This is a genomic window from Sulfitobacter sp. SK025, from assembly GCF_003352105.1.
Taxonomy (GTDB): Bacteria; Pseudomonadota; Alphaproteobacteria; order Rhodobacterales; family Rhodobacteraceae; genus Sulfitobacter; species Sulfitobacter pontiacus.
In genome coordinates, this window is sequence record NZ_CP025808.1 from 2,522,796 (window position 1) to 2,746,468 (window position 223,673).

General features: G+C 61.2%; 227 protein-coding genes, 4 tRNA genes, 1 other RNA gene, 2 pseudogenes and 1 riboswitch (2 of these 235 cut by a window edge). Of the genes and pseudogenes, 107 read left to right on the forward strand and 127 right to left on the reverse strand.

Going from position 1 to position 223,673, the window contains the following annotated elements:
• A protein-coding gene (rlmB, locus tag C1J04_RS12205; protein ID WP_009825015.1) for a 23S rRNA (guanosine(2251)-2'-O)-methyltransferase RlmB crosses the window boundary here: on the reverse strand, positions 1–262 show its start. 515 nt of this gene lie to the left of the window's left edge; 262 of the gene's 777 nt are visible here — the first part of the coding sequence; its start codon is at positions 260–262; its stop codon lies off the left edge, out of view.
• Between the two features lie 127 nt (positions 263–389).
• Here rlmB and C1J04_RS19350 point away from each other — a divergent pair.
• From C1J04_RS19350 to C1J04_RS12215, 3 genes are all read left to right on the forward strand, one after another.
• Positions 390–473, forward strand: a tRNA-Tyr gene (locus C1J04_RS19350).
• A gap of 121 nt (positions 474–594) precedes the next feature.
• On the forward strand, positions 595–1,599 hold the full coding sequence (locus tag C1J04_RS12210) for a hypothetical protein (RefSeq protein WP_009825016.1): 1,005 nt from the start codon (positions 595–597) through the stop codon (positions 1,597–1,599).
• A 122-nt stretch (positions 1,600–1,721) separates the two neighbouring features.
• Positions 1,722–3,014, forward strand: coding sequence for an O-acetylhomoserine aminocarboxypropyltransferase/cysteine synthase family protein (locus C1J04_RS12215; protein WP_005854311.1), 1,293 nt, complete (start codon positions 1,722–1,724; stop codon positions 3,012–3,014).
• Positions 3,015–3,107: 93 nt separating this feature from the next.
• On the opposite strand, the gene C1J04_RS12220 is transcribed toward C1J04_RS12215, so the two are convergent.
• Positions 3,108–3,806 (reverse strand): SIMPL domain-containing protein, encoded by a 699-nt coding sequence (locus C1J04_RS12220; RefSeq protein ID WP_254655114.1) that lies wholly within the window; start codon positions 3,804–3,806, stop codon positions 3,108–3,110.
• 224 nt (positions 3,807–4,030) lie between these two features.
• On the opposite strand from C1J04_RS12220, the gene C1J04_RS12225 reads away from it, so the two are divergent.
• Positions 4,031–6,691, forward strand: coding sequence for a hypothetical protein (locus tag C1J04_RS12225; protein WP_009825018.1), 2,661 nt, complete (start codon positions 4,031–4,033; stop codon positions 6,689–6,691).
• A gap of 66 nt (positions 6,692–6,757) precedes the next feature.
• Here C1J04_RS12225 and hppD read toward each other — a convergent pair whose 3' ends face one another.
• Positions 6,758–7,852: a 4-hydroxyphenylpyruvate dioxygenase gene (gene hppD, locus C1J04_RS12230; RefSeq protein WP_009825019.1), complete on the reverse strand. Its 1,095-nt coding sequence runs from the start codon at positions 7,850–7,852 to the stop codon at positions 6,758–6,760.
• A gap of 133 nt (positions 7,853–7,985) precedes the next feature.
• Between hppD and C1J04_RS12235 the strand changes: the two genes are divergently transcribed.
• Together C1J04_RS12235 and C1J04_RS12240 are read left to right on the forward strand one after the other, a co-directional pair.
• On the forward strand, positions 7,986–8,444 hold the full coding sequence (locus C1J04_RS12235) for an Lrp/AsnC family transcriptional regulator (RefSeq protein ID WP_005854326.1): 459 nt from the start codon (positions 7,986–7,988) through the stop codon (positions 8,442–8,444).
• A gap of 45 nt (positions 8,445–8,489) precedes the next feature.
• Entirely contained in the window at positions 8,490–10,427 is a 1,938-nt protein-coding gene (locus tag C1J04_RS12240; RefSeq protein WP_005854327.1) for a cation:proton antiporter domain-containing protein, read from the forward strand.
• A gap of 79 nt (positions 10,428–10,506) precedes the next feature.
• On the opposite strand, the gene C1J04_RS12245 is transcribed toward C1J04_RS12240, so the two are convergent.
• From C1J04_RS12245 to C1J04_RS12265, 5 genes are all read right to left on the reverse strand, one after another.
• Positions 10,507–11,022: a CarD family transcriptional regulator gene (locus C1J04_RS12245; RefSeq protein ID WP_009825020.1), complete on the reverse strand. Its 516-nt coding sequence runs from the start codon at positions 11,020–11,022 to the stop codon at positions 10,507–10,509.
• A 306-nt stretch (positions 11,023–11,328) separates the two neighbouring features.
• A complete protein-coding gene (gene fdxA / locus C1J04_RS12250) occupies positions 11,329–11,667 on the reverse strand; it encodes a ferredoxin FdxA (protein WP_009825021.1) in 339 nt (112 codons plus the stop codon).
• 52 nt (positions 11,668–11,719) lie between these two features.
• Positions 11,720–12,106 carry an RNA-binding S4 domain-containing protein gene (locus C1J04_RS12255; protein WP_005849182.1) on the reverse strand — a complete coding sequence of 129 codons (387 nt, stop codon included), beginning with the start codon at positions 12,104–12,106 and terminating at the stop codon, positions 11,720–11,722.
• Positions 12,107–15,034, reverse strand: a complete 2,928-nt coding sequence (locus C1J04_RS12260) for a helicase-related protein (protein WP_037953816.1) — start codon at positions 15,032–15,034, stop codon at positions 12,107–12,109.
• 18 nt (positions 15,035–15,052) lie between these two features.
• Positions 15,053–15,619 (reverse strand): tetratricopeptide repeat protein, encoded by a 567-nt coding sequence (locus C1J04_RS12265; RefSeq protein WP_009825023.1) that lies wholly within the window; start codon positions 15,617–15,619, stop codon positions 15,053–15,055.
• A gap of 75 nt (positions 15,620–15,694) precedes the next feature.
• Here C1J04_RS12265 and C1J04_RS12270 point away from each other — a divergent pair, with 75 nt between their 5' ends.
• From C1J04_RS12270 to C1J04_RS12290, 5 genes are all read left to right on the forward strand, one after another.
• Positions 15,695–15,985: an SCP2 sterol-binding domain-containing protein gene (locus tag C1J04_RS12270; RefSeq protein ID WP_005849186.1), complete on the forward strand. Its 291-nt coding sequence runs from the start codon at positions 15,695–15,697 to the stop codon at positions 15,983–15,985.
• Between the two features lies 1 nt (position 15,986).
• A complete protein-coding gene (locus C1J04_RS12275) occupies positions 15,987–16,931 on the forward strand; it encodes an alpha/beta fold hydrolase (RefSeq protein ID WP_009825025.1) in 945 nt (314 codons plus the stop codon).
• Between the two features lie 114 nt (positions 16,932–17,045).
• On the forward strand, positions 17,046–18,065 hold the full coding sequence (locus tag C1J04_RS12280) for a ligase-associated DNA damage response exonuclease (RefSeq protein ID WP_009825026.1): 1,020 nt from the start codon (positions 17,046–17,048) through the stop codon (positions 18,063–18,065).
• Positions 18,062–19,660, forward strand: a complete 1,599-nt coding sequence (locus tag C1J04_RS12285) for an ATP-dependent DNA ligase (RefSeq protein ID WP_009825027.1) — start codon at positions 18,062–18,064, stop codon at positions 19,658–19,660. Before C1J04_RS12280 ends, C1J04_RS12285 begins: the two co-directional genes overlap by 4 nt.
• Before the next feature lie 72 nt (positions 19,661–19,732).
• Entirely contained in the window at positions 19,733–21,553 is a 1,821-nt protein-coding gene (locus C1J04_RS12290) for a M3 family oligoendopeptidase (protein WP_009825028.1), read from the forward strand.
• A gap of 102 nt (positions 21,554–21,655) precedes the next feature.
• Here C1J04_RS12290 and C1J04_RS12295 read toward each other — a convergent pair whose 3' ends face one another.
• From C1J04_RS12295 to C1J04_RS12310, 4 genes are all read right to left on the reverse strand, one after another.
• Complete coding sequence (locus tag C1J04_RS12295; protein ID WP_005849195.1) at positions 21,656–21,925, reverse strand: DksA/TraR family C4-type zinc finger protein; 270 nt, start codon at positions 21,923–21,925, stop codon at positions 21,656–21,658.
• Between the two features lie 52 nt (positions 21,926–21,977).
• Positions 21,978–22,943: a Gfo/Idh/MocA family protein gene (locus tag C1J04_RS12300; RefSeq protein ID WP_437129173.1), complete on the reverse strand. Its 966-nt coding sequence runs from the start codon at positions 22,941–22,943 to the stop codon at positions 21,978–21,980.
• 129 nt (positions 22,944–23,072) lie between these two features.
• The gene (gene rpoH, locus C1J04_RS12305; RefSeq protein WP_005849199.1) at positions 23,073–23,969 is read right to left on the reverse strand and encodes an RNA polymerase sigma factor RpoH; all 897 of its coding nucleotides are present in this window, start codon (positions 23,967–23,969) and stop codon (positions 23,073–23,075) included.
• Positions 23,970–24,135: 166 nt separating this feature from the next.
• On the reverse strand, positions 24,136–25,170 hold the full coding sequence (locus tag C1J04_RS12310; protein WP_009825032.1) for an RluA family pseudouridine synthase: 1,035 nt from the start codon (positions 25,168–25,170) through the stop codon (positions 24,136–24,138).
• Here C1J04_RS12310 and C1J04_RS12315 point away from each other — a divergent pair.
• On the forward strand, positions 25,169–25,453 hold the full coding sequence (locus C1J04_RS12315; RefSeq protein ID WP_009825033.1) for a DUF6476 family protein: 285 nt from the start codon (positions 25,169–25,171) through the stop codon (positions 25,451–25,453). The genes C1J04_RS12310 and C1J04_RS12315 overlap by 2 nt on opposite strands.
• 92 nt (positions 25,454–25,545) lie before the next feature.
• On the opposite strand, the gene C1J04_RS12320 is transcribed toward C1J04_RS12315, so the two are convergent.
• Positions 25,546–25,622, reverse strand: a tRNA-His gene (locus tag C1J04_RS12320).
• Between the two features lie 148 nt (positions 25,623–25,770).
• Between C1J04_RS12320 and C1J04_RS12325 the strand changes: the two genes are divergently transcribed.
• Positions 25,771–25,971 carry a DUF6324 family protein gene (locus C1J04_RS12325; protein WP_005849205.1) on the forward strand — a complete coding sequence of 67 codons (201 nt, stop codon included), beginning with the start codon at positions 25,771–25,773 and terminating at the stop codon, positions 25,969–25,971.
• A 95-nt stretch (positions 25,972–26,066) separates the two neighbouring features.
• Here the strand turns inward: C1J04_RS12325 and C1J04_RS12330 are convergent, their stop codons facing one another.
• Complete coding sequence (locus tag C1J04_RS12330; RefSeq protein ID WP_009825034.1) at positions 26,067–26,534, reverse strand: MmcB family DNA repair protein; 468 nt, start codon at positions 26,532–26,534, stop codon at positions 26,067–26,069.
• Positions 26,535–26,627: 93 nt separating this feature from the next.
• On the opposite strand from C1J04_RS12330, the gene C1J04_RS12335 reads away from it, so the two are divergent.
• The 3 genes from C1J04_RS12335 to ssrS all read left to right on the forward strand — a co-directional run bounded on the left by C1J04_RS12335 (position 26,628) and on the right by ssrS (position 28,921).
• Positions 26,628–27,956 (forward strand): hypothetical protein, encoded by a 1,329-nt coding sequence (locus tag C1J04_RS12335; RefSeq protein WP_009825035.1) that lies wholly within the window; start codon positions 26,628–26,630, stop codon positions 27,954–27,956.
• Positions 27,953–28,720 carry a hypothetical protein gene (locus tag C1J04_RS12340; protein ID WP_009825036.1) on the forward strand — a complete coding sequence of 256 codons (768 nt, stop codon included), beginning with the start codon at positions 27,953–27,955 and terminating at the stop codon, positions 28,718–28,720. Before C1J04_RS12335 ends, C1J04_RS12340 begins: the two co-directional genes overlap by 4 nt.
• A 47-nt stretch (positions 28,721–28,767) precedes the next feature.
• Positions 28,768–28,921: non-coding RNA, 6S RNA (gene ssrS / locus C1J04_RS19825), on the forward strand.
• A gap of 90 nt (positions 28,922–29,011) precedes the next feature.
• Here the strand turns inward: ssrS and nusB are convergent.
• The 5 genes from nusB to C1J04_RS12365 all read right to left on the reverse strand — a co-directional run bounded on the left by nusB (position 29,012) and on the right by C1J04_RS12365 (position 32,456).
• On the reverse strand, positions 29,012–29,491 hold the full coding sequence (gene nusB, locus C1J04_RS12345) for a transcription antitermination factor NusB (RefSeq protein WP_009825037.1): 480 nt from the start codon (positions 29,489–29,491) through the stop codon (positions 29,012–29,014).
• Positions 29,488–30,036, reverse strand: a complete 549-nt coding sequence (locus C1J04_RS12350) for a 6,7-dimethyl-8-ribityllumazine synthase (protein WP_009825038.1) — start codon at positions 30,034–30,036, stop codon at positions 29,488–29,490. Before C1J04_RS12350 ends, nusB begins: the two co-directional genes overlap by 4 nt.
• A 5-nt stretch (positions 30,037–30,041) precedes the next feature.
• The gene (gene ribB / locus C1J04_RS12355) at positions 30,042–31,166 is read right to left on the reverse strand and encodes a 3,4-dihydroxy-2-butanone-4-phosphate synthase (RefSeq protein ID WP_114865375.1); all 1,125 of its coding nucleotides are present in this window, start codon (positions 31,164–31,166) and stop codon (positions 30,042–30,044) included.
• Between the two features lie 136 nt (positions 31,167–31,302).
• Positions 31,303–31,872, reverse strand: a complete 570-nt coding sequence (locus C1J04_RS12360; RefSeq protein ID WP_064216609.1) for a hypothetical protein — start codon at positions 31,870–31,872, stop codon at positions 31,303–31,305.
• The gene (locus C1J04_RS12365; protein ID WP_009825041.1) at positions 31,869–32,456 is read right to left on the reverse strand and encodes a riboflavin synthase; all 588 of its coding nucleotides are present in this window, start codon (positions 32,454–32,456) and stop codon (positions 31,869–31,871) included. The genes C1J04_RS12360 and C1J04_RS12365 overlap by 4 nt, the downstream gene beginning before the upstream one ends.
• A gap of 135 nt (positions 32,457–32,591) precedes the next feature.
• Between C1J04_RS12365 and C1J04_RS12370 the strand changes: the two genes are divergently transcribed.
• The 3 genes from C1J04_RS12370 to C1J04_RS12380 all read left to right on the forward strand — a co-directional run bounded on the left by C1J04_RS12370 (position 32,592) and on the right by C1J04_RS12380 (position 37,183).
• A complete protein-coding gene (locus C1J04_RS12370; protein ID WP_037953819.1) occupies positions 32,592–33,884 on the forward strand; it encodes a capsule biosynthesis protein in 1,293 nt (430 codons plus the stop codon).
• A 167-nt stretch (positions 33,885–34,051) separates the two neighbouring features.
• Positions 34,052–35,137, forward strand: a complete 1,086-nt coding sequence (locus tag C1J04_RS12375; RefSeq protein WP_005849224.1) for a polysaccharide biosynthesis/export family protein — start codon at positions 34,052–34,054, stop codon at positions 35,135–35,137.
• Between the two features lie 9 nt (positions 35,138–35,146).
• A complete protein-coding gene (locus C1J04_RS12380) occupies positions 35,147–37,183 on the forward strand; it encodes a capsular polysaccharide biosynthesis protein (RefSeq protein WP_037953821.1) in 2,037 nt (678 codons plus the stop codon).
• An 81-nt stretch (positions 37,184–37,264) separates the two neighbouring features.
• On the opposite strand, the gene ribD is transcribed toward C1J04_RS12380, so the two are convergent.
• Complete coding sequence (ribD, locus tag C1J04_RS12385) at positions 37,265–38,368, reverse strand: bifunctional diaminohydroxyphosphoribosylaminopyrimidine deaminase/5-amino-6-(5-phosphoribosylamino)uracil reductase RibD (RefSeq protein WP_009825044.1); 1,104 nt, start codon at positions 38,366–38,368, stop codon at positions 37,265–37,267.
• Between the two features lie 2 nt (positions 38,369–38,370).
• Entirely contained in the window at positions 38,371–38,838 is a 468-nt protein-coding gene (nrdR, locus tag C1J04_RS12390; RefSeq protein ID WP_005849229.1) for a transcriptional regulator NrdR, read from the reverse strand.
• A 193-nt stretch (positions 38,839–39,031) separates the two neighbouring features.
• Between nrdR and C1J04_RS12395 the strand changes: the two genes are divergently transcribed.
• The gene (locus C1J04_RS12395) at positions 39,032–39,703 is read left to right on the forward strand and encodes an SDR family oxidoreductase (protein ID WP_009825045.1); all 672 of its coding nucleotides are present in this window, start codon (positions 39,032–39,034) and stop codon (positions 39,701–39,703) included.
• Positions 39,704–39,705: 2 nt separating this feature from the next.
• On the opposite strand, the gene C1J04_RS12400 is transcribed toward C1J04_RS12395, so the two are convergent.
• From C1J04_RS12400 to C1J04_RS12430, 7 genes are all read right to left on the reverse strand, one after another.
• Positions 39,706–40,119 carry a secondary thiamine-phosphate synthase enzyme YjbQ gene (locus C1J04_RS12400; RefSeq protein ID WP_009825046.1) on the reverse strand — a complete coding sequence of 138 codons (414 nt, stop codon included), beginning with the start codon at positions 40,117–40,119 and terminating at the stop codon, positions 39,706–39,708.
• 34 nt (positions 40,120–40,153) lie between these two features.
• Entirely contained in the window at positions 40,154–40,552 is a 399-nt protein-coding gene (locus tag C1J04_RS12405) for a hypothetical protein (protein ID WP_009825047.1), read from the reverse strand.
• A gap of 17 nt (positions 40,553–40,569) precedes the next feature.
• Positions 40,570–40,980, reverse strand: a complete 411-nt coding sequence (locus C1J04_RS12410) for a hypothetical protein (protein ID WP_009825048.1) — start codon at positions 40,978–40,980, stop codon at positions 40,570–40,572.
• Positions 40,981–41,121: 141 nt separating this feature from the next.
• Complete coding sequence (gene rpoD, locus C1J04_RS12415) at positions 41,122–43,104, reverse strand: RNA polymerase sigma factor RpoD (RefSeq protein ID WP_005849238.1); 1,983 nt, start codon at positions 43,102–43,104, stop codon at positions 41,122–41,124.
• A gap of 134 nt (positions 43,105–43,238) precedes the next feature.
• Positions 43,239–45,212, reverse strand: a complete 1,974-nt coding sequence (gene dnaG, locus C1J04_RS12420; RefSeq protein WP_009825049.1) for a DNA primase — start codon at positions 45,210–45,212, stop codon at positions 43,239–43,241.
• A gap of 171 nt (positions 45,213–45,383) precedes the next feature.
• Complete coding sequence (locus tag C1J04_RS12425; RefSeq protein ID WP_005849241.1) at positions 45,384–45,692, reverse strand: hypothetical protein; 309 nt, start codon at positions 45,690–45,692, stop codon at positions 45,384–45,386.
• A 254-nt stretch (positions 45,693–45,946) separates the two neighbouring features.
• Complete coding sequence (locus tag C1J04_RS12430) at positions 45,947–47,377, reverse strand: Glu/Leu/Phe/Val family dehydrogenase (protein ID WP_009825050.1); 1,431 nt, start codon at positions 47,375–47,377, stop codon at positions 45,947–45,949.
• 344 nt (positions 47,378–47,721) lie between these two features.
• Between C1J04_RS12430 and C1J04_RS12435 the strand changes: the two genes are divergently transcribed.
• From C1J04_RS12435 to C1J04_RS12445, 3 genes are read left to right on the forward strand one after another with little or no spacing between them, the layout of a single operon-like run.
• Positions 47,722–49,164, forward strand: coding sequence for a TadE/TadG family type IV pilus assembly protein (locus tag C1J04_RS12435; protein WP_009825051.1), 1,443 nt, complete (start codon positions 47,722–47,724; stop codon positions 49,162–49,164).
• Positions 49,161–49,700 (forward strand): TadE/TadG family type IV pilus assembly protein, encoded by a 540-nt coding sequence (locus tag C1J04_RS12440; protein WP_005849245.1) that lies wholly within the window; start codon positions 49,161–49,163, stop codon positions 49,698–49,700. Before C1J04_RS12435 ends, C1J04_RS12440 begins: the two co-directional genes overlap by 4 nt.
• A complete protein-coding gene (locus C1J04_RS12445; RefSeq protein WP_009825052.1) occupies positions 49,700–50,260 on the forward strand; it encodes a TadE/TadG family type IV pilus assembly protein in 561 nt (186 codons plus the stop codon). Before C1J04_RS12440 ends, C1J04_RS12445 begins: the two co-directional genes overlap by 1 nt.
• 59 nt (positions 50,261–50,319) lie before the next feature.
• On the opposite strand, the gene C1J04_RS12450 is transcribed toward C1J04_RS12445, so the two are convergent.
• From C1J04_RS12450 to C1J04_RS12470, 5 genes are all read right to left on the reverse strand, one after another.
• The gene (locus tag C1J04_RS12450; protein WP_009825053.1) at positions 50,320–50,814 is read right to left on the reverse strand and encodes a hypothetical protein; all 495 of its coding nucleotides are present in this window, start codon (positions 50,812–50,814) and stop codon (positions 50,320–50,322) included.
• A 113-nt stretch (positions 50,815–50,927) separates the two neighbouring features.
• Positions 50,928–51,437: a periplasmic heavy metal sensor gene (locus C1J04_RS12455; RefSeq protein WP_009825054.1), complete on the reverse strand. Its 510-nt coding sequence runs from the start codon at positions 51,435–51,437 to the stop codon at positions 50,928–50,930.
• Positions 51,438–51,440: 3 nt separating this feature from the next.
• Positions 51,441–51,803 (reverse strand): hypothetical protein, encoded by a 363-nt coding sequence (locus C1J04_RS12460; RefSeq protein ID WP_254655116.1) that lies wholly within the window; start codon positions 51,801–51,803, stop codon positions 51,441–51,443.
• The gene (locus tag C1J04_RS12465) at positions 51,790–52,392 is read right to left on the reverse strand and encodes an RNA polymerase sigma factor (protein WP_373276847.1); all 603 of its coding nucleotides are present in this window, start codon (positions 52,390–52,392) and stop codon (positions 51,790–51,792) included. The genes C1J04_RS12460 and C1J04_RS12465 overlap by 14 nt, the downstream gene beginning before the upstream one ends.
• 55 nt (positions 52,393–52,447) lie before the next feature.
• Entirely contained in the window at positions 52,448–53,095 is a 648-nt protein-coding gene (locus C1J04_RS12470; protein WP_009825057.1) for an EF-hand domain-containing protein, read from the reverse strand.
• A gap of 214 nt (positions 53,096–53,309) precedes the next feature.
• On the opposite strand from C1J04_RS12470, the gene C1J04_RS12475 reads away from it, so the two are divergent.
• On the forward strand, positions 53,310–53,714 hold the full coding sequence (locus tag C1J04_RS12475; RefSeq protein WP_009825058.1) for a DUF983 domain-containing protein: 405 nt from the start codon (positions 53,310–53,312) through the stop codon (positions 53,712–53,714).
• Positions 53,715–53,762: 48 nt separating this feature from the next.
• Positions 53,763–54,458: an NUDIX hydrolase gene (locus tag C1J04_RS12480; protein WP_009825059.1), complete on the forward strand. Its 696-nt coding sequence runs from the start codon at positions 53,763–53,765 to the stop codon at positions 54,456–54,458.
• Here C1J04_RS12480 and C1J04_RS12485 read toward each other — a convergent pair.
• Genes C1J04_RS12485 through C1J04_RS12505 form a run of 5 tightly spaced genes read right to left on the reverse strand, consistent with a single transcriptional unit; the run spans position 54,455 to position 59,351 of the window.
• Positions 54,455–55,372 (reverse strand): DMT family transporter, encoded by a 918-nt coding sequence (locus C1J04_RS12485; protein ID WP_009825060.1) that lies wholly within the window; start codon positions 55,370–55,372, stop codon positions 54,455–54,457. The two genes, C1J04_RS12480 and C1J04_RS12485, sit on opposite strands and share 4 nt — an antisense overlap.
• A gap of 15 nt (positions 55,373–55,387) precedes the next feature.
• A complete protein-coding gene (locus C1J04_RS12490; RefSeq protein ID WP_009825061.1) occupies positions 55,388–56,863 on the reverse strand; it encodes a carnitine 3-dehydrogenase in 1,476 nt (491 codons plus the stop codon).
• Positions 56,860–57,363 carry a lipocalin family protein gene (locus C1J04_RS12495; protein ID WP_009825062.1) on the reverse strand — a complete coding sequence of 168 codons (504 nt, stop codon included), beginning with the start codon at positions 57,361–57,363 and terminating at the stop codon, positions 56,860–56,862. The genes C1J04_RS12490 and C1J04_RS12495 overlap by 4 nt, the downstream gene beginning before the upstream one ends.
• Positions 57,360–58,268, reverse strand: coding sequence for a 3-keto-5-aminohexanoate cleavage protein (locus tag C1J04_RS12500; RefSeq protein ID WP_114865376.1), 909 nt, complete (start codon positions 58,266–58,268; stop codon positions 57,360–57,362). Before C1J04_RS12500 ends, C1J04_RS12495 begins: the two co-directional genes overlap by 4 nt.
• 42 nt (positions 58,269–58,310) lie before the next feature.
• On the reverse strand, positions 58,311–59,351 hold the full coding sequence (locus C1J04_RS12505) for an aldo/keto reductase (protein WP_009825064.1): 1,041 nt from the start codon (positions 59,349–59,351) through the stop codon (positions 58,311–58,313).
• 166 nt (positions 59,352–59,517) lie between these two features.
• Here C1J04_RS12505 and C1J04_RS12510 point away from each other — a divergent pair, with 166 nt between their 5' ends.
• Together C1J04_RS12510 and metG are read left to right on the forward strand one after the other, a co-directional pair.
• Complete coding sequence (locus tag C1J04_RS12510) at positions 59,518–60,747, forward strand: MFS transporter (RefSeq protein ID WP_005849273.1); 1,230 nt, start codon at positions 59,518–59,520, stop codon at positions 60,745–60,747.
• 55 nt (positions 60,748–60,802) lie between these two features.
• Positions 60,803–62,515, forward strand: coding sequence for a methionine--tRNA ligase (metG, locus tag C1J04_RS12515; RefSeq protein ID WP_009825066.1), 1,713 nt, complete (start codon positions 60,803–60,805; stop codon positions 62,513–62,515).
• A gap of 100 nt (positions 62,516–62,615) precedes the next feature.
• On the opposite strand, the gene C1J04_RS12520 is transcribed toward metG, so the two are convergent.
• The 5 genes from C1J04_RS12520 to C1J04_RS12540 all read right to left on the reverse strand — a co-directional run bounded on the left by C1J04_RS12520 (position 62,616) and on the right by C1J04_RS12540 (position 65,935).
• On the reverse strand, positions 62,616–63,647 hold the full coding sequence (locus tag C1J04_RS12520) for a GAF domain-containing sensor histidine kinase (protein WP_254693838.1): 1,032 nt from the start codon (positions 63,645–63,647) through the stop codon (positions 62,616–62,618).
• 54 nt (positions 63,648–63,701) lie between these two features.
• Positions 63,702–64,925, reverse strand: coding sequence for an IS256 family transposase (locus C1J04_RS12525; RefSeq protein WP_009824467.1), 1,224 nt, complete (start codon positions 64,923–64,925; stop codon positions 63,702–63,704).
• A gap of 45 nt (positions 64,926–64,970) precedes the next feature.
• Positions 64,971–65,177, reverse strand: a complete 207-nt coding sequence (locus C1J04_RS12530; RefSeq protein WP_254693839.1) for a hypothetical protein — start codon at positions 65,175–65,177, stop codon at positions 64,971–64,973.
• Positions 65,178–65,294: 117 nt separating this feature from the next.
• Positions 65,295–65,381: transfer RNA gene (locus C1J04_RS12535), tRNA-Leu, on the reverse strand.
• Positions 65,382–65,479: 98 nt separating this feature from the next.
• On the reverse strand, positions 65,480–65,935 hold the full coding sequence (locus tag C1J04_RS12540; RefSeq protein ID WP_005849280.1) for an Lrp/AsnC family transcriptional regulator: 456 nt from the start codon (positions 65,933–65,935) through the stop codon (positions 65,480–65,482).
• 128 nt (positions 65,936–66,063) lie between these two features.
• Between C1J04_RS12540 and putA the strand changes: the two genes are divergently transcribed.
• The 3 genes from putA (at position 66,064) to C1J04_RS12555 (ending at position 70,664) form a co-directional block, all read left to right on the forward strand.
• A complete protein-coding gene (gene putA / locus C1J04_RS12545; protein ID WP_009825077.1) occupies positions 66,064–69,483 on the forward strand; it encodes a bifunctional proline dehydrogenase/L-glutamate gamma-semialdehyde dehydrogenase PutA in 3,420 nt (1,139 codons plus the stop codon).
• A gap of 69 nt (positions 69,484–69,552) precedes the next feature.
• The gene (locus tag C1J04_RS12550) at positions 69,553–70,296 is read left to right on the forward strand and encodes a rhomboid family intramembrane serine protease (RefSeq protein WP_009825078.1); all 744 of its coding nucleotides are present in this window, start codon (positions 69,553–69,555) and stop codon (positions 70,294–70,296) included.
• A complete protein-coding gene (locus tag C1J04_RS12555; RefSeq protein WP_009825079.1) occupies positions 70,293–70,664 on the forward strand; it encodes a GFA family protein in 372 nt (123 codons plus the stop codon). Before C1J04_RS12550 ends, C1J04_RS12555 begins: the two co-directional genes overlap by 4 nt.
• Before the next feature lie 62 nt (positions 70,665–70,726).
• Here the strand turns inward: C1J04_RS12555 and C1J04_RS12560 are convergent, their stop codons facing one another.
• Positions 70,727–71,512 (reverse strand): inositol monophosphatase family protein, encoded by a 786-nt coding sequence (locus C1J04_RS12560; RefSeq protein WP_005849287.1) that lies wholly within the window; start codon positions 71,510–71,512, stop codon positions 70,727–70,729.
• A 160-nt stretch (positions 71,513–71,672) separates the two neighbouring features.
• On the opposite strand from C1J04_RS12560, the gene C1J04_RS12565 reads away from it, so the two are divergent.
• The 3 genes from C1J04_RS12565 to C1J04_RS12575 all read left to right on the forward strand — a co-directional run bounded on the left by C1J04_RS12565 (position 71,673) and on the right by C1J04_RS12575 (position 73,842).
• Positions 71,673–72,713 (forward strand): NADP-dependent oxidoreductase, encoded by a 1,041-nt coding sequence (locus C1J04_RS12565; protein ID WP_005849292.1) that lies wholly within the window; start codon positions 71,673–71,675, stop codon positions 72,711–72,713.
• 128 nt (positions 72,714–72,841) lie between these two features.
• Positions 72,842–73,348, forward strand: a complete 507-nt coding sequence (gene parS, locus C1J04_RS12570; protein WP_005849294.1) for a type II RES/Xre toxin-antitoxin system antitoxin — start codon at positions 72,842–72,844, stop codon at positions 73,346–73,348.
• Positions 73,345–73,842, forward strand: a complete 498-nt coding sequence (locus C1J04_RS12575) for an RES family NAD+ phosphorylase (protein WP_005849296.1) — start codon at positions 73,345–73,347, stop codon at positions 73,840–73,842. Before parS ends, C1J04_RS12575 begins: the two co-directional genes overlap by 4 nt.
• Before the next feature lie 12 nt (positions 73,843–73,854).
• On the opposite strand, the gene C1J04_RS12580 is transcribed toward C1J04_RS12575, so the two are convergent.
• Positions 73,855–74,760: a LysR family transcriptional regulator gene (locus C1J04_RS12580; RefSeq protein WP_005849298.1), complete on the reverse strand. Its 906-nt coding sequence runs from the start codon at positions 74,758–74,760 to the stop codon at positions 73,855–73,857.
• Between the two features lie 96 nt (positions 74,761–74,856).
• On the opposite strand from C1J04_RS12580, the gene metF reads away from it, so the two are divergent.
• Both metF and C1J04_RS12590 read left to right on the forward strand, forming a co-directional pair.
• Positions 74,857–75,723, forward strand: coding sequence for a methylenetetrahydrofolate reductase [NAD(P)H] (gene metF, locus C1J04_RS12585; RefSeq protein ID WP_009825081.1), 867 nt, complete (start codon positions 74,857–74,859; stop codon positions 75,721–75,723).
• Between the two features lie 73 nt (positions 75,724–75,796).
• A complete protein-coding gene (locus tag C1J04_RS12590; protein WP_005849301.1) occupies positions 75,797–76,282 on the forward strand; it encodes a PaaI family thioesterase in 486 nt (161 codons plus the stop codon).
• Positions 76,283–76,326: 44 nt separating this feature from the next.
• On the opposite strand, the gene C1J04_RS12595 is transcribed toward C1J04_RS12590, so the two are convergent.
• Entirely contained in the window at positions 76,327–78,624 is a 2,298-nt protein-coding gene (locus C1J04_RS12595) for a xanthine dehydrogenase family protein molybdopterin-binding subunit (RefSeq protein WP_037954491.1), read from the reverse strand.
• 194 nt (positions 78,625–78,818) lie between these two features.
• Here C1J04_RS12595 and C1J04_RS12600 point away from each other — a divergent pair, with 194 nt between their 5' ends.
• Entirely contained in the window at positions 78,819–81,755 is a 2,937-nt protein-coding gene (locus tag C1J04_RS12600; RefSeq protein ID WP_114865377.1) for a valine--tRNA ligase, read from the forward strand.
• A 207-nt stretch (positions 81,756–81,962) separates the two neighbouring features.
• Here the strand turns inward: C1J04_RS12600 and C1J04_RS12605 are convergent, their stop codons facing one another.
• A complete protein-coding gene (locus tag C1J04_RS12605) occupies positions 81,963–82,754 on the reverse strand; it encodes a crotonase/enoyl-CoA hydratase family protein (protein ID WP_009825084.1) in 792 nt (263 codons plus the stop codon).
• A 137-nt stretch (positions 82,755–82,891) separates the two neighbouring features.
• Between C1J04_RS12605 and C1J04_RS12610 the strand changes: the two genes are divergently transcribed.
• Positions 82,892–83,995 carry a pyridoxal phosphate-dependent aminotransferase gene (locus tag C1J04_RS12610; RefSeq protein WP_009825085.1) on the forward strand — a complete coding sequence of 368 codons (1,104 nt, stop codon included), beginning with the start codon at positions 82,892–82,894 and terminating at the stop codon, positions 83,993–83,995.
• 53 nt (positions 83,996–84,048) lie between these two features.
• On the forward strand, positions 84,049–84,231 hold the full coding sequence (locus C1J04_RS12615) for a hypothetical protein (protein ID WP_037954492.1): 183 nt from the start codon (positions 84,049–84,051) through the stop codon (positions 84,229–84,231).
• Here the strand turns inward: C1J04_RS12615 and C1J04_RS12620 are convergent.
• On the reverse strand, positions 84,228–85,436 hold the full coding sequence (locus C1J04_RS12620) for a pyridoxal-phosphate-dependent aminotransferase family protein (RefSeq protein ID WP_009825087.1): 1,209 nt from the start codon (positions 85,434–85,436) through the stop codon (positions 84,228–84,230). The two genes, C1J04_RS12615 and C1J04_RS12620, sit on opposite strands and share 4 nt — an antisense overlap.
• A gap of 149 nt (positions 85,437–85,585) precedes the next feature.
• On the opposite strand from C1J04_RS12620, the gene C1J04_RS12625 reads away from it, so the two are divergent.
• Positions 85,586–87,445 (forward strand): ABC transporter ATP-binding protein, encoded by a 1,860-nt coding sequence (locus tag C1J04_RS12625; protein ID WP_037953834.1) that lies wholly within the window; start codon positions 85,586–85,588, stop codon positions 87,443–87,445.
• A gap of 20 nt (positions 87,446–87,465) precedes the next feature.
• On the opposite strand, the gene C1J04_RS12630 is transcribed toward C1J04_RS12625, so the two are convergent.
• Positions 87,466–88,140 carry a TIGR04283 family arsenosugar biosynthesis glycosyltransferase gene (locus tag C1J04_RS12630; protein WP_009825089.1) on the reverse strand — a complete coding sequence of 225 codons (675 nt, stop codon included), beginning with the start codon at positions 88,138–88,140 and terminating at the stop codon, positions 87,466–87,468.
• Between the two features lie 66 nt (positions 88,141–88,206).
• Between C1J04_RS12630 and ygfZ the strand changes: the two genes are divergently transcribed.
• The gene (gene ygfZ / locus C1J04_RS12635; RefSeq protein ID WP_037953836.1) at positions 88,207–88,950 is read left to right on the forward strand and encodes a CAF17-like 4Fe-4S cluster assembly/insertion protein YgfZ; all 744 of its coding nucleotides are present in this window, start codon (positions 88,207–88,209) and stop codon (positions 88,948–88,950) included.
• A 215-nt stretch (positions 88,951–89,165) separates the two neighbouring features.
• Here the strand turns inward: ygfZ and efp are convergent, their stop codons facing one another.
• Positions 89,166–89,729, reverse strand: coding sequence for an elongation factor P (gene efp / locus C1J04_RS12640; RefSeq protein WP_009825091.1), 564 nt, complete (start codon positions 89,727–89,729; stop codon positions 89,166–89,168).
• Between the two features lie 220 nt (positions 89,730–89,949).
• Between efp and C1J04_RS12645 the strand changes: the two genes are divergently transcribed.
• A complete protein-coding gene (locus tag C1J04_RS12645) occupies positions 89,950–90,270 on the forward strand; it encodes a DUF6280 family protein (protein WP_005849321.1) in 321 nt (106 codons plus the stop codon).
• Positions 90,271–90,569: 299 nt separating this feature from the next.
• On the opposite strand, the gene C1J04_RS12650 is transcribed toward C1J04_RS12645, so the two are convergent.
• From C1J04_RS12650 to C1J04_RS12705, 12 genes are all read right to left on the reverse strand, one after another.
• The gene (locus C1J04_RS12650; protein ID WP_368072307.1) at positions 90,570–90,842 is read right to left on the reverse strand and encodes a DnaJ family domain-containing protein; all 273 of its coding nucleotides are present in this window, start codon (positions 90,840–90,842) and stop codon (positions 90,570–90,572) included.
• A 223-nt stretch (positions 90,843–91,065) separates the two neighbouring features.
• Positions 91,066–92,115, reverse strand: a complete 1,050-nt coding sequence (locus C1J04_RS12655) for a hypothetical protein (protein ID WP_009825094.1) — start codon at positions 92,113–92,115, stop codon at positions 91,066–91,068.
• 74 nt (positions 92,116–92,189) lie between these two features.
• On the reverse strand, positions 92,190–93,629 hold the full coding sequence (locus C1J04_RS12660; RefSeq protein WP_009825095.1) for a TolC family outer membrane protein: 1,440 nt from the start codon (positions 93,627–93,629) through the stop codon (positions 92,190–92,192).
• Between the two features lie 57 nt (positions 93,630–93,686).
• A complete protein-coding gene (locus C1J04_RS12665) occupies positions 93,687–94,340 on the reverse strand; it encodes a protein-L-isoaspartate O-methyltransferase family protein (protein ID WP_009825096.1) in 654 nt (217 codons plus the stop codon).
• A gap of 198 nt (positions 94,341–94,538) precedes the next feature.
• Positions 94,539–94,612: transfer RNA gene (locus C1J04_RS12670), tRNA-Cys, on the reverse strand.
• 136 nt (positions 94,613–94,748) lie between these two features.
• A complete protein-coding gene (gene proB / locus C1J04_RS12675; RefSeq protein WP_009825097.1) occupies positions 94,749–95,909 on the reverse strand; it encodes a glutamate 5-kinase in 1,161 nt (386 codons plus the stop codon).
• A 157-nt stretch (positions 95,910–96,066) separates the two neighbouring features.
• Positions 96,067–96,510, reverse strand: a complete 444-nt coding sequence (locus tag C1J04_RS12680; RefSeq protein WP_009825098.1) for an acyl-CoA thioesterase — start codon at positions 96,508–96,510, stop codon at positions 96,067–96,069.
• On the reverse strand, positions 96,510–97,670 hold the full coding sequence (locus C1J04_RS12685) for an iron-containing alcohol dehydrogenase (RefSeq protein WP_009825099.1): 1,161 nt from the start codon (positions 97,668–97,670) through the stop codon (positions 96,510–96,512). The genes C1J04_RS12680 and C1J04_RS12685 overlap by 1 nt, the downstream gene beginning before the upstream one ends.
• Positions 97,671–97,927: 257 nt before the next feature.
• Entirely contained in the window at positions 97,928–100,189 is a 2,262-nt protein-coding gene (gene ptsP / locus C1J04_RS12690; RefSeq protein ID WP_005849365.1) for a phosphoenolpyruvate--protein phosphotransferase, read from the reverse strand.
• 161 nt (positions 100,190–100,350) lie between these two features.
• Positions 100,351–101,589 (reverse strand): aspartate kinase, encoded by a 1,239-nt coding sequence (locus C1J04_RS12695; protein ID WP_005849367.1) that lies wholly within the window; start codon positions 101,587–101,589, stop codon positions 100,351–100,353.
• Between the two features lie 161 nt (positions 101,590–101,750).
• A complete protein-coding gene (locus tag C1J04_RS12700; protein WP_237279682.1) occupies positions 101,751–102,209 on the reverse strand; it encodes a DUF1178 family protein in 459 nt (152 codons plus the stop codon).
• A 72-nt stretch (positions 102,210–102,281) separates the two neighbouring features.
• Positions 102,282–102,749 (reverse strand): NUDIX hydrolase, encoded by a 468-nt coding sequence (locus C1J04_RS12705; protein ID WP_009825101.1) that lies wholly within the window; start codon positions 102,747–102,749, stop codon positions 102,282–102,284.
• 99 nt (positions 102,750–102,848) lie between these two features.
• Between C1J04_RS12705 and modA the strand changes: the two genes are divergently transcribed.
• From modA to modC, 3 genes are read left to right on the forward strand one after another with little or no spacing between them, the layout of a single operon-like run.
• Positions 102,849–103,577 (forward strand): molybdate ABC transporter substrate-binding protein, encoded by a 729-nt coding sequence (gene modA / locus C1J04_RS12710; protein ID WP_009825102.1) that lies wholly within the window; start codon positions 102,849–102,851, stop codon positions 103,575–103,577.
• Positions 103,574–104,263 (forward strand): molybdate ABC transporter permease subunit, encoded by a 690-nt coding sequence (modB, locus tag C1J04_RS12715; RefSeq protein WP_009825103.1) that lies wholly within the window; start codon positions 103,574–103,576, stop codon positions 104,261–104,263. The genes modA and modB overlap by 4 nt, the downstream gene beginning before the upstream one ends.
• Entirely contained in the window at positions 104,260–105,348 is a 1,089-nt protein-coding gene (modC, locus tag C1J04_RS12720; RefSeq protein WP_009825104.1) for a molybdenum ABC transporter ATP-binding protein, read from the forward strand. Before modB ends, modC begins: the two co-directional genes overlap by 4 nt.
• Here the strand turns inward: modC and C1J04_RS12725 are convergent.
• On the reverse strand, positions 105,345–106,109 hold the full coding sequence (locus C1J04_RS12725; RefSeq protein ID WP_005849379.1) for an EcsC family protein: 765 nt from the start codon (positions 106,107–106,109) through the stop codon (positions 105,345–105,347). The genes modC and C1J04_RS12725 overlap by 4 nt on opposite strands.
• 53 nt (positions 106,110–106,162) lie before the next feature.
• Complete coding sequence (locus C1J04_RS12730; protein ID WP_009825105.1) at positions 106,163–106,696, reverse strand: GNAT family N-acetyltransferase; 534 nt, start codon at positions 106,694–106,696, stop codon at positions 106,163–106,165.
• Positions 106,697–106,733: 37 nt separating this feature from the next.
• On the opposite strand from C1J04_RS12730, the gene C1J04_RS12735 reads away from it, so the two are divergent.
• Entirely contained in the window at positions 106,734–107,339 is a 606-nt protein-coding gene (locus C1J04_RS12735; RefSeq protein ID WP_037953841.1) for a flavin reductase family protein, read from the forward strand.
• A gap of 78 nt (positions 107,340–107,417) precedes the next feature.
• On the opposite strand, the gene C1J04_RS12740 is transcribed toward C1J04_RS12735, so the two are convergent.
• Positions 107,418–109,079 (reverse strand): SulP family inorganic anion transporter, encoded by a 1,662-nt coding sequence (locus C1J04_RS12740; protein ID WP_009825107.1) that lies wholly within the window; start codon positions 109,077–109,079, stop codon positions 107,418–107,420.
• A gap of 168 nt (positions 109,080–109,247) precedes the next feature.
• Between C1J04_RS12740 and C1J04_RS12745 the strand changes: the two genes are divergently transcribed.
• Positions 109,248–110,120: an S-methyl-5'-thioadenosine phosphorylase gene (locus C1J04_RS12745; protein WP_009825108.1), complete on the forward strand. Its 873-nt coding sequence runs from the start codon at positions 109,248–109,250 to the stop codon at positions 110,118–110,120.
• A 214-nt stretch (positions 110,121–110,334) separates the two neighbouring features.
• Complete coding sequence (locus tag C1J04_RS12750) at positions 110,335–110,865, forward strand: adenine phosphoribosyltransferase (protein ID WP_009825109.1); 531 nt, start codon at positions 110,335–110,337, stop codon at positions 110,863–110,865.
• Positions 110,866–110,882: 17 nt separating this feature from the next.
• On the opposite strand, the gene C1J04_RS12755 is transcribed toward C1J04_RS12750, so the two are convergent.
• From C1J04_RS12755 to C1J04_RS12765, 3 genes are read right to left on the reverse strand one after another with little or no spacing between them, the layout of a single operon-like run.
• Positions 110,883–112,304, reverse strand: coding sequence for an FAD-binding oxidoreductase (locus tag C1J04_RS12755; RefSeq protein WP_009825110.1), 1,422 nt, complete (start codon positions 112,302–112,304; stop codon positions 110,883–110,885).
• Between the two features lie 51 nt (positions 112,305–112,355).
• On the reverse strand, positions 112,356–113,141 hold the full coding sequence (locus C1J04_RS12760; RefSeq protein WP_009825111.1) for an SseB family protein: 786 nt from the start codon (positions 113,139–113,141) through the stop codon (positions 112,356–112,358).
• The gene (locus C1J04_RS12765; RefSeq protein WP_174226612.1) at positions 113,134–113,721 is read right to left on the reverse strand and encodes a uracil-DNA glycosylase family protein; all 588 of its coding nucleotides are present in this window, start codon (positions 113,719–113,721) and stop codon (positions 113,134–113,136) included. The genes C1J04_RS12760 and C1J04_RS12765 overlap by 8 nt, the downstream gene beginning before the upstream one ends.
• A gap of 126 nt (positions 113,722–113,847) precedes the next feature.
• Between C1J04_RS12765 and C1J04_RS12770 the strand changes: the two genes are divergently transcribed.
• From C1J04_RS12770 to kdsA, 5 genes are all read left to right on the forward strand, one after another.
• Positions 113,848–114,192: an ArsR/SmtB family transcription factor gene (locus C1J04_RS12770; RefSeq protein ID WP_009825113.1), complete on the forward strand. Its 345-nt coding sequence runs from the start codon at positions 113,848–113,850 to the stop codon at positions 114,190–114,192.
• A 25-nt stretch (positions 114,193–114,217) separates the two neighbouring features.
• The gene (locus tag C1J04_RS12775) at positions 114,218–115,120 is read left to right on the forward strand and encodes a cation diffusion facilitator family transporter (protein WP_009825114.1); all 903 of its coding nucleotides are present in this window, start codon (positions 114,218–114,220) and stop codon (positions 115,118–115,120) included.
• Positions 115,121–115,322: 202 nt separating this feature from the next.
• Positions 115,323–115,982, forward strand: a complete 660-nt coding sequence (locus C1J04_RS12780) for an ABC transporter ATP-binding protein (protein ID WP_005849402.1) — start codon at positions 115,323–115,325, stop codon at positions 115,980–115,982.
• Entirely contained in the window at positions 115,960–117,669 is a 1,710-nt protein-coding gene (locus C1J04_RS12785; protein ID WP_114865378.1) for a capsule biosynthesis protein, read from the forward strand. Before C1J04_RS12780 ends, C1J04_RS12785 begins: the two co-directional genes overlap by 23 nt.
• A complete protein-coding gene (gene kdsA, locus C1J04_RS12790) occupies positions 117,666–118,499 on the forward strand; it encodes a 3-deoxy-8-phosphooctulonate synthase (RefSeq protein ID WP_005849405.1) in 834 nt (277 codons plus the stop codon). Before C1J04_RS12785 ends, kdsA begins: the two co-directional genes overlap by 4 nt.
• An 18-nt stretch (positions 118,500–118,517) precedes the next feature.
• Here kdsA and C1J04_RS12795 read toward each other — a convergent pair whose 3' ends face one another.
• The 8 genes from C1J04_RS12795 to trmB all read right to left on the reverse strand — a co-directional run bounded on the left by C1J04_RS12795 (position 118,518) and on the right by trmB (position 125,328).
• Positions 118,518–119,162 (reverse strand): phosphoribosylanthranilate isomerase, encoded by a 645-nt coding sequence (locus C1J04_RS12795; RefSeq protein ID WP_009825116.1) that lies wholly within the window; start codon positions 119,160–119,162, stop codon positions 118,518–118,520.
• 34 nt (positions 119,163–119,196) lie between these two features.
• On the reverse strand, positions 119,197–119,547 hold the full coding sequence (locus C1J04_RS12800; RefSeq protein ID WP_009825117.1) for a LapA family protein: 351 nt from the start codon (positions 119,545–119,547) through the stop codon (positions 119,197–119,199).
• A complete protein-coding gene (gene ihfB / locus C1J04_RS12805) occupies positions 119,547–119,831 on the reverse strand; it encodes an integration host factor subunit beta (protein WP_005849411.1) in 285 nt (94 codons plus the stop codon). Before ihfB ends, C1J04_RS12800 begins: the two co-directional genes overlap by 1 nt.
• A 275-nt stretch (positions 119,832–120,106) precedes the next feature.
• Entirely contained in the window at positions 120,107–121,783 is a 1,677-nt protein-coding gene (gene rpsA, locus C1J04_RS12810; RefSeq protein WP_235183804.1) for a 30S ribosomal protein S1, read from the reverse strand.
• Positions 121,784–122,097: 314 nt separating this feature from the next.
• Complete coding sequence (locus C1J04_RS12815; RefSeq protein ID WP_009825118.1) at positions 122,098–122,475, reverse strand: rhodanese-like domain-containing protein; 378 nt, start codon at positions 122,473–122,475, stop codon at positions 122,098–122,100.
• Between the two features lie 92 nt (positions 122,476–122,567).
• Complete coding sequence (locus tag C1J04_RS12820; RefSeq protein ID WP_005849417.1) at positions 122,568–123,182, reverse strand: (d)CMP kinase; 615 nt, start codon at positions 123,180–123,182, stop codon at positions 122,568–122,570.
• The gene (aroA, locus tag C1J04_RS12825; protein ID WP_037953845.1) at positions 123,182–124,534 is read right to left on the reverse strand and encodes a 3-phosphoshikimate 1-carboxyvinyltransferase; all 1,353 of its coding nucleotides are present in this window, start codon (positions 124,532–124,534) and stop codon (positions 123,182–123,184) included. Before aroA ends, C1J04_RS12820 begins: the two co-directional genes overlap by 1 nt.
• Before the next feature lie 92 nt (positions 124,535–124,626).
• On the reverse strand, positions 124,627–125,328 hold the full coding sequence (gene trmB / locus C1J04_RS12830; protein ID WP_235183805.1) for a tRNA (guanosine(46)-N7)-methyltransferase TrmB: 702 nt from the start codon (positions 125,326–125,328) through the stop codon (positions 124,627–124,629).
• 200 nt (positions 125,329–125,528) lie between these two features.
• Here trmB and C1J04_RS12835 point away from each other — a divergent pair, with 200 nt between their 5' ends.
• Positions 125,529–127,139, forward strand: a complete 1,611-nt coding sequence (locus tag C1J04_RS12835; protein ID WP_009825121.1) for a BCCT family transporter — start codon at positions 125,529–125,531, stop codon at positions 127,137–127,139.
• Positions 127,140–127,204: 65 nt separating this feature from the next.
• Here C1J04_RS12835 and metK read toward each other — a convergent pair whose 3' ends face one another.
• The 8 genes from metK to miaB form a co-directional block, all read right to left on the reverse strand.
• Positions 127,205–128,389: a methionine adenosyltransferase gene (gene metK, locus C1J04_RS12840; protein ID WP_005849425.1), complete on the reverse strand. Its 1,185-nt coding sequence runs from the start codon at positions 128,387–128,389 to the stop codon at positions 127,205–127,207.
• Between the two features lie 4 nt (positions 128,390–128,393).
• Positions 128,394–128,441: riboswitch (SAM-SAH riboswitch) on the reverse strand.
• 8 nt (positions 128,442–128,449) lie between these two features.
• Complete coding sequence (gene lnt / locus C1J04_RS12845; RefSeq protein WP_009825123.1) at positions 128,450–129,967, reverse strand: apolipoprotein N-acyltransferase; 1,518 nt, start codon at positions 129,965–129,967, stop codon at positions 128,450–128,452.
• Positions 129,967–130,875, reverse strand: a complete 909-nt coding sequence (locus C1J04_RS12850; RefSeq protein ID WP_009825124.1) for a hemolysin family protein — start codon at positions 130,873–130,875, stop codon at positions 129,967–129,969. Before C1J04_RS12850 ends, lnt begins: the two co-directional genes overlap by 1 nt.
• Before the next feature lie 20 nt (positions 130,876–130,895).
• Positions 130,896–131,420, reverse strand: a complete 525-nt coding sequence (gene ybeY / locus C1J04_RS12855; RefSeq protein ID WP_009825125.1) for an rRNA maturation RNase YbeY — start codon at positions 131,418–131,420, stop codon at positions 130,896–130,898.
• Between the two features lie 67 nt (positions 131,421–131,487).
• Positions 131,488–132,477, reverse strand: coding sequence for a PhoH family protein (locus C1J04_RS12860; protein WP_009825126.1), 990 nt, complete (start codon positions 132,475–132,477; stop codon positions 131,488–131,490).
• Positions 132,478–132,631: 154 nt separating this feature from the next.
• The gene (locus tag C1J04_RS12865; protein WP_005849430.1) at positions 132,632–132,943 is read right to left on the reverse strand and encodes a hypothetical protein; all 312 of its coding nucleotides are present in this window, start codon (positions 132,941–132,943) and stop codon (positions 132,632–132,634) included.
• 15 nt (positions 132,944–132,958) lie between these two features.
• A complete protein-coding gene (locus C1J04_RS12870) occupies positions 132,959–133,534 on the reverse strand; it encodes an OmpA family protein (protein ID WP_005849431.1) in 576 nt (191 codons plus the stop codon).
• Between the two features lie 220 nt (positions 133,535–133,754).
• Positions 133,755–135,074 (reverse strand): tRNA (N6-isopentenyl adenosine(37)-C2)-methylthiotransferase MiaB, encoded by a 1,320-nt coding sequence (miaB, locus tag C1J04_RS12875; RefSeq protein WP_009825128.1) that lies wholly within the window; start codon positions 135,072–135,074, stop codon positions 133,755–133,757.
• A gap of 114 nt (positions 135,075–135,188) precedes the next feature.
• Between miaB and C1J04_RS12880 the strand changes: the two genes are divergently transcribed.
• Positions 135,189–136,064 (forward strand): glycosyltransferase family 2 protein, encoded by an 876-nt coding sequence (locus C1J04_RS12880; protein WP_009825129.1) that lies wholly within the window; start codon positions 135,189–135,191, stop codon positions 136,062–136,064.
• 42 nt (positions 136,065–136,106) lie between these two features.
• On the opposite strand, the gene irrA is transcribed toward C1J04_RS12880, so the two are convergent.
• Positions 136,107–136,526, reverse strand: coding sequence for an iron response transcriptional regulator IrrA (gene irrA / locus C1J04_RS12885; RefSeq protein ID WP_005849434.1), 420 nt, complete (start codon positions 136,524–136,526; stop codon positions 136,107–136,109).
• Positions 136,527–136,719: 193 nt separating this feature from the next.
• On the opposite strand from irrA, the gene fabA reads away from it, so the two are divergent.
• From fabA to C1J04_RS12900, 3 genes are all read left to right on the forward strand, one after another.
• Entirely contained in the window at positions 136,720–137,229 is a 510-nt protein-coding gene (fabA, locus tag C1J04_RS12890; protein ID WP_009825130.1) for a bifunctional 3-hydroxydecanoyl-ACP dehydratase/trans-2-decenoyl-ACP isomerase, read from the forward strand.
• A 177-nt stretch (positions 137,230–137,406) separates the two neighbouring features.
• Positions 137,407–138,636: a beta-ketoacyl-ACP synthase I gene (gene fabB / locus C1J04_RS12895; RefSeq protein ID WP_037953849.1), complete on the forward strand. Its 1,230-nt coding sequence runs from the start codon at positions 137,407–137,409 to the stop codon at positions 138,634–138,636.
• A 9-nt stretch (positions 138,637–138,645) separates the two neighbouring features.
• Positions 138,646–139,437 (forward strand): enoyl-ACP reductase FabI, encoded by a 792-nt coding sequence (locus C1J04_RS12900; RefSeq protein WP_009825132.1) that lies wholly within the window; start codon positions 138,646–138,648, stop codon positions 139,435–139,437.
• 143 nt (positions 139,438–139,580) lie between these two features.
• Here C1J04_RS12900 and C1J04_RS12905 read toward each other — a convergent pair whose 3' ends face one another.
• Positions 139,581–140,693: a THUMP domain-containing class I SAM-dependent RNA methyltransferase gene (locus tag C1J04_RS12905; protein ID WP_009825133.1), complete on the reverse strand. Its 1,113-nt coding sequence runs from the start codon at positions 140,691–140,693 to the stop codon at positions 139,581–139,583.
• Between the two features lie 96 nt (positions 140,694–140,789).
• Positions 140,790–141,218: an FKBP-type peptidyl-prolyl cis-trans isomerase gene (locus C1J04_RS12910; RefSeq protein WP_005849439.1), complete on the reverse strand. Its 429-nt coding sequence runs from the start codon at positions 141,216–141,218 to the stop codon at positions 140,790–140,792.
• Between the two features lie 184 nt (positions 141,219–141,402).
• Here C1J04_RS12910 and C1J04_RS12915 point away from each other — a divergent pair, with 184 nt between their 5' ends.
• From C1J04_RS12915 to C1J04_RS12955, 9 genes and pseudogenes are all read left to right on the forward strand, one after another.
• Positions 141,403–142,089: a haloacid dehalogenase type II gene (locus C1J04_RS12915; RefSeq protein ID WP_009825134.1), complete on the forward strand. Its 687-nt coding sequence runs from the start codon at positions 141,403–141,405 to the stop codon at positions 142,087–142,089.
• On the forward strand, positions 142,089–142,913 hold the full coding sequence (locus tag C1J04_RS12920) for an alpha/beta fold hydrolase (RefSeq protein WP_114865379.1): 825 nt from the start codon (positions 142,089–142,091) through the stop codon (positions 142,911–142,913). Before C1J04_RS12915 ends, C1J04_RS12920 begins: the two co-directional genes overlap by 1 nt.
• Complete coding sequence (locus tag C1J04_RS12925) at positions 142,910–143,881, forward strand: threonine ammonia-lyase (RefSeq protein ID WP_037953851.1); 972 nt, start codon at positions 142,910–142,912, stop codon at positions 143,879–143,881. The genes C1J04_RS12920 and C1J04_RS12925 overlap by 4 nt, the downstream gene beginning before the upstream one ends.
• 21 nt (positions 143,882–143,902) lie before the next feature.
• Positions 143,903–144,691: a 3-oxoadipate enol-lactonase gene (pcaD, locus tag C1J04_RS12930; protein WP_009825137.1), complete on the forward strand. Its 789-nt coding sequence runs from the start codon at positions 143,903–143,905 to the stop codon at positions 144,689–144,691.
• Positions 144,684–145,394, forward strand: a complete 711-nt coding sequence (locus tag C1J04_RS12935; RefSeq protein WP_114865380.1) for an alpha/beta fold hydrolase — start codon at positions 144,684–144,686, stop codon at positions 145,392–145,394. The genes pcaD and C1J04_RS12935 overlap by 8 nt, the downstream gene beginning before the upstream one ends.
• Before the next feature lie 3 nt (positions 145,395–145,397).
• Positions 145,398–146,723, forward strand: a complete 1,326-nt coding sequence (locus C1J04_RS12940) for a lyase family protein (protein ID WP_009825139.1) — start codon at positions 145,398–145,400, stop codon at positions 146,721–146,723.
• Between the two features lie 25 nt (positions 146,724–146,748).
• A pseudogene (locus C1J04_RS12945) lies at positions 146,749–147,000 on the forward strand (MFS transporter); the annotation flags it as partial.
• Positions 147,001–147,158: 158 nt separating this feature from the next.
• A complete protein-coding gene (locus C1J04_RS12950) occupies positions 147,159–148,250 on the forward strand; it encodes a zinc-binding dehydrogenase (RefSeq protein WP_009825141.1) in 1,092 nt (363 codons plus the stop codon).
• 63 nt (positions 148,251–148,313) lie between these two features.
• Positions 148,314–149,546 carry a mandelate racemase/muconate lactonizing enzyme family protein gene (locus tag C1J04_RS12955; protein ID WP_009825142.1) on the forward strand — a complete coding sequence of 411 codons (1,233 nt, stop codon included), beginning with the start codon at positions 148,314–148,316 and terminating at the stop codon, positions 149,544–149,546.
• A 45-nt stretch (positions 149,547–149,591) separates the two neighbouring features.
• Here C1J04_RS12955 and C1J04_RS12960 read toward each other — a convergent pair whose 3' ends face one another.
• Complete coding sequence (locus C1J04_RS12960; protein ID WP_005849449.1) at positions 149,592–150,815, reverse strand: acyl-CoA dehydrogenase; 1,224 nt, start codon at positions 150,813–150,815, stop codon at positions 149,592–149,594.
• Positions 150,816–150,898: 83 nt separating this feature from the next.
• Here C1J04_RS12960 and C1J04_RS12965 point away from each other — a divergent pair, with 83 nt between their 5' ends.
• The gene (locus tag C1J04_RS12965) at positions 150,899–151,807 is read left to right on the forward strand and encodes a LysR substrate-binding domain-containing protein (RefSeq protein WP_009825143.1); all 909 of its coding nucleotides are present in this window, start codon (positions 150,899–150,901) and stop codon (positions 151,805–151,807) included.
• A 110-nt stretch (positions 151,808–151,917) separates the two neighbouring features.
• Complete coding sequence (locus tag C1J04_RS12970) at positions 151,918–152,274, forward strand: cupredoxin domain-containing protein (protein ID WP_037953853.1); 357 nt, start codon at positions 151,918–151,920, stop codon at positions 152,272–152,274.
• 98 nt (positions 152,275–152,372) lie between these two features.
• On the opposite strand, the gene C1J04_RS12975 is transcribed toward C1J04_RS12970, so the two are convergent.
• Positions 152,373–153,929, reverse strand: a complete 1,557-nt coding sequence (locus tag C1J04_RS12975) for a bifunctional metallophosphatase/5'-nucleotidase (RefSeq protein ID WP_009825145.1) — start codon at positions 153,927–153,929, stop codon at positions 152,373–152,375.
• Positions 153,930–154,098: 169 nt separating this feature from the next.
• On the opposite strand from C1J04_RS12975, the gene C1J04_RS12980 reads away from it, so the two are divergent.
• The 3 genes from C1J04_RS12980 to C1J04_RS12990 are packed head-to-tail and all read left to right on the forward strand — an operon-like array spanning position 154,099 to position 155,917.
• The gene (locus C1J04_RS12980; protein ID WP_009825146.1) at positions 154,099–154,446 is read left to right on the forward strand and encodes a DUF952 domain-containing protein; all 348 of its coding nucleotides are present in this window, start codon (positions 154,099–154,101) and stop codon (positions 154,444–154,446) included.
• On the forward strand, positions 154,446–154,877 hold the full coding sequence (locus tag C1J04_RS12985; RefSeq protein ID WP_037954495.1) for a DUF1330 domain-containing protein: 432 nt from the start codon (positions 154,446–154,448) through the stop codon (positions 154,875–154,877). The genes C1J04_RS12980 and C1J04_RS12985 overlap by 1 nt, the downstream gene beginning before the upstream one ends.
• Positions 154,874–155,917, forward strand: coding sequence for a quinone-dependent dihydroorotate dehydrogenase (locus tag C1J04_RS12990; protein ID WP_037953856.1), 1,044 nt, complete (start codon positions 154,874–154,876; stop codon positions 155,915–155,917). The genes C1J04_RS12985 and C1J04_RS12990 overlap by 4 nt, the downstream gene beginning before the upstream one ends.
• Positions 155,918–155,984: 67 nt before the next feature.
• On the opposite strand, the gene C1J04_RS12995 is transcribed toward C1J04_RS12990, so the two are convergent.
• Genes C1J04_RS12995 through C1J04_RS13005 form a run of 3 tightly spaced genes read right to left on the reverse strand, consistent with a single transcriptional unit; the run spans position 155,985 to position 158,273 of the window.
• Entirely contained in the window at positions 155,985–157,349 is a 1,365-nt protein-coding gene (locus C1J04_RS12995) for an MATE family efflux transporter (protein ID WP_009825149.1), read from the reverse strand.
• Positions 157,342–157,854, reverse strand: coding sequence for a PaaI family thioesterase (locus C1J04_RS13000; RefSeq protein WP_009825150.1), 513 nt, complete (start codon positions 157,852–157,854; stop codon positions 157,342–157,344). The genes C1J04_RS12995 and C1J04_RS13000 overlap by 8 nt, the downstream gene beginning before the upstream one ends.
• A complete protein-coding gene (locus tag C1J04_RS13005; RefSeq protein ID WP_005849458.1) occupies positions 157,851–158,273 on the reverse strand; it encodes a PaaI family thioesterase in 423 nt (140 codons plus the stop codon). The genes C1J04_RS13000 and C1J04_RS13005 overlap by 4 nt, the downstream gene beginning before the upstream one ends.
• 114 nt (positions 158,274–158,387) lie before the next feature.
• Here C1J04_RS13005 and C1J04_RS13010 point away from each other — a divergent pair, with 114 nt between their 5' ends.
• Positions 158,388–158,765 (forward strand): MerR family transcriptional regulator, encoded by a 378-nt coding sequence (locus C1J04_RS13010; RefSeq protein ID WP_009825151.1) that lies wholly within the window; start codon positions 158,388–158,390, stop codon positions 158,763–158,765.
• A gap of 119 nt (positions 158,766–158,884) precedes the next feature.
• Here the strand turns inward: C1J04_RS13010 and C1J04_RS13015 are convergent, their stop codons facing one another.
• Together C1J04_RS13015 and C1J04_RS13020 are read right to left on the reverse strand one after the other, a co-directional pair.
• Positions 158,885–159,130 carry a hypothetical protein gene (locus tag C1J04_RS13015; protein ID WP_009825152.1) on the reverse strand — a complete coding sequence of 82 codons (246 nt, stop codon included), beginning with the start codon at positions 159,128–159,130 and terminating at the stop codon, positions 158,885–158,887.
• Between the two features lie 99 nt (positions 159,131–159,229).
• Positions 159,230–159,964, reverse strand: coding sequence for a helix-turn-helix transcriptional regulator (locus tag C1J04_RS13020; protein ID WP_037954497.1), 735 nt, complete (start codon positions 159,962–159,964; stop codon positions 159,230–159,232).
• A gap of 242 nt (positions 159,965–160,206) precedes the next feature.
• On the opposite strand from C1J04_RS13020, the gene C1J04_RS13025 reads away from it, so the two are divergent.
• From C1J04_RS13025 to C1J04_RS13055, 7 genes are all read left to right on the forward strand, one after another.
• Positions 160,207–160,608 carry a MerR family transcriptional regulator gene (locus C1J04_RS13025; RefSeq protein WP_037944722.1) on the forward strand — a complete coding sequence of 134 codons (402 nt, stop codon included), beginning with the start codon at positions 160,207–160,209 and terminating at the stop codon, positions 160,606–160,608.
• 88 nt (positions 160,609–160,696) lie between these two features.
• A complete protein-coding gene (locus tag C1J04_RS13030; RefSeq protein WP_037954505.1) occupies positions 160,697–162,478 on the forward strand; it encodes an acyl-CoA dehydrogenase C-terminal domain-containing protein in 1,782 nt (593 codons plus the stop codon).
• Between the two features lie 54 nt (positions 162,479–162,532).
• Positions 162,533–162,745 carry a hypothetical protein gene (locus C1J04_RS13035; protein WP_005849464.1) on the forward strand — a complete coding sequence of 71 codons (213 nt, stop codon included), beginning with the start codon at positions 162,533–162,535 and terminating at the stop codon, positions 162,743–162,745.
• A 300-nt stretch (positions 162,746–163,045) separates the two neighbouring features.
• On the forward strand, positions 163,046–163,684 hold the full coding sequence (locus C1J04_RS13040; protein ID WP_009825155.1) for a glutathione S-transferase family protein: 639 nt from the start codon (positions 163,046–163,048) through the stop codon (positions 163,682–163,684).
• An 18-nt stretch (positions 163,685–163,702) separates the two neighbouring features.
• Positions 163,703–164,914, forward strand: a complete 1,212-nt coding sequence (locus tag C1J04_RS13045; RefSeq protein WP_009825156.1) for an acetyl-CoA C-acetyltransferase — start codon at positions 163,703–163,705, stop codon at positions 164,912–164,914.
• A complete protein-coding gene (locus tag C1J04_RS13050) occupies positions 164,914–165,213 on the forward strand; it encodes an acetyl-CoA acetyltransferase (RefSeq protein WP_009825157.1) in 300 nt (99 codons plus the stop codon). The genes C1J04_RS13045 and C1J04_RS13050 overlap by 1 nt, the downstream gene beginning before the upstream one ends.
• 27 nt (positions 165,214–165,240) lie before the next feature.
• Positions 165,241–167,442, forward strand: a complete 2,202-nt coding sequence (locus C1J04_RS13055; RefSeq protein WP_009825158.1) for a 3-hydroxyacyl-CoA dehydrogenase NAD-binding domain-containing protein — start codon at positions 165,241–165,243, stop codon at positions 167,440–167,442.
• Between the two features lie 87 nt (positions 167,443–167,529).
• Here C1J04_RS13055 and C1J04_RS13060 read toward each other — a convergent pair whose 3' ends face one another.
• Positions 167,530–168,180, reverse strand: coding sequence for a sulfotransferase family 2 domain-containing protein (locus C1J04_RS13060; protein WP_009825159.1), 651 nt, complete (start codon positions 168,178–168,180; stop codon positions 167,530–167,532).
• 140 nt (positions 168,181–168,320) lie between these two features.
• Between C1J04_RS13060 and C1J04_RS13065 the strand changes: the two genes are divergently transcribed.
• A complete protein-coding gene (locus C1J04_RS13065; protein ID WP_009825160.1) occupies positions 168,321–169,946 on the forward strand; it encodes an AMP-binding protein in 1,626 nt (541 codons plus the stop codon).
• 6 nt (positions 169,947–169,952) lie between these two features.
• On the opposite strand, the gene C1J04_RS13070 is transcribed toward C1J04_RS13065, so the two are convergent.
• The gene (locus tag C1J04_RS13070) at positions 169,953–170,477 is read right to left on the reverse strand and encodes a GNAT family N-acetyltransferase (protein WP_009825161.1); all 525 of its coding nucleotides are present in this window, start codon (positions 170,475–170,477) and stop codon (positions 169,953–169,955) included.
• 105 nt (positions 170,478–170,582) lie between these two features.
• Here C1J04_RS13070 and C1J04_RS13075 point away from each other — a divergent pair, with 105 nt between their 5' ends.
• Positions 170,583–171,596 (forward strand): hypothetical protein, encoded by a 1,014-nt coding sequence (locus tag C1J04_RS13075; protein WP_009825162.1) that lies wholly within the window; start codon positions 170,583–170,585, stop codon positions 171,594–171,596.
• 87 nt (positions 171,597–171,683) lie between these two features.
• Here the strand turns inward: C1J04_RS13075 and C1J04_RS13080 are convergent, their stop codons facing one another.
• From C1J04_RS13080 to C1J04_RS13100, 5 genes are all read right to left on the reverse strand, one after another.
• Positions 171,684–172,973, reverse strand: coding sequence for an SPOR domain-containing protein (locus C1J04_RS13080; protein ID WP_009825163.1), 1,290 nt, complete (start codon positions 172,971–172,973; stop codon positions 171,684–171,686).
• Positions 172,974–173,099: 126 nt separating this feature from the next.
• A complete protein-coding gene (upp, locus tag C1J04_RS13085) occupies positions 173,100–173,741 on the reverse strand; it encodes a uracil phosphoribosyltransferase (protein ID WP_005849474.1) in 642 nt (213 codons plus the stop codon).
• A 166-nt stretch (positions 173,742–173,907) separates the two neighbouring features.
• Positions 173,908–175,101 (reverse strand): phosphopentomutase, encoded by a 1,194-nt coding sequence (locus C1J04_RS13090; protein WP_009825165.1) that lies wholly within the window; start codon positions 175,099–175,101, stop codon positions 173,908–173,910.
• Positions 175,101–176,405 carry a thymidine phosphorylase gene (locus C1J04_RS13095; RefSeq protein WP_009825166.1) on the reverse strand — a complete coding sequence of 435 codons (1,305 nt, stop codon included), beginning with the start codon at positions 176,403–176,405 and terminating at the stop codon, positions 175,101–175,103. The genes C1J04_RS13090 and C1J04_RS13095 overlap by 1 nt, the downstream gene beginning before the upstream one ends.
• A 3-nt stretch (positions 176,406–176,408) precedes the next feature.
• Positions 176,409–176,804 carry a cytidine deaminase gene (locus C1J04_RS13100; protein WP_005849478.1) on the reverse strand — a complete coding sequence of 132 codons (396 nt, stop codon included), beginning with the start codon at positions 176,802–176,804 and terminating at the stop codon, positions 176,409–176,411.
• A 252-nt stretch (positions 176,805–177,056) separates the two neighbouring features.
• Here C1J04_RS13100 and C1J04_RS13105 point away from each other — a divergent pair, with 252 nt between their 5' ends.
• Entirely contained in the window at positions 177,057–179,330 is a 2,274-nt protein-coding gene (locus tag C1J04_RS13105) for an NADP-dependent malic enzyme (protein WP_009825168.1), read from the forward strand.
• Between the two features lie 60 nt (positions 179,331–179,390).
• Here the strand turns inward: C1J04_RS13105 and C1J04_RS13110 are convergent, their stop codons facing one another.
• Positions 179,391–179,519 (reverse strand): hypothetical protein, encoded by a 129-nt coding sequence (locus tag C1J04_RS13110; protein WP_037953861.1) that lies wholly within the window; start codon positions 179,517–179,519, stop codon positions 179,391–179,393.
• Positions 179,520–179,823: 304 nt separating this feature from the next.
• Between C1J04_RS13110 and C1J04_RS13115 the strand changes: the two genes are divergently transcribed.
• Complete coding sequence (locus C1J04_RS13115) at positions 179,824–181,719, forward strand: propionyl-CoA synthetase (RefSeq protein WP_009825170.1); 1,896 nt, start codon at positions 179,824–179,826, stop codon at positions 181,717–181,719.
• A gap of 71 nt (positions 181,720–181,790) precedes the next feature.
• Here C1J04_RS13115 and C1J04_RS13120 read toward each other — a convergent pair whose 3' ends face one another.
• Both C1J04_RS13120 and C1J04_RS13125 read right to left on the reverse strand, forming a co-directional pair.
• Positions 181,791–181,988, reverse strand: a complete 198-nt coding sequence (locus C1J04_RS13120; protein WP_005849485.1) for a CsbD family protein — start codon at positions 181,986–181,988, stop codon at positions 181,791–181,793.
• A gap of 111 nt (positions 181,989–182,099) precedes the next feature.
• On the reverse strand, positions 182,100–182,855 hold the full coding sequence (locus C1J04_RS13125; protein ID WP_005849487.1) for an NAD kinase: 756 nt from the start codon (positions 182,853–182,855) through the stop codon (positions 182,100–182,102).
• A 171-nt stretch (positions 182,856–183,026) separates the two neighbouring features.
• Between C1J04_RS13125 and glyA the strand changes: the two genes are divergently transcribed.
• A complete protein-coding gene (gene glyA, locus C1J04_RS13130) occupies positions 183,027–184,304 on the forward strand; it encodes a serine hydroxymethyltransferase (RefSeq protein ID WP_005849489.1) in 1,278 nt (425 codons plus the stop codon).
• A 178-nt stretch (positions 184,305–184,482) separates the two neighbouring features.
• On the opposite strand, the gene C1J04_RS13135 is transcribed toward glyA, so the two are convergent.
• The gene (locus C1J04_RS13135; RefSeq protein ID WP_009825171.1) at positions 184,483–184,857 is read right to left on the reverse strand and encodes a hypothetical protein; all 375 of its coding nucleotides are present in this window, start codon (positions 184,855–184,857) and stop codon (positions 184,483–184,485) included.
• A gap of 54 nt (positions 184,858–184,911) precedes the next feature.
• Between C1J04_RS13135 and C1J04_RS13140 the strand changes: the two genes are divergently transcribed.
• From C1J04_RS13140 to C1J04_RS13155, 4 genes are all read left to right on the forward strand, one after another.
• Positions 184,912–185,676, forward strand: a complete 765-nt coding sequence (locus tag C1J04_RS13140; protein WP_037953864.1) for an alpha/beta fold hydrolase — start codon at positions 184,912–184,914, stop codon at positions 185,674–185,676.
• A 148-nt stretch (positions 185,677–185,824) separates the two neighbouring features.
• On the forward strand, positions 185,825–189,184 hold the full coding sequence (gene carB, locus C1J04_RS13145; protein ID WP_009825173.1) for a carbamoyl-phosphate synthase large subunit: 3,360 nt from the start codon (positions 185,825–185,827) through the stop codon (positions 189,182–189,184).
• Between the two features lie 165 nt (positions 189,185–189,349).
• Positions 189,350–190,474 (forward strand): beta-ketoacyl-ACP synthase III, encoded by a 1,125-nt coding sequence (locus C1J04_RS13150; RefSeq protein WP_009825174.1) that lies wholly within the window; start codon positions 189,350–189,352, stop codon positions 190,472–190,474.
• A 120-nt stretch (positions 190,475–190,594) separates the two neighbouring features.
• On the forward strand, positions 190,595–191,173 hold the full coding sequence (locus C1J04_RS13155; RefSeq protein WP_005849498.1) for a thymidine kinase: 579 nt from the start codon (positions 190,595–190,597) through the stop codon (positions 191,171–191,173).
• Here the strand turns inward: C1J04_RS13155 and C1J04_RS13160 are convergent.
• The 5 genes from C1J04_RS13160 to C1J04_RS13180 form a co-directional block, all read right to left on the reverse strand.
• On the reverse strand, positions 191,170–192,120 hold the full coding sequence (locus tag C1J04_RS13160) for a 2-hydroxyacid dehydrogenase (protein WP_009825175.1): 951 nt from the start codon (positions 192,118–192,120) through the stop codon (positions 191,170–191,172). The genes C1J04_RS13155 and C1J04_RS13160 overlap by 4 nt on opposite strands.
• Complete coding sequence (locus C1J04_RS13165) at positions 192,117–192,455, reverse strand: tRNA-binding protein (protein ID WP_005849502.1); 339 nt, start codon at positions 192,453–192,455, stop codon at positions 192,117–192,119. Before C1J04_RS13165 ends, C1J04_RS13160 begins: the two co-directional genes overlap by 4 nt.
• On the reverse strand, positions 192,448–193,263 hold the full coding sequence (proC, locus tag C1J04_RS13170) for a pyrroline-5-carboxylate reductase (RefSeq protein ID WP_114865381.1): 816 nt from the start codon (positions 193,261–193,263) through the stop codon (positions 192,448–192,450). The genes C1J04_RS13165 and proC overlap by 8 nt, the downstream gene beginning before the upstream one ends.
• Positions 193,264–193,297: 34 nt before the next feature.
• A complete protein-coding gene (locus C1J04_RS13175; RefSeq protein ID WP_005849506.1) occupies positions 193,298–193,798 on the reverse strand; it encodes a YbjN domain-containing protein in 501 nt (166 codons plus the stop codon).
• A gap of 331 nt (positions 193,799–194,129) precedes the next feature.
• Positions 194,130–194,372, reverse strand: coding sequence for an accessory factor UbiK family protein (locus C1J04_RS13180; RefSeq protein WP_005849508.1), 243 nt, complete (start codon positions 194,370–194,372; stop codon positions 194,130–194,132).
• Positions 194,373–194,468: 96 nt separating this feature from the next.
• On the opposite strand from C1J04_RS13180, the gene lgt reads away from it, so the two are divergent.
• From lgt to C1J04_RS13200, 5 genes are all read left to right on the forward strand, one after another.
• On the forward strand, positions 194,469–195,353 hold the full coding sequence (lgt, locus tag C1J04_RS13185; RefSeq protein ID WP_009825179.1) for a prolipoprotein diacylglyceryl transferase: 885 nt from the start codon (positions 194,469–194,471) through the stop codon (positions 195,351–195,353).
• Positions 195,350–196,414, forward strand: a complete 1,065-nt coding sequence (locus tag C1J04_RS13190; RefSeq protein ID WP_009825180.1) for a class I SAM-dependent methyltransferase — start codon at positions 195,350–195,352, stop codon at positions 196,412–196,414. Before lgt ends, C1J04_RS13190 begins: the two co-directional genes overlap by 4 nt.
• The gene (gene pgeF, locus C1J04_RS13195) at positions 196,411–197,166 is read left to right on the forward strand and encodes a peptidoglycan editing factor PgeF (RefSeq protein ID WP_009825181.1); all 756 of its coding nucleotides are present in this window, start codon (positions 196,411–196,413) and stop codon (positions 197,164–197,166) included. The genes C1J04_RS13190 and pgeF overlap by 4 nt, the downstream gene beginning before the upstream one ends.
• A 267-nt stretch (positions 197,167–197,433) precedes the next feature.
• Positions 197,434–197,577 carry a hypothetical protein gene (locus tag C1J04_RS19460; protein ID WP_005849514.1) on the forward strand — a complete coding sequence of 48 codons (144 nt, stop codon included), beginning with the start codon at positions 197,434–197,436 and terminating at the stop codon, positions 197,575–197,577.
• Between the two features lie 200 nt (positions 197,578–197,777).
• Complete coding sequence (locus tag C1J04_RS13200) at positions 197,778–198,560, forward strand: Hint domain-containing protein (RefSeq protein WP_009825182.1); 783 nt, start codon at positions 197,778–197,780, stop codon at positions 198,558–198,560.
• A 3-nt stretch (positions 198,561–198,563) separates the two neighbouring features.
• Here the strand turns inward: C1J04_RS13200 and C1J04_RS13205 are convergent, their stop codons facing one another.
• Positions 198,564–199,064, reverse strand: a complete 501-nt coding sequence (locus C1J04_RS13205; RefSeq protein ID WP_009825183.1) for an Lrp/AsnC family transcriptional regulator — start codon at positions 199,062–199,064, stop codon at positions 198,564–198,566.
• 219 nt (positions 199,065–199,283) lie between these two features.
• Between C1J04_RS13205 and trxB the strand changes: the two genes are divergently transcribed.
• Both trxB and C1J04_RS13215 read left to right on the forward strand, forming a co-directional pair.
• Positions 199,284–200,288 carry a thioredoxin-disulfide reductase gene (gene trxB, locus C1J04_RS13210; RefSeq protein WP_009825184.1) on the forward strand — a complete coding sequence of 335 codons (1,005 nt, stop codon included), beginning with the start codon at positions 199,284–199,286 and terminating at the stop codon, positions 200,286–200,288.
• Between the two features lie 167 nt (positions 200,289–200,455).
• A pseudogene (locus C1J04_RS13215) lies at positions 200,456–202,164 on the forward strand (bifunctional sulfate adenylyltransferase/adenylylsulfate kinase).
• Between the two features lie 132 nt (positions 202,165–202,296).
• Here C1J04_RS13215 and C1J04_RS13220 read toward each other — a convergent pair.
• Both C1J04_RS13220 and C1J04_RS13225 read right to left on the reverse strand, forming a co-directional pair.
• Complete coding sequence (locus tag C1J04_RS13220; protein WP_009825186.1) at positions 202,297–202,515, reverse strand: DUF1150 family protein; 219 nt, start codon at positions 202,513–202,515, stop codon at positions 202,297–202,299.
• Position 202,516: 1 nt separating this feature from the next.
• On the reverse strand, positions 202,517–202,933 hold the full coding sequence (locus C1J04_RS13225; RefSeq protein ID WP_005849527.1) for an Hsp20 family protein: 417 nt from the start codon (positions 202,931–202,933) through the stop codon (positions 202,517–202,519).
• Positions 202,934–203,094: 161 nt separating this feature from the next.
• Between C1J04_RS13225 and C1J04_RS13230 the strand changes: the two genes are divergently transcribed.
• The 3 genes from C1J04_RS13230 (at position 203,095) to C1J04_RS13240 (ending at position 204,956) form a co-directional block, all read left to right on the forward strand.
• Entirely contained in the window at positions 203,095–203,319 is a 225-nt protein-coding gene (locus tag C1J04_RS13230) for a YdcH family protein (protein WP_005849528.1), read from the forward strand.
• An 82-nt stretch (positions 203,320–203,401) separates the two neighbouring features.
• Positions 203,402–203,890, forward strand: a complete 489-nt coding sequence (purE, locus tag C1J04_RS13235; RefSeq protein ID WP_005849530.1) for a 5-(carboxyamino)imidazole ribonucleotide mutase — start codon at positions 203,402–203,404, stop codon at positions 203,888–203,890.
• Positions 203,883–204,956, forward strand: a complete 1,074-nt coding sequence (locus C1J04_RS13240; protein WP_009825189.1) for a 5-(carboxyamino)imidazole ribonucleotide synthase — start codon at positions 203,883–203,885, stop codon at positions 204,954–204,956. The genes purE and C1J04_RS13240 overlap by 8 nt, the downstream gene beginning before the upstream one ends.
• An 18-nt stretch (positions 204,957–204,974) precedes the next feature.
• On the opposite strand, the gene C1J04_RS13245 is transcribed toward C1J04_RS13240, so the two are convergent.
• Positions 204,975–206,117, reverse strand: coding sequence for an alpha-D-ribose 1-methylphosphonate 5-triphosphate diphosphatase (locus C1J04_RS13245; protein ID WP_009825190.1), 1,143 nt, complete (start codon positions 206,115–206,117; stop codon positions 204,975–204,977).
• A complete protein-coding gene (locus C1J04_RS13250; protein WP_009825191.1) occupies positions 206,104–206,913 on the reverse strand; it encodes an esterase/lipase family protein in 810 nt (269 codons plus the stop codon). The genes C1J04_RS13245 and C1J04_RS13250 overlap by 14 nt, the downstream gene beginning before the upstream one ends.
• 49 nt (positions 206,914–206,962) lie before the next feature.
• On the opposite strand from C1J04_RS13250, the gene C1J04_RS13255 reads away from it, so the two are divergent.
• Positions 206,963–207,439 (forward strand): NUDIX domain-containing protein, encoded by a 477-nt coding sequence (locus tag C1J04_RS13255; protein WP_009825192.1) that lies wholly within the window; start codon positions 206,963–206,965, stop codon positions 207,437–207,439.
• Here C1J04_RS13255 and C1J04_RS13260 read toward each other — a convergent pair.
• The 4 genes from C1J04_RS13260 to C1J04_RS13275 all read right to left on the reverse strand — a co-directional run bounded on the left by C1J04_RS13260 (position 207,405) and on the right by C1J04_RS13275 (position 211,233).
• Positions 207,405–208,253 carry a DMT family transporter gene (locus C1J04_RS13260; RefSeq protein WP_009825193.1) on the reverse strand — a complete coding sequence of 283 codons (849 nt, stop codon included), beginning with the start codon at positions 208,251–208,253 and terminating at the stop codon, positions 207,405–207,407. The genes C1J04_RS13255 and C1J04_RS13260 overlap by 35 nt on opposite strands.
• 110 nt (positions 208,254–208,363) lie before the next feature.
• Positions 208,364–210,013, reverse strand: a complete 1,650-nt coding sequence (groL, locus tag C1J04_RS13265) for a chaperonin GroEL (protein ID WP_005849541.1) — start codon at positions 210,011–210,013, stop codon at positions 208,364–208,366.
• A 73-nt stretch (positions 210,014–210,086) separates the two neighbouring features.
• A complete protein-coding gene (locus C1J04_RS13270; protein ID WP_005849542.1) occupies positions 210,087–210,374 on the reverse strand; it encodes a co-chaperone GroES in 288 nt (95 codons plus the stop codon).
• Positions 210,375–210,552: 178 nt separating this feature from the next.
• Positions 210,553–211,233 carry a DUF2161 domain-containing phosphodiesterase gene (locus C1J04_RS13275; protein ID WP_009825194.1) on the reverse strand — a complete coding sequence of 227 codons (681 nt, stop codon included), beginning with the start codon at positions 211,231–211,233 and terminating at the stop codon, positions 210,553–210,555.
• A 132-nt stretch (positions 211,234–211,365) separates the two neighbouring features.
• Here C1J04_RS13275 and C1J04_RS13280 point away from each other — a divergent pair, with 132 nt between their 5' ends.
• Positions 211,366–212,286: a manganese-dependent inorganic pyrophosphatase gene (locus tag C1J04_RS13280; protein WP_009825195.1), complete on the forward strand. Its 921-nt coding sequence runs from the start codon at positions 211,366–211,368 to the stop codon at positions 212,284–212,286.
• Between the two features lie 104 nt (positions 212,287–212,390).
• Here C1J04_RS13280 and C1J04_RS13285 read toward each other — a convergent pair whose 3' ends face one another.
• The gene (locus C1J04_RS13285) at positions 212,391–212,957 is read right to left on the reverse strand and encodes a carboxymuconolactone decarboxylase family protein (protein ID WP_009825196.1); all 567 of its coding nucleotides are present in this window, start codon (positions 212,955–212,957) and stop codon (positions 212,391–212,393) included.
• Between the two features lie 99 nt (positions 212,958–213,056).
• Here C1J04_RS13285 and C1J04_RS13290 point away from each other — a divergent pair, with 99 nt between their 5' ends.
• From C1J04_RS13290 to C1J04_RS13315, 6 genes are all read left to right on the forward strand, one after another.
• Positions 213,057–213,629, forward strand: a complete 573-nt coding sequence (locus C1J04_RS13290; protein WP_009825197.1) for a TetR/AcrR family transcriptional regulator — start codon at positions 213,057–213,059, stop codon at positions 213,627–213,629.
• 98 nt (positions 213,630–213,727) lie between these two features.
• Positions 213,728–214,600: a TIGR01459 family HAD-type hydrolase gene (locus tag C1J04_RS13295; RefSeq protein ID WP_009825198.1), complete on the forward strand. Its 873-nt coding sequence runs from the start codon at positions 213,728–213,730 to the stop codon at positions 214,598–214,600.
• Positions 214,601–214,690: 90 nt separating this feature from the next.
• Entirely contained in the window at positions 214,691–215,134 is a 444-nt protein-coding gene (locus C1J04_RS13300; RefSeq protein ID WP_009825199.1) for a MaoC family dehydratase, read from the forward strand.
• Positions 215,135–215,239: 105 nt separating this feature from the next.
• Entirely contained in the window at positions 215,240–216,172 is a 933-nt protein-coding gene (locus tag C1J04_RS13305; RefSeq protein WP_009825200.1) for a bifunctional riboflavin kinase/FAD synthetase, read from the forward strand.
• Positions 216,169–216,639, forward strand: coding sequence for a YcgN family cysteine cluster protein (locus C1J04_RS13310; RefSeq protein WP_009825201.1), 471 nt, complete (start codon positions 216,169–216,171; stop codon positions 216,637–216,639). The genes C1J04_RS13305 and C1J04_RS13310 overlap by 4 nt, the downstream gene beginning before the upstream one ends.
• Positions 216,639–217,676 carry a threonine aldolase family protein gene (locus C1J04_RS13315; RefSeq protein ID WP_009825202.1) on the forward strand — a complete coding sequence of 346 codons (1,038 nt, stop codon included), beginning with the start codon at positions 216,639–216,641 and terminating at the stop codon, positions 217,674–217,676. The genes C1J04_RS13310 and C1J04_RS13315 overlap by 1 nt, the downstream gene beginning before the upstream one ends.
• A gap of 3 nt (positions 217,677–217,679) precedes the next feature.
• On the opposite strand, the gene C1J04_RS13320 is transcribed toward C1J04_RS13315, so the two are convergent.
• Both C1J04_RS13320 and C1J04_RS13325 read right to left on the reverse strand, forming a co-directional pair.
• A complete protein-coding gene (locus C1J04_RS13320) occupies positions 217,680–218,468 on the reverse strand; it encodes an alpha/beta fold hydrolase (RefSeq protein ID WP_037953868.1) in 789 nt (262 codons plus the stop codon).
• Entirely contained in the window at positions 218,465–219,061 is a 597-nt protein-coding gene (locus C1J04_RS13325; RefSeq protein WP_009825204.1) for a 2-hydroxychromene-2-carboxylate isomerase, read from the reverse strand. Before C1J04_RS13325 ends, C1J04_RS13320 begins: the two co-directional genes overlap by 4 nt.
• 109 nt (positions 219,062–219,170) lie before the next feature.
• Here C1J04_RS13325 and C1J04_RS13330 point away from each other — a divergent pair, with 109 nt between their 5' ends.
• Positions 219,171–220,190, forward strand: coding sequence for a ribose-phosphate pyrophosphokinase (locus C1J04_RS13330; protein WP_005849565.1), 1,020 nt, complete (start codon positions 219,171–219,173; stop codon positions 220,188–220,190).
• 31 nt (positions 220,191–220,221) lie between these two features.
• On the opposite strand, the gene C1J04_RS13335 is transcribed toward C1J04_RS13330, so the two are convergent.
• From C1J04_RS13335 to atpA, 5 genes are all read right to left on the reverse strand, one after another.
• On the reverse strand, positions 220,222–220,560 hold the full coding sequence (locus C1J04_RS13335) for an H-type lectin domain-containing protein (RefSeq protein ID WP_009825205.1): 339 nt from the start codon (positions 220,558–220,560) through the stop codon (positions 220,222–220,224).
• Positions 220,561–220,687: 127 nt separating this feature from the next.
• A complete protein-coding gene (locus C1J04_RS13340; RefSeq protein ID WP_005849569.1) occupies positions 220,688–221,125 on the reverse strand; it encodes a F0F1 ATP synthase subunit epsilon in 438 nt (145 codons plus the stop codon).
• Between the two features lie 12 nt (positions 221,126–221,137).
• On the reverse strand, positions 221,138–222,562 hold the full coding sequence (atpD, locus tag C1J04_RS13345) for a F0F1 ATP synthase subunit beta (RefSeq protein ID WP_009825206.1): 1,425 nt from the start codon (positions 222,560–222,562) through the stop codon (positions 221,138–221,140).
• A 19-nt stretch (positions 222,563–222,581) separates the two neighbouring features.
• Positions 222,582–223,460, reverse strand: a complete 879-nt coding sequence (locus C1J04_RS13350) for a F0F1 ATP synthase subunit gamma (protein ID WP_009825207.1) — start codon at positions 223,458–223,460, stop codon at positions 222,582–222,584.
• 14 nt (positions 223,461–223,474) lie between these two features.
• A protein-coding gene (gene atpA, locus C1J04_RS13355) for a F0F1 ATP synthase subunit alpha (protein WP_005849573.1) crosses the window boundary here: on the reverse strand, positions 223,475–223,673 show its final stretch. It continues 1,340 nt past the right edge of the window; 199 of the gene's 1,539 nt are visible here — the last part of the coding sequence; its start codon lies beyond the right edge, outside the window — the gene reads right to left on this strand; the stop codon is at positions 223,475–223,477.

Here is a 223,673-nt window from a genome sequence, read left to right on the forward strand (position 1 = left end):
GTACGGCTCCTTGATGCACCGACCCGGGGTCCAGCGGCGGGCGGAATTTTCTCGGATCAACGACCTCTGGTTCGATACCGGCCTTGGCAATCGCCTCTTCCAGCTTGATCTGAGCATTCGGCGTAACCATCAGCTTAATCTTTTCACGCGCGGGATTTTCCAGCGCGTCGCGCACCGCATGAAGGCCAAACAACCAAACTGTTTGGTTCACATCTGCCTTCTTTTCCTGCTCTTTTTGCACAACCCACTTAGGTTTTTTCATCGCCGAACCTTCTATCTTTCATCGCAAGGTAAAATTCCCTGCATTTCGCGCCGGTTTTCGCCTTGACGCCTATACTGCCCGCTTGTAATCACGCCTTCACATCCGGTGCAATGCACAGGGTGAAAGTGGGCGACAGGCCGCAAGGTGTGGCAGGGGACTGTAACTCCCTCGCGGAGACGCACGCCTGGTTCGATTCCAGGGTCGCCCACCACTTTCCCCTTTTCGACTATCCTTAAGTATAGCGGTACAGCCGTTTGATACATTGTGTTCCGATGTGAATTTGTGACACATCTTATGCATTTAGAACGCATACGAAATGATAGGGGTGACCCGTGTCCCATGCTTCCCGGCCGGATCAGGCTTTCAACATCGCGATCGTCGGGCAACACGGGCGGCTGGCTTATGAGGCTCTGTTGTTTGCCGCATCGCTGCGCCACCACAGCCCCCATTTTTCGGGCAACCTCTATGTGATGGAGCCGCAGCCCGGCCCGCTTTGGTCGGATGATCCACGAATCAAGAACCCCGATGTTATCAGCGCGCTCCACAACCTTGGCGCAGAGGTGATCCCGTTTGACACAAAGCACTTCGGCGGGAGCTATCCATATGGAAATAAAATCGAAATGCTCAATGCGCTTCCAAAAGGTGAGCCCTTCGTTTTCTTCGATACGGACACGTTGATCACTGGCGACCTGATGTCGGTCCCCTTCGACTTTGACCGCCCGATGGCATCCATGCGGCGCACAAACACGTGGCCTGTTCCCCAGCTGTACGGACCACAATACGCCGGTCTGTGGAAATCCCTTTACGACAAGTTTGACCTAGATTTTGACAGCAGCCTCGACCTGTCTCAGCCCGACGACTATTGGCAACGGTATCTGTATTTCAACGCAGGCTTCTTTTTCTATCGCTGCCCTCACGAATTTGGTGAAAAGTTTTTGCACTATGCTCTGGCGATCCGGGATGACGCGCCGGAAGAGCTGTGCGCGCAGTCTTTTGACCCTTGGCTTGACCAAGTCGCGTTGCCGCTAGTTATTCATGCGCTTGGTGGCGCGCGCGATACCTTGCCTGACGGGCTGATTGACGGGTCTGTTAGCTGCCACTATCGCCTGCTGCCCTTGCTTTACGCACGCGAACCGGACCACGTCGTTGACACTTTAGAAACGATTGCAGCACCAAATAAACTGAAGAAAATTTTAAAGGGTTCGGAGCCGATCAAGCGGATGGTCTATCAAGGCCGCGGTCGCAAGGCGCGGGCTCTCTTTGATCAGGACAACCTGCCGCGCAAAGAGCAGGCCATTCGGAATCGTTTGAAATCAAACGGCTACTGGATGCGGTAGCGTCGACCGCATTTTATCCGAGTCGGTAAACAAGCTCCTAAACGTGACAGAAGCGACCTACAGCTTGTGCGTTTACATCGGTTCACCTAACCATATTGAAGACAATTTTAGGGAGAACAACGATGACAGATAGCCCCAACTATGGTTTTGATACCCTGCAGATACACGCAGGGGCCAAACCTGATCCGGCGACCGGTGCGAGGCAGACGCCGATCTACCAAACCACGGCCTATGTGTTTCGCGATGCGGACCACGCGGCGGCGTTGTTCAACCTGCAAGAGGTGGGGTTCATCTATTCCCGCCTGACGAACCCGACCGTTGCTGTCTTGCAGGAACGCATCGCCACGCTTGAGGGGGGCGTTGGTGCCGTGTGTTGCTCTTCCGGGCACGCGGCACAGATTATGGCTCTGTTCCCGCTGATGGGGCCGGGCAAAAACATTATCGCCTCTACCCGTCTGTATGGGGGCACCGTGACGCAGTTCAGCCAAACGATCAAACGTTTCGGTTGGTCTTGTAAGTTTGTCGACTTCGACGACGTTGATGCCGTGAAAGCAGCGGTTGACGACGATACACGTGCGATCTTTGGCGAAGCTATCGCTAATCCTGGCGGCTACATCATGGACGTGCGTGCCATTGCCGACGTGGCGGATGCGGCAGGCGTTCCGCTGATCATCGACAACACAACGGCGACGCCCTACCTTTGCCGCCCGATCGAACTTGGCGCGACTTTGGTGGTACATTCGACGACGAAATACCTGACCGGCAACGGCACGGTAACCGGCGGCTGTATTGTGGATTCAGGCAAGTTCGATTGGTCCGCGAATGATAAATTCCCGTCGCTGAGCCAACCGGAACCAGCTTACCACGGTCTCAACTTTCACGAGACCTTTGGCGGCTTGGCCTTTACCTTCCACGGCATCGCCATCGGTTTGCGGGATCTTGGCATGACGATGAACCCGCAGGCCGCGCATTACACCCTGATGGGGACAGAGACACTTTCGCTGCGCATGGAACGCCACGTAGAAAACGCCCAGAAAATCGCGACTTGGCTCGAGAATGATGACCGCGTCGACTATGTCACCTATGCGGGGCTCGAATCCTCGCCCTATTTCGAGCGTGCGAAAAGCGTTTGCCCCAAAGGGGCTGGCGGGTTGTTCACCTTTGCGGTGAAGGGCGGATACGACGCCTGCGTCAAATTGGTAAATGCGTTGGAGATTTTCAGCCATGTCGCAAATCTTGGCGACACCCGGTCACTGATCATCCACTCTGCCTCCACCACGCACCGTCAGCTTAGCCCCGAGCAGCAAGAAGCCGCGGGCGCCGGCGCGAATGTTGTGCGCGTTTCCATCGGAACAGAGGATGCCGCCGACCTGATCGCCGATCTTGATCAAGCGCTAGCCAAAGCGACGGCTTAAGCTACGACCTATAAAAGACCCCCGCCAAAGCAACCCTTCGGCGGGGGTATGTTTACCCATTCAAACCTTCAAATGCCGCGAGTCAGCAGAGGGTTAGTCAGCCTCGGCGATTTCGAACTGCAGCGTGACTTGCGCGCTGATGTCGATCTCTCCGGTCTCGATGGGCATATCCATAGTTTTCATCTGGGCACCCCGCATTTCCATCGGGCGGAAACCCTGGCTCGATTCGGACATGTTGGTGAGTTTACCAAGCTTAACGCCAGCGGCATCTGCAAGCTGCTGCGCACGCGCCATCGCATCCTCAACGGCCCTCTCTCGTGCCTTGGCCAACGCCGCTGCATTATCCTGCAATCCGAATTGCAAACCGTTGAAATCATTCGCGCCCTCGGCCACGACCGCGTCCAGCAATTGCCCAAGTTTGCTTAGATCGCGAACCGTCACACTGACGGTGTTACCCGCCTCATAGCCCGATACTTCCACCGGGGACGCATCTTCGCGGGGGCGATTGTCATAGACGGGCCGCAGATAAAGCCCGCTGGTCTGACGGTCGAGGCCCGCGATCTTCAATGTGTCCAATTGGTCTAGAATGCCGCGCACTTTTTCAGAAGTCTGCGCCATTGCGTCCGAAGCAGAGGCCGCCCGCTCGCTCACGCCCAAGCGGATCGTCGCGGTATCAGGGGCAAGCGATACAACGCCCTCGCCATTCACGGTGATCCCCTGCGGCGCTTGTTGCGCCAGCGCCCCTGACGCGAAACCGGCACAGACGATCGCGGCAATTTTCAACATTCGCATATTCATGACCTTTTTTTACTGTGATATCCCTTGGCTTCATATGTGACCTCCCGCCTAAGTTGCCGCAAGCCTCCTCTGCGCTCCGCTCTTTTCATGAGCAAACTACTGCTCTATTCTTTTGCTGTGAACGGGCGCTCTGTTTTGCAGGCGATCCGCATGGTATTGGCAATCTGCTGCCGTCCGAATGTCCCACCGTCCCAATGCCTCTAGTCAAAAGCGTTCCAATGAAGCCCAATTTTGCACTGTCTCTCTCCTTCGAAGGTATTCGCCTGCTGCACCGCGCTCCTGATGGATGGCGGCAGGTGGGCGAAGTGGCCGTCGACGCCGAGGATATGGCCGCCCAACTGGCCGCCTTGCGCAGTACCGCCACCGCGCTAGAGCCGAGCGGCCTGCGCAGTAAGCTGCTGATTCCGAACGATCAAATCAAATACATGACGATCGACACCGCAGGGCTTAGCGATCAGGCGCGGCGCGAACAGGCCGAAGTGGCCCTTGATGGCGCGACGCCCTATGCCGTCGAAGATCTGGTCTTTGACATCAGCAATGACGGCCCCCGCACGCATATCGCCGCCGTCGCCCGCGAAACACTGGCCGAGGCCGAAGCCTTCGCGACCGAGCATCGTTTTCACCCCGTCAGCTTTGCCGCCCAGTCCGACGATCATGATTTTACCGGCGAGGCGTTTTTCGGCCCAACAGACTCCGCCCCCAAGTGGTTGGAGCCGGGCGATTCTGTGGAGCGTGACAAAGGGCCATTCGTTATCCTGGGCGATGTGGAACTGCCGCCGGAGGATACTTCGCCGCCGAAAGGGGGCACGGCTGATGAGGCGGAAAACCCCGGTAAAGCCGATGATGTGACGGCGGATGCGTCGCACCAGGGTGACAGCACGTCGGATGCTCCGGCGGCTGATGCCGCACAGCCGGACGCAAAGACGGCTGATGCGCCTCAGCCTGCAAGCCAGAAACCAGCAGACGCCCCCGCGCCCAAAGCGGCAAAGCTTGACGTGCCTCGCGTTGCACCCGCGTCCCCCTCGGTGACGCCCCCGCCAAGCAAGGCGTCGCCCCCCGCCCGCGCCAAAACGCCCGAAGCGTCAGCTGGAAAGGCACCGGCACCCGCGGCACAGAAACCAGCCGCCCCTTCTGTTGAAAAAAATGCGGCAGCGACACCCAAGCCCGCGCCCGCCGTGTCCAAAGCCCCGCCCGCGGCACCTGCCGCTACCAAAGCCCCCGCGGATTTTTCCAGCCGACGCAGCGCGCCCATCGTCACGGGTGCCGCCGCGCGCGGTAGCGTGCAGCCTTTGTCGCACACGGGCGGGCCGGTCCCCGATAGCAGTTCGTTAACCGGTGCCAAACACACACAACCTGCCAAGTCGTCGCCTTTCGGCTTTCTGAAACGCCGCAAGCCCCGCGCGACACCACCTCCGCCCAAACCAATTGCCGCAAAAGCGGCCCCCATTCCCGGCAAGGCCCTTGCCACGGGGGCCAGCGAAGTCGACCAGATGACCGTTTTCGGGGCCCGCAAAGAGCAGTCCATCGGCGGCAAGCCGCGCTTTTTGGGGCTGGTCCTGACCGCAGCTTTGCTGGTGTTCCTCGCGGGCGTCGCAGCTTGGGCGTCTGTCTTCCTTGATGATGGGTTAGCGCTTTCGCGGCTTTTTGGCAGTCGTGACACCACGCAGACCGCCTCTGCCCCACCGGAGCCGGTGGTCAAACAGCAAGTGGAAAGCCGCGAGGACCCCATCGCACCGCAGGCCGCGCCCGAGACTACGGCTGACACCACTGTCGCCGCGCTTGATCCCACGCTCAGCGATGAGGACGGTGCGGTTTTGGACGCGATGCGCGTGCCACAGCAGCTGCAACCACGCGAGCTGACCCCGCAGGAAATCGAAGCGAAATACGCGACAACCGGCATTTGGGCCATCGCGCCAAAGACACCAAAGGCGCCGTCGATGGTGACGCTGGATGATCTGTTCATGACCAGCATCGATCCCGTCAGCACCTCGAATGACGCTGTTGCACTGCCGACGCTCGCGTCCTTTGGCGGGGATACGGTCGATATCAGCTCGGCCCCTCCGGCGGCGGCAGGCACGTCGTTCACACTGGATGATCGTGGTCTGGTTGTTCCAAGTCCGAATGGCACGTTGAACGCGGATGGGGTTTTGGTTTTCGCCGGGCAACCGGCCCGTGTGCCCCCTGCGACCCTCGCCCGCCCCGGTGCGGTCGAAAAGGAAGAGGTCGAGGATACGGTTGTTGCGGCCCTGCTCGGCTTTCGCCCCAAGCTGCGCCCCGAGGATCTGCCCGAACAGAACGAGCGCGCCAATCTGGGCGGGGTGACCCGCAACGAGCTTGCCGCATTCCGCCCGACCCTGCGCAGCGCCGACGTCATCAAAGCCGCCGCTGCAGCCAAACAGGCCGAGGTTGACGCCGCAGCAGAGGCCGCAGCCGCCGCGATCAAAGCCGCCTTGCCGCAAGAGCCCGTGAACAACGCGACGCAATACGCGACAGAAGTGTCCAAGCGACCAGACACGCGCCCCGGTAACTTTTCGCGCATCGTACGTCGGGCCGAACGGGCGCAGCCTGCGCCTGTGACGGTCGCCAGTGCGCCGGCTGCGGTCACGCCGCAGGTGGTACAGCCTTCCCTGCCATCGAAAGCCTCCGTATCGAAGCAGGCAACTGTGAAAAATGCGATCAAACTGCGTCAAATCAATCTGATCGGAGTCTACGGCAAACCCTCAAGCCGCCGCGCCTTGATCCGGCTGAGCAACGGGCGGTACCAAAAGGTTGCCGTCGGGGATCGTCTGGATGGCGGCCGCGTCTCCGCGATTGGCGAGGCCGAATTGCGGTATAACCGCCGCGGGCGCGATGTCGTCCTCAAGATGCCCCGCGGCTAAACCCCGCAAGATCTGACTGCTCGCCACATGAAAAAGCCGCATCCGAAGATGCGGCTTTCTGTCGTTTCAGGCTTCGCTCAACTCGCCACTGTCGATTTGTTCTTGCTCGATGCTCTCGAACAGCGCCTTGAAGTTCCCTTCGCCAAAACCGTCGTCCCCTTTACGCTCGATAAACTCGAAGAAGATCGGCCCAATGACAGTTTTCGAGAATATCTGAAGCAAAATGCGGGTTTCGCCGCCATCCACGACCCCTTCCCCGTCAATCAGGATGCCGTGTTTCTTCATCCGATCAAGCGGCTCTTGGTGGCCGGTGACGCGATCCTTGCTCATCTTATAGTAGGTCTCGGGCGGGCCGGGCATGAATTTCAACCCGTTGTCCGCAATGGCATCCGTCGCATCATAGATGTTCCGCGCGCCCACGGCGATGTGCTGGATCCCCTCGCCGTTGTATTTCTTGAGATAGGCCACGATCTGCCCCTTCTCGTCGCGATCCTCGTTGATCGGGATACGGATGCGGCCGCAGGGAGATGTCAGCGCACGCGAGGTAAGGCCGGTAAACTTGCCTTCAATATCGAAAAACCGGATCTCGCGAAAATTGAACAGATCGCCGTAGAACTTGAACCAGACGTCCATGTTCCCCTTAAAGACATTATGCGTCAGGTGATCGAGATAGTAGAAACCGACACCAGCGGGTTTGGATTGCGCGATCCAGTCGTATTCCTCGTTATAGGGCGACGTGTCGTAATACTGATCCACAAAGTAGATTAAAGACCCGCCGATCCCCTTGATCGCGGGCACATCCAGCACCTTGCCTGCGCCTGTATATTCCTCCGCCCCTTTGGAAACAGCGTGGTCCAGCGCCTTTTGCGCATCCACAACCCGCCAGCCCATCGACGGCGCACAGGGGCCATGCTCGGCCACAAAGCCTGCGGCAAAGCTGTCAGGGTCAGCGTTCAGCACATAGGTAATGTCCCCCTGCTGCCAGAGTTCAATTTTCTGCGTTTTGTGGTTCGCCACATGGGCATAGCCCATACGGGTAAATAGATCGCGAAGCTCCTGCGGGTCGGCGCTGGCGAATTCGACGAATTCGAACCCGTCGGTGCCGGCCGGGTTTTCATCAGTGATTTTGGATTTTTCGGCGTCATGCGGAAACGGACCCATGAGATGCTCCTTTGATAGCGTTCGTGCGCAGTCTATCGCCGGAACCACGCTATCTTTGCGCAAACATACAAGTGTGACTGGCTATTCGCGCGGGGTTGACGCATGGTTTTATCATTCTATGTGAGAATACCGCATGACATTAGATGATATCGATAAACGCCTGCTGGCGGCGCTGCAAAAGAACGCGCATCTCACTGCTCAAGAGTTGGGAGAGAAGCTGCACCTATCCCCGTCCCAAGCAGGTCGGCGGCGGCAAAGGCTTGAAACCGAAGGGTATATCCAAGGCTATACGGCCCGGCTCAACCCCGAACGGTTGGGGCTGACGGTACAGGGGTTTGTGCAGGTCCATCTGGGCACCCACGGGCCCGAACATTCCGCCAGTTTTGCGCGGCTTTTGGCCACCCGCCCCGAAATCGTTAGCGCCTGGACGATGACGGGGGATGCGGATTATTTGCTGCGCGTCTATTGTGCAGACCTGCCCAGCCTGAACCGCCTCATCCATGATGTGCTGCTCCCCCATGGTGCTGTCGCAAAAGTGCATAGCCAGATCGTTATGGATCAGCTTAAACGAGACGGGCCCTTGCCCACCTGATTGACCCGCTCGGGGCCTGCCCGACACAAAGAAAGTATGCCCCTTATGGAAGGTTTCCTGTTTCAAGCCTCGATCTATCTCGCTGCGGCGGTGATTGCGGTTCCCATCGCATCGCGTCTGGGGCTGGGGTCGGTGCTGGGATATCTCGCCGCGGGGATCCTGATCGGGCCGGCCTTCGGGCTGGTTGGATCGGAGACCAAGGATTTGCAGCATTTCGCCGAATTTGGTGTCGTGATGATGCTGTTCCTCATCGGGCTAGAGCTTGAACCCCGCGCCCTGTGGAACATGCGCCACCGTCTGCTGGGGCTTGGCGGGATGCAGGTCGTGCTTAGCGCTGCGGCGCTGATGGGCATCGCGATGGCTTATGACCAACCGATGGGTGTGGCGATTGCGATCGGCCTCACGCTGTCGCTGTCGTCAACAGCGATCGTGCTGCAAACCCTTTCAGAAAAGGGTTTGATGCAAACAGCGGGTGGACGATCCGTCTTTTCGGTGCTGCTGACGCAAGATATCGCGGTGATCCCGATCCTCGCGTTCCTGCCGCTGCTTGTGGCGCAGCTGCCCGCGCAAATGCGACCGGACGGATCGATCTCGGTGAACCCCGAGGATGCCGCCCACGGGGCAGAGGCAGCCTCGGGGCACGGTCCTGCGGCGGCGGGTCATGGTGCGGAAACCGCGCAGGCGGCGATTTCACTGGTGCAGGGGCTGCCGGGTTGGGCCATAACGCTGGTCACCTTGGGTGCCATTGCCGGGATCATCATCACCGGCGTGTTTTTCACCCGCCCCGTTTTCCGGTTTATCCACGCTGCCAAGCTGCGCGAGATGTATACCGCTTTGGCCCTGCTGATCGTCGTCGGGATTTCCTTCCTGATGATGCTGGTGGGCCTGTCGCCCGCGCTTGGGGCCTTCCTTGCGGGCGTGGTACTGGCCAGCAGCGAATTCCGGCACGAACTGGAAACCGACCTTGAGCCGTTCAAAGGGCTGCTGCTGGGGCTGTTCTTCATCACCGTGGGGGCGGGTATCAACTTTGACCTGCTGTTCGCCGATACGATCATCATCGTCGGGATGGCGCTGCTGGTTATTCTGGTGAAGGGCCTGATCCTTTACGGCCTTGGCACCCTGTTCAAGCTGCAAGGGCGCGACCGCTGGCTTTTTGCGCTAGGTCTGGCGCAGGCGGGTGAATTCGGCTTTGTGCTGGTCAGCTTCTCGGTCGCCACGGGGGTCATGCCCAATGACGTGGCCGAGACATTGTTGCTGGTCGTCGCCCTATCGATGCTGATCACGCCGCTGCTGTTCATCACCTATGACCAGATCAGCAAACGGATGGATACGAAATCCGGCCCCATCGTTGCGGACGAGATTGACGAGCAGGGCACCGTGATCATCGCGGGTGTCGGACGGTTCGGGCAGATTGTGAACCGTCTGGTGCAGGCCAGTGGCTTTCGCACCGTCGTTCTGGACCACAACCCCGAAACCATCGCCGTCATGCGCCGCTTTGGCTTCAAGGCATTCCTGGGCGATCCGACCCGCGCTGATATTCTGCGCAAGGCCGGTCTGCGCGATGCCAAGGTTCTGGTTGTCGCGTTGGATGATCCCAAGTCAGCCTTGCAGCTTATCGCCTATGCGCGCAAGGAACGGCCCGACCTGCATATCGTAACCCGCGCCCATGACCGGACAGATGTGTACCAACAATACCAGGCCGGCGCGAATGACATCGTGCGCGAAATGTTCGACAGCTCGCTTCGGGCGGGGCGCTATGTGTTGGAGAATCTCGGGCTCTCCGACTACGAGGCGGCAGAGGCGCAGCGGATGTTCTATTCGCACGACCGTGCGTCTGTGCGCGAGCTGGCGGCCCTGTGGCGCCCTGACATCCCACCAAGCGAGAACAAAGCCTATGTGGCGCGCGCGAAAGAGCTGCAAAAGGATCTGGAAACCGCTTTCCTGAACCGAATTGACCAAGAGGATAAGACCCAAGGGTCGTAGCCCCCCTCGCCCTTCAGACACCAAAAAGCCGCGCCCGATATGATATCAGGCGCGGCTTTTCAAAATTTAACGGTTGCGATCAGGCAGCGGCGACGCGGCTTTCCAACACATCACCGACCTGCTTGGAGGCCGCCAGTTCGTCCCCACCGGCGACGGCGGCAACTTCACGGGTCAGTCGCTCAAGCGCGGCTTCATACAGCTGACGCTCGGAATAGCTTTGCTCGCGCTGGTCGTCGGTGCGGTGCAGGTCGCGTACGACTTCGGCGATGGCGATCAGATCACCGGAGTTGATCTTTTGCTCATATTCCTGCGCACGGCGCGACCACATGGCGCGTTTGACCTTGGCCTTACCCTTGAGGGTTTTCATCGCATGGCTGATCACATCAGGGCTGCTGAGCGCGCGCATGCCAATTTCCGTCGCCTTATGGGTGGGCACCCGCAGCGTCATCTTGTCTTTTTCAAACGCGATCACGAACAGCTCCAGCGAGATGCCCGCGACTTCCTGCTCTTCGACCGAGATGATCTGACCAACGCCATGCGCCGGATAAACAACGAATTCATTCGGGCGGAAATCTAGCTTCTTCGACTTGCTCATACAGTGGCTCCTTGGGCGCGGGGACGGCCCGCATGGGTAAATATGCTGTCACAACGACAAAGGCCGACCGGCCCAAAGAGCCGTCAGCCTCATTTCATAACTTCAGATGTTCTGGTTCAACCTGTGCAAAACGGTTGAGATTTGGCGCGTAGGTATCATCATTTGCGACAACGTATATCACAAAATTAGCCCCCCCGAAAGCGGGGGGCCGCATAGATTCGATCAAATACGTGTTAATCGAATAAATAAAGGGGATCAGGTGGCGTCACACGCAGCGATCACCCCATGCACCCAAGTGCGAATCGCTTAGCCGCCTTCGCCGGGTGCTTCAGAGAAATACTTCTCGAGCTTGCCTTCTTCACCATCGCGTTTCTCTGCCTCGGGCAGCGGGTCTTTCTTGGTGATGATCACGGGCCACAGTTCGGAGTATTTGCGGTTGAATTCAACCCACTTCTCCATGTCCGGCTCTGTATCGGGGCGGATCGCGTCGGCGGGGCATTCAGGTTCGCAAACGCCGCAGTCGATGCATTCATCTGGATGAATGACCAACATGTTTTCGCCCTCATAGAAGCAATCCACCGGACATACTTCAACGCAGTCAGTGTATTTGCAGGCGATACAGGCATCGTTAACGATATAGGTCATAACATCATCTTTTATGGCAGGTTTAACGCAGGAGATACGTCAGCACAGCGTATCATTCAAGGTGGCGCGCCCGAGAAAGATCAAGCACGCGGCGATCACGCTTACTGGGGCGCCCTTTTCCCTCAAATGCCGGATTTTCAGGTTGTTTTTTCTCGGATCGGGGGACCGGCGGGGACAGATCGGTGTAAAGCGTCTGCGCCTCGGGGGCCGGACCACGGCGGGTGCCGATGCCCTCTATCTGGATCACCCGCACATCGTCGCCCATAGCAAAGGTCAGCACATCGCCAACCACAACCAGCGTCGCACGCTTTTGCGCGACGCTGCCGTTGACCCTGACGGCCCCCGCTTGCACGCGGGCAGCCGCCAGAGAACGCGTTTTATAAAACCGCGCATGCCACAGCCATTTATCAAGCCGCAGCTTTGTCGGCGCTTCGGACAATTACTTGTTGTCTTTCAGCCCCATCAGCGCAGCGGCGAATGGGTTGTCGGGGTCGATCGGCTTTTCGGCACGGGCGGGCTTGCTGCTGAACTTCTGGGCTTTACCGCCCTTATCTCCACGCGGTGCACCCTTTTTGCCACGCGGTCCGGGCTTCCCCTTCCCTTGTGGGCGATCCCCGCCGCCGCGACGCTGGCCTTGGGCATTGCCACGAGGTGTGCGTCCCCAGGTGAAGACATAATATGTCTCAAGCTCGGCACCTGCGATATCGGCGTCAGGCGCAGTACCTTGGGGGTTTTCCTCGGCAGGGGTGTCGGGGATGTGGTCGTCGACCTCTGGTGTCTCGGCCAGTTCCTCGACCATCGGGGCGATCCCGTCATCGGGCATATCCGCGGTTGCGGGCACAATGTCATCCGCCTGAGCAGCCGCCGGATCTTCGACGATACCACCGGCTGGTTGCTTGTCCGCGACATCCATCACGGGCGTCTCGGCGTCTGCGCCTTTGTCGGCAGCCATCGGTGCACCGTCATGAGGCACGACAGTATCAACGGCTTTCACCTTGGTGCGCTCGGCCTTTTCGGCCTTATAGCCCAGACCTTCCATCAACGTGGCGAATTGTTCGAGCGTCATACCCGTGATCGACAGCATATCGGCCTTCGCCTCGAACCCGCCACGCGAATCTTCGGAGCGCAGCATATCGGCCAGACGTTCCAGCATATCGATACGGATCGCGCGTTCACCCGCGTTGCGGTACCCAGCCATCGTCGCAGCGCCTTCAGGCGCGCTTGTGTCGACGGGGATGGTGACCAGCCCAGGGGGCGGCGATTCAGGGAATTCGCTCAGCCCCTTGGAAATCGACCACAGCACCAGACGCAAACGGGTCGGCGCAGGCTTCAGCAACAACGGCATAAAGATGGTGAACTGACCAAAACGCAAACCATGCTTGCGCAGCGCGCCACGGGCGTCCTGATCCAAGGCTTTCACCTCGTCCGCCACATCAGCGCGTGGCAAAATACCAAGGTTTTCAACCATGCGGAAGGCAAAGCCACGGGCCAGACCGGTCAGCGCCTCATCCTTGGACAACGCGATCAGTGGCTCGAACAGGGCTGCGACCTTGCGGTCGATGAAATGCTGCAAACGGCGCTGCACTTTTTGCGCGACCTCGGGGCCCGCAACGTCATCGACGAAGACCTCGACACCGGGCTTCAGCGGATCGGAGCCCGCAACCAGTTTACCCACGGCAGAACTGCCCCACATGAGGCCGCCCTGCTCTGTGAAATCAATCTCTGTATCAGGCGCGTTGTAGAAACGATCCGCCCGCAAATGGAACTGAGGAGCCAGCGCCTGCAACGATGCAGCTTTGATCGTTTTATCTTCGGCAACGCCTGCGCCTTTGTCTTGGCGAAAGCGGAACCCGTCCAGCTTGCCAACAAATTCGCCTTCAACGGTTACTTCACCGGTCTCGTTTACTTCGGCCACCATGGCTTCCTTCTGTCCTAGCCGGCGCAAAAGCACGGATGTGCGCCGATCTACAAATCTTTGGGTCAGACGCTCGTGCAGCGCATCCGACAGTCTGTCTTCTACGACACGCGCCTCGTGTCGCCAATGGCTTTCGTCACCTGTCCAGCCTTTGCGCTGTGTCACGTAGGTCCAGGTGCGAATAAACGCCAATCGTTTGGATAACGCATCAATGTCGCCATCGGTTCGATCTATGCGTTTAATTTGCCGCGCCAGCCAGTCGTCGGGGATGGAGCCGCGCTGATGCAGGAAGTTGAAAATCTGCTCCAGCAGGCTGGCGTGCTCTGCATGGCTTATACCACGAAAGTCGGGAATCCGGCAGACGTCCCACAACAGACGTACTGACGGCCCATCGGTACAGCGCGCCGCGATCTCGGCATCCACGGCGAGATTCTTGAGCGCCCGCAGATCATCGGCCTCGCGCGCTTTGAACAACCGCTCATTGTCCGGCGACATTTCAAGCGTCTGGATCAGCCGGTCAATGGACCCGAACTGCAGCGACGGGTTGCGCCAGTTGAGCTTGTTCTGCGGTGTGAACTGATGATCCATAATGGCCCGCGCGACACCATCATCAAGCGGAGACGCATCGCCCGTGACACCGAATGTACCGCTTTTAAATCCACGTCCTGCCCGTCCGGCAATCTGCGCCAGTTCGTTCGGGGCCAAGGGTCGCATCCGACGCCCGTCAAACTTGCTGAGCGCCGAGAAAGCGACGTGGTCCACATCAAGGTTCAGCCCCATCCCGATGGCATCCGTGGCCACCAGATAGTCGACCTCGCCATTTTGATACATGGCGACCTGCGCGTTGCGTGTGCGCGGGCTGAGCGCGCCCATAACCACCGCTGCACCACCCTTCTGACGCCGGATCAGCTCTGCAATCGCATATACATTCTCAACCGAAAACCCGACGATCGCACTGCGTGGACGCATACGACTTATCTTTTTCTGACCAGAATAGATCAATTCGGACATTCGCTCGCGCCGGATGAACTGCGCCTCTGGCACCAGCGCCGCGATTGAGCCACGCATGGTGTCGGACCCCATGAAAAGCGTCTCGTGTTGACCGCGCGCGCGCAAAAGACGGTCGGTAAAGACATGCCCCCTCTCTGGATCCGCACAAAGCTGGATTTCATCGACCGCAACCAGATCAGCGCCCATGCCTTCGGGCATCGCCTCGACGGTGCAGACCCAATATTGGGTGCGCGGCGGCACGATCCGCTCTTCGCCTGTGACCAGTGCCACGATGGACGGGCCACGCAGGGCAACGATGCGGTCATAGACCTCGCGCGCGAGCAAACGCAGCGGCAGCCCGATCACCCCCGTGCGATGCGCCAACATCCGTTCAATTGCATAGGTCGTCTTGCCTGTATTGGTCGGGCCCAAAACGGCCACGACCCTGCTGTCACCTGCCACCAGAAATTCCTTAGATCGTTAAAGCGTGCGCCCGATGCCGTCGCGCCGCAGCCCGTCGAGCGCCCTTTGCGCGTTATCATGGTGAGGGTTAATGCTTAACACTCGGCGATAGAGATCGGCAGCCGCCCGCAGATCGCCAAACTCCTGCAGGATCGCCCCCAGACCGAAGATGGCGTTATACTGCTGCGGGTTCAAGGCAAGCGTCGTTTCCAGATCATCGATTGCAGGGCCATAGAGACCTGCGGCGAAATAGGCCTGTGCACGGGCATGATAGCCTTCGGCAAAATCAGGGGCGTGATCCGTCAGAGCTGTCAGATGGGCGATCGCCAAGGTGGTGTCCCCCTCTGACATGGCTTCGCGACCACGGGAATACAGCAAATCCATCGCGGCCGAGCCGGACCGCGCCCAAGCGCGCTGCACATCACGTTCGATTCGCGCCGCCTCTGCCGCGGGGGCATCGCGTAAATCCTGCAGCAATTCCGCCGCCGCGGGGGGCGACATTTGCGCGAAACTTATACCCCCAAGCAACACCCAGAGACCAAGTGCCGCGACGGTATGTTTGAGGTTGACGATGCGGTTGCCCATAACAAGAGTGAATGTAACAGGCTGCCGCCACAATTCCAGACGTGTCGGCACCATTTGCCAAGAAAAGGGCGTATGATGAGCGATATTGTGAACCAAGCTGTAACAGTGCTGAACGAAAAACTGGCGGGGGCCGACTTTGACGGCACAGCCAAGTTCGACATCGAAGACGAAGGCACTGTCATGATGGATTCGACCGGCGCACGCGCCGCGGATGAAGATGCGGATGTAACCCTTTCTGCTGACGCAGAAACTTTCCAGGCGATCCTGTCCGGCGATACCAACCCGACCGGTGCCTTCATGAGCGGCAAGCTCAAGATTGACGGCGACATGGGCATGGCGATGAAGCTGGCGTCCGTCCTCTCCTAATATGCTGGAAACCGCGCCCTTTTTCACCGACATTGCGCCGCTGCCCGAAACGGGTCAGGCGCATTGGGCCGAGACATCGGATGGTAAAAAGCTGCGCGTCGCGCATTGGCCGCTGGACGGGGCAAAGGGCACCGTGCTGCTTTTCCCCGGCCGCACCGAATACGTGGAAAAATATGCGATGACCGCAAGCGCCTTTGCGAAAAAGGGGCTGGCGGTCATGGCGATTGATTGGCGAGGGCAAGGTCTGTCGGACCGGTTGATCCCCGACCGTAACATCGGCCATGTCGATGTCTTCTCTGACTATCAAAAAGACGTGGCGGCCATGATGCGGACAGCCCGCGCCTTGCAGCTGCCGCGCCCGTATTTCCTGCTGGCGCACTCCATGGGCGGGGCCATCGGCCTGCGCGCCTGTATGGAGGGTCTGTCGGTGCAGGCCGCCGCCTTTACCGCGCCGATGTGGGGTATCCATATCGCGCCGCACATGCGTCTGGTGGCGGCCGGGCTGACACAGTTGATGCCGCGCATCGGTCAGGGCTACAAGCTGCCCATCGGCACGCAGGCGGCATCCTATATCTCGACCGCGCCGTTCGAGAACAACATGCTCACCACCGACCCCGAGATGTACGAGATGATGCGCACGCAACTGGCGGCCCATCCCGAACTGTCTTTGGGCGGGCCCAGCTTTATCTGGCTCCGCGAGGCTTTATCCGAGACCAAGCATCTGTCCCTGCGCGCTGCCCCCAGCCTGCCCTGCGCCACATTCCTCGGGTCCAACGAACGTATCGTGCACAAGGGCCGCATCCACGACCGTATGGAGACTTGGAAAGGCGGTAAGCTGCATATCATTGACGGCGCAGAGCACGAAGTGCTGATGGAAATCCCCGCCACCCGCGACAAAGCGGTGGATGAGATGGCGGCCCTGTTCTTTGGGAACGCCAAAAAATAGCGCGGATCGCGGGATGAACTTCCGCCTTTAACCTACTGTTATTACCACATAATACTCGGCATCGGCGAGGATTTCCTCACCCACCCTGTTCAAACGCGCGCGCCCCGCTAGCTTATGCGCATGGCCAAGCAACCTGTTCTGACATTCAACGAAAACGGCATTTATTGCCCCGCGGGTGATTTCTATATCGATCCGTGGCGGCCTGTGGACCGCGCTCTGATCACCCACGGGCATTCCGATCACGCCCGTTGGGGCATGAACCGTTACCTTGCCACCGATATCGCCCTGCCCGTCATGCGCCATCGTTTGGGCGACATCACCGCTGACGGCATCGCATATGGCGAGGTGCGGCAGATCGGCGGGGCGCAGGTATCGTTTCACCCCGCCGGCCACGTCCCCGGCTCTGCCCAAATACGCGTTGCGGTCGACGGCGAGGTCTGGGTTGCCTCGGGCGATTACAAGGTGGTCGATGACGGGCTGTCCGACCCGTTCGAGCCGGTGAGATGTCATCACTTCATCACCGAAAGCACCTTTGGCCTGCCGGTGTTTCGCTGGGCCGAGCAAGCCGCCGTGGCGGCAGAGATCAACGCATGGTGGGCAGGCTGCGCGGCACAGGGCAAAACGGCGTTTCTGGGGGCTTATGCCTTGGGTAAGGCCCAACGTTTGCTATCGATGCTCGACCCCGGCATCGGCCCGATCCTGACCCACACCGCGACCGAGAACACTAACCGCGTCATGCGCGATCAGGGGATCACCCTGCCCGACACGATCCTCGCCGATGCGGACCTGAACCCCAAGGATCACCGCGGCGCGATTGTGCTGGCCCCGCCCGGTGCCTTGGGCAGTGCGTGGTCGAAAAAATTCGGCCCGCAGGAAACCGCCTTTGCCAGCGGATGGATGGCCGTGCGGGGTGTACGTCGACGCCGTGCGGGCGATCGCGGCTTTATCATCTCGGACCATGCGGACTGGGATGGGCTGCTGTCAGCGATCAAAGCGACAGAAGCCGAAAACATATATGTGACACATGGTTACACCGATGTCTTCAGCCGGTTTCTGGCCGATAGCGGCTGGCAAGCGCAGGTCGTTCCCACCCAGTTCGAAGGTGAGACCCTGGATAAGGACGCAAGCGAATGAAACGGTTTGCCGCGCTGTTCAACGCCATCGACCAAAGCACCAAGACGACAGTGAAAGTCGCCGCACTGGCCGATTATTTCAGCGCGGCACCGGATGACGACCGGCTATGGACCATCGCCCTATTTTCCGGCCGCCGCCCCAAACGCGCCGTCACGACCACCAAGCTGCGCGAATGGGCCGCCGAGCGCGCGAACATCCCCCTGTGGCTGTTCGAGGAAAGCTACAGCATCGTTGGCGATCTGGCCGAGACGATCACGCTCGTTCTGCCCCCCAACCCGACGCAGGATGATCAATCGCTTGCCGCGTGGATCGCGGCACTGCGCGAGATTTACACCCAGGATGAAGAGGCCCGCAAAGCCTTTGTTCTTGACGCGTGGGCGACGCTTGGCGGGACCGAACGATTTATCTTCAACAAGCTGATCACCGGCGGGTTTCGGGTGGGCGTCAGCCAAAAGCTGATGACCCGCGCCCTGTCTCGCGCCACAGGCAAACCCGAGCCCGAGCTGGCGCATCGCCTCATGGGCAACTGGCACCCCGACGACACCACATGGCACGGGCTGGTAGAGGCCGAAGATGCCTCTGCCGACGCATCGCGCCCCTATCCCTTCTATCTGGCTTATGGGCTGGAAGCCGAGCCGCAAGAGCTGGGGGATCCGCAAGACTGGCGAGCCGAATGGAAATGGGACGGCATCCGCGGCCAGTTGATCCTGCGGGACGGTACCTATTTCGTCTGGTCGCGTGGTGAAGAGCTGATGACCGACCGCTTCCCCGAGCTCGCCCGTGCGGTGGACTTCATGCCCGACGGCACGGTTCTGGACGGCGAGCTGTTGGTCTGGCCCGACGGACAGCCTGCGCCATCATCTTTCAATGCGCTGCAAGCCCGGATTGGCCGCAAAACCGTGCCGAAGAAACTGCTGGCCGAAGCCCCGGTGGTGCTGCACGCCTACGACCTGCTGGAATGGCAGGGCGAAGATATTCGCTCCCGCCCCTTTGCCGAGCGCCGTGCGCTGCTGGAACAGGCCTGCGCCGCCCTGCCCGACGATGCGCCGATCCGCCTGTCGCCGCAACTGACCTTCCCTACATGGGATGCGCTGGCCGACCAACGCGCCACCGCACGCGAAGCGCAGGCCGAAGGGGTCATGCTGAAACGTGCCGACAGCCCCTATCTGGCGGGGCGTAAGAAGGGCGATTGGTGGAAATGGAAACTGGACCCGCTGACCATTGATGCGGTGATGATCTATGCCCAATCCGGGTCAGGACGACGCGCCAACCTGTTCACAGACTTCACCTTTGCGGTCTGGAACGGCAATGATCTGGTGCCCTTTACCAAAGCCTATAGCGGCCTGACGGATGCCGAGTTTCGCAAGATCACGGCTTGGGTGCGAAAGAATACGCTCGAACGGTTTGGTCCCGTGCGCAAAGTGACCCCGCATCATGTGTTCGAGATCGCATTCGAAGGCATCCAGCGCAGCACGCGGCATAAATCTGGCGTCGCCTTGCGCTTTCCGCGGATGCTGCGCTGGCGACAGGACAAGCCCCTGCAAGAAGCCAACACATTGGCCGATCTTGAAGAAATGCTGCGGATTTACGGCTAATCCGCGCCGCCATCGCCTTGCTTTGCCGCGGACCCGTGCTTAGGTAGATTTAACGTCAAAAAGAGGTTTTTCATGTTTCAACTGCCCGTCCCCGTCCTTGATGCCAACGCCGGTTCCGGGGCCTCTGCCTTCGGCAAGCTGCCTGAGTGGAATCTTGACGATCTGTACACCGGTGAAGACGCCCCCGAGCTCAAGCGCGATCTGGACTGGCTTGAAGAGGCCTGCCGCAGCTTTGCCGAAGATTACGAAGGCAAACTGGCCGAACTGGATGCGAACGAATTGCTGGAGTGTGTGCTGCGCAATGAGAAGATCAACCAGATCGCCGGACGCATCATGTCCTACGCGGGGCTGCGCTATTACCAGCTAACCACCGATTCTGGCCGTGCCAAATTCATGTCGGACGCGCAGGAGAAGATCACCAACTTTACCACGCCGCTGGTGTTCTTCACGCTTGAGCTGAACCGGCTGGAGGATGATCACCTTGCCAACGTGCTGAGCCAAAAAGCGGATCTGGCGCGGTATAAGCCGGTGTTCGACCGTATCCGCGCGATGAAAGATTACCAGCTTTCCGACGAGATGGAAAAGTTCCTGCATGATCTGGGCGTCGTCGGCGACGCATGGGAACGTCTGTTTGACGAGACCATCGCCGGACTGGAATTCGAGGTAAACGACGAGCCGCTGAACATCGAAGGCGTGCTGAACCTGCTAACCGACCCGTCGCGTGATCTGCGCGAAGCCGCGGCGCGCGAATTGGCAGATGTGTTTCAGGCCAATATCCGGACCTTTGCCCGCGTGCATAACACGCAAGCCAAGGAAAAAGAGGTCATCGACCGGTGGCGCGGAATGCCCACACCGCAAACCGGCCGCCACCTGTCAAACCACGTTGAGCCCGAGGTGGTCGAAGCATTGCGCGATGCGGTGGTCAACGCCTACCCCAAGCTCAGCCACCGCTACTACGAGCTGAAACGAAAATGGCTGGGCCTCGACACCATGCAGGTCTGGGACCGCAACGCCCCCCTACCGATGGAAGACCCCAAAACCGTCAGCTGGGAACAGGCCGAAAAGACCGTCATGGACGCCTATAACGCCTTCGATCCCCGTATGGGCGAAATCGCGGCCCCCTTCTTTACCGAAGGTTGGATTGATGCAGGCGTCAAACCGGGTAAAGCCCCCGGTGCCTTTGCCCACCCCACCGTGACCGACGTGCACCCTTATGTGATGCTTAACTACTTGGGCAAACCGCGCGACGTGATGACGCTGGCGCATGAGCTGGGCCACGGCGTACATCAGGTGCTGGCCGCGGGTCAGGGCGAGATGCTATCCTCCACACCGCTGACCTTGGCCGAAACCGCCTCGGTCTTTGGCGAGATGCTGACCTTCCGCAAGATGCTGGACGGGGCCAAGACCAATGCCGAGCGCAAAGTGCTGCTGGCCGGCAAGGTCGAGGATATGATCAACACGGTCGTGCGCCAGATCGCCTTTTATGATTTCGAATGCAAATTGCACGACGCCCGCCGTGGTGGAGAGCTGACACCAGACGATATCAACGCGCTGTGGATGTCGGTGCAGGGCGAGAGCCTTGGGCCAGCGTTTGAATTCATGGACGGCTACGAGACCTTCTGGGCCTATATCCCCCACTTCGTCCATTCGCCCTTTTATGTCTATGCCTACGCCTTCGGCGACGGCTTGGTAAACGCGCTGTATGCGGTCTACGAAGAAGGCGAGCCGGGTTTTGAGGACAAGTATTTCGATATGCTGAAAGCGGGCGGATCGAAGCACCACAAGGAGCTTCTGGCCCCCTTCGGGCTTGATGCCTCTGACCCCGCGTTCTGGGATAAGGGCTTGTCGATGATTTCGGGCTTCATTAATGAGCTGGAAGCGATGGAGGATTGATCCTGCGGGAAGGCATAAGAGTTTAATGCCTTCGGCGAGGATTTAAGACCATCTGGAAATTGAGCGGGGCGGTGCAGATGCAGCGCCCCGTTTTGCTTTTGGCTATTTCAGCTGGCTGTCTTTGCTGCCGCGCCGGTTGATGCCACCGCGGGCCTGCGCCAGTCCGTCCCGTTCGCGCACGCAATCAATGCAGAGCTTTACGCCCGGCAAAGCTTGCCGGCGCGCCTCGGGGATCGGTTCTTCGCATTCGGCGCAATGGGTGCGGCTTTCGCCCTGAGGGGCCTTGCGCGCCTTGAGGCGGGCCAGCTCATCGTTAATCGACGCTTCGATCTGTTCACTGACAGCGCCGTCTTTCGCCCATCCTCCGGCCATGATCATCCCCCTTGCGTGTTACCCCTTATAGGTAGGGCGCAAGTGCAAAGGCTCAACCCCCGGCGGCAAAGGCCATATCCGTCATGCGTTGGGTGCCGCGGCTGAATTCAAGCGGACAGGGATAGGCCGCGCCCTCGGTCACTGACGCGCCAAAGTTTTCGACCTGTTGCACATAATGGTTCACGCCGGGGAAACGTTCGACGGTGGCGCTGTTTTGTGCGGTCTCGAGATGCAGCTCGGCTTGGGAATAGACCGTCGGGTTGAACGGGCAGGTCAGACGCAGGATACCTTTTTCGCCGTGGAGGATGACCTGCTGAAACGGGAACATGCGCATGGACACGGTTGCGGATAGGTCAAACCCGTCGAAGCGGGCCGCGACCTGCGCGAAGACATCGACATCGTTTTCATAGTCGATCTTGGCATGGGAGATCGCGGTCGGCTCTTGCCCCATGACGAAGCGGGTGCAGCCGAAGGCATATGTACCGATGTCCGGCAGCACGCCCCCACCAGCCTTGGGGTCGTTTCGGATGTTGCCGGTATCGTCGTTGAAGAACGAGAAGTTGACCGCCACGTGGCGCAGCCGACCCAGACTGCCCGATTGCACGATCTCTCGGGCGCGTATCCATTGGGGGTGATGGACGATCATAAAGGCTTCGGCCGCCAGCAGGCCCGTGGAATCGCGTGCGGAGATCAACTGATCATAGTCTTGCGCCTGCATCGCCATCGGCTTTTCGCATAGGACATGTTTGCCCGCCTTCAGCGCCTTGAGCGACCATTCCACATGCAAATGGTTGGGCAGCGGGATATAGACCGCGTCGATATCCGGATCGGCGAGCAGCGCCTCGTAGCTACTGTGCACTGCAAGCTGCGGGGCAAAGGCCTGAAAGGGCGCGGCTTTGTCAGGATGAGATGTGGCGAGGGCAATTAGTTCGGCCCCTTTCGCCGCGTGGATGGCCGGGGCCATCTGTTCTTGAGCGAATTGGGCAGCCCCGAGGATGCCCCAGCGTAGCGTTTTCATCGTCATCCCCTGATGTTTGGTGTCGCGCGACTGTAGGGGGAGCCGCGGCAGAGCATCAAGGGGCGCAGAAAAAATCCCCGCAAAGCGACGCGCCTTGCGGGGACCAATATTCTAAACCGTGGCTGGCGATCAGGCGGTGCCCATCAGACCTTTTTCACGGGCCAGATCACGCATGCGTTTTTGCAGTTTCTCAAAGGCACGTACCTCGATCTGGCGGATACGCTCGCGGCTGACGTCATACTGGCTGCTCAGATCTTCGAGCGTGACCGTTTGGTCCGACAAGCGGCGTTGAGTCAGGATGTCTTTCTCGCGGTCGTTTAGCACATCCAGCGCCTCTGCCAGCATCTCGCGGCGTGTTTCCAGTTCGTCCCGTTCCTCGTAGTCGGTGGCCTGGTCGGCGTCTTCGTCTTCCAGCCAGTCCTGCCACTGCATCGTCCCCTCGCCTTCGGAGCCGACCGTGGCGTTCAAGGACGCATCCCCGCCCGACATACGGCGGTTCATGGAGATGACTTCGGTTTCAGTCACACCAAGGTCCGTCGCGATACGTTTGACGTTGTCAGGGTGCAGGTCGCCTTCTTCCAGCGCGCCGATGCGGTTCTTGGCCTTGCGCAGATTGAAGAACAATTTCTTCTGGCCCGAGGTCGTGCCCAGTTTCACCAGCGACCAGGATCGCAGGATATATTCCTGGATCGAGGCGCGGATCCACCACATGGCGTAGGTCGCCAGACGGAAGCCTTTTTCGGGGTCGAAGCGTTTGACCGCCTGCATCAGGCCGACGTTGGCTTCTGAAATCACCTCTGCCTGCGGCAGACCGTAACCGCGGTAGCCCATGGCGATCTTGGCCGCCAAACGCAGGTGCGAGGTGACCATGCGATGCGCGGCTTCGGTGTCTTGCTCTTCGACCCACCGTTTGGCGAGCATGTATTCTTCTTCCGGCTCCAACAGGGGAAACTTGCGGATTTCCTGCATATAGCGGTTCAATCCGCCTTCCGGTGTTGGCGCTGGCAGATTTGCGTAATTAGCCATCTTTGTCCCTTTCCCCAATTTCCGGGGCCCATGTTATTTGGATTAACATAGATATGGAGAGGGCCCCGCTCCGTTTCAAGTGTCCAGCCTAACGCATGGGACGGTGAATTGGGCCCAATAATCCTTAAAAAACCGTTTTACTACAGGTCGATCACACAACTGTGCACTAGGGCAGGTCGTAGCCCAGGGCGCCGAGCAGGTCAGTCATATCGCCGGGCAGCGGCGCTTCGAAGCGAACGTAGTCGCCCGTGACCGGATGATCGAACCCCAATACCGCCGCATGCAGGGCCTGGCGCGGAAAGCTGCGCACCGCTTCGGCGGCGGCGTCCGAGACCGCGCCCTTTGCGAGCTTGCGTTTGCCACCGTAGGTCGGATCGCCCACCAATGCGTGACCGGCATGGGCCATATGCACCCTGATCTGATGGGTACGGCCGGTTTCAAGCCAGCATTCCATCAGCGCCAGAACCTCTGGATTACCAAGCCGAGCAACGGTGCGCGCACGGGTCACGGCGTGGCGGCCGCCCTGAAAGAACACGGCCTGACGCTGGCGGTCGGTACGGTGACGCGCCAGCTGCGTGGTGAGCTTGAGGATATTGCCCGGCTCGAAGCTGGCCCCCTTCACCCCCCGCAGGCGCGGATCGTTGGCATCCGGCACGCCGTAGACCAAGGCCTGATAATAGCGTTCAACGGTGTGTTTCTCAAACTGTTTGGCCAGCCCGTGGTGGGCTGCGTCAGACTTGGCGACAACCAGCAGACCCGAGGTATCCTTGTCGATCCGGTGCACGATGCCAGGGCGTTTCATGCCGCCCACCCCCGACAGGTCATCGCCGCAATGCGCCAGCAGCGCATTGACCAACGTCCCCGACGGGCTGCCCGGCGCAGGGTGAACCACCATGCCTGCGGGCTTGTTGATCACGATCAGATCCGCGTCTTCAAAGACGACCTCCAACGGGATTTCCTCGGCGAGGATATGACTGTCTTCGGCCTCTTCCACATCGACGGTGATCTGCTGCCCCGCTTCGGCGCGACTGCGCGGATCGGTTACCACTGTTCCGTCAACCTGCACGGCCCCTTGTTCCAGCAAACGCCCCAGTCGTGTACGCGACAGGTTCGCATCCTCTGGCACATCGCGCGCAAGCGCCTTATCAAGGCGAGGTGGCGGGCTGTCCGCGATGGTAAACGTAATTTGACGGTGCGACATGACTGATCCTTCCGAGCCCCCGAACATCAAATTCCTGCGGCGGCTGGTGACGGTGCTGACCGCCACAATGATTTTCGGCCTTCTAGTCGTGATCGGGCTACTTGTCATCCGGTTCTCGAACAAGAGCCCCGATTTACCGGCCTCTATCACCCTGCCCGACGGCGAAAAAGCGGTGACCTTCACCCAAGGCCCCGACTGGTTTGCTGTGGTGACACAGGAAGATGTGATTCTGATCTTTGACCGGATGACAGGCGAGCTGCGTCAGAGCGTCACGATCGAGTAACGCGCGCAACCTATGCGCCGCAGTGCCGAGGCAAGGCGCACAAATACATCACGCCGAACAGACATGTGGTCTAATTTTATTGAGGGGGGGAGTGGTACCACCTCCTGGTCTCGAACCAGGGACCTCCTGATCCACAATCAGGCGCTCTAACCAACTGAGCTAAGGCGGCACTGCGGTCGATCTAGCGTTCATGAAAAAGGAATGCAAGCACATATCCGTCGCAAACTTCGATTTGTACTGTCTCAAGTGAGAATGGCAAAACTTGCCATTTCTAGCGCCGCAGGGTACGGGATCTGACACAGTTTCGGAGAAACCTCATGGGCATCGACACAGAACGCGACATTGAAGCCAACCTGCAAATCGGGCCAACCGATAAGGGCATGGTGCGGCTGTTCATCGAAGCGGAAGGCGGGATCGAGATCCCGATGGATTTCACCACGGATGAAGCCGTTGAAATCGCGGAAGAGATTATGGCCGCAGCCCATCGTGCGGGCAAAGCTGGCAAGAACAAGCGCTAAGGCACGTTGCCCGGTTGGGATGGGGGGGGCCAGCCCCCGCCGCGCCTTTGCGCGGCACCCCCCGGGATATTTTCCATTTGGAATATTGATGTACCCTAGCCCCACTGCGGCATGGCATGCGGGTCGCGCAGCATATGCAGCCTGCGCGCGGCATGGGTGGCAAAGAGATGGGTCATCTTTTTGCGACGCGCGGCAGCCAGTCGGGTTTCCGGTCCCATGCGCACGAGCTCTGCCCCGTAGCTGTCGCCGATAAACAGGCCGGTGTCTTCGGGCAGCAGGTCGACGTCGAAATCCGCATCCACCGCCCAAAAGAACCTGTCGGCCCATTCGAGGTACCCGTCCCATTTGCTGTCGGACATGAAATCGGCACGGCTGGATTTGCATTCGACGATCCAGATCTCCCCCTTGGGACCAAGCGCCATGACATCCACCCGCAGGCCGCGTGTCGGCACCAGTTCCTCAACGCTCGCGAAACCGAGTGCGGCAAGCTGGCGGGTCACACCACGGGCAATCAACTGTCCGGGTTGCAAGGTCGGGGCGGTCATCAGGTCAGTCTGGGTCATGGAGGCAATATGAACAATTCATGAACATCAGGCAAGCGCTTGGTAATCCGCAGCGCGCAACCTATCTAGTTCAAAAGAAAACAGGGTGGGCATATGGCGCGCGACGGCGAAAACTCGACACATCAACAGCGCGGCATCCGCTATGCCCGCGAACTCGAAGGGCATCTGGGCTGGCTCGATACGTTTTCGGGCACAGCGCTTGGGGTGCTGGCGGTGGCGTCGGGCATCTACACCTATCTTGGGGTGTCGTCCTTGCTGGATGACAACGGGGCGATGTCGGCCTTTGCCGCGATCGCCTATTCCGCTGCTGTTTCCGTGGGCATCTTTGTGTTCTGGTCCTATATGCTGCGCCTGTTTCCGGCGGTGCGCAGCGCCCGTGCGCGGGTTGGGCTGTTGGGGGCCATGTCGCTGGGAAGCGTCGCGATCATCGCGATGTCGAGTTGGCTGAACGCCGCCGCCCTTGCCGGATCCGCTGCGGTGGAACAGCATCTGGCCGAGACCGTGCAGGATTACCAAGGCTCGTTGGAGCGCGCGCATGAGATCACCCTTTCCGCCCAAGGCTTGGAGCGTGACGTTGCCCGTGTTCGTCAAAGTTTCGAGGATCTGAGCGAACAGGAGGCCACGGGCGGGCTGTCGGGCTTGGCGGGGCGTGGTGCCGTGTTCCGCGTGCTGCGACAGAAATCGGCAGAGCTGTCGGGGCTGGAGGCGCAGATCGCCACCCAGACCCCGCTGGTCAATGACGCCTTTGTCGAGGGCAACCAGATTCTCAGCCGGATGCGCGCGCTGACGGTCGAACCCGGTCCGGTGGAAGCGCGATCGGTCGAATTTTCCGAACAGGCGGTACGGCTTGCCGGGTTGATCACGCGCTTGCGGCAACTGTCAGTCGCCCCGCTGGTCGAGCGCGCCGCGCAGGATCTGTCGGCCTCTGTCGTGCTGCCCGAACTGGATGGCAGCAGTGTCGAGGTGCGGGGCAATCAGGCCTCGACCATCAGTGCCGTGCTTGAGGTTCTGGCCCAACGTGCCGCCACACTGGAGCGTGCAGCCCAAGACGTGCTGGCCATGGCCCCGCCAACAGAGACGACCTACACCCCGATTTCCAGCGCCGATGCGGTGATCAAATACGCGCGCAACTTCGTGCCCTCTTGGGCTGGCGCGATTGCCATTGATCTGTTGCCCGCCGTGCTGGTCTTCATTCTCGCCATCACCCAAGGCGCGATCCGCGAAGGTCGCGAGGGCAGCGCGATCGAGGAAACACTCACCCTTGCCGAACTGCGGGCCGCGGTGCTGGCGATGCGTGACATGGATGCGGCGATGAAGGGCACATCTGTTGAAGAGGACGCGCATGATGACCGCGATGACATTGCGCCCCATGATATCGTGACCGAGAATCCTGCCCTTAGCACGCCTTCGAAAACCACATGAAACTGCGACGTGATCCTTCCAAACGCCCACCCGTGGCACGGGTTCTGGGCGGCGTTCTGATCTTTCAGCTGGGGTTGGCGGGGCTGCTTTTTTGGGGCGATCTGGACGAGGGGCTGCGCCTGCCCGGCTTTGGCCCGCGAGCCCCGGGGCTGACCGAACCCACGCGCCCCGGCGACCAGACCCGCCGGTTTCAACCCGACCGCGCCCGCCCCGGCGGCCGCCCCATGCCGGACACGCCCCTGCCCGAACGGCTGACCCTGACCGTGGTCGAAGGCGGCACGCGCGTGCTGCTGGAAGGGGGCATCATGGCGGGTGATGCCGAACGCATCGAGAAACAGATCACCGCGCTTGATCCCCAACCCGAGGGCGTGATCCTGAATTCGCCCGGTGGGTCAGTCAGCGACGCGCTGCGTCTGGGGCGGTATCTGCGGGATGCTGGGCTCACGACCGCCTTGCGCAGCGGCGATATCTGCTATTCCGCCTGCCCCTATCTATTGGCCGCAGGCACCAGCCGCGACGTGCCAGAGGACGCCTCTGTCGGGGTACACCAGCATTTTTTCGGTGAAAGCACCCTGCTCCCCGCGTTTGTCGCGGTGGAGGACATCCAGCGCGGCCAAGGCGAGGTCATGACCTATCTGGATCAGATGGGCATCGACCCGCTGGTCATGCAGCACGCGCTGGTCACGCCGCCCGATGAAATCTATCTGCTGTTGCCAGAAGAGCTGACCCGCTACCGCTTTGTCGAAAACACCGAGCCAAGCTAGAATACCCCTTGTCGCAGGCTATGGTCGCGCCTACTTAACGGGGGTGACGGGTTCTGCCCTGTTTGTAAAAGTTACATTCCAGTGGCCTTAAGCAAATCCGAGGGAGCTGGCTCTGTTCGAGCCCTGGTTCGTTTATCTGGCGCCCACCTGTACATACAGGTCCTCGGGAATATAGAACAGAACGGCAGCGGTGGTCCCGTCACACTTTCCCGACAATATCAGCCCGAAAATATCAGCTCTTTCGCTGGTCCGTCGCTGCCGACCAAAGACGATGATCTGAGCCTGTCCGGCTCAGAACTCTTCCGGACGGGCTTCGCGGGCCATATGATCCAGAACGGCGTTCACGAACTTCGGCTCGTCGCCCCCCTCAAAGAATGCACGGGCCACGTCGACATATTCGTTGATCACAACCCGCGGCGGCGTTTCCTGCGCGCGCAGCTCGGCACCGGCGGCGCGGAACAGGGCACGCAAAGTAGGGTCGATCCGCGCGATGGCCCATTTAGCCACCAGCGCACGGTCGGTCATCTGGTCAATCGCCGCCTGATAGTTCACCGCCGTCTCAAGCAGGTCTGCAAAATGCCGGATGTCACCATCGATCATTTCCTGACCGTCGTAAGTGGCGCCAAAGCGATGCTCAAGGAACTCCTTGCGCACGGTGTCAAAGCTTTGCGAGGAATGCTCCATCTGGAACAGGGCCTGCACGGCATAAAGCCGCGAAGCTGATTTCATCTTGCGTTTTTGATTGCCCGAAAGGCCGGCGGAGGATGTCATGCTGTCTTGGGTCCGTCATTGTCGCCCGCCATCAGATATTCATCCGAGCGCGGCTTGAAACCGATGTCTTTGCGAATGTCGCCCCACTTACGGCTCAGCGCGATCAGATGCAAGGCCGCAGCTGCCGCACCGCCCCCCTTGTTTTGCCCCGCCGGATCAGCGCGCACGGCGGCCTGTTCGTGGTTCTCGACGGTCAGGATGCCGTTGCCGATACAGATGCCCTGCAACCCCATCAGCTGCAAGGCGCGGCTGCTGTCGTTGCACACCGTCTCGTAATGCGTCGTCTCGCCGCGGATGACACAGCCAAGCGCCACGTAGCCGTCAAAATTGCTCTTGCGGTCAGAGATGCCGATGGCGGTCGGGATTTCCAGCGCGCCGGGCATTTCTACCACGTCCCATTCAGCCCCGGCGGCCTCGAGCTCTGCCTTGGCGCCTTTCAGCAAGCCCTCGGCGATGTCCGAGTAATAGGGCGAAATGACGATCAGAACCTTAACCGGCGTGTCAAAGCGCGGCGTGGTCAGCGTCGTATGATTTCCAGCAGCCATTGCATTTACTCCTGCGTGATGGGGCGCGTGCCCACGATGCTAAGGTCATAGGCGTCCAGCCCCAGATAGCGCGTATCGGGGTTATCCGTCAGCAAAATCAGCTTGTGCAACCCAAGGCTCGCCATGATCTGCGAGCCAAGTCCGGTACGTTTGACGGTACGGGGGCGATCATCCTCTTCGTCCTCGAAACGCAACCGCGGGTCGGGATCGCGGAACAACAGCACCGCGCCACGGCCTTCGTCCGCGATGATCTGCATCGCGCGTGGCAATTCGTCGGCGGGGCTTGGCCCGAGGCCGAGGATATCCTCAAGCGCGTTGATCGCATGGGTGCGAACCAGAACCGGAGCCTCCGTCGTGATGTCGCCCTTGGACAGGACCACATGATCGGTGCCGCTGATCTCGTCGGTGAAAATCTGCATCTTCCAGTCACCCCCATAGGCAGAGGTCACGGTGCGGCTGTCGCGCTCCACCAGCAGATTGTCATGCTTGTGGCGATAGGCGATCAGATCGCTGATCGTGCCGATCTTCATGTCGTGCTGCTGACAGAATGCAACCAGATCCGGCAGGCGGGCCATGGTGCCGTCTTCCTTCATGATCTCGCAGATCACACCGGAGGGATGCAGCCCCGCAAGACGCGAGATATCGACGGCAGCCTCGGTGTGGCCCGCGCGGACCAGGACACCGCCATCGCGTGCGCGCAGCGGAAACACATGCCCCGGCGTGGCGATATCCACCGCGCCTTTATCCTCGTCGATGGCGACCTTGACGGTCAGCGCACGGTCGGCGGCGGAAATACCGGTGGTCACCCCCTCACGCGCTTCGATCGATACGGTAAAGGCCGTCTCGTGGCGGGCAGAGTTATTCACCGCCATCATCGGCAGACCCAGCGTGTTGACCCGTTCCTCGGTCATCGGCAGGCAGATCAGCCCGCGCCCGTGGGTGGCCATAAAGTTGATCGCATCCGCATCCGCGAACTGCGCGGGGATTACCAGATCGCCTTCGTTCTCGCGGTCTTCGTGGTCGACCAGCACGAACATGCGACCCTGACGGGCCTCTTCGATGATCTCTTCGATGGGCGCGATGGCATCCGCCAATTCAGCCTCGACCGGTCCGGGCGTTTCAAATTGCATGGGGTCACCTCAATCGTTGTTGCATTGGCACATACCCCACCCCACGCGCCTTTGCCAGAGCAGGGCCGCCCCCCTCCCTGCTTCATTTTGCCAAATAAACTCAATTCCGCACCGTCACCGCGCGCGGCGGTCCGCGTTAAGCGCCGAAATAGCGCGCGGCCTCCACATAGCCCGCCGCCTTGCTTGCAGTGGCCCAGTCCCGTTCCAATCCGGTGTCGCCGATGATCAGCACCTGATCGCCGACCAGTTTGCGCCCTTGAACCACCTGCCCCAGATGATCGCGCATCGCGCTCCAGCTGTCGGTGAACTTGGGGGCCTCGGCCACATGGTCCAGCACGGGATTCGCCTGTGCCACACTGTCGGGCCGCAGCGGGCGATGTACCAGCGCCAGCTTTTGGGCGCGCTGCACCTTGTCCAGCACCTCGGCCTCGCGCAGGGGGATATGCGGTGCCCCCGCACGGACCACCCGCAGCGCATTGGACGAGAACAGCAGCGCCAGAATATCGCGCCCCGTGGCCTGACGGATCGCGGCATAGGCCTTGTAGTCCAACCCCAGCTCGCGGGCGCGCGCCACGCGCATCTTGACCACCATCAGCGGGATCGCTGAAGGCATCGCCGCCTCGCGGGCCTTTTGCCACTGGAAAGCGCGCCATTTCTGGCCGCGCTCAAGGCTGGGGCCCTGATTATGTCCGATCCCCGCGATCATGACATTTCCGCCAGCCGCGCAACATAGCGGGCCAATGTGTCGATCTCTAGGTTGATGCGGTCCCCGATAGCGACATCACCCCATGTGGTCACCTCTTTGGTGTGGGGGATAAAGTTGATGCCGAAATCGCAGCCGTCGACCTCGTTCACGGTCAGCGAGGTGCCGTTCAGCGCGACAGAGCCTTTGGGGGCAATGAAACGCGCCAGATCCTCGGGCGCGCGCAGGGTCACGCGGGTGCTGTCGCCCTCGTCGCGCAGCGCCACCACTTCGGCCACGCCATCGACATGGCCCGACACGATGTGCCCACCCAATTCGTCCCCGACCTTCAGCGCGCGTTCAAGGTTCAGACGGCGTCCGACCTCCCATGCGCCAAGGTTGGTCTTGTCCACGGTCTCGGCGCTGATCTGCACCTCGTACCAATCGGCCCCCAGATCCACCACGGTCAGGCACACGCCATCACTGGCGATAGAGGCCCCCATGTCGATGCCGCTGGTATCATAGCCCGTTTCGATCCGCGCGCGCAGGTCGCCTTGCTGTTCAAGCTTGGTGATCTTTCCGATGTCCGTGATAATGCCTGTAAACATGCGCCTGCCTCTTCTATACTGGTCGCTACCGAAGTAGACCTCTGCCCGCAGCATGACAAGTCCACAGACACGCCACATTTTCGCCGGTATCCGGTGTTTGTCTGCCCGATGACCAAGATAAACCGAAAGCAACCGATGAACGCCGCAGCACCCCGTGAACGGGTCTTCCTTTTCCTGCAAGGGCCGCATGGCCCCTTCTTCAACCGTCTGGGCAAGATGCTCCGTCTGGCGGGGGCGCAGGTCTGGCGTGTGGGGTTCAACGCAGGCGATCGGGCCTTCTGGTTCCACCCGCGCAGCTATATCCCGTTCCGCGGCACGGCTGACACGTGGAAAGACACCTTTGTTGCGCTGCTCGCCGACAAGGGTGTCACAGATATCGTGCTTTATGGCGACACCCGCCCGATCCACGCCCAAGCCGTGGCCGAGGCCAAGGCCCGCGGCCTGACCGTGCATGTCTTTGAAGAAGGCTACATGCGCCCCTATTGGGTCACCTATGAACGCGGCGGGTCCAACGGCAATTCCCGGCTGATGGACATGTCCATCGAACAAATGCAGGCAGCACTGGCCAATTCGGATATGGAGGCTCCCCTCCCCCCCGGTCATTGGGGCGATATGCGCCAGCATGTGTTCTATGGCGCGCTCTATCACTGGTTTGTGCTGTTCCGGAACGGCGACTACCGTAACTTCCGCCCGCATCGGAGCTTGCCGGTGACCAAGGAGTTCAAGCTGTACCTCAAGCGGCTGCTGCTGATGCCCGCGCTGGCGCTGGACCGGCTGATCGCAACGCTGCGTATTCGGCTGGGCGGCTTCCCCTACCATCTGGCGCTGCTGCAACTGGAGCACGACAGCTCGTTCCAGGAACACTCCCCCTTCGAGACGATGACCGATTTCCTGACCGTGGTGCTGGAAGGTTTCGCCAAGGGCGCGCCGCGTCACCATCATCTTGTTGTGAAGGCCCATCCGCTGGAAGACGGCCGCGCGCCTCTGCGCCGCGTGGTCAAACAGGTGGCGCGGGATCTGGGTGTCGCAGACCGGGTGCATTTCGTGCGCGGCGGCAAGCTGGCGCAGCTGCTCAACGATGCCCGCACGGCCGTTACTGTGAACTCCACCGCCGGTCAGCAGGTGCTGTGGCGCGGAATTCCGCTCAAGGTGTTTGGCAGCGCCGTCTATGCGAAACCCGAATTCGTCTCGGACCAGCCGCTGGCGCAATTCTTTGCCGCCGCCTCGCGCCCCGATAACAAAGCCTACAAGGATTATCGCCGGTATTTGCTGGAAACCTCGCAGGTGCCGGGCGGATTTTATGCGGCACGCGCGCGCACACAGTTGATGCGGCAAGTGGTCGATATGATGCTTGCCCCCGAAGACCCCTACGACGCGCTAGAGCTGGGAACCGCGGCACCAAGGCAACAGTTGCGGGCCGTCACCTGAGCGTTTTTCGCCCCGACAGTAGCTTTTCGATCCGATCTGCGCTAAGCCGATGATAATTACGCCGAAAAAATCGGCGAATTCGAGGCAGAACAAGAACAGGTCGAGGAGACCGGGCAGTGAAATCCGTACCCTTCCGGTGGGCGCGTCCCATCGCATTACTTGCGGCTATGGCCGTGGTATCTTCATGTGGCCTTCCGCAGGTTGGCCCGAACAAACGTCAGATCTTTGCCGGATCGGTCCAGAAGGAAGGCGACGCGTTTGTTGTCGCCGTCAACGACCGTGTGACCCGCGCCACCGCCGTCGCCCCCGCGCTTGGCTTTAGCCCGGGGTTCATCAACGCCGGTCAGCTTGGGTCGGATACGATCAACCCCGGTGATACGCTAGGGCTGACGATCTGGGAAAACGTCGATGATGGCTTGCTGGCGGCCCAAGGGGCCAACGCCACCGTGCTGGAAGAAGTGCAGGTCGACGGATCGGGGTTCATCTTTGTGCCCTACGCGGGCCGGATCAAGGCCGCTGGCAATTCCCCCGAAGCGATCCGCCGCATCATCACCAACAAACTGTCCGAACAAACGCCGGACCCACAAGTTCAGGTGCGCCGTCTGGCCGGTGACGGGGCGACCGTGTCGCTTGTCGGCTCTGTCGGTGCGCAGGGTGTCTATGCGATTGAACGCCCCACGCGCACGCTTGCCACCATGCTGGCGCGTGCCGGTGGTGTGACCATCACCCCCCAGATCGCGCAGGTCACCGTGCTGCGTGGCAATCAGCGGGGCAAAATCTGGCTTGAAGATCTTTACAGCCACCCAGAGCTCGACATCGCCCTGCGCGGCGGGGATCGCATCCTGATCGAGGAAGACACACGGTCCTTTGTGGCCCTTGGTGCCACCGGCGCGCAGCAGAAAGTCCCGTTCGAGACCAAGAACCTGTCGGCGCTTGAAGGCATCGCACAGGTCGGCGGCCTGAACGCGGGCACCGCTGACCCGACAGGTGTTTTCGTCTTCCGCAACGAACCCGAAGCGGTCGTGGCACAGGTTCTGGGCCGCAATGACCTGCAAGGCGCACAGCGCATGGTCTATGTGCTTGATCTGACCAAGCCCAACGGCATGTTCATGGCCCGCGATTTCGTGATCCGTGATGGTGATACGCTCTACGTCACCGAAGCCCCCTTCACCCAATGGAGCAAGGTCATCTCCTCGATCACGGGGTCGGCCAGCTCGGTCAACAACCTGTCGTCGCTCGCGTCGAGCAACTGATCTAGACCGATGGCTTTAGGGCCTGAAATATACGACACACCCGCCGCCGGTTCCCCACGGGACCGGCGGCTTTTTGTGTTTAACGGCGGCTTTGTCACCAACCGACGGGTGCGGCGCATCTTGCAGCTGTCGGGCTATAGCCTGCATCTGGGCATGCCGCGCGACGGGGATGCCATCGCTGTCTGGGGCAATGCAGGCACCGCGCATCGTGGGTTGGCCGTTGCAACAAAAAAAGGGCTGCCCGTTGTCCGCGTCGAAGACGCGATGCTGCGGTCGCTGTTTCCCGGTCGCGCAGGCGAGCCGCCGCTGGGGCTGCTGGTCGATCACAAGGGGCTGCATTTCGATCCGGCACAGCCCTCCGAGCTTGAGGACATCCTGACCAGCCACCCGCTGGATGACACGGCTTTGCTGGACCGTGCGCGCGGTGCCATCCACCGCATCACGGAGGCGCATCTGACCAAATACAGCGGGTTCGACACCGCGCACCCCGCACCGGATCCCGGCTATGTGTTGGTGATCGACCAGACCTTGGGAGATGCGTCGGTCGCGGCCTCGGGCGCGGACCGGTCGCGGTTCCTTGAGATGCTGGTTTTTGCCCAGCAAGAGAACCCCGGCGCGCGGATCATCATCAAGACCCATCCCGAAACCGCAAAGGGCTATCGCAGCGGTCATTTCGGGCCTCAGGACGCCAACGACCGCATCACCCTGCTGACCGCCCCCATCAGCCCCTGGCCCCTGTTTGAAGGGGCCGTGCGTGTCTATACCGTGTCTTCGCAAATGGGGTTCGAGGCGATCTTTGCAGGCCACAAGCCCCGGGTCTTCGGGCAGCCCTTCTATGCGGGCTGGGGCCTGACCGAAGACGAATTCCCCGTGCAGCGGCGGCAACGCGTGCTGACCCGTGCGCAACTTTTTGCAGGAGCGATGATCCTTTATCCAAAATGGTACGATCCGCACCGTGACTGCCTGTGTGATCTGGAAACCGTGATAGAGGCGATGGCCGCGCAGACCCGGGCCTGGCGCGAAGACCACCGGGGCTGGGTCGCCTCTGACATGCGCCTGTGGAAACGTCAGCCCTTGCAGCGTTTCTTTGGCTGCTGGTCGCCGGTGACCTACCAGAATGACCCAAAGGCCGCCCGCGCCACGGGCAAGCCCTGGATGGTCTGGGCCTCGAAAGCGACGCAGGCCCATGCCGGTGCCCTGCGGGTCGAAGACGGTTTCCTGCGCTCGCGCGGATTGGGGGCCGATCTGGTGCCGCCCCTGTCGCTGGTCTGCGATGATCTGGGTATCTACTATGACCCGCGCAGCCCCAGCCGGCTGGAACAGCTGATCACGTCGCGCTCCAAAATGCGCCCCGACCAGTCGCGCCGCGCGGCACGGTTGATTGCGGCGCTGCGCAACGCGGGGCTGAGCAAGTATAACCTTGGCGGCGGTGGCGATCTGGACGCCCTGCCCGCCGGACGGCGCATTCTGGTACCGGGTCAGGTGGAGGACGACGCCTCCATCCGTGCGGGCACCGATGCGGTATCCACCAATCTGGCCCTGCTACAAGCCGCGCGCGCCGCGCATCCCGACGCCGTGATCCTGTACAAGCCCCATCCAGATGTAGATGCGGGTCTGCGCCTTGGCGCGATAGACGCAGGCGGGCTGGCGGACCGTGTGCTGCCCGATGCCGACCCCATCGCCCTGCTGGCGCATGTGGATGAGGTTTGGACCATGACATCGCTGCTGGGGTTCGAGGCCCTGCTGCGCGGCGTCAAGGTGGTGACCTTAGGTGCCCCCTTCTACGCGGGCTGGGGGCTGACCGAAGACCGCGGCGATATCCCGGCGCGGCGAAGGGCCGAGGTGAGCATCGAAGGTTTGGCCCATGCCGCCCTGATAGATTATCCACGGTACTTTGACCCGCGCAGCGGCACCGCCTGCCCGGTCGAGGTCGTGGTGGAGCGGTTGGCTTCGGGTGATCTGCCGCGGCGCGGGGTGGCGAACCGGGTGCTGGCGAAGCTGCAGGGCGTGTTTGCCACACAGGCGCATTTGTGGCGTCGGCGATAGTACAGCGGGGCAAGCCCATGTGCAGTTCAGATGCGGGGGCCAGCCCCCGCGCCCCCGGGATTTTAAGCCATTTGGCAGGGGTTAGGCGGGCGTGTTGCTGCGGCTCCAGATGTGGAGGAGGTCGGGGCCGATGCGCGAAGTTTCGGTCAGGGTGAAGCGCGGGGCCTGTGCCAGACGTTGAAGCTGCAGCGGCGCGATGGCGGGCAAGCCGTCCGCGCCAAGGGCCAGACCCGCCGTAAACCCGACGAGTTGATCCACGAGATCCGCCTTTAGCAGCGTCGCAGCTAGTCCGCCGCCGCCCTCGCAGAAGATGCGTGTCAGACCGTGGCGGCCAAGCTGCTGGAGCATGTCATCGGCGTCGATCTGGCCCATCTTTGGTGCGCAAGAGATCAGCGTCGCGCCAAGGCTTTCCCAGGTCCCGATCAGCTCTGCCGGGGCCTTGGGGCCGTGGCAAAGGATCAGGGGGATGTCATTGGCGGTTCTGGCGAGCGCGCCATTCAGGGGGATGTCCAGCCCGTTCGACACAACGATCCGTGTCGGCTGGCGCGTGGTGCCGAGGTCGCGCACGGTCAGGCTGGGATCATCCTGCCGCGCCGTGCCACCGCCCACCATGACCGCGTCATGGCGGCTGCGCATGGCATGGACCACGCGGCGGGCGGGCGGGGCTGTGATCCACTGACTTTCGCCCGACGCGGTGGCAATCCGACCGTCAAAGCTGTTCGCGAGTTTGAGCGTCACCATCGGACGGCCTTCGTCGACACGCAGGAAAAAGCCCAAGTGATCCGCGCGGGCTTCATCCTCGAGCACGCCTACGTCAACGATAATGCCCGCCGCACGGAGGATCGCAATGCCCTTGCCGCTGACGCGTGGATCCCTGTCGGTGCAGGCGATCACCACGCGCGCAGGCTTGGCGGCGACAAGAGCATCGGCGCAGGGCGGCGTCTTGCCGGTATGGGCGCAGGGTTCGAGGGTGACATAGACCGTCGCCCCCTGTGCCGCAGGCCCGGCCTGACGCAGCGCTTGGGGTTCCGCATGGGGCCTGCCGCCCGGCTGGGTCCAGCCACGCCCGACAATGCGGCCTTGTTGCACAATGACGCAGCCCACGGCAGGATTGGGCCAGACAGCCCCCTGCCCGCGCCGGCCCAGCGACAAGGCCAGCGCCATAAAGCGCGCGTCGTCAGACATGCTTATTCGTCCGCAGGGGTATCGGGCCGCAGTTCCTGCACGAATTTATCGAAATCATCTGCCGCCTGAAAGTTCTTGTAGACGCTGGCAAAGCGGACGTAGGCGACGGTGTCGATGCGGGCCAGTGCCTCCATCACGATCTCGCCGATCTGTTTCGATCCGACATCGGTTTCGCCCATGCTTTCCAAACGGCGCACGATGCCGCTGATCATCTGATCGATCCGTTCGGGATCAATCGGGCGTTTCTGCATCGAGATCCGGATGGAGCGTTCCAGCTTGTCACGGTCGAAATCCTCGCGCTTGCCCGAGGTTTTGACGACAACCAGATCGCGCAGTTGCACCCGTTCATAGGTGGTAAACCGGCCCCCGCAGGCGGGACAGAAACGGCGGCGGCGGATCGAAACGTGATCCTCGGCCGGGCGGCTGTCTTTAACTTGGGTGTCGATATTTCCGCAAAACGGGCAGCGCATAGCCGGTCCCCTTATCTTAAACCTGCTCAATAGGGGGTGAAACACCCCCATTCCCCAAAACTATAGGACCAACGCGAGGTTTTGGGTAGGGGCGAAATGCCCATCTATATGTTGTAGCGGGGAAAACTGCCCTGAACTTTGGCTGATACCATGCGTTGTCCCTGCAAGACGACTGACCTGAAAGGAATTCACTATGACCAAGACGCTTTTCATCACCGGAGCCTCAAGCGGGATCGGTGCAGCCACCGCCCGCGCTGCTGCCAAGGCCGGCTGGAACGTGGGACTTTTCGCCCGCAGCGAAGACAAGCTGAAAGATCTCGCGCGCGAGATCGGGGATCAGGCGCTGGTGCTGACCGGCGACGCCACGCAATACGACGATCAGGAACAGGCCATGAGCCGTCTTGCCCAGAAGTTCGGGCAAATCGATGCTGTCTTTGCCAATGCAGGACGGGGGACATTGCCGGGCGGCACCGAAAAGGGTGACCCGGACGACTGGAAATCGATGATCGATCTGAACGTGATGGGCGCGCTCTATACGGCCCATGCCGCGATGCCATATCTGCGCAAGACCACGGGGCAGTATGTCGTGACCGGTTCCGCCGCAGGACGCCGCCACATCAAGGGGTCGATCTACGGCGCGACCAAGTTCTTTATCCACGGCTTTGCGGGCAACCTTGCCGACGAAATGGCGGAATGGGGCGGGCGCTGTATGGTTGTCTCCCCCGGGATGGTGGACACGGCGTTCTTTGACGAAGCCAAGCCCGACAAGCTGAAACCAGAAGACGTGGCATCGGCCGTGATGCACGCGCTAGAGGCACCGGCCCACGCAGCCGTGCGCGAGGTCCACCTGATGCCGGTGGACTGAATTCAGGCGAAATGCACCGCGATGCGCCTGCTATGGGGCGCGTCGCGGTGTTCGAACAAATAAATGCCTTGCCATGTGCCCAACACCATGCGGCCTGCAACCACGGGGATGCTGAGCGTGACGGGCAGCACTGCCGCCTTGATATGCGCGGGCATGTCATCTGGTCCTTCCAGCGTATGCCGGAGGTAGGACATTGACGGGTCATCCGCAGGCGGCACCAGACGCGAGAAATAGGCCAGCAGATCGCGCTGCACATCCGGGTCCGCGTTTTCCTGAATAAGCAGCGAGGCAGAGGTATGGCGCAGAAACAGTGTCACCAACCCGTCAGAGCGGTGCCCCGATAGCGCCTGATGCACCTGACCCGTCACCTCGTAGAGCCCTTGCCCGCCGGTCTTGACCGTAAACTCGCTATTCATTCCGCCCGCCTTGTGCTGATGCGTCAGGCTAGCCTCAACGCCCGGGCGATTGCAAACCACCGCAGAGCGTGATCCCGTGGCTGATGGTCATGGCCGACCCGGCCTTGGTCAAGGATCCGCCCAGGATCACGACGGGCGACGGGGTCAGCCCCGCGGGATCCAGTGTGAAGGTGACACCACCATCGCCGCCAAAACCACGCGCGCGCGGCTCGCTTACATACAGCTTTTGACTGTCCTGCGCGCCCATCTCGCGCAGCGCATAATCCGCCGCAGCACACCAGTGCCCGCGCGCACCAAAGCCGGTGCTGCCGCTGATATGCACGCCGCCTTCGGTGGGTGTGAAAGTCAGACGGTCATTCGGCACATAGGCCTGTGCGAGGGCTGGGGTCGTTGCCAATGTGGCCAGTAGGAAAGCGGTGGTCAGAGTTTTCATCGTGGTATTCCTAATTTTCAAAAGTCTTTAAGTTCAAGGATGTAGTCCTTGCAGAACTGGATGGCGTGGCCCACGGGCAGGGCCTGACCCACGTTGCGCACCGATACCGAATAGGATTTGAACGCAGGCTCCGACAGCTCTGCATCATTCAAGGTAAAGACGACGCCCGTGCGCCCTACCCCGCTTACAGATGGCCCGCGCGGCGTCTTGACGTAGATCTCAGCGGCGCTTGGCGTGCCCAGCCTTTCCTCGGCATATTCGGCGGCGGCACACCACATGCCCCTAGCCCCTTCGCCATGATCCTCGATCACCTCGAAGGATGCGCCCGACAGCGGGATGACCTGCAGCTCGTTCACCGCGGTAAAGGATTGCGCAAACGCGGCGAGCGGGGCGACAGAGAGAATGGCGGCAAGGGCAAGACGTTTCATGGCGGCTCCTGTTTGGTGCGTGGTTCACAGATAGGCTGCGCGGCGGGATTTTAAATTCACAGCTTCGAGATCGTCGCTTCAGCCCATGAAAAAAGGCGGGTGCCTGAACACCCGCCTTTCAAAACTCTCGCGATCAGGCGCTTACTGATCGAGGAACGACCGCAGCTTGCGCGACCGGCTTGGGTGTTTGAGCTTGCGCAGCGCCTTCGCCTCGATCTGACGGATACGTTCGCGGGTCACGCTGAACTGCTGGCCGACTTCTTCCAGCGTGTGGTCGGTGTTCATGCCGATGCCGAAGCGCATCCGCAGCACACGCTCCTCGCGCGGGGTGAGGCTGGCCAGAACCCGTGTCGTGGTCTCCTTGAGGTTTTCCTGAATGGCACTGTCGAGCGGCAGCACGGCATTCTTATCCTCGATGAAATCACCAAGCTGGCTGTCTTCTTCGTCACCGATGGGCGTTTCGAGGGAGATCGGCTCCTTGGCGATCTTCATCACCTTGCGCACTTTCTCAAGCGGCATCTGCAGTTTCTCGGCCAGTTCCTCCGGCGTCGGCTCGCGGCCAATCTCGTGCAGCATCTGGCGGCCGGTCCGAACCAGCTTGTTGATCGTCTCAATCATATGCACCGGAATACGGATGGTGCGCGCCTGATCCGCGATGGAACGGGTGATCGCCTGACGGATCCACCATGTCGCATAGGTCGAGAATTTATAGCCGCGACGGTACTCGAACTTGTCGACGGCCTTCATCAGGCCGATGTTCCCTTCCTGAATGAGATCAAGGAACTGCAGGCCACGGTTGGTGTATTTCTTGGCGATGGAGATCACGAGACGCAGGTTCGCCTCGACCATTTCTTTCTTGGCCTGACGGGCCTCTTTCTCGCCCTTCTGAACCTGCTGCACGATGCGGCGGAATTCAGAGATATCAAGACCGACGTATTGACCGACCTGCGCCATATCAGCCCGCAGTTCGTCCACCTTGTCAGAGGACCGTTCGATGAACATCTGCCAGCCGCGACCGGACTTCTCGGCCATCCGCTCCATCCAGTTGGGGTCCAGCTCGTAGCCGCGATAGGCGTCGACGAATTCCTTGCGGTTGATGCGCGCCTGGTCGGCAAGCTTCACCATCGCAGAGTCGATCTGCATGATGCGGCGGTTGATGCCGTAAAGCTGGTCGATCAGCGCTTCGATACGGTTGTTGTGCAGGTGCAGGTCGTTGACCAAAGCCACGATCTCGGAGCGGACGCGCTGGTATTCTTCCTCATCGGTCTTCGAAAAGGTGCCGTCCTCGTTCAGGGTGGCCGAAATCCGGCTGTCCTGGATCTGGCTCAACTTGACGTAGTCATCGGCAATGATGTCGAGCGCTTCCAGCACTTGCGGCTTCAGCGCGGCTTCCATTGCGGCCAGCGACATGTTGGCCTGTTCGTCATCATCCTCGTCGTCGTCATCGTTCGAGATCGGGTTGCCGTCGGCGTCAACTTCGCTGGTGCTTTCCGCGGGCTTTGTCTCGGTGCCCGCGGTTGGCACGACCGGAGTCGTTTCTTCTTCGTCGCCCATCTGGGTGCCGAATGTCGCCTCGAGGTCGATGACATCGCGCAGCAAAATGTCTTCGGACAAAAGTTCGTCGCGCCAGATCGTGATCGCCTGGAAGGTCAGCGGGCTTTCACACAGCCCCGCGATCATCGTGTTGCGCCCTGCCTCGATCCGCTTGGCGATGGCAATCTCGCCCTCGCGGCTCAGCAGTTCAACCGACCCCATCTCGCGCAGATACATGCGAACGGGGTCATCCGTGCGGTCCAGCTTTTCGGACGTGCCAGAGGACAGCGCCACATCACGGTTGCTTTCCGTGGTCGCAATTTCTGTCCCGCCCTTGGCGTCTTCTTCTTCGGCTTCTTCGTCCTCGATCACGTTGATGCCCATTTCGGACAGCATCGACATCACATCCTCGATCTGCTCCGAGCTGACCTGGTCAGGGGGCAGAACGGTGTTCAGCTGATCGTAGGTGATATAGCCCTTTTCACGGGCTTCGCCGATCATCTTTTTGACGGCGGCTTGGCTCATATCAAGCGAATGGCCGGCATCCTGGTCGTCAGACTTCGCGTCTTCGTTGGTGTCTTTGGCGGCCATGAAATTTCCTCCAGCGAATGGGTGCGAATCACGTGACGTGATTCGGTTGTTCGAATCATGCGGGGTTCTGGGTGATTCTTAAACCCGTTACCCTGTATTTTGTTAAACATCCCGGCGAAAAAGCCACGCCGGGTTCATTTTTTGTCTTTCGCATCACCCTTCAGGATCGACCCCAGCAATGCGTCAAAAGCGCTGCGTTCGTCCCGGCTGATGTGGGCACCGTTCTCGGCAATGTCGTATTCTGCGGTATCTTCCTGCCCGCTGCGCTGTGCGCGATCAGCGTTGCGTGCCGCTTCGCCCAACCGCCATGTCAGCCCTTCATCCGCGGTGCCGGTCAGATCTTCGACCGCATCGGCAATCTCTTCGTCCAGCCCGCGCACGGCTTCCAGCTTGCCCAGTTCTTCGGCGACAGTCATGCGCGTCTTTTCCAGGTTGCCAGGGCTTCGGATGCAGGGCGTGATGGCTACGTGGCGCTGCGACAGCATGTTTTCAAGGGTGTACTCCCCCACTGCGTCATAAATCTTTTCGCGCAACACCGCCGGATCGTGATGTACATGGCGCAACATCAAATCGCGGATACGTCCGTGATCAGGATCCTGGCAGCGCATCGCGGCCAGCCCGTTCTCGAACTCTTCCACCAGCTGCGGACAGCCCAGCAGGGCCATCAGGATCACCGCCTCGCGCAGATGCTCCGTCGCTCCCAGCCCGGCTGCGGTCACCAGAATAGAGGATTTCGCACTAGGGGACGGCCCCTGCGGCGCGGGGGCCCATTTGCCCCCACCGGAGGCGCGCGCGACGGGGCTAAAATCTCTCTTGGCCTTTTGCGGACGGAAGAGCTGCCAGCGTAGATCCTTGATTTCCTGGCCATAATGGCTGCGGATCGACGGGTCTTTGATCATCATGATCTTTTCGCGCAACGCCTTGTCCAACCCTGCCTTACGCTCGGGACTGTCAAAAACGCGGCCGTCGGTCTCGCGCTGCCACAGCAGACGCACCATCGGCATCGCGTTATCCAGTAGCTTTTGCAACGCTGGTGCCCCGTGGGCGCGGAGCAGATCATCCGGATCCTGCCCGTCAGGCATCACGGCAAAACGCAAGGATTGCCCCGCCTCAAGCAGCGGCAGCGCCAGATCGATCAAGCGCATGGCCGCACGTTGACCCGCCGCATCCCCGTCCAGCGTGATGATCGGCTCGGGCGAGATGCGCCACAACATCTGTAGCTGGCTCTCGGTGATCGCCGTGCCCAAGGGGGCCACCGCCGCACCGAAACCGGCCTGCACCAATGCAATCACATCCATATAGCCTTCGGCCACGATCAACGGCTTGCCCTGCCCTGCCGCTGTCCGCGCGTCGCGCACATTGTAGAGGCTGCGGCCTTTGTCAAAAAGCTCCGTCTCGGGGGAGTTCAGATATTTGGCGTTGTCATTCGGGTCCATTGCCCGCCCGCCAAAGGCAATCGCCCGCCCCCGCGCATCCCGGATCGGATACATGATCCGGCCCCGGAAAGTATCATAAGGCCGCCCGCCCTTGGACGAAGGCTTGGCCAGCCCCGCCCCAAGGATCAACGCATCCTCGACGTTCTTGGCCTTGAGGTGATCCCAAAGCCCTTGCCACTGGTCCGGCGCGAAGCCGATTTCCCATTGTTCCAAGGCCTGCGGCGTCAGCCCACGCCCGGCAAGATAGTCGCGCGCGGCCCCTGCCGCAGCGGTGCGCAGCTGCAGCCGGAAATACTGCACCGCCAGTTCCATCACCTCGGCCAGTTGCGTGCGCTTATCCGCCTTCTCCTGCGCGCGCGGGTCTTGTTTCGGCATGGGCATCCCCGCCTCACGCGCCAAAATCTCTACCGCTTCCATAAAGCTGACGTTCTCGGTCTCGCGCACGAAAGAGATCGCGTCCCCCTTGGCGTGACACCCGAAGCAATAATAGAATCCCTTGCGGTCATCGACGTGGAAGCTGGCGGATTTTTCCTGGTGGAACGGGCACGGAGCCCACATATCGCCCTTGCCCTGATTGGACTTGCGCGGATCCCACATCACTTTGCGCCCCACCACCTGTGACAGGCTGGCACGGCTGCGCAGTTCATCCAAAAATCCAGGGGGCAGGCTCATACTGTTTTATATTGGGTCGGCAGGGCCAAAGTCCAGCACCCAAAGCCTGCGCGACGGGCTTCATTTCGCCGGATAAACTCCGGGGGGATCGTCCGTCAGGGCGATGGGGGCTGGCCCCCGTCCTACCGCCCCGACAGGTACTCCGGCACGATCAAACGACGCGCGCGGGCGTCACTGGCCCAAACACATTTCGTTCCAGGCGGCAGAGAGGTCGTTGCCCTTCACGTCGCGCATTTTCATTTCATAGACCCAAGGCGCGACCAGCGGGACAACCGCGTCATAGCGATCGGGCCATTCGGGGTTCTTGGAGGCGATGTGATCCGGCACGTCACGCTCTTTCACGCGGTCGATCCGCGCTTGCCGGACGGCCTGCACGACATCTGCCTGATACTGGCAATCGGTTTCAGCGCTGGTGGCGGCGAAGACAGGCGCGCTGGACGTCGCCAGTGCTGCGGCAATCATGAGTTTACCAAATTTCATCGTCACATCTCCTAAATGTTTCTTTGCAAGCCCGCCGCCCGTCCACTGCCTGCGCCGTTTAAAGTTAAAGGCTGCAGCGGACACGAGAGCGGGTGCTCATGGCGCAGGAACCTAGCCAGCCCCCGTTGGAATACAAGTGACAGAGCGGTTTTCCGCAGTACGCGCTTGGCGGTTTGGCGCGTCTTTGCCGAAAGCCGCTGTCACAGCGGCTTTCGGGGAACTTTTCAGGGGCGCAGCACAGGGCCCGCGCGAGGTTACAGCCCCTTTGCGCGGTAGCTGGCGGCGACCTTGCCGATGCTGACCAGATAGGCGGCGGTGCGCAGGTCTTCGACATCGTCGCGGCTGTGCCAGACTTCCGCCATTGATCGGTAGGCGTCGCTCATCGTGTCGTAAAGACCGGAGCGGACCAGCTCAAGCTCCCCGGCACCCCGCAGGTATTTATCCTTGAAGTTCGGGCTTAGCTGCCAGCCGACGCCGCTATCGGCGCTCAGACGTTCCAGCTCGTCCACCAACAGCTGGTGGCGGCTTTCCTCGTTGCGGCGCTGCATACGGCCAAAACGGATGTGGCTCAGGTTCTTGACCCATTCGAAATAGGACACCGTCACACCGCCGGCGTTGGCATACATGTCAGGGATGATCACAACGCCTTTTGCACGCAGGATATCATCGGCACCGGCGGTTACGGGGCCGTTGGCGGCTTCGACGATCAGCGGAGCCTTGATGTTATGCGCGTTGGTCAGGTTAATCACCCCTTCCAGCGCCGCAGGGATCAGGATGTCACAGTCCGCTTCCAGCAGCTTGGCACCGTCTTCTTCAAGGGGCGCATCTGGATAGCCCTTGATCGTGCCATGCATGGAAATCCAGCGGTGCACCTCTTCCACGTCAAGACCACGGTCATCGAACAAAGCGCCGTCGCGTTCAATGATCGCGGTGATCTTGCAGCCATCCTCTTCGCTCAGGAACTTGGCGGCGTGGTAGCCCACATTGCCCAAGCCCTGCACCACGACGCATTTACCGTCCAGCTCACCGCCCAGACCGGCCTTTTCCATCCCCTTGGTGTCGCGGAAGAAAGCGTGCAGCGCATATTGCACACCACGGCCTGTCGCTTCGGTGCGGCCATGGATGCCGCCCGCGTTGATCGGCTTGCCCGTCACACAGGCAACCCCGTTGATGTCTGTGGTGTTCATGCGCTTGTACTGATCCGCGATCCAGGCCATCTCGCGCTCGCCCGTGCCCATGTCGGGGGCGGGAACGTTTTGCGCGGGGTTGATCATATCGCGCTTGATCAGCTCGTAAGCGAAACGGCGGGTGATCAGTTCCAGCTCGTGTTCGTCATAGTCGCGCGGATCAATGCACAGCCCGCCTTTGGAGCCCCCGAACGGCGCTTCGACCAGCGCGCATTTATAGGTCATCAACGCCGCCAGCGCCTCTACCTCGTTCTGGTTTACGCCGGGGCTGTAACGGATGCCGCCCTTGACCGGCTCCATGTGTTCGGAATGGACCGAGCGATAGCCGGTGAAGGTCTGGATACCGCCGCGCAGGCGCACGCCGAAACGCACCGTGTAGGTCGCGTTGCACACGCGAATCTTCTCTTCCAGACCCGGCGACAGGTCCATCAGGGCCACCGCCCGGTTAAACATGATGTCGACGCTATCGCGAAAGCTCGGTTCGGTTCCGGGGTTCATTCTACGCTCCTAAATTGGCTCTGCGACCCTGATGCGGGCCGGTTCATCGCCTCACCTTTTGAACATGGCACCTGCGTCAAGCAAAGCTGTAAATCACCATATTTCGAAGTTTTCGCACAAATTTTAATCAGTTTGAAAACTTATCGCCCAAAGCGAGTAGTCACGGCACACAAGACAAGTCCTGCGCGAAGTTTCCTGACAGGGGACAGTCCGGCTGCTCCGGCGGGATCTGCCCCAAAAACGGTCTGAGTATACACTTTTTTAAACGTATTTCGCCCTATTTCGGCCAACTTCGCCCCGCATATCTGCTGGCAACGCCGATCCGCCCGAAATGCGTCTGTCGCATGGGTCGCACGAATAAGGACATGGAAATGCCGGTGAACGATACAGTGAGTAAATGGGTAGCCCTCCCCCTGCGCAAGCGGCTGACGCGGTTCGCCCGTGAAGACGACGGGTTGGTGACGATCCTCGCGCTTTTCATGATCATGATGATGATCGCCGTGGGTGGCATCCAGCTAGATTTCATGCGCCACGAGATGGAACGCTCGCGTCTGCAAGCTGTGTCGGACCGTGCCGTTCTGGCCGCTGCCGATCTGGATCAGATGCGTGACCCCAAAACGGTGGTGGAAGACTACTTTGCCAAATCGGGCATGACCGAGTTTCTGTCGAATGTCGTGGTGGATGACGGTCTGAACTTTCGCACCGTGACGGTCGACGCAAGCAAAAACATGGACACCCAGTTTATTGGCCGCTTTGGTTTCCCCACGCTCGAAGTGCCCGCCCATAGTCAGGCGGAAGAACGCGTTGCAAAGGTCGAAATCTCGCTCGTGCTCGATATCTCGGGTTCGATGGCCACCAATAACCGTCTGGGCGAAGTACAGAATGCCGCCGATATCTTTCTGGACACCGTGCTGAAGGACGAGAACCAAGACCTGATTTCAGTCTCCCTGGTCCCCTACTCGGAACAAGTGAACGCGGGCCCGTTGATCATGGACCGTATGAACGTGAACAGAAAGCACGACTATTCCCACTGCATTGATTTCGACAATGGTGACTTCGATTCGATCGCGATGAACAGCAGCACCCGGTATAACCAGATGCAGCACTTCCAGTGGAACTACGATGGCCGCAACAACTACCGTGACGATACGGTTTGCCCGCGCTACGATTACGAGCGTATTACCCCGTTTTCACAAAACAAACGCACGTTGAAGAACCAGATTGATGATCTTGTACCGCGCGCTGGTACGTCGATCTTCCTTGGCATGAAATGGGCCGCGGCGATGCTTGATCCGGCGTTCCGGGACATAAACAACTCGCTGGTGAATGCTGGCTATGTCGACCGTGAATTCTACAACCGCCCCGCGAGCTATACCGATTCAGAAACGCTTAAGACTGTGATCCTTATGACGGATGGCGCGAATGATAACTCGTACCGTATCCGCAGTAACTACTATGACAGCGACAGCGAATACGTGCACTGGAACAAATATAACCTTTGGTGGTATCTTCGCCGAGAGGTGGACTCACGCTATTGGGGCTACTTCTACTATCACAAGTACAACAAAACGCTGGGCAACACCTTGCTGTCGAATATCTGCGACGCCGCCAAAGCCAAGCGGATCGTGATCTGGTCCATCGGGTTCGAGGTCGATGACGAGGACGTGCCCGCGATGCAGGATTGCGCCTCTTCGCCCAGCCACTTCTTCCGCGTTGAAGGCGTCGAGCTGTCCGAAGCCTTCCGCGCCATCGCCCGCCAGATCAACCAGTTGAGATTGACCCAATGATCGCCCGCATTTCACAAGCGCTGCGCCGGTTCCGCCGGGGTGAGGATGGCGCAGTTGTCCTGATCGAGTTCGTGATCCTCTTTCCGGTCATCTTCGGCATGTTCCTCGCGTCGGTCGAGGTCAGCCTTTATTCCCTGCGACAGTTCCACCTGAACCGCGGGCTGGAAACGGCAGTACGGTATATCCGGCTGAACACACGCACGACGATCACCCACGACATGATCAAAACGATGATCTGTGACAACGTGGGCTATATCGGCGATTGTAAGGATACCCTGCGCCTTGAGATGGTGCTGGTGAACCCGCGCAACTTCGCCGCGATGAACGCCTCGCCCGACTGCGTGGACAAATCCCTGCCCGTCAAACAGGAACGCGGCTTTACCCTTGGCGCGCAGCACCAGCTGATGCTGCTGCGGGCCTGCGTCAAGTTCGATCCGATGCTGCCGGGCAGCGCTATGGGCTTCAAGTTCGAAACCGATGGCGCGGGTCAGGGCAGCATGTACGCTGTATCCTCCTTTGTGCAGGAGCCAAGCTAATGGTTATCTCTTATCTCAAACGCCGTGTACTGGCGCGTTTTCTGCGTGATCAGGACGGCAGCGCCTCGATCGAAGCGGTGATCATGATGCCCATGGTCTTCTGGGTCTATCTGGCGATGTTTACCTTCTTCCAGACCTATCAGGAATATTACACCAACCAGAAAGCGGCCTATACCATCGGCGATATGATCTCGCGCGAGACGCTGCCGATGGACACTGCCTATATGGACGGCGTTCAGGATCTGCTGGATTATATGACCCGTTCCTCTGGTGAAACGACAGTGCGCATCACCTCGGCGAAATACGATCAGAAGAACAAACGCTTCCTGCTGCACTGGTCCCGCGCCCGCGGCAGCCTAAGCGACGCGACCCAGGCCGATGTGACCGGCTGGACGGATAAAATCCCGGAACTGGAGGATGGTGAATATATCACCGTCACCGAGACATGGACGTCATTTGCCCCGCCCTTCAACATCGGGCTGCCGGTGCAAGAGGTGAAAAACTTCGTCTTTACCCGCCCGCGCTACGCCCCTTGGGTGCTGTACTCGGACGGGGCATAATAGCCGACATTCACGACAAAAAGAAATGGCCCGCGGCGATCTGCCTTCGGGCCTTTTGCTTAGGATCGTTCTGCCATCATGGCAGAGATGATCTCGGACATGAACTTGGTCTGACTGCCGGGGGTCATGCCGCCGACACCGATGCGCCGGCCAATCCGCCACCACAGGCCCGGGCGCCAGATGCGGTCACCGCCTATACCCGCCTTGGTGCGCAATAGAAAACCGTTAGACGGCTTGAACGCAAAAACGCCGCGATCCAGCCCGATGATGTCTTCGACCCGTGCAATCACCGTACCGTCGCTGTCGCGTAATTCGGTGGCGGTCAGCTCGATCGCGCCCGCGGTTGCGCGGCGCATCTTGTCGGCCATCCAAAGCGCCAGCCCCCCCATTGCCAGCAAGAACACCTGCCAGCCCAGACCGGGCGACGAGGTGAACGCGACGTAGATCAGGAACAGCCCCAATATCCCAAGCGCCGTCAGCCCGATGGCCCGCCGCCCAGAGGAGGCACGCGTGGTGGCAAGAACTTCGTTTGGATCGTTGAATTCAGGGAGCATGGGGCGCGACTTTCGTTAAGGTCGCTTTGCCTACCGCGCCGGGCGCGCATTTGGCAAGCCCGCGCCGCGCAATCCCGCACGGCAGGCCCTGCCCGCTTGGGCCAGTTGCCAGCCTATTGACCGGCCTTCGGAGGCTTTGCGCCGTCGCGTTTGCCCTTTTTGCCGCGCTTGAGCATTTCCTCGATACGGTCGGCATAGGCTGCACGCTCGGGTGCCGACATCTGAGCCAACTCGGCCAGCCACGCGTTTTGAACGGTCTGCTGAACGGTCAGCGTGGCGTCGCGTTGCAGGTCCAGCACGCGACGTGCCTCTGCGGGGTCGAAGGGCTCTGCGCGGATGGCGGTCAGCGCCTCTTGATACAATGCGCGGCGTGCGGCACGGCTGACGGATTTATCCTCGCGCCCCTTGCGCGCATCGGCAAAGACGGCGCGGCGGCGTTCTTCGGGCAGCGCCATGACGTAGGGCGTGCCATAGTCGCGCATGTGCCGCATCGCGCCACCATGCGGTCCGTCAAAGCGATAGACCGCCCCCGCAACCAGCCCCAGCACCAGAAGATTCACCCCCAGCGACAGCCCCAAGGCCCACCGCAGTGTCTTCGTGCTTTTGAATGCAAAGCCTGCCATTTTCTATCCCTCGTCCAAGTCCCAGCCGAACGCCGTCAGATCTGACGTATAGGTGTCCAGCGATGTCGCATCGGCGACGATGTAATCGTCGCCGCCGGTGATAATCTGCGTCGCGACATCCGGCAGGCCGCTTGGCGGGGCGACCCCGATCCAGAACCCGACAGCCGTTGCCGTGATCAGCCCGCCCAAGGCAGGTGCGCCGCCGATGGCGCGCCAGAACCCACGCCAGCCCCCTAGCGCAGGGGCAGGCTGTGCCGCCAGCGCATCGGCGATCAGCCGGTCCATCATGCCCGCAGGCATCTGCGGCGGGGTCGCCCGCGCCTGTTCGAAATGCGCCTCTAGCGTCTCTGTTTCACGTTTTGTCATCATCGTATCCCAAGGCGTCACGTCTTGCGCCCAAAAGTTTCGCCAAAGCCCTTTTGCCCCGTGCGGTCAGGCTTTCAACCGCTTCGACCCCGACATCCAGAATGGTCGCGATCTCGGGGTTCGCCAACCCGTCTATGTGGCGCAGCACCACCGCCTGCCGCTGCCGCTCGGGCAATCTATCCAGCGCCGCTTGCAAGGCATCCTCGCGCGCCGTGCGCTGCAGCCGAGCCTCGGCGCTCTCCGCCGGATCGGTGGGTTCCGCGATGTCCTCAAGCGGGACACCACGGCCGCGTTTGCGCAGCCGGTCGGTGCACAGGTTGGCGGTCACACGGTACAGCCAGGTGGTCACCTTCGCTTCGCCATCGCGCCAGTCCGGAGCGATCTTCCACAGGCGCATCAGCGCGTCTTGCGTCACGTCTTCAGCCTCGGCCGCGTTGCCCAGAATGCGGAAGGCGTGACCAAAGATGCGCGGTGTCAACTGGAGCGTCAACAGCCGTGCCGCCGCCGCATCCCCCTGCACATAGCGGTGCAGCAAGGCGCGTTCGGGATCATCCACCCCGTCGGCATCCGTCGTATCGTGCATATCCATCAAACCGGAGGTAGCCTTTGCGGGCGCGCCGTTCAAGCGCGCCCGCATGCTTGCCTTATTCCGTTGCAGCCGCGTCGCCGTCATCGGACTTGTCGTGCTTCATGTGTTTGCCGGGTTTACCGTGCCCGTCCTTGCCGCCATGACCACCGCGTTTGCCGTGATGCTTGCCACCCATACGGGCTTTGGCGAACTCTTCCGCGCTCAGCGATCCGTTCTTGTCGGTGTCCAGCTTCTCGATCATCTGCTCGGGGCTATGACGCCCGGCCATTTCTTCCATCGACAGCTTACCGTCTTCATTGGCATCCATGCGTTTCATCATCTTGTCGTGGCGCTTGGCCATCCGGTCGCCTTTGCCTTTGCCCATGGCTTCAAGCTCAGTCGCGGAAAGCGACCCGTTGCCGTCGGTGTCCAGCTTCTCCAGCATGCGCTGGCTGCGCTCGGCGTGGCGTGCTTTGGCTGCGGCGGCCAGTTCATCCTGTGTCAGGAAACCGTCGCCATCCGCGTCAGCAGCAGCGAAACGTGCCGCGGCGTGGGCTTTCATTTCTTCGGCAGTGACTTCACCGTTCATATCGGTGTCCAACTGGACAAAGTGGCTTTGCTTGCCGCCCTCTGCCTTATCCGCATTCTGCGCGACCAGTGTCGTGCCGCCCAATGCGATCAACCCGCTCAAGAGTGCGATCTGAAGATTTGCTCGTTTTGTCATCTGTTTCTTCCTTTGGTGATCTATCTAACGCCCGCCGTTTTCAGCGTGGCGATACCGGTTCAAACGACAGCCGCCCGTCATTCCGTCGCAAAAAATGTGAAAAAGTTTTGGGCACCCCCTGCGCGGGCTTTGCGACATGGCGACGCAACTGCCCCGAGATCCCTTTATTTCGCGGCGTTTTGGCCGCATGTAGGATGGGAACAAGGAAGCCCAGATGACTGACCAGACTGTAAATATGCCTCACGTAGACACAGATGAACGCAGCATGAAGAGATCCCTGCTGCGCGGCTGGCGGCGTAAATGCCCCAACTGCGGGGCCGGTCCGATGCTGAAAAGCTATCTGAAGGTCAATGATACCTGCACCGTCTGCGGCCAAGAACTGTTTCACCACCGCGCCGATGATGGTCCGGCCTATCTGACGATCCTGCTTGTCGGGCACCTGCTGGCCCCGGGGCTGCACATCGCCTTTGTGGTCTGGCGCCCCGAGCCGCTAACGTTGTTTACAATCTTTTCGGTTGGCTGCGTCGGATTGTCCCTCTACCTTCTGCCCAGACTGAAAGGAGCCATGATCGGCTTCCAATGGGCAAAGCGCATGGGCGGGTTCGGCAGCACCAGCTGACCGGCACCCCAAAAGCCCCGCTAGAACAACAGGATATGGGGCAAGGCGATGACCATCGATAAAAGTAAAATCCGCAACGCAGCCACGGTGATCGTGATCCGCGACCGGCATACCGCGCCGCGGATCCTGATGGGGCAACGTGGCGCGACAGCGGCCTTCATGCCCAATAAATTCGTTTTTCCGGGCGGCGCAGTCGATCTGGGCGATGCGCAGGTGCCGCTGGCCAGCATGGTCGATGAAACCTGCCAGAACCGTCTGGCCGAAGACGCCGATGGCAGCCTTGCACATGCCCTGGTGGTGGCCGCGATCCGCGAGCTTTGGGAAGAGACCGGCCTGATCCTTGGCCAGAAAGGCGCATGGGAGGGCACGCCCCCTGCCGATTGGCTGACCTTTGCACAGCGCGGCTACCTGCCCCACGCGGCCCCCCTGCAATTTGTTTTCCGCGCGCTGACGCCTCCTGGCCGTCCGCGCCGCTTTGACGCGCGTTTCTTTCTGGTCGATGCCGAGGATATCGCCACCGATCTGGACAATTTCGACGACGCCTGTGACGAGCTTTCGCATCTGCAATGGGTGGCCCTGTCGGACGCGCGCAAATTCGACATGCCCTTCATCACCGAGGTGGTGCTGGCCGAAGTCGAGGCCCGCGCGCGGCAGCTTGACCCGCCCGCCTCGGTTCCGTTTTTCAAGAATAACGACGAAGAAAGCCTGTTCCTGCGTTTGCGCGGGCGACCGATGCCAAGCTAGGCGACCATCACCAGCATCAGGATCGACGCAATCAGCACCGCCATGCCTGCCGCCTCACGGGGGCTGATTTTCTCGCGGAAGAACATGGTGGAGGCGGCGACGCTCAGGATCAGCTCTACCTGACCAAGGGCTTTGACATAGGCCGCGTTCTGCAATGTGAAGGCGATGAACCAGCACAGCGATCCGCCCATCGAGGTCAGCCCGATCCAGACCGCGACCCGGCGCGCGCGCCAGACATCGCGGATCTGCCCCGGTTCGCGCAACCGCAGGTACACCGCCATGATCAGCGATTGCATCGTTACCACCGCCGCAAGGGTCACGCCTGCGCGCAGCACCGGCAGATCGGTCTGCACCGCCAGCGACGCCCCGCGATAGGACACGGCCGACACCGCGAAAAGCGCGCCTGACGCGATCCCCAGCCCCGCGGCGCGATTGCGCAGGTCGCGCAGGTGAAACCCCTTGGCCTCTGCCCCGCCGGACAGCAGCAACAACCCGACCACGCCAAGGGCAATCGCGGCGAAACCGGTGGCGCTAACGCCCTCGCCCAGAATAATCCAACCCACCAGCACCGTCAGGATGACTTCGGTCTTCTTGAAGGTGATGCCCACGGCAAAGTTGCGCTGTTTGAACAGCAGCACCACACAGACCGTCGCAAGGATCTGCGCCGTGCCTCCGACCAACCCATGTGCCCAGAACCCCGGCCCAAGTGCCGGCAGGGGTGTCGCGCTGAGCGCCAGATAGGCCACGAGCCCCAGTAGGATGAAGGGCGCGGAATACAGAAACCGCGAGAACGTCGCCCCCGCCGCCGACAGGGTCGCGGTCGCGAGGTATTTTTGCAGCATGAACCGTCCGGTCTGAAAGACCGCCGCGGCCAGCGTCACAAGAATCCACAGGTCCGGCAGCGTGTCAGCCATGGGCGCGGACCCCGATCACCGTGGCGCGCCCACAAAGCGGCCCACGCCCTCGGGCATCGGCAAGGCTGCATGGGCTTGGGCAAAGCGCGTCAACGCCGCCGCGATCTTCGGAGACGGATCAGAGGGTTTGCGGGTTTCAAGGCTGACATGCAGCAAAAAGTGTTCCCCCGTGGCAAGCAGCCGGTCGCCTTCGTACATCTCGTGCCACAGATGCATTTTCTTGCCCGCCCCCAGCAGCACGCGGGTGCGTATGTCAATCACCGCGCCTGCATGCACTTCGTCCACGTGGCGGATATGGGTCTCGGCAGTGAAAAAGCTCCCGCCCGAGGCAATATACGCCGCATCGCAGCCGATCAGCTCCATGAAACGGTCGGTCGCGTCGGCAAAGGCCTGAAGGTATTTCGCCTCGGTCATGTGGCCGTTGTAATCGGTCCAGTCCAGCGGCACGGCACGATGGACGGTGAGCACCGGCCGGGACGGATCGTCGATATCCGCCGCTCGCGCCTCAAGCACAGTGCCTGCGCGCAAGGCCGCCTCGTGCTGTTTCATCAACCGTCCTGCGCCCCAATCCTGCTGCTTCAGCGCCCGCATCATCGCGACCAGATTATTGTCGCGGATGCGTTCAAGGTCGCGGATACCATAGGCCCCCGACTGTGCGTCCGATTGCCCCGCGATCAGATCAACAAGGGTCTCGTCAAAATCGGGCACATCCATCAGCTTGGTCCAGGGCCATTTCAATGCCGGACCGAACTGCGACATGAAATGCTTCATCCCCGCTTCGCCACCGGCAACGCGATACGTCTCGAACAGGCCCATCTGCGCCCACCGGATGCCAAAGCCATAGCGGATGGCGTCGTCGATCTCTTCCGTGGTGGCGATGCCGTCCTTGACCAGCCAGAGCGACTCGCGCCAGACAGCTTCGAGCAGACGGTCGGCCACATGGGCGTCGATCTCTTTGCGCAGATGCAGCGGGTACATCCCAAGCCCCGTCAGCAGTTCCTTGGCGCGGTCTACCAGCGGGCCGTCCTGTCCCTCGGCCGGGACCAGCTCGACCAGCGGCAAAAGGTAGACGGGATTGAAGGGATGGGCGACCATGATCTGATCGGGGCGCGTGCTGCCCGCGCGCAGTTCTGACGGTTTGAACCCCGATGTCGATGATCCGATCACCGCCTGTGCATCACAGGCGGCCTGAATTTCGGCGAGCGTGCTGTGTTTGACCTCAAGCCGCTCGGGCACGCTTTCCTGTATCCACACGGCCCCCTCCACCGCCTCGGCGATGCTGGAGCAAAACCGGAGCCCCCCTTCGGCGGGCAGGGCGACATCGGTCAGACCGGGCATGGAGCGGCGGGCGTTTGCCAGAACCTCGGCAATCTTGCGTTCGGCCTGCGGGTCGGGGTCGAACACCTGTACCTGCCAGCCATTCAGCGCAAAACGCGCGGCCCATCCGCCGCCGATTACACCACCGCCGATGATTGCTGCGATTTTGGTCATTGTCGTATCCTCAGCTGGTCCGTGTCATAGCCGTTAAAGTCCAATATCTCGCGCGCTGCCGCGATCCGGTCCGCGCCGCCGCTGGCGCTGCGGTCAAGGATCCAGCCAAAGTCGCCAGCGGGATTGCCGACCACCGCGGTGCGGAACCCTTCGTCGACCCAAAGCACCCAAAGCGTGCGCGTGCAGCCATCGGGGCGCGAGAGCGCATAGCGCCCCTGCCCCTGCTGCTGCGCCAACCACAGCGTCCCGCCGTCGCCACAACCGACCTGTGTGCACAGCTGGAACGCAGGGCCCTTCGTCGTCTCGACCAAGGCCACCTGCGCCACGCCGTCGCCAAAGCTGTCGCGGACCAGCCACGGCCCTTTGAAGCGCGCCGCGTCATAGCGGCTGGTGGCACCGATTAGCGCCTTGATGTCCCGCAGGCCCTGCGCGGTATCAGGGGACCGAGCCCCGCATCCGGCCAGAAGCGCCAGCGCCAGAGCCAGCAGCGCGCGCTTCATGCGGCGGCCCGTTTGGTCAGGCCAAGCTGTTCGCGCACCTGCGCCGGGCCGATGACCCGTGCGCCCATATTCTCGATGATCGTTCCGGCGCGTTCGACCAACTGCCAGTTTTCCGCCAGAACGCCCTTGTCGAGCCAGAGGTTATCCTCGAGCCCCACACGCACATTGCCCCCCGCCAAAACGCTGGCGGCGACATAGGCCATCTGGTGACGCCCCAGCCCGAAAGCGCTGAAGGTCCAATCGTCCGGCACGTTGTTCACCATCGCCATAAAGGTGTTCAGATCATCGGGGGCACCCCAGGGCACGCCCATGCATAGCTGCACCAACGCAGGGCTATCCAGCACACCGTCCTTGACCAGCTGTTTGGCGTACCACAGATGGCCCGTATCAAAGGCCTCGATCTCGGGCTTCACGCCAAGCTCGGTCATCATCCGGCCCATGGCGGTCAGCATACCAGGCGTGTTGGTCATCACGTAATCGGCTTCGGCAAAGTTCATCGTGCCGCAATCAAGGGTGCAAATCTCGGGCAGGCATTCCTTGATATGCTGCACCCGTTCCGCCGCGCCGATCATATCGGTCCCGGCCACAGGGGGCAGCGGCTGTTCGGTCGAGCCAAAGACGATGTCGCCGCCCATCCCCGCTGTGAGGTTCAGGATCACGTCCACCTCTGCCTCGCGGATGCGCTGCGTCACCTCGCGGTACAGATCAAGCCGACGGCTCGGCGCGCCTGTCTCGGGGTCGCGTACGTGGCAATGCACCACCGCAGCCCCCGCCTTGGCCGCCGCAATCGCGCTGTCGGCGATCTGTGCGGGCGACCGTGGCACATGGGGGCTGCGGTCCTGACTGCCCCCCGACCCCGTGACCGCACAGGTGATGAATACGTCCTTGTTCATGGTGAGAGGCATCTAAATCTCCTTGGGTTCAGGGCCGGCGTGGCGTTTGAAGGGTCAGAACGGCATCGGATGCGCTTTATGCGCGGCATCCAGATCTGCCATCACCTCGTCATCCAGATGCAGGTCGATCCCGCCGAGGATAACCTCGAGCTGGTCAAGCGAGGTCGCGCCAAAGATCACCGAGGTCATGAAGGGCCGCTGACGCGTGAAGGCCAGGGACATCTGCACCGGATCCAGCCCATGTTTCTGCGCGATCTGCAAATAAGCATCTACCGCATCGAACACGCGGTCCGTTTTGCGCCCGCCCAGATCCCCGTTGATCGCCATGCGGGATCCTTCGGGCAGCGCGCCGTTCTGGTATTTGCCGGTCAGCAGCCCCGCCGCCAGCGGAGAATACGACAGCATCCCGATATCTTCGTTGTGGCACGTTTCGGCCACGTCGGTATCGGCGATGCGCGCCAGCAGCGAATATTCGTTCTGGACAGAAACGGCACGCGGGCCGCCCGTGCGTTCGGCGGCATTCACCCATTGAGTCAGCCCCCACGCGCTTTCGTTGCTCAACCCGAAAGCGCGGATGGTGCCGCGGGTCACCTCGTCTTGCAGCGCGCCAAGGCAGTCCTCCATATGCGCCATCGTCTCGGCACGGTCCTGCGACGAGGGGTCATACTCCCAGTTCTTGCGGAACATGTAGCTGCCGCGATTGGGCCAGTGGAACTGGTAGAGGTCAACATAATCGGTGTTGAGCCGCTTCAGCGATCCTTCAAGCGTGCTGCGGATCGTATCGGGCGAAATCCCCGCGCCGTCACGCACCGGAGCCCCGGCGCCTGAGTGTTTCGTCGCCAGCACAAAGTCGTCGCGCCGTCCGGTCTTGGCGATCCACTGGCCGATGATCTCTTCTGTGCGGCCAATGGTTTCCGCCTTGATCGGGTTAACCGGATACATCTCGGCGGTGTCGATAAAATTGATCCCCGCATCAAGGGCGCGTTCAATCTGCGCGTGACCTTCCTCGGGGGTGTTTTGCGTGCCCCAAGTCATTGAGCCCAGACAGAAATCAGTCACTTCGATACCTGTGTGACCCAGCGTGTTCTTTTGCATTGGAATTCCTCGTTTAGATTTGCGCCTACCCTTTCTGTTCCGCCACGTCACCGCAAGCGCATTTTCCGGGCAGCCGTGCCGTGCAAAAGCCGAAGGGTAAAAATTTTCGCGTGACTGTCGCTTTGGCCATTGGTCTTGCCCGAAAATGGGCACAGAGTACCACGATATGCGCCTTCTCATTTCCTTCGCCGCCCTGTTTCTTTCCGTTATTCTGCTGCAACTGTCGTCAGGCGGTGTGGGGCCGTTGGACGTGTTGTCGGGCACGCAACTGGGGTTCACAAACCAGCAGATCGGCCTTTTGGGCTCGGCGCATTTCGTCGGCTTTTTTCTGGGCTGCTGGGGCGCGCCGCGCCTTTTGGGCACCGTCGGGCACAGCCGCGCCTTCGCCGCCTTTACCGCTGCGGGCGCGATCGGGCTGCTGTCGCATATGATGGTGCTGGATCCCTATGCCTGGGCGCTCATGCGGGTCGCGTCCGGGTTCTGCGTCGCCGGATGCTATACGGTGGTCGAAGCATGGTTGCAGGCCAAGGTCACGAACGAGACGCGGGGCCGCACCATGGGGGCCTACCGTGTGGTGGATACCAGCGGGTCATTGGCAGCGCAGATGATCATCGGCGTGCTCGCGCCTGCATCCTATGTGTCCTACAACCTGTTGGCGATCCTGTGCTGTGCCGCGCTGATCCCGCTGGTGCTGACCCGCCTGCCCCAACCCGAAACCCCCGAAAAAGGGCGGCTGCGCCCCAAGCTCGCGATTGATCGATCCCCGCTGGCCGTCGCCGCCGTGGTTGTCGCAGCCCTGTCCAGCGCGTCCTTCCGGATGGTCGGGCCGATCTACGGGCAAGAGGTCGGGCTGACCGCAGGTCAGATCGCATGGTTCCTGTCGGCTTTCGTGCTCGGAGGCGCGCTGGCACAGTTCCCCGTCGGCTGGCTGGCCGATAAATTCGACCGCCGCTGGGTGCTGATCTGGCTGTCGGCTGCATCAATGCTTAGCTGTGCGGTCACCGTGATGTCGGCGGGCATGGGCACGCAGGCGATCTTTCTTGCCGCGACCTTCTTTGGCCTCACGACCTTTCCGATCTATTCAGTGGCGGCGTCCCACGCCCATGACTTTGCCAGCAGCTCGGAACGGGTAGAGCTTTCGGCGGCGCTGATGTTCTGGTTCGCGGTCGGGGCGATCTTTGCGCCCTACATCGCCTCGGTGCTGATCGAAGGCTTTGGCCCCGCGGCGCTGTTTACCATGATCTCGGTCGGGCACGGGGTGCTGGTGCTTTTTGGGCTGACGCGGATGCGCGCCCGCCCTACGGCGACAAAACGCACCCCCTATGTCTATGCGCCGCGCACATCCTTTACCATTGGCCGACTGATGCGCCGCAGCCGCGAACGCGACGCCCCCTAGCCCTTGCCCCGCCGCTGCGCTAGAGACGTGCAAAAGCAGTTTCGGGGTCCAAGTCATGACGCGCCACCTTATCACCTCCGCCATTCCGTACATCAACGGGATCAAACATCTGGGCAACCTTGTGGGCAGCCAATTGCCCGCCGATCTATACGCCCGCTATCAGCGCGGGCGCGGCCAGGAGGTGTTGTTTCTCTGCGCGACGGATGAACATGGTACGCCCGCTGAACTGGCTGCTGCCAAAGCAGGTAAACCGGTGGCGGAATACTGCGCCGAGATGCACGAGGTTCAGGCGCGGATCGCGGAAGGGTTCGGCCTGTCCTTCGATCACTTCGGCCGGTCCTCCAGTGCGCAGAACAAGGCGCTGACCCAACATTTTGCCGCAGCGCTTTATGATCAGGGCCTGATTGAGGAAGTGGAACAGCGCCAGATCTACTCCGAGACCGACGGGCGGTTCCTGCCCGACCGCTATGTCGAAGGCACCTGCCCCAACTGCGGGTTCGAGGATGCCCGCGGCGACCAATGTGACAACTGCACCAAACAGCTAGACCCCGAAGATCTGATCAACCCGCGATCGACCGTTTCCGGTGCTACCGACCTCGAGATGCGCGCGACCAAGCATCTGTTCCTGCGTCAATCGCAGATGAAGGACAAGCTGGACGAATGGATCAACAGCAAGGCCGACTGGCCCGTGCTGACCACCTCTATCGCGAAGAAATGGCTGCATGACGGTGACGGGCTGCAGGACCGTGGTATCACCCGCGATCTGGACTGGGGTGTGCCTGTCAAACGCGGCGACGCCGATTGGCCGGGGATGGAGGGCAAGGTCTTTTATGTCTGGTTCGACGCCCCCATCGAATACATCGCCTGCGCGCAGGAATGGGTGGATGCGGGCAAGGGATCGGACTGGGAAAGCTGGTGGCGCACCGACAAAGGTGCCGACGACGTGCGCTATACCCAGTTCATGGGCAAGGACAACGTCCCCTTCCACACGCTCAGCTTCCCTGCAACGATCATGGGTTCGCAAGAGCCGTGGAAGTTGGTCGATTACATCAAATCGTTCAACTATCTGAACTATGACGGCGGCCAGTTCTCGACCTCGCGCGGGCGTGGGGTGTTCATGGATCAGGCGCTTGAAATCCTGCCGGCGGACTACTGGCGCTGGTGGCTGCTGTCCCATGCGCCCGAAACCTCGGATGCGGAGTTCACGTGGGAGAATTTCCAGTCCTCCGTGAACAAGGATCTGGCGGATGTCTTGGGCAACTTTATCAGCCGCATCACCAAATTCTGCCGCTCGAAATTCAGCGAAGACGTGCCAGCGGCGGGCGAATACGGGCCTGAAGAACACGCGCTGATCGCGGATCTGACCGAGCGGGTAGCCCGCTATCAAAACGCGATGGAGGCGATGGAAGTCCGCAAATCCGCCGCCGAACTGCGGGCGATCTGGGCTGCGGGGAACGAATACCTGCAAGCACAGGCCCCTTGGACGACCTTCAAGACAGACCCCGACAAAGCCGCGGCGCAGGTGCGTTTGGCGCTGAACCTGATCCCGCTTTACGCGGTCTTGTCTGCGCCATTCATCCCGACGGCCGCCGCCAGCATGCTTGACAGTATGAAGGTTGAAAACGCCGCATGGCCCGATGATGTGCCTGCCGCCTTGGCCCAACTGGCCCCCGGTCACACCTTCGAGGTGCCAGAGGTGCTGTTCGCGAAAATCACCGACGACCAGCGCGACGAATGGGCCGAAAAATTCGCAGGCGGGCGCAGCTGATCTGCCAAGGCTCCGCCGTCTGACCACACCGAAAACGATCAAAGGCCAGCGCATCGCGCTGGCCTTTGATTTAGTCCCACCAGAGAACCCTGAACGGCGTTCAGGCCGCCAGCAACGGCAAACGGAACGCAAATGTGGTAAGACCGTCATCGCAGGTCACATCGATCTGACCGCTATGCGCCACCGCGATGGAGGATGCGATATGCAGGCCAAGCCCCAGCCCCTCGCCCTTGGTCTGGTCGCCACGTTGATAGGGTTGGAACAGCTTTTGCTTCAGGCTTTCGGGGATCGGCGCGCCGCGGTTGGAAACGGAAATCACGGCCTCCGCCTCGCTGACGCGCCCACGCACCGTGACCTCGCTGCCGTCATCGGCATAGCGCACGGCGTTCGATAGCAGATTCGACACCGCCTGCGCCACGCGCGCGGCGTCGCAGCTGACGGGGCGGTCAAAGTCCAGATCGACGGTGATCTTGTGATCGGGTGCTGCGGCGCGCACCTCTTCGACCACGTGGTTCAACGCGTCTTCCAGCCCCGCGTCCGGCGTGGCCGAGATGCGGATACCGCCGCCCAACCGCGATTTTGCGTGCAGCATGATATTGTCGATAAGCTCGCTCATCCGGTGGATAGAGGTCCCCATCAGCGGCAGAATTTTCCGCGCCTTGTCTGACAGCGGCTCCTTGTCGAGCTGGCGCACACCCGCGTTCAGCGCGGCAACCGAATTGCGCAGGTCGTGGCCCAAGACGGCGACGAACTCCTCTTGCACGGCGGCCATCTGGCGTTCGTGCTCTACCAGTCGCTCCTGCGCCTCAAGCCGTTCTTCGGTCTCCAGACTGCGGCCGATGATATCGGCAAACATCTCGAGCATGGCAACAACGCGGGGGTGTTTGACGTCGCGCGGTACGGTATCAATCGCGCAGAGGGTGCCAAAAAACGACCCGTTGCTGCGGAAGATCGGGATGGAGGCATAGCTGACGATGCCAAATTGCGCGGCAATCGGATGGTTACGATAGACATCATCCGTGGCGACATCGTTGAACATCACTTTTTCAGAGGTCTCGCGCACCGATTGGCAGAAGGTCTGGTCGATCCCGATCTCGTCGCCTTCGGACAAGCCAAAGTTCACTTCGTCCACCGTGCGACAGGCGACCCAGGGAGTGTGCGTAATTTTGTGCCCTGACGCCTTTAGTTACGCCATGGGAAAGCGTTCTTCGAACATGATGGCGAGTTGGCTTTTAACGCGGTGCCATTCACGCACAGATCGCTTCCACTCGGCGGAAGTAGCATTGAGCGCCAAGTAGATCAACTTTGCTGCCGCCTCATCGCTCGGGAAGTGGCCTCGGGTTCGCACCGCACGCCGGATTTTTGAGTTCAAGGCTTCTATGGCATTCGTTGTGTAAATCAATCGGCGCACTTCGGGCGGGTAGTCGAGAAACGGGATCACCTCGTTCCAGGCTCGGCGCCAGCTCGGTGCAATGGCCGGATAGCGCTTGGCCAGATCGCTCTCCTCGAACTCGGCCAGTGCAGCCTCCGCTGCTTCGACGTCCAAGGCGGTGTAGACTGCCTTCAGGGCTGTCGCCACGGCCTTGCGGTCCTTGTAGCTGGCGAAGCTCATAGAGTGGCGCAGCAAATGAACGATGCACGTCTGAACCTGGGCTTCCGGGAAAGCTGCCTCAATGGCCTGAGGGAAGCCTTTGAGACCGTCGACCACGGCAATCAGAATGTCCTGAACGCCCCTGTGACGTAGATCATTCAGAACCTTTGCCCAAAATTTGGCACCCTCGTTGGCCTGGAACCACAGCCCCAGAACGTCCCGGGTGCCGTCTGGACGGATCGCCAAGGCTACGAAGACCGCCTTGTTCGAGACCGCTCCATCACTGCGGATGTTTACGCGGATCGCGTCCATAAACACCACGGGATAGCAGGGTTCCAGTGGTCGGCTCTGCCAGGCGGTGACCTCGTCCATCACAGCCTCAGTGATCACCGATATCAAGCTGGGTGATGCCTCAAAGCCGTAAATCTCCTCAATGTGCCCTTGGATCTCACGGGTCGTCATTCCGCGTGCATACATGCTGACGATCTTGCGGTCGAACTCGGGAAAACGACGCTGATACTTGGCTATCAACAGCGGATCAAAGGTGCCGTTGCGGTCGCGCGGAATGTCCAGGATGACCTTCCCACTGTCGGTAGTCACAGTCTTCTGGCTGCTGCCATTACGACGATTGGGCGGATGGTTCTGGCCCTCCGCGACACCTTCTTCGCGCTCTGCCCCAAGATGTTCCTCCATCTCAGCTGTTAAAGCGCGTTCTGCCAATGCTTTGGTCAACTCGGCAAGAATGCCCTCCTTGCCGAATAGGTCGCCAGAGGACCGGCCTTCCATCAGTTCGTCTAATAGCTTTTTGTCGATGCTCATACGTGGGTCTCCTTATAGAGCAGTTACCACGCCAGAGCACAAAATTCAGGACAGTCCCGCGACCCAGCGATCGGTCGTCACCCGCGCCACAGCAGCAAAGCGCATATCCGTCGCCAGCATTACGGTTTCCAGCAACGTGCCCACAGTTTCGCTTGCCGCGAGCATTTCGATATCCGACTGGAAATCATGCGCTCCGGCCAGATAGGCCTCATGATCCTGAATGATCGCGCCCATGTTCGTTTCGTCGTCCACCCGATATCCCCCATTTGCTTCGCATCCGCTACCATATGCACAGCCAAGAGCAACGACAATGCCATGATAACCGGCCTGTCACGCTTTTCGGAGACTGGATTTAAGCGGAGGGATGAGTGGTGCGGGCGGTGGGACTCGAACCCACACGGGCACAAGGCCCAACAGATTTTAAGTCTGGTATGTCTACCATTCCATCACGCCCGCAGTGCCGCGCACAATAGCTAGGTTGCGGGCGGTGTAAATGGTCAGATGCAGGGCAGCCGGCATCAAAATCGCGATTGGCCCCCTTGCGCCTTCGCGGCTTACGCCATGTCCGCGAGCATGATTTCCTTGACCGCTTCCATCGCCACATAGGTAGAGGTGTTGGCGACATAGGGCAGCGTGGTCACCGTTTCGCCCAGAAAACGACGGTAGGCGGCCATGTCACGGGTGCGCACCTTAAGCAGGTAATCAAAGTTCCCTGCGATCATATGGGCCTGTTCAATTTCAGGCACACGGGACACGGCCTCGTTAAAGGCGCGCAGGGCGACCTCGCGGGTGTCTTCCAAACGGACCTCTACGAAAGCCACGTGATCCAGCCCTAGACGGATCGGGTCCAGCAGGGCACGATAGCCCAGAATGACGCCGCTATCCTCAAGCCGCCGCAGCCGCGCTTGGGTGGGGGATTTGGACAGCCCGATCCGTTTGGCGAGGTCAGTGATGCTGATGCGCCCGTCTTCGGCCAGTACCGTCAGAATCGCCGCATCGAAGCGGTCCATTTTAAAGTCGTCGTTTGTCACGCAAGAGGCCCAATAATAAAGCGGTTTACCCACCAAACTGGCCGGAATCAGGAACTAATACTACTATTCCCGAGCTATTCTAGCGCAATTATCAGTTGGAGTACCTCATGGCACGCGATTCTTCCCCTATTTTGCGCCACCAGATTGACGCAGGCACCTACACCGACCAGGACAACGTCTTGCGTGAACTGGTGCGCAATGCGCATCTGTCGCCAGAGGAACGGGTCAAGATCACGCAAGACGCGGCACAGATCGTGCGCGATATCCGCGGCCATACCTCCCCCGGTATCATGGAAGTGTTTCTGGCCGAATACGGTCTGTCCACCGACGAAGGCGTCGCGCTGATGTGCCTTGCCGAAGCGCTGCTGCGTGTGCCTGACGCCGAGACCATCGACGCGCTGATCGAGGACAAGATCGCGCCCTCTGACTGGGGCCGGCATATGGGGCACTCCACCTCGCCGTTGGTGAATGCGTCCACATGGGCTCTGATGCTGACCGGCCGCGTGCTGGACGATGACCAACCCGGCCCGGTGCGCCACCTGCGCGCAGCCATCAAACGTCTGGGCGAACCGGTGATCCGCACCGCCGTCAGCCGTGCGATGAAGGAAATGGGCCGCCAGTTTGTTCTGGGCGAGAACATCAACGCCGCGATGGAACGCGCCAAGGGCATGGAGAAGAAGGGCTATACCTATAGCTATGACATGTTGGGCGAAGCCGCGCGCACCGAAAGCGATGCCAAACGCTATCACCTGAGCTACAGCCGAGCGATCTCTGCCATCGCGACGGCCTGCGTGCACAAGGACAGCCGCAAGAACCCCGGCATCTCGGTCAAGCTGTCGGCCCTGCATCCGCGCTATGAGGTCGCGCAAGAAGCATCCGTCATGCGTGATCTGGTGCCGCGTCTGCGGGCGCTTGCCTTGCTGGCGAAATCCGCCGGCATGGGGCTGAACGTCGACGCCGAGGAAGCCGACCGTCTGGGCCTGTCGCTGGATGTGATCGAAAAAGTGCTCTCCGAACCTGCGCTGTCGGGTTGGGACGGTTTCGGCATCGTGGTGCAGGCCTATGGCCCCCGTGCTGGTGTGGTGATCGATGCGCTGTATGACATGGCGATCCGCCACGACCGCAAGATAATGGTCCGCTTGGTGAAAGGCGCCTACTGGGACACCGAGATCAAACGCGCACAGGTCAAAGGTGTCGAAGGCTTCCCCGTCTTCACCCAAAAAGCCGCGACCGATGTGTCCTATATCGCCAACGCGCGCAAACTGCTGAACATGACCGACCGGATCTATCCGCAATTCGCCACCCATAACGCGCATACGGTCGCCGCCGTACTGCATATGGCCGAGGATAAAGAGAAGTTCGAATTCCAACGTCTGCACGGCATGGGCGAAACCCTTCATAACATCGTGATGGACAAGCACGGCACCCATTGTCGCGTCTACGCCCCCGTGGGCGCACATGCCGATCTGCTGGCCTATCTTGTGCGACGCCTGCTGGAAAATGGCGCGAACTCAAGCTTTGTGAACCAGATCGTCGACGAAGACGTCGCCCCCGAGGTCGTCGCTGCCGACCCCTTCGACAGCCTCGCGGAAAGCGGTTTGCACATCCCCACCGGGCCCGAGCTTTACGCCCCCGCGCGCGTGAACTCGATGGGGTTCGATCTGATGCATACGCCGACGCTGGATGTGATCGAATCCGCCCGCGCGCCGTGGAAAGCCCACCGTTGGGCCGCTGTGCCGCTGTTGAACGGCGAGGCAAAGCCCAAGAAATCGGCACGCCTGATGAACCCTGCCGCCTCTGGCCGCAGCCCCGGCACCGTGCGCAACGCGTCCGAGGCTGATGTCGCCAAAGCGTTGGACAATGCCGCCGTCTGGGACGCCCCGCTAGAGGAACGCCGCGAGGTCCTGTTGCGCGCAGCCGATATGCTGGAATCGCACTACGGCGAGATTTTCGCCCTGCTGTCGCGCGAGGCCGGCAAAGGCCTGCCCGACTGCGTGGCAGAACTGCGCGAGGCGGTGGATTTCCTGCGCTACTACGCACAGCAGGCGACCAACACGCCCCCCGCTGGCATTTTCACCTGCATCTCGCCGTGGAACTTCCCGCTGGCGATTTTCTGCGGGCAGGTCAGCGCGGCACTTGCTGCGGGCAATGCGGTGCTGGCCAAGCCGGCGGAACAGACCCCGCTGATCGCCTTCCTTGCCGTGACCTTGCTGCATGATGCGGGCGTGCCCCGTCACGCGTTGCAACTGCTGCCCGGCGGTGGCGAGGTCGGCGCGGCGCTGACCTCGGACAAACGGATCAACGGTGTGGCCTTCACCGGCTCGACCAACACAGCGCTGCGCATCCGGTCCGCGATGGCTGAACATTGTGACCCCGGTGCGATCCTGATCGCGGAAACGGGGGGGCTGAACGCCATGATCGTCGACAGCACCGCCCTGCCCGAACAGGCCGTGCAATCGATTGTCGAAAGCGCGTTCCAATCTGCCGGGCAACGTTGCTCTGCCCTGCGCTGCCTCTATATCCAGGAAGACATCGCCGAAGATGTGATCGAGATGCTGGAAGGCGCGATGGACGCGCTGGTCATGGGCAACCCTTGGGACATCTCGACCGACGTGGGCCCCGTGATCGACGAGACCGCGCAAAAAGGCATCGCCGAGCATATCGAGACCGCCCGCGCCGAGGGCCGGATGATCGCCGAGCTGACCGCCCCCACCGTCGGCACTTTCATCGCGCCGACAATGATCCGCGTGAACGGGATCGCTGATCTGGAGCGCGAGATTTTCGGGCCCGTCCTGCACATCGCCACGTTCAAGGCGACCGAACTCGACAAGGTCATCGACGCGATCAATGCCACCGGCTATGGGCTGACCTTCGGGCTGCACACCCGCATCGATGACCGGGTGCAGCATGTCTCTGAACGGATCGAGGCGGGCAACATATACGTCAACCGCAACCAGATCGGCGCGATCGTCGGCAGCCAGCCCTTCGGCGGCGAAGGCCTGTCGGGTACAGGTCCGAAAGCGGGCGGTCCGAACTACCTCCCCCGTTTCAGCGCGCCTGACCTCAAGGTGGTGGAGGACACATGGGACAGCACGCAGAAAGACCTGCCCAAGCTGCCCGGCCACAGCGGGGCCTTCCTTGAAACCATCACGCTGCCGGGGCCCACGGGCGAATCCAACCGGCTCAGCACCCTGCCGCGTCCGGCGCTCTTGTGCATGGGGCCGGGCAAGGACACCGCAGCCGAGCAAGCCCGCGCGGTCACGGCCCTTGGCGGGAATGCGGTAGAACTGTCAGGCAGCATCGACGCGACCGCGCTGACCGATGGGCCAGCCTATGGTGGTGTGCTCTGGTGGGGTGACGAGGCGACCGCGCGCAAACTGGAACAAGCCCTGTCTGAACGCGACGGGCCGATCATCCCGCTGCTGCGCGGGCTTCCCGATACCGCCCGCGTCCGCGCCGAACGTCATGTCTGCGTCGACACCACCGCCTCTGGCGGGAACGCGCAGCTGTTGGGGGCTGCCGGCTGATCTGCCACATGGGCGGGCGTTCCGACGCCCGCCCTTGACCACACCCGCGCAATGGCTAAGGGTCAGCCCATGTTCCCCATTCGCGATCACAACCCGTCCGGCCGCACGCCCTATGTCACCTATCTGCTGATGGCGGTGAATATCGGCGTTTTCCTCAGCTATGTCGGGCTTTTCAGCGACGACCGCGCGCTCAATATCTTCTTCTTCGACTGGGCGCTCATCCCCGGCCGCGTCACCACGGGGGATGGCTATACCGGCATCCTCACCTCGATGTTCCTGCATGGCGGCTGGATGCATCTCGCGGGTAACATGCTGTTTCTCTACATCTTTGGCGACAATATAGAGGACGAGATGGGCCACGGCGGCTATCTGCTATTCTATCTCGCCTGCGGGCTGCTGTCGGCGCTGGCCCATGTAATATCGGCCCCCTATTCGCCGGTCCCGACAGTCGGGGCATCGGGCGCGATTGCGGGGGTGATGGGCGGCTATCTGTTGCTTTACCCCAAAGCCAAGGTCGACATCCTGATCATCTTTATCGTGTTCTTCCGCATCTTCCCGATCCCTGCATGGATCATGCTGGGCTTGTGGCTGGGCATGCAGTTCATCGGAGGCGTCGGGGCGGACCCGACCGTGGGCGGCGTCGCCTATTGGGCGCACGCGGGCGGGTTTATCGTGGGGATGGTGCTGACCATTCCACTGTGGCTGCGCTTGGGCGGGCCTCGCTTCTGGACGACCACGGACGGCCACCCGCCGCACCCGCAAGCGACCTACCCCACCTCCGCCAGCCGTATCCCGAAAGTGAAACGAAAATGACCGCCAGCACCCATAGCGCGACCTGTCACTGCGGCAGCGTCACCCTGACCGCCACCCTGCCAGAGGGGCTCTCTTCGGCCACACGCTGCACCTGTTCCTTTTGCCGCCGCCGCGCGGCACCGGCGGTGACGGCGCTCACCAGCGCGCTCAAGGTGACCAAAGGGGCCGAGCATCTGACGCTCTACACCTGGGGCACCCATACGGCGAAACATTACTTCTGCAAGATCTGTGGCATCTACATGTACCACCAGCGTCGTTCAGACCCCGCGCAATGCGGCGTCAATCTGGGGTGTATCGACGGGGCCGCGCCCTGGACACAGGAACCGATCCCCTACACCGACGGTATCAACCACCCGTCAGACAAATAGCCGACGGGCGCTTCCAAATGGTTTAAATCCTCGCCGAAGGCATCCCGCCCTCGGCCACAGGATCACCCGCGTGCGATTTTTGAAAATCCGCTGAACAGCGCCTCATTGGCGCAGACGATTTCACCATCGTCCAGAATGTTGCCTTCGGGGTTCAGTGGCTCGACCATGCCGCCTGCTTCGCGCACGATCAACATGCCCGCCGCCAGATCCCATTTGTTCAACCGGCGCTCCCAGTAGCCATCATAGCGACCAGCGGCCACATAGGCCAGATCCAGCGCGGCAGAGCCCCAGCGACGCACACCGGCGCAAACCGGCAAGATGCGGCCCAGATCACGCAGGGTGTCCGGCAAATCTCCGCGACCGCCAAAGGGCAGACCGGTGGCAAAAACCGATTCAATCATCCGCGAACGGCCCGAGACGCGCAAACGGCCTTCGTTCATCCAGGCACCCGTGCCTTTTTCGGCAAAGAACATCTCGTCCTTGGCGGGATCAAAGACGACGCCGGCAACGATCTGGCCTTTATGCTCCAGCGCGATGGAAACCGCCCAATGGGGCAGACCGTGCAAAAAGTTTGTTGTCCCGTCCAGCGGATCGACGATCCAGCGGCGTGTGGGGTCTTGGCCCTCTTCCTCGCCACCCTCTTCGGCCAGCCAGCCATAGGTCGGGCGTGCGCCCATCAGCTCGGCCTTGAGCGTCTTTTCCGCCTGAATATCGGCGCGGCTGACAAAGTCGCCGGCCCCCTTCATGGACACCTGAAGGTTCTCGACCTCACGGAAATCCTTGACCAACCCGCGCCCCGCCCGGCGGGCCGCCTTGATCATGATGTTTAGATTTGCACTGCCAACCATATTTCCGTGTCCTTTGATGGATCAGGCCGTGCGTATAAGCCCCCATGCCGCATTTGCCAAGGGGGCAGCGGCATCTGACGCAACGTGGCGCGCGCGGTTGCCTTGCTTGCCTTCGATTTCCATATAACGTGCCAGAAACATTGCTAAGGAGGAAAGCAAAATGTCCGACCAGATGAAACGAATTGTGCTTGCGTCGCGCCCTGACGGGGCCCCGACCGCCGATAACTTCCGCCTTGAAGAAGGGCCCGTGCCCACCCCCGGCGACGGCGAAGTGCTGGTCCGTGTGAAATACATGTCGCTTGACCCCTATATGCGTGGCCGCATGGACGACGCGAAATCCTATGCGGCCCCGGTGCCTGTCGGCGGCACGATGGAGGGCGGTTCGGTCGGGGAGGTCATCGCCTCCAACAGCCCCGACTTCAAACCCGGCGATCATGCGTTCGGGATGCTGGGCTGGGCCACACATGGCGTGCTGCCAGCGAACCAACTGCGCAAGGTCGATCCGGATCAGGTATCGATCACCACGTCGCTTGGGGTTCTGGGCATGCCCGGATTTACCGGCTGGCAAGGTTTGATGGAATATGGTCGCCCGAAGGAGGGTGAAACACTCGTCGTCGCGGCGGCAACGGGTCCGGTCGGGTCGATGGTCGGCCAGATCGCCAAGTCGCACGGGCTGCGCGTCGTGGGCATTGCAGGCGGCGCGGACAAATGCGCCATGGCCAAGGAACACTTTGGCTTTGACGAATGCATCGACCACCGCGCCTATGACGACGCAAAATCCCTGCGCGCCGCGTTGAAAGACGCCTGCCCCAAGGGGATCGACATCTATTTTGAAAACGTCGGTGGCAAAGTGCTTGAGGCCGTGATCCCGATGATGAACCCGCATGGGCGTATCCCGATCTGCGGTATGATCGCATGGTATAACGCCGGTGGTCTGGGTGCCGGTGCCGCCGAAGAGGCGCTGACCGCGCCGAAATTGTGGCGCACGATCCTTGTGAACTTCCTCAGCGTGAACGGCTTCATCATCTCGAACCACTGGAACAACTTCCCCAAATTCCTCAAGGAAGTGGCCCCCAAGGTCGCCGACGGCACCATTGCGGTGAAAGAGGACATTACCGAGGGCCTGGAAAACGCGCCACAAGCGTTCATGGACCTGTTGACCGGTGGCAACCAAGGCAAGGCCATCGTCAAGGTCGGCTAACACCCTACCGGCGGGGGCGTGCGCGCCCCTGCCCTCCATCGCATGAATGCGAGCCCCCCCCGCCCCCTTGAAAAACACCGCGTCACGTGTCATATATTTTACGACACATGACGAAAAGGAGTTCAGCCATGGGTGCGACGGCCTTTCAATCCGACAGCAGTGCAATCCCCCTGATCGACGTGGATGCAGATGACGCCGTGCGTGCGTTCCATCTGCTGGGCGGGCGCAAGGTGATCAACCAGACGGTGCGCAACTCGCTTGATGCGCATGATGTGATCGTCAAAGGCATCTCCTCTAAAGCGCTGCTGCATCTGGTCGATACCGTGTCGGTGTTGTCCTCGGGCGATGCGCTGAACAAGGCGATCGGGATGAGCCTGCGCACGCTTCAGCGCAAGAAAGCCGACAAGGGCAAGGACCGGCTGTCCCCCGAACAAAGCAGCCGCGCGTGGCGCTTTGCCGAGCTGCTGGCGCAGGCGACGGACGTCTTGGGCGATCAGGACGCCGCAGAGGCATGGATGCTGGCCCCTGCCATCGGCCTTGATAACCGCCGTCCGATTGACCTGCTGTCGTCGGCAGCGGGGGCGGAAGCCGTTGAAAACGCGCTCACCCGGATGGAGTACGGGGTCTACGCTTGACCCCTTTGCCCCCGCCGCTTGGGACGGGCGAGCTGCGGTTTTGGCGGCTGGATCAGCGGCAGCATGCGCCCACATGGCACAGCGGCGAAGGGGCTTACCGCGTCGGTGGACGCTGGAACAGCAGCGGTGTGCGGGCGGTCTATACCGCGCTCGACCCTGCCACCGCGATCCTCGAGGTTGCGGTGCACAAGGGGTTCAAGGCGCTGGACACCGCGCATCACGTGCTGACATCGGGCCGTGTGATCGACCCGACGACGGTGCATATGGTGCAAGCCGCGGATGTCCCCAATCCGAACTGGCTGGTGCCCGGTGCCCATGGTGCGGGGCAAAAGGGATTTGGCGACGCGCTGCTGCGCGATCACCTGTTTGTGCTGATCCCGTCAACGGTATCGCGGCACAGCTGGAACCTGATCTTTGACGCCCAAAAGGCAGCCGATCACTACGACGATGTGGTGCAGGAAGACTTCGCGCTCGACCCGCGGCTGCACCGCTAAGGGCAGCAGCGATCAGGCCCGCTGCAGTTTGCGCGCCTCTTCCCCTGCCAACCCCAAGAGCTTGGTCATAAAAGGTTTCTCCAGATCATCCTCGCGCACCGCCGCATAAAGCCTGCGGGTGATGCCGTTCTCGGTCAGCGGACGGGTGACGTAATCATTGCTGTATTTCACCTCGCGCACGACCCAATCGGGCAGCACCGACACGCCCCTGTTCGACGCGACCAGCAGCAGGATCACCGCCGTCAGCTCCACCTGCCGGATCGCGAGCGGTTCGACCTTGGCGGGGATCAAGAGCTGGCTGAACACATCCAGACGGGTCCGTTCCACCGGATATGTAATCAGCGTCTCGCCCCGGAAATCCGCCGCTTCAACATAGGGCTTCTGAGCCAAGGGATGCGTGCTGGAGGCGACAAAGACCGCCTTGTAATCAAACAGCTCGACGAATTTCACGCCCGGCAGTTCTTCGGGGTCGGAAGACACCACCAGATCGACCTCTTCGCGCAGCAAGGCAGGCAAGGCGTCGAACGCGAGACCGGGGCGGATATCGACATCCACATCGGGCCAGCTTTTGCGGAATTGTTCGAGCACGGGGAACAGCCATTCGAAACAGGCGTGACATTCGATCGCGATATGCATGCGACCTGTGCTGCCCGCGCGCAGGCCCATGAATTCGGCCTGCGCTGCTTCAAGCTGCGGCAAGACCTGCTGCGCCAGCTTGAGCAGCCGCAACCCGGCGGGCGACAGCTTCAGCGGCTTGGACCGGCGCACGAATAGCTCCACGCCGGCCTGATCCTCCAACCCCTTTACCTGATGGGACAGGGCTGATTGGGTGATGTTCATCGTCTCTGCCGCGCGGGCCAGCCCGCCTGCTTCGTGAATCGCCTGAATGGTGCGCAGGTGACGGAACTCGATATGCATATGAGGCGTTCCTCATGTTGAAAATGAAAGTTATGAGTTTGTTTCACAACCGCATCTGTGCGACAAGAGACGAAAGCTAAAAACAGGATCGTAAAAATGACCAGTCCCGCCGTTTCATTCGAAGTCTTCCCGCCCAAATCCGTGGACGCGTCGTTCCGTCTTTGGGACACGGCGCAGGCCCTGGCACCGCTGGCCCCACGTTTCTTTTCCGTGACCTACGGCGCGGGCGGGTCTACCCGCGACCTGACCCATGATTCTGCGCATGTGCTGCGCCGCACCTCTGGCCTGCCCGTTGCCGCGCATCTGACCTGCGTGGGGGCCAGCAAGGCCGAAACGCTTGAGGTCGCCGACAGCTTTGCCGAGATCGGCGTAACCGATATTGTCGCCCTGCGCGGGGATCCCGAAAACGGTGCATCGACCTTTACGCCCCACGCGGACGGCTTTGCCGACAGTGTCGAGCTGATCGAGGCGCTGGCAAAGACCGGCAAGTTCACCCTGCGCGTCGGGGCCTACCCCGAACCGCACCCTGAATCCCACGATCAGGCGCAGAACGTAGAATGGCTGAAACGCAAATTCGACGCCGGCGCGGACGAGGCGATCACCCAGTTCTTCTTCGAGACCGAAACATTCCTGCGCTTCCGCGACGCCTGTGCCGCGGCGGGGATCACCAAGACGATCACCCCGGGCATCATGCCGGTGACAAACTGGAAATCGGCGCGCAACTTTGCCACCCGCTGCGGGGCCAGTGTGCCAGCAGCACTGGACGAAGCCTATGCCGCCGCGATCCGCGATGACCGTCACGATCTGCTGTCCACCGCGCTCTGCACCGAAATGTGCAGCGAGCTGGTGTCGGAAGGTGTCGAGAACCTGCATTTCTACACGCTCAACCGGCCCGAGCTGACCCGCGCCGTCTGTCGTGCCCTTGGGGTGACGGCGCAAACATCGCTGTCCGACGTGGCGTAAAACCACCGCACAACTTGCCCTTGGGTCAAGAACAGAACAGTCTTCTCCGGCATTCAACTGCCGGAGATTTTTTATGCCACGCCTCGCCGAAACACCCGAAGATTTGCTGAGCCAATCCGAAGCGCTCTCTCTCAGCGGGTTGGAATTCATGCAAAAGATTCTGGACGGCACCAACCCCGGCCCGCCCATTGGCGGCACCTTGGGCTATGCGCTGCATGACGTGTCCGAGGGCCGCGCGGTATTTCGCGGCACGCCCGAGTTCAACGTGACCAATCCGATGGGGACCGTGCATGGGGGCTGGTACGGCACCTTGCTCGATTCCGCGATGGCCTGCGCCGTGATGACCAAAGTCCCGCGCGGGTCGGTTTATACGACCCTAGAATACAAGATTAACATTCTGCGTTCGATCCCCTTGGGCATGCAGATCGACTGCATCGGCACGACCGATCACGTGGGTCGTTCTACCGGTGTCGCGCACGGCGAAATTCGCGGGGTCGAGGATGGCAAGCTGTATGCCACCGGTTCAACCACCTGCATCGTGATGAAGATCACGGGCTAAAGCACTGCCTCGGGGCGGGTGACGCGCCCCGAGACAAGCCAAGCTCACTCTGCCGCGATGGCGCTGTCGTTCAGCAAGGCCCAGACTTTATGCGGTGTGAACGGCATGTCGGCCTGACGCACGCCACGCTCCCACAGGGCATCCTGTACCGCGTTCGACACGGCCGCCAATGCGCCCACGGTCCCCGCCTCGCCACAGCCCTTCATCCCCATCAGGTTCGCCGTAGATGGCACGGGTTCGGAGTTGAAGGACACGAACGGCACATCCGCCGCGCGCGGGATCGCGTAATCCATGAAAGAGGCCGTCAGCAGCTGGCCGTCTTCGTCATAGACCACATGCTCCTGAATAGCCTGGCCGATGCCCTGCACCACCCCGCCATGCACCTGACCTTCGGCCAGCATCGGGTTGATCAGATTGCCGAAATCATCCACCACCGTATAGCGGTCAACGGTCACAACGCCTGTTTCTGGGTCGATCACCACTTCTGACACATGCGCCCCGTTGGGATAGCTGCGCCCCGGCAAAGTCGCCCGTTCGTGGTGCACCAGCAGATCGTCGCGGCCTTTCTGGCGGGCCATTTCGGCGACCTCCAGCACGGTGGGGGTCATGTTCGACCCGTCCGCGCGGAAGCGTTCGTCGTCAAAGCTGATCTGCGCCGCGGGCACGCCCATTTCGTCAGACAGAAAGGCGGTGAAAGCTTCGGTCATCTTGGCCACCGTCGCCAGCGTTGCCGTGCTTTGCGTGGTGACAGAGCGCGAGCCGCCAGTCCCGCCACCCTGTTTGATCAGATCGCTATCGCCTTGAATGACGTGGATCAATTCAGCCGGGATCCCGGTCTGATCCGATAGGAATTGCGCATAGACGGTTTCATGCCCCTGCCCGTTCGATTGAGTGCCAACATAGATGAACACGGTGCCGTCTTCGTTGAACTCGACCTTGGCCCCCTCTGCCGGATCGCCAAGGATGCTTTCGATGTAATAGCAAAGCCCCTGCCCGCGCAGCAGCCCCTTGGCCGCATCCGCCGCCTTGCGCGCTGCAAAGCCATCATGATCCGCCTCGACGGCGACGCGGGTCAGCAAGCGGTTGAATTCGCCCACATCGTAAAGCTCGCCCGTGGCAGAGGTATAGGGAAACTGTTCGGGCTTGATAAAGTTGATCCGGCGCAGCTCCCACGGGTCGATGCCCAACTCGCGCGCGGCGCGGTCCATCAAGCGCTCCAGCACATAGATCGCCTCGGGTCGGCCGGCACCACGATAGGCATCGGTCTGCACCGTGTTGGTGTAATAGCCTTCGACCTGCAGCCACGTGGTCTGCACATCATAGACGCCCATCAAGACCTTGCTGAACAGCAGCGCCTGAATGGGCTGGCCGAACTGGCTGTTATAGGCCCCGAGATTGCATTTGGTGCGGACGCGGTAGGCCGTGATCTTGTTGTTTTCGTCAAAGGCGAATTCCGCAAGCGAAGTCAGATCGCGCCCGCCATTGTCGCTGAGCATGGCTTCGGTCCGGTCCGACATCCAGCGCACCGGACGCCCCAAGGCCCGCGCCGCCTGCGCGACCGAGAAATATTCGGGATAGGCCGCTGCCTTCATGCCGAAACCGCCGCCTGTGTCGGGGTTTGTGACCTGCACGTGGTCAGCATCCAGCCCGAAAACGCGCTTGAGGTTGCCCTTGTGCACCCAGACGCCCTGCCCGTTGTTCGCAAGATGCACCTTGCCGTCGTTCCATTCCGCATAGCAGCCGCGCGGCTCCATCGCGTTGACGATGATACGGTTGTCGCCCACGTTCAGGCTGACGGTTTTCGCTGCGGCATCAAATGCCTTTTGCGTCGCCGCCTCGTCACCCATGCCCCAGTCGAACGCCATGTTATCCGGCGCTTCGGGGTGCAGCGTCTCTCCGCCCCGCTCCAACGTCATGTGGGTGGGCAGATCGTCAACGTCGAATGCGATCAGCTCCGCCGCGTCGCGCGCCTGGTTCAACGTCTCGGCAATCACCACCGCGACGGGCTCCCCCACGAAGCGCACGCGCCCCTTGGCAAGCATCGGACGCAAGGGCTTGGCCCCTTCCGTGCCATCGCGGTTCTGCAACACGGTCGCCGCCATAGAGATATCCATCCCCGACGCTTCCAGATCCTCGATCGTGAGCACCGCATGCACGCCCTCTGCCTCGGCCGCATCTGTGACATCCAGCGTCGTGATCACCCCATGTGCGACGGGCGAGCGGAAGAAATAGGCATGCAGCGCGTCGGTTGGCGCGATGTCATCCACATAGCGCCCCTCGCCGGTCAGAAACCGCACATCCTCGACCCGTTTGACCGGTTGGCTTTTCCCGAATTTTTCCATCTGGCGGCATCCTTTGATCATCATCTTGGTGTTGCGCCCGACCTTAAGCGCCAAACCGGCGATGTCCATACGATGCGGGGCGAAAGCTGGCGCTGCTACGCCAAGTTTTCGGCCCCCCAGCCTTCCCCTTTACGCCCCGCTCGGCTAGATCATCCCAAAGCTCAAAGCGCTACGTGAATAGAAGGACGCTGATCATGGCCCTCGACAAGAATTTTGACGCCGCCCAGGCCGAAGCCCGCCTCTATGCCGCATGGGAAGAGTCCGGTGCCTTCAAGGCCGGTGCCAATGCCTCGCGCAAGGAAACCTTTTCGGTCATGATCCCGCCGCCCAACGTGACAGGATCGCTGCACATGGGCCATGCGTTCAACAATACATTGCAGGATATTCTGGTGCGCTGGCACCGGATGCGCGGCTTTGACACGCTGTGGCAGCCCGGTCAGGACCACGCCGGTATCGCGACGCAGATGGTGGTGGAACGCGAGCTTGCCAAAGACGGCAAACGCCGCACCGATTTCACCCGCGAGGATTTCACCGCCAAAGTCTGGGAGCAAAAGCAGAAGTCCGGCGGCACGATTATCGGCCAGCTTAAACGTCTGGGCACATCGCTTGATTGGTCACGCAACGCCTTTACCATGTCCGGTGCCCCCGGCGCGCCGGCGGGCGAGGAAGGCAACTTCCACGACGCCGTGATCAAGGTCTTCGTGGATATGTACAACAAGGGCCTGATCTATCGCGGCAAGCGTCTGGTAAACTGGGACCCGCATTTCGAGACCGCGATTTCCGACCTCGAGGTCGAATCCACCGAAGTCGACGGCCACATGTGGCACTTCAAATACCCGCTGGCAGATGGCGCGACCTACACTTACGTCGAAAAAGACGAAGACGGTAACGTGACGCTTTCCGAGGAACGCGACTATATCTCTATCGCGACGACCCGCCCTGAAACCATGCTGGGCGATGGCGCGGTCGCGGTGCACACCTCTGACGAACGCTACGCGCCGATCGTTGGCAAGCTGTGCGAAATCCCCGTCGGCCCCAAAGCGCAGCGCCGCCGCATCCCGATCATTACAGACGAATACCCCGACAAGAATTTCGGCTCGGGCGCGGTCAAGATCACCGGCGCGCATGACTTCAACGACTACGGCGTCGCCAAACGCAACAACATCCCGCTCTACGCGCTGATGGACACCCGCGGTGCGATGCGCGCCGACGGCCTGCCCTATGACGCCGCCGCCGCCCGCGCGGCCGCCATCGCCGAAGGCCGTGAAGACGCGCCCGCGGACGCGACGGAGATCAACCTCGTCCCCGACGCATACCGCGGCCTCGACCGGTTCGAGGCGCGCACCAAGGTCATCGCCGACATCACCGCCGAAGGCTTGGCCGTCATGGTGCCGCCGACCGATCCGCGCCTTGGCAAACCCGTCAAAGCCCCTCTCGCCCCCGAAGAAGGCGGCGAAGAGCGGGACGAGACGCTGGTCCCGTTGGTCGAGCCCAAGAAGATCATGCAGCCCTTCGGCGACCGATCCAAAGTGGTGATCGAACCGATGCTGACCGATCAGTGGTTCGTCGAGACCTCGAAGATCGTGCAACCCGCCATCGACGCGGTGCGCAACGGCGAAGTACAGATCCTGCCCGAACAGGACCGCAAGGTATACTTCAACTGGCTGGAAAACATCGAACCCTGGTGCATCTCGCGCCAATTGTGGTGGGGGCACCAGATCCCCGTGTGGTTCGACGACGAGGGCAAGGAATACTGCGCGGCAACCGAAGCCGAAGCACAGGCGATGGCCCCCGGCAAGACGCTCACCCGCGACCCTGATGTGCTCGACACCTGGTTCTCCTCGGGCCTTTGGCCCATCGGCACGCTCGGCTGGCCAGAACAGACGGATGAGCTGGCGAAATACTTCCCCACTTCAGTGCTGATCACCGGCTTTGACATCATCTTTTTCTGGGTCGCCCGGATGATGATGATGCAATACGCTGTGGTCGATCAAAAGCCTTTTGATACAGTCTATGTCCACGCGCTGGTGCGCGACGAGAAGGGCAAGAAGATGTCCAAATCGCTTGGAAACGTGCTGGACCCGCTGGACCTGATCGATGAATACGGCGCGGATGCGGTGCGCTTTACCCTGACGGCAATGGCCGCCATGGGGCGCGACCTGAAACTGTCGACCGCCCGCATCGCAGGCTACCGTAACTTCGGCACCAAACTGTGGAACGCCCACCGTTTCGCCGAGATGAACGGCGTGTTCGAGGACAGCGTCGCGGCAGTGACCTACACCAGCCACACCCAGGTCGATCACACGCTGAACAAATGGATCATCGGCGAAACCGCCCGCGTCCGCGAAGAGGTCGACGCCGCACTGGACAACTACCGTTTCAACGACGCGGCCAATGCGCTTTATGCCTTTGTCTGGGGCAAGGTCTGCGACTGGTACGTTGAACTCTCCAAACCCCTGCTGCAAGACGATGCGCCAGAGGCCGCCGAGACTCGCCAGACGCTGAAATGGGTGCTGGATCAATGCCTTGTGCTACTCCACCCGATCATGCCCTACATCACCGAGGAACTGTGGCAGACCACGGCGACCCGTCCCAAGATGCTGGTGCATGGCGACTGGCCGACCTACGGCACCGCCGAGATGCTGGATGCCGATGCCGACCGCGAACTCAACTGGGTGATCGGCCTAATCGAATCCATCCGTTCGGCGCGCGCGCAGATGCATGTGCCTGCGGGGCTCAAAGTGCCTATGCTCTATACCGATATGGACGCTGCCGGCCAAACCGCATGGGACCGCAACGAGGCGATGATCAAACGTCTGGCGCGGGTCGAAACCCTTGAGAAGACAGAGAGCTTCCCCAAAGGCACCGTCTCCATCGCCGCACCGGGCGCGAGCTTTGGCCTCCCGCTTGCGGGGCTGATCGACATCGATGCGGAAAAAGCCCGTCTGCAAAAGTCACTCGACAAACTGGGTAAAGAAATCGGCGGACTGAAAGGACGTCTGAACAATCCCAAATTCGCCGCCTCCGCCCCGGCCGAGGTTGTCGCGGAAGCCCAAAGCAACCTTGACGCGCGGCAGGAAGAAGCAGACCAGCTTCAGGCCGCTCTGAACCGTTTGGCCGAGCTGGGGTAATCAGCACCGCTTCCAAATGGCTTTAAATCCTCGCCGAAGGCAAAAATCTCTTTTGACGCTCCAAAAGATGCCTTCGGCGAGGATTTTTTTACCATTTGGAAACGAATACCAGTGCAAGATACGCCTGCGGTCCTCGCTGGGAAGCAAAGATCGTCCATTTGGAAGGCCCCGTCTGAGCGATCAGGCGGGGCTGACTTTTTTGCGGCGCTAGTCTTTGAAAACCGCGGGGCGTTTGCCGAATTCGGCGGCAATGACTTCCATCTGGTGCGGGCGTCCCAGCAGTGCGGCCTGTTCGCGGGATTCCGCGCGCAAAACCTCTGTTTCGGTTCCCGTCTCTGCCAAGGCGGTCAGACGTTTGGCGGCCTTGATGGCGCTTGGACTTTTGCCCGCGATGGTGGTTGCAAGCGCCATCGCCGCAGCCAGCGGGTCTTCGGCGATCTGGGTGATTAGCCCCCAGCGTTCGGCTTGCTCTGCCCCGATGGGTTGCGCGGTATAGGTCATCAGGCGCAGCACGTCGCCGCGCACCAGTTTGGGCAGCAGGACCATGCCGCCCATGTCCGGGACGATGCCCCATTTCATCTCCATCACCGCCATTTCGGTATCAGGGGCCGCGATGCGGATATCGGCCCCGAGCGCGAGTTGCAGGCCCGCGCCGTAGGTCTTGCCATGCAGCGCCGCGATCACTGGCACGCCGACGCGGGTCCAGACCATCGCGACCTCTTGCCACTGGTTGGTGGTGCCGTCGCCATGGGTGCGCGTCATCATCCGTTCCGTCGGGTCGCCGCCCGCCAGCGCCCCCATATTGCCGATGTCGATGCCTGCGCAGAACGCCCGGCCCTCGCCCGAGATCACGACGACACGCGCGTTCGATGTAGCGACCTCGTTCCCGGCGGCGATGACGGCGTCGATCATATCCTGATCAACGGCATTCATTTTATCGGCGCGGGTCAGGCGCACATGGGCGATGTGATTGTCATAGGTAACGGAAACGCGGCTCATTGGGTCCTCCTTGAATATTCGTGAGTTTGGGCATGAAGCCTGCGTGTTGCAAAGCGAAACGCTACGGCACCCAAAACCGCGCGCGGGCATGCTGATGTCACTTGCCCGAAGCATGGCAGATGCAGTAGCTGATCCCCATGACACAGTATCGCCTCACCCCGCTTGCCGACGCCCTGCCCTCTACCGTGCCCTTTGTCGGCCCCGAAACGCAGGAGCGCGCCATGGGGCGCGTCTTTGATGCGCGGCTGGGGGCGAACGAGAACGTCTTTGGCCCCTCTCCCCGCGCGATAGAAGCAATGGCGCAGGCCCAGCAGTGGATGTACGGCGATCCGGAAAGCCACGACCTGCGCGCAGCACTTGCGGCGCATCATGGTATCTCGCCCGCCAACATCATCGTGGGCGAAGGGATTGACGGGTTGCTGGGCTATCTGGTGCGGCTCATGGTGACGGAGGGTGACGCGGTCGTGACCTCGGACGGGGCCTATCCGACATTCAATTATCACGTGGCAGGCTTTGGCGGTGTGCTGCATAAGGTGCCCTATGTCGGTGATCACGAGGATCCTGCGGCCCTATTTGCCAAAGCTGCCGAGGTAGATGCCAAGCTGGTCTATCTGGCGAACCCCGACAACCCCATGGGCAGCTGGCATGAAGGCCCCGTCATTTCCAGCGCGCTAGAGGCATTGCCGAAGGGCTGTCTGCTGGTGCTGGACGAGGCCTATATCGATTGCGCCCCCGAAGGCACCGCCCCCGATCTTGCCGCCGATGACCCGCGTCTGATCCGGATGCGGACCTTTTCCAAGGCCCATGGTCTGGCGGGGGCGCGGGTTGGCTATGCCATCGGCGCACCGGATCTGATCACAGCCTTTGGGAAGGTGCGCAACCATTTCGGGATGAACCGCGCGGCCCAGGCCGGGGCGCTTGCGGCCTTGCAGGACAGCGACTGGCTGGCCCAGGTGCAGGCTCGAATCGCTGAAGCGCGGGACCGGATTGCGCAGATCGCTGCGGATAACGGGTTGGTTGCCCTTCCCTCTGCCGCGAATTTCGTGGCGATTGATTGCGGGGCGGACGGCAGCTTTGCCAAGGCGGTGCTGGACGGTTTGGTGGCGCGCGGCGTCTTTGTGCGCATGCCCTTCGCGGCGCCGCAGAACCGCTGTATTCGGGTCAGCTGCGGCACGCCGGAAAACCTTGATGCCTTTGCCGCGGCGTTGCCGGGTGCCCTTGAGGATGCGAAAAAAGGCTGACGTAGCGCATATCCCGCCTATGCTGGGCCATGAACCAGTTGCGAGGTGGCATCATGCGCTCTTCAGACCGCGGCCAATCGGCCCCTAACTATACCAGCGCCTGCGTCGTGATGTTCGGCGTCAATATACTGTGGGTTTTCGTTGTGATCTGGGCGCTGTGGGGCTTGCTGGCGGTGGCGCTTTCGGGCTGGGCCGTCAATGCCATGATCGATCGCATAGCCGCGCGACGGGGCTAGGCCCCGCCGATCACCTTCGCCGCCGCCTCTAGCGCGCCGGAGCCGCGTTTGATCCCGAGTGCGGACATCCCGGCCTCTATTCCGCCGAGCATCCCCATGATCATCTGACCATTCACGTGCCCCATGTGGCCCAGACGGAAGAAACCGTGGCTTTCGGGGCTGCCCTTGGGGGCCATGCCCAGACCGATGCCGAGGGTCAGGCCGATGTTGCCTTCGACCCAGTCGCGCAGCTCCGTCGCTTGGGGGGCCTTGAGCCGCAGTGCTGTCACCGCGTGGCTGCGCAAAGCGGGATCGGCGATGTTCAAGGAAAGATCGCCCTCTGCACCCCATGCGTCGCAGGCCGCCCACACGGCGCGGGCCAAAGTCTCGTGACGCTGCCAGACGGCTTCCAGCCCCTCGTCGTGGATCATATCCAGCGCCGCGCGCAGGCCGTAGATATGGTGCGTCGGGGCTGTGCCGCAGTGGTACTGGTAGAACTCCTCGGGATTGGCGCGCGGGGTCCAATCCCAGAAACGGCTGACCCGTGGCATCGCATCGCGCACCGCAGCCGCACGGTCGTTGAAAAAGACGAAGCTCACCCCGGGCGGGACCATCAGCCCCTTCTGGCAGGCCGTGACCATGACATCAGCCCCCCAATTGTCCATCTCGAAGCGGTCACAGGCGAAGGACGCGATACAGTCCACCATCAGCAGCGCGGGGTGATCTGCCGCATCCAGTGCCGCGCGCAGACCGGCGATGTCGTTGACCACCGAGGTCGAGGTATCCACGTGCACGGCCAGCACGGCTTTGATCTCGTGGTTGGTGTCCGCCTCAAGACGATCGGCGATCCGGTCGATGTCCATTGTGGATTGCAGGCCGAAATCCATCACCTCGACGTCTGCCCCGATCCCCGTGGCGGCATCGCCCCAGCCGTGACCGAACCGCCCTGTCGCGGGCACCAGCACCTTGTCACCGGGGGCTACGATATTGCTAAGCGATGCCTCCCAGGCGGCGTGGCCGTTGCCAATATACATCGCCACATGATGCTGCGTGCCCGCGATACGGCGCAGATCCTCCATCAACGGCGGCATCATATCGACGATCTCACCGGCATAGATATTGGGGGCCGGACGGTGCATCGCGTTCAACACAGCCTCGGGCATGACCGACGGACCGGGGATCGCGAGGTAGCCGCGCCCTTGTGACAGGTTGGGAAGTTTCGGCATGACACGGGGGCCCTTCAGCAGGAAAAATCTCTTGCAACTTATCCGCAGCCAGCGCCGCGTCAATCACACAAAGCGCGCAGGCAGCTTGCCCTGCCCCCAAGGGCTGCGTAAACCCGTAGCTGTATATGCCCAAAGGAACCGGCCTTTATATGAGTGATGTGACCTATACCTCGCGCGAACTGCTGACCTGGCTTTGGCGCGACTATCTGAAAAAGCATATGTGGGTGCTGCTTGTCGCGGTCATCTTCATGTCGATCGAGGCCTCGACCATGGGCGGCTTGGCAAAGCTGATGCAGCCGATGTTCGATCAGGTGTTCGTCGCTGGTGAGAAAGGCGCATTGCTGTGGGTTGGTTTGGTGCTGGTGGGCATTTTCGTCCTGCGCGCCGTGTCGGGTGTGGTGCAAAAGGTGCTGCTGACACGCATCAAGCAGAAGTCGGCGGCTGATATGCGGATCGATCTGCTGGACAGGATGATGGTGCAGGACGGGGCCTTTCACCAACAGAATCCGCCGGGATTTCTGATCCAGCGCGTGCAATCGGATGTGAATGCCATCGGGTCGGTCTGGCAGGCGGTGATCACCGGTGCCGGTCGCGACTTGATCGGGCTGATTGTGTTGCTCGGCGTCGCGATCTCTATCGATCCGGTCTGGGCGCTGCTGGCCTGCATCGGCTTGCCGCTGATGGTGATGCCCGCAGCATTGGCGCAGCGCTTTGTGCGCGCGCGGTCGCGCGAGGCACGGGATCTGGGCGCGACCCTGTCGACACGGCTGGACGAGGTTTTCCACGGCATCGTGCAAATCAAGCTCAACGCGCTCGAGAAGTATCAGGCCAAGCAATACCGCGACCTGACCAGAACCTATATCCGTACCGAGGTACGTGCCTCCTTCGGGAACTCGGCCATTCCGGGGATGATCGACATCATCTCGGGCCTCGGGTTCATGGCCGTGATCCTTTATGGCGGCAACGAAATCATCGAGGGCGAGAAAACCATCGGTCAGTTCATGACCTTCTTTACCGCGATGGGGTTCACTTTTAACCCGCTGCGTCGTCTGGGCGCGATCAGCGGGTTGTGGCAGACGGCCGCTGCCGCGCTGGAACGTCTGAAAGAGCTGATGGACGAGCCGGTACACCTCACCTCGCCCGCCAACCCCACGCCTGTGCCCACCACCCCACCGCATATCGCGCTTGAAGGGGTTAGCCTGTCTTACGGGGATGCCAAGGTGCTGGACAATCTCACGCTGCACGCTGCGGCAGGCGAGACGACGGCGCTTGTCGGTGCATCTGGCGCGGGGAAATCGACGATATTCAACCTGTTGACCCGTCTGATCGACCCGCAAGAGGGCAACGTCAGCATCGCGGGCGTCCCCCTGACAGAGATGGACATCCCCGCGCTGCGCGGCTTGTTCTCTGTCGTGACGCAAGAGGCGCTTTTGTTTGACGAAACCCTGCGCGAGAATATCGTATTGGGCCGCGAGAACGTATCTGACGAAGAGCTGCAGCAGGCGCTGGATGCGGCGCATGTGTCGGACTTTTTGCCCAAGCTCGAACACGGGCTTGAAACCCGCGTCGGTCCGCGCGGCTCTGCCCTGTCGGGGGGGCAGCGCCAACGTGTCGTGATCGCCCGCGCCCTGCTGCGCAACACACCGATCCTGCTGTTGGACGAAGCCACCAGCGCGCTGGACGCGCAGTCAGAGAAAGTCGTGCAGCAAGCGCTGGACCGTCTTTCACAGGGGCGCACCACCTTGGTCATCGCCCACCGTCTGTCTACAATCCGCGGCGCGGATAAGATCGTTGTGATGGACCGTGGTCGCGTCATGGACGAAGGCAAACACGAAGACCTTCTGGCCCGTGGCGGCATCTATGCCGATCTCTATCGGCTTCAGTTCGAGGATGGAAAAACCGTCAGCGACGGGCGCAATCTAGCGGCGATGCGGCGCATGGAACGCGGCCTCAAACCTGTCGAGCCGAACCTGCTGCAACGTATCGGGCTCCGGCTGTTCGGCAACTAGGCCACCCCCCGGCACGCGGGTCACTTGGCATAGCCCTCGGCCAGCTTGGCCGGGGCCACCCCCGCGAAATAGCGGATCAAAGTCCATAGGTTACGCGCCCCGCGACGCAACCAGCCCTGCCGCGCGTATTTGTCGGCCGACGTCACCGCGGTGACGTCCATCCCCAGCAGATGGCCGCGCAGGGCACGCGCCAGCGCTACATCCTCCATCAGCGGCTGATCAGGATACCCACCAACCGATTGATAAAGCGCGCGTGGCAGCAGCAGTCCCTGATCGCCATAGGGAAGCCCCAAACGGCTACGCAGGTTCGCCCAAGCGGCCACCGCTTTGCCGGCCATGCCGCCCTGATCGAATTGAAGCTGGCACCAGCCCGCTTTCTGCCCCTGCAGATGCGCGGTGACGGGCCTCGTCCACCCCGGTGCCAGCCGCGTATCGGCGTGTAACACCAGCAGCCAGTCGGATTGCGCTTTCGCACAGCCGCGCCGCAACTGTCCGCCCCGCGATGCCGGACCGGTGACGATCTCTGCGCCCCATGCGTCTGCCAATGTCAGGGTCATGTCGGTTGACCCCCCGTCGCTGATGATCAGCTCGCGGATCAGCCCCGCCTCCAGCCCCTCCATCAGGGCGGTCAGGCAGCCGGTCAAGGGCGCTTCGGCATTCAAGGTCGGAATGACAACAGATATAGGCGCGCGCATGGTTGCCCCTTTCAGCTTCGAACTGCGCTGCTATATGTCATGTTAACCATTGAAAGGACAAGCGATATGACCAGCCGCCGCATCCTGAGACTGTCAGGCCCCGACACCCGCGAGTTTCTGCAGGGCCTTGTGACCAACGATATCCGCAAGCTGGATCAGGCCCCGATCTATGCCGCGATCCTGACGCCCCAAGGCAAATTCATCACCGATTTCTTCCTGTCCGCCGACGGGGACAGCGTTTTGCTGGACGTGGCCGAAGCGGATGCCGACGCGCTGGTGCAACGCCTGACCATGTACAAGCTGCGGGCTGATGTCACCATAGACGCGACCGAATTGCATCTGCACCGCGGGCTAGAGAACTCACCGGACGATGCCTATAGCGACCCCCGCGATGCCCGCATGGGCTGGCGCGCCTATCGCGACACACCGCAAACCGATGACACCACCGATTGGGACGCGCTGCGGGTGACCTATATGATCCCCGAAACTGGGGCAGAGCTTACCTCGGACAGCTTCATCCTCGAAATGGGGTTCGAGCGGCTGAACGGCGTGGATTTTCGCAAGGGCTGCTATGTCGGACAAGAGGTAACGGCCCGCATGAAACACAAGACCGAGCTGCGCAAAGGCTTGGCCCAGGTCGAGATCAGCGCGCCGGTAGAACCCGGCACGGACATCACCGCCGATGGCAAACCTGCCGGTACGATCTTTACCCGCACCGGCACCCATGCGCTGGCCTATCTGCGGTATGACCGCGCCAAGGCGGCGATGCAGGCGGGGGACGCCACGGTGACCATGGTGACGGACGGCTAAGGCCCCGCAACGGCCCTGCGTAAATATTAGGCACGCCAAGATGACGGCGTGCGCAGCCCGCCGGAAAAGTTGCATATCAGCAACAAATACCCGCGATTGGGGAGATCCGAGGCTTCCAAACCCAATACCCCGCCTGCCCCGCAACGCAAAAGAGCCCCGGCGTTCACCGGGGCTCTGCATCGCAGCGAAGCTATGACGTAGCGTCACACCACAGCTTACGCGCGTTCGGAATATTCCATCGTTTCGGTGTTCACGATGATCTCTTCATCCTGTCCGACGAAGGGCGGCACCATCACTTTGACGCCGTTATCAAGCACCGCTGGCTTGAAGGAATTCGCCGCTGTCTGGCCTTTGACGACCGGTTCAGTTTCGACAATTTTACAGGTTACTTTTTGTGGCAAGGACGCGTTCAGCGCCTCTTCCTCGTGATACTCGACCACGACCATCATACCGTCCTGCAAGAAGGGGCGACGTTCGCCCAGAAGCTCGGCTGAAAGCTGCACTTGCTCGTATGTTTCGGTGTCCATCAGAACCAGCATACCTGCGTCTTCATACAGGAATTGTTGGTCTTTTTGCTCTAGCCGGACCTTTTCAACCTTGTCGGCGCTGCGGAAGCGTTCGTTCAGTTTCGACCCGTTGCGCAGGTTGCGCATTTCGACCTGAGCAAAGGCGCCGCCCTTGCCCGGTTTGACATGATCGACCTTGACCGCTGCCCAGAGACCACCGTTATGCTCGAGCACATTTCCTGGCCGAATTTCGTTCCCGTTAATCTTTGGCATGTATCAGCACCATAGCAATGAAGTTGAAGAGAGATTGGACCGACCTATATATATCAACGTCGACCCCCGCAAGACAGCGCACCCGATGCTGCAACCGCGAAAGCTATGCAGTAAATGCATGAGTGTTATGCAATAAAGGTGTATCCGAATCGAGCTCTTTCGGTCATAAGGAACCCCACGCCTAAATGACAAGAGCAAGAATAATAGAAAGGACGACGAGATGAAAGATTTCGTTGATGGCACTGCCTTTAACAATGAACAAGGTAACCGTGCCCGCAAACTTTTCGCAGCTGTGGTACTGGCTGCATTGGACGATGCGATTGCCGATGACAAAAAATACGGCAACGGTCCTGAACAGATTGCCCGTTGGGCCCGCTCCCGCGATGGCCGCGAAGTATTGAGCTGCGCGGGCATCGACCCCAACGAGCGTGTTGTCGAAGGTCTGATGGACTTTGTTGGCAAAGGTGTCCGTACCTCTGTCGCCCTGTCCCGCGAAGAGTCCGAGCGTCGCCACGCTGCACAACAGGCTGAAGCTGCCTGAAGACTGCCAAAAGTTTGAACAAAAAGATGCGGCTCACGGGCCGCGTTTTTTTTGACTAAATGCAATTGTGCTATGCCGGAAAGCGTTGCGCCCGCCTGATGCGCAAACGGGCAAGGTGTGACGCCCGAGCCCCTTACCTGATGCGTTGCGCCGAAACGGTAAAGTCCCGACAGTGGTGGATTTCTGCGAGAGTGCTGGGGTCTTGAATCTAGGTTGTAGCGACGAAGCTGGCGTTCGCTGAGGCAGCGCGATCAGGAAAAATGCTCCCGCTGCTTTCCAAAAAAGATAGGGAGTAGAATTTATCTGCGCATGAACTTCTGGCGAGCTTCACGAGCGATATTGTATTGCAGTTCAAGGCGAGCGAGTTCAGCCATCGCTTCCTTCCGTTCAGGCCCGTTCGCAAGCGTGGCGAGGTGGCCCTGATGCGCAGCCATCTTCTTCTTGAGTTCGATTTCTTCTGGCACGACACCGGCTTGAGCCACAATCCGGAACCCCGCAGCTTCTCCCGCATCCACAAAAGCATCCGCTGAGCGATCAGGCAGTGGTTTTGCCTTCGCCTTCAAGACCTTCAAGCTGACCTTGCAGCTTCGCCTTCTGTATCTGGCGCTCGATGAGTCTCTGAAGATTTCGGATCATGCTGACCAATAGCTCAGTGTTTAGGTAACGGATACTACGGGCTCGAAGCGGACGTTGCGGCGGCGGCGTCTTGGCCTGAGCTGCAACACATCTGGCAAGGGGCTTGCGTGACGCCCTGCCCCTTTATCCACTAAGATGCGCGTTCGCGCTAAAGGTTCTTTATTCCAGATCTTGCGACGTCAGGGCGCGGTGAATTTCACGGCGCACCAGTTTGCGGACGTTGCGGGTGATCCGTTCACCCAAGGCCCCCTGCAGCTCTGTGCGGACAATTTCAGACACCAGATCACGCAGCATCTCTTCGTCCAGATATTCATCCGGCCCGAAACCGAGCGTTGCATCATCATCCTGCGCCGTTTCGGCAGCGGCGTCGGTGGTATCGGTCACAGTCGCATCTGCTGCGGTCACGCGGGTGGCAAAGGGGCCGTCCACTACGCGGTCTTGGGGTTCGGCACGCTCTTGGGGTGCATGGGCCTCGACTGCATCGTGCCATCCCATATCCTCGTCCAGCAGGGCCTCTTCCGCATCGTTTGGGGCGGCATCGGACACAGGCGCGCCGGTGGCGTCGAACTCAACGTCATCTTCCCAGGCCATCGCGGGGTCTTCGCTGCCGGAGTAATCGCTTTTGCCGGGCTCGTCAGGTTCCCAGTTTTCGGGAATGCGGCTGATCGCTGTTTCGAGGGCCGCGATTTTCGCGCTCAACCGGTCCGGCGTCGGTGGCACATCATCGACGAGCTCGGATGAGCCAAGGTTGAGCATATCGGTGGAGTATGCCGCAGCACGTGGCGCGCTAAAGGCCAACTTGCGCGGCGGCTCGGTCGTATCCTGCGGCTTGCCATCCCCTGCGGGCGTAGCGAACTGGGCGCGAAAACGCGGTTCGCGGCCGGAAATAAACTTAAAATCTTCGGCAACTTGATTGCGATCCGAGGCGGACAAATCCGCCCCCTCGTCCGTCTCAAGGTCGGTATCCATGTCCTGCATCGCATCCTGATAGGACGCCGACCGGGGCTGAACCGCCTCTGGCTTCGCCTCTTTCCGAGGGGCGGCCACAGGCGCGTCATTGGACACGCGCAAGGACGGCGTCAGCACAAGTTTCTCTTCAATCGCAGGCGCTTCCGACGGCTTCTGCGCTGGTTTGCGATCTTCGGAGACCAGACGGCGGATCGAAGACAGCACGTCTTCGACCTCTGCATTTGTGACGGTTTCGGACATATTTAATCACCACTCGTTCTTCGCGAATAGTCTAACCCGAAGGTTGGCTTCTCACAATGGGGGTGGTGAAAATGTCAGTCTTTTTGCAGCGCCTTCAGCACACGATCCAACTGCTTCCCCTCTTTGGAGTATTTCGTCGGGCCGTCCTTAACCATATTATAATAGGCGGATGGATCATAGATCTGCACCGGCAGTTTCAGGTCCTGCGCGGTCAACTGACCCGTCGCGGAGAGCACGGAATAGGCCGCAACATAAAGCTGCGATTGCGCCGACACACGGGCAGAACGGGCGTCGAGCAAGGATTGCTCTGCGTCCAGCACATCAAGTGTGGTGCGCGCGCCCAAGCTGGCTTCCTCGCGGATACCGTCAAAGGCGATCTGTGCGGCGCGGACCTGACGCTGGGAGGCTTCGATCTGCGCTCGGGCAGAGGCAAGCCCCGCATAGGCATCGCTGACCGCGCGCTCCACGTCTTTAACCACCACATGCAGGTTGCCGCGCTGTGCGTCGCGCTGCGCCTGGCTTTTGCGAACACCGGCCGACAAGGCACCGCCTTGATAGATCGTTTGCCCGACCTGAAAGCCGATCGACCCGCTGCGTGTCGAGGCTTGGGAATCAAACGTCTCGGTCAGACCGTAAGCCCCCTGCACCGAGACATTGGGCTTCAGTGCGGTTTCGTTGCTGCGTACCAGCAGATCGGCAGCCGCGACCTGGTGCTGGACGGTCAGGATATCGGGGTGCTGACGCACCGCAAGTGCCTTGGCGGTCGCGATGCTGTTGGACAGTTTCGGCAGGCTTGGCGGCGGGCTTAGACGACCGGGCTCACGCCCCACGGCCACCTTGTAATAGGCTTTCGCACTGATGAAATCGCCCTGCGCACCGGCAAGATTGCTCCGCGCGGCGGCCAGCTGTGCTTCGGCAAGTGATACGTCGGTGCGGGTCACCTCCCCCACTTCGAAACGGTCACGGGCGGCGCGCAATTCCTGCGTCAGAACCCGCACGTTATTCTCGGCCAGAGAGACAAGCTGCTGCGTCTGGATCACGGTCATATAGGCATCAACGGCGCGCAGCAGAATCTGCTGTTCGGCGCTGACCAGCGTTTCGCGCGTGGCAAGCACGGTTTCTTTTGCCGCCTCGATCGCATAGCGCGACGACCCGAAGTCATAGACCAGCAGCGACGCCACAAGATTCACCGATGTCGTCAGTGAATCGGTAGAGCTTTTGAAACCCGCCGGGATGGTGCTGGTGCCCCCGCTGACCGACCGGTTATAGGATTGTGTCAGGTTTCCCGTCCATTGCAGCACCGGCTTGAGCGCGGATTTCGCGATCGCCACATCTTCGTCTGCGGCGCGCAACACGGCGCGGTTCTGGTCCAGCAGGCCCGAGTTGTTATAGGCCCCGACCAGCGCATCGGCCAATGTCTCTGCCTGTGTGGCCATCGGTGCCAGCAGCCCCAAACCGACGCAGGACGCCGCGATCATGCTGCGGACGGACCGCATCTTGCCCGTATTCATCATATTTTACACTCCATCGGTGTCACTGCATCTGCCGTCATCTGCAGCAGTTCTGATAGCTTAAAGCTGGAATTCTTTCGCGCGGGTAAACCCGTCCAGGACAGGTGCGGCGGCGTTGAAACTTTTGCGCCAGCTGATGCCACGTTCGCTTTTGTAGCCCAAACGCACCTCGCCCAGGGGGCCGTCCATGAACAGGCAAGCGATCCGCCCGCCATCCTTGAGCTGCGCCAACAGCGCTTCGGGCACGTCAGCCACGCCGCCTTGCACGATCACTACATCATAGGGCCCATGTTGCTGTGCCCCATCAGCCAGCGGGCCGTGGTGTACGATGACATTGTCGATATCCGCGTTGATCAGGGCTTCCTGCGCTTCTTTCGCCATCTGCTCGTCATCCTCGACGGCGACGACCGCTTCGGCCATATGTGCGATCACGGCAGAGGAATAGCCGTAGCCACAGCCGATATCGAGCACCAGCTCGTCATTCTCGACCCCAAGATCGTCCAGCATCTTGGCCAGCGTCCGCGGCTCAAGCAGCACGCGTCCTTCGCCCAAGCTGATGTTTTCGCCCAGATAAGCTGCCTCGCGGCGGGCCACCGGCACAAAATCCTCGCGCGCCACCTTAAGCATCGCATCAATGATCGGGAACTTGGTAACATCCGAAGGGCGCACCTGAGTATCAACCATCATGGTGCGGCGGGCTGTGAAATCTGTCATCAGCTAAACTCTTTCGTTCAGTTATTTGTCTCGTGAGATGCCACATCACCGCCCGCCGGGCAACGGCCAGTCGGGTCAATAGGCGCAATTTTCCGTATTTGGCGGATGATACGGTTAAAACATAGAGGATGCCATAGCCACGACGCATGCCACGCGCGGTCAGCCTGTGAGAAACATAATTTATATAGGGGAATATAGTGGAGGCGAGTAGGAGAATCGAACTCCTGTACACGGATTTGCAATCCGCTGCGTAACCACTCCGCCAACTCGCCTTGGCCGCGATGACGCGGCTGGCACATGGGCCACTGCCCCTATGCGTTTGGCGCTTATCCCGATTTTCTGGGGAAATGTCTAGCCCAGTTTAAAGCAAAACGGCGGGAAAAATATCTCCCGCCGTGAAATGGTCAATTACAGGGAAATGACGGGCTTGTCGTCTTCTTCGGGCGCGTCGAGCTGCAGGTGGTGATCTTCGAGGATCAGGATGTTTTCCGCCCCCACAACCGCGCTTTTGGTTTTGTAGCCGATGACATCCTCGATCTCCATCTCGGGGTTGCGCGCCATCAGGATCGTCTCTTCTGACGAGAAGTTGGTCAGCCCGCGGGCGAACTCGTTCCCCTGCTCATCATAGACGTGCAGCACGTCACCTTTGGAGAATTCGCCCTGGATCGACACCAGATCATCACGCTGCAAGCCGCGCTCCTTGGCGGTGATCGCGCGGACAGCCTCGTCCGTGACGACCAGCGTTCCGGCAACCTGCAAACGGTTGCTCAGCCAGATCATCAGCGGCGACGCGGCCTTGCCCGACGCCAGACAACGGGTGTGGCGGCGTTCGTTGTTCAGCACCGAGGAAATCGGGCGTTCGATGATGCCGTCGGCGATGATCGTCTCGACACCGGCGTTCTGTGCCATATTGGCCGCCAACATCTTGGTCAGCATGCCGCCGCTGCCCAATTCGCTGATGCTTTTGGTGGATTCGAGGTGTTCGGACACATCTTCGATTTCCTCAATGAACTGGGCACCGGGTTCGGAGGGGTCACGGTCATACAGGCCTTCGACGCTGGTCAGGATGATCAGGTGATCGGCCTCGACCATCTGGGCCACCTTGGCCGAAAGGCGGTCATTGTCGCCCACTTTCAAGTCGCGTGTGGCGATGGAATCGTTTTCATTGATGATGGGCAAGATCTGGTTTTCAAACAGCCGCAGCATGGTGTTCTTGATGTTCAGAAAGCGGCGACGTTCTTCCATGTCTTCGACGGTCACCAGCATTTGCGCCACGTCAAAATTGTATTCATTCGCAACCTGACGGTAGGCGTTCATCAGCAGTGGCTGACCACAGGCGGCCGCCGCTTGCTTGTCCAGAATACCGGCCTCTTCGGGGCGTTTTCCGATCATGTTCAGGCCAAGCGCGACCGAGCCTGAAGAGGTCAGGATGATCTCGTATCCCTGGTCCTGAAGGTCCCCCAAATCCGCCATGAGACCGTTCATGAAAGCATAGCGCAATGTCAGCTTTTCTTCATTGGCCAACAGACTGGATCCGATTTTAACGACGATACGTTTCTTCTTGGACACGGGGAGATTTCTCCGGTTTATTGTTAAATTTCAACGCGTCATCCCGCGCGACACAGAATGCCGCAACGCAGAAAAACGCTGTGATTCGGGGATGTATAACATGTGGACACCAAGCATTTGCAACCGCCAAGCTAGGGCGCGCGGGATTACGCCACGCTCAGGCCGTGGTTTTCAGCCCTTCTAGCGCGGTACGGGTCGCGGCGGGAATCTCTGTCGGGCGGTGGTCGTCGCGGTTTACATAGACATGCACAAAGAACCCTTCGGCAGAGGCGTTTTCCTCGTCGTTCCGGAACAGGCCCAGCTCCATCCGGACGGAGCTTTTGCCAAGCTGCGCCACCCGCAGCCCCGCTGTCACGCGGTCGGGGAAGGCCATCTCTCCGAAATAGCGGCAACCGGTTTCCACGACGAGCCCGAAGGCGGGGCTGGTCTGCGGGTCCAGCAGCCCCCGTTCTATCAGCCAGCCGTTTACGGCCGTGTCAAACAGCGCATAGTGCACGACGTTGTTCATATGCCCATAGGTGTCATTGTCGTTCCATCGCGTCTGCAATGGATAGAAATCCGCGAAATCGGCACGGGTGGCGGCAGGTGCGCGGGCAGCCATTACCAAGCCGCCTCGTAGATCGCCTGAGCATCGGCCTGTGTCACCTCGCGCGGGTTGTTCACAAGCAGACGGGCCTGCACCATCGCGTCTTCGGCCATCTTGGGGATCGCGGACCGGGGGATATCGACATCGCGCAGGCGCGGCGGCAGCCCAAGCCGCTTGGACAGATCCGTCAGCGCATCAACGAAGGCGGCGGTGCGGGCCTGACCGCCTTCGACTTCTGCCAGGTCGGGGAAGGCATCGGCAGCGATCTCGGCATAGACACTGCTGGCTTGGGGCGCGTTGAAGCGCAGCACGTGGGGCAGCACCAGCGCGTTGGACAGCCCGTGCGGGATATGGAAGGTGCCACCGATGGGATAGGCCAGCGCGTGTACCGCCGCGACGGGCGCATTGGCAAAGGCTTGCCCCGCCAGCATCGACCCTAGCAACATCGCGCCGCGGGCCTCAAGGTTGCTGGCATCCGCAACGACGGTTTCGATATTGGCCCCCAGCAGGCGCAGCGCCTCGCGGGCAAGTAGCTTGGACACAGGGTTGTTGTTGGCATTGACGGAGGCATAGGATTCGATCGCGTGCACCATCGCGTCAACGCCTGTGGCCGCGGTGATCGACGCGGGCAGACCGACGGTCAGGGAGGCGTCCAGAATGGCCATGTCAGGCAGGATTACCGGCGAGGAGACACCGCGCTTTTCCTCTGCCCCGACGGTGATGATCGACACAGGCGTGACCTCTGACCCGGTGCCAGCAGTGGTGGGGACCAATACCAGCGGCAGGCGCGGCCCCTTGGCCTGCCCTACCCCCCAAGCGGCATCCAGATCCTCGTCAGAGCCAAGCAAAAGCGCCACAAGCTTGGCCACGTCCTGCGATGACCCGCCGCCAAAGCCGATGACTCCGGTCGCCCCCGCGCTGCGCCCTGCCTCTACCGCACGCATCAATGTCTCGCGCGAGGGGTCGGCCTCTACATCATCAAAGACGGTGACCTGATGACCGGCTTTCTCAAGCGCATCGATGCAAGGGTCGCACAGGCCCAGTTTGCGCAAACCGGGGTCGGTGATCAACAGGCACGTCTTGCCCAGCAACCCGCCTGCCAGCGCGGCGATACGCACGGCGGCCCCGTTTTCGAATACGACGGATTTTGTGGTGTTGAATACAAAAGGGTTCATATGCCCGCGCCTCTCCCATAGCTGGCTGCAGCGGTCCTCCGCGCTGCGACTTGGGGGCATTAAAGGGAATTATCCTGCACGCGCATAGCCGTTATTTCGGTTTCTTTTTTCGCTCTGCGAAACTGAGGTAAGAGCCTGGCCCGCCACGCGAAAGATGTGCATAACCGCCTTGCGCGCATGGATTTTGCCACACGGCATTCAGCGCCCGCGTGGATAAGTCGGGCCCACCCGACAAATCAGACAAGCCGTCAGGTCCTTCAAGGCAAGCGGCGGACTTCGTTGGTCTGGCTGCGCAGATACTCCATCACCGCGGGACGTACCGATTGATCCCCGCGATCCCGTGCGGCATGAATCACCTCGCGGATTTCCCCCAGATCAGAGCGGTGCAACATGCTTTTGACCGGCCCGATGGACGCGGGACGCATGGACAGCGTTGTGATCCCGATGGCAGCAAAGCACAGCGCCTCTATGGGGCGGCCCGCATCCTCGCCACAGAACGACAGTGGCGTACCGGTTTCGCGGCAACGGTCTACGATGTTCTCTAAGAAGGTCAGGAAACTGACATTCAACGTGTCATAGCGGCGGCGCACCAGCTCGTTCTCGCGGTCGGCGGCAAAGAAGAACTGCTTCAGATCGTTGCCCCCAATCGACAGGAATTCGACCTCTTCGAAAAACTTCGTCGGGGCAAAGGCCAGCGACGGGGTCTCGAGCATCGCGCCCACTTCGATTTGCGACGGCAGCACATGGCCCAAGCGCGCCTCGCGGGCGAGCGTCTTGTCCATCTCGGCACGGGCGGCGCGGTATTCTTCGAACTGCGCGACAAAGGGGAACATCACCGACAAGGGGCGCCCGTTCGCCGCACGGATCAACGCCTGCAACTGCATCCGCATCATGCCCGGCTTGTCCAGCCCGACACGGATCGCACGCCACCCCAAAGCGGGGTTCGGTTCGTCGTTGGGCTTCATATAGGGCAGCACCTTGTCCGACCCGATATCCAACGTCCGGAACACCACACGTTTGCCCGACGCGGCATCCAACACACGGCTATAAAGCGCGGACAGCTCCGACCGTTTCGGCATCTGGCTGCGCACAAGGAACTGAAGCTCCGTGCGGAACAGCCCCACCCCTTCGGCCCCTGACCCGTCAAGCGAGGGAAGATCTGCCATGAGACCCGCGTTCATATGCAGCCCGACCCGCGTGCCGCATTTGGTGATCGCCGGTTTGTCGCGGATCGACGCATAGCGTTCCTGCGCCTCGGCCTGCATCGCGATTTTGTCGCGGAAGGCAGAGGCAACGGTTTCCTCGGGGCGCAGATGCACCACGCCCTGTTCGCCGTCCACCATGATCCGGTCGCCGTTCAGCGCATCATTGGTCACGCGGCTGGCATGCACGATCAGCGGGATCGCCAGCGCCCGTGCGACAATCGCGGCATGGCTGCCAACTGACCCGCCCTCCAGCACGATACCGCGCAGGGAACGGCCGTATTCCAACAGCTCTGCCGGTCCGATGTTGCGCGCCACCAGAATAGGGTCGGTGGGCATCTCGGCCCCCGTGTTCGACCCCTGCCCTGTCAGAATGCGCAGCAAGCGGTTGCTGAGGTCATCGAGATCGGACAGACGTTCGCGCAGATAGGCGTCGGCGGCCTGCCCCATACGGGCGCGCGCCAGAGATTGCTCTTTCTCGACAGCCGCTTCGGCAGACAGGCCACGGCCGATGTCTTCCTCCATCCGGCGCAACCAGCCTTTGGAGTTGGCGAACATCCGATAGGCTTCAAGCACCTGTTGCTGGTCTTTGTCCCCGCCTGCCATCGCCATCATCTGATCCACGCTGACGCGCAAATCATCGACCGCCTCGTTCAGGCGTGCGGTTTCACTGGCAGGGTCATCGGCCACAAGCTTTGACACGACAACGCGCGGCTCGTGCAGCCAGACGTGGCCTTCGGCAACGCCCTCTTGCGCCACGGTGCCGCGGATCAGAACCGCCTGACTGTGCCGCGCCGACATCGCGGCACCCTCGCCGACAAAGGCCCCCAGCTCGGTCATTTCGGCCAGTACCATGGCGACCACTTCCAGCGCATAAACCTCGTCAGCCGAGAATTCCCGCGCGGCTTTGGATTGCACCACCAGAACGCCCAGCATCTCGCCCAAGCGCTGCACCGGTATCCCCAGAAAGCTTGAATACAGTTCTTCGCCCGTTTCCGGCATAAAGCGGAAACCGGGGGCCTGCGGGGCATTTGGCGTGTTGATAATGCGTTTGCGTTTGGCGACGCGGCCGACCAGCCCCTCGCCCATCTTCATGCGCGTCTCGTGGACCGCATCGGCCTTCAGCCCTTCGGTCGCGCAAAGTTCCAGCGTGTCTTCATCGCGGAACAGGTAGATAGAACAGACCTCGCAACCCATAGAGGACGCGATCAGATGCGTGATCTTGTCCAGCCGCGCCTGCCCTGCATCATCACTGGCCATGGCATCGCGTAAGCGACCCAACAGCTTGCGGCTTTCTGTCTCTATCCCATCAGCCATGTGATCATTTCCCCCCGGCGATGCCAGCTTAGATCACAGGCGTCCCAAAATTGAAACGCCTGATATCATTGACATCTATCATCTGCTCCCCGAGGCCGGAAGATGCGTTTTCCCCTGTTGCGGGAAAACGCTGTGATCTTCGCAGATGGGGTGCCCGGGAATTAGGCGCGTTTGTCCAGCTCGAACGCGTCATGCAGCGCCTGAACGGCCAGCTCCATGTATTTGCGGTCGATCAGAACAGAGATTTTGATCTCGGAGGTGGTGATGACCTTGATGTTCACACCCTCGTTCGACAACACCTGAAACATCTTCGCCGCAACGCCGGTGTGGCTGCGCATGCCGATACCCACGACCGACACTTTCGCCACATCGGTGTCCGCGATCAGATCGTCGAAATTCAGCTCGCCCGATTTTTTCGCGGCATCAATCGCGACTTCCGCGCGTTTGATCTGATCGACGGGGCAGGACCACGTCATATCGGTGCGCCCCTCTTCCGAGATGTTCTGAACGATCATATCGACGTTCACGCCACCATCGCTGAGTGCGGTGAAGATCGCGGCGGCAATGCCGGGGCGATCCGCGACCGATACCAGCGTCATCTTTGCTTCGTCACGCGAAAACGCGATACCGGATACTACATTGCTTTCCATAATTTCCTCCTCGGCGCAGACCAGCGTTCCAGCCTCGTCTGATTGTTCCTCAAAACTGCTCAGCACGCGCAGCTTGACCTTGTACCGCATGGCCAGTTCGACCGACCGGGTTTGCAGCACCTTGGCCCCCAGCGACGCCAGCTCCAGCATCTCTTCAAAGGCGATCTTGTCGAGCTTGCGCGCCTTGGCGCTCACCCGCGGGTCGGTGGTGTAGACCCCGTCCACATCGGTGTAGATATCGCAACGCTCTGCATCAAAGGCAGCGGCAAAGGCGACGGCGGTGGTATCCGACCCGCCACGCCCCAGCGTGGTGATCCGGCCCTCGGGGGAAACGCCCTGAAAGCCCGCGACAACCGCGACGCGCATGCCTTCGCCGAATTTCGCCATGATGTTTGCAGGCGGAATTTCCTCGATCCGGGCCGAGGAATGCGCGGAGGTCGTCTTGACCGGCACTTGCCAGCCTTGCCAGCTGCGCGCCGGTACGTCCATTTCCTGCAAGGTCAGCGCCATCAGACCAGCGGTGACATTCTCGCCCGAGGAGACGACAGCGTCATATTCGCGAGCGTCATATAGCGGAGAGGTTTCGTTCACCCAGCCGACCAGCTCGTTCGTCTTTCCCGACATGGCGGAAACGATGACGATCACGTCATAGCCCTTGGCCACTTCAACGCCCACGCGTTTGGCCGCGCGGCGGATACGGTCCAAGGTGGCCACCGACGTGCCACCAAACTTCATCACCAGAACAGGCATATGTCCCCCGTTGCAAAACTCCGGCGCGGTGTACGCGCAAGCGCCGCCCTTAGCAAGCCCGCAGGCCGCTGTCGTAACGCAGGGAAATTATGTGTGAACCGCAAGTTGCAAGGTGGCGGGGCGGGGTATCCGCCCGCCCAAGGTCGCCTGCGACCCGCCGTCTATGACGTGGTGCGTTTGGCCCGAAACGGCAGCGGTGTCAGCGGGATACCCTCTTCGATCAGGGCGACGGCTTCGTCCAGACGCGCCTCGCCGTAGATCGACCGGTCGGGCGCATCCCCGATGTGGATGGCACGGGCTTCACGCACGAAATCATCGCCCACATATTCCGAGGAGGTTTCGACCTCTTTGCGCAGCGCCTTCAGCGCCTCTTCCAACGCGCTTTGAGGTTTCGATAGCACCGGCACTGCGGCGTCCGGCTTTTGACCACCCTCACCGCGGTTCTCGCGGCGCTCGCCGGTTGTGACACGGGGGGCCATCATGCCCTTGGTCACCTTGGTCGACCCACACAGCGCGCAGGTCAGATGCCCCGCCTGCGCCAGCGCATCAAAGGCGGCGGCAGATTTGAACCAGCTTTCAAACTGGTGGTCCTGATCACATTTCAGCGAAAACTTGATCATCGCGCCCGCAGGCATCCTCTCGTCGTTAAGATATCTTAAAAATGGGGGCGCAAGCCGGTCCCGTCAAGCGGCTCAACTCCGCCCGCGCGGATCGAAGTCCCGGATCATGCGCGCCAGCTCGGGCTCTGACACCATTTTGGCGGCCTTCTTGCGCGACATCCACTTGCGGCGCCGCTGGCCGGCTTCGGGGTATTTATCGGCGGTGATCTTGACCTCTACGGGATAGAGCATGGCCACCACCGGCAACATCTCTCCGTCGTCCATTTCCTTTGTGTAGGAATAGACGCCAAGGCAGCCGCCCGTGACCCGCCCGCGCACGCCCGCTTCTTCCCATGCCTCGCGCGCGGCGGCGGCACCGGGGGTTTTGGCATCCATCGGCCAGCCTTTCGGCACAATCCAGCGTTTCGCCCCCCGAGACGTGATCAACAGCACCTGCACCTTGCCTTGGCGCACGCGGTAACACAGCGCGGCGAACTGTGTTCGCACCTCTCCCTTGCGGGCACCTTGCAGTGATATGGGCAGCTGTTTCATGCGGGGCATTCTGTCTCCGGGGTGGTACGGCAACAAAAGCCTACCCGTGCCGTGATGACAAGACCAGTCGCCCTTGCACGCCCCTACGGCATGGCGGATACTGCGGGAATGAAACGTTTTTTGCCGCTCATTTTTGCAGCGCTGCTGCCCACCCTCACGCAGGCAGAGCAGCCTTCGGTGACGGTCTTTGCGGCCGCCAGCCTGCGCGGTGCCCTGGACGAGGTCGCGCGCGGCTATGACGGCGATGTGGCGCTGTCGTTTGGCGGGTCCGGCACGATGGCACGGCAGATCGATGCGGGTGCCCCTGCCGATGTGGTCTTGCTTGCGGCACCGGTCTGGATGACATGGCTGCGGGATCGCGGCGCGGTCAAATCGGACGCGGTGGTTGATCTGCTGGGCAATTCGCTTGTGGTGATCGCCCCCACAGACAGCAATATCGCCCCGGACCCCGCCGATCTGGCGGGTGCCCTTGGCGATGCGCGGTTAGCGATGGGTCAACGGGACGCGGTGCCCGCCGGTATCTACGCGCGCGAATGGCTTGAGGCGACCGGACAATGGGACGCGATCGCCCCGCATCTGGCAGAGACGGATAACGTGCGCAGCGTACTGGCTTTGGTCGCACGGGCAGAGACGCCTTTGGGCGTGGTTTACCGCACCGATGCTTTGGCCGATCCACAGGTCCGCATCCTCTATGATATCCCGCAGGAGACACACAGCCCGATCACCTACCCCGCCGCCGCGCTTTCTGACAGCGGCGCGGCCTTCATGGCGCATCTGCAGTCCGACGACGCCCGCGCGGTCTTTGCCCGCCACGGCTTCAAGCCGCTTCCCGAATGACCGCAGACGCCGCCGCCTGGGACGCGCTGCGTCTGTCGCTTTGGGTCGCAGTTTGGGCGACGCTGCTGGCAATTCCGCTGGCGCTTTGGGTGGCGTGGCTGCTGGCGCGGCGGGATTTCTGGGGCAAGGCGCTGCTGAATGCCGCCGTGCATCTGCCGCTGGTTTTGCCGCCTGTGGTCACGGGATATCTGCTGCTGATGGCATTCGGACGGAACGCGCCCTTGGGCCGCGCACTGGACGCCATCGGATTGCAACTGGCGTTCCACTGGTCCGGCGCGGTGCTGGCGGCGATCATCATGGGGTTCCCCTTGATGGTCCGCGCCATGCGCCTCGCGATAGAGGCGGTAGACCCCAAGCTTGAAGACGCCGCTGCCACGCTCGGTGCCCCCCGCGTGGCGGTTTTCGCCCGTATCACCCTGCCCCTGATCTTGCCCGGTGTGCTGGCGGGGACCGTGATGGGCTTTGCCAAAGCCATGGGCGAATTTGGTGCCACGATCACCTTTGTCGCCAATATCCCCGGCCAGACGCAAACCCTGCCAAGCGCCATCTGGGCCGCCTTGCAGATACCCGGTGGCGAGGGTCAGGCGGTGGCGATGGTGCTTATGTCTTCGGCCATCGCGGTCAGCGCCGTTCTTCTGTCCGAGCTGCTCGCCCGCCGCGTTGCCAAAAGGATCGCGGGCGCATGACGCTTTCCCTGTCCCTGTCGCACCGCTTTGACGGCTTCGCGCTGGACCTCGCGCTTGAGGCCGGGCCCGGAATCACCGCGCTGTTTGGCCGGTCGGGGGCCGGAAAATCCACCGTAATCAACGCCGTTGGCGGCTTGCTCCACCCCGACCGCGGGCGCGTCGTGATCGAGGACGAGGTGCTGCTGGACACCGAAGGCGGCATCTATGTCCCCCCGCACAAGCGCCGGCTTGGCACCGTGTTTCAGGATGCGCGGCTGTTCCCGCATCTCAGCGTGGCGCAAAACCTGATGTTCGGTGCCCGCTATGCGCCGCGCGGCAGCAGCGGCCCGTCTCAACGCGACGTGGTGGCACTGCTTGGGCTAGAGACATTGCTCGACCGCGCGCCTGCCACGCTGTCAGGCGGCCAAAAGCAGCGCGTCGCCTTGGGCCGCGCCTTGCTGAGCCACCCGCGCATGTTGCTGATGGATGAACCGCTCGCCAGTCTGGACGGGCCCCGCAAGCAAGAGATTTTGCCCTTTCTCGAGCGGCTGCGCGACGGGCCGCTGGGGCTGCCGATCCTGTATGTCAGCCACGCGGTGGACGAGATCGCGCGGCTGGCCGATACGCTGGTACTGATCCAGAACGGAAAGGTTCAGGCGCAAGGCCCGCTGTTCGATGTCATGGCCGATCCCGCCGCCGTGCCCCTGCTTGGTGTCCGCGAGGCGGGTGCCGTGATCGAGGCGGATGTCCTTGAGCATGGGAATGACGGGATCACGACCCTGCGGATCAGCGCCGGAGAGCTTGAGCTGCCCGGCGTGCACGCCGATGCCGGTGCCCGCGTGCGTCTGCGGATGCTGGCCCAGGACGTGATCCTGTCCCTGACCCGCCCCGAGGGGCTAAGCTCGGTCAACGTGCTGCCCGTCACGGTCGAGGCGGTTCACCCCGGCGACGGTCCGGGCGCGGCCATTGCCCTGCGTGCGGGGCGTGACCGGTTGCTCAGCCGTGTGACGGCACGCGCTGTCGCCGAGCTTGGCCTGACACCGGGCATGACCTGCTATGCGATCCTCAAGGCCACCACGGTCGCGCCGGGCAGTATCGGGCGCTAGGCGATCTTGCGCAGCCCGACCTTCGCGCGCAGCCGCTCGACTAGTTCTTCGTGGGGCACATCCGCATCAATCGCCAGCTTGCGCAGCCCGAAATGCACATGGGCCATATCTTCGTAATAGCTGGTATAGGCATAGTTGGTCGCCGCACCGGCCACCGCCCCCAGCACCGGCACCGCCTGCGCGGCCAGCTTTTGCCCCAAGACCAGCGCCAGACGCGGAGCCACTTTGGCAATCACCGCCTGCATGGCGCGCCCGCTTAGCGCGACCCGCGCCGATAGGAACGCCAGATCGGCCCCGTCATCCTCTGACAAGGGCCCCGCGGCGCTGAACACCTGCACGCAATCGAACTGCACATTCTCGGCATGGGCATCAAAGCCGTGTTCCACCGCCACCCCCTGAATAACGCGGAGCAACAAGGTCGTCGTCACCGGCAGCTCTGCCAGTGCCGTAGGCAGGCCACCTGCGCCGCCCGCCGCCCCCATCGCCGCGCTGACCGCCTGGTTCAGCCAGCTTTTCTGGTCCGGCACCATCGACCGCGTCGACGTCGCTGCCTTCATCGCCTGGCCCAATGCCTTGACGGTGGCGCTTTCAAGATTGCGGCGCACGGGCGAGGGAAGCTTGTCGATCAACCCCTCGGCGCTGCCGCCGATGACGTTCAACACATTGATACCCACACCGCCCGCGCTTTTGTAGCGCTTGGCGATCTGGTCCAGCCGTGCCTCTACGTCAATGGTGCTGGGTAGGTTGCTTTCAATCTGCATGGGGTGGGGCCTCCGCCTGTTTGGCTAGAATGTGGGCCATCCCGCCACCGCTTTCAATGTGGCCAAGCGGTGACATCGCCCGCGATACCTTCCCACGCGCCATCGACCAGCGCGCGACCCAACACCCGTTCAGGGTTCGTTGGCGGCGGCATCACCACATCGGTCAGCAGGGTAAAGCCGAAGCGGTTATAGTAAGGCGCATCCCCCACCAGCATCACGCGCGACCACCCCAGCGGGGCCGCTTGCGCCAGACTGCCCTCGATCAGCAAGGCACCCAAGCCTTCGCCCTGCCGCGTCGGGTGCACGGCAACGGGCCCCAACAACAGCGCGGCATGGGCACCGATACAGATCGGCCAATAGCGGATGGCCCCGGCAAGGATACCGCCCGCGTCACGTGCCACATGGTTCAGCCCCGCCACAGGCGGCACCCCGTCGCGCAGGCGATAGGACGACAACGCTTCGCGTCCCGGCGCAAAGCAGGTGTCGTATAACGCTTCGACTTCCCAGTGATCGGCAGCCGTCTCGGGGGTAATATGATACAAGGCGTGGCCCTCTGGACGGTTTTCCTGTGGCGCTGCCTTTATCATGGCGCTAGCCATAGGTGCAAACCATGAGGAGAGTTTGATGTTCTACCGCCCGCAAGACGGCCACCCCCTGCCCCATAACCCGTTCAACGCGATTGTCACCCCACGCCCGATCGGATGGATTTCCACCCGAGACGCGGACGGGAACGACAATCTGGCCCCCTATTCGTTTTTCAACGGGGTCGCCTATACGCCGCCGCAGGTGATGTTTGCCTCTACCGGGACCAAGGCCGATGTGGACGGGACCAAGGACAGCATGGCCAACATCCGCGAGACCGGCGTCTTCTGCGTGAACATTGTCGAATACGCGATGCGCGACGCGATGAACGCCTCCTCTGCGACGCTGCCCCATGGCGCGGATGAATTCGGCCACGCTGGCGTCGAAAAGGCGAGCTGCGACCAGATCAATTGCGCCCGTGTGGCGACCGCCCCTGCCAGCCTGGAATGCCGCATGACCCAGATGGTCAAGATCGAGGGAGAGAATAACTTTGTCGTCTTCGGCGAGGTCGTCGGCGTCCATATGCGCGACGATTGCATCAAGGACGGGCGCTTTGATGTGACGACCTTCCAACCGCTGTCCCGCTTGGGCTACCGCGATTATGCCCGCGTGACCGACGTGTTCGAGATCATCCGCCCCGACGATTGATCCCGCCCCATTCCGAAAAGCAAAAAGCCCCCGATGCGGACTGCATCGGGGGCTTTTTGTTTCCCTCGGTCGGGCGGTTTAGTGACCGCCAAGAATGCCGGTACGGACCTGATAGTTCGCCGCGATCTCGTAGTCGGGATCATCGTCGCTATCGATCATCAGATGCCCGGTCTTCTTCAGCAAACGGTGACAATCGCGGCTGAGGTGGCGCAGCTGGATGCGCTTGCCCGCGCCTTCGTATTTCGCGGCAATCGTCTCGATCGCTTGCAGGGCGGATTGGTCCACAACGCGGCTGTCCTCGAAATCGACGATCACCTCGCTGGGGTCGGCCTTGACGTTAAAGAGCTCGGCGAAACCTTCGGACGATCCAAAGAACAGCGGCCCCTGAATCTGATAGACCTTGGCCCCTTCGGGTGTGGTGTATGTCTTGGCGTGAATGCGCCGCGCATTGTTCCACGCATAGGCCAGCGCCGACACGATCACACCGACGACCACCGCGACCGCAAGGTCTTCGTAGACGGTGACGACAGTGACCAGCAGGATCACGAAGGCATCGGTCAGTGGCACTTTGCGCAGGATCCCAAAGGAGTTCCACGCGAAGGTGCCGATCACGACCATGAACATCACCCCGACCAGTGCTGCCAGCGGGATCTGTTCGATCAGTGGCGCGCCGACCAGAATGAACAGCAGCAAAAAGACCGCAGCCGCAATCCCCGCAACCCGCGTGCGCCCGCCGGATTTCACGTTGATCATGGACTGACCGATCATGGCGCAACCGCCCATACCGCCGAAGAAGCCGGTCACGGTATTGGCCACACCCTGCGCGATACATTCCTGGCTGGCCCCGCCGCGGGTGTTGGTCAGGTCGCTGACAAGATTCAACGTCAGCAGCGATTCAATCAGGCCGATAGCCGCAAGGATCACCGCATAGGGCAGGATGATATACAGCGTCTCGAGCGTGAAGGGTGCCAAGGCGGTGCCGTACAGGCCGACACCTTCGCCAAACGGCATGTGGAACGTCGGAAAGCCGCCCTCGATAGATGCCAGATCGCCGACCCGTGGCACATCCATGCCTGTCGCGATCACCAGAATGGCGATGATGCCGATGCCTGCCAGCGGTGCGGGGATCAGCTTGGTGATGCGCGGCATGACCCAGATGATCGCCATCGTCGCGGCTACCAGCGCCAGCATAAGGTAAAGCGGCCCACCCGACAGCCATTCGCCACCCGACATGCCGTGACCTGTATCAACCATCGTGCCCGGTACTTTGAACTGGCCCATCTGGGCAAGGAAGATCACGATGGCCAGACCGTTCACAAACCCCAGCATAACAGGGTGCGGCACCAACCGCATGAACTTGCCCCATTGCATGACACCCGCGAAAATCTGGATCAGCCCCATCAGCACGACCGTGGCGAACAGATATTCCACCCCGTGCTGCGCCACCAATGCGACCATCACAACCGCCAAAGCACCCGTCGCCCCCGAGATCATCCCCGGACGCCCGCCGATCAACGCGGTGATCAACCCCACCAGAAAGGCCGCATAGAGGCCCACCAACGGGTGGACCCCCGCGACAAAGGCAAAGGCAACCGCTTCGGGCACAAGGGCCAGGGCGACGGTCAGCCCCGACAGCAATTCGATGCGCAGCCGCGACGGAGAGAACCCCTCTCCCGGCATCCATCTCAGGTCGGTCACATCAAGATTTTTGGTAAAACTACGGAACGTGGTACGCGCCATCGGGCATCCTTCGGGTCAAATCGCATCAATAAGTCGGAAAGGTCTTTGCGGCCTCCTAGCTGAAACGTGAACAAAATGGAAGCCACGCGACGGCGCGGACCGGATTCAAGGCTTTCCCTATGGGCCAAGCTTGATACTCTGCGCACAACTCAATCCAAGGGCGACTTCATGACTCAGACGAAAATTGCCGTGATCGGCGGCTCCGGCATCTATGACATCAACGGGCTGGAGGGGGCCGAATGGCTTACCGTGGAAAGCCCCTGGGGCCCGCCATCCGATGCGATCCTGACCGGCACGCTGGACGGGGTAGAGATGGCCTTTCTGCCGCGCCACGGGCGCGGACATGTGCATGCGCCCTCTACCGTTCCCTATCGCGCCAATATCGATGCGCTGAAACGGCTCGGCTGCACGGATGTGATCAGCGTCTCGGCTTGCGGGTCGTTCCGCGATGAAATGGCGCCGGGAGATTTTGTGATTGTGGACCAGTTCATCGACCGCACCATCGCGCGGGAGAAATCTTTCTTCGGCACCGGCTGCGTGGCCCATGTCAGCGTGGCGCACCCCACCTGCCCACGTTTGGGCGACGCCTGCGAAACCGCTGCGCGCGACGCGGGCATCAACGTGCACCGCGGCGGCACCTACCTTGCGATGGAGGGGCCGCAGTTCAGCACATTGGCGGAATCCAAGATGTACCGCGAAAGCTGGGGGGCGGATGTGATCGGCATGACCAATATGCCCGAAGCGAAATTGGCCCGCGAGGCAGAGCTTTGCTATGCCTCGGTCGCGATGATCACGGATTACGACAGCTGGCATCCGGACCACGGCGAGGTCGATGTGACCAAGATCATCGAGACGTTGATGGGCAATGCCGACAAGGGCCGTCAGCTGGTCGCGCGCCTGCCCAAACTGCTAGGAGCCGACCGCGCCCCCTGCCCGCACGGCTGCGACCGTGCGTTGGAATATGCGATCATGACCCAGCCCGAAATGCGCGACGCGGCCCTTGTGGCCAAGCTGGATGCCGTCGCGGGGCGCGTGCTTTAGGCGCACTGCAAACGCTGTCGCAGCGCCCGTGGCGGGTGCTGTGGCAGCTGAGTTTATTTGGCAAAATGAAGCGGGGCCTTGCGGCTTTGACGTGAGTTCCCGCGGGGCCGCGCTGTGGAAGATGCTTGCTGACAGGGAGCGGGTCGCTTAACGCTGTGGCGCGGTTGTTGCGCTGGTGTGGCGACCGACCAAAGCCCAACGACCGGAGCACTGCATGAAACAGGTTCAAGATTACATCCGTACCATTGTCGATTTCCCTCACGAAGGGATCATGTTTCGCGATGTGACCACGCTTTTCGCCGACCCGCGCGGGTTCCGTATGGCCATCGACCAGATGCTGCACCCCTATGCCGGCATCGACATCGACAAGGTCGTCGGGCTTGAGGCGCGCGGCTTTATTCTGGGTGGCGCGATTGCGCATCAGCTGTCCGTCGGCTTTGTGCCGATCCGCAAGAAGGGCAAGCTGCCCGGTCGCACCATCTCTCAGGATTACAAGCTCGAATACGGCGAGGCGATTGTGGAGCTGCACGACGACGCGATCCAGCCCGGTGAGAAGGTGTTGGTTGTCGACGATCTACTGGCCACCGGTGGCACCGCCGAGGCGGGGATCAAGCTGATCCAGCGTTTGGGCGGCGAGATCGTGTCCTGCGCCTTTATCATCGACCTGCCGGAACTTGGCGGGCGCAAGCGGCTGGAAGCGATGGGGATGGAGGTCAACGCGCTCTGTGCCTTTGAAGGCGCGTAAACCGCATTGCCGAGACTTTATTCCGGCGCGGGGAACATCGCGCCGGGGTTCATGATCCCGTTCGGATCCAGCGCCGCCTTGATCGCGCGCAACGCAGAGAGCTTTGCCGGATCGCTATAGCGTTCGAGGTCATTGACCTTGAGCCGCCCGATCCCGTGCTCCGCACTGACAGAGCCGCCGAGCTCGTGCACCAGATCATGGATCGCCGTCTTGATGGGCAAGCGATCCTCCAGATGATCCTCGCGGCTTCGGCCCTGCACCGGGAAAACGTTGTAGTGCAGGTTGCCGTCGCCCACGTGGCCGAAACAATTGATCCTGAAATCGCCCAGCGCGCCGACCTTTTCCCCCGCGCGGATGATAAATTCGGGCAGCGCGCCCAAGGGGACCGAGATATCGTGGCTGGAGATCGACCCGATCTGGCGGTTGGCGTGGGGCATCATCTCGCGGACGGCCCAGAAATCTTCGGACTGCTGCTGGCTTTGCGCGATCAGCCCGTCTGTGACCAGCTCCGCCTCGAAGGCGGCGGCAAACAGCGTCTCGAGCGCCGCCATCGGTTCCAGATCACCGCTGAGGCCCAATTCGATCAGCACGCTCCATTCTGGCGGGCTCTCGAAGGGCTGGCGGAGTTCGGGCATCTTTTCGGTGAGGAAATCCAGCCCGACGCCGTTCATGATCTCGAACGCGCTGATCATCTCGCCCAACTGACTGCGCGCGAGCGACAGCAGCTTCAGCGCCGCCGCCGGAGAGTTCACGACCAGCAGCGCGGTCCCCGTCTTGGCGGGCCGCGGGTAGAGTTTGAGCGCAGCGGCGGTGATGACGCCAAGCGTGCCCTCGGCACCAACCAGCAGGTGACGCAGATCGTAGCCGGTGTTATTCTTGCGCAGCCGTGTCAGGCCGTTCCAGATCTGGCCATCGGGCAGCACGGCCTCTAGCCCCAGACAGAGATCGCGGGCGTTGCCATAGCGTAGCACGCCGGTGCCGCCCGCATTTGTCGCGAGGTTCCCCCCAATTCGGGCAGAACCCTGTGCCGCGAGGGTCAGGGGAAACAGGCGATCCGCCGCCTCGGCGGCGTCCTGCACGTCGGACAGGATCATCCCCGCTTCGGCTACCAGCACGTTTTCATCGGGGTAGACTGCGCGGAGTTTGTTCATGCGTTCCAGCGACAGGATCAGCGGGGCGGGGCCAGAGTCTGCCACCTGGCCGCCCACAAGTCCGGTACCACCGCCATAGGGGATCACGCCGACCCGTGCTGCATTGGCATGGCGGATCAGGGTCGCGACCTCTTCGACCGTGCGTGGCAGAGCCAGCACTGCCGATTTTCCGGCATACAGCCCGCGGGGTTCTTCCAGATAGCGGGGTTCGACCGCGCGGAAGACGTCGGGCGACAGATCGGCACGCAGCGCGGCCTCGAATGCGGGATCGGCGGGGTTCAATGTCATGGCCTATTGATCGCGCCAAGCGGGGCGGGATGCAAGCGGCTTTGGTCCTCGCTAATGCAGGATCGGCGGCTTTGACGGGTCAGAGCCGGGGGCCTCCATCCGCGGGGTTTTTTCCAGCGGGTCCATCTGGGGCAGATCAAAACGCAGCCCGACTTTCGACAGTTTTTCAACCGTCGGATCAGAGGGCGCGAAGAAGCCCACATCCATGGCCCCCGCATCGATACCCGAGAATGTCAGCGCCTCGGAAGCGGCACGAACCAGCGCGTCTTGCGCGCGCGGGATGGCCCCGACAAAGCCCAGCAGATGCCCGCGCCCGCCGCCGGTGTATTCAACCCCGACCAGCCACGCCCCTGCCGCCATGCCTGTGGCGGTCGCCAGCTTGGCATCAATCGCGGCAATCAGCGTTTCGGGCAGGCCCTTGGGCGGCAGAACACGGTCGATGCGCGCCTCGACCTCTCCGGCTTCATGGGCGAGTGTGTCGCGCAGCCAAGCCACGGCGCTGTCGGGCAGCACGATCGCCGAAGGGGCGACATCCAGGTTCACCGCCATGCCAAGCGGTTGGCCATCCAGCATCCCCGCAATCGCGCGCCCCGACAGCGCCACATAGGGCGCGGGCTGCCCGACATAGGCCGCAAGCCGTTCGATCCGGTCAAAGACCAGCACATAGGCGTCCTCGAGCAGGACAGGGCTGACCTGATCGGCGTCCGGTTCGGCTTCGAGCAGCAGGAAAAGCTCCACATCGGCCATGCGTTCGTAGAACCGCAGGCGGGCAGCGTCATCGCTTTCATCGGCCATCATGGCGGCATGGGCGATGTCCAGGGGCGTCGCTTCAGTCATCCAGTACATTCCTTACAGCAGCGCGGAGCCGGGGAAGCACGTCCTCCTCGAACCACGGATTTTTCTTGAGCCAACCGGTATTGCGCCACGACGGATGAGGCAAGGCAAAGACGCCCTTCGGGTGGTTTTGCCAATCGGCGACGGCGCGGGTGACTGTGGTGAACCCGGGCAGGTGATAGCGCATGGCATAGGCCCCGATCAACACAGTCAGGCGGATATCGGGCACGGTATCCAGCGCACCTGCCCGCCATGTCTTCGCACAGATCGGCGGAGGCGGCAGATCGCTGCCCTTGGCGTCATAACCCGGAAAGCAAAAGGCCATGGGGATGATCGCCACGCGGCTGCGGTCATAAAAGGTCGTCTCGTCCACGCCCAGCCAGTCGCGCAGCCGTTTGCCCGAGGCATCCCAGAAGGGGGTGTTTGCCTCATGCACTTTCAACCCCGGCGCTTGCGAGGCGATCAGCAGCCGCGCGCCGGGTTGGAACCAGACCACCGGATTGGGCCGGTGCCCCGTCGCCGTAGCCGCAAAGCGGTCGGAGCAGAGGGTGCATTGGCTGAGTTCGGGGCGGATGTCGGTCATGGTGGTAGACCTAAGCGGTGGCGCGCCGGTTTCAAAGGGGGCGGTGACGCGGTGGTGTTTGACCATCGTTTCGAGACATTTCGAAATGAGCTTGACGCGGCCAATCATTTCTATATTTCTAAAAACATGAAAATGACTCCCGCCTCCCCCCATGACCTTTCCTTGGCCGCTGCGCGCTTTGCCGCGCTCGGGTCAGAGCAACGGTTGCAAGTGCTCCGTTTGCTGGTGCGCGCAGGCCCTGACGGGCTGACCATCGGCACGCTGGGTGATCGCGCGGGTATCACCGGGTCGACGCTGACCCATCATCTGAAACTGCTTGTAGCCGCGGGACTGGTGCGCCAGCAGCGGCAGGGGCGTAGCACCATCTGCGCGGCGGTATCCCATGACGCGGTACAGGATCTGTCCGAGTTCCTGATGACAGAGTGTTGCGCCGACGCCGCGGTACCCTGCCCTGATCATCCCCACGGTTAACACCACAGATAGCGAAAGTCCCCCCATGTCACACGGTCACCACCATCACGTCGATCCCGACAGCGGCGACGGCAAGATTGCCCTCGCGGTGGCGATCAACCTCGGCCTCACGGTCGCGCAGGTCATCGGCGGGATCGTCGCGGGCAGCCTGTCGCTGATCGCCGATGCGCTGCATAACTTCAGCGACGCCATCGCGCTGATCATCGCCTTTGCCGCGCGCAAGATCGCCCGCCGTCCAGCCAATGCAGATATGACCTTTGGTTACGGCCGGATCGAGGCGGTCGCGGCGCTGATCAACTATACCACGTTGATCGTGATCGGCCTGTATCTGGTCTATGAGGCCGCGATGCGCTTTGCCAATCCCGAACCCGTGGCGGGCTGGATCGTGGTGATCGTCGCCGGCTTCGCCTTGCTGGTGGATCTGGGCACCGCCGCGTTGACCTTTCGCGCATCCAAATCCAGCGTGAACATCCGCGCGGCCTTTTTGCACAATGTGGCGGATGCCTTGGGGTCGGTTGCCGTGATCGTGGCGGGGACGCTGATGATCCTGTTCGGATGGGCTTGGGTGGACCCGTTGGCCACGCTGCTGATTGCCGGATACATCCTTTGGCAATCCGGGACCGAACTGCCGCAGGTGGCACGGATCCTGATGCTTGCCTCGCCCGATGCGCTGCGCACCGAAGACGTGATCGCGGCACTGCGCGACCAGCCCGGTGTTGCAGACGTCCATCATGTGCACCTGTGGCTGATGGAGGAACACGGCGCTGCCTTTGACGCCCATATCGTTGCCGAACAAGGCACCGACCCAAGCGCCCTGCGCCAAGCGTTGAAATCCTACCTGAAGTCCGAGTTCGATCTGAACCACGTCACGCTGGAGCTTGAGACCCAGGATGCCCGTTGCCACGACGCCAAGGTGATCGGTCACTAACACCCGCACCCCTCGACCTTTCGTATAGCGCGCCCTGCAAACCATCGCCGATGGCACTGCCTTCGGGCGCGTGGGGCGTTTTGGCTCCTTGAAAATTCGGCCCCAACTACGACATAATATAGTCAAAATAGAGGGCTAGACACCGCCCAAGGCTCGGGAAACAGGGCGCGACATACCCGCAACAGCACCAATCGGAGCAGGCATGCTGGAATTCGACAACGTCTCCAAGTCCTTTTGGACTGGCACGCAACACAAGGTCATTCTCGACCATGTGTCATTTCGCGTGGATTTGGGTCATTCCCTTGGCATCCTCGCCCCGAACGGCACCGGCAAGACGACCCTTATCAATATGATGGCGGGGCTGGAAAAGCCGGACGAAGGCGAGATCCGGCGCGGCTGCAACATCAGCTTCCCGCTGGGGTTCATGGGCGGTGTCGTCAACAAGGTTTCCGCGGTAGAGAATGCCCGCTATATTGCCCGTCTCTATGGGCTGGACCCTGACTACGTCGAAAGCTTTTGTCGCTGGCTGTGTGGGTTAGGGGAATATTTTGACCAGCCCGTCGGGACATATTCGGCCGGGATGAAATCACGGTTTTCGTTTTCACTGCTGCTTGCGCTTGATTTCGACATCTATTTGATCGACGAAGGCATGCCGAGCACCACAGATGTGGAGTTCAACCGCAAGGCGGGCGAAATTCTGCAAGAACGGCTGCGCACGACGACGATCATCATCGTTTCGCACCAAGCCGAGACGTTGGAACAATTCGCGCGGTCCGCTGCTGTCTTGCTTGGCGGAAAGCTACATATCTTCGACACCTTGGAAGAGGCCAAACAGCTGTATGACTACGAAACCCAAGGCTAGAAAATTCCGCATCAAACGTGCGACCCCTGCTGCGGCCCCCAAGGGGAACGACGCGGTCGAACGTGACGCCCCCGCGGCAGCCACGCCAAAGCCGCAGGCCCCCGACGCGCCACGCGCTGCGGCTGCATCACGCGGCGAAGCACCGAGAGCTGCAGCGCCCGGCCAAGCTGCCGCAGCCTCCGCCGCGCGCCCGACCCCGCCCTCCGACGCCCGCAGCGGCGAGGTGTCATCAGCGACCGAAGTCAGCGGAGAGCAGGACATCGACGCGATCCGCCGCGAAGGGCTGACCGGCCGCCAGCTGCGCATGGCCCGTCGCGTGGCGCAAAAACACGGGCTTGCCCCGACCTCTGACTTCGATGCGGTGCGATTGCTGCGCGCCGAAGGGATCGACCCGTTCCAACGCTCCAACATGCTGGAACTGGTCGTTCCTCAGGACAAGCAATCCACCGGGACGGCATTGCAGAAAGGGCGCATCCAGCTTCCCCAGACAGTCCCTGCCGGGGGGCGCAATCTGCCCTCGACCGACGTTAATCCGATGGAACGCCGCATGCGCGAGATCTCGGACATCCAGCGTGACATCACCAGGCGCCGCCGCCGCAAGATGGCGTTGCTTATGGTGCGTCTCGCGTTCTTTGTCGGGCTGCCCACAATCATGGGCGGGTATTATTTCTACAACATCGCCACGCCGATGTATGCGACAGACAGCCAGTTCCTGATTATCCAGAACGAAGGCACGGGCGGGCTTGGCCCCCTTGGCGGGCTGCTGCCGACGCAGTTTGCCAACTCCGCCGATAGTATCGCGACACAAAGTTACCTTCAGTCAAAAGACGCGATGCTGCGGCTGGACCGAGATGTCGGCTTTATGAAGCATTTCTCGGACCCCGCGATCGACCCGATCCAGCGGATGAACCCTGACGCGTCGAACGAGGAAGCGTATAAATACTATAAGGACAACGTCAAAATCGGATACGATCCGACCGAAGGCATGATCCGCATGGAGGTGATTGCCGCCGATCCCGAGGTCGCGAAAGACTTTTCCGAACACCTGCTGCAATATGCCGAAGAACGCGTGAACGCCCTGTCGCAACAAAAGCGCGAAGACGGCATGCGCGACGCCCGCGAAGCCTTTGAGCAGACGGTCGCCAAACGCCGCGCGGCGCAGGAAGCGCTGATCAAGCTGCAGGTCGACAACGGGGTGGACCCGCAGGCGGTGATCGCATCGATCCGCGGGCAGATCACCAATTATGAAACCTTGCTGCTGGAAAAAGAGCTTGAACTTGCCGCCCTGCTCGACAACCCGCGCCCGAACCGCGCCAAGGTGGACGGTGCCCAAGGCGACGTGCGCCGGCTTAGCGCGCAGCTGGACAAGCTGAACGAACGCATGAACAGCGCGACCGAGGGCACCAACTCGCTTGCACAACAAGCGGTCAGCTTGCAACTGGCGCAGGCCGATCTGGCAGCGGCGGATGCCGCCTTGCAGGCGTCCCAGACCCAGATGGAACAAGCCCGCACAGAGGCCAGCCGCCAGGTCCGATATCTGACCGTCGCGGTGCGTCCGGTGGCGTCGCAAAGCGCCTCATACCCACGCAAGTTCGAGAACACGATTTTGACATTCCTGATCTTTGCGGGCATCTACCTCATGCTATCGCTGACCTCCTCCATTCTGAAAGAACAGGTAACAAAATGACCCAAGTCACCGTTGGAAATGTCGTCATCGGGAATGATCGCCCGCTGACGGTGATCGCAGGCCCCTGCCAGCTGGAAAGCGAAACCCACGCCCAGATGATCGCCGGCCAGATGAAAGAGGCATGCGATGCCGTGGGCGCCCAGTTCGTGTTCAAGGCGAGCTATGACAAAGCCAACCGCACCTCCCTTGGTGGCAAACGCGGGCTTGGCATCGACGAAGGTCTGGCTGTGCTGCAATCGGTGGGCAAATCCATCGGCGTGCCCGTCCTGACCGACGTGCATACCGAAGCGCAATGCGCCATCGCGGCCGAGGCCGTGGACATCCTGCAAATCCCGGCCTTCCTGTGCCGCCAGACCGATATGCTGCTGGCCGCGGGCAATACGGGCAAGGTTGTGAACGTCAAAAAGGGTCAGTTTCTTGCCCCGTGGGATATGCCCAATGTCGTCGCCAAGATCGAATCCACCGGTAACAAACGCATCTTGCTGACCGAACGCGGCACCTCCTTTGGCTACAACACATTGGTCGCTGACATGCGCAGCCTGCCGCAGATGGCGCAAACCGGATACCCTGTCGTGATGGACGCGACCCATTCAGTCCAGCAGCCCGGCGGGCAAGGTGGCTCCAGCGGCGGACAACGCGAGTTCGCCCCCGTCATGGCCCGTGCAGCGGTCGCGATTGGCGTGGGCGCGGTCTTTATCGAGACCCACGAAGACCCGGACAACGCACCGTCGGACGGGCCGAACATGATCTATCTGGATCAGATGCCTGCGCTGGTTGCGTCGTTGATGAAATTCGACGCGCTGGCCAAGGAATACCCCCTCACCTTCTAAGGGGCCATCCTGCCAATACTAGACCTTCGCGGCGTTTCCGAATGCCGCGATCAGCCCTGCGTCCTTTACACCCGGCGCGCTTTCCACACCGGAAGAGACATCTACCTGCCGTGCGCCGGTCATACGGGCGGCCTGAGCCACATTGTCAGGGGTCAGCCCCCCTGCCAGCATCCACGGCTTGTCCCATGTGCGATCTGCGATCAGGCGCCAGTCAAAGGACAATCCATTGCCACCGGGCAGCGCTGCCCCTTTGGGCGGTTTCGCGTCGATCAGGATCTGGTCCGCCACGGCCATATAGGCATCAATCTGTGGCAGGTCATCTGCATCGGCCACACCGACCGCCTTCATCACCGGCAGCCCATAGCGCGCCTTGACCTCGGCGACACGCTCGGGCGTTTCCTTGCCGTGTAGCTGCAGCATATCAATAGGCACAGCGGCCGTCAGCGCGTCCAGAAAGGCGTCATCCGCGTTGACCGTCAACGCGACCTTACACAGCCCCATTGGCACCTCTACAGCCAGTTCAGCGGCTTGATCAATCGTGACATGCCGAGGGGATTTTTCAAAGAAAACAAAGCCGACATAGCGCGCACCGGCCGCAGCGGCCGCCGCAATATCCTGCGTGCTGCGCAAGCCGCAGAATTTCACGTGCAAATTTTGGGTCATCGGATGGTTCCTGCGCTAAGGGGCATAGGCCCGCTTAGCTTGCTTGATCCAGCAGCGCCAGAACCTCGTCCTGGTCCTGATACTTCTCGCCCTTCAGGCGTGCGACTTCACGTTCCAGACGGCGCATTTCGCGGGCCTGACGTGCGGCTTCGGCACGCTGGCCGTATTCGCGGATCCATTCCCAGACGAACCCCACCAGCAGACCGGCGATGATGCTGCCCAGAATGACAATGAACAGCGGCACCTGAATTTCAGGGTTCAACGCGAACCAGCCCGATACCTCGGTCGGTAGCAACTTCAGCGACACCATGGACCGGTTGGCCAAGGCAACCGCGATCAGTGCAATGGCGAAGATTGCGATGCAGAGGTAGCGAACATAACGCATTAGGAATTCCCGTTTAAACGATCTCTAAGCAGTTTACCGGTCTTGAAGAACGGCACGTGCTTTTCTTCTACATGAACAGTTTCCCCAGTGCGAGGGTTCCGGCCCACACGGGCGTCACGTTTTTTCACTGAAAAGGCACCAAAGCCGCGCAGCTCTACCCGATCACCATCGGACATCGCGCCGGTAATCTCTTCGAAGATGGTATTTACGATCCGTTCCACGTCGCGCTGATAGAGATGGGGATTGTCGTCGGCAATCTTCTGGATCAGTTCTGACCGGATCATTTAACGTCCTCCGAGGTGCGCAATTAATGTCTTAACTACATGGGACTATAGCAAACCAAACGCGTTCGTGAAGTCATGCATATTTCTATTATTGCGATTAAGTGGCGGGAAGTCGCTGTTTTCCAGTCCTTTTTTAGTCACATTTCACACAACCACTCGGAATAGCGCTGCCAGCCGCCCTTCCCTGCCCCCCGCCACAGATTGCGATTCGGAACGAAAAAGGGCCCCGCAGTCTGCACTGCGAGGCCCCTGATCTGTGCAACAAGCGCTAAGGCTTATTCGTCGCCTTTCAGAGCGGCACCCAGGATATCACCCAAGGATGCGCCGGAGTCAGAGGAGCCATACTGCTCGACTGCTTCTTTCTCTTCTGCGATTTCACGTGCTTTGATCGACACGCCCAGACGGTGCGCTTTCGCGTCAACGTTGGTGATGCGTACGTCAACCTTGTCACCAACCGAGAAACGCTCGGGGCGCTGTTCGGCACGGTCACGCGACAGATCGGAGCGACGGATGAAGGCTTTCATGCCTTCGTATTCGACTTCGATGCCACCGTCTTCGATGGAGGTCACGGTCACAGTCACAACGGAACCGCGCTTCACGCCGCCCACTGCTTCTGCGAACTTGTCGCCGCCCACACCTTTGATCGACAGGCTGATGCGTTCTTTTTCCACGTCAACTTCGGAAACAACGGCCTGAACCGTGTCACCTTTGCGGTAGTCCTGGATCGCTTCTTCGCCGCGCTGGTCCCAGCTCAGGTCCGACAGGTGAACCATGCCGTCGATGTCGCCTGGCAGGCCAACAAACAGACCGAATTCGGTGATGTTTTTGACTTCGCCTTCAACTTCGGTGCCTTCTGGGTGTGTTTCAGCAAACACTTCCCATGGGTTGCGCATGGTCTGTTTCAGACCAAGGGAAACGCGACGCTTGGCGCCATCGATTTCCAGAACCATGACTTCGACTTCTTGGCTGGTGGAAACGATTTTGCCGGGGTGTACGTTCTTCTTTGTCCAGGACATTTCGGAAACGTGAACCAGACCTTCAACGCCTGGCTCCAGCTCAACAAATGCACCGTAATCGGTGATGTTGGTGACGCGGCCAGTGTGCGTGGATTCCAGCGGGTACTTGGCTTGAACCAGATCCCATGGATCTTCTTGCAGCTGTTTCATACCCAAGGAGATGCGGTGCGTCTCTTTGTTGATCTTGATGACCTGAACCTTGATGGTTTCGCCGATCGACAGGATCTCGGATGGGTGGTTCACACGGCGCCATGCCATGTCTGTGACGTGCAGCAGGCCGTCAACACCGCCCAGATCAACGAAGGCACCGTATTCGGTGATGTTCTTGACCACACCGTCAACTTCCTGACCTTCGGTCAGGTTGCCGATAACTTCGGCACGCTGTTCGGCACGGGATTCTTCAAGAATTGCACGACGCGAAACAACGATGTTGCCACGACGACGGTCCATTTTCAGAACTTGGAACGGCTGCTTCAGACCCATCAGAGGGCCGGCATCGCGCACGGGGCGCACGTCAACTTGCGAACCGGGAAGGAAGGCAACTGCGCCGCCCAGATCAACGGTAAAGCCACCTTTAACGCGGCCAAAGATCGCGCCTTCAACGCGCTCTTCTGCGGCATAGGCTTTTTCCAGACGGTCCCAGGCTTCTTCGCGACGGGCCATCTCGCGAGAGATAACAGCTTCACCACGGGAGTTTTCTACCTGACGCAGGAATACTTCGACTTCGTCGCCGACTTCCACTTTGGGTGCTTCGCCAGGCTCGGCAAATTCTTTCAGTTCAACGCGGCCTTCCATCTTGTAGCCTACGTCGATAATAGCTTGGCCCGCTTCGATCGCGATAACCTTGCCTTTGACAACAGAGCCCTCTTCGGGCGTGTCCATTTCAAAGCTTTCTTCCAAAAGTGCTTCGAAGTCTTCCATTGAGTTCATAGCCATGTAGCTTGATTTTCCTTTAGCATTTGGTTTCTGGCCGCGCGGTTGTCTCCGCCGGTCTGTGGTTAAAATTGTCATCCGCGATGGGATTCGATCCGCAAAACAAAGAGGGCCGGATGAAACCGACCCTGCCTGATATCTCGCGCCCGAAACGTGTATCCGCCCCTTAGACAGTCGCGCGTATAGCCCCGTTTCGGGGCAAAGGCAAGGGCCGGCACGGGTGATCCCCTGTTCACAAAGGTTCATACCGGGCGATGTCAGAAAAAGGGCAGACCGTAGCCTGCCCTTGTCCATTTGGTCATCCGCCTAGTCGGGTATCAGCTTTCGGTCGGGCCGCCTGCGTCTTTCCAGCCGGGAAAACCGCCGATGTTGGTGACATTGGTATAGCCCATGTCGTGCAGCGTCTTACCCGACAGCGCGGCCTGACCGCCCGCGCCGCAGATCAGGTAAATCTCTGCGTCTTTTTCGAAGATCGGGTTATACATCTCTTCCTTGTTGGGGTCGGCGCGGAATTCGATCATGCCGCGCGGCACACGATGCGCGCCCTTGATGGTCCCGCTTTTAGCGATGTCGCCGGAATCGCGCACGTCGATAAAGACACCCTTGCCTTCGGCATGTTTCGCAATCGCGTCCTTGGCGTCCATCTTGGGGACAACGGCATTCGCAGCGTCGAGATAGTCTTGAGCGGTCTTCATAGTCAGCACCTCTTGTTTATTCCTATCGTGTCTAGCCTATCGCCAGACACGTCCCAGACCAACGTCATGCACCGACATTCGTTCCGCCGCGTTTAGTCACGTCGACGTGCGGCTACCAGTTCGATGGCGCGGGCCACGGCTGTTTCGATATCCATGGTCGAGGTATCCATCAGCTCTGCATCCTCGGCGGGCTTCAACGGTGCCTCGGCGCGGGTGCTGTCGCGGGCATCGCGGGCCTGCACATCGGCCAGCACCCCTTCCAGCGTGACCTCGGCCCCCTTGGCGCTAAGCTCGGCAAAGCGGCGCTGTGCACGGACCTCTGGCGTGGCGGTAATGAACAGCTTGACCGGCGCATCGGGGCAGATCACCGTGCCGATGTCGCGCCCGTCCAGCACCGCGCCCCCTGCCCGCATGGCAAAGCTGCGCTGGAAATCGACCAAGGCGGCCCGCACAGCGGGGATCGCAGCCGCGCGGCTCGCGGCCTCTGCCACGGCGTTGGTGCGCAGTTGGTCATTCTCAAGATCATCGGCTTGCAGGGTCAAAGCGGCCTCTTCGGCGGTCATGCCCTCCAGCACTTTCGCCCCTACGGCGCGATAGAGCAGGCCGGTATCCAGATGCGCAAAACCGAAATGCGCCGCAACAGCGCGCCCGACAGTGCCCTTGCCCGCCGCAGCCGGCCCGTCAATCGCAACGGTAAAGCCCAGCATCACGCATCCCCCCGCGTCACATCCGCGCCAAGGCGTTTCATCAGCGGCTCGAAGATCGGGAAGGACGTGGTGATCGGCGACCCGTCATCCACACTGACAGGGGACGTTGCGGCCATGCCAAGGATCATAAAGGACATCGCGATGCGGTGGTCCAGCTGGCTGGCGCAGGTGGCCCCGCCCGGCACGTTCCCGTGCCCCCGTCCGGTGACCGCCCACCAATCGGGGCCCTCGTCCACTTCGATCCCGTTGGCGCGCAGCCCCTTGGCCATCGCGTCGATCCGGTCGCTTTCCTTGACCCGCAGCTCTTTCACGCCACGCATCATCGTCTGGCCCTGCGCAAAGGCGGCCACGACAGAGAGCACCGGATATTCGTCGATCATCGACGCCGCGCGCGCCGGCGGCACCTCGATCCCTTTGAGGTCGGGCGAGAATTTGGCGCGCAGGTCGGCGACAGGCTCGCCGCCCTCGATCCGCTCATTCTCATAGGTCAGATCGGCCCCCATCTCGCGCAGCGTGGTGAACAGCCCTGCCCGTGTCGGGTTCAGCCCGATCCCCGGCACCAGCACGTCGGAGCCCGGCACGATCAAGGCAGCACAGACCGGAAACGCAGCCGAGGACGGATCGCGCGGCACATCAACATGCTGGGCCTGTAGCTCTGGCTGGCCGGTCAGAGTGATCACACGGCCCTCATCCGTGTCTTCCACCGAGATCTCGGCACCGAAGCCCGCCAACATCCGCTCCGTATGGTCGCGCGTGGCCTCGGCCTCGATCACGACGGTCTTGCCGGGGGCGTTCAGCCCTGCCAGCAAGACGGCGGATTTCACCTGTGCGGACGGCACTGGCACGGTGTAGCGCACGGGCACAGGGTCAGCCGCCCCCACGATGGTCATGGGCAAGCGTCCGCCCTTGCGCCCGACAGATTGCGTGCCGAACAGAGCCAGCGGATCGGTGACCCGCGCCATGGGGCGGCCGTTCAGGCTGGCGTCGCCGGTGAATGTCGCGGTGATGGGGGAGGTCGCCATTGACCCCATGATCAAGCGCACCCCCGTGCCCGAGTTTCCGCAGTCGATCACCCCGTCCGGTTCTGCGAAACCGCCCACGCCCACACCGCGCACAGACCAGTTACCACCGCCCATATTGGTGACTTCCGCGCCAAAGGCCTGCATCGCCTTGGCCGTGTCCAGCACATCGTCGCCTTCAAGCAATCCGCTGATGGTGGTTTCGCCGATGCACATCGCGCCCAGAATCAAGGACCGGTGCGAGATCGACTTGTCCCCCGGCACCTCGGCCACGCCGGACAGCGGGCCGCAAGCGGTAGAGGTCATCGGGACGGGCGTGGCGTGACTGGACATGGATAACCCTCAAAAAAAACTTCCTGAAAGCCCGTCTTAAACCAGCGATCCCGCCCCGTCCATCGCCAGCGTTCCTGCCCGCGCCCGCCCGCTCAGGTCTTGCGGAAGGTCAGGTAGTGCGGCACGCGCCCTTCGCGCAGCGCTTTTTGTTCGTAGCGGGTGGAAATCCAGTCGCCCCAGGGTTCTTTCCAGTCGCCGGGGCGTTCCGCCAGCCATTCGAACCCGTGGCGCGGCACCTGTTCAAGCGTCTGGCGCACATAGTCTTCGATGTCCGTGGCCACGCGAAAGATCGCGCCGGGCTTGAGCACCTTTGCCAGCGGCTCAAGGTGTTCCGGTGTCACAAAGCGGCGCCGGTGGTGGCGCGTTTTCGGCCACGGATCGGGGTACAGCAGGAACGCGCGGTCAATCGACGCCTCTGGCAGCACGTCAAAGATATCGCGTGCATCGCCCGGATGGATCGCCACGTTATCGACACCCGCGCGGCGGATCTTGCCCAACAGCATCGCAACCCCGTTGATGTAGGGCTCACAGCCGATGATGCCCACGTCAGGGTTTTGCGCGGCCTGATGCACCATATGTTCGCCGCCGCCAAAGCCGACCTCGAGCCAGACGGGTTTGCCGCCAAACAGCGTCGGCAGGTCCAGCGGGGTACGGTCGGGGTTCGCGTCCCAATCGACAGGACCGGGCGACAGCGCCTCTAGATCCTCTTCGATATAGCCTTTCTGGCTTTGCTTAAGCGATTTGCCTTTAAGGCGACCGTAGAAATTGCGGCGGGGGCGTTCAGGATGTGTCATGGCGCTGGCTTTAGCCTGCGCGGGGGACGGGCGCAACATTTCGCGTAAGCCCGCGCTGCAAAAGCCCACGCGCCCCATGCGCAACGGCGGTGCCGCCCCTTTGAGGCACAGCAAACCCGGAACGATCACGCCGACTTTACGTTGAGCTACAGGGCTCTACCTGAGCGAGAACCGATAATAATGCAGCGGAGGACATGCGAATGCGGGAACTGGCAAGCCGACTGGGACTCCGAACGGACCCTACAATCTTCTTTGTTTCCGCCCTGTGTACCGCCCTATTTGTACTGGCTCTTGTACTTGCCCCTGAACCGATCGGGGATGCTTTCGCCGCAGGCCGCGCCTGGATCGTATCGCATCTGGGGTGGTTCTTTATTCTTGGCGTCAACGTCTGGCTGGGCTTTCTGATCTGGGCCGCAATGAGCCGTCACGGCCATATCCGCCTTGGCCCGCGCGACAGCCGCCCCGACTATACAAACCTGTCGTGGTTCACCATGCTTTTCGCGGGCGGCATCGGCACCGTGCTGATGTTCTGGGGCGTGGCCGAACCGATCAGCCATTTTTCGGACCCGCCCCTGCCTGGCGTTGAACCCTTTACGGAACAGGCCGCACAAGACGCCATCTCTATCGCCACATACCACCTTGCGCTGCACACCTGGACGATCTTCGCGCTGCCCGGTCTGGCCTTTGCCTATTTCATCAACCGCTATGATCTGCCCGTGCGGGTCAGTTCGGTCTTTTACCCGCTGTTGAAAGAGCGCATCCACGGCCCTTGGGGTAAGGCGATCGACATTGCGTCGATCCTCGGCACGCTGTTCGGCGTCGCGGTCTCGCTTGGGCTGGGGTCATCGCAGATCGCAGCGGGTCTGTCGGCGCTGTTTGGGTGGAACGACGGCGTGCCGCTGCAGGTCGGCATCCTGACCGCGCTGACCGCCGTTGCCGTGGTGTCTATCGTGGCGGGGCTCGATAAGGGGGTGAAGCTGCTGTCCAACCTCAATATTGGCATGGCCGTGGCGTTGATGGTCTTTGTGCTGGTGACCGGTTCGACCCTGTTCCTGCTGCGCGGCATGGTCGAGACCTTTGGCCTGTACCTAAGCAACCTGCCACGGCTCGCCTTCTGGAATGATATGCTTGCCGATACCAACCCCTCGAATGGGGATTGGGGCTGGCAGGGCAGCTGGACGGTGTTCTACTGGGCCTGGACGGTCACGTGGTCGCCCTTCATCGGGCTTTTCGTCGCGCGGATTTCGCGGGGGCGCACGATACGGGAGTTCGTCTTTGGCGTGCTGCTGGCGCCGTCGCTGTTCACGCTGATCTGGTTCTCTATCTTCGGCTGGCAAGCGATGGAGATTGACGGCATCGGTACCGCCGCGCGCACGGCTCTTGGCGCGCAGGCCGGTTCGCTGAGCGCGGCAGTGGCTGACTCAGTCCCGCTTGCCATGTTCGCGTTTTTCGAAAGCTTCCCTTTCGCCGATATCGTGCAGGGTATCGCCGTGCTGGTGGTGGCAATCTTCTTTGCAACATCCTCGGATTCCGCGTCGCTGGTTGTCGACATGCTGTGCACCGGTTCGCCCGAACCCGGCCCCACCCGCCAGCGGGTGTTCTGGGGCGTGTCCGAAGGGCTGGTCGCCGCGATGCTGCTGATCCTTGCAGGGGACTTGGGGCTGACCGCCTTGCAACAGGTGATCACGGTCGTCGGCTTGCCGATCTTCCTGCTGGTCTTTGCGATGATCCCCTCGCTGATCAAAGGGTTCCGGACCGAAGATATCGACCACGTCTCTATCGGCAAGCGCCCCGGCCTGGCAGAGCTGTAACACCCCCACCAACACAAAAGGGCAGCCCATCGGGGCTGCCCTTTCTTGTACCATAAAGCATGTGTTTACAGCGCGGCCTTCAGCGCATCGACCAGATCGGTCTTTTCCCAGCTAAAGCCGCCATCCGCTTCGGGCGCGCGACCAAAGTGGCCGTAGGCCGCGGTGCGTTCAAAGATGGGGCGGTTCAACTGCAGATGCTCGCGGATGCCGCGCGGTGTCAGGTCGATGATCTGGCGGATCGCCTTTTCAATCGCCGCATCCGTGACATCCGCGTCGCCACCATAGGTATCGCAGTAGATCGACAGAGGCTTGGACACGCCGATGGCATAGCTCAGCTGGATTGTACACTTTTCGGCCAGACCGGCAGCCACGACGTTTTTCGCCAGATAGCGCGCCACATAGGCGGCAGAGCGGTCAACCTTCGTCGGGTCTTTCCCCGAGAACGCGCCGCCCCCATGCGGTGCCGCACCGCCATAAGTATCCACAATGATCTTGCGCCCGGTCAGGCCCGCGTCGCCGTCAGGGCCGCCGATGACAAAGGTCCCCGTCGGGTTCACCCACCATTCGGTGTCGGGGGTGATCCAGCCTTCGGGCAGAACCTGGGTGATATAGGGTTCGACGATGTCGCGGATGTCGGCACTGGTCTGGCCTGCATCGGCGTGCTGCGTCGACAAGACGATAGAGGACACGCCAACAGGCTTGCCGTCTTCATAGCGCACGGAAAGCTGGCTTTTGGCGTCGGGGCGCAGCGTTGGCTCTGTCCCGTCTTTGCGCACTTCGGCCAGACGGCGCAGGATCGCATGGGCATAGTGGATCGGCGCCGGCATCAGCTCTGGCGTCTCGTTGGTGGCGAAACCGAACATGATGCCCTGATCGCCCGCGCCTTCTTCCTTGTCGCCTGACGCATCCACGCCTTGCGCGATATGCGCCGACTGCGGGTGCAGCAGATTGGTGATCTCGCAGGTGGCGTGGTGGAATTCATCCTGCTCGTAGCCGATGTCCTTGATGCAGGCGCGGGCGATGCCGTCGATCTTGCCAAGGTATTCATCCAGCTTGTCCTTGTTCGACAGGCCAACCTCGCCGCCGATGACCACGCGATTGGTGGTAGCAAAGGTCTCCGCTGCGACACGCGCTTCGGGTTCTTCGGTCAGAAAGGCATCAAGTACGGCGTCGGAAATCCGGTCGCAGACCTTATCCGGGTGGCCCTCGGAAACGGATTCCGAAGTGAACGTGTAGTTTTTGCGGGACATTTAGTGCTCCAATAGATTTCTTAGCCACGTCAGGAAGCCGTTGTGGCCGATTAACGGGGCTTAGCTTTGCCTGCCCATTTGGTCAAACTTTAAGTTGCGTCGTCGGCGCAGGATGACAAGGGCAAACCCCGCCAAAGTGATGAAAAGAAACGGCCATTCGCCCCACCTGCTATAGGGTGTCGCAGGGCGTGGGGCGGGCAGAGGGGCATCCAGAAAGCCAGCCTCGTTCAGGGCCAAACTCTTTGTGATGCGGCCCCAGGGGTCAATCATCGCCGAAACGCCCGTGTTGGCGACGCGTGCCATGGGCAGACCTTGCTCTATCGCGCGCATCCGGGCCTGAGCCAGGTGCTGCAACGGCCCCTGCCCCTTGCCGAACCACGCATCATTCGTGAGCTGCATCAAGAACGCGGGCCGCGCCGGTGCGGCGTTGACGTCCCGTGCAAAGACGGCCTCGTAGCAGATCAGGGGCAGCGCCTGGCCCAAGAGCCCCAGATCCATCAGATCTGCCCCCGGACCCGAGGAAAACCCACTGCCAAACTGCGCCGCCATGCCGCGCAGACCGATACGGCCCAACAGATCGCCAAAGGGGATATATTCGCCAAAGGGCACGAGGTGGTGCTTGTCATAGGTCTGCACAACCTCGGCGTCTGGCCCCAGCACCACGGCCGAGTTGTAGTAGGCCATGTCGCCGCGCCGCTGCACCCCCAGCACCACAGGCGTACCGGCGGCGGCTTCGCTGATATAGGTCAGCGCGCCATGGGCCAAATCAAGCGGCCACGCGATGGCGGTTTCGGACCAGAGTATCAGATCAGGCGCCGCATCCCCCTGCGCAGGCGGTGCAGCGGTCAGCGCCAGCTGACGATCAAAGAATTCGGGAATTTTGACGGGGTCCCATTTGTCTTTCTGCGCCGCATTCGGCTGTACCATACGGATCATATGGTCGGTGATCGGGGCGTCGCCCCCTCCAAAGGGCACCGTCAACGCCGCCACGCCCAAGATCCGCGCGCCCCAGACAGCGCCCTGCCGCAGCAATGTGCCCCGCGCGCGCTGTACCACCGCTACAGCCAGCGCGACAAAGGCAAGGGTCATGCCGTAGGGCCCCACCAGCGCAAGCCCCTGCCCCGGCCAATGGTTAACCAAAGACTGAGAGAACATCCCCCAAGGGAAGCCGGTGAACAGATAACCGCGCAGCATTTCGGCGGCGGGCAGGACGAAGATCAGCGGCCAGACCTGTGCCGACAACCGGCGGGACACGTAGAACGCCAAAGCCCAATACAACGCCAAACCGCCCGTCAGCCCCGCCACAGCAAAAGGTGCCATCCAGGCATAGCGTTCAGGGTCGACCATGAATGGCGAAACCAGCCAAGACCATCCATGCAAGAAATAGCCAAAGCCAAAGCCCCAGCCGATCGCTGCGGCCTGCCGAGGCGTCCCAGCAGCGCGGTAGATCAACAGAACAGCCGCAAGTGCAGCCAGCAAGACCAGAGGCAAATCATAGGGTGCCTGCCCAAAGGCCGCGACAACGCCCGCAAGCACCGCGGCCCCGAACCGCATCCAAGCGGCACTGCGCAAAGTCATCAGTGAGATCCGGCCATACGCACGCGCAAACGCTTGATCCGGCGCGGATCGGCGTCGATCACCTCGAACTCGGGGCCATCGGGATGCACGACCACTTCGCCACGTGCCGGCACCCGTCCCGACAGCATGAAGACCAACCCGCCGAGGGTGTCGATCTCTTCTTCGTCGACATCATCGTGGTCGGTCAGCGAATGGCCAATCTCGGCCTCGAAATCATCCAGAGGCGTCTTGGCCAGCGCAAGGTAGCAGCCGGGCTTTTCGACCGTCCAATATTTGCCTTCGTCCACGTCGTGTTCGTCTTCGATCTCGCCGATGACCTGTTCGATCAGATCCTCGATCGTGACCAGCCCGTCGACGCCGCCGTATTCGTCAATCACCAGCGCCATATGGCGCCGTTCGGCCTGCATCTTGGTCAGCAAGACGCCAATGGTCATGGACGGCGGCACGAACAGCAAGGGACGCAGCATCGCCTGAAGGTCAAATTCGGTGTTTCGGCCGTTAAAGCCGTGGGTCAGCGCCAGATCCTTGAGGTGGGCCATGCCAACGGGGGTATCGAGCGTGCCGTCATACACCGGCAGGCGCGTCAGACCGCTGTCCTTGAACACGCCGACCAGCTCATCCAGCGTCGAGGTCACCGGCACCGCGGTGATATCCGCCTTGGGCACCGCCACATCATCCACCCGCATCCGGCGCAGGTTCATCATGCCGCGGGTGGACAGCCTGTCGGTCTGTGCCGCGGTGATTTCCTCCTCTTCCTCGTTGTCCGACGCGCTGAGTGCGCCCATGACCCGGGAAAAGAAGCCACCGGATTTCGGGGTGTCTTCGGTTTCTTCGGCCTCGGAGGTCGGTATGATGTCTTCCAACTGCGCGCTCTGCGCCGCCTCAGATGATCCGTCTGTGTCGCCCATCGGGTCCTGTCTTTATGTGTTTAGGCAGGCGGTTGCACTGCGTCGTCTCTATATGGGTCATCCAACCCCAATTTGCCAAGTATTTCTACCTCTAACCGTTCCATCAGGGTCGCATCCCCGTCCCGTTCGTGGTCATACCCCAACAGGTGAAGCAGCCCGTGCACGATCAAATGGGTCACGTGATCGGCCATCGGGCGGCCTGCGGCCTCTGCCTCGGCGTGGCAGGTGTCATATGAAATCGCGATGTCGCCCAGTTCCAGCATATTGTCGAACCCCGGCGTGACCGGCAGCGGAAGTTCGCCGTCGCGCACGGCACCGCGTTCCTCGGCGGGCCAGCTGAGCACATTTGTCGGCGTGGGCTTGTCGCGGAAATCTGCGTTCAACGTGGCGATATGTGCATCGTCGCAGGCCAGCACCGTCACCTCGGCGGTGTCGGCATCTAGCGACAGATGCGCCAATGCGGCGCGCATCGCGCGGGGGCATAGGGTATCAAGGTCCAGACCGGCCCAACGGGGGTCTTCCTCTATCACGTCAAGCGCCTGCATCAGCGCGCCACCGGGGGCCAGCCCCCGGCCCCCCGGAGTTTATTCGGCAAAATGAAGCAGCCGGGCATCACGCGTGGCCTGCATCTGCTTCATAGGCTTCGATGATCGCGGCCACGAGCGGGTGGCGCACCACATCTTTCGAGGTGAAGTAGTTAAAGCTGATCTTGGGGATCGTCTTGAGCAGCCGTTCCGCGTCCTGCAACCCCGATGGCACGCCGCGTGGCAAGTCGATCTGGGTCCGGTCACCGGTGATCACCATGCGCGAGCCTTCGCCCAGACGGGTCAGGAACATCTTCATCTGCATCGAGGTCGCGTTCTGCGCTTCGTCCAGCACGACGAAGGCGTTGGACAGGGTGCGCCCGCGCATGAAGGCGAGCGGCGCGATCTCGATCTTTTTCTCTTCGATCAGTTTGGCCAGTTGCTTGCCGGGCAAGAAATCATTCAGCGCGTCATAAAGGGGCTGCATGTAGGGATCGACCTTGTCCTTCATGTCACCGGGCAGGTAGCCCAGCTTCTCCCCCGCCTCCACGGCAGGGCGCGACAGGATGATGCGGTCCACGTGGCCCCCGATGAACATCGACACGCCGACGGCCACCGCAAGATAGGTTTTACCCGTACCGGCAGGGCCGATGCCGAAGGCCAGTTCGTTGTCGAACAGCGATTGCACATAGGCTTTCTGCGCGGCCGTGCGGGGTTCGACGCGTTTCTTGCGGGTCTGGATTTCGACGCCGCCCAAATTCGGCATCTCGATCTGGTCGCCCGGGCGCACCCCCGTCCCAGCCGCTGAATCACCCATGCGTAGCAAACTGGTGACATCGGCGGGCTCCACACTGCGCCCGCCTTCCAGTCGGGCGTAAAGCCCTTCGAGCACAGAGGCCGCGCGGGTTGTCGCGTCTTCCTCTCCCATCACCGACAGATGGTTGCCCCGACGCACGATCTGGACCTCAAGCGCCGTCTCTACGGCGGTCAGGTTGGCGTCATAGGGGCCGCAGAGATCGATCAGAAGCCGGTTGTCCGGAAATTCAAGCTGCTGCGCGTGAGAAGCGGGAGGCGTCATTGTGTCACTAGATGGCAAAGCGTTTTCCTAATTGGAGGTGTCTTTGGATTAATATGGGTCCCATATTCAAACTATGTACCCCTTTGAGCCGACAAAAAAGGGCCGGAGCGTAAAACGCGCCGGCCCGATCCTATGTGCAGGAGTGGTCGCAAGATCAGTTGGGATCTCGGACGCGCGAGCCGCCTTTGAAGTCGCCCGCCGTATATGTGGGCTGGGCCACGCCGGAGCAGACCGGCTTGCCGTATTTGTCCAGTCGCTGGCTCAGGTAGCCTTCGACGCCGTCGTCGATGATCCAGTGGTCGCAGCCATTGGGATCGACCCAGATGCCGGCCTGAAGCTGGCTCAGGTGCTTTTTGTCAAAACCACGGTCAACGGTTTTATCGGCGGGATAGCCCCGGCCTTCGTAGTCAGCGCAGGCACCCAATGTCAGGGCGCAGGCGGTGACCATCATAATCTTAGCTTTCATCACGTTACTGTCCCCTTAGCGAATGCAGATGATTTCGACGCGGCGGTTCTTGGCCATACCGCCCGCTGTGCCATTGGACGCCGCTGGCATCCGTTCGCCATAGCCACGGACATCCGCGATGCGGGCCCCCGATTGCTGGGCGATGCTGGCAACCGCATTGGCACGGTTCAGCGACAGCTTCATGTTATAGGCATCCGACGCGCGGCTGTCTGTGTGCCCGCTGATGATATAGGACACGGCACCCGTGGTCTTGAAGAATTCAGCCAGACGCGCGCGGCCCTGCGGGTGCACACGGTAGCTGTCGGTGTTGAAAAACTGGTCCGTATTCATCACGCCGCAGACGTTACCCCGGCGGCAGACCGGAATACCCTGACGGGTGACATGCGGTGTCATATAGCCTTCGGCACCGTCATCCATGACCCAATGTTCACACCCATCGGGGTCAACCCAGATCGTCGGAATATACTGGCCCTTGTCGCGGCCCTGTTGAGATCTTGTTTGTGCATCGGCAGCAGATGCCTGAAGCACGAATGTTGCGGCAATCATCGTGCCCGCAAACAGCCGTAGCCCCTTGGAAATTGTATTAAACACAGCCCTCGTCCTTTTCTTACTGTCCCCCAGTCGGAAGACCCACAGATACCCCAGGCACCACGGTCGTCCGCTATATGTTGTGAGATTAAGAGGTAAACGCGCTTCTGTGAAGCGCGAATGCGGCCATATTTACTATATTACTGCCACACTTACGCCAATTTCCGGCCATTGCAGTCGTTTTGGTCTACAATCATTGCGGGCAAATCGCGACCGGTGACACCTAAATCTGACGTGCCGTCAGCGAATTGGTTTTGGCATCAACGATTCTGACGCGGACAACGTCGCCAACTTCGGCCTGCGCCTCGTCGATATGCACAGAGTGGAGGTATTCGGATTTCCCCACCATCTGCCCCGCCTCGCGGCCCGCTTTTTCGACAAGAACAGAAACATCGCGCCCCACCATGCTGTTCTGGATCTCGCGCTGTTGACCGGTGATCAGCCCTTGCAAGCGCTGCAGGCGTTCGTCGGCTATGGCGGCCTCTACCTGCGGGCGTTCGGCGGCGGGGGTGCCGGGACGGGTCGAGTATTTGAACGAATAAGCGTAGCCGTATTTCACCTCGCGAACGAGCTCCATCGTGGCTTCGAAATCCGTGTGGGTTTCTTCGGGGAAGCCGACGATGAAATCACCCGACATCACGATATCGGGGCGCGCGGCGCGGATGCGTTCGATCAGCCGCAGATAGCTTTCGGCGGTGTGGCTGCGGTTCATCCGCTTGAGGATACGGTCCGAGCCGGATTGCACGGGCAGGTGCAGATAGGGCATCAGCTTGTCGATCTCGCCATGGGCGGCGATCAGCGCATCGTCCATATCGTTGGGGTGGCTGGTGGTGTAGCGGATACGCTCCAGCCCGTCGATCTTAGCCAACTCCTTGATCAGGCGGGCGAGCGTGTAATCCGCCCCTTCTTCCCCCACGCCGTGATAGGCGTTGACGTTCTGACCCAGCAGGGTGACTTCGCGCACGCCGCGTTCTACCAGTTCGCGCGCTTCGGTCAGCACGCGGGTCGCGGGGCGCGAGACTTCGGCCCCGCGGGTATAGGGCACCACGCAGAAGGCGCAGAATTTGTCGCAGCCTTCCTGCACGGTCAGAAACGCAGAAGGCGCACGCGTCGCTTTGCCGCGGCCTTTCAGCTTTTCGAATTTATCCTCTTCGGGGAAATCCGTATCAAGCGCGGTTTTGCCAGAGCGCACGCGCGCCTCCATCGCGGGAAGGCGGTGATAGGATTGCGGCCCCACGACCAGATCAACGGCCGGCTGACGGCGCATGATCTCGGCCCCTTCGGCTTGCGCCACGCAGCCTGCGACGCCAATCTTCAGATCGGGGTTCAGTTCTTTAAGCGGCTTTAGGCGGCCCAGTTCTGAATAGACTTTTTCTGCTGCCTTTTCACGGATGTGACAGGTGTTCAGCAGGATCATATCGGCGTCAGCTGCGGTCTTTGTCTCGACGTAGTTATCGCCCAGAGACTCGGCCATACGTTCACTGTCGTAGACATTCATCTGGCAGCCGTAGGTCTTGATGAACAGCTTTTTTGGCGCGGTCATGGCAGGGTCCGTTGATCAAAGGTGCAAAAGCGCGGTCTAACAGCGCCAGCGTTCTCTTGCAATGCGTCCCGATTTGACAGATTTAAGGCACAGTACAAATAGAGCCGAGGTGTCATGCAGTACCGCAGTCTTGACCATTTTATCAGTGACAGCAAAGCGGTGCTGAGCAAGGGGCCCATTGCCCTCATCATGGTCGAGGACGCGATAGAGATCGAGACGACGCTGCGCCACCACCAGCAGCTTGGCTTTGCCACCGTCGTCGCCTTTATGCCCGCCAGCTTCGCGCTGGCCCGTGATGTCGCCGAAAGCAAAGGCGTGCTGCGCGTGGACTACGACATGGACCGCGAGGGCGCGCTGGAAAATGCCGTAAACGCCGTGATCGAGGCCGCACCGGGGCAATGGCTTTATACCTGCTACAACGCCGAATATCTGTTCTACCCTTTCTGCGAAACGCGCACCGTGGGGGAGTTGCTGGCCTTTCACACGGAAGAGCGCCGCGATGCAATGCTCACCTATGTCGTTGATCTTTATGCAGATGATCTAGGTGCCGCCCCGAACGCGGTATCGCTGGACAACGCCTTTCTGGATCGGTCCGGCTATTACGCGCTGGCGCGGCCTGACGGCACGCCGGACAACCACCCCAAGGAACGGCAGCTTGATTTCTTTGGCGGGTTGCGCTGGCGGTTCGAGGAACATGTGCCCGCCGCGCGGCGCAAGATCGACCGTATCTCGCTGTTCCGCGCCAAGCCCGGCTTGCGGATGCGGGACGATCACACCTTCACGGATGAAGAATACAACACCTACGCCTGCCCGTGGCACCACAATATCACGGCGTCGATCTGTTCTTTCCGCACGGCCAAGGCGCTCAAGTCCAACCCGGGCAGCAGGGATAGTATCGCCAGCTTCAAATGGCACAACTCCGCGCCGTTTGAATGGCATTCTCGCCAACTGCTGGATCTGGGGTTGATGGAACCGGGGCAGTGGTTCTGAACGCAGGGGACCGGTAAAAACCGTGTCCCAGACCGAACGACCCTAGCCCTTGCGGCGCAGACGGATCACCACATCGACCGAGGCGATCTCGGCCCCTTCGGGGGCGTCGGGCAGTTGCGCGATCACCAATTGGTCAGAGGGCGCATCGGACAGGCGCGCCTCGTCCTCCCAGAAAAAGTGGGGGTGATCATGAGTGTTGGTATCAAAATAGCTTTTGGACCCGTCAACCGTGACTTCCTGCATCAGCCCCGCGTCACAAAAGGCGCGCAGGGTGTTGTAGACCGTTGCCAGCGACACGGCATCGCCCTGCCCCTTGGCCGCGTCAAACAGGCTTTCGGCGGTGACATGGCGGTGCTGACCGTCGCCCACCAACAGATGCGCCAGCGTCATGCGCTGCCGCGTGGGGCGCAGGCCCGCCTTGGCAAGCCACTCAGAACTGATCTGCTGTGTTGTTTGGGTCATTGGCTATCAGTACCTCTCATGCGCTATATATAAGGGGCAATGGGGGCGGTTTTCAAACGGAAATCCGGAAACTCTTGCCAGCGCCGCCTTTCGCCGTCGCGTAAATGCGGTGTGCCTGCGCCCTTGCGGGCCTGCGGCGCGCAATGCTAAACCTGCCGGGATTTGAAATTCAGCCCTCAGGAGCCGCGATAATATGGCCGACTACCCCACCAGCTTTGACAAAGAAGCCCTGCTCAAATGCGCCCGTGGCGAGCTTTTCGGCGAAGGCAACGCGCAGCTGCCCGCCCCGCCGATGCTGATGATGGACCGGATCACAGATGTCTCCGCCGACGGCGGTGCCCATGGCAAAGGCCACATCACGGCGGAATTCGACATCACGCCCGACCTGTGGTTCTTTGACTGCCACTTCCCCGGCAACCCGATCATGCCCGGCTGCCTTGGCCTGGATGGCCTGTGGCAGCTAACCGGCTTTAACCTTGGCTGGCGCGGCTGGCAGGGGCGCGGCTATGCGCTTGGCGTGGGCGAAGTGAAGCTGACCGGCATGGTACGCCCTGACCGCAAGATGCTGAGCTACAAGATCGACTTTACCAAAGCGATCCAGACCCGCCGCCTGACCATGGGCGTTGCCGATGGCATCGTCGAAGCCGACGGCGAAGTGATCTATCAGGTCAAGGACATGAAGGTCGCGCTGAGCGAGAGCTAAGCCCACCCGTCAGATCATCGCTCGGATCACCTTGCTGGTCTTCCAGACAGACTGATGACTTGATTTGTCGCCCCATAGGCGGCAAACGGGAAACGAACGTGCGGCCCCGCGACAAGCGTGCGGGCCGCGCAGCATCAAGAGGGCACCCGCCCCACACAGATCAAGGGAGTGCAGCCCATGCGCCGCGTCGTCGTCACAGGATTGGGAATTGTCTCGTCCATCGGAAACAATGCAGAAGAAGTTCTGGCATCGCTGAAAGACGGGACCAGCGGCATCGTCGCCAGCCCCGAAATGACAGAGCACGGCTTTCGCAGCCGCGTTGCAGGGACGCTCAAGATTGATGTGGCCGACCACATCGACAAACGCGCGCTGCGTTTCATGGGCGGCGGTGCGGCTTATGCCTATATCGCCATGCAGCAGGCCATCGCGGATGCGGGCCTGAGCGAAGACCAGATCAGCAACCCGCGCACCGGTCTTGTGGCGGGCTCCGGCGGGCCGTCGACATCGGCGCTGTTCACCGCGCATAACGTGGTGCGTGACACCGGCGCGACCAAGCGTATCGGGCCGTTTGCCGTGCCGAAATGCATGTCGTCCACCGTCAGCGCGAACCTGTCCACCGCCTTCAAGATCAAGGGCATCAACTATTCCATCACCTCGGCCTGCTCTACCTCGCTGCATTGCATCGGCAATGCCGCAGAACAGATCATGCTGGGTAAACAGGACGTGATGTTCGCTGGCGGCGGCGAAGAGCTTGACTGGACGCTGTCCTGCCTCTTCGACGCCATGGGCGCGATGAGCAGTAAATATAACGACGCCCCCGAAACCGCGAGCCGCGCCTTTGACGCCAACCGCGACGGGTTCGTCATCTCGGGCGGCGGCGGCATGCTGGTGCTCGAAGAGCTTGAGCACGCCAAGGCGCGCGGCGCCACGATCTATGCCGAAGTCACCGGCTATGCGGCGACTTCCGATGGTCACGACATGGTGGCCCCGTCCGGCGAGGGCGGCGAACGCGCCATGCGTCTGGCGCTGGAAACCCTGCCCAAGGGCCGCAAGGTCGGCTACATCAACGCGCACGGCACCTCCACACCGGTCGGCGACGTGGGCGAGATCGAAGCGGTCCGCCGTGTTTTTGGCCAGGGCAGCACGCCCCCCGTCAGCTCGACCAAGTCGATGACCGGCCACGCCCAAGGCGCTGCCGGCGCGCTTGAGGCGATCTTCTGCCTGCTGATGCTCAAGAATGACTTTATCGCCAAATCCATCAACGTCGTTGATCTGGACCCGAAACTGGACCCGTCCGAAATCGCGCTGGAGCGTGTGGACAATGCCGGTCTGGATTCGGTGATGACCAACTCCTTCGGGTTCGGTGGCACCAACGGATCGATGATCCTTTCCAAATTCCAAGAGTAAGGGCAGCAGATGTCAGATATGCTTAAAGGAAAACGCGGCCTGATCATGGGTGTCGCGAACGAACGCTCCATCGCTTGGGGCATTGCCAAGGCGATGGCCGAAGCCGGTGCGGAACTGGCGTTCACATATCAGGGCGATGCCTTTGGCTCGCGCCTCAAGCCCTTGGCCGAAAGCGTCGGGTCGGACTTCATGGTCGATGTCGATGTCACCGACGACGCCTCGCTTGATGCCGCGTTCGAGCAGTTGGGTGCACGTTGGCCCACGATCGATTTCGTCGTCCACGCCATCGCCTTTTCCGATAAGTCCGAGCTGACTGGCCGTTTCCTGAACACCAGCCGCGCGAACTTCAAGAACTCGATGGATATCTCGGCCTATTCCTTCATCGAGATCGCCCGCCGTGCGCACCCGCTGATGGTCGAGAATGGCGGCACCCTGCTGACGCTGACCTATATGGGATCAAACCGCGTGACGCCCAACTACAACGTCATGGGCGTGGCAAAGGCCGCACTGGAAAGCGCCACGCGCTATCTGGCGAATGATCTGGGCCCCGAAGGCATCCGCGTCAACGCGATCAGCCCCGGCCCGATGAAAACGCTTGCCGGTGCCGCGATTGGCGGGGCGCGCAAGACCTATAAGCACACCGACACAAACGCCCCCATGCGCGCCAATGCGACACTGGAAGCGGTCGGCGGGACAGCGGTCTATCTGGCCTCGGATGCCGGGGCTTGCACAACGGGCGAGATTATCCGCGTGGATGGCGGGTTCCATGTGCTGGGAATGCCACAAGCCGAGAATCTTTGACGGTACTGGCGGACCGGGGCGCTGCCACAAAGTTCTATTTACGGGGCGCTGCCACAAAGTTCTATTTACGGGGCTCTGCCCCGGACCCCGGGATTTCAGACCATTTGGAAATGGCGCGGCGCGTCTGGAAAGGGCCGTCGCGTTTAGCGTAGGGGGGGGGTTTGGTAGAGCCAGACCTTCATCCCGCCGTGGGCGATAGCAGGGCCTTGGGGTTTCCACGGCAGGCCGGTGGCTTTGGCCAAGGGCGGCTCGGACGTGACAAGGCCGACGCGCCAGCCTTTAAAGCGGGTCAGCAGCGTTTGGCCGAGCGTACCATACAGCGGATAAAGCAGTTTCTTGTTGCCGATGCGCCCGCCGTAGGGCGGGTTCACCATGACAAGGCCGGGGGGGCCGTCGGGCGGCGTCAGCTCGCCCGCGGCATGGTTTTCGAAGGTCACGGTATCGGCCACCCCTGCCCGTTCGGCATTCATACGGCTCATCCGGACGGCACCCGCGTCACGGTCAGAACCATAGAAACGCAGCGGCGTGGATGTGGTGGGGGTGTCGCGCATGGCGGCCCATTGGGCAGCGTCAAAGCTCGCGAGGTCTTCGAAAGCGAAATGGCGCGAGCGGCCGGGGTTAAGGCCCATGGCGATCTCGGCCGCCTCGATCACGAAGGTCCCTGAGCCGCACATCGGGTCGACCACCGTCTCGGTGCCGGTGTACCCCGCCTGACGCAGCATCAGATAGGCCAGATTTTCGCGCATCGGCGCTTTGCCCACGGCTTCCTTGTGGCCGCGTTTGTGCAGCGCATCGCCCGAGGTATCGAGGCTGATGGTCACCACATTGTCGTCGATCCGGACCTTGAGCACGAGAGCCGCCTCGGGCGAGATCGTAACCCCGAGGCTTTCGCGCAAGGCGGTTTCAATCCGCTGGGTCGCGGCACCGGCGTGATAGATTTTAGAGGCTTTCGTGGTCACCTGCACCCGCAGCGGCACATCGGCCCGCAGCACATCGCCCCAGGGGAACTTGCGCGCGCGTTTGTCCAGCTGCGCCAGATGGAATGCCATGAAGGACCCGATCCGCGCCAGCACGCGCGAGGCTCCGCGCAGTTGCAGGTTCGCGCGCCAGACCTCGGGCCAGCCGCCCTGCACCGTGATCCCGCCGGGCGAGGCCACAGGATTGGCGAAGCCTTTCTCTGTCACCTCGGCGAGAAGCATGTCTTCCAGACCGGGGGTGGCCACGATAAAAATGTCGAAGGTGTTTTGACTGTCCATAACCGCTGCTTACTGCGCGGCGCGCGAGGTTTCGAGCGGTTTCTTGGGACAAGACAGCCCGGCGCGATCAAAAGCGCCGGACTGTATGGGCCTGGTTCAGGCGATTTTTACCAGTTCGATGTCGAACTGCAGGTCTTTGCCCGCCAGCGGGTGGTTGGCGTCAAGGGTCACAGTGGCGTCGTCAACCTCGACAACCATCACCGGCATCGCCTGCCCGTCCGGGGTTTGCATCTGCAACTGCGTGCCGATTTCCAGCGGGATATCCGCAGGGATGCCTTCGCGTGGCACGGCCTGACGCATTTCGGGGTTCACATCGCCGTAGGCCTCTGCGCTGCCGATCTTGACGACTTTCTTGTCGCCGACTTCCATGCCGGGCATCGCGCTGTCGAGGCCGGGGATGATCTGGCCGGACCCGACCGTGAACTCCAAAGGCTCGCGCCCTTCCGAGCTGTCGAAGGTGCTGCCGTCAAGCAGGGTACCAGTGTAGTGAATAGCAACAGTATCGCCGGATTTAACCTGCGTCATAGAAAGCTCCGATCCATAAAGGGAAAATACAGGAGGCCGCGTAGCTGCGCGGGTGCTCCGGGTTCGGCGCGCAGTGTTTCAAGCCTGCGTCCCGTCGTAAACCCCCATGAGGCCAGTTTTTCGGCCTTTTCTGTCGTGACGGGTCGTGACAGTCTCGCGGCAGGATATTTCAGGGGGGAAAATCATGGCGATAACAACATGCGTGTTCGATGCATATGGCACCTTGTTCGATGTGGCCGCAGCCGCACGACAAGCCGCGTCAGAGCCGGATTTTGCAGCGATAAAAGACAGCTGGCCGCAGGTCGCCGAACATTGGCGGCAAAAGCAGCTTGGCTATTCCTGGCTGCGCGCTGTCACCGGTGCACACGATGATTTCTGGCAGGTCACTCAAGACGGGTTGGACTGGGCTTTGGCCAAGACCGGAAACGATAACGACCCTGCCCTGCGCGAACGCCTGCTGGCACTTTACTGGGAGCTTCAGGCCTTCCCCGAAGTACCCAAGATGCTGAAAACGCTGAAGGAAGCTGGGTTGAATACCGCGATCTTGTCGAACGGATCACCAGCCATGCTGGACGGTGCGGTTTCCTCCGCCAATCTGGGTGACACGCTGGATGCGGTGCTGTCGGTGGAAAGCGTCGGCGTCTTCAAACCACATGCCAAAGTCTATGAACTGGTCGGACAGCGCTTTGACTGCGCGACCTCCGAGGTGTTGTTCGTCTCGTCCAACGGATGGGATGCGGCGGCGGCCACAGGCTTTGGCTTTACCACCGCTTGGGTCAACCGCGCGGGAGAGCCGATGGACCGGCTGCCGTGGCAACCGGCCCATGTGCTGCAGGACCTCAACGGCATCCCAGAACTGGCAGGCGTATAATGGCTCATTTCACCACATCCGACGGGCTATCGCTCTATTTCACTGACGAAGGGGCGGGTCTGCCGATTCTCTGTCTTGCAGGATTGACCCGGACCACAGCGGATTTCGACTATGTCACCCCCCATCTGAAGGGCGTGCGGCTGATCAAGATGGACTATCGCGGGCGCGGGCAATCTGACTTCGACCCTGACTGGTCACACTATTCCCCCCCTATTGAATGTCGTGATGCGCTGGAGCTGCTGGATCATCTTGGCATCGACAAGGCCGCCGTGCTTGGCACCTCGCGCGGGGGGCTGAATGCATTGGGGCTGGCCAAGGGAGCCAAGGATCGGTTGCTGGGCGTCGCCTTTAACGACGTTGGCCCGCATATTGACCCGCAGGGGCTGGATTTCATCATGGGCTATATCGGCCGCAACCCTGCTGCCAAGACCCATGCCGAGGCCGCCGCCGCCATGCCGCGTGTATTTCCCGAATTTGATGGCGTGCCCGACAGCCGGTGGATGGAAGAGGCGCAAAAGCATTACACCCAGACCGAAAGCGGCTTGCAGATCACGTATGACAAGCACCTGCGCGATGCGGTGGCCAAGGCGTTCTCCGCCCCCTCCCCCGACCTGTGGCCATTCTTTGACGCGCTTGACGGGCTGCCGATTGCCTGCATCCGTGGCATGGCGTCCAATCTGCTGAGCGAGGAAACTCTGCAAGAGATGGAACGCCGCCGCCCCGATATGGTGGTCGCGCGGGTGCCGGGACGTGGGCATATTCCGTTTCTGGACGAACCAGAGGCGGTTGCGGCCTTGAACGAATGGATCGGGAAGATGCAATGAATATCGATATGATCCGCGCGGCAGCGCGGCGGCTGGAGGGGCACGTGCGGCGCACGCCTTTGCTGAACTCTCCGTTTCTGGATGACATCGCGGGGCGGCGCGTTTGGGTCAAGCCCGAGTGCCTGCAACACACCGGCAGCTTCAAGTTTCGCGGCGGCTGGTCGGCGGTGTCGGCACTGGAGCCCTCCGTACGCGCCAAGGGGGTCATCGCCTTTTCCAGTGGCAACCACGCCCAAGGTGTTGCCTATGCGGCCAAGCTGCACGGGGTGCCTGCGGTGATCATCATGCCCGCCGACGCGCCCCGTCTGAAGATCGCCAACACCCGCGCGCTTGGGGCCGAAGTCGTGCTTTATGACCGCATGACCGAGGACCGTGATGCCATCGGTGCGACTATGGCGGAGGAACGCGAATTGACGCTGATCAAACCGTTCGACGACCCGCTGGTGATCGCCGGTCAGGGGACAACGGGGCTTGAGATCGCACAGCAGGCCGCCGAAGCGGGGATCGCCCGTGCCGATGTGATTGTCTGCTGTGGTGGCGGGGGGCTGACCTCTGGCATCGCGCTGGCGCTTGAAGCCGAGGCACCGGAGCTGCGCGCGCGCACCACCGAGCCCGAAGGTTTTGACGATGCCGCGCAGTCGCTCGCCGCAGGAGAGATCACGCGCAACGCCGCCCTTGGCGGGTCGATCTGCGACGCCATCGTCACACCGCAACCGGGCGATCTGACCTTTCCGATCCTCAAGCGGCTTTGCGGCCCCGGGCTTGTGGTCAGCGACGCAGAGGCGCTGCAGGCGATTGGCCATGCGTTCAACCGTCTCAAACTTGTGGCCGAACCCGGCGGGGCTGTGGCCCTTGCCGCCGCGCTGTTCCGGCAAGACGAGATCGACGGCGACGATGTGATCGTCACCATCTCGGGCGGGAATGTAGACAGTGATATTTTCTCGCGGGCGCTTGCCACGCTTGACTGACGCCCCACAGGAGGTTCTGACATGAAGATTTTCGATACTGGCGACGTGCGTCTGCATTACCGTGTGGATGGCCCCGAGGATGGTGCGCCTGTGGTCTTTGCCAATTCACTGGGGACTGATCTGCGCCTGTGGGATCCGATCCTGCCGCTGCTGCCCAAGGGTCTGCGCATCATCCGTTTTGACAAACGCGGGCATGGGCTGTCGTCCTGCCCGCCTGCGCCCTATGCGATGGGGGCGCTGATTGGCGATACGGAAAAGCTGCTGGATCATCTGGGGGTAAAGGACTGCGTCTTTGTCGGGCTGTCCATCGGCGGGATGATCGCACAAGGGCTCGCCACCAAGAGGCTGGACCTGATCCGCGCCATGGTGCTGTCCAATACCGCTGCCAAGATCGGTACCAAGGATATGTGGGCAGACCGCGTGCGCGCCGTGCAAGAAAGCGGGATCGAACCGATGGCAGACACCATCATGGAACGCTGGTTCGCCGCCCCCTTCCGCGCCACGCCCGAGCTTGAGCTTTGGCGCAATATGGTCGTACGCCAACCGGCCGAAGGCTATGCCGGTTGCTCTGCCGCGATTTCGGGGACGGATTTCTATACCCCAACGGCGGGGCTGCGCCTGCCAGTGCTGGGGATTGCGGGCTCCGAAGACGGGTCCACCCCCCCTGATCTGGTGCGCGAGACCATCGAGCTGATCCCGGGATCCAAGTTCAAGATCATCCGCAAGGCCGGCCATCTGCCCTGCGTCGAACACCCGCAGGAATATGCGACGCTGCTGACCGAGTTTTTGCAAAGCGTTGGCCATGTCTGACATCCTTTTGGTCCACGGCTCGTGCCACGGCGCGTGGTGCTGGCGCGATCTGATCCCTGCGTTGCAAGAATTGGGGCACAGCCCCCGTGCGATTGACCTGCCCAGCCACGGCGACGACACGACGCCGGTCAACGCGGTCACGCTCGACAGCTATGCCGATGCGGTGCTTGCGGCCTCTACCCCCGATACGGTGGTGGTGGGTCATTCGATGGGCGGTTTTGCCATCGGGGCGGCGGCACAGAAAGATCCAAGCGCCATAGCGCGGCTGATCTATCTATGTGCCTACGTCCCTGCGGCGGGGCTCTCGCTGGCCGAGATGCGCAAACAGGCCCCGTCGCAACCGCTGATGCCCGCTGTGCGCCTCGCCCCGGATGGCAAAAGCTTTACCCTTGATCCCGCGATGACAGAGGCGCTGTTCTATCACGACTGCCCGCCGGATGTCGCAGGTTTTGCCGCACCGCGCCTCTGCGCGCAGGCCGTGGCCCCAACGATCAAGCCTCTGCCAAATACTGCCCGTGCGGACGCCATGCCGCGCAGCTATATCCGCTGTATGGACGACCGCACCATCCCGCCCGCCTATCAGGTCACGATGACGAAAGACTGGCCAAGCGCGGATGTTCATGAGATGGCCTGCGGGCATTCACCCTTCTTTACCGATCCCGTCGGTCTGGCGCGGATCATTGACGACATTATCCCGAGGTAACCCATGGCCGCCAGCGTCTTTGACAGCCCCCTGTTCGCACAGCTCTTCAACACCGGTGACGCGGGCCGCCTGTTCTCGGACAGCGCTGCGATCCGCGCGATGCTGCTGGTCGAAGGGGCGCTGGCCAAGGTGCAGGGCAGCCTTGGTGTCATCCCCGAGATGAGCGCCGCCGCGATCCACCGCGCCTCTCTCGAGATACAGGTCGACCCCGGGGCGATTGCCGCCTCTACCGGAGAAAACGGCGTGTCCGTGCCGGGTCTTCTGGCCCAATTCCGCGCCGAGATGCAGGCGCCGGAATTTGCCCAGCACGTCCATTGGGGCGCGACCAGTCAGGACATCATCGACACGGCGCTGATGCTGCGCCTGCGTCAGGCGCTCAAGCTGGCGGAAACCGATCTGCGCGAGATCATCGCGGCCCTTGCGGCAGGGGCCGAACAGCACCAATCCCTGCCGATGCCTGCCCGCACCTATGGCCAGCACGCCACCCCCACCAGCTGGGGCGCGGTGCTGGCGGAATGGGGCATGCCGCTGTGCGATGCGGTCGACCAGCTTGAGACGCTGCGAGAAGGGGCGCTGTTCGTGTCCCTGTCGGGGGCGGCGGGGACGGGCTCTGCCCTTGGTCCCAAGGCTGCCGAGACCCGCGCGCAGCTGGCCCAAGCGCTTGGGCTGCAAGACCCCGGGCGCAGCTGGCATGTGGACCGCGGCCCCGTGCTGCGCATCGCCGATTGGCAGGGCCGCGTGATGGCAGCGCTATCGCATATCGCACACAGCACGCTGGCGCTGACCATGACCGAAACCGCCGAGCTTGCCCTTGGGGCGGCAGGCGCGTCGTCGACCATGCCGCAAAAACAGAACCCCGTGGGGCCCTCGGCGATTGCTGCCCTCGGGCACCAGTTCACCGGCCAGCGCGCCACGCTACAGGCCGCCGCGGCGCATCAGCATCAGCGTGATGGCGGCGCGTGGTTCGCGGAATGGATGGCCGTGCCCCAGCTGGCACTGAGCCTTGCCGCCGCGCTGAACCACACTAAAAGCCTTGTCGCGGGGCTGACGCCGCACCCTGTGAAAATGCACAGCGCGCTGACGGATGGGCTGGGCCTGATCCACGCCGAAGCGCTGAGCTTTGCCCTGGCTAAGACGATGCCCCGCCCCGCGGCCCAAAAGGTCACCAAACAGCTTTGTCAGGACGCGCTGGCCAAACAGGTGCCGCTGGCCGATCTGGTCCACGCGGATTACCCCGACGTGGCCGAGACCCTCTTTGACCCGTCAACCCAGTTGGGACAGGCTCCCGCAGATGCAGCCGCTTTTGTGGCCCGTGCGCGTGCGCTGTAACCGCGCAACCGGCGCGCGATAGCCCATGCGTCCGGCGGTCATATTTATCATCCTGACCGTCATGATCGATGCCATGGGCATTGGTCTGATCATCCCTGTGATGCCGGACCTGATCGCGCAGGTCCAATCCGCCGATCTGTCACGCGCCGCGCTGTGGGGCGGTGTGTTGGCGACGACATTCGCGGTGATGCAATTCCTGTTCAGCCCGCTGGTGGGCAGCCTGTCCGACCGCTTCGGGCGCAGACCGGTGCTGCTGACCTCGCTGAGTGTGACGGCGCGGGTGGTCGCCTTGGTGGTCTTCCGGCGCGTGCGTATAAATCCCGCGCAGTTGGACTGACATAACGTAAGCCTGACGCAGCGCGGCGCATATAGGCTTGCGGGAGGGGGCAGAGCTTGCCACCCTCCCCAAAACTCACGCGCCCGGAAGGACCCGTTATGCCGTTGATCAAAGCCGCCGTTTGCCATGAATTTGGGGCTCCCCTGACAATCGAAGATGTAGAACTCCGCGCCCCCGAGGGGGCCGAGGTCGAGGTGACGCTGGATGCCGTAGCGATCTGCCATTCGGACATCTCCTTTGCCAGCGGCGGCTGGGGCGGATCGCTGCCCGCGGTCTATGGTCACGAGGCCGCGGGACAGGTGTCCGCTGTGGGCGACAGGGTAAGCGGTGTCTCGGTCGGGGATAGCGTCGTAGTCACGCTGATCCGCGCCTGCGGCAGCTGCCCCAACTGCGCCAGCGGTCGTCCTGTGATCTGCGAAACCCCCTATGACGGCGACACCGGCCCGCTGAAAACCAAAGACGGCGGCAAGCTGCATCAGGCCATGGCATCGGGTGCCTTTGCCGAAAAAGTCGTTGTGGATCAGGCGCAGGTCGTCAGGATCAGCGCCGATATTCCCAAGGATGCCGCCAGCCTGATCGCCTGCGGGGTGATTACCGGCGTCGGTGCGGTGGTCAATGCTGCGCAATTGCGGGCCGGTCAGGACGTCGTGGTCATCGGTGCCGGTGGCGTCGGGCTGAACGCCATTCAGGGCGCGCGCATCGCCGGGGCCCGCCGCATCGTCGCCGTGGATATGAGCGCCGAGAAGCTGGAGATCGCCAAGGAGTTCGGGGCCACGGATGGTATCCTTGGCACCGAAGCCAAACCCTGGGGGCAGTTGGAACAGGCGATTGGCCGCAAGGGCGTGGATGCGGTGATCGTGACCGTTGGGGCGATCCCTGCCTATAACGACGCGCCGAAATACCTTGCCGCGGGCGGGCGTGTGGTCATGGTCGGCATGCCTCATATCGGCGACGGCGCGACCTATGATCCCGGCACATTCGCCGCAATGGGTCAGGGCACGGTCGGCTCCAAAATGGGCGACGTGGTGATCCAGCGCGATATTCCCTGGATGGTAGATCTATATGCCCAAGGACGACTGAAACTGGACGAGCTGATCTCGGGGCGGTGGTCGCTGGAGCAGATCAACGACGCGATCGAGGATACCAAGACCGGTGCCGCGCGGCGCAATGTCATCCTGTTTGACCACTAGCGCCACGGGGGCCAGCCCCCGTACCCCCGGGATTTTGAACCATTTGGAAAAGAGGATCACGCGATGAAATTGCAAGATCTTGAGGTTATCGTCACAGCGCCCCCTGCCCCCGGTTGGGGCGGGCGCTATTGGATATTGGTCAAGCTGACCACGGATACCGGCATCGTGGGCTGGGGCGAATGCTATGCGGCGTCGGTCGGGCCGCAGGCCATGCGCGCGGTGATCGAGGATGTTTTTGCACGTCACATGCAGGGCGAGAATCCCGAAAACATCGAGCTGATGTACCGCCGCGCCTATTCGTCAGGCTTTACCCAGCGACCCGACCTGACCGTCATGGGCGCATTTTCGGGGCTGGAGATCGCCTGCTGGGATATTTTGGGCAAGGATCGGGACCGTCCTGTCTATGCCTTGATCGGCGGCAGGATGAACGAACGCGTGCGGGGCTATACCTATCTTTACCCGCTGCCGCATCACGATATGACCGCTTTCTGGACCTCGCCCGAGATGGCGGCGGAATCGGCGCTGGACTGTGTGGCGCGGGGCTATACCGCGATCAAGTTCGATCCGGCGGGGCCCTATACCATGCGCGGCGGGCATATGCCGGCGATGACCGACATCTCGCAATCTGTCGCCTTTTGCAAAGCGATCCGCGCGGCGGTTGGCGACAAGGCCGATCTGCTGTTCGGCACCCACGGGCAATTCACCACCGCAGGCGCAATCCGCTTGGGGAACGCCATCGCGCCCTATAGCCCGCTCTGGTACGAAGAGCCGATCCCGCCGGATGCGGTCGAGCAGATGGCCGCCGTGGCGCGGGCCGTGCCGATCCCGGTCGCAACCGGGGAGCGGCTGACCACCAAGGCCGAGTTCGCGCCTGTGCTGCGGTCCGGGGCAGCCGCGATCCTGCAGCCTGCCTTAGGCCGTGTCGGTGGCATCTGGGAGGCCAAGAAGATCGCCGCCATGGCAGAGGTCTATAACGCGCAAATCGCACCACATCTTTATGCGGGCCCGGTGGAATGGGCGGCCAACATCCATCTGGCCGCGTCGATCCCCAATATCCTGATGTGCGAATGTATCGAGACGCCGTTCCACGACCAGTTGATCAAGAGCACGATCAAGGTGGAGGACGGGTTCATCACAGCCCCCACCGCAGCCGGTTTGGGGCTAGAGGTGGACGAGGCATTGGCCCGCGCGCATCCCTATACCGGCAACGGGCTGCACCTGGAAATGCAGGAAGCGCCTTGTGATTACGTCAACGGGAATGCGTTTGAAGGTGGGGCACCGTCGGTCAAATCCTGACGGGTCCGGTGGTATGAGGGGGCCGAAGCCCCCTCTGCCAGAGATTTAGAAGAACGCCTGCAGGCCGGTCTGGGCGCGGCCCAGGATCAGCGCGTGCACGTCGTGCGTGCCTTCATAGGTGTTCACCGTCTCGAGGTTCATCATGTGGCGGATCACCTGGAATTCGCCGCTGATGCCGTTGCCGCCGTGCATGTCGCGGGACATGCGGGCGATGTCCAGCGCCTTGCCGCAGTTGTTGCGCTTGACGATAGAGATCATTTCCGGCGCGGCGTTGGCATTGTCCATCAGACGGCCCACTTGCAACGAGGCCTGCAGGCCAAGCGCGATTTCGGTCTGCATGTCGGCAAGTTTCTTTTGGAACAGCTGTGTCTGCGCCAACGGTTTGTTGAACTGCTTGCGGTCCAGACCGTATTGACGCGAGGCGTGCCAGCAAAATTCAGCGGCCCCCAGTGCACCCCAGCTGATGCCATAGCGGGCGCGGTTAAGACAGCCGAACGGGCCTTTCAGACCTTCGACATGGGGCAGCAGGGCATCTTCGCCGACTTCGACGTTGTCCATCACGATCTCGCCTGTGATCGAGGCACGCAGCGACAGTTTGTTGCCGATTTTGGGCGCGGACAGTCCCTTCATGCCTTTTTCAAGGATGAAGCCGCGGATCTTGCCGCCGTGCTCTTCGGACTTGGCCCAGACCACGAAGACATCCGCGATCGGCGCGTTCGAAATCCACATTTTAGAGCCGGTCAGCTTGTAGCCGTTGGCAGTTTTCACCGCACGGGTTTTCATCCCCGCAGGATCAGAGCCCGCATCAGGTTCTGTCAGACCAAAGCAGCCGATGAATTCGCCGCTGGACAGTTTGGGCAGATACTTCATGCGCTGCTCTTCCGAGCCATAGGCATAGATCGGATACATGACGAGGCTGGATTGCACGGACATCATCGATCGATAGCCGCTGTCCACACGTTCCACTTCGCGCGCAACGAGACCGTAAGACACATAATTGCCGCCCAAGCCGCCGTACTGTTCGGGCACGGTGACACCCAGAAGGCCCATGTCGCCCATCTCGCGGAAGATCGCGGGGTCGGTGGTTTCGTTGGCAAAAGCGTCGATCACGCGGGGCTGCAGTTTTTCCTGCGCATAGGCGCGCGCGCTTTCCTGGATCATGCGTTCGTCTTCGGTCAGCTGTTCGTTCAGGCGAAACGCATCCGCCCAATCAAAGCTGCCCATGTCGGGGGCGTCTTTGGCTTTCAATACGGGCAATTCGGTGCTCATGGTATGTCCTCCTCGGGGTTCGGATTTGGGCGCAGTATTGCAAAGCCCGGCGGCAATGACTATCGCTGGATACTCCTGAACCTATGAGTCAAAGTCATATGATCGCCCCGCGTCGCTTCCTTCCGTCGGTCAACGCCCTGCTCGCATTCGAGGCAGTGGCACGCTTGGGCAGCGCCACATTGGCGGCGCAGGAACTGTCCCTGACGCAAAGCGCGATCAGCCGGCAGCTCAAGACGCTAGAGGCGCAGTTGAATGTGACGCTGCTGGATCGCCAGGGGCGTCAGCTGGTGCTGACAGAGGCGGGAAAAAGCTATGTTATTCAGGTGCGTGACGTCTTGAACAGGCTGGCTCAGGCATCCATCACCGCGCGCACGAACCCGATTGCGGGGGCGCTGAACCTTGCCATTCTGCCGGGGTTCGGCATGCATTGGCTGGCCCCGCGGCTGCGCGACTTTGCCCAGTCCCACCCGGAGGTGACGGTGAACCTCAGCACGCGGCTGCATCCATTTTCCTTCCAGAACAGCCCCTTTGACGCTGCAATACATTTTGGCAAGGAAGACTGGCCCGGTGTGCGCTATTTGCCGCTGATGCCCGAGACGGTGGTCCCCGTCTGCGCGCCCGAGCTGCTCACGGAACCGCTGGAGGATCCCAGCCAGATCCTGCGCTATGCGCTGCTGCATCTGGAGACCCGCCCGCGCGGCTGGTCGCGGTGGCTGAGCGCGCTTGGTGTCACGCAAGAACCCCCTGCCGGCATGATGTTCGACCAGTTCTCAACCATGGCGCAGGCGGCGGTGCACGGGTTGGGCGTGGCGCTGCTTCCTACCTTTTCCGCCGAGCCCTATCTGCGCGACGGGCAGCTTGTGCTGGCATCAACGCAGACGACACAGAGCATCGGGAATTACTACCTCGTCTGGCCCGAGGACCGTGCCGAAACCGCGGCCTTGCAGTCGTTCAAGACGTGGCTCGACGGGCAGACGGGTCAGGTTCTTTAGCATAGGCCAAGGTTCTGAAGCATATTCGCCCTATTTCCGCCGCAATCCTGAATTAGCACACCCTTCATCAGTTTTAAGGGGGGGGGCCCCTTTTGAAAGGGAGCATGGATATGCCAATTTCACTTACCAAACTCGTTTCTGCGGGCGCGACAGCGGTCACACTTGCGGCTGCCACCGCAGCGACCGCGCAAACCCATGACGTCGTGATCTTTGACGACGCCTTCTTTCCTGCCGTGATCTATGTCGATGCCGGGGACGAGCTCCGTTTTGTCAACAACGCCAGCGCCGCGCGCAACGTCAGCGCGGGTGACGGGTCGTGGTCATCCGGCACGCTGGAAACCGGCAGCAGCTTTAGCCAAACGGTAGAGGCAAACAGCCAGGTGACCTTTATCGGCACATCGCTTGGGGAAAACCCCAAAAGCTACTCCGGCGAGATCAGCTTTGACCCCGCACCGCTGAGCGAGTGATCGGGTCCATCCCTGCGATTGTCGCAGGTGCTTGAAATAAAAACGGCGCGCCCCTGTTTCCAGCGGCGCGCCGTTTCGCATTGATATGGCGATGTGGCTTACTTCACCGTGATGCGGCCATCGGTATAGGGCGTATAGGCCCCGTTGGCGGCGATGAATTCAGCCGTCACATCCGCCAGATCGGGACCGTAGTCATAGGCGTTCTGCGCAGAGGTAAACGGCGCATAGCCGTCGCCGCCATTGCGCACATAGTTGTTGGACACGACGCCATAGGTTTTTTCGGGGTCAAGCGGCATGCCGGATACGGTGATATCGCTGATGCGGCTGCCCGGCTCGGCGCTGGTGTCCACGGTGAAGGTCATGCCCGCCACTTGCGGGAAACGACCTGCGACCTCTTCGATCTGGCTCACGCCATTTTCCAGCGCCTCTACCAATGCCGCACCGGTGACCTGAAAGGTCGACAGGGTGTTCTGGAACGGCAGCACCGCCAGCACTTCGCCCATGGTCACCTCTCCGGCGTCGATGGAAGAGCGCAGGCCGCCGCTGTTCTGGATCGCGACCTCGATCCCCTGATCCGCCACACGGGCCAGCATCGCATCGGCGACGAGATTGCCCATCTGACATTCCTGCACGCGGCAGACCGACCGGTCGCCCTCGATCGGCTCGGTGGTTTCGGCGACGACCTTGCTGCGCAGTTCTTCCAACGGTTGGGCCAGCTCGCCGATACGGGCGACCGTGGTCTCATCCTCTGCGACGCCTGCGTCGATCAGGATCGGATCGCCCGAGGCTTCCTTGATCTTACCTTCGTCATCGAAGGTCACGTTCAGCTCGCCCAGATATTTACCGTAGGCATAGGCCTGCACGATCGCCGTATCCTTGACCATCGTCGGATAGGCCCCTTCGGCTTTTTCATCGGTATTAGACAGCAGCGTATTGGTGTGCCCGCCGACGATCACATCAACACCTGTGGTATTCTCGGCGACCATCTGGTCGACCCCATAGCCAGAGTGGCTGAGCACGATGATCTTGTTGATACCCTGCGCGGTCAGCAGATCGACCTCGCCCTGCACGGCAGCCACGGAATCGGTAAAGACGACGTTGTCTCCGGGGCTCGACAGTTCGTGGGTGTCTTCGGTGGTCAGCCCGATCAGGCCGATCTTTTCACCGCCACGCTCGATCACGGCAGATTTCGCCAGCTTGTCCGCCAGCAGCGGTTCGGCAGAGACATCGGCATTCGACATCAGGATGGGAAAGTCGATCGCCTCCATGAAGCCGGCAAGCACTTCGGGGCCATCGTCGAATTCGTGGTTGCCCACGGTCATGCCGTCATAGCCCAGCATGTTCATCATCTCGGCTGCCATCTTGCCCTTGTAGTGGGTGTAGAACAGCGAGCCCTGAAACTGGTCCCCGCCGTCGACCAGCACATAGTTATTGGTGCGCGCCTTGGCGTCCTTGATCGCGTTGACCAGCCGTGCGGTACCCCCGAAACATTCACCGGCGGTATTGTCCTCGGCGGAACAAGGGCCATCGTATTTGCTGATCGGTTCAAACCGCGCGTGGAAATCATTGGTGTGCAGAATGGTCAGACTATAATCCGCCGCTGCCATGCCCGAGGTCAGCGCAAGCGCTGCCGTGGCTGTCAGGAATCGTTTCATGATGGGTCCCCCCTTTGGGTTGAATTATTCACCTATGGTGACCCCCAGTTTGCCCCCTTGTCAAAGACCATCTGAGCGCAAACCCGCCCTTCCCCAAGGTCACCGCCCTGCGCTGCGGCAAAGCGCACAGCCCTTGACCGTTTGCACCGACCAAGGCATCACAGCGGCTATGTTGATTTACAAAATTTTCCGCTCCGATGAATGGCAGGCCCTGCGCCGCGACGGCTCTACCACGGGCGCGCCGGTTGATGTCGCCGATGGCTATGTGCATTTCTCGACCTCTGAACAAGCGGCTGAAACGGCTGCGAAACACTTTGCCGGTGAGGCAGACCTGTTTCTTCTGGCCGTAGAGACCGACCGCCTTGGCGATGCGCTGAAATGGGAGGTGTCGCGCGGCGGCGCCGAGTTCCCGCATCTGTACCGCATGCTTATGCTAGAGGATGTGGTTTGGGCCCAGCCCCTGCCCTTGCTGAACGGGGCGCATGATTTTCCCGCTGGCTTTAAGGAAGCTCAATGATGACAGGATATATCGACCCGGATCGCGCACAGTTCGACGCCTTCAAGGGGCTGGACCGCGACACGCCGCTGAACATGGTGAACCTTGTCAAACTGCGCGACAAGGCCGCCTACCCCGACGATCACGCGCTGGCCGCCAAGGCGCTGACAGGGGCGCAAGCCTATAAGAACTACGGTGCCGAAAGCGGTCCGGTGCTGGCGGATGTCGGCGGATCGATCCTATGGCGCGGCCAGTTCGAGGCGACGCTGATCGGCCCCTCGGACGAGGATTGGGATGTGATGTTCATCGCACAATACCCCAACGCCCATGCCTTTTTGCAGATGATCTCGGACCCGCGGTACAAACAGGCGGTGGTGCACCGTCAGGCCGCGGTTGTGACATCGCGCCTGATCCGCAGCGCACCGCTGCCTCTGACGGATGAATTTGCATGAAGCGCATGGCCGAGCAGCTGGGGCTGCGCGCCCTGCATCAGGTTGACCCCGAAACGGCCCATGGTCTGGCGATCACCGCACTGCGGCTTGGCTTGGCCCCGACACCCGGTCCGGTCACATCGAAACGGCTGAAAACCTCGCTTGCCGGGATGAGCCTGCCCAACCCTGTCGGCCTTGCCGCGGGGTTTGACAAGAACGCCACCGCCGTCGCGCCGCTGTCCAACGCGGGGTTCGGCTTTATCGAGGTCGGGGCCGCAACGCCCCTGCCCCAACCCGGCAACGACAAACCCCGTCTGTTCCGCCTGACCGAGGACCGCGCGGCGATCAACCGCTTTGGCTTCAACAACGAAGGCATGCAGGCGATCTGCACGCGACTGGCGCGCCGCGGCGCGGGCGTGCCCGTGGGGCTCAACCTTGGGGCCAACAAGACCAGTACCGACCGCGCCGCCGATTTCGCCCGCGTGATGGAGCTTGCCCGCGATCACGTGGATTTCGCCACGGTCAATGTATCCTCGCCCAATACCGAAAAGCTGCGTGATCTGCAGGGCAAGGCCGCCCTCGCAGCACTTCTGGCCGGCGTGATGGAGGTGCGCGGCGATACGCCCGTGTTCCTGAAAATCGCCCCCGATCTCACCGAGGCGGAGATCGCCGATGTGGCCGAGGTCGCCAATGACGCAGATGTGGCCGCGATCATTGCCACGAATACAACGCTGGACCGCGCCGGCCTGAAGAACGCGCAGCGTGACCAGATGGGCGGGCTGTCGGGCGCGCCCCTGTTCGAAAAATCCACGCGCGTGCTGGCGCGACTGTCGACGCTTACCGATATTCCGCTGGTGGGCGTCGGGGGCATCAGCTCGGCCGAGGATGCCTATGCCAAGATTTGCGCAGGCGCTTCGGCGGTGCAGCTTTATACGGCGCTCGTCTATGGCGGGCTGTCACTGGCGGCGGATATCGCCAAGGGGCTCGACAAACTGCTGAAGCAGGACGGGTTCGATACCGTGGCCGATGCCGTGGGCAGCAACCGCAGCGCTTGGCTTTGACAGGACGCACAGACGGAGATCGGGGCGCTATCCGCGTGACTTCGCCCCGACCCTGCGCGGGCGGGGCCTATCCCGCCGCACGCTCCAACGCGGGGTAGCGCAGCGCCAGCGTGACCCCACGCGCGACAAAGGACACCAATAGCGAAATCCACAGCCCGTGGTTGCCCAGCCACGGCACCAGCAGCGCCGCACTTGCACAGTAGATCACAAACGACACCGCCATCATGTTGCGCATGTCCCGCGACCGCGTGGCCCCGATAAAGATCCCGTCCAGCATCCATGACGCCCACCCCAGCAGCGGGGCCGCGACCATATAGGGCAAGAACACCCGCGCCTCTTCGCGCACAAGCGGGGCCGTGGTCATGAGGTCGATGATCATACCCCCGCCCCATGCGAAGCCCACGGTCATCAAGGCACAGGCCAGCAGACCCCAGCCGCTGGTCAGCACCGCGCCCCGTCGCAGGACATCACGCTGCTTGCCGCCCATAGCCCGCCCGACCAGCGCCTCGGCCGCAAAGGCGAAACCGTCAAGCGCAAAGGCCGTGATCATCAGGAATTGCAATAGCACCTGGTTGGCGGCGAGTTTCACATCCCCCAACCCCGATCCCAGAAACAGGAACGAGACGAACACCGCCTGCAACAAAAGCGACCGCACAAGGATGTCGCCGTTGACCTTCATCATGTTGATCCAGCGCGGCCCGTCGAACACCTGCGCCCAGTCCCGCCATGCGGGCACTCCAAAAGCCGCACGGCAGAACCACAGCCCAAGTGCCGCACCCGACCATTCCGCCAGAAAGGTCGCAATGGCGACGCCCTGGATACCCCAGCCGAGCCCCAGCACGAACCACAGGTCCAGCGCGATATTCAGCCCGTTCATCCACAGTTGCACCACCAGCACGGCACGAGTGCGTTCCTGCGCGATCAGCCATCCGGTGATCGCGTATATCGCAATCGCCGCCGGGGCGGACCAGACGCGGATCCCCATATAAGACCGGGCGAGGTTTTCGACCTCGACGCTGGCCGGAGAGACCTGAAACGCCGCCCAGAACAGCGGTATCTGCAGCATCACCAGCGCAAGGCCCGCCAGCCCGCCGATCAGCAGCCCGCGTGTCAGCAGTGCCGCGACCTCTGCCGCGTCGTTGTTGCCTGCCGCCTGCGCGGTCAGCCCGACGGTGCCCATCCGCAGAAATCCGAATACCCAGTAAAGCGATGACAGGATGATCGCGCCGATGCCCACGGCTCCGATAGGGGCCGCCAACCCGATCTGCCCGACGACGCCGGTATCCACCGCGCCCAAGATGGGCACGGTGGCGTTGGAGATAACAATCGGGATGGCGATGTTCAGCACGCGGCGGTGGGTCACCACGTCTTTCGCGGATAGTTTGCCTTGGGCGACGGCGCTGACTTCGCCCTTGGGAATCGCGTCAGTCACGGCGTTGGGGCATCAGGAAATGGCCCGTTGCCTGCGCGAAAAGCTTGCTGCGGTTGTCCTGCCACGCCTCGACATGCACCGAGGCATAGCGCCGCCCCGACCGGTTGATCCGCGCGCGCGCATAGGCATCGCGCGGCAGGCCCGAGCGCAGATAATCGACGGTAAAGTCGATGGTCTTGGGCAGCCGTGGCAAATGCGTCGCATCCATCTTGTCGACGGCCAGCGCACCGGATTCAAGATCCTCCCACAGGTATTCCCAGCTAAGCGTGATGATCGACGTGACCTCAAGGAACGAGGCCGTGGCCCCACCGTGCAGCGCCTGCAACAGCGGATTGCCGATCAGCTTGTCGGAAAACGGCAGAACGCCGGTCAGCTCGTCGCCACGGCGGTCGAACTCGATCCCCAGAAAGCTGATGTAGGGCACGCCGTCCACCAGCGCGCGCAGTGCCGCATCGCGACGCTTTTTGACGACCTGTACCGCCTCGGGTTTGCTCCGTGTGCTCATCGTTTGCCCTCCACCGTGAAACTGCCGGTGGCGGTGGCGACCGGGCTGCCGTCTTCTTCGTCCTGTGCCGTGGCGCGCACAAAGGCGACATTCCGCGTCACGTGATAACATTCCGCCCGCGCCGTGATCCGTTGACCGGGCACAGCCGCGCGCAGATATTCGATGCGCAAATCAATCGTCGCCGTCCCGCCGGGATTGCTGGGGTGGCTCATCACCGCGGCCCCGCAGCAGGTATCCATCAACGCCGACACGGCCCCGCCATGCAAGACACCTGTGCGCGGGTCGCCGATCAGCCGTTCATCATACGGCATGTCGATCACGGCGACGCCGCCGTCCAGCTCTTGCAGTTCCATCCCCAGGGCACCGCTGTAAGGCAGCGCCGCGATGAACTGCTTGGCGATGCGAAGTTTGTCTGACATTTTTTACTTCCTTGGCGTTATTCTCCCCATATCAACCGAGCGACCAAGCAAGAGCAACCCCAGTGTTGCGCTTGGAAAGTGAACCGCATAGTTTCCGAACTTGAGGAGACCAAGATGACAGACAAACGCCTGAACTTTAAAGAAATGTGTGCGGAGTTTGACGTCACGCCGCGCACGCTGCGCTATTACGAGTACATAGAATTGCTCCACCCCGAGCGCGAAGGCCGGTCCCGCAGCTATGGCGCGCGGGAAATCGCCCGCATGAAGCTGATCATGCGGGGGCGTAAGTTCGGGTATTCGCTGGAAGGCATCCGCCAGTGGCTGCTGATCTATGAAAACGAAGGCACCGAAGCGCAAATGCGCGCTTGGGTCATTAGCGCGGACCGCCAGTTGGGAGAGCTGGCAGAACAGCGCAAGCAGTTGGACGAAGCCATCGCAGAGCTGCAGAAATCTCGCGACGATACAGAGGCCGCATTGGCCAAGCGCGACTGATATTTGCGTAGCGCCTTGGGTTTACGGGGCGCTACCACAACTGACAGCCGCTGGCTGGACGACGCCGTCGTTGGCAGCATCGAGCTATGGTATGAGAAACCGATGCGATGCGGGCCGGCTTACGCCTGCCGCGCGGCCATCCGACCCATCACATCGGAAAGACGGGTAAGTTCTGCGGCTGTCACAATCAGCTCCGACAGTGAATCAGCGTCGAGACAGGCAGCAAATTCATACGCCACGTCTTCAACGAGCTTGGCCGCATCCTTGAGCCCGCGCGATGCGGAAGACGCGGAAATCACGGGCCCCTGCGCAAGATCATAGATATTCGGTGTCGTTGAGGGTTTCGGGGGTTTGTTCTGCGCCACGGCCTGTCCACTTACGGTTGAGAATTCGCCACGACTATGCGTCCGACAGGTGATGCGCACGTCCCGTAAGTGCGCGACATCCGGTTGCGCCCCCTTGTATTACGACAGGTTATCCAGCGACGGATCGATCAGCCCAAAGGCCAGCCCCCGCACCGCCGCGCGAGTCCGGTCGGTCACATCCAGTTTGCCAAACAGACGCCGCATGATCGTATCGACCGTGTGTCGCGACACCCCCATGATCTGCGCGATCGAGGTGTTGCTCTTGCCACGCGCGATCCAACGCAGCAATTCCAGCTCGCGCGGGGACAAGCGCCGATTGGGGGCAGCAGGGCCTGCCACAAGCGCGCAGAACCGCATATGGGCAAACTGGCTGGCGACGTGCAGGTCCAGAACCTCTGCATCGGTCGGGCGCGGCCTGTCGGGGTGGAAGCCGATACTGACCAACGCATTGCGCGCCTGTGGCCCAAAGACCTGACAGACCAGACCATCGGCAAAGCCGAATTCTCTCGCTCTGTTCAGATAGGCTTTCTGCTTTTCGGTCAAGGTGGTTAGCTGCGGCAGGTCACGCCAGAAGAACGGGGTGATCTGTGAGGCCGCAAAGGGGGGAAACGGATCGTCCAGATACAGGTGCTCTTCGGTATACATCCGGTGAAACTCTGCCGGGATACCGATCGCGACAGCGCCAAAGCTGGTGTCCCCAAGCGATTGCACATCGATACTGTGATAGGTGACCGTGCGAAAATCCTGCGCTTTGGCAAAGCGTTGCACCAGCAGCCATAGCGCCGAAACGCTGCTGACCTCGCGCAGACACTCTGTGAATAATCGCGGATCCATATCCTCGGGCATATCACCCCCCCGGCCGATAAAACTTGCTCCCCCACATCACTTAGTCGGCGCGAGATACCTATCAATGACCGTCTCGGGAAAATCCCCGTGGGGTTACGCAGATTTACTCAACGTAAAGCAAATGTTTGACGTAGCGTCCAACTTACGTAAGCTTGTTTCTGGGTTATACCGCTCCCAGTTTAGGTGAAGTTGACCGTTCTACAGCAGTGATAGAATAGCGAGTAACTGATATGTCCAACACTACGATGACCATCCGCGAGATGTGCACCGCCTTCGATGTGACCCCGCGCACCTTGCGGTTCTACGAAGCGAAAGAGCTGCTTTTCCCCGAACGTCAGGGACAAAAGCGCCTGTTTACCAAACGGGACCGTGCGCGGCTGAAACTGATCCTGCGTGGCAAGCGCTTTGGCTTCAGCCTCGAAGAAATCCGCCAGTTGCTGGACCTGTACCACATGGGCGACCAGCAACAGACCCAATTGGCGCGCACCTATGACATCGCGCGCGAACGTCTGGCCGACCTCGAAGCACAGCGCGAGGATCTGAACAACGCCATCGACGACCTGCAAAACCAGTTGAAATGGGGGGAGAAAATGATCGCCTCCATCAACAGCGCCCGCAACGCGGCAGAATAGGCCCGCAGTCCGGCGCACCCGAACACCTGATACACCGACCCAGATATACTGACCAAACGACGGCCAGATGGCCAAGGGAGAACACCACATGCCGAGCTACACCGCCCCGATCAAGGATATGCAATTCGTCCTGCACGACGTGCTGAACGTCACCGCGTCGTCCACCCCCGGTTACGACGAGCTTGAGGCGGATTTCACCTCTGCCATTCTGGAAGAAGCAGGCAAGCTGACCTCCGAAGTCCTCGCCCCGCTGAACGCGGTGGGTGATCAGGAAGGCTGCCGTCTGGAGAACGGCGTCGTCTACACCCCCAAAGGGTTCAAGGACGCCTTTGCGAAGGTCAAGGAAGGCGGCTGGACCGGTCTGGACATGCCAGAGCAATACGGCGGCCAGAACATGCCCTATATCCTCGGCACCGCCGTGGGCGAGATGTTCTCGGCGTCCAACCAGGCGTTCACCATGTATCAGGGCCTGACCCACGGTGCGGCCTCGGCGATCCTCGCCCACGGCTCTGACGCCCAAAAGGATACATATCTGCCCAACATGGTGTCCTGCGAATGGACCGGCACCATGAACCTGACAGAGCCCCACTGCGGCACCGATCTGGGCCTGATGCGCACCAAGGCAGCGCCACAGGAAGACGGCAGCTATAAGATCACCGGCCAGAAGATCTTTATCTCGTCCGGTGAACACGACATGGCCGATAACATCATCCATCTGGTGCTGGCCAAGATCGAAGGCGGCCCCGAAGGCATCAAGGGCGTATCGCTGTTCATCGTGCCCAAGTTCATGGTCAAGGAAGACGGCTCGCTTGGCGAACGCAACGCGGTGTCCGTCGGCTCCATCGAAGAGAAAATGGGCATCCACGGCAACTCTACCTGTGTGATGAACTATGATGGCGCGGTCGGCTACCTGCTGGGTGACGAACACAAAGGCATGCGCGCGATGTTCACCATGATGAACGAAGCCCGCGTGGGCGTCGGCATGCAGGGTCTGGCGCAGGCCGATGTGGCCTATCAGAACGCGCTGGCCTACGCCAAGGACCGCCTGCAAGGCCGTGCCGTCACAGGGACAGAGCACCCCGACAAGCCTGCCGATCCGTTGATCGTGCACCCCGATATCCGTCGCAGCCTGATGGAGCAGAAATCCTTTGTCGAAGGGGCGCGGGCGTTCATCCTCTGGGGGGCCAGCCTGATCGACGCGGCACACCGCGCGGATGACAAGGATGCCGACGGGCTTGTCTCGCTGATGACCCCCGTCATCAAAGGCTTCCTGACCGACATCGGCTATGACATGACGGTCAAGGCGCAGCAGGTCTATGGCGGCCACGGCTATATCGAGGAATGGGGCATGTCCCAGTTCACCCGCGACGCCCGTATCGCCATGATCTACGAAGGGGCCAATGGCGTTCAGGCGCTGGACCTCGTGGGCCGCAAGCTGGCGCAGGACGGTGGCAAACACGTCATGGCCTTCTTTGATATGGTCAAGACCTTCATCAAGGAAAACGCAGGCCAGGACGCCGAGTTCGACGCCAGCTTTATGGAGCCGCTGAAGGCTGCCAGCAAAGACCTGCAGTCGGCGGGCATGTACTTCATGCAGAACGGCATGAAGAACCCCAACAACGCGCTCTCGGGGTCGAATGACTTCATGCATATGTTCGGGCATGTCTGTCTGGGTCTGATGTGGGCAAAAATGGGTCTGGCCGCGAAGAAAGCGCTGAAAGATGGCACCGGCGACGCGTCCTTCTACGAGACGAAGCTGGCAACCGGCCGTTTCTACATGGCCCGCCAGCTGCCCGCGACCGCGCTGCACCTCAAGCGGATCGAAACCGGCGCGGATACTGTGATGGCGCTGGACGCGGCAAACTTCTAGGTTGCACCGGGGTGGGGACATCCCCCACCCCGATGCTGACTGAAAGGACGCCCGATGCCCAAACGTTTCCGCCTGACCCGCCGCTTCCCTGTCGCCATGACCGAAGACGGCTACCGCCGCCTGAAGAAATTCGCGGCAGAGGCCGGATTGGATGAAGGCGAAGCGCTGTCGTTTCTCTTCGAGAACTTCAACAGCGTGATCGACGAAGAGAACCTGACCGCGCGACTGCGGCTGTTCAACGCGGAACTGGACGGACGAAAGAGGTAGCACACCACCACACCCCGAACGCCCTGCCGAACCCGACCCTTCGGGGAGAGTTTAAGGGCAAAATGAAGCGCGAACACCCTGCCCTGATCCTGCGACCCGCACGACCAAAGCAGGGCTTCACTTTGCACGCGGCTCAGCTCTCCAGCCTGCCGCGCGGGGGTTGAATACGACAGGATGATTAGTAACTGATTAACGCAAACCCGCGCATCTTCATTTTGCCGGATAAACTCCACGGGGGTGTGGGGGTGTGAAACCCCCACGGGACGACGATCGACACACAGGACTTGAGGGAGGGTTCAGATGACCATCAAACTGCATTGCTTCGGTGAAAGCGGAAACGCCTATAAGGCGGCGCTTGCGCTGCAGCTGTCGGGGCTCGACTGGGAGCCGGTGAAAGTTGATTTCTTCGGCGGCGAAACCCGCACGCAAGATTACCGCACGACGATCAATAACATGGGCGAAGCGCCGGTGATGATTGATGGTGACATCCGTCTGACCCAATCCGGCGTGATCCAGGATTATGTCTCGGAACAATCCGGCAAATTCGGCGGGGGCAATCCCGAAGAGCGCCGCGAGATCCTGCGGTGGGTGCTGTGGGACAACCACAAGCTCAGCTCGAACGCCGGTATGACGCGTTTTTTGATGAACTTCTTACCTGAAGACAAACAACCCAAGGAAGTCATCGGCTTCATGCAAGGCCGCCTGTCCGCGGCCTATGCCGTGCTGAACGACCATCTGAACGGCCGCGACTGGATTGTCGGCGACGGGATCACCAACGCCGATCTGAGTTGCTGCGGCTATCTGTATTACCCCGAGCCTTTCGGCTTTGTCCGCAAGGACTGGCCCCATATCGACGCGTGGCTCACGCGTCTGAGCGAAACACCGGGCTGGAAAGCCCCCTACGACCTGATGCCCGGCAGCCCTGCTGACCGCGCCTGACCCAAAGGGAGACACCACATGACCGAAGCATATATCTACGACGCCCTGCGCACCCCGCGTGGCAAGGGCCGCAAAGACGGCGCCCTGCACGAGCTGACCTCGTTGCGGCTGTCCGCGCTGACGCTCAACGCTGTAAAAGAGCGCAACAATCTTGAAGGCCATGCTGTCGAGGACGTGATCTGGGGCAACGTGACCCAGGTGATGGAGCAAGGCGGCTGTCTGGCGCGCTCTGCCGTGCTGGCGTCCGATCTGGATGAACGCATCCCCGGCCTTGCCATCAACCGTTTCTGCGCCTCTGGCATGGAAGCTGTGAACCTTGCCGCCAACCAGGTGCGCGGCGGCGCAGGCATGGGCTATATCGCCGGTGGCGTTGAAATGATGGGCCGCGTGGCCATGGGCAGCGATGGTGCTGCGATTGCCGTTGACCCCTCGCTCGCGATGGAGCGGTATTTCGTGCCGCAGGGTATTTCGGCTGACATTATCGCCACGGAATATGGCTTTACCCGTGACGAGGCCGACAAGCTGGCGATGCAGTCGCAGCAGCGTGCCAAGAAAGCCTGGGACGAAGGGCGCTTTGATAAATCCGTGATCGAGATCAAGGACCAGAACGGTCTGTCGATCCTCAGCCATGACGAATACATGCGCCCCCAGACCGACATGCAGTCGCTCGGGTCGCTGAACCCTGCGTTCCAGCAGATGGGCGAGGTCATGCCCGGCTTTGATAAGGTCGCGCTGATGAAGTATCCGCACCTCGAGAAGATCAACCACATCCACCACGCGGGGAACTCTTCGGGTATCGTGGACGGTGCGGCGGCTGTGCTGATCGGGAACAAGGAGTTCGGCGAGAAACACGGTCTCAAGCCACGCGCGCGTATTCGTGCGACCGCCAAGATCGGGACCGACCCGACCATCATGCTGACCGGCCCTGTTCCCGTGACCGAAAAGATCCTTGCGGACAATGGCATGAACATCAACGACATCGATCTGTTCGAGGTCAACGAAGCTTTCGCCGCTGTCGTCATGCGCTTCATGCAGGCGTTCGACGTTGATGAAAGCAAGGTCAACGTGAACGGCGGGTCGATCGCCATGGGTCACCCCTTGGGGGCCACCGGCGCGATGATCATCGGCACGCTTTTGGACGAGCTTGAGCGTTCGGACAAGGAAGTCGGGATGGCCACGCTTTGCATCGCCTCCGGCATGGGTGCCGCCACCATCATCGAGCGCGTTTGATGGGCGACCAGCCGCATCCTTTCCACGCCGTGGCCGATCTGGCAACGCGGCGTGGGTTGAAGGACCTTCAGCTCGCAGAGGAACGCGGGGGGCAATATGTGCGTCTGTATCAGGCCACGCCGCCGCTGTTCTTCAAGCATCGCAACGATCCAAGCGACAGCTATGACCGCGAGCGGTTCAAGGACTTCAAACGGATACTGCTAAGCGAGGAAGACTGCGACAAAGGCCCCGAAGCCACCATCGCCTTGATCCGCTCACTGCTTGAAAAATTCGCTGACTATACGCCTCAGCGCTCGTAACACACTCCAAATCAGGGAGAGATTTAAATGACCGATTTCACCATGAAGACAGACGCCGACGGCGTCGCCATCATCACCTGGGACGTGCCCGGAAAATCCATGAACGTCATGTCGATCGAGGGCCTGTCCGAGCTGGACAGCATCATCGACACGGTCCTGTCCGACGACGCCATCAAGGGGGCCGTGATCACCTCTGGCAAGGACGGGTCTTTTGCCGGTGGTATGGACCTGAACCTGCTTGCCAAGATGCGCGAAGACGCAGGCGATGATCCGGCGCAAGGGCTGTTTGACGGCACGATGAAAATGCACGCCCTGCTGCGCAAGATCGAACGCGCGGGCATGGACGCCAAGACCAACAAGGGCGGCAAGCCGATTGCTTCTGCCCTGCCCGGCACTGCCGCGGGCATCGGGCTTGAACTGCCGCTTGCCACGCACCGCATTTTTGTCGCCGACAACCCAAAGGCGCGTATTGGTCTGCCCGAGATCATGGTCGGTATCTTCCCCGGCGCGGGCGGCACCACCCGTCTGGCGCGCAAACTGGGCGCGATGGCCGCATCGCCCTTCTTGCTGGAAGGCAAGATGGTTGCCCCTGCTGCCGCGAAATCTGCCGGTCTGATCGACGAAGTTGTCGCGGATCCCGTGGCCGCCGCGAAAGAATGGGTGCTGAATGCCAAGGATGCGGACATTCTGAAACCCTGGGACGCCAAGGGCTACAAGATGCCCGGTGGTGCCCCCTATCACCCTGCGGGCTTCATGACGTTTGTCGGGGCCAATGCGATGGTCAACGGCAAGACCCAAGGTGCCTTCCCTGCAGCCAAGGCCCTGCTGAGCGCCGTTTACGAGGGCTCGCTTGTGCCCTTCGATACCGCGCTGAAGATCGAGGCGCGCTGGTTCACCAACATCCTGCTGAACCCGTCTTCCTCTGCCATGATCCGGTCGCTGTTCCTGAACAAGGAAGCGCTGGAAAAAGGCGCGGTACGTCCCGAAGGCATTGCCGATCAGCGCGTCAAGAAACTGGGCGTTCTGGGGGCTGGCATGATGGGCGCGGGCATCACGCTTGTTTCCGTGCAAGCCGGGATCGAGGTCGTGCTGATCGACCAGACCCAAGAAGCCGCCGACAAGGGCAAAGCCTATTCCGCCAGCTTCTTTGACAAAGGCATCGCGCGCAAGAAATCCACCGAGGAGAAGAAAGCCGCCGCCCTTGATCTGATCACCGCGACCACCGATCTGGACGCGCTGAAAGGCTGTGACCTGATCATCGAAGCCGTCTTCGAAGACCCTGCCGTCAAGGCCGAGATGACCAAGAAGGTCGAAGCCGTGATCCCCGAGGATTGCATCTTTGCCTCCAACACCTCGACCCTGCCGATCACCGAGCTGGCCAAAGCCTCCAGCCGCGCGGATCAGTTCATCGGCATCCACTTCTTCTCGCCCGTCGAGAAAATGGCGCTGGTCGAGATCATCAAGGGTGCTGAAACGGGCGACCGTGCGGTGGCCAAATCGCTCGATTATGTGCGTCAGATCCGCAAGACGCCGATCGTGGTCAACGACGCGCGGTTCTTCTATGCCAACCGCTGCATCATCCCCTATGCCAACGAAGGCGCGCGGATGATCACCGAAGGGGCGGCACCGCAACTGGTCGACCACGCGGCGCAGCTTTTGGGCTTCCCTGTGGGGCCGGTGCAGCTGACCGATGAGACCTCGATCGATCTGGGGGCCAAGATTGCCCGCGCGACCAAGGCGGCCATGGGCAATGCCTATCCTGCCAGCCAAGCAGATGATCTGATCTTCTGGATGGAAGATCTGGGTCGTCTGGGCCGCAAGGCGAACGCGGGCTTCTTTGACTATGACGAAAAGGGCAAGCGTCAGGGCTATTGGAAGGGGATGCACGACAAATTCCCGCTGGCCGAGGAACAGCCAGACCTGCGCGATGTGCAGGACCGTCTGATGTTCGTGCAAGTGCTCGAAGCGGTACGTGCGCTGGAAGAAGGCGTGCTGGAAGACATCCGCGAAGGCGACGTGGGTGCGATCCTTGGCTGGGGCTTTGCGCCTTGGTCCGGCGGCCCGTTCAGCTGGCTCGACATCATCGGCACGCCTTATGCCGCGGAACGTTGTGACCAGTTGGAAGCTCAGTTCGGCGAGCGGTTCAAATGCCCTGACCTGCTGCGTGAAATGGCCGAGAAGAACCAGACCTTCTATGGCCGCTTCGGGCCGGACGCCAAAGCCGCTTAAGCCGGCAACGCCCGATAGAGAAAACGGAAACGGCCAGCAGTTCTTGCTGGCCGTTTTGCTTTGCTGGGTGATGTACCGCCCGCGCTCTCAGCCGTCGAAACTGTAGCCGAAACGCGCGATATCCTCGGCGCAGGTCGTGGCGATCAGGTCGCGGGTTTGGGGGGTATAGTAGTCCCGATAGCCCGCCGCGCGGTCCGACGCATTCGCATGCGGCAACGTCAGATCAAAGCCCAGATGGTCAAACAGCGGCTGCGCGTCCTGCCCGAAATGCTCGATCCGGATCAACAGGTTGCTTTGATCCTCGCCCGCGCCGTCACGCAGATATGCCCCGTAGGGAGAGGCCAGAAGGCTGCCCTGCACGGTAGGCGTCTGCACGAAGGCGTCAAACGCCAGCGACTTGGCAAGCCCCACGGCGGGATGATCGAACCCCTGCGCGCGCAGCCAATGGTAATAGCTGACCATCCGGTCCCACGGGTTACGCACCAGCGCAAAGGCGAACATCCGGGCAATCTCTTGGCGGGTGACCACGCCTTCGATATCGGCGAGGGTTGCGTGTTTCCAAAGCCGCCCCGCCGACGCGGCCCCTGCCAGACGCTTGCGCCGCTTGACCGCCTTGGGCGTGTCGCCCAGCATCAGATCCTCTTTCATCGCCCGTGCTTCCAGCGCGAGAGCAAGGGACGTGCCTCCGGTCTTGGGGATATGCACAAAGATATAGTTGCGCCCGCGGCTGATGATCATGACCGCCCCGCCGCATCTGTGATTGGCCGCTTTACACTCGTGCCCATATCCTGCCTTTGCCCTGCTTTTATCATCCTTCCCAAAACGGGGGATGCTGCGCAATAGTAACCGGGACAAAGCGAAAAAAGACAGGGTGCGCCATGGGCTGGATGACGAACGAAGACGGATTGGACAAATGCGCCGCGAATTACGTGCCGCTCACTCCGCTATCGCACCTGAAACGCGCGGCCCTTGTCTTTGCCGATGTGACGGCGGTGATCTATGGCGCGCATCGGGTGAGCTATACGCAGTACCATGCGCGCTGTTCGCAGCTTGCTTCGGCCTTGGCGGCGGCGGGGGTTGAACCGGGTCAGGTTGTGGCGACGATCCTGCCCAATATCCCCGCGCAGGCAGAGGCGCATTTCGGCGTGCCCGCCTGCGGTGCCGTGCTTAACACCATCAACACGCGGCTGGATGTGGATACGGTGGGCTACATCCTCGACCACGGCGAAGCGCGGGTGCTGCTGGTCGATACGCAGTTCGTCGATCTGGCAGAGGCGGCATGTGCAACCCTCGATGGCCCGCCCCCGCTGCTGATCGAAGTCTCTGATCCCGCGGCGGGGTTTCCGGCAACGGGTCGCCACACCACATACGATGATTTCATCGCCACCGGCGACCCTGCGTTCAACTGGATCATGCCGCAGGACGAATGGGAAAGCCTTGCGCTCAACTATACCTCTGGCACGACGGGGCGGCCCAAAGGCGTGGTCTATCACCATCGCGGGGCCTATCTGATGACCATGGGCACGGTGGTCAGCTGGCGTATGGTGATGCGGCCCGTGTTCATGCAGATCGTACCGCTGTTCCACTGTAACGGCTGGAACCACACGTGGATGATGCCCCTCTTGGGGGGTACACTGGTCTGCTGCCGCGACATCACTGCCGCCGCGATCTATGACGCCATCGCCGACGAAGGCGTGACCCATTTTGGCGGTGCCCCCATCGTGCTGAACATGATGGTGAACGCGACGGAAGCGGAACGCCGCGCCTTTGACCATCAGGTGGAGGTCTTCACCGCCGGTGCGCCCCCTGCCCCTGCCACCCTGTCCAAGATCGAAGCTTTGGGGTTCAACGTCACGCAGGTCTACGGGCTGACCGAGACCTACGGCCATGTCACTGAATGTCTGTGGGACCCCGCATGGGACAGCGCCCAAGGGGCCGAGCGCGCCGCGATCAAGGCCCGTCAGGGCGTCGCCATGCCGATGATGGAAGAGATCACCGTCATGGATAGCAAAATGGCCCAAGTCCCGCTGGACGCTGCCACACAGGGAGAGATCATGATCCGCGGCAATTCGGTGATGAAAGGGTATTTCAAGAACCCCGCCGCCACGCGCGCGGCCTTTGCGGGCGGGTATTTCCATTCGGGCGATCTGGCGGTGCAGCATCCAAACGGACATATGCAGATCGCCGACCGCGCCAAGGACATCATCATCTCGGGCGGCGAGAACATCTCGTCCGTCGAGGTCGAAGGCGTATTGATGGGCCATCCGGATGTGAACCTCGCCGCCGTTGTCGCGCAACCAGACGAGAAATGGGGCGAAGTGCCCTGTGCTTTTGTCGAGCTGAAACCGGGCCGGAGCGGAGATGAAGCCGCCATGATCGCCTTTGCGCGCGACACGCTTGCGGGGTTCAAAGCACCCAAACGCGTGGTGTTTCAAGAGCTGCCGAAGACCTCGACCGGGAAGATCCAGAAATTCGAACTGCGCGCGCAGGCCGCCAAGCTTTAGTGCAGTCTACATCGCGCGCTGCGTGACAACCGGATCGGCGACGATCACCGCCTCTGCCTGCTCTTGCGGGCCGAGCCGTTTTTCGTACCGCCAAACGTCGATCTGCAACGGCCCCTCGCCGGTTTCGACCTCGTAGGGGATCGTGCCCGCCTGCACCCAGCCGCAGGCCTCATAGAACCGCGCGGCGCGGGTGTTGCCAACCGAACAGGCCAGCCATTTCAACCCATGCCCCAGTTCTGCTTCGGTCGCCGCCATCATCTGCTGCGCCAGACCGCTGCCCTGAAAGGCATCGCTGACGTAGAACTGGTAGATCTCGTCATGGTCCACCATGAAGAACCCCGCGATCTGCCCATCGACCCAGACCACCTGCGTATGTTTAAGGTGCACACGCATCCGCATCGTGAACTCTTCGAAACTGCGCAGGGCGGTCAAGGCGGGCGGCACGACATCGGCATGGGCCTGATGCCAACCACGATACCAGATCTCGACAAGTCTGGCGGCATCATCGGGATGTGCGGGCTTGATCTGCATGGGACGCTCCTTTCGAATTCTCCTATGCTGTCTTAAGTCCACCCATTGCTCAACCCGTGTCAGGTGGTAAACTATCCAAAACAGTTAGGCACTATACTTCAGGATATGACAGCCCTTTCCAAATACGCCCGGTTGGAAGCAACCGGACTATGGCGTTCGGCCCCCGATGCCCAACGTCGCGAGGTCATCGTGTCGATCGGCGATGCGACACTGGTGATTTCCGACCTCAAGGATCAGGCGCTGACCCATTGGTCACTGGCGGCTTTGGCGCGGTCAAACCCTGGCACCCGCCCTGCGATTTTCCACCCCGACGGCGACCCCAGTGAAACGCTGGAAATCCCCGACAGCGAGGGAGAGATGATCGACGCCATCGAAACCCTGCGCCGCGTGGTCGAACGCCGTCGCCCCCGCCCGGGGCGGCTGCGCTTTGCCGGGGTGCTGACCTCGGCGCTGGTGGTGGCGGCGGTGGCGCTGTTCTGGCTGCCGGGCGCGCTGCAAGATCACACGCTGCGGGTGGTACCCAAGGTCAAACGCGCCTCCATCGGGGCGGCGCTCCTGAAAAAGATCGAACGGGTGTCCGGCCCCGCCTGTACCAACGCCCGCGGGCGCACGGCGCTGGCAAAGCTCGGCGCGCGGCTGTCGTCTGATCCGATGGTGGTGCTGCCCGCCATGACCCGCCCCAGCCTGCACCTGCCCGGCGGGCTGATCGTGCTGAACAAGACCCTCTTCGAGGATTACGAGTCCCCCGATATCGCGGGCGGCTATATTCTGGCGGAGCAAGCGAAACGCGCCGTCACAGACCCGCTTGAACATATGCTCGCCACCATCGGCATCCGCGAAAACTTCCGCCTGCTGACCACCGGCGATGTCTCGGATGCGGCCCTCACACGCTACGCCGAAGATCTGATGGCCGAACCCGCGCCGGAACCGCCCGTTGACGCCCTGCTTGCCCGTTTCGAAAAACAGCGCTTGCACAGCACGCCTTACGCGCAAGCCCGCGACATCACCGGAGAGACGGTGCTGCCCCTGATCGAAGCCGATCCGATGAACGGCAAGGAAACCGACCCACTGCTGAATGATGCCGACTGGCTGCGCCTGCAAAATATCTGCGGCGGCTAAGGCAGAGATACACACTCCGACCTTCAACGCAAAAGGCCAGCCGGATCGCCCCGACTGGCCTTTTGTCTGTACTGTCGTGCAGATGCGTCAGCGGATGTAGGCATCCCCGTAACCGGCACCGCGCAACTTACCCAAAGCCGCCGGTGCAGCGGACGCGCCAAAGGGCCCTGCCTGCACCGACAGATAGGTCTTGCCGCCGCGGATGGACTTACCGATGCGCGCGCCCATCCCCATCCGCGCGATACGTTGTGCCGCGCGCTGCGCGTTCGCGCTGTCCCCATAGACGCCGATCTGCACATAGGTCTTACCTGCGGCACGCGGGGCCGCTGGGGCTGTGGCGACTGGCTTGGGGGTCGAACGGCTGGAGTAGACCGGCTTGCGCGCGGCGGGCGCTGCGTTCTTGTTGCGGACGATACGTTTCACCAGCTGGCCGTTGCGCTTGGCAAAGCTCACCTCGCCCAACTCGCGGCGCTGCTGCTCCACCGAGGTATAGGGGTAGACCAGCGGCAAACGCGCGGTCATGTCCCGCCCTGTGCTTTGGTTCACTAGACGGCGCGGCACGGTGTTGGTCCAGATCAACAACATCTTGGACCGCCCCTCAAGGTTCTGTTCGGCCCGCTTGGGGTTCAGACGGTCGTCTTCCCACACGGGGCGATATCCTTTGGGCACCGAGACGTTGGCATAGGTGTTCTGGCGGTTGATCGCGACATGTTTCGGCACGATCCGCGTATGCGCATGCGCCGCTGCGGGGGCCGCAGTGGCCGCGACGCTGCCTGTGGTTGCCCCATAGGACGGCGCAGATGCCACGGCCCCGACCTGCGCGGTGGAGGGCAGGATCGGCGCGGTTTGCGGGCCGCAACGCACGGCGAGCCCCTTGGTCCGCGACCCGGAGTATTGCTGGCTGATGGCAGAGCGTCCGGCACAGGTGGTCGGCACCTGCGCCACCGCCACCGGCGCTTGCGCGCGCGGTGCGGCCGGCACGTCGACCGAGCGTGGCACCGGCTGGCGCACCGGCTTGGGTGCTTTCTGGCGTACAACAACCGGCTTGGCCTTGCGCTGTGGCAGAGGGCGTGCCGCAACCGTGGGCTGTTTGGCCGCGGCGGGCGCGTTGTTCACGGTGATCTGCACCGGCGCATCAGCACCACCGGCAGGCGCGCTGGCCGCTGTCTGCACATTGGTCGGCTTGAAGCCGCAAACACCCTGACGCTTGCGCGACACGCGCGGCACCCAGGTCACATTGCCGTCGATACCGGCCCGAATAAACACACAGCCTTTGCTGTCGACATATTGCTTGCCCTTGTACGAGGCCGACGGGAATTCCGCCGGTTGATCGCGAAAGCTTTGCGCTTGGGCAATTCCTGCCCCAAACGTCGTCATCAATGCCGCAACTGCCACAATACTAGTAAATTTCATCTGCGCCCCCACACAATGTAGTACATAAACCATGCGCGATCCCGGTTTCAGAGTAAAGTACCCTGATCACCGGATCGCCCATTTTGCGCCTTACTTGGTCCCGAACATCCGGTCACCGGCATCACCAAGCCCGGGAATGATATACCCTTGCTCGTTCAGCTTCTCGTCGACCGCCGCGGTGACGATCGGCACATCGGGATGCGCCTCTTTCATGCGGGCCACCCCCTCGGGGGCCGCCAGCAGACACAGGAAGCGGATATTGGTCGCACCGGCTTTCTTCAGCATGTCGATCGCAGCCACGGATGAATTACCGGTGGCGAGCATCGGGTCCACGGCGATCACCAGACGGTCGTCCATACCCTCGGGCACCTTGAAATAGTATTCCACCGGCTGCAACGTTTCCTCGTCACGATACAGACCAACAAAGCCTACCCGTGCCGACGGGATCAGCTCCAGCACGCCATCCATCAACCCGTTGCCCGCCCGCAGGATAGAGATCAGCGCCAGCTTCTTGCCGTCCAGCGTAGGTGCGTCCATCGGCTGCATTGGCGTGTCGATCCGCTTGGTCGTCATCGGCAGGCCGCGGGTCACCTCATAGGCCAGAAGCTGGCTGATCTCGCGCAGCAACTGACGGAACGCCGCGGTCGATGTGGATTTATCCCGCATGATTGTCAGCTTGTGCTGCACCAGCGGATGATTAACGACGGTCAGGTGTTCAACGATATCGGACATCGGGGCGCTCTCCATATTACTTGGCTGAACTCATGCCCCGAAAAGCCGTGCCCCGCAACCATCGCATCTTCGCCAGCTTCATTTTGCCAGTCAAACTCCGGGGGGATCGCGGCCCCGCCGCGATGGGGGCTGGCCCCCATCCGACCGATACGCCGCCGAACAGAGTTTAGTCGGGCACCGCAACCCCAAGATGCCGCGCCACCAGCCCAGCGACATCGCGAAAGCCGATCTGCCCCAAGCTGCCAGCACCCTGCCCTGCCACCAGAACCGGGGCCCGTTCGCGGGTGTGGTCGGTGCCCACCCAAGTCGGGTCGTTCCCGTGATCTGCGGTCAGCACCAGCAAATCCCCGTCACGCAGTTGCCCCAGCAGCTTACCAATCTCGGCATCAAACCACTCAAGCGCGCGGGCATAGCCCGACACATCGCGCCGATGCCCATAAAGACTGTCAAACTCCACAAAATTCGCAAACGTCAGGCTGCCGTCTTCGGCGCTTTCAACCAGATCACCAAGATGGCCCATCAATGTCTCGTCAGACCCTTTGCGCACCTCATCAAAACCGGTCATCGAAAAAATGTCGCCGATCTTTCCAACGGCATAAACACGGGCACCACTGTCCTGCACCCAGTTGCTCAGCACCGGCGCGGGTGGCGTGATCGCGAAATCACGACGGTTGGTGGTGCGGGTAAAACCGCTTTGCGCATCCCCGATGAAGGGACGCGCGATCACCCGCCCGACTTTCATCTCATGCGCGATCGGGGCCATGTTTTCGCATAGGTCCAACAGCCGTTGCAGGCCGAAACTCTCTTCATGCGCGGCGATCTGCAACACGCTGTCGGCCGAGGTATAGCAGATCGGGAAACCGGTCTTGATATGCTGCGCGCCGAACTCCTCGATAATGGCGGTGCCGGGGGCGTGGCAATTCCCCAAGATCTCGTCCGTGCCGGCAAAGGCCGCAAGCTGCGCGACCAGCGCGGGCGGAAAGGACTTCGACACATCGGGAAAGTAATGCCACTCCCACGGGACGGGCAAACCGGCCAATTCCCAATGACCCGAGGGCGTATCCTTGCCGCGCGAGATTTCTGTCGCCGCGCCCCATGTGCCGCTGACGGTGCTATCAAGGCTTGCGATATGCAGCCCGCTGGCCAGTTCAATCGCGGGGCCAAGCCCCAGCGACGCCATATGCGGCACGTTCAAGGGGCCGCTGCGCCCGTCTTCTGCACGGCCCTCCGCACAGGCCTGCGCGATATGACCAAGGGTATTCGCGCCGGTGTCCGGCACACGCCCGTTAAAGAAGGTGTCCGCATCGGGGGCACCGCCGATACCGACGGAATCCATCACAACCAGAAAAGCACGCGCCATCAGCCGACCCTCTCTACAATCAAATCCGGCACGGCGACCGGCTTCGGGCCGATGGTAATCGCACCGCGCACCGCCTGTGCGGCCCGCTCTGCGTCACCGGCGCGGGCGGCATGCACCACCGCCAGTGGCCCCTTGGACGATACTTTCGCGCCCAGGCGGACGACATCCGAAATCCCCACGGCCGGGTTGATCTGGTCCGTCTCGACCGCGCGCCCGCCGCCCAAAGCGACGACTGCAAGGCCCAAAGCCTCGCCGTCAATCGCGGTTACATATCCGGTTTTCGGTGCGGGGACCTCTGCGATGATCGTCGCCTCGGGCAGGAACCGCGTCCAGTTTTCGACAAACTTCGCAGGCCCGCCCATGGCCGCGATCATCACGCCAAAGCGTTCCGCCGCGCGGCCCGACCGGATCGCCTGCACGATCATATCCGCCCCGACCTGCACATCGCCCGCCAGCCCTGCATTGGCCAGCAACACCCCGCCAAGCGCCGCACAGACCGAGACAATCGGCCCCTTGTTGTGCCCCGTCAGCACGCGCATCACTTCGGCCACTTCCAGCGCGTTTCCAAGGCTCGGCACCAGGGGCTGGCTCATATCGCTGATCACCGCCGTCGTCCGGCACCCGCTGGCGTTTGCGGTCTTGGTCAGCGCCGTCGCCAGCGCCTGCGCCTGCGCCAGATCTTTCATGAAGGCACCGCTGCCGACCTTGACGTCCAAGACCAAACCATCCAGCCCCGCCGCCAGCTTCTTCGACAGGATCGACGCGGTGATCAGATCAAGGCTGTCCACGGTCGAGGACACATCGCGCACCGCATAAAGCCGCTTGTCCGCGGGGGCGATACCGTCGGTCGCACTGACAATCGCACAGCCTGCCCTGGCCACCACGGCGCGAAACTGCGCCTCGTCCAATGTGGTATTCACACCCGGAATGGCCTCGAGCTTGTCCAGCGTCCCGCCGGTATGCCCCAGCCCACGCCCCGAAATCATTGGCACATAGGCCCCGCAGGCGGCCAAGGCAGGGGCCAGCACAAGGCTGACGCAATCGCCCACACCGCCCGTCGAATGTTTATCCAGCACCGGCCCGTTCAGATCCCAGTCGAACACCCGCCCGCTGTCGCGCATGGCAAGCGTCAGGGCCACGCGGCCCACATCGCTCAGCCCGACCTGACAGACCCCCATCGCAAAGGCCCCCGCCTGCGCATCACTGACCCGCCCGTCGGCAAGGGCCATCGCGAACCAGACAAGCTCTTCTCGGTTCAGCGACCGCCGGTGCCGCAGTTTGGACAGGATCGCGCGGGCATCCATGGCTTAGCCCTCCATATGCGCGCGGCCAAAGGCACCGGGCAACAGCTCGGCCATCGTCATCACCTCTTCAACGCCCGACAGGGTCGCCATGGTCACCCGCGCGTCCCCCTGACCGAATTCCGCCAGTTTCTGACGGCAGCCGCCACAGGGCGTGACGGGTGTGGGGCTGCCCGCGATCACATAGGCCTCGACAAAAGCCGTCTCGCCCGCCGCGATCATGGCGGCGATGGCACCGGCTTCGGCACAGGTGCCTTCCGGGTAGGCGACGTTTTCCACGTTGCAGCCGACAAACACCGCACCCGAGGCCGTGCGCAACGCGGCCCCCACCTTGAAATTGGAATAGGGCGCATAGGCATTTTCCTGCACGGCGCTAGCGTGCTGTCGCAAATCACTGGTCATAATTCCCCCAAGTTTCACAAAACTATAAAAACCTTTCGCCAAAGTTGCGATGCCAAAAGCGGAAAAATGCCATGCTTCATTTTGCCAGACAAACTCCGGGGGAATCGTGGCCTGCCACGATGGGGGCTGGCCCCCTTCCCGCCCCATAATCTGCGCCGCATGGGCGGTGACACGCTCCGCTCCAAAAGTCGTGTTGGCGCGGCTGGCAAAATAGTTTAACGCTAAACTACTCTCTTAAAGGACCGCCAAAACATGACCGATGCGCCCAATCTGCGCCAAGCCGCACTTGACTATCACGCTTTCCCCAAGCCCGGAAAACTCGAAGTGCGCGCGACCAAACCACTGGCGAACGGCCGCGATCTGGCGCGCGCCTATTCCCCCGGCGTGGCTGAAGCCTGCCTTGAGATCAAGGCAGACCCGACCACAGCCGCGCATTACACCACCCGTGCGAACCTTGTGGGTGTGGTAACCAATGGCACGGCGGTTCTGGGGCTTGGCAATATCGGCGCGCTGGCCTCCAAACCGGTGATGGAGGGCAAGGCCGTCCTTTTCAAGAAATTCGCCAATATCGATTGCTTCGACATCGAGCTGGACCAGAATGACCCCGAAAAGCTCGCTGAACTGGTCTGCGCGCTAGAGCCGACCTTCGGCGCGATCAACCTCGAAGACATCAAGGCCCCCGATTGCTTTACCGTCGAACGCATTTGCCGCGAGCGGATGAACATTCCGGTTTTCCACGACGACCAGCACGGCACAGCGATTGTCGTTGGGGCCGCCGTGAAGAACGCGCTTTTCGTGGCGGGCAAGAAGTTCGAGGACATCAAGATCGTATCCACAGGCGGCGGCGCTGCGGGCATTGCTTGTCTGAACATGCTGCTGAAACTCGGCGTGAAGCGCGAGAACGTCTGGCTTTGTGACATTCACGGTCTGGTCTACGAGGGCCGTGAGATCGACATGAACCCGATCAAATCGGAATACGCGCAGAAATCCGACCTGCGTGATCTGGCCGATGTGATCCATGATGCCGACCTGTTCCTCGGCCTCTCTGGTCCCGGTGTCCTGAGCCCCGAAATGGTGCAGAAAATGGCGCCGCAGCCGATCATCTTTGCGCTGGCCAACCCCACGCCGGAAATCATGCCCGATCTGGCCCGTGCAGTGGCCACTGATGCGATTATCGCGACGGGACGGTCGGATTTTCCCAATCAGGTCAACAACGTATTGTGCTTCCCCTTTATCTTCCGCGGTGCGCTGGATGTGGGGGCAACCACGATCAATGACGAGATGAAGATCGCCTGTATCGACGGGATCGCCGCGCTTGCCCGTGCCACCACCTCGGCCGAGGCTGCCGCCGCCTATCAGGGCGAACAGCTGACCTTTGGCCCCGACTACCTGATCCCCAAACCCTTTGACCCGCGCCTGATCGGTGTCGTGTCTACTGCCGTCGCGAAAGCCGCGATGGACACCGGCGTCGCCACTCGCCCGATCGAGGATCTGGCCGCCTATCGCCACAAGCTGGACAGCTCGGTCTTCAAATCGTCGATGCTGATGCGCCCCGTGTTCGAGGCCGCGCGCGTGGCCCCGCGCCGGATCGTCTTTGCCGAAGGCGAAGACGAACGCGTGCTGCGCGCCGCCCAGGCCATGGTGGAGGAAACCAAGGAACGCCCGATCCTGATCGGCCGCCCCGAGGTGATCGAACGGCGCATCGAAAAGGCTGGTCTGACCATCAAGCTGGGCGAGACGGTGGATCTGGTGAACCCCGAAAACGACCCGCGCTACCGCGACTATTGGGAGACCTATCACAACCTGATGGCCCGCCGCGGCGTGTCACCTGATATCGCACGCGCCATCATGCGCACCAATACCACCGCCATCGGCGCGGTGATGGTGCACCGCGAAGAGGCCGACAGCCTGATCTGCGGCACCTTCGGGGAATTCCGCTGGCATATGAATTATATCGAACAGGTTCTCGGTCGCGACGGGCGGCGCCCCCATGGGGCCTTGTCGCTGATGATCCTGGAAGATGGGCCGCTGTTTATCGCGGATACGCAGGTGCATCTGCACCCCACCCCCGAACAGATCGCCGAGATCGCCATCGGTGCTGCACGTCACGTGCAACGTTTCGGCATCGAACCCAAGATCGCCCTGTGTTCGCAAAGCCAGTTCGGTAATCAGGGCGAAGGGTCAGGCAAACGTCTGCGCGCGGCGCTGCGGCTGCTGGATGCGGGCAACCATGATTTCTGCTATGAGGGCGAGATGAACATCGATGCCGCACTCGACCCCGAGCTGCGCAGCCGTCTGCTGCCCTCGAACCGGATGGAAGGTGCCGCGAATGTTCTTGTCTTTGCCCATGCGGATGCGGCATCGGGCGTGCGCAATATTCTGAAGATGAAGGGAGGCGGGCTTGAGGTTGGGCCGATCCTGATGGGGATGGGCAACCGTGCACATATCGTCTCTCCGTCGATCACCGCGCGCGGGCTGCTGAACGTCGGTGCTATCGCGGGTACGCCGGTCGCCGAATACGGGTGACGCCTCGCGTGAAAACGCCGCCCTTATACGGGGCGGCGCATGGACCGGAACCGGCCGGAATTACTTGGCCGGTTTGGTGCCCTTGGCCGCAAAGGGTGCCTTGATGTCAGACACGCTGCTTGGCATCGGCTTGGCAGGCCGTGCATCTGCTTTGGCCTTTTTCTTCTTGTTGGCGTGCTTATCACCCATTGTTCTGAACCTTTGTTCAAAGACGAAGGGCGGCGACATGCCGTCCCTATCCGCGATGCTGCGCCCCTTTGCGCGATTGATCTGATCCAAATTCGACGCGGTGGGTCATATTCGACATGAGCTGCGCGAATTTCTGTGCGCTACCGGAAACCGGCCGAAACGCGCTTGTAAATTTTGACACCGCGCGCGGGGAAGCGGCTGTAAATTTTATTGCCGGATGGCCGCGATATAGGCGCAAGCTCTTGCTCTTTCCTGCAGCCGTGGCCTACCAAATGGTATTCGCGTTCACGGGAGGGAGCCGCATATGGGATATCACGACATTTACAAAAGCTGTCAGGACAACCCTGAAGCCTACTGGCTAGAGCAGTCCAAAGCCATCGATTGGGAGGAAGAGCCCCGTCAGGCGTTGTTCGACAAGGGCAATGATCTGTACGAATGGTTCGCCGGCGCCAAAGTAAATGCGTGCTATAATGCCGTTGACCGCCATGTGGAAAACGGCCGTGCCGATCAGGTGGCGATCATCCATGACAGCCCGATCACCGGCACCCAGACCAAGATCACCTTTGCCGAGCTGCAAACCCGCGTCGCCGCTGTCGCCGGTGCGCTACAGGCCAATGGCGTGGGCAAAGGCGACCGCGTGATCATCTATATGCCGATGGTCCCCGAAGCGCTTGAGGCGATGCTCGCCTGCGCACGGATCGGGGCGGTACATTCGGTCGTGTTCGGCGGCTTTGCCTCGAACGAGCTGGCCGTGCGGATCAACGACTGCACCCCCAAAGCGATCATCGCCGCATCCTGCGGGTTGGAACCGGCACGCGTCGTGGCCTATAAGCCGCTGCTTGACGGGGCCATTGAACAGGCCGACCACAAACCCGATTTCTGCCTGATCCTGCAACGCGAACAGGCCCCCTGCGATCTGACACCGGGGCGCGATCTGGATTGGCACGCGGCGCAAAAAGGCACCACCCCCGCGCCCTGCGTCGCGGTGGAGGGAAACCACCCCGCCTATATTCTTTACACCTCGGGCACGACCGGCGCGCCCAAGGGCGTGGTGCGCCAAACCGCGGGGCATTTGGTGGCGCTGAACTGGACGATGAAGAACATCTACAACGTCGATCCGGGCGATGTCTTCTGGGCCGCCTCCGATGTGGGCTGGGTCGTGGGCCACAGCTATATCTGCTATGGCCCGCTGGTGCATGGCAACACCACCGTCGTGTTCGAAGGCAAGCCCGTGGGCACACCCGATGCGGGCACCTTCTGGCGCGTCATTTCCGAACACAATGTCCGCAGTTTCTTTACCGCCCCCACCGCGATCCGCGCCGTCAAACGCGAAGATCACAAGGGCGAGGAGATTGGCAAATACGATATTTCCTGCCTGCGCGCGCTGTATCTCGCGGGCGAGCGCGCCGACCCAGACACCGTGATCTGGGCGCAGGAAAAGCTGGGCATACCCGTCTATGACCATTGGTGGCAGACCGAAACCGGCTATACCATCGTCGGCAACCCCGCCGGACTAGAGGCGCTGCCGGTCAAGGTCGGCTCCCCCACGGTGCCGATGCCGGGCTATGACGTGCAAATCCTGAACGAGGCGGGCGAGCCGCAACCCGCTGGTACTTTGGGGTCTATCGCGATCAAACTGCCCCTGCCTCCCGGCACGCTGCCCACCCTGTGGAATGCCGAAGATCGCTTCCGCAAAAGTTACCTCACGACCTATCCCGGATACTACGAAACGGGGGATGCGGGCAGGATCGACGAGGATGGATATCTTTATATCATGGCGCGCACCGATGACGTGATCAACGTCGCCGGTCACCGCTTGTCCACCGGCGCGATGGAGGAGGTTCTGGCCGGCCACCCCGATGTGGCTGAATGTGCCGTGATCGGCGTCAACGATCCGCTGAAGGGCCAAGCCCCGATGGGGTTTGTGTGCCTGTCCAAAGGGGTCGACCGCCCCCATGCCGAGATTGCAGCCGAATGTCAGCAACGGGTGCGTGACCAGATCGGGCCAGTGGCAGCCTATAAGATGACGCTGGTGGTGGATCGCTTGCCCAAGACGCGTTCAGGCAAGATCCTGCGGGCGACGATGGTCAAACTGGCCGATGCAGAGCCGTTCAAACTGCCCGCCACGATCGACGATCCGGCCATTCTGGACGAGATAAAGTCGGCGCTGCAAACCATCGGCTACGCCAAGGACAGCTGATAGATCCGGTACCCCAGAATGCGAAAAAGGCGGCTGTAACAGCCGCCTTTTCTATTCAATATCTAGGCCAGTTAGTGTTTGGCCACGAAGCTGTCTACCTGACGCTCCGCCTCGTCTTTGGCAACGCCGTAGCGCGCCTGAATCTTGCCGACCAGCTGGTCGCGTTCGCCGGCGGCTTCTGTCAGGTCATCGTCGGTCAGATCACCCCATTCTTCTTTGACCTTACCGGTCATCTGGCTCCAGTTACCTTTGATTGTATCCCAATTCATGTCAGGTCTCCTTTTGCTATAATTCCAAACGATGAAAGCACCTGAATGGCCTCTCATGCGTCTCGGAATATCAACGCGCCAAAGGCACCGCGGTTCCGTCTGAAACGCGGATTAGTTGAACTGCTCGCTGATCAGCCGTTCTTCCAGACCGTGGCCCGGATCGAACAGGATACGGTGCTTGATCAACGGGTCCGAGGTGATCTCGACCGCGACGACATCGCGGTAGGAATTCCCGTCGGCGTCGGCCATCACAGGGCGTTTGGCGGGCTCTAACACATCAAAGCGCACGGTCACCGTTTTCGGCAGCAAGGCCCCGCGCCAGCGCCGTGGCCGAAACGCCGCCATCGCCGTCAGGGCCAGCACATCCGCGCCAATCGGCAGGATCGGACCGTGCGCGGAGTAATTATAGGCGGTGGACCCGGCAGGCGTCGCCACCAGTGCGCCATCGCAGACCAGCTCCTCCATCCGCACGCGCCCGTCGACGCTGATCCGCAGCTTGGCGGCTTGCGGCCCTTCGCGCAGCAAGGCGACCTCGTTCAAGGCCAGCGCCTTGGAGGTCTCGCCATTCGCGTGGGTGGCGACCATCACCAGCGGGTTGATCACCGCCTCTTCTGCTGCGCGCAGACGATCCACCAGATCCTCTTCGGCATAGGCGTTCATCAAGAACCCGATGGTGCCGCGGTTCATGCCATAGACCGGCGTCGACAGCTCTTGCGAGTCGTGCAGCGCCTGCAGCATGAACCCGTCCCCCCCGAGGGCGACGATAACCTCTGCCTCCTCGCGCGTGACATTGCCGTATCGTGCGCTCAGCGCCGTCAACGCATCCTGTGCAACATCAGAGCGGCTGGCGATAAAAGCGATCTTCATGGGTGGATGTTTCCAATGAGGGATATTCACAGTCAAAAGAACCACATATCGCGCCGACCTACCAGCTTTGCCGCATATGACGGTGCGACCGGCGCATTACGACCTTCACCCCCGTGCCGGATTAAGCTAGATAGCCCGCAACCCGCACACGTAGTCAAAGGAACCACGCCCATGTCCGGTTTTTTCACCACCCCCCTGTCCGAAGCCGATCCCGAAATCTTCGGGTCCATTACAGACGAGCTGGGTCGCCAGCGTAACGAGATCGAACTGATCGCCTCCGAAAACATCGTGTCTGCGGCTGTCATGGCGGCGCAGGGGTCGGTGATGACCAACAAATACGCCGAAGGCTACCCGGGCCGCCGCTATTATGGCGGGTGTGATTTTGTCGATGTGGCGGAAAACCTGGCGATTGAACGCGCGTGCAAATTGTTCAATTGCGACTTCGCCAACGTGCAGCCGAATTCGGGCAGCCAAGCCAACCAGGGCGTGTTCACCGCGCTGCTGCAACCCGGTGACACCATTCTGGGCATGAGCCTCGACGCGGGCGGCCACCTGACCCACGGGGCCAAGCCGAACCAATCCGGAAAATGGTTCAACGCCATCCAGTACGGCGTGCGCAAACAAGACAACCAGCTTGACTATGACCAGGTCGAAGCGCTCGCGAAAGAGCACCAGCCCAAGCTGATCATCGCCGGTGGTTCCGCCATTCCGCGCCAGATCGACTTCAAGCGGATGCGCGAGATTGCCGATATGGTCGGTGCCTACCTGCAGGTGGACATGGCCCATTTTGCCGGTCTGGTCGCTGCGGGCGAACACCCCTCCCCCTTCCCCCATGCGCATGTGGCGACAACCACCACACATAAAACCCTGCGCGGTCCGCGCGGCGGCATGATCCTGACCAACGACGAAGCGCTGGCGAAAAAGTTCAACTCGGCCATATTCCCCGGTATTCAGGGTGGCCCGCTGATGCATGTGATCGCGGCCAAGGCCGTGGCCTTTGGTGAAGCGCTCAAGCCCGAGTTCAAGACCTACATCCAACAGGTCATCAAGAACGCCCAAGCACTCAGCGACCAGCTGATCAAAGGCGGGCTCGACACGATCACCCATGGCACCGACACCCACCTGCTGCTGGTCGACCTGCGCCCCAAAGGCGTCAAAGGGAACGACACGGAAAAAGCGCTCGGCCGCGCCCACATCACCTGCAACAAGAACGGTGTGCCGTTTGACCCTGAAAAGCCCATGGTCACCTCCGGCATCCGTTTGGGCTCGCCGGCGGCAACAACACGCGGGTTTGGTGAGGATGAATTCCGTCAGATCGCCGACTGGATCATCGAGGTTGTCGACGGGCTGGCCGCCAATGGGGCCGATGGCAACGCCGAGGTCGAAGCCAAGGTCAAAGCCGAAGTCGAAGCGCTCTGCGCCCGCTTCCCGATCTATCCCAACCTCTGAAGCCCCAACCTCTAAAGCCCCAACCTCTAAAGCAATGTGCCCCGGGCCCTTCCAAATGGATTAAATCCCGGGGGGCCCGCAAGGGCGGGGCAGCGCCCCAAACCACGCCTCGAAACAAAGCCCCGCTTGCAGGTCCGCAGCGGGGCTTTTGCGTCTTCAATGGTAACAGCTTCGCCCGTCAGACGTAGCCGCGCCACCACAGAAATGTGATGAACGCCACCGCAACACAAATCAGGTTGAACGCCACACTGGCCGCAAGACCAAGCCAGCGGTCCTTGCGCCGTTCGGACACGTCGATCCCGGCAAGATGCTCCATCACGCGGTCATAGGCGGTCTGCACCGTCGCGCCCTCGAGCCTGCGTGCCATCTTGGGGTTGCGCGCCATAAACGCCGCCTGTGCAAAGACCCTGCCCTCACGCCGCACCCGCGCGGGCAGACGTCGCCCTGCGCGCGCCAGCGCATGAGAGACATCGCGCCCCTGCACACCCAGCTTTGCCTGCAAGCCGCGCTGCATTTCACGTGCCTTGGTCTCTAGGTCTTTTTGATCCAGCATGTTTCAACCCTAAACGGTCTGGCACATCGGCTGCAATGGCCCTACATCTTGCGCATGTTGAATTACACTGAATATGGCACCACAGGCGACGCCCCTGCCCTGCTGATCGTGCATGGTCTCTTCGGGTCAGGCCGCAATTGGGGCGTGATCGCCAAACGGATGTCCGACCAGCGCCGCGTGGTGACCGTCGACATGCGCAACCACGGGGACAGCCCGCGCGCGCAGACGCAAAGCTACCCCGAGATGGCCGCCGATCTGGCAGAGGTCATCACCCATCTTGGCGCGCCAATGGACGTCTGCGGGCACTCGATGGGCGGTAAGGCGGCCATGATGCTGGCGCTGAATCATCCCGAACTCGTGAACCGTCTGGTGGTCGCCGATATCGCTCCTGTCGCTTATGGTCACAGCCAGCAAGAATTTATCGATGCGATGCGCACGGTTGATCTGGGCACGCTCACCCGCCGCTCCGACGCCTCTGACCAATTGGCGGCTGCGGGGGTCGAGCCCGCATTGCAAAGCTTTTTCACCCAGTCGCTGGATGTGCCCAACAAGACGTGGAAGCTGAACCTTGATGTGCTTGAGGCAGAGATGTCCAAGATCGTCGGCTGGCCCGATGGGGTCGATGGACAATACGAGGGGGAGGTGCTGTTCCTGTCCGGCGGCAACTCCACCTATGTCAAACCCGAAGACCGCCCCGTGATCAAGGCGCTGTTCCCGCAAGCGCGCTTTGCCAAGCTGCCGGGCACGGGCCATTGGCTGCACGCCGAAAAGCCGCGCGACTTCGAGGCGTCTTTGAGGGCCTTCCTGACGCTGGGGTGAGGCAAAGGGGCACCGCATCTGGCGGTGCTGCGCCCCTGCCACATGGGTGTTGCCTGAAAACACGCCCCATATCCCGACATGCCCCCTTGCACCTCTCCCCCCAAAGCCTATAACGCGGAGAATTTGCAAACATCCGGGGGCCTGAGCCATGCCAAAAAGAACCGATATCCAGTCGATCATGATCATTGGAGCGGGGCCCATTGTCATCGGTCAGGCGTGCGAGTTCGACTACTCCGGCGCGCAGGCCTGTAAGGCCCTGAAAGAGGAAGGCTACCGCGTCATCCTCGTGAACTCCAACCCTGCGACGATCATGACCGATCCGGGGCTGGCGGATGCCACCTACATCGAACCCATCACCCCTGAAATCGTCGCTAAGATCATCGAGAAAGAACGCCCCGACGCGCTGCTGCCAACGATGGGCGGTCAGACCGGGCTGAACACCTCGCTCGCGCTCGAAGAGATGGGCGTGCTCGAGAAATTCAACGTCGAGATGATCGGCGCGAAACGCGAAGCCATTGAAATGGCAGAGGATCGCAAGCTCTTCCGCGAGGCGATGGACCGTTTGGGCATCGAAAACCCCAAGGCGACCATCGTCACCGCGCCCGTTGCCGCCAGCGGTAAGAAAGACCTTGCGGCAGGTGTGCAGCTTGCGCTCGACGCGCTGGAATATGTCGGCCTGCCGGCGATCATCCGCCCTGCCTTCACCATGGGCGGCACCGGCGGCGGCGTGGCCTATAACCGCGACGATTACGAATTCTACTGCCGCTCGGGAATGGACGCGTCGCCGATGGGGCAGATCCTGATTGATGAGAGCCTGCTTGGCTGGAAAGAATACGAGATGGAAGTGGTGCGCGACACCGCTGACAACGCGATCATCGTCTGCTCGATCGAGAACGTCGACCCGATGGGCGTGCACACAGGCGATTCGATCACCGTGGCCCCTGCCCTGACGCTGACCGACAAAGAATACCAGATCATGCGTAACCACTCGATCGCCGTGCTGCGCGAAATCGGCGTGGAAACAGGCGGATCGAACGTGCAGTGGGCCGTGAACCCCGAAGATGGCCGCATGGTCGTGATCGAGATGAACCCGCGTGTATCGCGCTCCTCTGCGCTGGCGTCCAAGGCGACGGGTTTCCCCATCGCCAAGATCGCGGCCAAGCTGGCGGTGGGCTTTACCCTAGACGAGCTGGACAACGACATCACCGGCGTGACCCCTGCGTCCTTCGAGCCGACAATCGATTATGTCGTCACCAAGATCCCGAAATTCGCGTTCGAGAAATTTCCCGGCTCCGAACCCTATCTGACGACCGCGATGAAGTCTGTCGGCGAAGCGATGGCGATTGGCCGCACGATCCACGAGTCGCTGCAAAAAGCGCTGGCGTCGATGGAATCCGGGCTGACCGGCTTTGACGAAATCGACATCCCCGGTCTGGACAGTGACCTGACCGCCGACGCACCACAGAACGAAGCCGCGCTGATTGCCGCGATCAGCAAGCAGACCCCCGACCGGATGCGCACCATTGCTCAGGCGATGCGTCACGGTATGTCCGACGTGGATATCCACGGTGTGACCATGTTCGACCCGTGGTTCCTTGCCCGCATCCGCGAGATCGTCGACGCCGAGGCGCAAGTCCGCAAAGACGGGCTGCCGCTGACCGAAGACGGGATGCGCAAGCTCAAGATGATGGGCTTTACCGACGCGCGCCTTGGCACGCTGACCGGTCGCGACGAAGACAACGTGCGCCGCGCGCGTCTGAACCTTGGCGTCAAGGCCGTGTTCAAACGGATCGACACCTGCGCCGCCGAATTCGAAGCGCAAACGCCCTACATGTATTCTACCTACGAGGCCCCCGCCTTTGACGAGGTTGAATGCGAAGCCCGCCCCAGCGACCGTCAGAAAGTCGTCATTCTGGGCGGCGGCCCGAACCGGATCGGCCAAGGGATCGAGTTCGACTATTGCTGCTGTCACGCCTGCTATGCGCTGACCGACGCGGGCTACGAGACGATCATGGTCAACTGTAACCCCGAAACCGTCTCGACCGACTATGACACCTCGGACCGGCTGTATTTCGAACCCGTCACCTTTGAACACGTGATGGAAATCCTGCGGGTCGAACAGGAAAACGGCACGCTGCACGGCGTCATCGTGCAGTTCGGCGGCCAGACACCGCTGAAGATCGCGCAGGCGCTGCAAGAGGCGGGCATCCCGATCCTTGGCACCACGCCCGACATGATCGACCTTGCCGAAGACCGCGAACGGTTCCAGCAGCTTGTGCAATCGCTGGGCCTGAAGCAGCCACATAACGGTATCGCCCACTCCGACGCCGAAGCGCTTGAGATCGCAGCAGACATCGGCTTTCCGCTGGTGATCCGCCCGTCTTACGTTCTGGGCGGCCGCGCGATGGAGATCGTGCGCGATCAGGCCAGCCTTGAACGCTATATCCGCGACGCGGTGGTTGTATCGGGCAAAAGCCCCGTGCTGCTGGATCACTACCTCTCGGGCGCGGTAGAGCTGGACGTAGACGCGCTGTCAGACGGCACGGATGTCCACGTTGCGGGTATCATGCAGCACATCGAAGAGGCCGGCGTTCATTCGGGCGACAGCGCCTGTTCGTTGCCCCCCTATTCGCTGAGCCGCGAGATCATTGCCGAGGTCGAAAAACAGACCAAGGCGCTGGCGCTGGCGTTGAACGTTGTGGGCCTGATGAACATCCAGTTCGCGGTCAAGGACGGCGAGATCTACCTGATCGAAGTCAACCCCCGCGCCTCGCGCACCGTGCCCTTTGTCGCCAAAGCGACGGACAGCGCGATTGCGTCAATCGCTGCGCGGATCATGGCGGGCGAAAAGCTGTCGGCCTTCCCGCAGCGCGCACCCTACCGTGACGATGCCGCCTATGACGACGTGCTGCCTTTGGGTGATCCAATGACACTGGCGGACCCGAACATGCCTTGGTTCTCGGTCAAGGAAGCCGTGCTGCCCTTCGCCCGCTTCCCCGGCGTCGACACGCTGCTTGGGCCGGAAATGCGGTCAACGGGCGAGGTTATGGGCTGGGACCGCGATTTCCCCCGTGCCTTCCTCAAGGCGCAGATGGGCGCGGGCAACCCGCTGCCGCGCAACGGCTGTGTATTCTTCTCGATCAAGGATATGGACAAGTCGGATGACATGCTGACCGCCGCGCGTATCCTGCTTGAGCAAGGGTTCACCCTGCGCGCCACCCGTGGCACCGCCGCCTGGCTGACAGAGCATGACATCGCCTGCGAGATCGTGAACAAGGTCTACGAGGGTCGCCCGAACATCACCGACATGATGAAGGACGAAGCGATCCAACTGGTGATGAACACCACCGAAGGCGCGCAGGCGGTCGAGGACAGCAAATCCATCCGCTCTATCGCGCTGTATGACAAGATCCCGTATTTCACCACGGCCGCCGGTGCCTATGCCGCAGCGCTGGCCATCAAGGCACAAGCCGAAGACGAGATCGGCGTTAAATCGCTTCAGGGCTAACCTGCCCTTTCTGACCTGCGCCGCGTCTTTGATGCGTGGCGCAGGTCTTTCCCCTTTCCTCCCCCCCCCTCTCATTGTCCGTCGCCCTTGCATGCCAGCCCCCGCTGGACTTGACCCCGCAGCCGTTTCTTGGCCTACTCGGACAACGCTGAAAAAGGTTTACCCATGTACACACCCGCCATTACTGGTAGCGGCATCTTTACGCCGGAACAGGTCATCACCAACGCCGAGCTGGTCAAGGCGTTCAACGCCTATGCCGATCTGTACAATGCCGAACACGCCGCCGAGATCGACGCCGGGGAATTGCCCGCCAAGGAACACTCCTCGGAAGAATTCATCGTCAAGGCGTCGGGGATCGAACAGCGCTATGTCATGGATAAGACGGGTATTCTGGACCCCAAGGTGATGCACCCCCTGCTGCGCCAACGGTCCGACGACGAACCCGGCCTGATGGCCGAGATGGCGCTGGAAGCGGCGCAAAAGGCGTTGCAGGCGGCGGGGAAAACCGCGGCTGATGTTGATGCCGTCATCTGCGCGGCGTCGAACCTTGAACGCGCCTATCCGGCGGTGGCGATCGAAATCCAGCAGTTGCTGGATATCAACGGCTTTGCCTTCGATATGAACGTCGCCTGTTCGTCCGCGACCTTCGGCATCCAAGCGGCGGCGGATATGATCCGCTCCGGCTCGATCCGCTCGGCGCTGGTGGTCTGCCCCGAGATATGCTCGGCCCATCTGGAGTGGCGCGACCGTGACTGCCACTTTATCTTCGGGGACGTGGCCACCGCCGTGCTGATCGAACGCGCCGAAGACGCAGCCGGTGCCTATTTCGAGATCAAATCGACCCGTTGCGCGACCGAGTTCTCGAACAACATCCGCAACAACAATGGCTTTTTGCGCCGGTCCCGCCCCGATGGCGTCGCGGACCGCCGCGACATGCAGTTCATGCAGAACGGGCGCAAGGTGTTCAAGGAAGTGCTGCCGATGGTTGCCGAACACATCGCGGGCCACATGGCTGACGAAGGCGTTGAGGCCACTGATCTAAAGCGTCTGTGGCTGCATCAGGCGAATAAATCGATGAATGACTTCATCGGTCGCAAAGTGCTGGGTCGCGCGCCCGAAGCGGGCGAGCAGCCCAACATCCTGCAAGACTACGCCAACACCTCCTCTGCCGGGTCGATCATCGCGTTTTCGAAATACTCCGACGATCTGACCGATGGGGACACCGGGCTGATCTGTTCTTTCGGGGCCGGATATTCCGTGGGGTCTGTGCTGGTGCAGCGCCACGGCTAAGCCCGGCGGCACAGAGCCACCTCAACACCTGTGACATGTGGGGCGCGGTCTGCGACAGACGCGCCCCCGCTGCCCTCCCCCCACCTTGAACGCCAAGGTCGCCTGACGCTAAAGAGGGCCATGGCAAAGCTTTACTTTCATTATTCGACCATGAACGCGGGCAAATCGACCGTGCTTCTGCAGGCGGCTCATAACTATGTCGAACGCGGCATGGTCCCCTATCTGATGACCGCGAAATTCGACCACCGCGCCGGACACGGGCGGATCGCATCGCGTATCGGGATCGGGCACGAGGCCGACACTTTCGAGACGGACGAAGACCTTTTGGCGAAGATCGAAAAGCGTTTGGCTGAAGGCCCTTGCGCCTGCATCTTCATCGACGAGGCGCAGTTTCTCAGCCCTGATCAGGTCTGGCAATTGGCCCGTGCGGTGGATGACCTGCGGGTGCCCATCATGTGCTATGGTCTGCGCGTGGACTTCCGTGGTCTGCTCTTCCCCGGGTCTGCAACGCTGCTCGCCCTTGCCGATGAAATGCGCGAGGTTCGAACTATCTGCCACTGCGGCAAGAAAGCGACGATGGTGGTGCGGCAGGATGCCGAAGGCAAAGCGATCCGCGAAGGGGCGCAGGTGCAGATCGGCGGCAACGAGACCTATATCTCATTATGCCGCCGACATTGGCGCGAGGCCGTGGGTCGTTAAACGAGGTTCGGGGGCGTTTCGCCCGCGACGCCCGCTTTCAAATTCTCAACCGCCATCATCCACATATCCACACGCACCTCTCGGGACGACGTGCCTAGATGCGGTAACAGCACCACGTTATCCAGATCCCGCAGGGCTTGCGGCACCTCTGGCTCGAACTCATACACATCCAGCCCTGCGCCGCCGATGGTGCCCGTTTGCAGGGCCTCGATCAAAGCGGCTTCCTCGACGATATTGCCGCGCGCGATGTTGATCAGGAAGGCATGGGGCTGCATCGCCGCCAGCACATCCGCGTTGATCAGATGCTGCGTGTCGTCCCCGCCCGGCACGGCGATAACAACCACATCAACAGCGGCAACCAACTGTTTGAGATCACTGATATGTTCCGCCGGATAGGCGACGCTTTTCGCGCTGCGGCTAAAGTATTTCACATCCATCGAAAAGCCGTAGTGACAGCGCCGCGCGACGGCTTGGCCGATCCGACCCATCCCGACGATCCCGACAGTCTTGCCCGTCAGATGCATGCCCAAAAGCTGCGAAGGCTCCCATCCGGACCATTGACCTGACCGCACCAGCCGTTCGCCTTCTCCCGCACGCCGTGCGGCCATCAGCATCAGCGTAATGGCGATATCGGCGGTGGCATCGGTCACGGCGCCGGGCGTGTTAGAGACCTGAAGCCCCGCCGCCTTTGCCGCGTCGACATCGATGTGGTTATAGCCCACCCCGAAATTGGCGAGCATCTTGCACCGTGGCATGCCGACCTTGCCGAAGACATCCGCGGTAAAGCGGTCGCCCAAGGTGGCCAGCACCCCGTCATAGTCGCGCAGGGCCGCCTGCATCTCGTCCTCGGACAAGGGCGCGCTGTCCTCGCGATAGGTCACGTCAAAGCCTTCCAAGGCCTCGTGCACTTCGGGGGGCGCAGGGCGGGCGATCAGTAGTTTCGTCAATGCAGACGTCCTCCGTTCGGGGTGGGTTGCGTGGGGCGCATCAGCACGATCGCCCCGTCCTCGTCCGGTACCCCAAGCACCAGAACTTCGGACATGAACGGCCCGATCTGACGCGGCGGGAAGTTGACCACCCCCATCACCTGCGTGCCGATCAGCGTCTCGGGCGTGTAATGCACCGTCACCTGAGCCGAGGTTTTACGCTCACCGATATCGGGACCAAAGTCGATCCACATCTTGATCGCGGGCTTGCGCGCCTCGGGGAAGGGTTCGGCACGGGTGACCGTCCCGACCCTGATGTCGACTTTCATGAAGTCGTCAAAGCTGATCTCAGCCATTCGAAAGCTCGCGCGAACGATCGGCGGCCGCCGCCACAGCGCGTTTGAGCAGGACCGGAAAGCCGTCTTGCTCGTTCATCAGCACGTCCAGCGCGGCCTGTGTGGTGCCGTTGGGGCTGGTCACGTTGACGCGCAGCTGGTCCGGGCCTTCGTCGGCGGATTTCGCCAGCGCCCCGGCCCCTGCCACCGTCGCCGTGGCGAGCTTTAGCGCGAGCTCGGGGCTGAGCCCTTGCGCGATCCCGCCCGCGGCCATGGTTTCGATCATGTGGAAAACATACGCCGGACCCGAGCCGCTGACCCCTGTGACCGCGTCGATCTGGGATTCTTCCTCCAACCGGACAACGTCGCCCACGGCCGACAGCAGCTCTTCGGCTTCATCCATACCCTTGGCGTCGACGTGGGCGTTGCCGACGATGGCGGTGATACCTTGGCTGATGGCGGCGGGTGTGTTGGGCATGGCGCGCACGATCGGCGTCTGTGCCCCCAGCGTTTTCTCAAACGTCGCGATGGTGGTACCGGCGGCGACGCTGACAAACACCGTCTTGCCGTTGCCCATTGCCTGCAACGTGGGCAGCGCGTCACCCATCATCTGCGGCTTCACCGCCACAAGAACCACAGCGGGCTCCTTGGGCAGATCGACGTTCAACTGCACGCCCTGCTCTTTCAACCAATCAGAGGGTTTCGGATCGATGACATATACCGAAGATGTCGGAAGCCCGCGTGCCAGCCAGCCCGCCAGCATCGCGGATCCCATCTTGCCACAGCCCAGTAGAACCAAACCGTCTTTGGCGATGCGCGTATCTTTCATATCTGTACCCCTAAATTAACATCCGGGGATACACCTATGCGTGGCCGTACGCCTCTGCAATGGCAACCTGAAGGGCTTGTCGGGGCGTCTGGTCGCCCCAAACCGCCAGTTGCACCGCGGGATAATACCGCTCTGCGTTGCTCACAGCGGCGTTGATCATGGTATCGATCTGCTGCGCAGAGGCATCCTGCCCCCCAGCAAGAACCAGCCCATAGCGATAAACCATCAGCTTTTGTTCCGGCCAATAGGTGAAGGCACCGGTCCAGCATTGATCGTTCACATCGTTGAGCAAGTGATAGAGCACCGGCAGTTTTTCCGCGGGCGGATCCATCTCGAAGGTGCAGACAAGGCGCAGGGTTTCGTCAAAGGGCGACCACGCGAGGGTGATGGAATAGGTCCGCCACTGCCCTTCGACGGCCATCGCGATTTGTTCGTCCGAGATACGGTCGAAGTCCCAGTCGTGATACGCCGCAAGATTTTCTACGATGTCGATGGGGTGAATGTCTTCTTCAAGATACTGCTCTGTCAGGGCCATGTGGTCACCTCTTTGGATCCGGGTATTCATATGCGCAGGCACATCAATACATGGGTGCATCTACCATAAATCGCCGAAGCTCTTAGCGACCTACACCAAATATGGTGCGCGCAACGCGGCCCTGAGGCAAGTCTTTTTCTGGGGGTAACCACGAAAGATAGGGGATAACCTCAGTATCTTGTGGATAAAAGCAGCATAACCCCCAATCTATAGAGCACTGACCCCGAAAGACAGCGTTCGAAGCGAAGGTGCCACCCCAAAAACGAACACACCCGCCAAAAGGCGGGTGCGGATCACATCGTTCAACGTAGGTCGCGGATGTGCGCGGCGATCAGCCCTTGCTGTCCATCGCATCAAGCCGCGCCTTCAGCGCTTCATTCTCTTCGCGGGCTTTTTGCGCCATGGCGCGCACCGCGTCGAATTCTTCGCGTGTCACAAAATCACGGTCTGCCAGCCAACGGTCCAGCATTCCCTTCATCGCGGTCTCTGCTTCGGTCTTGGCCCCTTGGGCCACGCCCATGGCATTGGTCATCATCTGCGAGATGTCGTCGAAAATCTTGTTGCGCGTTTGCATGGTCATTCTCTCCTGATCGGCTGTTGCTCACTATATGGTGTGCAAAGCGGGTTCTCGCAAGGTTGACTTCCGTTTACGGTCAGGCTCAATCAGCGCATGAATGCAATGCTCCCCTTCCCCGACCTATCGCCCGAGATTTTCTCGTTCACGTTATTTGGCATGACCGTCGCCCTGCGCTGGTATGCGCTGGCCTATATCGTCGGCATCCTCGTTGGCTGGCGCATCGTTGTGCGCGCGGTTGAGCGGCCCCGGCTTTGGGCGGGCAATACCCCCGTCATGACCAAACAGCAGGTCGAGGATCTGCTTTTCTGGGTCATTCTCGGCGTCATTCTGGGCGGGCGTCTGGGATATGTACTGTTCTATCAACCGGGCTATTACCTCAGCAATCCCGCGCAGATCCTGCGGATCTGGGAGGGGGGCATGTCGTTCCACGGCGGCGCGCTTGGGGTGATCTTTGCGGGCATCGCCTATACCAAACGTCACGGCATCAGCACGATCTCTACCGGCGATGTCGTCTGTCTGGGGCTGGCACCCGGCCTGTTTCTGGGGCGTCTGGCGAATTTCATCAATGCAGAGCTTTGGGGCCGCCCCACCGATCTGCCCTGGGGCGTGGCCTTTCCAACGGTGGCCGCACAGGACTGCCCGGACATTGCGACGATCTGTGCACGGCATCCCTCGCAGCTATACGAGGCGCTGCTTGAAGGGCTGATCCTTGGGGCACTGCTGATCTATCTGGCATGGCGGCGCGACGGGCTGAAATCGGAGGGGCTGATCGGCGGCGTCTTTCTGGCCGGCTACGGGGCCGCGCGTTTCATCGTCGAATTCGTACGCCAACCTGATGCGCAATTTGTCAGCGCCAACAACCCGCTGGGGCTGGCGTGGCATGTAAACGGCTGGGGGCTGACCATGGGCCAACTGCTGAGCCTGCCGATGATTGCCATCGGGGTGTTCCTGATCTTGCGGGCGACGCGCAAGGCATGACCACACTACGCGACATTCTACACAGCCGCATTGCGTCCAACGGGCCGATGCGGATCGATGAATATATGGCCACCTGCCTGCTGCACCCGACGCAGGGCTATTATACCACGCGTGACCCCTTTGGCACCCAAGGCGATTTCACCACTGCCCCCGAGATCAGCCAGATGTTCGGAGAGCTGTTGGGCCTGTGTCTCGCGCAAAGCTGGATCGCCCAAGACGCACCTTCGGCCTTCACCTTGGCCGAGCTTGGCCCCGGCCGCGGCACCCTGATGGCCGATATCCTGCGCGCGACCCGCAACGTGCCCGGCTTTATCGAGGCGGCGCAAATTACCCTGGTAGAGGCGTCCCCGACGCTGCGCGATGTGCAGGCCAAGACGCTTGCGGAGCATCAGGTGATCTGGGCCGACGGGACCGACGCGCTGCCCGACCAGCCGCTTTTTCTGGTGGCGAATGAATTTTTCGACGCGCTGCCGATCCGCCAGTTCGTCCGTGGCGAAACATCGTGGCGCGAACGGCAGGTTGGGCTGGCCGACGGCGCGTTGAGCTTTGGGCTGGGGCCCGAACTGCCGCAACCCGCGCTGGCCGACCGGCTGGCCGATACCACGCCCGGCGATCTGGTCGAGGATTGCACCCAGCTTGCGCCGATCCTCCACCCTGTGTCGGAACGGATCGCGACCCACGGCGGTGCCGCGCTGATCGTGGATTATGGCGACTGGCACAGTCTGGGCGATACCCTGCAGGCGCTGCAGGGGCATGAAAAAGCCGATCCGCTGGTCGCCCCCGGCCAAGCAGATTTGACAGCACACGTCGATTTTGAAAAGCTTGCCCTCGCAGCCGCACCGGCCAGCTACACTCGCATCACCCCGCAGGGCGTCTTTCTTGAACGCCTCGGGATCACTCAACGCGCACAGACCCTTGCCAAGGGCATGACCGAGGACGCGCTGAACGCCCATGTCGCCGCACATAGACGCTTGACGCATCCGTCAGAAATGGGAAATTTATTTAAGGTGATGGGGATTTATCCTCCGCACCATAGCCCGCCCCCAGGATTGGAACCATGACGCTGGAAATACTCACCTCCGATAGTCTTGGCGACGTGCGCCACGGGTTCTTTACGCGCCGCGGCGGTGCTTCCTCTGGCGTGTTTGCTGGGCTGAATTGCGGGGTTGGCAGCTCGGACCAGCGCGAGGTCGTAGAGATCAATCGTGCCCGTGTCGCCGATGCAATGGACGTGGCACCGGACCATCTGGTTGGCGTGCACCAAATCCATTCCGCCACCGTCATTAGCGTCGATGCCCCCCTGAACGAGAAGCCCCGCGCCGATGCGCTGGTCACCGCGACACCGGGGCTCGCCTTGTCGATCCTGACCGCCGATTGCCAGCCTGTGCTGTTCCACGACGCCGAGGTCGGCGTGATCGGGGCGGCGCATGCCGGTTGGCGCGGCGCGCTTGACGGGGTGCTGACCGCCACGGTCGAGGCGATGGAAGACCTTGGGGCCACACGCGACAATATCACAGCGGTGATCGGCCCCTGCATCAGCCAGCGCGCCTATGAGGTCGGGCCAGAGTTCATCGATGCCTTTCTGGCAGAGGACCCGACATTCGCCCGCTATTTCGCAAATGGCACCGATGACCGGATGCAGTTCGACCTTGCGGGCTTTGGCCTGAACCGCCTGCGCGCGGCAGGTGTGGGCCATGCAGAATGGACGCGCCACTGCACCTATAGCGATGCGGATCGTTTCTATAGCTACCGTCGCAGCACCCACGCGAAAGAGGCTGACTATGGCCGGCTGATCGCTGCGATTGTGCTGTAGCAGCGTGAATTTAGGCAGCAATGCGACAGGCACCTGCCCAGATTTCGCCCCATAGCTGGCCAGCAGGCTGTTTGAATGGCGGCGCATTTTCTACCACAGGTCATAAATTCAAGGGTGTTCCGCGCTTTTGAGCGCGTGCCACAAACCGCGCCGAGGTCTGCTCGAATTATCTGTATTTTTTCGTGAAATGCCCAATCGGTGCCCGAAAGCATTTGCATAGTGATCCTCGACGAAAGGGCATAGCCCATAGACAATAGGATACAGAGCATGAAAACCAACGCACGCTTCATCAAATCGGTTATCGACGCTTCCAACAAGGAAGGCGTGAACCTGCCTTGGTCCCGTGGCACACGCCGCGCCGCGTTCATCGCGAAACGCGCTGCCCTGACATCCCAGCAAAAAGCCGCCTGAACAGGGTTGGCTTACGGCCCGGGGGTTCTCGGGCCAGCCGGTGACCCTGCGCGCGACGGGCGGGTGCCTGTCCGCACAGATGGTTTGAGACCGATCACAAACATTCTATGCGCGCGGGCCTCTCTCGCGCGGATTAATCCGGATCGCAGGTGTTTCAGCGGGGGCTAGGCACGTGGGATCGACCATATAAAGGTCACGTTATGACATTGCATACTGCCCCTGATTTCATCCCCTCCCCTACACATACGCCGCAACCAGCAGCCTCCCGTTCGGTTCTGCGGGAAGCGCGTGCCCGATCCACCGGACGCACCCGCGCGTATGAGATTGCGGTGCTGCGTCAGGACGGCTCCGTCTTTGTGACCGAAGGCTACGCCCCTGCCACACCGTTGTTCGAAGAACCGTTTTCCGCTTTCGCCCATGGCACGTTGATCCGCACGACCCAAGGGGAAATCCCGGTCGAAGACCTTTGTCCCGGTGACCGGATCGTACAGGCCGACGGGCTGCACACTCCGCTTCTTTGGGTTGGATCAAGCAAGTTCGTCCCTGCGGATATCGGCCATCGCACGCCGCTTGTACGGGTCATGGCGGACAGTCTGGGGCTGGCGCGCCCCTCTGGTTTCCTGACCTTCGGCCCCGCTGCGCGCATCCTGCATACGCCGCAACGTCTTCGCGGCGCAGAGCAGACGCGCAAGGTCTTTACCCTGATGCAAGATCTGGTGGACGGGGTGAATATAATCGAAATTCAGCCTCCGACGCCGGTGCGGCTGTATCACTTGGGTCTTGCCCGTCATGCCGCGATCAGCGTCAGCGGTCTGGAGATGGAGACATTTCACCCCGGCCCGTCGACAATCGCAGCCCTGCCGCTGCATCAACGTGACGCGTTTTTATCAATGTTTCCGCATATCAGTGGTGCCAAAGATTTTGGCCCCCTGTGCCACCCCCGTGCGTCAGAACGGTCAGACCCGATCTACGCTGCGCAATAGCCCTTAGGGGTCGCTTTTCAGACGGCTTTCCAGCACATCAAAAGGCACGCCCGGTTCGTCTTTGGCCGGGCGGATCACAAGGCTGGTCTTGACGCTTTCCACATTGGGCGTCGTCAGCAATTGTCCGGTCAGAAAGCTCTGGAAGCTCGACAGATCGGGGGCGACGCATTTCAGCAGGAAATCCACCTCGCCGTTGAGCATGTGACATTCGCGGACCAGCGGCCAGTTGCGGCACTTCTCTTCAAAGGCGGTGAGGTCGGATTCAGCCTGGCTGGCCAGACCGACCATCGCGAAGACCTGCACCTCGAACCCCAGCTCACGCGCGTTAACATTCGCGTGGTAGCCGCGGATATATCCGCTTTCCTCAAGGGTCCGGACCCGGCGCAGGCACGGCGGTGCAGAGATGCCTACACGTTTGGCCAACTCAACGTTGGTCATGCGCCCGTCCGCCTGCAATTCGGCTAAAATTTTCCGATCAATCGGATCAAGCCGCGTCCCTGCCATAATACCCCCATAGGATTTTCAATTGTTATAGCACCAACATCGTTGGACGCAATAATCTTTCGCCGGTGCGCAATGTTCTGAATTCAAGCAAAAATCAACCGCATTTTCGATGACGGCGATCTTTGCAGGACGGATATGCAAACTTGGGGTTTAAGGCAACCCGAGGGGCGTCTATATCGGTTGGAACGCAACAAATGATACATTCTGGGGTTCTTTATCATGGCCGAAACTCGCGAAACCAAGCTTTTGATCATCGGCTCCGGCCCTGCCGGATATACTGCCGGCGTCTATGCCAGCCGCGCGATGCTGAACCCGATCCTTGTACAAGGCATCGAACCGGGCGGGCAGTTGACCACCACGACCGAGGTTGAAAACTGGCCCGGCGACAGCGAGGTGCAGGGCCCCGATCTGATGATCCGCATGCAGGACCACGCCAAGACGATGGGGACCGAGATCATCGGCGACATCATCACCGATCTGGACCTGTCCAGCCGCCCCTTCCACGCCAAGGGCGACAGCGGCACGACCTATGTGGCCGACGCCGTGATCCTTGCAACAGGCGCGCGGGCAAAATGGCTGGGGCTTGAGACCGAAGAGAAGTTCAAAGGCTTCGGCGTTTCGGCCTGCGCCACCTGCGACGGCTTCTTCTATCGCAATCAGGAAATCGTGGTCATCGGGGGTGGCAACACCGCCGTGGAAGAAGCGCTGTTCCTGACCAACTTCGCCTCCAAGGTCACCTTGATCCACCGCCGGGACGAGCTGCGCGCGGAGAAGATCCTGATCGACCGGCTGATGAAAAATCCAAAGATCGAACCGCTGTGGTTCCACCAACTGGATGAAGTCTATGGGACCGATGCGCCGCTGGGTGTCGAAGGGGTCAAGGTCAAGCACGTCGAAACCGGCGAGATCACCGATATCCCGTGCAAAGGTGTTTTCGTCGCCATCGGCCACGCGCCCGCGAATGAATTGGTCAAGGATACGCTGGAAACGCATATGGGCGGCTATGTCGTCACCAAGCCGGACAGCACCGAAACCTCTGTCCCCGGTGTATTCGCGGCGGGCGACCTGACCGACCACAAATACCGTCAGGCTGTGACCAGTGCCGGTATGGGCTGCATGGCCGCGCTAGAGGCTGAGCGATTCCTTGCAGAAGTTGGCGATGACGAAGGCAAAGACACATCTCTGCCGCTTGGCTATGGAGCCATGGTAAAAGACGACGCATAACGTTCGCCTAGGATGGCATTTGCTGGGATAAGATTGCCTTTTCCCAGCAAAAAACACGTCGCTGTCCGTAATTCGCCGCAAAGCGGCTACAAAGGTTGCCTAGCCCAATCGGTGCGGTCTATCAGCCCGAATATCCGAATTTGAACCTAAAATATTGCGAGACGCCCATGCAAACGCCCAACCTTGCTCCGATCCCTGAACTCTACGTCTCTTACGACTCGGCGCAGAAGCTGAAGGTGGAAGCTGGCGATCTGGTCAGCCATGACCTGACGCCGCGCCAGATCTGCGATCTAGAGCTGCTGATGAACGGTGGCTTCAACCCTCTTAAGGGTTTCTTGACCGAAAAAGACTATGACGGTGTTGTCGAAAACATGCGTCTGGCAGATGGGTCGCTGTGGCCGATGCCGATCAACCTTGATGTGTCGGAAAAGTTTGCCGAAGGGCTCGAGATCGGGCAGGACATTGCGCTGCGCGATCAGGAAGGCGTGATTTTGGCGGTGATGACGGTCACCGACCGTTGGGTCCCGAACAAGGCCCGCGAGGCAGAGAAAGTCTTTGGCGCGGACGACAGCGCCCACCCAGCGGTGAACTATCTTCATAACACTGCCGGTAACGTCTATCTGGGCGGCCCTGTGACCGGCATCCAGCAGCCCGTCCACTATGATTTCAAGGCCCGTCGCGACACGCCGAACGAGCTGCGTGCCTATTTCCGCAAGATGGGCTGGCGCAAGGTTGTGGCCTTCCAGACCCGCAACCCCCTCGCGCGCACCAGGAACTGACCTTCCGCGCCGCGCGTGAAGCGCAGGCGAACCTGCTGATCCACCCCGTTGTCGGCCTGACCAAGCCCGGCGATGTGGACCACTTTACCCGCGTGCGCTGCTACGAGGCCGTGCTGAACAAATACCCCGCCGCCACCACCGCGATGAGCCTGCTGAACCTCGCCATGCGCATGGCCGGCCCCCGCGAGGCGGTGTGGCACGGTCTGATCCGCAAGAACCACGGCTGCACCCATTTCATCGTGGGCCGCGACCACGCGGGCCCCGGCAAGAACTCTGCCGGTGAGGATTTCTATGGCCCCTATGACGCGCAGGATCTGTTCCGCGCCCATGAGGAAGAAATGGGCATCGAAATGGTCGACTTCAAACATATGGTTTGGGTGGCCGAGCGCGCACAATACGAGGCGATTGACGAGATCGAAGACAAGGATGACATCACCATCCTCAACATCTCGGGCACAGAGTTGCGCCGCCGTCTGCAGGAAGGGCTGGAAATTCCCGAATGGTTCTCCTTCCCCGAGGTGGTTGAAGAGCTGCGCCGCACCAAGCCGCCGCGCAACAAGCAGGGCTTTACGGTATTCTTCACCGGTTTCTCTGGTTCGGGAAAATCGACGATCGCCAATGCTTTGATGGTTAAGCTGATGGAGATGGGCGGCCGTCCCGTCACGCTGCTGGATGGAGATATCGTTCGCAAGAACCTGTCGTCCGAATTGGGCTTTAGCAAAGAGCACCGCGATCTGAACATCCGCCGCATCGGCTATGTCGCCTCCGAGATCACCAAGAACGGCGGCATCGCCATCTGCGCGCCGATTGCGCCTTACGCCACCACCCGCCGCGCGGTGCGCGAAGACGTGGAAAGCTTTGGTGCCTTCGTCGAGGTCCACGTCGCCACCTCCATCGAGGAATGCGAACGCCGCGACCGCAAGGGTCTGTACAAGCTGGCGCGTGAAGGCAAGATCAAGGAATTCACAGGGATCTCAGACCCCTATGACGTTCCCGCCGACCCCGAACTGCGCGTCGAGACAGAGAATGTCGACGTCGACAACTGCGCCCATCAGGTGCTGCTCAAGCTGGAAAGCATGGGGCTGATCAAGGGGTAACCCTTTCGCCAAGTCGAATACAGAAAGGCCAGCCTTCATAGGCTGGCCTTTTTCGTGCGCGTTGTTGGATGCCGTGCACAAAAAAGGGCCGCAACACAGCGACCCTTTTCGTTTAATTTTATATTTTGAGACTTAATGCACCATCACAGGCGCATAGTCATGATCGCGCGCGAGGCTAAAGGCGAGCTTGCGGTCACCGACCAGCGCCAGCTGCTGCCCTTCGGCGTCGTGCACGGCGTATAGCTGTTTTAGCCCTTCCGCCTGCTCGCGCACTTCGAGGGGAAGGTCGGACACGGCGATCATCTTGACGTAGACGGTACGGTCCTGAACATGCGTTTCTTCGTTATGCATTTTATTCCCCTTTTCTGATCTTGATGGTCTGAACGACCTTTTCGGGCTTCGCGCGGGTGAGATCGACGTGTAGCAGGCCGTTTTCAATCAGCGCTTCGCCAACGTCTACACCGTCGGCCAGTACGAAGGATCGTTGAAACTGGCGCGCGGCGATCCCGCGGTGCAAGAAGATTCGGTCTTCTTGCGTGTCGACCTGACGGCCACGGATCACAAGCTGTCTATCCTCAACGGTTATAGAGAGATCTTGTTCCGCAAAACCTGCAACCGCAAGCGTAATGCGGTAGCTATAGTCCGATGTTTGTTCAATGTTGAACGGTGGATAGCCTTCGTTTCCGGCCTTCGCCGTACGTTCCATCACCCGTTCCAACTGCTCGAAACCCAGCATATGCGGGTAGGAAGCCAGCGTTAATTTCGTCATAAGACACGTCCTTTAAGATAAGCGACAGTCAGTCATCCGGCCCCGTATTCGGCGACCTGCATCAAATATGGGGGCCATGGGGGCAGGACGCAAGGGCTATGCCTTTGAATTGCAACCGCCTATATTCGCAGGCCTAGATATAGCAAGAATCAGCCAAACCTATGAATCCTCCCTCCGACCTGTCGATGAAGAATGACGATGTCCTGCGTGTCGAGCTTGAGGTGTTTCGCCGCGAGCATCGCGATCTGGACGATGCCATTCAGGCGCTGGTCGACAAGGGGACAGGCGATCAGCTGACGCTGCAGCGGCTGAAAAAACGCAAGCTGCGCCTGAAAGACCTGATTGCCCAGATCGAAGACCGGCTGACCCCCGATATTACCGCCTGACAGCGCCCGCCAGCGGATTGCCACGCGGGCGATCATGGCTATAGTGCGCGCTTCTTATACGCTCTAGCAAAGGCCCCTTTTCATGGAAAATCCACCTGTCGGCATCATCATGGGCTCGCAGTCCGATTGGGCCACGATGCGCGAAGCAGCGACGCTGCTGGATGAACTTGGTATCGCTTATGAGGCCAAGATCGTATCGGCACACCGCACTCCCGACCGGTTGTGGAGCTATGGGAAAACCGCCGCCGACCGCGGCCTGCAGGTGATCATCGCCGGTGCGGGCGGTGCTGCGCATTTGCCCGGCATGATGGCGTCCAAGACCCGCGTGCCGGTGATCGGCGTACCGGTGCAGACCAAGGCGCTGTCGGGTGTGGATTCGCTTTATTCTATCGTGCAGATGCCCCGCGGCTTTCCGGTCGCGACGATGGCGATCGGTGCGGCAGGTGCCGCGAATGCCGCGTTGATGGCGGCGGGCATTCTGGCCCTCCAAGACCCTGCCCTTGCCACCCGTCTTGACGCTTGGCGCGATGCGCTCAGCGCCTCCATCCCAGAGGAGCCTTCGGATGACTGAAGCATTGAAGACAGGGGCCACCATCGGGATTTTGGGCGGCGGGCAATTGGGGCGCATGCTGGCCGTTGCCGCCGCACGTCTGGGGTTTCGAACGCATATCTTTGAACCCGGTGCCAACCCGCCTGCAGGTGATGTCGCCCATGCGCTGACCACCGCTGGCTATGATGACGTCGACGCGCTGACCGCCTTTGCCAAATCGGTTGATATCGTCACCTTCGAGTTTGAAAACATCCCGACAGATGCGCTTGATGTGATCGAAAACATCACCCCTATCCGTCCCAACCGCGAGGCGCTGCGCACCAGTCAGGACCGTCTGGTGGAGAAACAGTTCCTCGAAGGTTTGGGCCTGACTGTCGCGCCCTTTGCCGATATCGCCAATGCCGCCGATCTGGAGGCCGCGATGACGACCATCGGCGCGCCGTCGATCCTGAAAACCCGTCGCTTCGGCTATGACGGCAAGGGCCAGTCGCGTCTGCGCAGTGCGGATGATGCGGCGGGTGCCTTGGCGGATATGGCTGGCAATCCTGCGGTGCTGGAAGGCTTTGTGAACTTCACCGCCGAGGTGTCCGTGATCGCCGCGCGCAGCCCCTCGGGCGAGGTTGCCTGTTTCGATCCCGGTGAGAATGTGCACCGCGATGGCATCCTGCACACCACCACCGTCCCTGCCCGGCTAAGCGCCGCACAGCGCATGGATGCGGTACTGCTGGCCGCCAAGATTTTGAATGCACTGGATTATGTCGGCGTGCTGGGGGTCGAGCTTTTCGTCACGCCGCAAGGATTCATCGTGAACGAGATCGCGCCACGGGTGCATAACTCGGGCCATTGGACGCAGAACGGCTGTGCGGTGGACCAGTTCGAACAGCACATCCGTGCCGTGGCGGGATGGCCCTTGGGCGACGGCAGCCGCTATGCAGATGTGGTGATGGAGAACTTGATCGGCGACGATATGGACCGCGTGCCCGAGCTGGCGAAACAGCGCGACACGGCGCTGCATCTGTACGGCAAGGCCGACGTCAAACCGGGCCGCAAGATGGGCCATGTGAACATCGTCAAACGGCCCAGCTAGGGCACTATCCGCGCGGGCCTAGCCTAGGAACCGCGCGGCAATATCACCGGACATATAGCTGACGCGCCCGCCCGACATCGTCAGGGCCACACGGCGCGTCTGCGCGTCGAGCACCAGTAGATCAGCCCGCTTTCCGGTGGCGATCACGCCCCGATCCGACAGCCCCAGCACCGCCGCGGGCCCTGCCGATACCAAGTGCCACGCCTGCGCCAAGGGCAATACGCCACTATCCGCCAGCATGAAGGCCGCGCGTCGTGGCGACGGGTAATGGTAGTCAGAGGCAAGCGCCCCGCCGATTCCCATCGAAATCAGGTCAAGCGCGGAAACATTGCCGTTGTGCGACCCGCCGCGCACCACATTGGGCGACCCCAGCACCACATGATCCCCCGCCGCCGCTGCGGCTTCGGCTGCCTCCTGCGTTTCGGGGAACTCGGCGACGCGCACGCCACGCTTGCGCCATAAGGCGCGCCCTTCGGCGGTGGTATCATCGTGGCTGCCCATCTGGATGCCCCGCGCCGCCAGCACCTTGCACAGCCAGTCCAGCGCGCCGGGGACATCCGCGCTTTGGGCGTGCAGGTCTTGCATCATCCTCAGATGGTCGTCCGGATTGCGCCCTGCCTTCAGCGCTTGCCCTACCATGCGTTTGGGCACCTGCCCCTTCGCCAGCCGGTCGTGCGGCAGATGGTCGTTGAACACGACATAGGACAGCCCCCAGTCCTGCATGCGCTGCGGCAGATCGGCGTATAGGTCCAGCAGATGCGTCTCAAGCCGGAGCTGTCCGCGCAGGTCCGTAACCAACGTATCCGACACCTGCTGGATCGCGCCAAAGACCTGTTCGGCAAATTCATAGCCGCGTAAGCCGCCTTCCCAGCTGATGAACTGCGCCAGCACGGCGGTGGTGATGCCATTGGCGGCCAGCTCTGCCTCGGCGGCGACCAGCCCCTCTTGCATGGTTTTCATCGCACCGCGACGGGGGGCGAGGTGCCGTTCGAACCCGTCCCCATGCACATCGACGATCCCCGGCACGATCATGTAACCGTCAAGATCAACGCGCGTGGTTTGCGCCACATCGGTAATCAACCCCTGCGCAACCGCCAGCGGGCGGGGTTCAAGCGCATCCGCGCCCAGGACGTGCGCCCCCGTAAATTCAACGTTCAGCATCACTAGCCTTTTGTCCCGGCAAGCAGGCCCCATCGGGGCAGCCGATTGAATCAAGCACCGCGTCCACAAACCCCAGCGACCGGTCGAATTTCCCTGTGTCCAGATAGGTCATCGTCTGCGCAATCACCGTCGGGTTCATCATCATGAACGTATGTGTCACCGGCAGCATCAGGAAATCGCGCATCCCGTCGACCCGCGCGGATTGGACGGACACTTTGCCATCATCGCGCCCCGGCAGCAGCGACGAGAAATAGGGGTTCAGCGATTGCGTCCCCGCGATCACGCCCAGATCAAAGGTAACCGGAGGCAACCGCAGCGGGAGGGAGTTTTCACCCGTCCCCATCTGCGCCCCTGCGGGACCGTTCATCCAGTCAAAGGCGGCAAGATCACCCAGCGTGTCCACGACCTCGCTGCCGTGATTGGGCGGGGCCAGCATGACGACGCGGCCGATACGCGCATCGCCTGTTTCGGCAACCCATTGCCGCAGAAGGATACCGCCCATGGAATGGGTCACAAAATCAACTTTTTGCGTCCCGCAGGCCGCGACTGCGTCGGGCAAGGTGCGGCGGGTCAGCTCTTCGACGGGGGCGGTGGTTGACGGGTAGCCGGGGCGCACCACGGTGTAGCCCTCGGTTTCGAGCGCGGCCTCCATCACGGCAAAGGAGGTCTCTGTCCGGGCGAGCCCGTGCAACAGCACCACGCAACGCCCCTTTCCCGCTGTGGAAAGCGACGCTTGCGCCTGTGCCATGCCCGACAGCACGCCAAGCGAGAAAGTGATTGTGACCAGTGTTTTCATAGCTAGGGTCAAATAGACTGAAAACGCCGCATGTGAAATGCTTTGACGCATGCGCCGCGAGATTGAGGGTAAGATGGCGGAAAATAGCCCGCGTTTGGCGGTTCGTGCCGTGTTGGTCCATGACGGCCGCTTGCTGCTGGTCAACGCCTATCCCGACGGCAAAAGCGACCTGATGTGCGCGCCCGGTGGCGGGGTAGAACGCGGCAGCGCCCTGCCCGACAATCTGATCCGCGAGGTGTTTGAGGAAACCGGCCTGCAGATCGCCGTGGGGGTGCCCTGCTTGGTGAATGAATTCCACGACCCCGAGGGGGATTTCCATCAGGTGGATATCTACTTTCGCTGCACGGTGACCGGCTCTGCCGATGTGGACCCCGCGTGGCAGGACGCCGAAAGGATCGTGACCGACCGCCGCTGGGTCACCCCCGACGAGATGCGCGGTCTGCGGGTCAAGCCGGACAGTCTGGCGCAGGTCGCCTTTGGCAACGACCCGATCAGCTACGACCCGCTGGAGCCGATCGTGCGCTGACCGCCAGCCCGATTCCGCCAAGCACCAGCGCGGTGGCAATGACCACCTTTGCGCCCAAAGGCTCTGCCAGCAAAAGCGCACCGGCAAGAATCGCGATGACCGGCACTGACAGTTGCACCACCGCCGCCGTCGCCTGCGCCAGCCTTGGCAGCACCGCATACCACAGCGCGTATCCGAGGCCCGATGTGACGGCCCCGCAGACCACGCCAAGCGCAATGCCCGTGGGGGTGTAGAATGTCGGCTGCACCAGCAGCAGGATAGCGACCAAGGGCGTACAGATCACAAAGTTCCCCGCGCTGCCTGCCAGCGGGTCGGACGCACCACGGCCAATGATCGTATAGGCGGCCCAGCCGAGCCCTGCGGCGATCATCAATACGGCTCCCAATGGGTCAACCGCCACGCCTTGCGACGGCCAGAGCACCAGCACCAATCCGGCAAAGGCCACCCCCGCCCCCAACAGCTTGCGCGGTGTCGGTGTCACGCCGAACAGCGCACCATGGGCGAACATGGCGATCTGGACCACACCGAACAGGATCAGCGCGCCCAACCCTGCGTCCAGCGTGAGATAGGCGAGCGAGAAACCGATGATATAGATGGCCAGCGTGACCGCCCCCAGCCCCTGTTGACGTCGCAGCAAGGGCACCCGCCCGCCGCGCAGCACGACCAGCAGCGCCAAGAGCACCGCCCCTGACAACACCCGCACAACGGCAAATCCGGTGGGGTCAATATGCCCGCCGGCAATGGCAAAGCGGGTCAGGACAGAGTTGGCCGCGAAGGCGACCATCACAAGGGCGGTGAGCAAGAAGATACGCATGGCGACTGCTTAGGCTACCGACGCGCGACGTACCACGAAAAAGGGGCGCATCTGGTGATGCGCCCCTTCATTCTGTCAGCACAAGGGCGTGATCGCCCCCGCGGCGTGATTTACATCATGCCGCCCATGCCGCCCATGCCGCCCATGTCGGGCATGCCGCCGGCTGCGCCGCCGTCTTTCGACGGTTTGTCGGCAACCATGGCTTCGGTTGTGATCAGCAGACCAGCAACGGATGCCGCGTCTTGCAGCGCTGTACGCACAACTTTAGCAGGGTCGATAACACCGAATTTGAACATGTCGCCATATTCTTCGGTCTGAGCGTTGAAGCCGAACTTCAGGTCGTCGCTTTCGCGGATTTTGCCGGCCACTACGGAACCGTCAACACCAGCGTTCTCAGCGATCTGACGCAGAGGCGCTTCGAGCGCCTTGCGGACGATGCCGATACCAACGTTCTGGTCCGCGTTGTCGCCTGTCAGCCCTTCGAGCTTTTTGCCCGCTTGAACCAGTGCAACACCACCACCAACAACGATACCTTCTTGAACAGCGGCACGTGTCGCGTTCAGGGCATCATCAACGCGGTCTTTGCGCTCTTTAACTTCAACTTCGGACATGCCGCCAACGCGGATCACGGCAACACCGCCTGCCAGTTTGGCAACGCGTTCTTGCAGCTTCTCTTTGTCGTAGTCGGATGTGGTTTCTTCGATCTGGTTACGGATCTGAGCAACACGTGCTTCAATCTCCGCCTTCTCGCCAGCGCCGTCAACGATTGTTGTTTCGTCTTTGGTGATGGTGACTTTCTTGGCCGAACCCAGCATGTCCATTGTAACGGACTCGAGCTTCATGCCCAGATCTTCGGAGATCACTTGACCGCCTGTCAGGATCGCAAGGTCTTGCAGCATGGCTTTGCGGCGATCGCCGAAACCAGGTGCTTTGACCGCTGCGATTTTCAGGCCGCCGCGCAGTTTGTTGACAACCAGAGTTGCCAGCGCTTCGCCTTCAACATCTTCCGAGATGATCAGCAGTGGTTTTTGCGACTGGATCACTTGCTCAAGCAGGGGAACCATTGGCTGCAGCGAGGACAGTTTTTTCTCGTGCAGCAGGATAATCGCGTCTTCCAGCTCGACAGTCATCTTGTCGGAGTTGGTGACGAAGTAAGGGGACAGGTAACCGCGGTCGAACTGCATGCCTTCAACAACATCGGTCTCTGTTTCCAGGCCTTTGTTCTCTTCGACGGTGATCACACCTTCGTTGCCGACTTTCTGCATCGCGTCCGCGATCTGACGGCCGATTTCTTTCTCGCCGTTTGCAGAGATGGTGCCGACTTGGGCAACTTCGTCGCTGTCGTTGACAGGGCGCGCTGCTGCTTTGATCGCTTCGACGACAGTGGTGGTCGCCATGTCGATGCCGCGCTTCAGGTCCATCGGGTTCATGCCAGCGGCAACCGATTTCATGCCTTCTTTAACGATGGCTTGGGCCAGAACGGTTGCGGTTGTTGTACCGTCACCCGCTTCGTCGTTGGTCCGGGAAGCAACTTCCTTGACCATCTGTGCGCCCATGTTTTCGAACTTGTCTTCCAGTTCGATTTCTTTCGCTACGGATACACCGTCTTTGGTGATGCGAGGCGCGCCAAAGGATTTGTCCAGCACAACGTTACGGCCTTTGGGGCCCAGTGTGACTTTCACGGCATCGGCAAGGATGTTCACACCCTTAAGCATCTTGTTACGGGCGTCGGTCCCGAATTTTACGTCCTTAGCAGACATAGTGTCTCTCCTAAAATCTTGGGTTGATGTCAGCGTATCTTGGGTGAGGCGCTAGGCCCCGGTCTGCCTGAGCTCAGGACAGGATCCCCATGATGTCGCTTTCTTTCATCATCAGCAGTTCTTCGCCGTCCAGGGTGACTTCTGTGCCGGACCATTTGCCGAACAGAACCTTGTCGCCGGCTTTTACAGCCATTGCGATAAGCTCACCGCTGTCCTTGCGCGCGCCTTCGCCACAAGAAACAACTTCACCCTCGGAGGGTTTTTCTTTTGCGGAATCAGGGATGATCAAGCCACCCTTGGTTTTTTCTTCGCTTTCGGTGCGGCGCACCAGCACACGGTCATGCAGCGGTTTAAATGCCATCTTTCAGCTCCTTAAGGCTCAAAGTTATTCTCCCAAGCCGCCCCTCCGGTCGAGGGGTGCAGCCATTAGCACTCAGCCCTTGCGAGTGCTAACGAGGGATAGCTAAGGATGTGCACGGCCCTAGTCAACCACGGTAATTTGAAAAATTTTAGCCAACTTGCCCCGTGGCCCGCGCAGGCTAGTCCGACCCGAGCACCCGCCCCGCGGCGGAAACGGCTTCGGCACCTGTCGGGGTCAGGCCGTATATGCCTGTCTCGATCTTTTCAAACCATCCGTAGTGATTGTCGCGCATCATGGCGGTTGCCCGCTGAACCTGGGTTTCGCGCGCGACATGGGCACCTTTGCTGGCCCCTGCCTCGAATAGGTACATCGCGAGCTTCAGCGCATCCTGCCGATAGGCGGTGACCAGCCCTGCCCGCGTCTGCCCGCCGTCATTCGGGTCACCCTGACGCCGTGCGAATTCACGCAGCAGCCGTGCCTGCCGCTTGGCGTTTTTGCGCGGCGCATAAGGGCCCGGATCGCAATGCACCTCGACCAGACCATCCTGCAGCCGCACGGTGATCAACCCCAACCCCAAACGCCGCGCCAGTGCCGTGTTGTCCTTGACCGCCTTGGCAAAACGTTTGCCCGGCTGACGGGCGACCGCCAGATAGACATCATCGCTGACCGACAGACGCGCGATACATTGATGAAACAGCGCGAGGCTAAAGCCCAGCTTCAGCTCTACCACCACCGGCGGCTCTGCCCCGCGAACGGCCACGACATCGGCAGCCCCCACCTCTGACTTCACGACATAGCCCTGATCCTCGAGAAAGGATTTGATCGGCGGGTAAAGGTCGGTTTCGCGCGGGTTTGTCATGGCTGCAGTGCTACCAGCTTTGCCCCGTTGCTGAGAACCCCAAAGCCACACGGATCAGGCAGGTGGTGACAACTGCGCCAACCGACCATATAAGGCGCGCAAATCAACACTCTCCCACTGCAGGACATTCCTATGACAACGCTTGTTTTTGGCCATAAATCCCCCGACACAGACAGCACCGGCAGCCCGATCATCTGGGCATGGTACCTGAATGAAATCAAAGGCGTCGACGCCGCTCCCGCCCTGCTGGGCGAGCCCAACACCGAAGCGCTGTTCATGCTGGACCACTGGAAGCTGGACAAGCCGCAGATCATCGACGACGTGCAAGCCGACCAGCCCGTTGTGATCGTTGATACCAACAACCCTGCCGAGCTGCCCGCCAGCATCAATGACGCGGACATCACCGCCATCATCGACCACCACCGTCTGGTGGGCGGGCTTGAAACCAAAGGCCCCGTCAACATCGTGATGGAGACGCTCGCCTGCACCGCGACGATCATGTACAAGATGATCGGTGATGACATGGCGCAGATGCCGACTAATATCAAAGGCGCGATGCTGACCTGCATCCTGTCCGACACGCTGGAATTCCGCAGCCCGACCACAACGCAAGAAGACACCGCCATCGCCCACGCGCTGGCCAAGGATCTGGGTGTCGACATCGCTGAATATGCGGCGCAGATGTTTGCGGCGAAATCCGACGTCTCGTCCTTCTCCGAAGCAGAGCTGCTGCGCATGGATTCGAAAGAATACGAAGTCGACGGCAAGAAATTCCGCGTCTCCGTTCTGGAAACCACATCGCCCGCAGCCGTGCTGAACCGCAAAGACGCGCTGATGGCTGCAATGCCCGGCGTTGCCACAGAAGACGGGGCCGATCAGGTGTTGCTCTTCGTTGTCGACATCCTGAACGAAGAAGCCACCATGCTGATCCCCAACGACTTTACCAAGTCTGTGGCAGAGAAAAGCTTTGGCGCGACCGTCACCGGTGACAGCGTTGTCCTGCCCGGTGTGATGAGCCGTAAAAAGCAGATCATCCCGAACATCAAAGTCTAAACGGACCTAACTGGCCCCTTGCTTGGCGGGGGCACAAACGCAAAAGCCCCCCTGAGATCAGGGGGGCTTTTTTCATTTCAACGCCGCGCCGAAGCGCGAGGGGCTTATACCTTCAAAGGGGTATCGCCGCGCTCCCATGCCAGCGGCTTGAACACGTCGTCGACGGGCGTCTGCGCGACGTGGTTCACGTAGTTAGACATGGTTTTCTGCGCCATCCCAAGGATCACATCCAACACCGCACGGTGGCCATAGCCCGCGTCGAAGAACGCTTTCATCTGATCGTCAGACACGTTGCCACGCTGGCGGAACATCTGGACGGTAAAGGTGCGCAGCGCTTCCAGCTTGGGTGTCGGCAGCGCGGTTTCGTTGCGCAGCGCGTCAGAGATTTCGTCCGATACCTTCATCATCTTGGCGATACCTGTATGCGCGGGGACGCAGTAGTGGCATTCGTTCTCGACGTTGATCGCCTGCCAGACAACAGTCAGCTCTTCCGCATCAAAATCGGTTTCGGTGAACAGCTTGTGCAGCACCTGATAGCCTTCGTAAGCCTGTGGGCTTTCGGCCAGAACCTTGTGCAAACCGGGCAGACGGCCAAAGGCTTTTTGCGACTGCTCAAGCAGCGGCTTGGAGGCTTCGGGTGCGGTATCAAGATCGTGAGAGGGGAAGGACATGGAAAAGCTCCTGTAAATGTTTCGCTAAAGTACATTTAGGGTTTATTGAGCGATCACTCAAGTATATAATTGAGCAATCATTCAAGAAAAGGTGATCCCATGCCCCGCAAACCCAGCTATGACCGTGAAGATCTGATCGAACGCGCCCGCGATCTGTTCTGGCAACGCGGTTGGGCGGGCACGTCGCTGAAGGATCTGGAGGCGAGCCTCAAGATGAAGCCGGGCAGCTTTTATGCAGCGTTCGGGTCAAAGGATGCGCTGTTCGAACTGGCGCTGGATCGCTACGCCGCCGACGGGTCAGAGCGGATGAAGACCCTTGCCCGCGACGAAGGCCCCCTGCCCGCGCTACAAAAATTCCCCTGCATGGTGATTTCGAATGACACCGCACCGGCCAAAGCCTGCATGCTGTCGAAAACCCTGCTTGAACTGCAAGCCCACCGTCATCCGCTGGCGCAAAAGGCAAACGCCCATCTGCTGAAGATGGAGCAGATGTTCGCAGAGCTGTTTTCCCAAGCCCAAGCCGCCGGTGACATCAGCGCTGATCACGATCCGCGCAGTCTGGCGCGGCGCTACCAGTCCGATGTGCTGGGGCTGCGCGTCTCGGCGGAACGTGAGGGGGTGGATGCCGCCGCCATCGCGGGCGAAATCGCGGACGGTTTGGCGCGGCTCTGACGCGCATCACGGCGCGGACCTGTTGCGCTGCCCAGTTGCCCCGCGGGGGGATGTGTGCTTTCTGCGGTGCAAAGCTCTTGCAGATTGGAAAGCGGCCCATGACCCAGATTATCAATAACCTTTTCGAAATCTCTGACCGCTATGACGCCTTGTTCGTCGACCTTTGGGGCTGCGTTCACGACGGGGTCAAGGCACTGCCAGATGCGGTCACCGCGCTGCAAGCCTATCGCAACGGCGGCGGCAAGGTGGTGCTTGTCACAAACTCCCCCCGCCCCCGCGACGGCGTGATCAAACAACTGGCGCATTTCGGCGTACCGGATGATGCGTGGGACGATATCGCCACCTCGGGCGATTCTGCGCGCACGGCGATGTATCGCGGCATGGTGGGCACGCAGGTCTGGCACCTTGGCCCGCCCACGGACAAGCACTTCTTTGATCCCAGCGACGTGCTTGATGATCCTGTCGATATCCAGCGGGTTGATCTGGAAGACGCCGAGGGCATCGTTTGCACCGGCCCCTTCGATCCGTCCGAAGACCCCTCCGTGCTGCGCCCGCAACTTCTTTATGCCAAGCAAAAGGGGCTCAAGCTGCTTTGCGCGAACCCTGATATCGTGGTGGACCGTGGCGATGTGCGCGAATGGTGCGCCGGTGCTGTCGCGGCGCTTTATACCGAGATGGGCGGGGAAAGCCTGTATTTCGGCAAGCCGCATCCGCCGATTTATGATCTGGCCCGCCGCAAGCTCTACGCGTTGGACAAGGACATCACCGACAATGGCATTCTCGCCATCGGCGACGGCATCCATACCGATGTCAAAGGGGCCATGGGAGAGGATATCGATTCGCTTTTCATCTCTGGCGGTCTGGCCGCGCGGGAAACCGAAACGCAGACCCAGCCCGATCCCGAGGCGCTAATCCGTTATTTGGAAAAGGAAACATCCGCTCCGACCTATACAATTGGACACCTACGCTGACCTACTTTTTCCTTGCGTTTCTGCGCTTGCAAAGTAATTAAGTTTCACACTGGATAAAACTGGCGTCACTTTATTACTGAAAGGGCTGGCATGTTGGATAATCTGCCCCGTGGAACGATCTGTATTGAAGATATCGAAATCGGCATGACGCGCTATCTGCGCAAGGTCATCACCGACGAAGACATCGAGATGTTCGCGCAAGTGTCCACTGATCGCAATCCGGTACATCTGGACGACGCCTATGCGCAGGACACCATCTTTGAGGGGCGGATCGCCCACGGCATGCTGACTGCGGGCCTGATCTCTGCCGTGATCGGAGAGCAGTTGCCGGGGCATGGCACCGTCTACATGGCGCAGTCGCTCAAGTTTCTGGCCCCCGTGCGCCCCGGCGATCTGGTCTATGCCGAGGTGAAGGTCACCAATATCGAATTCGACAAGCGCCGTGTGAAACTGGATTGCCACTGTGCGATTGAGGGCAAAAAGGTCCTGATTGGCGAAGCAACCGTTCTGGCCCCCTCACGCAAGTTCGACTGACGATAGCCCTCCCGCCAGCGCCCGTCCCACAACGCTGCGGTTTTTCGGTACCGTGACCCGCCCCGCTGCTTGTCAGCACCGGCAGAGGGGGCTACCACCAAGCGCATGGAAATCATTCGCGACTATCAATTTGTATCCGCTTCCGATCAGGGGGCGACCGCCGCTATTGGCAATTTCGACGGGGTGCATCTGGGGCATCGGTCGGTCATCGACATGGCCCGTGCCGCCCTGCCCGACGCGCCCTTGGGCGTGGTCACATTCGAGCCACACCCCCGTGAATATTTCGCCCCCGACGCCCCGCCCTTCCGCCTGATGGGCGCAGAGGCGCGCGCGCACCAGTTGCAAAAGATCGGCGTCGACAAGCTGTATGAGCTGGGGTTCGATGCCGCTCTGTCCGGCCTCAGCCCCCGCGCCTTTGCGCAGGAGGTGATCGTTGATGGTCTGGGCCTGCGCCATGTGGTCGTGGGTGCGGACTTCCGCTTTGGCAAGGCGCGCGCGGGCACCGCTGAACAGCTGCAGGCCTTCGGTGCCGAGATGGGGTTCGGCGTGACCATCGCGCCGCTGATGGCGAAGGGCCCCGATACCGTGTCTTCGACTGCGATCCGCAACGCGCTGACAGAGGCACGCCCCCGCGATGCCGCCGCGATGCTGGGCCATTGGCACCGTGTTGAAGGCCCGATCCTGCACGGTGAAAAGCGCGGGCGCGAACTGGGCTACCCGACGGCGAATATGTCGATCGACGGGCTGCACCCGCCGGCCTTTGGTGTCTATGCGGTGCTTGTCGATGTGCTTGAAGGGCCGCAGGCAGGGCGCTACCACGGCGTTGCCAGCCTTGGCGTGCGCCCGATGTTCGGCGAGAACAAGGCCAACCTCGAGACATTCATCTTCGACTTCAAAGGCGATCTCTACGGCAAGCATGTCTCGGTCGCGCTGGTCGACCACCTGCGCGGCGAGGAAAAATTCGACAATCTTGACGCCTTGATCACCCAGATGGATGCCGACAGCGCGCAGGCCCGCAGCATTCTGGCCGCGCTATGACCGATCCGATTGCCGCCAAAGGTCTTGCCAAACGGTTCTGGGAAAAGAAGCCGCTCACCAAGATGTCGCAAGACGAATGGGAAGCGCTGTGTGACGGTTGCGGAAAATGCTGTCTGAACAAGCTTGAAGACGAAGAAACCGAAGAAGTCGCCCTGACCCGCGTGGCCTGCCGCCTGCTGGATGATGCGACCTGCCGGTGTAGCCACTACGAGAACCGGCACCAATTCGTGCCCGACTGCATCGTTCTGAAGCCCGAAAATCTGGATACCCACGCCTATTGGATGCCGCTAACCTGCGCCTATCGGCTGCTGTGGCAGGGCAAGCCGCTGTACGACTGGCACCCGCTGATCAGCGGTGACCCTGATAGCGTGCACCGCGCGGGAATCTCGGTGCAGAATAACACCGTCTCGGAATTCGACACCCCGTTCGAGGAATGGGAAGACCACATCATCGAGGAGCCAACCTGATGTTTTTTGCCTCTGACAACGCGGGCCCTGTTCACCCCCAGATCATGAACCGTCTGGCTCAGGCAAACACCGGACACGCGATGCCCTATGGCAATGATCCCATCATGGACGAAGTCCGCGACGCGATCCGCACCGCGTTCGAGGCACCCGAGGCCGCGGTCTATCTGGTCGCAACCGGCACCGCTGCCAATGCGCTCGCGCTGGCGTGCTACACCCAGCCGTGGCAGACGATCTTTTGCTCCGTCACCTCGCATATCCACGAAGACGAATGTAACGCGCCCGAGTTCTATGCCGGTGCCGCAAAGCTGACCGTGGTTGAAACCGACGACAAGATGACGCCAGAGGCGCTGACAAAGGCGATCGAGAAACACCCCGAGGGCAATGTACATGGCGCGCAGCGCGGGCCGGTGTCGATCACCCAGGTGACCGAACGGGGCTCGGTCCACTCGCTGGAAGAGCTGAACGCCCTCACCGCTGTTGCCAAAAGCTATGACCTGCCCGTGCATCTGGACGGGGCGCGCTTTGCCAATGCGCTGGTTGCCCTGGGCTGCACCCCGGCAGAGATGACGTGGAGAGCGGGCGTCGATGTCGTCAGCTTTGGCGGCACCAAGAACGGTTGCATGGGTGTCGAGGCGGTGGTTTTCTTCGACCCCGCCAAGGCTTGGGAGTTCGAGCTGCGGCGCAAACGCGGGGCGCATCTGTTTTCCAAACACCGGTTCCTGTCTGCGCAGATGGCGGGCTATATGCAGGATGATTTGTGGAAGACGTCCGCCGCCCGGGCCAATGACAACGCACGCCATCTGGCGGATGGTTTGCGCGCCGCAGGGGCAACGTTGCTGCATAAACCCGACGCCAATATGATCTTTGCCAAATGGCCCCGCCGCATCCACCAGAAGCTGCATGATGCGGGGGCGAAATACTATGTCATGGATGGCCCGTTAGAGGGCGACGACCCGAATGAGCCTTTATCGGCGCGGCTGGTCTGTGACTGGTCGATCGGCACAGAGGCGATCGACCAGTTCCTATCGTATTTCTGACGGCTATACCGTTTCGAGAAAGCTGCGGATTTCAGCGGCGACGGCCTGCGGGTGCGTGATCGGGGCCATGTGCCCCGCCCCTTCGATCGCCTTGCGTGTCGCATTGGGCAAACGGCGGGCGATGGACGTGCTGATCGCATCTACCATATCCGCCGATGTGCCCCCGTCCATCAACAGTACCGGCATCGCGGCGCGGGCGAACTTGCCCGGCTCTAGCAGCCCGGCATTATCGTCCCGCAAGAACGGCTGGCTAGCGGGCACATAATGGATTCGGTCAGCCATATACTGGCGCAGCTTTTCCGGCGTCTGTTCCCATCCGCTGCCATCGCCCCAGCCGGTGTTGAAGATGCGCGCGGCCTCCATCCGGTCGCCCGCGTCAAAAGCCGCATCGAACCCGCCGGAGTTGCGATCCGCGGCTGCCACCCGTGCCGGATCGTCAGCCAGAGCCGCCGCAAAATAGACCGGTTCAATCATCGTCAGGCTGCGCACCAGTTCGGGGTTCTCGATGGCAATCCGCAAGCCGATCGTCGCGCCAAAAGAATGGCCGATAATATCAATCGGTTCGGTCACCAGCTCCCGCACCAGATCGGTCGCCCGGGCATGGAGATCCCCCTGCCCGTCCCAATCGGCGGATTTCCCGTGGGAGGGCAGATCGGGACAGAGCAGCGTCAGCTCATCCGCTAACGCCTCGCCCACGCCGCGCCACGCGCCGGAATGGGCAAGCGTGCAGTGAACAGCCAGCGCGTGCCGCGGACCATGCCCGAATTGCCGTGTATATAAACCTGAACTCACAGTTTACCTGCCATCACAAGGTCAAGATCTTCAAGCCGGTCCTGACCCCAGAACTTGTGGGCGTCGTCCAGAATATAGAATGGCGCGCCAAAGACGCCCTTTTCGACCGCCTCTTCCAGATTGCGCGCGTAGGTATCAGCCCCTTGCAGCAAGCCTTTATCGGCCAGCGCGGGGTCAAAGCCCGCTTTTTCAAGACAGTCGCGCACGACCGCATCTTCGGCAATATCGCGTTCCTCGGCCCAGACGGCTTTCATGATCAGCTGGCACAGCTTGCCTACGTCGCCGCCTTCGTTCTGCGCTGCGATAATGGCGTACGAAGACGGCGCGCCGTTGGTGGGCCAATGCGCGGGTTTGAGGTTGAACGGCATGCCCAGCTTCTTGGCCTGACGCGGCAGTTCAATCGCGCGATACTCTTGCCGCGACGGATGTCGATCTTTTGGAGGCTGCCCGCCCGTGCGCCCGAAAGCGGTAATCAGATCGAAAGGTTTATAGGTGATCGTCGCCCCGTGTTTGGCGGCGATTTCCTCAAGCCGGTTTCCCGCCAGATAGGCATATGGTGAAAGTGTCGCAAAAAAATAGTCGATATGGGGCATTTGGGGTCTCCGATCAGGGCTGTGCAGCTTTGCCAGACCGTAAGGCCATGCTAAGCGGTGTCAACGTCACGATTCTGTCACATGTTCTGCATCCAGGGACCCTTTGCACATGGCTCAAACCACCGAACCCAAACTGATCTCAGGTAACGCGAACATGCCGTTGGCCAAAGCCATCGCACGGCGGATGTCGCTGCATCGGGGGGTCAACGTAGGGCTGGTCGACGCACGGGTCGAACGGTTCAATGACGGCGAAATCTTTGTGGAGGTTTACGAAAACGTCCGCGGCGAGGATATGTTCATCATCCAGCCAACGTCGAACCCCGCCAATGACAACCTGATGGAATTGCTGGTCATGGCCGACGCGCTGCGCCGGTCCTCTGCGGCGCGTGTCACGGCTGTTCTGCCCTATTTCGGCTATGCCCGTCAGGACCGCCGCACCAAGGCACGCACGCCGATCACCGCCAAGATGGTCGCGAACATGATGGTCGGCAGCGGCATCGAGCGTATCCTGACGATGGACCTGCACGCCGCTCAGATCCAAGGTTTCTTCGATATCCCAGTCGACAACCTCTATGCCTCCCCCGTTTTCGCGCTGGACATCCAGAACGAATTCAAGGGCCGCATGGACGAGCTGATGGTTATCTCTCCGGATGTGGGCGGCGTGGCCCGCGCACGCGAACTGGCGAAGCGCATCAACTCCCCCCTCGCCATCGTGGACAAGCGCCGCGAAAAGCCCGGCGAGATTGCAGAGATGACAGTGATCGGCGATGTGACCGACAAAGTCTGCCTGATCGTGGACGACATCTGTGACACCGCCGGCACCCTGTGCAAAGCGGCCGAAGTGCTGATGGAAAACGGTGCGAAGGAAGTCCACTCCTACATCAGCCACGGCGTTATGTCCGGCCCTGCGGTCGAACGCGTTAGCAATTCGGTGATGAAATCGCTGGTCATCACGGACAGCATCGCGCCGACGCCCGCCGTCAAGCAAGCTACAAACATCCGGATCGTGCCTACAGCGCCGATCTTTGCGCAGGCGATCCTGAACATCTGGAACGGCACTTCGGTCTCGTCCCTGTTCGACGCCGATACGCTAGAGCCGATCTACGACGGTATGTACAAACCCGGCTAAGCGCCCCTGAAACAACGGCTGGGGGCGCTGCTTAAAGCTCCCAGTCGTCTTGCTGCGGCAACGGCCCGATGGCCATCCAAGACGCCCTGACGCGCGCGATACGCGTATCGCCCCAGGTGCGGAACACCAGTTCAAAACCTTCCGTCGTCACATTCTCTGATCGCAGATCCGCGCGCATGACCGTGGCGTTATCCACGTCCCACAGCGCAAGCGAGGCGTGTACCGTGGGGATATCGCGGTATGGCGTGGAAAAGGTGATATGGTTGCGCCGCTCGCGCTGCCCCTTGCCCGTCCACATCTCGCCACCATCCTGAAAGTCGGAGAACAACACCGTCTCTCCGCTATCGATACCAACGCTGCTTGCGTTCATTCTTTTCATCGTGATGGCCTGCCCCAACTCGTCCTACCGCTACAATCTGACAACCATAAGTTAAGGTTAACAAATAGAAAAGGCCCCGCGGATGCAGGGCCTTTCCATCAAAACGGGCAAGGAAACGTCAGAGGCTGGGTTGCTTGCTCGACAAGCCGATTTCGTCCCCCATGGCGACCATGTCGGACAGCAGCTTGGCTGCGTCGTCTACGGGGCCAGGTTCATTCACGAAACCCTCTTTTGCCGTTGTGTACATGGCTTTGGCTTCGGCGATCATTTCGTCCAGATGCTCTTGGGTCATATCACCCTTGGACACCGCGCGTTCGGCCAGAACCGATACGCCTTCGGAAGAGATCTCGGCAAAGCCGCCGGTTACCACATACTCAGCAGTGCCTTCCGGGCCTTCAACACGCAGCACACCGGGGCGCAGCGTGGTGATGGTGGGGGCATGATCAGGCATGGCTGTCATGTCCCCATCCGCACCCGGAATCTGAACGGCCGTCACCTGCATCGAGGCCAGCCGCCGCTCGGGCGAAACGAGGTCGAATTGCATTGTGTCTGCCATTTTCAGCGCTCCTTAAGCGGCGTCTGCCGCCATTTTTTCAGCTTTCGCTTTCACTTCTTCGATGCCGCCAACCATGTAGAAGGCACCTTCGGGCAGGTGATCGTATTCACCGGCAACAACCGCCTTGAAGGAGGTGATTGTCTCTTCCAGTGGAACCTGCTTACCGTCGGAACCGGTGAACACTTTCGCAACGTCGAAAGGCTGGCTCAGGAAGCGTTCGATCTTACGCGCACGGGCAACGGTCAGTTTGTCGTCTTCCGACAGTTCGTCCATGCCGAGAATCGCGATGATGTCCTGCAGCGACTTGTAGCGTTGCAGGATACCCTGAACGTCACGTGCCACGTTGTAGTGCTCTTCGCCAACGATGGATGGGTCCATCAGACGCGATGTGGAGCCAAGCGGATCAACAGCAGGGTAGATACCCTTTTCAGAGATCGAACGGTCCAGAACGGTTGTCGCGTCAAGGTGCGCAAAGGATGTCGCGGGCGCAGGGTCGGTAAGGTCATCCGCAGGAACGTAAACGGCCTGAACCGATGTAATCGAACCGGATTTGGTCGATGTAATACGTTCTTGCATCGCACCCATGTCGGTCGCCAGTGTTGGCTGGTAGCCCACGGCCGAAGGAATACGACCCAGCAGAGCCGAAACCTCGGAACCGGCTTGGGTAAAGCGGAAGATGTTGTCGACGAAGAACAGAACGTCGGTACCGGATTGGTCGCGGAACTGTTCGGCCAGTGTCAGACCGGTCAGAGCAACGCGCATACGCGCTCCGGGAGGCTCGTTCATCTGGCCGTACACCAGCGCAACCTGCGATTTTTCCAGATCATCAGGGTTGATAACGTTGGATTCGATCATCTCGTGGTACAGGTCGTTCCCTTCACGGGTACGTTCACCAACGCCCGCGAAAACCGAATAACCGGAGTGCACTTTGGCGATGTTGTTGATCAGTTCCATGATCAGAACGGTTTTACCAACACCGGCACCACCGAACAGACCAATTTTACCACCCTTGGCGTAAGGTGCCAGAAGGTCGATCACCTTGATGCCTGTTTCCAGCACTTCGGATGTGGTCGACTGTTCCGCGAATTCGGGCGCGTCCGCGTGGATCGAGCGACGCTCGGCCGATTGGATGTCGCCTTTTTCGTCGATGGCTTCGCCAACAACGTTCATGATACGGCCCAATGTGGCGTTGCCCACTGGGATCGAGATTGGCGCATCTGTGTCTTCGACGCGCTGGCCGCGAACCAGACCTTCGGTCGCGTCCATCGCGATGGTACGCACGGTGTTTTCGCCAAGGTGCTGAGCCACTTCGAGGATCAGTTTCTTGCCGTGGTTTTCAGTTACAACAGCGTTGAGGATCTCTGGCAGGTGATCCTCGAACTGCACATCGACGACGGCGCCGATGACTTGTGTGATTTTGCCGACTGCATTTGCCATGTCGTTTCTCCGATTTGTCCTACAGCGCTTCCGCGCCGGAAATGATTTCGATCAGCTCGTTGGTGATGACGGCCTGACGCGAACGGTTATACTCGATGGTCAGATCTTCGATCATGTCACCGGCGTTCCGTGTAGCGTTGTCCATTGCCGACATCCGGGCACCCTGTTCAGAGGCCGCGTTTTCCAGCAGAGCCGAGAAGATCGCCGTTGCAACGCCGCGCGGCAGCAGGTCGGCCAGGATGGCCTCTTCGCTGGGCTCGTAGTCGAACAGTGTCGTCGCCTCGTCCGCGCCTTCGGTCTCTTCGAAGGTCGCCGGGATGATCTGCTGTGCCGTCGGGATCTGGCTGACGACGTTCACGAACTTCGAATAGAAGATCGTGGCGATGTCATATTCACCCGCGTCAAAACGGCCAAGTACGTCCTTGGCGATCCCCTGCGCATCGGCATAGCCAAGGCGCTTGACATCGCTGAGGTCAACGTGACCGACCAAAAGGTCGCCAAAGTCACGACGGATGCTGTCGCGGCCTTTCTTGCCAACGGTCAAAATCTTGACCTCCTTACCCTTGGCGATAAGGCCACGGGCATGGGCTTTGGCAAGCTTGGCGATGTTGGCGTTAAAGCCACCGCACAGGCCACGTTCAGCGGTCATGACAACCAACAGGTGAACCTGATCCGACCCCGTGCCGCTCAGCAGTTTGGGGGCGGTGTCAGACCCACCTACCGATGCAGCCAACCGCGACATCACAGCGTTAAAACGCTCTGTGTAGGGGCGGGACTGCTCGGCAGCTTCCTGCGCGCGGCGAAGCTTCGCCGCGGCAACCATTTGCATGGCTTTCGTGATCTTGCGGGTCGATTTGACCGACGCGATCCGGTTTTTTAGGTCCTTGAGGTTTGGCATGTGCCCTCCCTCCCTTAAGCGAAGTCAGCGGCGAAAGAATCGATGGCAGCTTTGATCTTGTCTTCCAGCTCACCCTTCACCTTGCGGTCGTTGTTGGTGATGTCAGCCATCAGGTCGGCGTGCTTGCTGCGCAGGTGCGCCAGCAGGCCCGCTTCAAAGCGGCCGACTTCTTTGACGTCGATCTTGTCGAGGTAGCCGTTTGTACCCGCATAG

Bases quoted from the DNA above. Each gene is read 5' to 3' on its own strand.
- C1J04_RS12215 (WP_005854311.1), top strand. From the start codon at position 1,722: ATGACAGATAGCCCCAACTATGGTTTTGATACCCTGCAGATACACGCA.
- C1J04_RS12220 (WP_254655114.1), bottom strand. From the start codon at position 3,806: ATGCGAATGTTGAAAATTGCCGCGATCGTCTGTGCCGGTTTCGCGTCA.
- C1J04_RS12225 (WP_009825018.1), top strand. From the start codon at position 4,031: ATGAAGCCCAATTTTGCACTGTCTCTCTCCTTCGAAGGTATTCGCCTG.
- hppD (WP_009825019.1), bottom strand. From the start codon at position 7,852: ATGGGTCCGTTTCCGCATGACGCCGAAAAATCCAAAATCACTGATGAA.
- C1J04_RS12235 (WP_005854326.1), top strand. From the start codon at position 7,986: ATGACATTAGATGATATCGATAAACGCCTGCTGGCGGCGCTGCAAAAG.
- C1J04_RS12240 (WP_005854327.1), top strand. From the start codon at position 8,490: ATGGAAGGTTTCCTGTTTCAAGCCTCGATCTATCTCGCTGCGGCGGTG.
- C1J04_RS12245 (WP_009825020.1), bottom strand. From the start codon at position 11,022: ATGAGCAAGTCGAAGAAGCTAGATTTCCGCCCGAATGAATTCGTTGTT.
- fdxA (WP_009825021.1), bottom strand. From the start codon at position 11,667: ATGACCTATATCGTTAACGATGCCTGTATCGCCTGCAAATACACTGAC.
- C1J04_RS12265 (WP_009825023.1), bottom strand. From the start codon at position 15,619: ATGGGCAACCGCATCGTCAACCTCAAACATACCGTCGCGGCACTTGGT.
- C1J04_RS12270 (WP_005849186.1), top strand. From the start codon at position 15,695: ATGAGCGATATTGTGAACCAAGCTGTAACAGTGCTGAACGAAAAACTG.
- C1J04_RS12275 (WP_009825025.1), top strand. From the start codon at position 15,987: ATGCTGGAAACCGCGCCCTTTTTCACCGACATTGCGCCGCTGCCCGAA.
- C1J04_RS12280 (WP_009825026.1), top strand. From the start codon at position 17,046: ATGCGCATGGCCAAGCAACCTGTTCTGACATTCAACGAAAACGGCATT.
- C1J04_RS12285 (WP_009825027.1), top strand. From the start codon at position 18,062: ATGAAACGGTTTGCCGCGCTGTTCAACGCCATCGACCAAAGCACCAAG.
- C1J04_RS12290 (WP_009825028.1), top strand. From the start codon at position 19,733: ATGTTTCAACTGCCCGTCCCCGTCCTTGATGCCAACGCCGGTTCCGGG.
- C1J04_RS12295 (WP_005849195.1), bottom strand. From the start codon at position 21,925: ATGGCCGGAGGATGGGCGAAAGACGGCGCTGTCAGTGAACAGATCGAA.
- C1J04_RS12300 (WP_437129173.1), bottom strand. From the start codon at position 22,943: ATGAAAACGCTACGCTGGGGCATCCTCGGGGCTGCCCAATTCGCTCAA.
- rpoH (WP_005849199.1), bottom strand. From the start codon at position 23,969: ATGGCTAATTACGCAAATCTGCCAGCGCCAACACCGGAAGGCGGATTG.
- C1J04_RS12315 (WP_009825033.1), top strand. From the start codon at position 25,169: ATGACTGATCCTTCCGAGCCCCCGAACATCAAATTCCTGCGGCGGCTG.
- C1J04_RS12310 (WP_009825032.1), bottom strand. From the start codon at position 25,170: ATGTCGCACCGTCAAATTACGTTTACCATCGCGGACAGCCCGCCACCT.
- C1J04_RS12325 (WP_005849205.1), top strand. From the start codon at position 25,771: ATGGGCATCGACACAGAACGCGACATTGAAGCCAACCTGCAAATCGGG.
- C1J04_RS12330 (WP_009825034.1), bottom strand. From the start codon at position 26,534: ATGACCCAGACTGACCTGATGACCGCCCCGACCTTGCAACCCGGACAG.
- C1J04_RS12335 (WP_009825035.1), top strand. From the start codon at position 26,628: ATGGCGCGCGACGGCGAAAACTCGACACATCAACAGCGCGGCATCCGC.
- C1J04_RS12340 (WP_009825036.1), top strand. From the start codon at position 27,953: ATGAAACTGCGACGTGATCCTTCCAAACGCCCACCCGTGGCACGGGTT.
- nusB (WP_009825037.1), bottom strand. From the start codon at position 29,491: ATGACATCCTCCGCCGGCCTTTCGGGCAATCAAAAACGCAAGATGAAA.
- C1J04_RS12350 (WP_009825038.1), bottom strand. From the start codon at position 30,036: ATGGCTGCTGGAAATCATACGACGCTGACCACGCCGCGCTTTGACACG.
- ribB (WP_114865375.1), bottom strand. From the start codon at position 31,166: ATGCAATTTGAAACGCCCGGACCGGTCGAGGCTGAATTGGCGGATGCC.
- C1J04_RS12360 (WP_064216609.1), bottom strand. From the start codon at position 31,872: ATGATCGCGGGGATCGGACATAATCAGGGCCCCAGCCTTGAGCGCGGC.
- C1J04_RS12365 (WP_009825041.1), bottom strand. From the start codon at position 32,456: ATGTTTACAGGCATTATCACGGACATCGGAAAGATCACCAAGCTTGAA.
- C1J04_RS12370 (WP_037953819.1), top strand. From the start codon at position 32,592: ATGAACGCCGCAGCACCCCGTGAACGGGTCTTCCTTTTCCTGCAAGGG.
- C1J04_RS12375 (WP_005849224.1), top strand. From the start codon at position 34,052: ATGGCCGTGGTATCTTCATGTGGCCTTCCGCAGGTTGGCCCGAACAAA.
- C1J04_RS12380 (WP_037953821.1), top strand. From the start codon at position 35,147: ATGGCTTTAGGGCCTGAAATATACGACACACCCGCCGCCGGTTCCCCA.
- ribD (WP_009825044.1), bottom strand. From the start codon at position 38,368: ATGTCTGACGACGCGCGCTTTATGGCGCTGGCCTTGTCGCTGGGCCGG.
- nrdR (WP_005849229.1), bottom strand. From the start codon at position 38,838: ATGCGCTGCCCGTTTTGCGGAAATATCGACACCCAAGTTAAAGACAGC.
- C1J04_RS12395 (WP_009825045.1), top strand. From the start codon at position 39,032: ATGACCAAGACGCTTTTCATCACCGGAGCCTCAAGCGGGATCGGTGCA.
- C1J04_RS12400 (WP_009825046.1), bottom strand. From the start codon at position 40,119: ATGAATAGCGAGTTTACGGTCAAGACCGGCGGGCAAGGGCTCTACGAG.
- C1J04_RS12405 (WP_009825047.1), bottom strand. From the start codon at position 40,552: ATGAAAACTCTGACCACCGCTTTCCTACTGGCCACATTGGCAACGACC.
- C1J04_RS12410 (WP_009825048.1), bottom strand. From the start codon at position 40,980: ATGAAACGTCTTGCCCTTGCCGCCATTCTCTCTGTCGCCCCGCTCGCC.
- rpoD (WP_005849238.1), bottom strand. From the start codon at position 43,104: ATGGCCGCCAAAGACACCAACGAAGACGCGAAGTCTGACGACCAGGAT.
- dnaG (WP_009825049.1), bottom strand. From the start codon at position 45,212: ATGAGCCTGCCCCCTGGATTTTTGGATGAACTGCGCAGCCGTGCCAGC.
- C1J04_RS12425 (WP_005849241.1), bottom strand. From the start codon at position 45,692: ATGAAATTTGGTAAACTCATGATTGCCGCAGCACTGGCGACGTCCAGC.
- C1J04_RS12430 (WP_009825050.1), bottom strand. From the start codon at position 47,377: ATGAACCCCGGAACCGAACCGAGCTTTCGCGATAGCGTCGACATCATG.
- C1J04_RS12435 (WP_009825051.1), top strand. From the start codon at position 47,722: ATGGGTCGCACGAATAAGGACATGGAAATGCCGGTGAACGATACAGTG.
- C1J04_RS12440 (WP_005849245.1), top strand. From the start codon at position 49,161: ATGATCGCCCGCATTTCACAAGCGCTGCGCCGGTTCCGCCGGGGTGAG.
- C1J04_RS12445 (WP_009825052.1), top strand. From the start codon at position 49,700: ATGGTTATCTCTTATCTCAAACGCCGTGTACTGGCGCGTTTTCTGCGT.
- C1J04_RS12450 (WP_009825053.1), bottom strand. From the start codon at position 50,814: ATGCTCCCTGAATTCAACGATCCAAACGAAGTTCTTGCCACCACGCGT.
- C1J04_RS12455 (WP_009825054.1), bottom strand. From the start codon at position 51,437: ATGGCAGGCTTTGCATTCAAAAGCACGAAGACACTGCGGTGGGCCTTG.
- C1J04_RS12460 (WP_254655116.1), bottom strand. From the start codon at position 51,803: ATGACAAAACGTGAAACAGAGACGCTAGAGGCGCATTTCGAACAGGCG.
- C1J04_RS12465 (WP_373276847.1), bottom strand. From the start codon at position 52,392: ATGGATATGCACGATACGACGGATGCCGACGGGGTGGATGATCCCGAA.
- C1J04_RS12470 (WP_009825057.1), bottom strand. From the start codon at position 53,095: ATGACAAAACGAGCAAATCTTCAGATCGCACTCTTGAGCGGGTTGATC.
- C1J04_RS12475 (WP_009825058.1), top strand. From the start codon at position 53,310: ATGACTGACCAGACTGTAAATATGCCTCACGTAGACACAGATGAACGC.
- C1J04_RS12480 (WP_009825059.1), top strand. From the start codon at position 53,763: ATGACCATCGATAAAAGTAAAATCCGCAACGCAGCCACGGTGATCGTG.
- C1J04_RS12485 (WP_009825060.1), bottom strand. From the start codon at position 55,372: ATGGCTGACACGCTGCCGGACCTGTGGATTCTTGTGACGCTGGCCGCG.
- C1J04_RS12490 (WP_009825061.1), bottom strand. From the start codon at position 56,863: ATGACCAAAATCGCAGCAATCATCGGCGGTGGTGTAATCGGCGGCGGA.
- C1J04_RS12495 (WP_009825062.1), bottom strand. From the start codon at position 57,363: ATGAAGCGCGCGCTGCTGGCTCTGGCGCTGGCGCTTCTGGCCGGATGC.
- C1J04_RS12500 (WP_114865376.1), bottom strand. From the start codon at position 58,268: ATGCCTCTCACCATGAACAAGGACGTATTCATCACCTGTGCGGTCACG.
- C1J04_RS12505 (WP_009825064.1), bottom strand. From the start codon at position 59,351: ATGCAAAAGAACACGCTGGGTCACACAGGTATCGAAGTGACTGATTTC.
- C1J04_RS12510 (WP_005849273.1), top strand. From the start codon at position 59,518: ATGCGCCTTCTCATTTCCTTCGCCGCCCTGTTTCTTTCCGTTATTCTG.
- metG (WP_009825066.1), top strand. From the start codon at position 60,803: ATGACGCGCCACCTTATCACCTCCGCCATTCCGTACATCAACGGGATC.
- C1J04_RS12525 (WP_009824467.1), bottom strand. From the start codon at position 64,925: ATGAGCATCGACAAAAAGCTATTAGACGAACTGATGGAAGGCCGGTCC.
- C1J04_RS12540 (WP_005849280.1), bottom strand. From the start codon at position 65,935: ATGGACCGCTTCGATGCGGCGATTCTGACGGTACTGGCCGAAGACGGG.
- putA (WP_009825077.1), top strand. From the start codon at position 66,064: ATGGCACGCGATTCTTCCCCTATTTTGCGCCACCAGATTGACGCAGGC.
- C1J04_RS12550 (WP_009825078.1), top strand. From the start codon at position 69,553: ATGTTCCCCATTCGCGATCACAACCCGTCCGGCCGCACGCCCTATGTC.
- C1J04_RS12555 (WP_009825079.1), top strand. From the start codon at position 70,293: ATGACCGCCAGCACCCATAGCGCGACCTGTCACTGCGGCAGCGTCACC.
- C1J04_RS12560 (WP_005849287.1), bottom strand. From the start codon at position 71,512: ATGGTTGGCAGTGCAAATCTAAACATCATGATCAAGGCGGCCCGCCGG.
- C1J04_RS12565 (WP_005849292.1), top strand. From the start codon at position 71,673: ATGTCCGACCAGATGAAACGAATTGTGCTTGCGTCGCGCCCTGACGGG.
- parS (WP_005849294.1), top strand. From the start codon at position 72,842: ATGGGTGCGACGGCCTTTCAATCCGACAGCAGTGCAATCCCCCTGATC.
- C1J04_RS12580 (WP_005849298.1), bottom strand. From the start codon at position 74,760: ATGCATATCGAGTTCCGTCACCTGCGCACCATTCAGGCGATTCACGAA.
- metF (WP_009825081.1), top strand. From the start codon at position 74,857: ATGACCAGTCCCGCCGTTTCATTCGAAGTCTTCCCGCCCAAATCCGTG.
- C1J04_RS12590 (WP_005849301.1), top strand. From the start codon at position 75,797: ATGCCACGCCTCGCCGAAACACCCGAAGATTTGCTGAGCCAATCCGAA.
- C1J04_RS12595 (WP_037954491.1), bottom strand. From the start codon at position 78,624: ATGGAAAAATTCGGGAAAAGCCAACCGGTCAAACGGGTCGAGGATGTG.
- C1J04_RS12600 (WP_114865377.1), top strand. From the start codon at position 78,819: ATGGCCCTCGACAAGAATTTTGACGCCGCCCAGGCCGAAGCCCGCCTC.
- C1J04_RS12605 (WP_009825084.1), bottom strand. From the start codon at position 82,754: ATGAGCCGCGTTTCCGTTACCTATGACAATCACATCGCCCATGTGCGC.
- C1J04_RS12610 (WP_009825085.1), top strand. From the start codon at position 82,892: ATGACACAGTATCGCCTCACCCCGCTTGCCGACGCCCTGCCCTCTACC.
- C1J04_RS12615 (WP_037954492.1), top strand. From the start codon at position 84,049: ATGCGCTCTTCAGACCGCGGCCAATCGGCCCCTAACTATACCAGCGCC.
- C1J04_RS12620 (WP_009825087.1), bottom strand. From the start codon at position 85,436: ATGCCGAAACTTCCCAACCTGTCACAAGGGCGCGGCTACCTCGCGATC.
- C1J04_RS12625 (WP_037953834.1), top strand. From the start codon at position 85,586: ATGAGTGATGTGACCTATACCTCGCGCGAACTGCTGACCTGGCTTTGG.
- C1J04_RS12630 (WP_009825089.1), bottom strand. From the start codon at position 88,140: ATGCGCGCGCCTATATCTGTTGTCATTCCGACCTTGAATGCCGAAGCG.
- ygfZ (WP_037953836.1), top strand. From the start codon at position 88,207: ATGACCAGCCGCCGCATCCTGAGACTGTCAGGCCCCGACACCCGCGAG.
- efp (WP_009825091.1), bottom strand. From the start codon at position 89,729: ATGCCAAAGATTAACGGGAACGAAATTCGGCCAGGAAATGTGCTCGAG.
- C1J04_RS12645 (WP_005849321.1), top strand. From the start codon at position 89,950: ATGAAAGATTTCGTTGATGGCACTGCCTTTAACAATGAACAAGGTAAC.
- C1J04_RS12655 (WP_009825094.1), bottom strand. From the start codon at position 92,115: ATGTCCGAAACCGTCACAAATGCAGAGGTCGAAGACGTGCTGTCTTCG.
- C1J04_RS12660 (WP_009825095.1), bottom strand. From the start codon at position 93,629: ATGATGAATACGGGCAAGATGCGGTCCGTCCGCAGCATGATCGCGGCG.
- C1J04_RS12665 (WP_009825096.1), bottom strand. From the start codon at position 94,340: ATGACAGATTTCACAGCCCGCCGCACCATGATGGTTGATACTCAGGTG.
- C1J04_RS12680 (WP_009825098.1), bottom strand. From the start codon at position 96,510: ATGGCTGCCCGCGCACCTGCCGCCACCCGTGCCGATTTCGCGGATTTC.
- C1J04_RS12685 (WP_009825099.1), bottom strand. From the start codon at position 97,670: ATGAACCCTTTTGTATTCAACACCACAAAATCCGTCGTATTCGAAAAC.
- ptsP (WP_005849365.1), bottom strand. From the start codon at position 100,189: ATGGCTGATGGGATAGAGACAGAAAGCCGCAAGCTGTTGGGTCGCTTA.
- C1J04_RS12695 (WP_005849367.1), bottom strand. From the start codon at position 101,589: ATGCCTGTTCTGGTGATGAAGTTTGGTGGCACGTCGGTGGCCACCTTG.
- C1J04_RS12700 (WP_237279682.1), bottom strand. From the start codon at position 102,209: ATGATCAAGTTTTCGCTGAAATGTGATCAGGACCACCAGTTTGAAAGC.
- C1J04_RS12705 (WP_009825101.1), bottom strand. From the start codon at position 102,749: ATGCCCCGCATGAAACAGCTGCCCATATCACTGCAAGGTGCCCGCAAG.
- modA (WP_009825102.1), top strand. From the start codon at position 102,849: ATGAAACGTTTTTTGCCGCTCATTTTTGCAGCGCTGCTGCCCACCCTC.
- modB (WP_009825103.1), top strand. From the start codon at position 103,574: ATGACCGCAGACGCCGCCGCCTGGGACGCGCTGCGTCTGTCGCTTTGG.
- modC (WP_009825104.1), top strand. From the start codon at position 104,260: ATGACGCTTTCCCTGTCCCTGTCGCACCGCTTTGACGGCTTCGCGCTG.
- C1J04_RS12725 (WP_005849379.1), bottom strand. From the start codon at position 106,109: ATGCAGATTGAAAGCAACCTACCCAGCACCATTGACGTAGAGGCACGG.
- C1J04_RS12730 (WP_009825105.1), bottom strand. From the start codon at position 106,696: ATGATAAAGGCAGCGCCACAGGAAAACCGTCCAGAGGGCCACGCCTTG.
- C1J04_RS12735 (WP_037953841.1), top strand. From the start codon at position 106,734: ATGTTCTACCGCCCGCAAGACGGCCACCCCCTGCCCCATAACCCGTTC.
- C1J04_RS12740 (WP_009825107.1), bottom strand. From the start codon at position 109,079: ATGGCGCGTACCACGTTCCGTAGTTTTACCAAAAATCTTGATGTGACC.
- C1J04_RS12745 (WP_009825108.1), top strand. From the start codon at position 109,248: ATGACTCAGACGAAAATTGCCGTGATCGGCGGCTCCGGCATCTATGAC.
- C1J04_RS12750 (WP_009825109.1), top strand. From the start codon at position 110,335: ATGAAACAGGTTCAAGATTACATCCGTACCATTGTCGATTTCCCTCAC.
- C1J04_RS12755 (WP_009825110.1), bottom strand. From the start codon at position 112,304: ATGACATTGAACCCCGCCGATCCCGCATTCGAGGCCGCGCTGCGTGCC.
- C1J04_RS12760 (WP_009825111.1), bottom strand. From the start codon at position 113,141: ATGACTGAAGCGACGCCCCTGGACATCGCCCATGCCGCCATGATGGCC.
- C1J04_RS12765 (WP_174226612.1), bottom strand. From the start codon at position 113,721: ATGACCGACATCCGCCCCGAACTCAGCCAATGCACCCTCTGCTCCGAC.
- C1J04_RS12770 (WP_009825113.1), top strand. From the start codon at position 113,848: ATGAAAATGACTCCCGCCTCCCCCCATGACCTTTCCTTGGCCGCTGCG.
- C1J04_RS12775 (WP_009825114.1), top strand. From the start codon at position 114,218: ATGTCACACGGTCACCACCATCACGTCGATCCCGACAGCGGCGACGGC.
- C1J04_RS12780 (WP_005849402.1), top strand. From the start codon at position 115,323: ATGCTGGAATTCGACAACGTCTCCAAGTCCTTTTGGACTGGCACGCAA.
- C1J04_RS12785 (WP_114865378.1), top strand. From the start codon at position 115,960: ATGACTACGAAACCCAAGGCTAGAAAATTCCGCATCAAACGTGCGACC.
- kdsA (WP_005849405.1), top strand. From the start codon at position 117,666: ATGACCCAAGTCACCGTTGGAAATGTCGTCATCGGGAATGATCGCCCG.
- C1J04_RS12795 (WP_009825116.1), bottom strand. From the start codon at position 119,162: ATGACCCAAAATTTGCACGTGAAATTCTGCGGCTTGCGCAGCACGCAG.
- C1J04_RS12800 (WP_009825117.1), bottom strand. From the start codon at position 119,547: ATGCGTTATGTTCGCTACCTCTGCATCGCAATCTTCGCCATTGCACTG.
- ihfB (WP_005849411.1), bottom strand. From the start codon at position 119,831: ATGATCCGGTCAGAACTGATCCAGAAGATTGCCGACGACAATCCCCAT.
- rpsA (WP_235183804.1), bottom strand. From the start codon at position 121,783: ATGGCTATGAACTCAATGGAAGACTTCGAAGCACTTTTGGAAGAAAGC.
- C1J04_RS12815 (WP_009825118.1), bottom strand. From the start codon at position 122,475: ATGAAGACCGCTCAAGACTATCTCGACGCTGCGAATGCCGTTGTCCCC.
- C1J04_RS12820 (WP_005849417.1), bottom strand. From the start codon at position 123,182: ATGCTGGGCTTTACCGTTGCGATTGACGGGCCGGCTGCGGCGGGCAAG.
- aroA (WP_037953845.1), bottom strand. From the start codon at position 124,534: ATGTCCAGTCACGCCACGCCCGTCCCGATGACCTCTACCGCTTGCGGC.
- trmB (WP_235183805.1), bottom strand. From the start codon at position 125,328: ATGACACATCCTGAACGCCCCCGCCGCAATTTCTACGGTCGCCTTAAA.
- C1J04_RS12835 (WP_009825121.1), top strand. From the start codon at position 125,529: ATGCGGGAACTGGCAAGCCGACTGGGACTCCGAACGGACCCTACAATC.
- metK (WP_005849425.1), bottom strand. From the start codon at position 128,389: ATGTCCCGCAAAAACTACACGTTCACTTCGGAATCCGTTTCCGAGGGC.
- lnt (WP_009825123.1), bottom strand. From the start codon at position 129,967: ATGACTTTGCGCAGTGCCGCTTGGATGCGGTTCGGGGCCGCGGTGCTT.
- C1J04_RS12850 (WP_009825124.1), bottom strand. From the start codon at position 130,875: ATGGGCGACACAGACGGATCATCTGAGGCGGCGCAGAGCGCGCAGTTG.
- ybeY (WP_009825125.1), bottom strand. From the start codon at position 131,420: ATGCAGGCGCTTGACGTGATAGAGGAAGACCCCCGTTGGGCCGGTCTG.
- C1J04_RS12860 (WP_009825126.1), bottom strand. From the start codon at position 132,477: ATGACGCCTCCCGCTTCTCACGCGCAGCAGCTTGAATTTCCGGACAAC.
- C1J04_RS12865 (WP_005849430.1), bottom strand. From the start codon at position 132,943: ATGAAAGCTAAGATTATGATGGTCACCGCCTGCGCCCTGACATTGGGT.
- miaB (WP_009825128.1), bottom strand. From the start codon at position 135,074: ATGACCGCGCCAAAAAAGCTGTTCATCAAGACCTACGGCTGCCAGATG.
- C1J04_RS12880 (WP_009825129.1), top strand. From the start codon at position 135,189: ATGCAGTACCGCAGTCTTGACCATTTTATCAGTGACAGCAAAGCGGTG.
- irrA (WP_005849434.1), bottom strand. From the start codon at position 136,526: ATGACCCAAACAACACAGCAGATCAGTTCTGAGTGGCTTGCCAAGGCG.
- fabA (WP_009825130.1), top strand. From the start codon at position 136,720: ATGGCCGACTACCCCACCAGCTTTGACAAAGAAGCCCTGCTCAAATGC.
- fabB (WP_037953849.1), top strand. From the start codon at position 137,407: ATGCGCCGCGTCGTCGTCACAGGATTGGGAATTGTCTCGTCCATCGGA.
- C1J04_RS12900 (WP_009825132.1), top strand. From the start codon at position 138,646: ATGTCAGATATGCTTAAAGGAAAACGCGGCCTGATCATGGGTGTCGCG.
- C1J04_RS12905 (WP_009825133.1), bottom strand. From the start codon at position 140,693: ATGGACAGTCAAAACACCTTCGACATTTTTATCGTGGCCACCCCCGGT.
- C1J04_RS12910 (WP_005849439.1), bottom strand. From the start codon at position 141,218: ATGACGCAGGTTAAATCCGGCGATACTGTTGCTATTCACTACACTGGT.
- C1J04_RS12915 (WP_009825134.1), top strand. From the start codon at position 141,403: ATGGCGATAACAACATGCGTGTTCGATGCATATGGCACCTTGTTCGAT.
- C1J04_RS12920 (WP_114865379.1), top strand. From the start codon at position 142,089: ATGGCTCATTTCACCACATCCGACGGGCTATCGCTCTATTTCACTGAC.
- C1J04_RS12925 (WP_037953851.1), top strand. From the start codon at position 142,910: ATGAATATCGATATGATCCGCGCGGCAGCGCGGCGGCTGGAGGGGCAC.
- pcaD (WP_009825137.1), top strand. From the start codon at position 143,903: ATGAAGATTTTCGATACTGGCGACGTGCGTCTGCATTACCGTGTGGAT.
- C1J04_RS12935 (WP_114865380.1), top strand. From the start codon at position 144,684: ATGTCTGACATCCTTTTGGTCCACGGCTCGTGCCACGGCGCGTGGTGC.
- C1J04_RS12940 (WP_009825139.1), top strand. From the start codon at position 145,398: ATGGCCGCCAGCGTCTTTGACAGCCCCCTGTTCGCACAGCTCTTCAAC.
- C1J04_RS12950 (WP_009825141.1), top strand. From the start codon at position 147,159: ATGCCGTTGATCAAAGCCGCCGTTTGCCATGAATTTGGGGCTCCCCTG.
- C1J04_RS12955 (WP_009825142.1), top strand. From the start codon at position 148,314: ATGAAATTGCAAGATCTTGAGGTTATCGTCACAGCGCCCCCTGCCCCC.
- C1J04_RS12960 (WP_005849449.1), bottom strand. From the start codon at position 150,815: ATGAGCACCGAATTGCCCGTATTGAAAGCCAAAGACGCCCCCGACATG.
- C1J04_RS12965 (WP_009825143.1), top strand. From the start codon at position 150,899: ATGAGTCAAAGTCATATGATCGCCCCGCGTCGCTTCCTTCCGTCGGTC.
- C1J04_RS12970 (WP_037953853.1), top strand. From the start codon at position 151,918: ATGCCAATTTCACTTACCAAACTCGTTTCTGCGGGCGCGACAGCGGTC.
- C1J04_RS12975 (WP_009825145.1), bottom strand. From the start codon at position 153,929: ATGAAACGATTCCTGACAGCCACGGCAGCGCTTGCGCTGACCTCGGGC.
- C1J04_RS12980 (WP_009825146.1), top strand. From the start codon at position 154,099: ATGTTGATTTACAAAATTTTCCGCTCCGATGAATGGCAGGCCCTGCGC.
- C1J04_RS12985 (WP_037954495.1), top strand. From the start codon at position 154,446: ATGACAGGATATATCGACCCGGATCGCGCACAGTTCGACGCCTTCAAG.
- C1J04_RS12990 (WP_037953856.1), top strand. From the start codon at position 154,874: ATGAAGCGCATGGCCGAGCAGCTGGGGCTGCGCGCCCTGCATCAGGTT.
- C1J04_RS13000 (WP_009825150.1), bottom strand. From the start codon at position 157,854: ATGAGCACACGGAGCAAACCCGAGGCGGTACAGGTCGTCAAAAAGCGT.
- C1J04_RS13005 (WP_005849458.1), bottom strand. From the start codon at position 158,273: ATGTCAGACAAACTTCGCATCGCCAAGCAGTTCATCGCGGCGCTGCCT.
- C1J04_RS13010 (WP_009825151.1), top strand. From the start codon at position 158,388: ATGACAGACAAACGCCTGAACTTTAAAGAAATGTGTGCGGAGTTTGAC.
- C1J04_RS13020 (WP_037954497.1), bottom strand. From the start codon at position 159,964: ATGGATCCGCGATTATTCACAGAGTGTCTGCGCGAGGTCAGCAGCGTT.
- C1J04_RS13025 (WP_037944722.1), top strand. From the start codon at position 160,207: ATGTCCAACACTACGATGACCATCCGCGAGATGTGCACCGCCTTCGAT.
- C1J04_RS13030 (WP_037954505.1), top strand. From the start codon at position 160,697: ATGCCGAGCTACACCGCCCCGATCAAGGATATGCAATTCGTCCTGCAC.
- C1J04_RS13035 (WP_005849464.1), top strand. From the start codon at position 162,533: ATGCCCAAACGTTTCCGCCTGACCCGCCGCTTCCCTGTCGCCATGACC.
- C1J04_RS13040 (WP_009825155.1), top strand. From the start codon at position 163,046: ATGACCATCAAACTGCATTGCTTCGGTGAAAGCGGAAACGCCTATAAG.
- C1J04_RS13045 (WP_009825156.1), top strand. From the start codon at position 163,703: ATGACCGAAGCATATATCTACGACGCCCTGCGCACCCCGCGTGGCAAG.
- C1J04_RS13050 (WP_009825157.1), top strand. From the start codon at position 164,914: ATGGGCGACCAGCCGCATCCTTTCCACGCCGTGGCCGATCTGGCAACG.
- C1J04_RS13055 (WP_009825158.1), top strand. From the start codon at position 165,241: ATGACCGATTTCACCATGAAGACAGACGCCGACGGCGTCGCCATCATC.
- C1J04_RS13060 (WP_009825159.1), bottom strand. From the start codon at position 168,180: ATGATCATCAGCCGCGGGCGCAACTATATCTTTGTGCATATCCCCAAG.
- C1J04_RS13065 (WP_009825160.1), top strand. From the start codon at position 168,321: ATGGGCTGGATGACGAACGAAGACGGATTGGACAAATGCGCCGCGAAT.
- C1J04_RS13070 (WP_009825161.1), bottom strand. From the start codon at position 170,477: ATGCAGATCAAGCCCGCACATCCCGATGATGCCGCCAGACTTGTCGAG.
- C1J04_RS13075 (WP_009825162.1), top strand. From the start codon at position 170,583: ATGACAGCCCTTTCCAAATACGCCCGGTTGGAAGCAACCGGACTATGG.
- C1J04_RS13080 (WP_009825163.1), bottom strand. From the start codon at position 172,973: ATGACGACGTTTGGGGCAGGAATTGCCCAAGCGCAAAGCTTTCGCGAT.
- upp (WP_005849474.1), bottom strand. From the start codon at position 173,741: ATGTCCGATATCGTTGAACACCTGACCGTCGTTAATCATCCGCTGGTG.
- C1J04_RS13090 (WP_009825165.1), bottom strand. From the start codon at position 175,101: ATGGCGCGTGCTTTTCTGGTTGTGATGGATTCCGTCGGTATCGGCGGT.
- C1J04_RS13095 (WP_009825166.1), bottom strand. From the start codon at position 176,405: ATGGATGCCCGCGCGATCCTGTCCAAACTGCGGCACCGGCGGTCGCTG.
- C1J04_RS13100 (WP_005849478.1), bottom strand. From the start codon at position 176,804: ATGACCAGTGATTTGCGACAGCACGCTAGCGCCGTGCAGGAAAATGCC.
- C1J04_RS13105 (WP_009825168.1), top strand. From the start codon at position 177,057: ATGACCGATGCGCCCAATCTGCGCCAAGCCGCACTTGACTATCACGCT.
- C1J04_RS13110 (WP_037953861.1), bottom strand. From the start codon at position 179,519: ATGGGTGATAAGCACGCCAACAAGAAGAAAAAGGCCAAAGCAGATGCA.
- C1J04_RS13115 (WP_009825170.1), top strand. From the start codon at position 179,824: ATGGGATATCACGACATTTACAAAAGCTGTCAGGACAACCCTGAAGCC.
- C1J04_RS13120 (WP_005849485.1), bottom strand. From the start codon at position 181,988: ATGAATTGGGATACAATCAAAGGTAACTGGAGCCAGATGACCGGTAAG.
- C1J04_RS13125 (WP_005849487.1), bottom strand. From the start codon at position 182,855: ATGAAGATCGCTTTTATCGCCAGCCGCTCTGATGTTGCACAGGATGCG.
- glyA (WP_005849489.1), top strand. From the start codon at position 183,027: ATGTCCGGTTTTTTCACCACCCCCCTGTCCGAAGCCGATCCCGAAATC.
- C1J04_RS13135 (WP_009825171.1), bottom strand. From the start codon at position 184,857: ATGCTGGATCAAAAAGACCTAGAGACCAAGGCACGTGAAATGCAGCGC.
- C1J04_RS13140 (WP_037953864.1), top strand. From the start codon at position 184,912: ATGTTGAATTACACTGAATATGGCACCACAGGCGACGCCCCTGCCCTG.
- carB (WP_009825173.1), top strand. From the start codon at position 185,825: ATGCCAAAAAGAACCGATATCCAGTCGATCATGATCATTGGAGCGGGG.
- C1J04_RS13150 (WP_009825174.1), top strand. From the start codon at position 189,350: ATGTACACACCCGCCATTACTGGTAGCGGCATCTTTACGCCGGAACAG.
- C1J04_RS13155 (WP_005849498.1), top strand. From the start codon at position 190,595: ATGGCAAAGCTTTACTTTCATTATTCGACCATGAACGCGGGCAAATCG.
- C1J04_RS13165 (WP_005849502.1), bottom strand. From the start codon at position 192,455: ATGGCTGAGATCAGCTTTGACGACTTCATGAAAGTCGACATCAGGGTC.
- proC (WP_114865381.1), bottom strand. From the start codon at position 193,263: ATGAAAGATACGCGCATCGCCAAAGACGGTTTGGTTCTACTGGGCTGT.
- C1J04_RS13175 (WP_005849506.1), bottom strand. From the start codon at position 193,798: ATGGCCCTGACAGAGCAGTATCTTGAAGAAGACATTCACCCCATCGAC.
- C1J04_RS13180 (WP_005849508.1), bottom strand. From the start codon at position 194,372: ATGCAAACGCGCAACAAGATTTTCGACGACATCTCGCAGATGATGACC.
- lgt (WP_009825179.1), top strand. From the start codon at position 194,469: ATGAATGCAATGCTCCCCTTCCCCGACCTATCGCCCGAGATTTTCTCG.
- C1J04_RS13190 (WP_009825180.1), top strand. From the start codon at position 195,350: ATGACCACACTACGCGACATTCTACACAGCCGCATTGCGTCCAACGGG.
- pgeF (WP_009825181.1), top strand. From the start codon at position 196,411: ATGACGCTGGAAATACTCACCTCCGATAGTCTTGGCGACGTGCGCCAC.
- C1J04_RS19460 (WP_005849514.1), top strand. From the start codon at position 197,434: ATGAAAACCAACGCACGCTTCATCAAATCGGTTATCGACGCTTCCAAC.
- C1J04_RS13200 (WP_009825182.1), top strand. From the start codon at position 197,778: ATGACATTGCATACTGCCCCTGATTTCATCCCCTCCCCTACACATACG.
- C1J04_RS13205 (WP_009825183.1), bottom strand. From the start codon at position 199,064: ATGGCAGGGACGCGGCTTGATCCGATTGATCGGAAAATTTTAGCCGAA.
- trxB (WP_009825184.1), top strand. From the start codon at position 199,284: ATGGCCGAAACTCGCGAAACCAAGCTTTTGATCATCGGCTCCGGCCCT.
- C1J04_RS13220 (WP_009825186.1), bottom strand. From the start codon at position 202,515: ATGCATAACGAAGAAACGCATGTTCAGGACCGTACCGTCTACGTCAAG.
- C1J04_RS13225 (WP_005849527.1), bottom strand. From the start codon at position 202,933: ATGACGAAATTAACGCTGGCTTCCTACCCGCATATGCTGGGTTTCGAG.
- C1J04_RS13230 (WP_005849528.1), top strand. From the start codon at position 203,095: ATGAATCCTCCCTCCGACCTGTCGATGAAGAATGACGATGTCCTGCGT.
- purE (WP_005849530.1), top strand. From the start codon at position 203,402: ATGGAAAATCCACCTGTCGGCATCATCATGGGCTCGCAGTCCGATTGG.
- C1J04_RS13240 (WP_009825189.1), top strand. From the start codon at position 203,883: ATGACTGAAGCATTGAAGACAGGGGCCACCATCGGGATTTTGGGCGGC.
- C1J04_RS13245 (WP_009825190.1), bottom strand. From the start codon at position 206,117: ATGCTGAACGTTGAATTTACGGGGGCGCACGTCCTGGGCGCGGATGCG.
- C1J04_RS13250 (WP_009825191.1), bottom strand. From the start codon at position 206,913: ATGAAAACACTGGTCACAATCACTTTCTCGCTTGGCGTGCTGTCGGGC.
- C1J04_RS13255 (WP_009825192.1), top strand. From the start codon at position 206,963: ATGCGCCGCGAGATTGAGGGTAAGATGGCGGAAAATAGCCCGCGTTTG.
- C1J04_RS13260 (WP_009825193.1), bottom strand. From the start codon at position 208,253: ATGCGTATCTTCTTGCTCACCGCCCTTGTGATGGTCGCCTTCGCGGCC.
- groL (WP_005849541.1), bottom strand. From the start codon at position 210,013: ATGTCTGCTAAGGACGTAAAATTCGGGACCGACGCCCGTAACAAGATG.
- C1J04_RS13270 (WP_005849542.1), bottom strand. From the start codon at position 210,374: ATGGCATTTAAACCGCTGCATGACCGTGTGCTGGTGCGCCGCACCGAA.
- C1J04_RS13275 (WP_009825194.1), bottom strand. From the start codon at position 211,233: ATGACAAACCCGCGCGAAACCGACCTTTACCCGCCGATCAAATCCTTT.
- C1J04_RS13280 (WP_009825195.1), top strand. From the start codon at position 211,366: ATGACAACGCTTGTTTTTGGCCATAAATCCCCCGACACAGACAGCACC.
- C1J04_RS13285 (WP_009825196.1), bottom strand. From the start codon at position 212,957: ATGTCCTTCCCCTCTCACGATCTTGATACCGCACCCGAAGCCTCCAAG.
- C1J04_RS13290 (WP_009825197.1), top strand. From the start codon at position 213,057: ATGCCCCGCAAACCCAGCTATGACCGTGAAGATCTGATCGAACGCGCC.
- C1J04_RS13295 (WP_009825198.1), top strand. From the start codon at position 213,728: ATGACCCAGATTATCAATAACCTTTTCGAAATCTCTGACCGCTATGAC.
- C1J04_RS13300 (WP_009825199.1), top strand. From the start codon at position 214,691: ATGTTGGATAATCTGCCCCGTGGAACGATCTGTATTGAAGATATCGAA.
- C1J04_RS13305 (WP_009825200.1), top strand. From the start codon at position 215,240: ATGGAAATCATTCGCGACTATCAATTTGTATCCGCTTCCGATCAGGGG.
- C1J04_RS13310 (WP_009825201.1), top strand. From the start codon at position 216,169: ATGACCGATCCGATTGCCGCCAAAGGTCTTGCCAAACGGTTCTGGGAA.
- C1J04_RS13315 (WP_009825202.1), top strand. From the start codon at position 216,639: ATGTTTTTTGCCTCTGACAACGCGGGCCCTGTTCACCCCCAGATCATG.
- C1J04_RS13325 (WP_009825204.1), bottom strand. From the start codon at position 219,061: ATGCCCCATATCGACTATTTTTTTGCGACACTTTCACCATATGCCTAT.
- C1J04_RS13330 (WP_005849565.1), top strand. From the start codon at position 219,171: ATGGCTCAAACCACCGAACCCAAACTGATCTCAGGTAACGCGAACATG.
- C1J04_RS13335 (WP_009825205.1), bottom strand. From the start codon at position 220,560: ATGAACGCAAGCAGCGTTGGTATCGATAGCGGAGAGACGGTGTTGTTC.
- C1J04_RS13340 (WP_005849569.1), bottom strand. From the start codon at position 221,125: ATGGCAGACACAATGCAATTCGACCTCGTTTCGCCCGAGCGGCGGCTG.
- atpD (WP_009825206.1), bottom strand. From the start codon at position 222,562: ATGGCAAATGCAGTCGGCAAAATCACACAAGTCATCGGCGCCGTCGTC.
- C1J04_RS13350 (WP_009825207.1), bottom strand. From the start codon at position 223,460: ATGCCAAACCTCAAGGACCTAAAAAACCGGATCGCGTCGGTCAAATCG.